Genomic DNA, 230,686 nt, shown 5'->3' with positions numbered 1-230,686 from the left:
GGAGCGCCGACGACGGGATCCGCGACGCCCGTGATGGGCAGCGGAGCGGCGAACGGAACGCGCACGCCGTTGTTCTCGAAGCGACCCGCGGCATCGGAGGTGGGGCGGATCAGCGCGTAGTCGCTGCCGTCGAGCACGGTCTTCTCGAACGAGCCGAGGTGCTGGCCGAGGTTGTCGCCGATGAGCTGGTGGACCTGGGAGGCCCACCGAGTGCCGGCCTGCGCGCGGTTGGGGTCGCAGTGACCGGCGGTGATGTTCACGGGCTGTCCGCTGCCGTCCTCGCCGTTGAAGCCGAGCGAGCAGCGGAGCCCTTCGCCGGCACCGAGCGCGGCGTAGGCGTCGCCGCCGAAGAGCGCGTCGGGCGCGCCGAGACCACCGGCGATGGGCTGCAGGTCGGTTGCGCCCTCCGGGGTCAGTTCGGCGGGAGCGAACAGCACGCGCACGCCGTCGAGGAAGTCGGGGAGCTCGACGCCGGACACGTTGTCGGTGCGCACGACGACATCGTTGTTGACCACGTCGACGGCGATGCCGCGGATGACATCGGCGACGGCGGGCGGCTGGGTCTCGAGCCAGTCGCCCAGCGCGCCGAGCTGATCTTCGAGGGCGTCCTCGCTGCGCTCGGTCTCGGCGACGGTGAATCCGGCATCCTCGGCGGCCTTGCGGGCCTCCTCGAAGCCGTCACCTTCGGTGAGGCCGACGGTGGCGGTGCCCTGGTCGTCCAGCCACACACCGGCGAAGACGGCTTCGAACTGCTCCCGTGCCTTCTCGGCGAACGCGGCGAGATCCTGGCTGCGCTGCGCATCGGCGAGGAAGCGCTCGGCATCGATGTTCAGGTCGCGCTGCAACGCCTCGACGAGCTCGGCCGGCAGAGACGATGTCTGCGCCGGTTCGGTCTCGGGTTCGGCCTGCGCGATGGCAACGGCAGGGCCGAGGAGCAGCAGTGCGGTCGAACCGATGACGGCCGTCCGACGTGCGAAGGTGCGTCGCATGGATACCTTTCTCGTTCCTTCGCGCATGCACGCGCGAAGGCGCCGTTCCCCCGCGGATCGGCGTCCGTCCGATCCTAAGGGGTGATCGCGGAAGTACGTAGCTACTTCTCGGTTACGTATGAGACTCGTGTGACTGTTGTGACGAACGGCCCAGGTGTTCCGGGCATTATGACGGGTTCGCCGCAGTACGGACTCGGGCGCCGGTGGCGTTCTCGATCTCTTGGATCGGGATGCCGAGGCTGGAGGTGCCACCGTTGGGCGCGAGTACCAGATTCGCCTCGACGCAGTTCGGTGCGCCGGCGCTGTTCGATCCGCTGATCACGCCGAGGGCGAGGGTGCCGGTGACGATGGCACCACCGCTGTCACCCGCGAGGGTGCAGGCGGAGGTCGCGAAGCCGCGGATGGTGCTCGAGAAGCCCGAGTCGTAGGTCAGCTGGGTCTCGATGCGATCGGCGACGACGAGCCCGCACGTGAACGACGACGACTGTCCCGACTTGCAGACGGGCGCGCCGACGACCGGAACGGCCGTGCCGGTGACCGTGAGGGTCGAGCCGTTGCCGCCGCGAACCGACGGGCGGTCCAGGCCCGCGTCGACGCCGGCCTTGTCGAGCGAGACGATGCCGTAGTCGAGGGTGCTGTCGGTACCGACCGTGGACTCGGTGAACTTGCCGATCCGGACGCTCTCGTCGATGTTGGCGCGGTTGGGCAGGTAGACCGTCGAACCACCGTCGGAACGAGCGACCGCGTCGCAGTGACCGGCGGTGAGGTTGACGGCGTCGCCGTCGGCGTCGACACCGTTGAAGCCGAACGAGCAGATGCCGATGCGCTCGATGGGCGTGGCGCGGACGTCGCCGTCGGCGGTGATGTAGGTGTCGCCACCCATCGGGGCCGGATCGTTCGGCGGCATGCCCGGCGACAACTGGACCTGCACGTTCGCCGCCAGCGACGGCAGGTTCAGTGCGCGCCCGATCGGCGAGTTCACGATGTCGAGGACGATCTGGTTGTTGAGCACATCGATCGACGCGGAGTTGATCTGCGACGACACCTCGCGCGGGAGCCCCGCCACCCAGCGGTTCAGTTCGGCGAGGGCCTGCTCGAGTCCGTCGGCCGAGACCGGCGCGACCGTCGCCCGGTAGCCGTCCTGGGCTGCCTTCTCTGCGGCCTCGGGGTTCGTGACGGCGATGACGGGCTTGCCGTCCTCGCCGAGCCAGGCGCCTGCGAACTCGGAGGGACGCTCGGAGCGGAAGTCGCGGGCGTAGTCACCGAGTTCCTGCGCCCGCGCGGCGCGATCGAGGTATTCCTCGGGCGTCAGACCCAGGTCGCGCTGGATCGCTTCGACGAGCTCGGCGGGAAGTTCAGCGGAAGGCAACTGTTCGGCGGGCGCGGCGTTCGCTGTGGCGCTCAGAGGCACAGCCAGCAGAACCGCGGAGGCCGCTGCGACTGCGACGCGGCGGGTGGTGGAACGGACTGCGGCGCGCGACGCCGACGAGAGACGCATGGAGGCCTTTCATGTGTGCTCGATGTGCTCTTGAACAGGTGCTTCGTGGAATCGGCGAGCCGACCCGCGGGACAGCCTACGGGACGGCCCGGCGACCGCCGATAGTGCCGTAGGTCACCACTCGGATAGCCGCGCTGTCTAGCTGCCGGTCTCAGTCTCTGTCGTTTCCGGAATGTCCGTCGAGGGCGGTTCCTCAGAAGGGTCGGGATCGGTCGGGGCGGTCGTCGGCTGGGTCGTCGTGGTGGTGGTACTGCCACCGCTCCCGCCACTGCCACCACTGCCGCGTCCGCCACCCGAGGAATCATCGGGCTGGTTCCGCCGCGACCAGCCGGTGCTCGAGGTGGTTGAGGACGTGCTCGAGGTGGTCGAGCCGGGCGACGACGACGAAGAGGACTGTTCGCTCGTGCCGGTGGTGGGATCGACCCAGGTCTGCTGCACGACCGGCGGGGCCACCGGGACCGCCTGCTCGGCGGTGGCCGGCTCGGTCGACTCCTCGGTGGTGGTCTCCTCGGTGCTGCGGGGAGCCGGCGGCTTGCTCGACTTCGAGGTCGTCGTGGTTGCGGGAGCGGTCGGGGTCTCGGCGACCTGCGTGCCCGCGGTGGCCGTCGGGGAGTCCCGCAGCCCGAACACCAACGCGCCGACGCCTACCAGCAACGCGATCGCCGCAGCCGCCGCGATGGCCGTGACCTTCGACGAGCGACCCGAGGGCTTCTCGTCGGCGGCATCTCCGGCTGCGACGGCGGCGACCGTCGCCTTCGGCGTGTTCGCCGCGGCGGCAGCGGGCGTGGCGCCCGGAGGGGGAGTCGCGGTGATCTTCGAGATCACCGCGGTGATCTCGGGGTCGAGTTCGCTGCGTCGCGGTTCGGTGAGCTTGGCGGTGGGCAGGATCTGCGTCGAACCGAGGAGGTCGACCGAGCCGGCGGCCGCGGCGAGAGCGGCGCCCCGCACCATCGTCTGGTGCGGGGCGGGCGCCAGGGCACACCGCACACCGAGACCGGTCTTCACCGACTGTGCGACGAGCTGCGCGGCGCTCGGATCGACTGCTTCGTCGATCGTGACGACGATGGCGTCGAGGTTGCTCACGAGCCAGCCGAACGCGCCGAGCGCCGACGAGAGCTGCGCGGCGACCGACGGAGCGTCGTCCTCAGGGAATCGGAAGGCCTTCCCCGCCGCGACTCCAGAGCGCACGAGCGTGACGGTCGAGCCCTGCGGATCGATGTGGTAGACCGCGAGGAGCCGTCCGGTCTGATGCGCGACCTGCGATTCGAACCATGCTGCGGCGGCCTCGGCGTCGGAGACGAGCGAGACGTGACGCAACCCGACGTAGTCGAGGGCGTTGCGCAGCACCGCGACCGTCGAGCTCGGCCAGTCGGTGGGATGCGTCGCCACAGCCGTGTACGGGGTGTCGCCGATGAGGGAGGCTGCGTCGGCGAGGAGACATTCCATGGCCGTTGCGACCAGGTCTTCGGCGCGGGAGAGTGACCCGTCGTTGGCGCGGACACCGCCGGAGTGGCCGAGGCGGTCGACGAAGCCGGTGAAGGAACTGGTGTGCCCGTCGACGACGTCGTGGTCGCCCAGCGTCGCGGTGCCGTCGGAATGCAGGTGGACGGCGGTGAACCGCTCGATCGGTGCGGGGTCCGGCCGTCCCGGCGTCGGTGAGGTGACCGCAACCGACGACACGGTGGTCCCCACCCTCAGGCCTACGCCTACGGACATGCCGGCTTTCCTCCATTCCGGTCGGAGTGCATGTGACGGGATACATCTGCGCCGTGCCCCATGGCTCGGAGCAGTGACAGGAGCTCCGAGCGGGAACCGGCACCGAGTCGGCGCCGGATACGGGCGACATGATGTTCCACGGTCTTCGCGGAAATGTACAGGTGGTTCCCGACTTCTCGGTAGGTGAGGCCCGAAACCACCAGGTCGGCCACCTGCGCCTCGCGCTCGGACAGTGCGCCCGGTTTCTCCCGTGCGCCGAGGGGTGATTCGTCCGGAACGCTCGGGGGAGCGGCGGGGGCGACGTCGACCGGTGCGCGACCGGCCGGGCCGTCCTGCCGGATCGTCCGCGCGACCTGCAGCAATCCGGTGGCGACGGTGGTGTCGTCCGTCCGGAGCGCTGCTTCTCCCGCGAGCTTCGCGCCGTCCCACGGGAGACCCACGGACGCGAGGGACTCGGCCGCCTCGCGGATGCGCGTCGCGTCGACCTCACCGCGCAGCACCGAGAGCCATGCATGCCCGGCCCGCGCGAGCACCGCGGCGTAGGCAGTGGTCTCCGCGGCCAGGGCGAGCGCGCGGGCGTGCGGGACAAGGTCGGCCGGACGGTCCGCGGCGATCGCGGCCTGCACTCCGTACCAGTGCAGCGCCGCACCCCACAGCGGTGGCTCGCCGAGGGTGGTGAGCAGCGCACGGGCACCGACGACGAGGTGCGCGACCCGCGCGGACTCCCCGAGGCGGACGGCGGCCAGCCACAGTTCACCCAGGGGCAGCAATCCGAACAGGTCGACGGAGTACTCGGCGACGACCGCCTGCGCGGCCTGCCATCGCACCGTCAACGCTCCGAGGTCGGCGTTGCGTCGCGCCAGCCCGACCTGCAGGGCGTGGAAGAAGAGGAGATTGCGTTGCCCGGTCACCTCGGGAGCGACGGCTTCGGCGGTCGCCGCGGCGGCGGTGAGATCACCGCCGAGCATCTCGGTCCACGCCACCAGGATGCGATTGCGCACGGTGGGAGTCTCCGGACGGTCGAGGATCGCGCGTGCGTACCCGAGTTCGCCCGAGTGCAGACACAGCAGTGCGGCGACGGCGTCGACCGTGTCGGGCCAGGCGCGCAACGAACCGTCGGATCCGAGGCTCGTCAATGCGCGGGCGAGGTGATTCATCGCGATCCGGCCGTCGCCTCCGACGGATTCGCGCAGGCCCTCCTCGAGCAGTCGTGCGGCGGAGGCCGCAGAGGTCGGCGCACCCGAGACGGCGGCACCGCGGAGACGTTCTGCGGCCGAGGGGCGTCCGGCGGCGAGCAGCACTGTGGCGGCGAGAGGAGCGTCCGTACCGACCCGTTCGGGGCCGAGCCATTCGAACAGGTCGGCGCTGCGGTCGAGCATGCCGCGATGCGCGGCGATACTCGCGGAGATCCGGGTGGCGGCGCGCACGTCGTCGACGTCCACCGTGTCGGCGCGGTCGAGCAGCCGGTCGGTGACCTGCTCGGCTCGCTCGAGATCCCCTGCCGCAAAGGCGACTTCGGCGCGCCGCACTGCGAGGGCATCGGGATCGGCTCCTGTCGGTACCGCGGCGTCGAGAAGATCGGCGGCCTCGCGCGGCGTTGCGTCGACCGCGAACTCCACGAGCCGTCGGGCGAGATGCGGATCGGTGAGGCCGATCGTGGCGAGCCCCCGGGCGAGGTGCGGCGTGAGTGTTCCGGCGTCGATGCGTGTCGCGAGGAGGCGGCGGGCGACGGCGAACAGGTTGTGTCTCCCGAGGACCGCGGCGGGCACGCCGCTCGCTCCCGCAGTGAGACTCGCTGCATCGGCCCCGAGCAGACCGCTCGCGCGGGCCGCGTCGACGAGATCGAGGGCCCGCTCGGCGGGTACCTCGAGTACGGCGGAGAGTTCGCCGGGATCGAGCGCCGCACCGAGATCGACGAGCGCGAGGGCTGCGGTGAGATCGAGATCGGCGAGGAGCTGCCGGCGGATCCCCTCCTCGACGGCCTGCCGGACATCGGCCTCCGTCCGCACGGCTTCGAGGGCGGTGTCGACGAGATGCGGTACGCCGCCCGTCAGGCGGTGCAGGGCACGCACCTGGGGTGGCGCGAGCCGAAGCTCGAACGATGCCGCGCGACCGGCGATCTCACGGGGCGTCCACGAGCCCAGTTCCACCACTGTCCCGTTTCCCGCGAACGCTGCGGTCAGCGAACGCATCTCGGCTCGGTGGGGTCGAGCTTCGGTGGCCACGACGATTCCGGTCGGCGCATTCCGGACGTGGTCGACGAGCTCGTGCAGTTCCGCGGCGGTCATGCGGTGCGCGTCGTCGACGGTGCGGGTGTCGCCGAGATCGGTTCGGAGCGAAGCGAGTACGGCGGACTTCCCGCTTCCGGTGCCGCCGACGAGCAGTAGTCGCGGGGGAGCGGCCGCGGTCAGGGCACGCGTGACCTCCCGGGGGACCGGGCGTCGCGGAGGAGCGGGAGCGGACGTCATCGGGATCGGTCAGCGTCCGGTTCCGAGCAGTCCGCCGACGACCTGCCCCGTGCCGTCGAGGACACCCCCGACCACGTTGCCGGTGCCGTCGAGCACCCCGCCGACGCCGTTACCGACACCCTCGACGACCGCACCGGCACCCTGACCTGCGCCGGACAGGGCGTCGCCGACGCCGCTGCCACCCGTGCTCGGCGGGGTCGGTTGCGGCGCAGGCTGAGGGGCGGGCGCTGGGGCCGGAGCAGGAGCGGGTTGCGGCGCAGGCTGGGGTGCCTGCGGGCTTTGACCGGGTGCTACCGGCGCGGGTGCGGTCGGGTCCGGCGCAGGTACAGCGCCGGTGGGTGCGGCGCCGGAAGCGGGCGTCGCGGCGACCGGGACAGCGGTCACGGTGCCGTCCGGTCCCTGCACCCCGATCGGGACGGTGGTTCCCGCCTCGGACGGCTGCGCGCCGGTCGTGCCGGGAACGGTCGTACCGGGGACGGTCGCGGTGGTGGTCGAGTTGCCGGCCACGACCTCGCTCGACGGACCCACCTCCGAACCGGGTGTCTCGGCCTCCGACGACAGGGTGCCGATCGCCAGTCCACCCCCGGCGAGGACGACGACGGCAGCGACAGCGGCACCCACCAGCGCGAACGAGCGGGCACGGGCGCGTGAGGGTGTGCCGGACCCGGTGTCGACGACCGCAGGCCGATGCGCGGCGGCGACCGGCGGCGCCTCAGCGGCGGGCACCACCGGGAGCGCGACGGTCTCGGGCTCGTCGTCGACGACAGGTGCAGGAGGCGCCATCGGCACCGCGGCAGTCGGGGCACCGTCCGCGGCTGCTGCAAGCGCGGCCCCATGCGCTGCGGTGAAGGCCGGTCGCGCCGACGAGACGATCGGCAGACCCAGCTCCGACGAGATCAGTTCGGCGACGAGCGGGGTGGACGAGCCACCACCGATCAGCAGTACGCGTCCGATGTCCGCACGATCGAGCCCGGCCCCGCGGATCGCGTCCTGCACCACGGCGAGCGACGCCCCGAGCGGTTCCCGGGCGAGTTCCTCGAACTCGCTGCGCACCAGACGCAGGTCGCGGTGCAGGCCGGGCAGCGCGACCGGCACCACCGTCTCGGTGTCGCTGGACAGTGCCTCCTTCGCCGCGCGGCACCGACCGCGGAAGTCGGCGAGTGCCGCGACGGTCGCGGAATCGAACGGATCGAGGCCGGTCGAGTCCCCGCCGAGCGTTTCCAGCAGATAGGTCGTGACGAGATGGTCGAAATGGTCGCCGGAGACGTCGTCGCTGCTCAACGGGCGGCCCAGCAGCATGGGATGGGCGCCGCCCTGCACGACGGTGACGTCGAGGCTGCGCGCACCGAGGTCGTAGACCACCGTCACGTCGTCTCCCAGCGGCCCGTGTGTGGCGTCGAGCCAGCGCACCGCCGCGATCGGTTCGGGGATCGTCCGTGCAGTGACGCCCGCCCGGACGAGCGCGGCGCACAGGGCCTCGACGGTGTGAGCCGACCACGCGGCGGGATGTGCCAGCATCGTCGGCACATCGGAGGTGCCGGTGCGGTACTGCAGGCAGGCCACGGTCGACGCGACGAGATCCTCACCCAGGTAGGTGGAGCCGTCCTCGGCGAGGATGCCGACCGGATCGCCCACCCGGGCCGCATAGCCGGAGAACACCTGCGCACCGGGGGTCGGGGCGCCGAGGACGGGGGCCCCGCCCTCGGGGAGGTGGAGTTCGGTGGGGATCGACAGAACGCTGGGATCGCCGGATCGGGGCTGGTCGAGGACGGTGAGGGCCACCGAGTTGGCCGCCCCGATCGTGACGCCGAGTCCTGAATACATGCACGCTCCCGTGTTCTGGGCGGACATCGGTCCGCGATCTCGCTCCACCGTTCGGTCTCGATGAGCCTGTCGTTCCCGCCGCGCGGCCCGTTAGCGCCCACGCCGCCACCGGCCCGATCGTAGGGACTGTCCCCTAACGACCCCCATGCCCCCGAACCCCGATCCCCTAACGGGTGACGGCGGGCAGGGGGCCGCACCCCCTGTGCCCGCGACCGGCCGTTTCGTAGCGTCGTCCGTAGATCCCGACGACTCAGGAGACACGCGATGGCCACCAACGCCGTACTCGACTTCATCCTCAGCCTGTTCCGTGACGAGAAGGAACTCGCCCGGTACTGCAACAACCCCGAGGCCGTCCTCGCCGAAGCCGGATTGGACAGCGTGTGCCACGCCGACATCGTCGCCGTCGCCCCGCTCGTTGCGGACAGTGGTCTGTTCGCCGGAACCGCCGCCGAACTGACCGCAGCGCTGAACGGTGCGGCGAACGTCGGGGCGTCGATCGTAGGCACCGCCGCAGCCGGTCTGGGCGGAGCAGCGGGCCTCGGTGGCGCAGTGGGCCTCGGTGGCGCCGCCGGCCTGGGCCTCGGTGTCGGAGCAGGCCTCGGTGGGGGCCTGGGTCTCGGTGGTGGACTTAACCTCGGCGGCGGACTGGACCTCGGCGGGACCGTCGGCGCGCAGACCGGGATCGTCGTCGACCTCGGTGCGCAGCTCGGAGCGGCGCTCGAAGCCGGTGGCGAACTCGGCGCTTCCTTGGGTGCAGCGCTCGGTGGTGCTCTCGACGCAGGCCTCGAACTCGGCGGATCCTTCGACGTCGGAGGTGCCGTGGCCGGAGCGCTCGAAGGTGGGCTCGGCCTGGGCGTCGGTGCCGCTGCAGACCTGGCCGCGGCGATCGACGCGGCCGTCGAGGCCTCGGGCGGCCTCGGCGCAGATCTCGCCACGACCCTCGAAGGAGCCTTGGGCATCGGCGGCACCCTCGGCGCCGACATCGGGCTTGCCCTCGGTGGCCTGCTGGAATCGGCCGTCGACGTCGGCGGCACCTTCTCGACCGAACTCACCGCGGCCCTCGAGGGCGGCGCCGAACTCGGTGCCGCACTCGGCACGACCCTCGGTGGCGTTCTCGGCGTGGGCACGGAACTGACCGGCGCGCTCGGCACGAGCCTGGGCGGCGTCCTCGGTGGTGTGGCCGATCTCGGCGCCGGACTGGGAACCGACCTTTCCGCCGGTCTCGACGCCGGTGTGGGCGCGACGCTCGGCCTCGGTGCGTCCCTCTCGGCCCTGCTCGGAGCGGGCGGTGGAGCTGCGGCCGATCTCGGCGCCGCGCTGGGGACCGTCATCGAGAACAGCGCGCAGGGCGGTCTGCTCGGCGGTGTCGACCTCGACGCGGTCCTCTCGGGTGGCGGTGAGATCGACGCTGAGGCCGGGGCGGGCGTCGAACTCGGCACGCTGGTCGGCGGGGTGCTCGGAGGTGCGCTCGGCCTCGAGACCACCGCGGCCACCGAACTGTCGTCGGCGCTGAACGTCGCCATCGGCTCGACCACCGGTATCGGCGCGACCGTCGATTCGACCGTGCAGGCGGGGACGAACCTCGGATCGGATCTGTCGTCCGTCCTCGGCTCGACCTTCGCGACCGGCGGCTCGGCCGGCGCCGAGCTCGGCCTGCAACTCGGCAGTGCACTCGAGACGGCCGCAGGGTCGGCGTCCCTCGATGCGGGGGCCGATCTCGGCACGCAGCTCGCGACGACGATCGGCGGCAGCCTCGATGCCGGTGCCGAAGCCACCGGTCAGCTCGGCTACGCCCTCGACGGCGCACTGGACGCGGCGGCGGAACTCGGGGCCGGAGTGAACGTGGGAGCGGACCTCGGCGCGGCGATCGGCTCGGGGGTCGGCGCGGCCGGTGGACTGGGAACGTCCGTCGATCTGGGTGCAGCCACCGATGTCGAGAACGGGTTGGATCTCGGTGGTGCAGCAGACCTGGGCGCGGCTGCCGACCTCGGTGTCTCCGGCGGTCTGGAGAGCGCAGCCGACCTCGGTGCCGAGCTGTCCACGCAGGTGGGGACGGCCCTGTCGGGCGGGGTCGATACGGCCCTGCCGGGCGGGGTCGATACGGCCCTGTCGGGCGGTGCGGACAGCTGGGCATCGGTCGGCGAGGACGTCTTCGGCTCTGCCTCGGGAGCTGCGGGCTTGTTCGGCGAGGGTGGTCTCACCGCGACCTCCGGTCTCGGCGGCGACTCCTCTCTCGGCGCCACCGACTCCACCGAGCTCGACGAACTGCTGCCCTGACCCGCAGCGGTGCGGGCTCCGGGACATAATGTCCGGAGCCCGCACCGACGGAAGGCGAGTCGACGCAGCCCATGCAGCATTCACCGGATACGCAGCATCCATCCGATCCTTCGAGACGCCGAGCGCTCCTCGACCTGATCGACTCCGCGATCGCGCGATCTCGCAGCGCCGGGCGCAACGATCTCACCGACCGGTTGACGGCCGCCCGTACGAAGGTCTCCGACCCGCGACTGCGGGTGGTCGTCGTCGGGGGTCTGAACCAGGGCAAGAGCCGGTTCGTGAACGCTCTGCTCGGCCTCGAGGTGTGTTCCGTCGGCGACGACGAGACCACCGCGGTCCCCACGCTCGTGCAACACGGGCAGGAGCCGTCCGCCGAACTCGTCCCGACCGGTTCGGCGCCGCGCATCGCCGTGCCCTTCGACGACCTGCAGCAGGTCGCGCCGCGCAGCGCCGGCCGGGACGTCGACCGGCTCGAGGTGAGTGTGCCGAGTCCGCTGCTCGCCGACGGACTCGTGTTCGTCGACACCCCGGGTGTGGGAGGCCACGGAAATCCGCACACAGCAGCCACATTGACGCTCCTGGCCACCGCGGATGCGGTCTTCGTCGTCTCGGATGCGAGTCAGGAGTTCACCGCACCGGAGATGTCGTTCCTGCGACAGGTGCAGACGTTGTGCCCGGCGTCGGCGGTGCTCGTCACCAAGACGGACGTGTATCCGCACTGGCGCGCGATCGTCGACGCCGACCGCGAACACCTGCAGCGAGCGGGGATCGACCTGCCGCTGCTGCCCGTCTCGTCCCTGCTGCGCGAGTACGCGCTGCGCACCGAAGACGCCTCGCTGCAGCAGGAATCCGGCTTCGACGCGATCTACGACTTCCTGCGCGAACAGGTGGTCGCGCGCAACGCCGACTCGGCGCGACTGTCGGTGGCGCACGACGTGAAGACCGTCGTCGACCATCTCGCGCTCGGATGCGAGAGCGAACTCGCCGCCCTGCGCGACCCCGACTCCGGGAACGCCGCGATCGAGGACCTGCACCGGGCACGCGCCGCGACCGAGGCATTGCGGACGCGGGCGGCGCGGTGGCAGATCACGTTGTCGGACGGCATCGCCGATCTCGCGGCCGACATCGACCACGACCTGCGCGACCGGCTGCGCACGGTGACCCGCGACGCCGAAGCGTCCGTGGACGACTGTGATCCGGGCAAGGAATGGCCGCGGCTGGGGCAGTGGCTCGCCGAACAGGTCGCCGAATCCGTCGGTGACAACTTCGTGTGGGCGCACGAACGCGCCGAGGCGCTCGCAGGCAAGGTCGCCGAGCACTTCGCACTCGACGACGACTCCTTGCCGTCGTTGCATCTCGGCGACCTGTCGAGACTGCTCGAGCCCGTCGAGAACCTGTCCGATCTCGAATCGGGCCGGATCGGTATCGGTCAGAAGGTACTCGTCGGCATGAAGGGTTCTTACGGTGGCGTGCTGATGTTCGGTCTCGTCACCACCCTGATGGGGATGGCGCTCGTGAACCCGATCTCGGTGGGAGCCGGAGTCGTCCTGGGTACCAAGGCGTATCGCGACGACAAGCAGGTGCGGCTCGCCAAGCGCCGCGTCGACGCGAAGAGCGCGATCCGCGCCTTCACCGACGACGTGAGCTTCCAGGTCGGCAAGGAATCGAAGGACCGGCTCCGGCTCATCCAGCGTCAGTTGCGCGATCACTTCACCGAGATCGCAGAGCAGACACTACGTTCGCTCGACGAGTCGCTCGAAGCGGCCCGCCAGGCCGCGACCGTGCAGGAACAGGAACGCCGCCGTCGGATCGGTGAACTCGACACGCAGGTCGCGGAACTGGGCCGATTGCGCGAGCGCGCCGCGGAACTCGCGGGAGTGTCGGCGTGACCCCGACTCTCTCGCGCGCCCGCGACCTGCTCGACCGGGCACGCGCGTCGTACGGCGGGAACCCGGCCGTCGCGGACCTGCTCGACCACTGCGCCGCGCGACTCGATCAGCCGCTGCGGGTCGCGCTCGCCGGATCGCTCAAGGCCGGCAAGTCGACCCTACTCAATGCGCTTGTAGGACAGGACATCGCGCCCACCGACGCGACGGAGTGCACGCGCGTCGTCACCTGGTACCGCAACGGACCCGTGCCGACGGTGAACGCCTGGTACGACCGGAACCGCCGCATGCCGGTGCCCGTGCAGCGTCCCGACGGCCGTTTGACCTTCGACCTCGGCGAACTCACCGCCGACCGCGTCGACTTCATCGACGTCGAATGGCCGGCCAGCGCGCTGGCGCAGACCACCATCATCGACACCCCGGGCACGTCGTCGTTGTCGCAGGACGTGTCGGCGCGGACCCTGGCGCTGCTCACCCCGGAGGAATCGGCCTCCGGTGCCGACGCCGTCGTCTACCTGATGCGTTCGCTCGGAGCCGCCGACGTCGAGTTCCTCGAACGGATCGGCCGGCACGTCGGCGGGGGATCGGGACCGCTCGGCATCGTCGGGGGGGTGTCGCGCGCCGACGAGGTCGGTGCGGGTCGTGCCGACGCGATGATGTCGGCGAAGCAGGTCGCGGCGAGGTTCACCGACGAACTCGAACGCACCGGACTGTGCCAGGCGGTCGTGCCGGTCGCCGGGTTGCTCGCCCTCGCCGCACGGACCCTGCGGCAGAACGAGTTCGCGGCCTTCGAGGCGCTCGCACAGGTGCCGGTGGAACAACTGCAGGTCGCGATGCTGTCGGCCGACCGCTTCGCGCGACCGGACGTCGACCTGCCCGTCGACCCCGGGATGCGGGCACGTCTCGTCGACCGGTTCGGTCTGTTCGGCATCCGCACCGCAGTGCTGCTCGTGCAGCTCGGCGCGCGCGATTCACCGTCCCTCGCCGCCGAACTCGTCGCGCGCAGCGGGCTCGACGAGCTGCGTCAGGTCATCGACGTGCAGTTCGGTCAGCGTGCCGATCAGCTCAAGACCCATTCGGCGCTGCTGGCGCTCGAGCGGGTGTTGCACGCGTGCGGCGACCACGAGCTGCTGGGAGCCGTGCGACGCGAACTGGCCGACGACCACGGCTTCGCCGAACTCCGCCTGCTGGGCAGACTGCGGTCGTCGTCGGTGTCACTGCCCGACGAGGAGGTCCAGGCGCTGCAGCGCGTGGTCGGTGGATCCGGGATCGGCGCCACCCGGCGCCTCGGTCTCGCCGACGACGCGTCACCTGCCGAGATCCGCGCTGCGGCCGTCGATGCGGTGCGGCACTGGCGATCCCGCGCCGAACATCCGCTGCTCGATCCGTTCACTGCGAAAGCCGCAGCGGTGGCAGCGCGCAGTGCGGAAGGGCTGGTCGCGGGAGCCGGCCGACAGATGTGAGCTGTAGCCGAACGATTCGGCTTGCACCTCACGTAACGTGAGGTCATAGCGTCGATCGTGCCGGCGCACGGAGTGCCGGTGGAAGTGGGTGGACGATGCCGGCGACTGGTTCCGGGCAGCAGACACGTTCCGGACAGCACTGGAAGGTGGGGCGTCTCGCAGCGGAGACAGGCCTGACCGTGCGGACCCTGCATCACTACGACGACATAGGCCTCGTGCGGCCGTCGGGTCGGACGGCGTCGGGCCATCGGCTGTACGAGGAGTCGGACGTCGAGAGGCTGTACCAGGTGCTGGCGCTGCGTCAGCTCGGGCTGTCACTGGACGCGATCGCCACGGTCACCGACGGCGACACCTCGCTGTCGGAGATCCTCGACGCGCACCGTGCCTACCTGGACGATCAGCTCGCGGCGACCCGCACGCTGCGTGCGCAGGTCGAGATGCTCTCCCGCACGGTCCGAACGTCGCCGGATGCATCGGTCGCCGACTTCCTTCACGTGATCCGAGGAGTGATCGAAGTGGACGACATCTTCGAAAGGTATTTCGACAAGGGACAGATCGCAGACCTCGCGGAACGACGCGCGATGCTGGGCGACGACGTCATCACGGCGGCAGAGACGTCGTGGCAGGAACTCATCCCGCGTGTCGACGCTGCGCTGAGTTCGGGGATGGATCCGGCCTGTTCGGAGGCCCAGGAGATGGCACGGCAATGGATGGATCTGCTCGAGCAGTTCCACGGCGGCGACGAGGGCCTACGCGACAGCCTCTACCGCATGCACGAGGACAACGCGCAGCAGATCGAGCAGGAGTTCTGCGGGCCGAGTCGCGAACACATCGAGTTCATCACGAAGGCGAACGAGGCGCGATCTACGTAAGCACAGGGACGGATGCTCGATGTCGTCATCGAGCATCCGTCCCCGAATCGTGCAATCAACGTCGACGGGCTCTGCCGGCGGCGCGAACCAGGCGGGCGTGGACGGCCTCGAAGCGGAACAGATCCGCCCACGTCCATCGCACGACCTCGAAGCCCAGAGCCCGGATCGCATCCTCCCGCAGCTTCTCGCGATGGACGGTCTCGGCCGTCGCGCCGGGCTCGTCCGAGCCGTACTTGCTCCTTCCGTCGAATTCCCCGACCACGCCTTCGTCCTCCCAGAGGAAGTCGGGACGAGCGACGAATGCTCCGGAAGGGGTCCGCAGCTCGTGCTGCAGCTTCGGCGCCGGTAACCCCGCCGACCGGATCCGTAGTCGGCTGAGCGACTCGCCGGGACTTTCGCTGCGACCGTCGAGGAAAGCAACGGTCCGCCGGGCAGCGGCGATCCCGTGCCGCATGCCGGACGATGCCAGCGCATCGAGGAGCAGGGGCGCGATATGGGGATGCGCCCGCAGCGCCGCGTCGCCGGCGATGACTGCCGAGTCCACCGACAGTGTTCGTGCCAGGTCGACAACCGTCCGCGCGACGGTCGTGGTGCGCAGACCCGCGACGACGCAGACCTCGTCGGGTTGATAGGTGCACCTGTGTACATGGAGGGTCGGGGTGCGGCGTCCGCTCGACGGCCGTTCGCGGCTGATGTGCACCGGGGAGAGGTCGACGTCCCAGAGAGGAAGGCCGTGCAGCACCGCAGCGGAGACATGGCTGACGACGGCGTCCGGGGTGATCCGTCCTTGTCGCGCCAGTACGCGCGCATGGTGCAGGGTGAGCGGGTCGAGGTCCGCGCCACCGTCGACGTACACACCGCGCGTGACGTTCCGCAGTCGTCCCACACGGACAGCCTGACGGATCTCGTCCGAGGTCGTCCCGCCGGCCAGCAGGTCGGAGCGCAGAAGGAAGTTCGGTTCGTCCATGCAGCGAGGGTCGTGTACGGCGACGACGGACCCGGAGCATCGAAGCCCTCGACCCGACCACCTGTGGATCGACGGGGTCCCTGTGGACAACCCGTCCTTGCGCACCGGTGCGGACAGTGGCGCCTTGTCGACATCGGGTATCGGTCCCCGAATCGAGCAGATGCGACCGATCGAAGTGATGTGCGCCACCCTCGGAACAAAAGTCCACGACCTGCCGTTGGACGAGTCAGACAACTTGAGCGCATAAGACTCAACTTCACTTGACGGCGTGGACCGCTCGGGTGCAGGCTTGAGTCGACCGCGCTCACCTGAGCCGAACGGGCTCAGGTCGGGCATGGAACGTTTTCGCGGCGCGCACGCGTCGCGGCAGGAACATTGGAGGAAAATTATGGCTCGTGCGGTCGGCATCGACCTCGGAACCACCAACTCGGTCGTTTCCGTTCTGGAAGGCGGCGAGCCCGTTGTGGTCGCCAACGCCGAGGGGTCCCGCACCACCCCGTCCGTCGTCGCATTCGCGAAGAATGGTGAGGTTCTGGTGGGTCAGCCCGCCAAGAACCAGGCGGTCACCAACGTCGACCGCACCATCCGTTCGGTCAAGCGCCACATCGGCACGGACTGGACCGTGGCCATCGACGACAAGAAGTACACGCCGCAGGAGATCAGCGCCCGCACGCTGATGAAGCTCAAGCGCGACGCGGAGGCCTACCTCGGTGAGGACATCACCGACGCGGTCATCACCGTCCCGGCGTACTTCAACGACGCCCAGCGTCAGGCCACGAAGGAAGCCGGCACCATCGCCGGTCTCAACGTCCTGCGCATCGTCAACGAGCCCACCGCGGCTGCCCTCGCCTACGGTCTCGACAAGGGCGAGAAGGAGCAGACCATCCTGGTCTTCGACCTCGGTGGCGGCACCTTCGACGTCTCCCTCCTCGAGATCGGCGACGGCGTCGTCGAGGTCCGCGCGACCTCCGGCGACAACCACCTCGGTGGCGACGACTGGGACGAGCGCATCGTCAACTGGCTCGTCGACAAGTTCAAGGCACAGCACGGCGTCGACCTGACCAAGGACAAGATGGCCATGCAGCGTCTGCGTGAGGCTGCCGAGAAGGCCAAGATCGAGCTGTCGTCCTCGCAGTCGACCTCGATCAACCTGCCGTACATCACCGTCGACGCGGACAAGAACCCGCTGTTCCTCGACGAGCAGCTCACCCGCTCGGAGTTCCAGAAGATCACCGGCGACCTCCTCGAGCGCACCCGCGCTCCCTTCCAGCAGGTCGTCAAGGACGCCGGCATTTCCGTCGGCGACATCGACCACGTCGTACTGGTCGGCGGCTCGACCCGTATGCCCGCCGTCACCGACCTGGTGCGCGAGCTCACCGGTGGCCGCGAGCCCAACAAGGGCGTGAACCCCGACGAGGTCGTCGCCGTGGGTGCAGCCCTGCAGGCCGGCGTCCTCAAGGGCGAGGTCAAGGACGTGCTGCTGCTCGACGTCACCCCGCTGTCGCTGGGTATCGAGACCAAGGGCGGCGTGATGACCAAGCTCATCGAGCGCAACACCACGATCCCCACCAAGCGGTCGGAGACCTTCACCACCGCCGACGACAACCAGCCGTCGGTGCAGATCCAGGTCTTCCAGGGCGAGCGTGAGATCGCGGCGCACAACAAGCTGCTCGGCTCGTTCGAGCTCGGCGGCATCGCGCCGGCTCCGCGTGGCGTCCCGCAGATCGAGGTGACCTTCGACATCGACGCCAACGGCATCGTCCACGTCACCGCCCGCGACAAGGGCACCGGCAAGGAGAACACGATCAAGATCCAGGAAGGCTCCGGCCTGTCCCAGGAGGAGATCGACCGGATGGTCAAGGACGCCGAGGCGCACGCCGAGGAGGACCGCAAGCGTCGCGAGGAGGCCGAGGTCCGCAACCAGGCCGAGTCGCTCGTGCACCAGACCGAGAAGTTCATCAAGGAGAACGAGGACAAGGTCCCGGCCGACGTCAAGGAGAAGGTCGAGGCTGCGATCAAGGAAGCCAACGACGCCCTCGCCGGCTCCGACATCAACGCGGTCAAGGCCGCCGTCGAGAAGCTCGCGACCGAGTCGCAGGCCCTCGGCCAGGCCATCTACGAGGCGCAGGGCGCCGAGGGTGCCGCTGCCGGTGACGGCGCGGCCGCAGGTGCCGACGACGTCGTCGACGCCGAGGTCGTCGACGAGCCGAACGATTCGGAGAAGAAGTGAGTGCCGACAAGCCCGAGCAGGAACCGGTGACCGTCACCGACAAGCGACGGATCGACCCTGAGACCTTCGAGGTGCGCGACCCCGCCGAGGAGTCGCGCGCCGAGGAGGGCGAGGTGATCGAGTCGGTTCCTGCGGAGGGCGACGCCGAGAAGGCCGAGCGGACCGAAGGACAGTCGCAGGAGGCGAAGGAACTCGCCGAGCGCACCGCCGACCTGCAGCGCGTGAGCGCGGAGTACGCGAACTACCGTCGCCGCGCCGAGGCGCAGCGCACGGCGATCGCGGAGGAGGCCAAGGCCTCCGTCGCGGCGAAGTTCCTCGACGTCCTCGACGACCTCGACCGGGCACGCGCCCACGGCGACTTGGAGACGAGTCCGCTGAAGGCACTGTCCGGCAAGCTGACCGGTGTGTTCGACAGTGTCGGACTCGTCGCGTTCGGTGAGGAAGGCGACGCCTTCGATCCCGAGTTGCACGAGGCCGTCCAGATGGAAGGCGACGGTCACCACCCGGTGCTCGGGACGGTGCTCCGCAAGGGTTACCGCTTCGGCGACCGCATCCTGCGGCACGCGATGGTGACGGTCACCGACGGCGATCCGGCGGACACGCCGGGTGACGCGCGGTCGGCGGAGCCGGGCACAGAGTAAGAACAAGAAAACGCGAGAGGAGGAGACGCCCGGTGAGCCAGCGGGAGTGGATCGAGAAGGATTTCTACAAGGCCCTGGGCGTCTCCCCCGACGCAACGCAGGACGAGATCAAGAAGGCCTACCGGAAACTGGCGCGGGACCTGCATCCCGACGCCAACCCCGGTGACGCCACGGCCGAGGAACGCTTCAAGGCCGTCAGCGAGGCCAACGCCGTCCTGTCGGATCCCGCCAAGCGCAAGGAATACGACGAGACCCGGCGCCTGTTCGCCTCCGGCGGCATGCCGGGGGGCTTCCGTCCCGGCGCCGGCGGATTCTCCGGTGGTACCGGAGCGACCTTCGACATCGGCGACCTGTTCGGCGGTGGCGGCGACGGTGGGCTCGGCGACCTCTTCGGTGGCCTGTTCAACCGCGCCGGTGGCGGCACTGCTTCCACCGCCGGCCGTTCGCGTCCACGCCGCGGATCCGATGTCGAGACCGAGACGACGCTCGACTTCCGCGATGCCGTCCAGGGCGTCACGGTTCCCCTGCGGATGACCAGCCCGGCGCCGTGCACCACCTGCCACGGCAGCGGTGCCCAGCCGGGAACGAGTCCGCGGGTCTGTCCGAACTGCAACGGAAGCGGTGTGGTCTCCCGTAACCAGGGCGCCTTCGGATTCTCGGAACCGTGCGACGACTGCCGGGGCAGCGGATCGATCATCGACAACCCCTGCAGCGACTGCCGCGGTACCGGCGTGCAGAACCGCACCCGCACCATCACCGTGCGGGTCCCCGCAGGCATCAAGGACGGTTCGCGCATCCGCCTCGCCGGTCAGGGCGAGGCCGGTCTGCGCGGCGCCCCGTCCGGCGACCTGTTCGTGACGGTGCACGTCCGTCCCGACCGCGTGTTCGGGCGTGAGGGCGACGATCTGACCCTCGTGCTGCCCGTCAGCTACGGCGAACTCGTCCTCGGCGGCACCGTCTCGGTGCCGACCCTCGACGGCCGCGTCGGGCTGAAGATCCCGCCGGGAACGGCCGACGGCCGGGTCCTGCGGGTCCGCGGACGCGGCGTCCCCAAGCGCGGGGGCGGCGCCGGTGACCTTCTCGTCACGGTGAAGGTCGCGATCCCGCAGAATCTCGACGAGAAGGCGACGGAAGCGCTGCACAACTATCTTCGTGCAGAAGAGGCAAGCGGTTTCGATCCTCGAGAGGGATGGGCAGGTGCGTGATGAGCGAGACGAGAATGCCACGGAATCTGTCACCGGATCCCGATGCGCGCGTCTACGTCATCTCGGTGGCAGCAGAACTCGCCGGGATGCATGCGCAGACGCTGCGTAACTACGACCGGCTCGGACTCGTCCCCCCGCACCGCACCAGCGGCGGCGGCCGCCGGGACTCGCCGCGCGACGTCGAACTGCTGCGCGAAGTGCAGCGCCTCTCCCAGGACGAAGGTGTCAACCTCGCCGGGATCAAACGGATCATAGAGCTGACCAACCAGGTCGAGGCACTGCAGCAGCGCGTCGCCGAACTCAACGCCGAGGTCGCCCAGTTGCGTTCGACACGCGGCGATCTGGTGCCCATTCCGCGCAGCAACGCCCTCGTCGTGTGGAAGCCGCGCAACAGGCGGGACTGACCGCACCGCGGTCGAGCGCGACTGACCGCACCGCGGTCGAGCGCGACTGACCGCACCGCGGTCGAGCGCGACTGATCCGCCGGATCGGTCGAGAACGAAAATCTCCCGCCCAGCGAGACGATCGCCCTGTGGAGCCTCGACGTCTGCCTAGTGTGGCGTGTTCCACACGAACGGTCGACGGAAGGCAACAGTCATGGCGGAGTGGGCGGAAGAATGCGACGTCCTCGTGGTGGGGTCGGGAGCCGGAGGGTGCTGCGGTGCGTACACCGCTGCGCGCGAAGGACTGTCGGTGATCCTCGTCGAGGCATCCGAGTACTTCGGCGGCACCACGGCGTACTCCGGGGGCGGCGGCGTCTGGTTCCCCACCAACGCGGTCCTGCAGCGTGCCGGTGACGACGACACCCTCGAGGACGCACTGACCTACTACCACGCGGTCGTCGGCGACCGCACCCCGCGCGAACTGCAGGAGGCGTATGTCCGCGGCGGCGCCCCGCTGATCGACTACCTCGAGTCCGACGACGATCTCGAATTCATGGTCTACCCGTGGCCCGACTACTTCGGCAAGGCGCCCAAGGCCCGTGCCCAGGGACGTCACATCGTCCCGTCGCCGCTGCCCATCGCCGCCGATCCCGAGCTCAACGAGTCGATCCGCGGCCCGCTCGGCCGCGAACGCAACGGCGAACCCCTGCCCGACATGCTCATCGGAGGTCGCGCGCTCGTCGGACGATTCCTCATCGCCCTGCGCAAGTACCCGAACGTGGAGCTGTACCGGAACACCCCGCTCGAAGAACTGATCGTCGAGGACGGTGTGGTCGTGGGCGCGGTCGTCGGGAACGACGGCGAGCGACGGGCGATCCGCGCGCGCAAGGGTGTCGTCCTCGCCGCCGGTGGCTTCGATCGGAACGACGAGATGCGCAGCAAGTACGGGGTGCCCGGCGCCGCGCGGGACTCGATGGGCCCGTGGTCGAACCTCGGCAAGGCCCACGAGGCGGGCATCGCCGTCGGCGCCGACGTCGACCTGATGGATCAGGCCTGGTGGTCGCCGGGACTGACCCACCCGGACGGACGTTCGGCGTTCGCGCTGTGCTTCACGGGCGGCATCTTCGTCGACCAGGACGGTGCGCGGTTCACCAACGAGTACGCACCCTACGACCGTCTGGGCCGCGACGTCATCGCCCGCATGGAGCGCGGCGAGATGACGTTGCCGTTCTGGATGATCTACGACGACCGGAACGGTGAGGTCCCACCGGTCGGGGCGACGAATGTGCCGCTCGTCGAAACCGAGAAGTACGTCGACGCGGGACTGTGGAAGACCGCCGACACCCTCGAGGAACTCGCCGAGCAGATCGGTGTGCCAGCCGAATCCCTGAAGGCGACCGTCGCGCGGTGGAACGACCTGGCCGCGAAGGGAGTCGACGAGGACTTCGGCCGCGGGGACGAGCCCTACGATCTCGCCTTCACCGGCGGTGGGTCCGCGCTGGTCCCGATCGAACAGGGCCCCTTCCACGCGGCACAGTTCGGCATCTCCGACCTCGGCACCAAGGGCGGTCTGCGGACCGACACCGTCGGGCGGGTGCTCGACAGCGAGGGTGCTCCGATCCCCGGCCTGTACGCGGCGGGCAACACGATGGCCGCACCGAGCGGCACCGTCTACCCCGGCGGCGGCAATCCGATCGGCGCGAGCGCACTGTTCGCGCACCTGTCCGTGATGGACGCTGCGGGACGCTGACACACAGAGGCGGGACGCCGACGCACATACGAACCGGGCCCGGAGGATACGCAGGTATCCTCCGGGCCCGGTCCGTCCTCTCAGGGTCGGGTGACGGCGAAGTCCGCTGTCATGAACGGATATCCGTCCTCCACAGTGGTCGCGACCTCGAAGCGGTGCCGGTTGGCACCGCCGATGTGGGTGCCGTCGCCGTTCGCGACGCCCGTGCCGTAGTTGTTGGCCATGAGCGCCACGGTCGCGTCGCCGGGCATCGTGTAGTCGATCTGGATGCCGAACCCGCGCCGGTCGGCGCTGCTCGCCGAGACCGTCTCGGTGGAGCGGGCCGGCACCACGGTGGCCGGCTCGTCCACCCATGTTCCGTAAGGGTTCTCGGTCGACGTGAGCACCATCGGCGCATCGGTGTCGTTGCGGATCGTCAGCGTGATGGTGGGCCCGTCGGTGGGCAGGGAATCGGCGGCCGCAGTGGCGGGGGCGGTGATCGCCGCTGCAGCGGTCAGAACTGCCGCTGCGACAGCGCGGATGCGGTACTTCATCGTGCTCCTGGCGGTTGACGACTCGTGGTTCTCAGCCGTGCCTGGCCGGCCGCTGAAGTGTACCCGTCGGTAGCCCGATCCGTCGGTCTTCGGCGATCAGGCCGGGACGAGGTCGCTGACCTGCGCAACAAGCTCCAGTGAACGCAGCCACGCGTCGCGTCCGGGAGCCGACGACACGACGATCAGCTCGTCGGCCTGCGCGCGCTCGGTGAACCGGTCGAGGTAGTCGCGCACCTCCTGCGGCGTACCCACGGCGGTGTACCGAAGCATCTCGAGCACCTGCATGCCGGCGGGGGAGTCGAGCAGCATGTCGATCTCCTCCTCGCTGAACGTGCGCCCGCGTCCGACCATCTGGACGACCCGCGCCCGCTTGGTCGCCTCGAACAGCGACTGCGCCTCCTCGGCGGTATCGGCGGCGATCACACCGACACCCGCGATGACGTACGGCTCCGAGTGGTCGGGGGAGGGCTGGAACTCGCGGCGGTACAGCCGCACCGCGTCCTCGAGGGCCTGCGGCGCGAAGTGTGACGCGAAGGCGTACGGAAGACCGAGCAGAGCAGCGAGTTTCGCGCCGAACAGCGACGAGCCCAGGATGTACAGCGGCACATCGGTGCCCTTACCGGGGATCGCGTCGACTCCAGGGATCCGCGACTCACCCTTCAGGTAGGCCTGCAGTTCGAGGACGTCCTGCGGAAAACTGTCGGCCGACGTCGGGTCGCGGCGCAGCGCCCGCATGGTCTTCTGGTCGCTGCCGGGGGCGCGGCCGAGACCGAGGTCGATGCGGCCGGGATGCAGCGTGGCGAGAGTTCCGAACTGTTCGGCGATGGTCAGCGGCGAGTGGTTCGGCAGCATGATGCCGCCGGCGCCGAGACGGATCGACGAGGTGTGCGCGGCGACGTGCGCGATGAGCACGCTCGTCGCCGACGAGGCGATCGTCGGCATGTTGTGGTGTTCGGCGTACCAGATGCGCCGGTAACCCCACTGCTCGGCGAGCTGGGCCATCTTCACGCTGGCGTCGAAGCTCTCACGGGCGGTCTCGCCCTTGCCGATGTGTGCGAGGTCGAGGATGGAGAGGGGAACGGTCACCGGTAATCCTTCGCGTCGGGGCCCGGTATCGGCCGCCGGGCACACCTTCGGAGCAACCTCGACCGGTGACCGTCTATTCCCTCACCTGTCGTTCGGCGTCACCGCCGTTCGAAACCGCCGTAGGTGCCCTGGAAGAACAGGAGCGGACCGCGGGAGTGCAGCGACGTCAGCCCCGTGACCCGTGCCAGCACGATCGTGTGGTCGCCGGCCTCGTACTCGGTCTCCACGGTTGCCTCGACCCGCGCCAGGGCTCCCTCGATCGCCGGAGCGCCGTTGTCGCCCGGCTCCCAGCGCACCCCGCGGAACTTGTTGCCGCCGCTCACCGCGAACGCACCGCACAGGGTGCGCTGGCTCTCGGCCAGGACGTTGACGGCCAGGTTGCCGACCTCCCGGATCTTCGGCCAGGTCGTCGACGTGCGGGCGGGACAGAACGAGATGAGCGGCGGGGCCAGCGAGACCGACACGAACGACTGACAGGCGAATCCCAGCGGTTCGTCGCCGTCGAGCGCGGTGATCACCGTGACACCCGTGCAGAAGTTGCCCATCACGTCGCGGATCCGTCGGGGATCCAGTACCGCGTGTTCCGCTGTCATCGAAACTCCAATCGATCGGCGTTCGTTCCAGTGTCCGTCACCGACGACACAGTGTGCGAACCCTGTCCCGCCGACCGGTCAGCGAACACGCATGTCGCTGGGAGCCCAGACCGCCCGCATGCTGGTGATGCGTCCCTCGTCGTCGAACGTCATGACGTCGATGGGCTCGATCTCGTAGGTCTGCTCGCCCGCCTTCGTGACCACACGGAAGTGGAAGGCCGCGGTCGACCCGGCGATCCGGAGCGTGAGCAACTCGGTGGTGTTCTCGGTGGCCTCGACACCCTTGTAGAACTCGGCGATCGCTGCCCGGCCCACGCGAGGCTCGCTTCCGGCAGGATCCTCGAGGGTGGCGTCGTCGGCGTAGAGGGCGGCGATGTCGGCGGCCACGCCTGCGGCCACTGCATCGAGATAGGCGTGCACGGTGGTGCGGATGCGCTGAGTGCGGGCGTCGGTGTCGGAAACGGTCACGGTCGCTCCTGTGTGGTGCGGGACGAAAGGTGTCGCGTCGACGCTGGCTAGCGACCCGCTGGCGCACCGCATCGCCGTTCTCCCGGCCAGCGGGAGATGCCGACCTCACCCCACCCCGAGATCGCCGAAGTCCCTGCCGAACAGGTCGGCGAGGGCGACGAGCTGGTCGCAGTAGTGGTCGGCGGATCCGGCGTCCACACCGGCACCGACGATCGTCGCGCCCGCTGCGATCGCGCGGCCGAGTCGTCTGCGCGTCGCGTCGGGGTCACCGAGCGGGTCGAGCCGCGTCACCGACAGCACGACCTCGAAGCCGGGCGGCGGCTGCCTCTTCGCGAGCATCGTTTTCACGTCGTCGAAGGGGAGCCCGAAAGGTACCCAGCCGTCCCCGAACTCGCACGCGCGTCGCAGCGAACGCGGGGTGCGGCCGCCGATCCATAACGGAACTCGCGGCTGCACGGCGCAGGGATCGACCACCACATCCGAGTACTCGAAATACTCTCCGTGATAGGAGGGTTCGCGTGTCGATAGAGATGCGCGCAGGGCGGCGAGAGCATCGTCGGCGCGTGCGCCGCGATCAGTGAAGGGGGCTTCGAGCAACGCGAACTCCTCCTCGAGCGAACCGACGCCGAGACCGAGGGTCAGGCGTCCACCGCTGACCGTGTCGAGCGTGCCGTAGCGCTTCGCGATCTCCAGAGGATGGTGGTAGCCGAGGACGAGAACCTGGGTGACCAGTCGGATCCGGTCGGTGCGCGCTGCCAGGAAGCCGAGGGTCGCCAGCGGATCCCAGTACGTCCCACCGCGCGTCGCGGCCACGGGCGCCGGTACGGCGACGTGTTCACTGCAGGTGAGGTGGTGGAATCCCGACCGATCCGCGGTGACCGCGATCTGCGACAGTTCCTCGATGCCCGCGCCGGCCTCCCAGTCGCCGGAGGCCCCGGGGACCCGGGTGACGACCGGGCTGGTGATCCCGATGCGTACTGCCGGCATGCGGTTCGATCCGTCGGTCATACGCTCTCCTTCGTCGATCGGTCCGTCAGGAGTGTGCGCTCGGACGGGCTCGCGGAGCACGTCCGGTCCCGCTCGCCGATACACGACCAGTGAGGTACACGATCTCGTCGTCGACGGACCGGGAGGCGGCCTCGCGTTGCGCCTCTACCGTCCCGAGTCCTCCGAGGCCGCGCGCCCGGTCGTCGTGTTCGCGCACGGTGGAGGGTTCGTCTTCTGCGATCTCGACAGTCACGACGAGTTCTGCCGGTCGATGGCGGAGGCTGTCGGGGCCGTCGTCGTGTCCGTCGATTACCGCCTCGCCCCCGAACACCCTGCCCCGGCCGCGCACGACGACCTGTACCCCGCGCTCGAATGGACGGCCGCGACCGTCGCGTCGTACGGGGGAGACCCGGCGCGCATCGTGCTTGCCGGCGACAGTGCCGGTGGAAACCTCGCCGTGACCGTCGCGATCGCCACCTGCGACGGGGGCGGACCGGCGGTGCTCGGTCAGGCGTTGTTCTATCCGGTGATCGACGACGACTTCGACACCGAGTCGTACCGGAAGTACGGGGTGGGCTACTACAACTCCGCCGCGGCGATGCGGTGGTACTGGGAGCAGTACGCACCGGACGGCACCGACGATCCCCCGCCTGATCCCCACCCGCGCCGAGTCGCTCGCCGGGCTGCCCTCGGCGGTCGTCGCCACCGCCGAACTCGATCCGCCGTGTTCGTCCGGCGACGACTACGCCGACCGTCTCGCCGCGGCCGGGGTGTCCGTGCAGCACCGCAGATTCGACGGCCTGTTCCACGGATTCCTGACCTTCCCCGCGTTGTCGCTCAGCGAGCCGGCGCGGCAGGAGGTGTGGAAGATGGTGCGCGCCCTGGTCGACGGGCCGGATCTCCCGGTGACCGGGACGAGCGGCTTCGCGTCCTGAGCAACTGTCCTAGCGTCCCGCAGACAACGACGAGAAGGAGACTGTCGATGGCGCCGACATCCGTACCGCCCGTGGCACCCGCCCAGGACACCACCGTCGACCTGCTCGTGATCGGGTCCGGTACCGGCATGGCCGCCGCACTCACCGCGCACGAGGCAGGACTGTCCGCCCTCCTCGTGGAGAAGTCGGCCTACGTCGGCGGATCGACCGCCCGTTCCGGCGGTGCGTTCTGGGTGCCGGCCAATCCGGTACTCACCGCGGCGGGAAGCGGCGACACCGTCGAGCGCGGCCACACCTACGTGCGGACGGTCGTCGACGGCACGGCGCCGGTCGAACGGGGCGAGGCCTTCGTCGACAACGGTGTCGCCACCGTCGAGATGCTCCAGCGCACCACCCCCATGAAGCTGTTCTGGGCTGAGGGCTACTCCGACTATCACCCCGAACTGGCGGGTGGTTCGGCGGTCGGCCGCAGCTGCGAGTGCCTGCCCATGGACCTGTCGGTCCTCGGTGAGGAGCGGGGTCGACTGCGTCCCGGCCTCATGGAGGCGAGCCTGCCGATGCCTACCACCGGTGCCGACTACAAGTGGATGAACCTCATGTTGCGCTTGCCGCACAAGGGTTTTCCGCGTATCTTCAAGCGGCTCGCACAGGGGGTCGCCGGTCTCGCCGTCAAGCGTGAATACGTCGCCGGTGGGCAAGCGATCGCCGCCGGCCTGTTCGCGGGTGTGCTGAAGGCCGGTGTGCCGGTGTGGACCGAGACGTCGCTGGTGCGTCTGCTCACCGACGGGGATCGTGTCACCGGTGCCGTCGTAGCGCAGAACGGACGTGAGGTGACGGTGACCGCTCGTCGCGGGGTGGTGCTTGCCGCGGGTGGGTTCGACCACGACATGGAGATGCGGCGCAAGTTCCAGTCCGAGCGTCTGCTCGACCACGAGAGCCTCGGGGCGGAGACCAACACCGGCGACGCGATCAAGGCGGCCCAGGAGGTCGGTGCCGATCTCGCCCTCATGGATCAGGCATGGTGGTTCCCCGCCGTCGCGCCGACCCGTCCGGGCAAGCCGCCGATGGTCATGCTCGCCGAGCGTTCGCTGCCCGGCTCGTTCATCGTCGACCAGACGGGACGCCGGTTCACGAACGAGTCGTCCGACTACATGTCGTTCGGACAGCTGGTGCTCGAACGCGAGCGTGCCGGCGATCCGATCGAGTCGATGTGGATCGTCTTCGACCAGAAGTACCGCAACAGCTACGTGTTCGCGGCCGGGGTGTTCCCGCGCCGGCCGCTCCCGGAGGCCTGGTACGAGGCGGGCATCGCCCACCGCGGCACCACCGCTGCGGAACTCGCGGCGTCGATGGGCGTGCCGGTGGACACCTTCGCCGCGACGTTCGGAAGGTTCAACGAGGACGCCGCGGCGGGAACGGATTCCGAGTTCGGACGTGGCGGCAGTGCCTACGACCGCTACTACGGTGACCCGACCGTCCAGCCGAACCCGAACCTGCGACCCCTCACGCACGGCCCGCTCTACGCGGTGAAGATGACGCTGAGCGATCTCGGCACGTGCGGTGGCGTGCGCGCCGACGAGCGGGCGCGGGTCCTCCGCGAGGACGGCAGCCCCATCGCCGGTCTCTACGCCATCGGCAACACCGCGGCCAACGCGTTCGGCCACCGCTATCCCGGTGCCGGTGCCACCATCGGGCAGGGCCTGGTCTTCGGGTACATCGCGGCCCGCGACGCAGCATCGTCGGACGCACCGGTCGCCTGAGTGGACGATCCGAAAGGTAGGGAGGGCATGTGACGATCACGAACGGGGACGTCCGTTCCCTCCCGACCGTGCTGTCCCTCTGGGGAGCCGGGCCCCGTCTCGAAGACGGCCCGGTGGACGAAGTGGACATCGTGTTCTTCGCGCCACCCACCACCGACGCGCTGGTCTGCCGGTCCCGCGACAACCGCGACGAGGCGTCCGGTCGGCTCGACCGGACACTCGGATACGTCGATGAGATCGGGCGGTTGGTCGCCGAGGTCTACGTGTCCGGATCGGCGCGTCCGGTCGGTGAGCACGGTGCGTCCGTCCCGCTCGCCGACGAACTGCTGCATTCGGTTGTCGAACGGTTCGACCTCGCCGATGTGCGGCGGCTCCGGATGCGGTTCTACGGACATTCCGCGAGGCCTGGATCACCGACCTGGTCGGTGACCGTGTTGCAGCGTTACCGCACCGATCACGAGGACGTCGAGGACGTCGCGCTCATCGGCACGGATCCTTCCGGATCCGTCGTCGCTCGTGCCTGGGTGACCGTCGCAGCCGATCGCTGAAGAGCCGGCCGGACGTCGGGCGCACTCAGTACGGGTCGTAGCGGATGTTCTCGACCGGGGTGCCGGTCTCGATCAGCCGCTGAGCGGTGGTGCGCACCATGGCCGCCGGGCCACACACGAGCACCTGGTGGTCGCCGAACGCACCGTAGGACGTGACGACCTCGTCGACGCTGCCCTCGAGCAGTTCGTCGGGGTCGGGTCCGAACTCGTCGATGCGCGGGGCGATGCGATCGAACCAGGGGTCGGGGATGTCGGGGATCTCGAGGGTCTCCACGACCGGCACCACCGTCAGCCACGGCAGCGCCTCGGACAGGAGCATGAGCATGTCGGCGGCGTACAGGTCGCGCGGGTTGCGGGCGCCCGTGAACAGGAAGGTGCGGGGCGGATCCGGGTGACGCGCCGTGTCGAGGATCAGCGACCGCAGCGGCGCGAGGCCCGTGCCGCCGGCCACCATGATGACGATGCGGCCGGTGTCGTCGATGTGGAGGTCGCCGCCGCGGGCGGCGCCGATCTGCCACACGTCGCCCGGTTGGGTGTCGGCGACGATCGCGCCGCTCACCCAGCCACCCGGGACCGTGCGCACGTGGAACTCGAGCTTGCCGTCCAGCGACGGTGGCAGCGCGGGGGAGAGGCGACGCGGCAGCGTGGGACGCTGCGGCACGGCCACGTCGACGTACTGCCCGGGGCGGAAATCGACGATCGCGTCGTCGCATTCGAGACGCACGACGGCGAGGTCGTGCCGGAGCCGATGATGTTCGACGACGGTTGCGGTGACTGCCGTTTCGGTCTCGCTCGGTGACGGCGTGGCCGACTGCATGCGTGATCCCCCGGTGGTGTGCTGTGACGTGCCCAAGACTCTAGGCGAGAAGTCGCCGAAAAGGCAGGGTGGAACGTGTTTCAGTTTTCGGTCTCGGGCGGTTATCGTGACGAACGGCAGGTGATGGTCACCACAGCGGAGAACGCCAACCGGTGACGTCACACAACGGACCGTCACAGCACACCGGAAGGACGACCATGCCCGAGGAGTACGCCGACCTCTACCGCCCCGCATTCACGCCCGATCTCCTCATCACCGCGCTCGACCGCAGCGCCGACCGGCCCGCCCTGCACCTCGGTGACGTCGTCCTCACCGGAGCCGAGATGCGCGCCGCCATCAGCCGGTTCCAGCAGGCGCTCGCGTCCGTCGGGGTCGGCCAGGGAACGGCGGTCGCGATGCTGTCCAAGAACCGGCCCGAGGTGCTCATCTCGATGGGCGCCACGATGGTCGCCGGCTGCCGCACCACGGCCCTGAACCCGATGGGCTCGCTCTCCGACCACCTGTACATCTCGACCGACGCCGAGATCGAGACCCTGATCTTCGATCCCCGCCACTTCGAGGAACGCGCAGCGGAGCTGCGCGAGCAGGTGCCGACCCTGAAGAACCTGTTCTCCCTCGGCCCGTCCTCGGTGGGCACCGACATTCTCGCCCTGTCCGAGGAGTTCACCGAGCAGCGCCTCGTGTCCGCGCCCGTCGACATCGAGGACACCTCCTCCATCGTCTACACCGGCGGCACCACAGGGAAGCCGAAGGGCGTGATGGGCTCGTTCCGTTCGGGCGCGGCCCTGAACCAGATCCAGATGGCCGAGTGGCAGTGGCCCGAGCAGCCGCGCTTCCTCGTGTGCACCCCGCTCTCGCACGCCGGTGCGGCGTTCTTCGTCCCCACGCTCCTGCGCGGCGGATGCCTCTACGTGCTGCCGCACTTCGATCCTGCGCTCGTGCTCGAAGCGATCGAGAAGCATCGCATCAACGCGACCATGCTCGTGCCGACGATGATCTACATGCTGCTCGACCATCCCGATTTCGACAGCCGCGACCTGTCGAGCATCGAGACCCTGTTCTACGGTGCGTCGGCGATGTCGCCGTCCCGCCTGCGCGAAGGGATCGAGCGGCTCGGCCCGGGCTTCTTCCAGTTCTACGGCCAGTCCGAATGCGGCATGACCATCTCGGTGCTGCGCAAGGAAGAACACCTCCCCGACGATCCGAGCCGCCTCGCGTCGTGCGGCCGCCCCGTGCCGTGGCTCGACGTCCGCCTGCTCGACGACGACCTGAACGAGGTGCCGCAGGGCGAACTCGGCGAGATCTGTGTGCGCGGCCCGCTCGTGATGAAGGGCTATCTGAACAAGCCGGAGGAGACCGCCGAGGCGCTGCGCGGCGGATGGCTGCACACCGGCGACGTCGCGCGCGCCGACAAGAACGGCTTCATGACGATCGTCGACCGCAAGAAGGACATGATCGTCACCGGCGGCTTCAACGTCTTCCCCCGCGAGATCGAGGACGTCATCTCGTCGCACCCGGCGGTCGCGTCCGTGGCCGTCGTCGGTGTGCCGGATACCAAGTGGGGCGAGGCCGTCAAGGCGTGTGTCGTGCTGCGCGACGGTCAGTCGGTGCCGGTCGAGGAACTGATCGAGAAGGTGCGTGCCGCAAAGGGTTCGGTGCACGCCCCCAAATCGGTCGACTTCCTCGACGCCCTGCCGTTGACGCCGCTGGGCAAGCTCGACAAGAAGACGCTGCGGGCGTCCTATCGCTGACCTCGTTCGCGTGGCGGTCGGTCCCGGCAACCGGTCGTGGTTGCCGGGGCCGGCTGTTTGTCACCAGGACTCGTGGATTCGGAATGCCGCTGTCCTGCCTCACCACTGGTGCGCGACGTCCAGCACCACCCGTGAACTGCTACCGGGACCGTCGAGGGTGAACACCCGGAACGGCAGCCGGGCCCGTACCCCGACACCGAGGGTGGTCTGGCCTTCGAAACTGTTGGCCCACGCCACCTGTCGCAGGGTGCGGTATCCGCTCACGTCGACGACCTCGCGCCGGTTCGCCGGTACGTAGTAGGCGGGCGCGAGGACGACCGCCTGGAGGTAGGCGCCTCCGCGCAGCGGGACCTCGAACCCCGATCCGTCCTCGTGGACGGCGGGGACGTAGCCGACGCGGTAACCCGCGGCCGGCCCGGCGAGATCGACGACGATCCGGTCGAAGCACTCGTGCCGTCCTGCCCGCACGGCGGTGAACGGTGAGGCGACCATCGTCGGGTTCACCTTGTCCAGCGAACCCCAGTGGATGCCGCAATAGGGCGTTGCGGCCGACGCGGTCGGGCCCGTCAGCCCGATCCCCGCGATGACGACGATCATCGCGAGCCACACGTGAATCCTGCTCATGTCCGTTCCTCTGTGTGTGGCTGATGATGGATCATCGCGAGGAGTGTGATCCGCGTTACATTTGAGGGTCGGGACGCTCCTCGACGAGGTCCTCGAAGGTCGTCTCCTTCAGCGACTCGAAGACCGGGGCGACCAGACGGTCGAGCATCGACGAGAACACTTCTGTACCGGCGAGTTCCCGCACCCCCAGCTCACCCGACGTCACCTGCTCGACGAGCTTCGCGAAGGCCGGGTCGCCCGTGGCATCGGCGATCGACCGCAATGACGTGACGATCTCGCGGGACAGGGTGGTATCGCCGCGCGCGACGTCGACGACGATCTCGGATTCGTCCATGTCTTCTCGATTCCTGTGCGGCACCGTGGTGCCTAGACTGCGGGGAGGCCGGGGATCTCGATGTTCTCGATCTTCGCGAGATTTCCGGTGAGCACACCGATGAGGCCCTGGATGGACGTCCACACTGTGGTGTGGACGTCGATCGCCTTCCTCCACTGGTCGCTGATGATCACCAGGTCCACTACGGAGGACGCTGCAATGGCCGCCGAGCCCAGAACTCCGACACCGGTTGCGGCGGCGATACTCGTCGCCGCGATCCTGATCAGAACCCTGATGGCTGCATCGGTTATGACCGAGAGGATTTCGGCGAATGCCTGGTTCAGTTCGTACATCGACACGGCGATCTTCTCCAATTGCTCAGAGATCCCGTGAACGGCCCGGGCCTGTTCGTCGAGGGCGTTCTGCAGATCGGTGAGATAACGACCGGCGGCCCCGCCCGCCGATCCGTCCCACGGGGCAACCGTGCCGTGGACGTCGTCTACGGCCGTCGCGTACGCACGGTGGAAGGTGGCCAGCCTGTTCACGCCATCGCTCGTGCGCAGCACCGACTCCCAGTCGCCACCGCAGTGCTGGGCCGCGTACACCCACGGATCCGTGCCCACCACGAACTTGCAGAGTTCGGCGACGTAGAAGCTCGGGGAGAGGTAGTACATCCCCAGGGTGCGTTCGAGCAGGTCCGGTATGGGATCGGACGCGGTGGGTTCGACGAGCGCATCGTCCGGACGAGCGCTCACCAGCCGATGTCCGGACCGGTGCGCTCGAACTGTGCCGAAGTGCCCAGTTCGGTGTCCTCGTATGTCCGTGCGGATTCGGTCATCGCCGTCGCCGCTCGGTCGATCGCCACACCCAGCTCGTCGTAGAGAGCCGTCAGCCGGGCACGGGCCGTGTGCACCCGTTCGACGACATCGAAGTAGATCAGTCCCCCGGTCTCAGGAGGCGTCAGCCAGCGATCGGCGTAACGGCGTGCACCATCCGCCTGGTCGGCCAGATCGCGCAGATCATGTGTTGCAGCGCGCAGGTCGTCCGGGTCCACATACAGATTCGATCGTGTCAAGACATCCCCCAGTCGTGATCGGACGAGAGTGTAGGCCATCGCAAAGGCGTTTGCGACGCCCGCTACAGTGCACGACGTGACAACCGGGGGGAACACGAAAAATGGTCTTGCGCATGTGCGTTTCGAGACACAGGACCGTGACGATGCGATACCGACACGACTGGGGGGCCGACCCGTCCAGCTGACGGTGAAGGATGAGCTTCCACCCGTGTGTCCTGTGCACGGGGTGCCGGAGGTCGAGCGCGTGCACACCTGGGTCACCACCTATCGCAAGATCCGGCACAGTCGCGCGCAGATCCGCATCATCGGTACCGAAGCTGCGGCGAAGGCCAGTACGTGGCGTGCACGTGCGCAGCACAAGCCACACGTGATCGCGTTCGATGTACCGATGTGTGCGCGGTGCGTCCGGATCGATCGGCTGACACGGTGGGCGATGTGGCTGTGCATGCTGGGCGGACTGGTCTGCCTGCTCGTCGCGGTGCAGATGGCGGCCCTCGGCTGGGCCCGCGAGTACATGGCCCTGTGGTCGCTGCTCGTGTTCGGAACCTTCCTCGTTCCGACCCCGGCGATCTTCGTCAGACAGATGCGTCAGGGCTGGTGGGGTTTCGAGGCTCCGATCGACGGGTCGGCCCTCGTTGTCGCGTACGCCCACCCGAACTTCGTGGCCGAGACGGAGAGGCGACGCGGCCGATAGATCCTCGGCTTTCACCGGGGAGTGCGGCCTGACATACTCCCTCGCATGGTGAACGGGGACGTCCAGCGGGTCGAGGTGCGGTTGGCAGTCGAATATCCGGGCTCGGGAGCGACGAGCACGCTCGGAGACGGTTCGATGCGACCGATCGATCCCATCCCCCCGATCTGCCCGCGCCACGGAGAGCCCGAGACCGGACGTGTCCGGGTGACGGTCGCGGCCGACGCATCGGAGCCCCGCCAGGGATCGAACCGGTTCGGTTCGGCGCTCGAGGCCGCCTACACGGTGCAGGTCGCCGCGGTGGACTGGCCCGTGTGTGCTCGCTGCGTCGCCGTCCGCACGCGCTGGCAGATCGCCGCCGCCGCGACCTGCACGGTCCTCGGCGTCATCTTCCTCGCGCTGGTGTTCGCGCTCGTGCAGGGCGCTCCCGAGATCTACGGTCTGGCGCTGCTCGGTGTCTTCGGTCTGTCGTTCCTCCCGATCTACGTCGCCTTGCGGGTGCTCGAGCCGAAGCGGGCCTCTCTGGGAATGTCCGTGGCCGAGGACGGTTCGGAACTCGTCATCTCGCAGGCGCATCCGGAGTTCGCGCGGGCGGTCGCGGCGCAGCGGATGTAGCCACCGTTCCCTTCTCCTGCGGCGTTGACTTCTGGACCGGCCGGTTCATACTCGAACCGGGGGTCGATCGTCTCGTTTCACAGGCAGGAGAAGTGCCGTGAAGATCGAACATTCCACTCCGGCGTCCACCCCGGAACTCGGATCCGAGGAGAAGAAATCTCTCGCCGTGCGGGCTCTGATGATGATGGCCGACGGTGATCGCAGCGTTTTCGGCGAGGTGCTGTCCGCGGACGCGGTCAATCGCGAAGCAAAGAGTGAACCGCCTCCCACCAGAGTCCACGGACCCGACGGTTTCTTCGCGACTGCACTGTGGTTGCGTGACGCCTTCGCAGATCTGAAGTTCGAGGTGAAGAACGTCGTGGAGCAGGACGATCTCGTCGTCCTCGACACCGTCATGTCGGCGCGACACGAAGGACCCTTCGCCACCTACGACGAGCAGGGCCGCGTCGATCAGGTGTTCGCGCCGACGGGAAAGAGTTTCACGGTGCGTCAGGCCCATTGGATGCGGGTGGCCGACGGCAAGATCGTCGAGCATTGGGCCGTGCGCGACGACCTCGGAATGGCAAAGCAGGCGGGATGGGTGCCACCGAACCCGATCTCGCTGACGCGGAACGTTCTCGCAGCACGGAAGCTGCGCAAGCAGATCAGAGCGGGTCGAAGCTGATGTTCTGACGCGGGGTGCCTGCCGCCGACAGCGCGTACAGCGTCGTGCGGATCATCGACGGCGACCCGGCGATCTGGATCTGACGGTCGGCCCACGTGCCGAACTGCCCGGCGACCTTACCGAGCTTGCCGTACATCGGCCGGTTGAGGCCGGTGGGCGGTTCCTTCGCGGGAACCGGGTGCCACCAAGGGTTCTCCTTCTCCTCGAGCACCGGCACGATGGTCAGCCACGGGTTGGTCGTGGCGATCTGCCACAGGGTTTCGAGGTCGTACAGGTCGCACGGATACTTGCCCCCGTAGAACAGGTGGACGCGCGGGTTGTCGCCGCGCATCGCCATCTCCATGATCTGGGCGCGCATGGGTGCGAGACCGGTGCCGGACGCGATCATCAGCACGTCCCGGCCGCTCTCGCGGTCGACGTGCAGGCCACCGAGCGGTGGGCCGATCGTCCACCGGTCGCCGACCGCGGTCTCGCCGACGAGCGCGGGGCTCACCCATCCGGTGGAGACCCGTCGAACGTGGAATTCGATCTGCCCGTACGGATTCGGCGGGATCGCTGCCGACAGGTACCGCCACATGTGCGGGCGCTGCGGGATCTGCACGCTCATGTACTGGCCCGCGTAGTAGGGGATCGAGCTGTCGGCCTCGAGCCGGATGATGGCCAGATCGGGGAGCACGCGTTCGTGGCCGACGACGGTGGCCCCCCACGAGGCAGGCAGGTCGTCGGTGGCCGCGGCGGTCGCCATCGTCTCGACGACTCCGTCGACGACCTCGGCCCAGGTGCGTTCGAGCGCGGCCGTCCACAGGATCAGGGGAGTGCATTCGCGGACCGCGGCGAGCAGTGCGTTGCCCGCGACGCGGTAGTGCAGCGGCTCGACCCCGTACTTACGGTGGTCGCGCGCGAGCTGGGCGAGGAACCTGTCGACGGTGCCCGGTTCGTGGAGGCGGGCGACGACCCAGCCGACCGCGGTCGCGAACCGCTGTCGCATCGACTCCATGCCGGCGGGGAACAGTGAGCGGATGCCGGTGGACTCGCTCCACATGGCGTTGTAGAACGCCGTCGCGAACCGTTCGGCTCCGGTGGGGGTGGCGATGATCGACGCGAAGCTGAGCTGAACCCGGGCGATGGCGAAAGCCTCCACGCCATCCTCCCTGTATCCGTGCTGCGCGAACGCCGCCACTGTAGTCGGTTGCAGGGCGCCCGGCCACTGACCGCCGGGTCCGTCACAACCTGCGAGCGGTTTGTGAGCAGAATCACTACACTCAGGAAAGTTGAGTGGAACAAACTCAACTTATGATCCGTTGAAGAATTCGACATCACCGAGACCTGCCCGAGGCAGGGAATCGGCTGCAGAATCGACATGGGGCACTCGCCTGCGCGTGGGGTGCACCGAGAAAGAAAGGGGCGCGCAGTGGACTCGTTCAATCCGACGACCAAGACCCAGGCCGCACTCACCGCTGCACTTCAGTCGGCGTCCGCTGCGGGCAACCCGGAGATCCGTCCGGCACACCTGCTCGTGGCACTGCTCGACCAGACCGACGGCATCGCCGGCCCGCTGCTCGAAGCGGTGGGCGTCGACCCGGCCGCGGTGCGCAGGGAAGCCGAGGACCTCGTCCGTCGTCTTCCGCAGACCAGCGGGGCGACCACCACACCGCAGCTCGGTCGTGAGGCGATCGCGGCCATGACCGCGGCACAGCAACTCGCCACCGAACTCACCGACGAATTCGTCTCCACCGAGCACGTCCTCGTCGGCCTCGCCGGTGGCGACTCCGATGTCGCGAAGCTCCTCGCCGGGCACGGCGCAACGCCGGCCGCCCTGCGCGACGCCTTCACGACCGTCCGCGGCAACCGCCGCGTGACCTCCGCCGATCCCGAGGCCAGCTATCAGGCCCTGGAGAAGTACTCCACCGATCTGACGGCGCGGGCGCGTGAAGGCAAGCTCGACCCGGTCATCGGTCGCGACAACGAGATCCGCCGTGTCGTCCAGGTGCTCTCCCGCAGGACCAAGAACAACCCGGTCCTCATCGGTGAGCCAGGCGTCGGTAAGACCGCCATCGTCGAGGGCCTCGCCCAGCGCATCGTCGCCGGGGACGTGCCCGAGTCGCTGCGCGGCAAGACCGTCATCTCGCTCGACCTCGGCTCGCTGGTCGCGGGCGCGAAGTACCGCGGCGAGTTCGAGGAACGCCTCAAGGCCGTGCTCGACGAGATCAAGGAATCGGCCGGGCAGATCATCACCTTCATCGACGAGCTCCACACCATCGTCGGCGCCGGCGCGACCGGCGAGTCGGCGATGGACGCCGGCAACATGATCAAGCCGATGCTCGCCCGCGGTGAGCTGCGGCTGGTCGGTGCCACGACCCTCGACGAGTACCGCAAGTACATCGAGAAGGACGCGGCCCTCGAACGTCGTTTCCAGCAGGTCCTGGTGGGGGAGCCGAGTGTCGAGGACACCGTCGGCATCCTGCGCGGCCTCAAGGAGCGCTACGAGGTGCACCACGGCGTGCGCATCACCGACTCCGCGCTCGTCGCGGCGGCGACGCTGTCCGACCGGTACATCACCTCGCGCTTCCTACCCGACAAGGCGATCGACCTCGTCGACGAGGCAGCCTCGCGCCTGCGGATGGAGATCGACTCGCGTCCCGAGGAGATCGACACCGTCGAACGCGTCGTCCGTCGCCTCGAGATCGAGGAGATGGCGTTGCAGAAGGAGAGCGACGAGGCCTCGAAGGAGCGCCTCGAGAAGCTGCGCGCCGAACTCGCCGACGAGCGGGAGAAGCTCAACCAGCTCACCACGCGCTGGCAGAACGAGAAGACCGCGATCGACTCCGTGCGGGAGATCAAGGAACAGCTCGAATCCCTGCGCGGTGAGGAAGAACGCGCCGAACGCGACGGCGACCTCGGCAAGGCCGCCGAGCTGCGCTACGGCCGCATCCCCGAGCTGGAGAAGAAGCTCGAGGCGGCCGCCGCCGCGTCGGGTACCACCGCCGGTGGCGACCTGATGCTCAAGGAGGAGGTCGGCCCGGACGACGTCGCCGACGTCGTCGCGGCATGGACCGGCATCCCCGCCGGCCGCATGCTCGAGGGCGAGACCTCCAAGTTGCTGCGGATGGAGGACGAACTGCGCAAGCGGGTCGTCGGCCAGGACGTCGCGGTGCAGGCCGTCTCCGACGCGGTGCGTCGTGCACGTGCCGGTGTCGCCGACCCGAACCGTCCGACGGGGTCCTTCCTGTTCCTCGGCCCGACCGGTGTCGGCAAGACGGAGCTGGCGAAGGCGCTCGCCGACTTCCTGTTCGACGACGAACGCGCCATGGTGCGGATCGACATGTCCGAGTACAGCGAGAAGCACTCGGTGGCACGCCTCGTCGGTGCGCCTCCGGGCTACGTCGGCTATGAGGCCGGCGGTCAGCTGACCGAGGCCGTGCGGCGTCGCCCCTACACGGTGGTGCTGTTCGACGAGGTCGAGAAGGCACACCCGGACGTCTTCGACACGCTGCTGCAGGTGCTCGACGACGGTCGTCTCACCGACGGCCAGGGCCGCACGGTCGACTTCCGCAACACCATCCTGATCCTCACATCGAACCTCGGTGCGGGTGGCGATCGGGAGCACATCATGGCGGCGGTGCGGGCGGCGTTCAAGCCGGAGTTCATCAACCGGCTCGACGACGTCGTGATCTTCGACCCGCTCTCGGAGGAGCAGCTAGAGAAGATCGTCGACATCCAGCTCGACCAGTTCGCCGACCGCATGTCGGCGCGGCGACTGACACTGGATGTCTCGAGCGCCGCGCGGTTCTGGCTGGCGGTGCGCGGCTACGACCCGCAGTACGGTGCACGTCCGTTGCGCCGCCTGATACAGCAGGCGGTCGGCGACCAGCTCGCCAAGAAGCTGCTCGCCGGTGAGATCAAGGACGGAGACACCGTCCACGTGGGCGTCAGCGAGGACGGCGACCACCTCGTGATCAGCGCCTGACGGCGCCCGTGCGCGGCCTCGGTGGCAGGAGCTGCCGGGGCCGCGCGCGCCTACTCTGGAAGGCGCTATGAAGAATCCCCAGGATCCGCGCACCCCGCAGGAACGGGCCTACGCACTCGACGAGTCGTCGAACGGGACGGACCCCGACGCGACCCGCGTGCTGCACACCGACGACGCGACCGAGGCGTACGGGCGGCCGGTCACCAACCCGACGGTCGCGTACACCCGCTACGAGCAGTGGGGCGCGCAGGGGAGCGAGTACCAGCCCACCCAGGCCTATCCCTCCCTTCAGGGTCCTCCGTCGCAACAGGGTCCTCCGTCGCAACAGCCGTATCCGCCTCAGCCGGGCTACCCGCCCCCGCACGGCTATCAGCCCACACAGGTGCTCCCCGGATACGACCCCGGTAACCCGCAGACGGCGATGAACCCGGGACCGGGAACGCGGGGGCACGGAATCCCCGGGCAGCCACCCACGGGTCCGGCGCCCGGCACGGATGCCGGGAAGCCGCGCGGCCCGCGCTGGGGACTGATCACGCTCGCCGCGGTGGTCCTCATCGCGCTCGGCGGCACCATCGGGTTCCTGCTCAGCCGGCCCGACGACTCCACCTCGCGGGTCGCGTCGGATCGCGCCCCGGCCACCGTCGCGCCCCCGTCGACGGCGACTCTCCCGCCGGCACCCGAACCGACCACACCGGGACTGCCGCTCGACCGGATCCCCGGCGGACTCGGCGAGGTCATGGGCGACGCGGGCGCGGTCGTGGGCACGATCACCGCTAACGACGGCGGCAGCATCACCCTCGGCGTCATCGGTGGTTCGACGGTCACCGTCGTCCTCACCCCCGACACCGAGATCATCACCCTGACCGGCGACACCGCCGACAGCCTCGAGGTCGGAGCGACCGCCGTGGCGACCGGCAGTGCCGTCGAGCAGGGACGGATGACCGCCGAGACCGTCGTCAGCGCGTCCCTCCCATCCTTCGGTGGTTCGGGCCGCTGACCCGCTAGGCTGACTCGACGATGACTGCCATGTGGTTCTCTCTGGCCGCGGTCGCACTGCTGGGTGCGGTCGCGCTGCTCTACGTCGACCGGACGCGGCGAGAACAGTCGGGTCGTATCCGGGAGATCTGGGCCAAAGCGCAGGGCTACAAGTACACCTCCGCCGAGGACCACCTGCCGTCCACCTGGCACCGCGCGGCGCTCGCCAAGCAGGAATATCTCGGCGCGATCGACATCGTCCGTGGGGTTCGCCGCGGCGAGGAGTTCGTCCTGTTCGACATCGAGGAGACCGCGACGATCATCGCGGTCCGGCGCAAGGTCGGCTCCGACGTCGACATCGATCTGCGGCTCAAGTCGACGCCGCCGCCGAAGGACCCCGACATGAACCTGCTCGGTTCGATCGGCCCGCGCATCGTCTTCGCCACCGACCTCGAGATCGCGCGACGCGTGTGCGACCAGCGGATGGTCGCGTTCACCGAGTCCATCCCCGACCACGTACAGATGCTGTGGAGCGAAGGCGAGTGGACGCTCGGCTCGATCCCCGTCGGCAGCTCCGGACGCCAATGGGACTCGGCCATCGAGACCGTCGCGCGTTTGTCGGGCATCCTCCACGTGCTGCCGCCCGTCGTGGAACCCGAGGAACTGGACCGGGGTTCGCAGGATCCGGGCCGGCCCTCCGCCCGTCACTGAGGCGGAACGCCGAGAATTGTCACTGAGGCGAAACGCCGAGAATTGTCACTGAGGCGGAACGCCGAGAATTGTCACTGCGGCGAAACGCCGAGAATTGTCACTGAGGTAGATCCTCGGGAGGTGGTCGCGCGCGTCGCGTGTCGTTAGTGTGGCGGCCATGACTTCCGTCCGCCCCGTCGCGCTCGTGACCGGACCCACCTCGGGAATCGGTGCGGGTTTCGCCCGCACTCTCGCGAGTCGCGGTTACGACCTCGTGCTCGTCGCCCGCACCCGTCCCGCCCTCGACGAACTCGCCGCCGAGCTGAAGCAGAAGTTCGGGGCGGCATCGGAGATCATCGTCGCCGATCTGGCGGCCGTCGACGGTCGCGATCTCGTCGTCGAACGCCTCGGTCGCGGTGTCGAGATGCTCGTCAACAACGCCGGCTTCGGCACGACCGGCGAGTTCTGGACCGCCGATCCGGGCCTGCTGCAGGCGCAGCTCGACGTCAACGTCACCTCGGTCGTCGCGTTCACCCGTGCCGCGCTCCCGTCGATGATCGAGGCGGGCAGGGGCGACATCGTCAACGTCGCGAGCGTGGCCGGTCTGCTGCCCGGTCGCGGTTCCACCTACTCCGGCAGCAAGGCCTATGTCGTGTCGTTCACCGAAGGGCTGGCCGGTGGCCTCGCCGGCACGGGCGTGCGGGTGCAGGCACTGTGCCCCGGCTTCGTGCGTACCGAGTTCCATCAGCGTGCCGGGATCGACATGTCGTCCACCCCGAACCTGATGTGGCTCGACGTCGACGAGGTGGTGCGCACTTCGCTCGCCGACCTCGACAAGGGCAAGGTCCGCAGCATTCCGGGGCTGCAGTACAAGGTGCTCGCCACGGCGGGACGACTGGTGCCGCAGAACCTCGTGCGGAAGCTGACCAACACCTTCGGCAACGGTCGCGGCCGGACCTGATCGGCTGCGGCCGCGACAGCACCCGATCGCCACGGACGAACTGACGGCGGGCGTTGCCAGATCACGGTACGGATACACCGCGCAGGACACGCCGGGTGCAGTCTTCGACGCGGTTCGTGCGCTCGGTACATTTCTGCGCGTGACGTCTGTGGCTGTGGTGCTCTGTGTTGCTGTCGTGGTTGCGGTGGTGCTGTGGTTGCGCGCAGGCGTGCGCCGTCTTCGGACGTTGCAGCAACGCCACCGGGAGAGCCTGCGCCTGCTCCTCCACGAACTCGACGACCGCTACGATCTCGTGCCCGCGCTCATCGCGGCGTCGGCCGGCGCCGGTGTAGAACGTGAGCGCATCCGGCCCGTCGTCGGCGCCCGCTCGCTCGCCATCGGTGTGCGCGACCAGCGCCTGGGTCTCACCGAACGCGCCGGTGCGGAGAACGCGCTGTCGGCGACGCTCCACGAGCTGATCGGTGGACTCGGAGGGGTCAACCACTGGCCGTTCATCCGGGTCGCCCGGGAACTGCAGACCCGCGAGCAGCGCATCGCCGGAGCCGTCCGCGTACACAACGACCTCGGTGGCGCACTGAACACCGCGGTCGGCGGATTCCCCACCTCGCTGTTCGCGAAGCTCGCGGCCGTCGGACCTGTCGTGCTGTTCGAGGCGCCCGCGCCCGTCGCCGCATCCGAGCCGGCCCGCAGGCACGAGACCGTCGATGCGAAGGTTGTCGAGAACGACGTCCGGTCGGAGTCCGAGGCGACCTCCGACACCGTCGCTGCCTGACCTGCGACCCGCAGCGACTAGGCTCGTTCCCCGACACGAGCGCGACCGCACCGGCGTCGCGCCGCCGAACGACGGGTGAGGACGCAATGAGTGACCGCGACGAACTGGCAGCACTGGTACGCGAGCTGGCGGTGGTACACGGCCGCGTGACCCTGTCGTCCGGTAAGGAAGCCGACTACTACGTCGACCTGCGCCGCGCGACCTTGCACCACAAGGCCGGCCCGCTCATCGGCACGCTCCTACGCGAACTCGTCTCCGACTGGGACTTCGACGCCGTCGGAGGCCTGACCATGGGTGCCGACCCCGTCGCCCTCGCCGTCATGCACGCCCCCGGCCGGCCCATCGACGCCTTCGTCGTCCGCAAGGCCGCCAAGGCCCACGGCATGCAGCGGCAGATCGAGGGACCGGACGTCACCGGCAAGCGCGTGCTCGTCGTCGAGGACACCACCACCACCGGCAACTCGCCGCTCACCGCCGTCAAGGCGCTGCGCGATGCCGGCGCGATCGTCGTGGGTGTCGCGACGGTCGTCGACCGCGCGACCGGCGCCGACGAGGTCATCGCCGCCGAGGGCGTCGAGTACCGTTCCCTGCTCGGCCTCGCCGACCTGGGTCTGGACGACAAGTAGCCGCGTGGGGGCGCGGGTCCGGCAGACCGTCACGCATCTCGCGGACGGCCGGGAACTGATCTATTTCGACGACACCGAGCCGTTCGTCTCCGGTGCCGCGACCCGCGACCTCCGCGACCTCCGCGACCGCCGCGACCTGCCGCCGGTCGCGGCGACCTCCGAGATGCGCGGCGACCCGCTGACGGGGGAGTGGGTCACCTTCGCGGCCCACCGCATGGACCGCACCTTCCTGCCGTCGGCCGTCGACTGCCCGCTGTGCCCGAGCAGGGCGGACGTGTGTACCGAGATCCCGGCCGACGACTACGACGTCGTCGTGTTCGAGAACCGTTTTCCGTCGCTCGGGGCGCCGTCGGCCGGTGAGGATCTCGTCGACGACGAAGGTCTGTGGCCGCGACGACCGGCGACCGGCCGCTGCGAGGTCGTCGCGTTCACCCCCGACCACGACGCCCGATTCGCCGACCTCTCCGTGCGGCGGGCGCGCACCGTCATCGATGCGCTCGCCGCCCGCACCGCCGCGCTGTCGAAGCAACCGGATGTCGAGCAGGTCTTCTGCTTCGAGAATCGCGGCGTGGAAATCGGTGTGACACTGCAACATCCACACGGGCAGATCTACGCCTACCCGTTCGTCCCACCGCGCTCACGCGCCCTGCTCGACCGCGCCCGTGAGTATCGGCAGCGGACCGGCAGGTCGCTGCAGGGCGCCATCCTCGACGCCGAACGACGCGCGGGCACCCGACTGGTGGTCTCCGGCGACGCGTGGTCGGCCTATGTCCCCGCCGCGGCACGCTGGCCCGTCGAGGTGCACCTCGTCCCGCACCGCGACATCCCGGATCTCGCCGCCCTCGACGAACACGAACGCGACGAACTCGCCGCCGTCCAGCGCGACCTTCTCGGCCGCGTCGACCGGTTCTTCCCCGGCGTCGACCGCGCCCCCTACATCGCTGCCTGGCACCAGGCGCCGGTCGGTGCACCTCGCGGGGACATGCGGCTGTTCTGCCAGATCTTCTCGTTGCGGCGGGCCCCGGACAAGCTGAAATATCTCGCAGGGTCCGAATCCGCGATGGGCGCGTGGATCAGCGACACCACCCCCGAACGGATCGCCGAACGCCTGCGTGAGGTGGCGCCATGACGCTCGCAGAGACCGCACGCGCACTGTTCGCGACCGAGTTCGGCACCGAACCCGAGGGCTGCTGGTGCGCCCCCGGGCGCGTCAATCTCATCGGCGAGCACGTCGACTACGCCGGGGGTCTGTGTCTGCCGATGGCGATCCCGCAGATCACCGTCGTCGCGGTGCGTCGGCGCTCCGATCATGTACTGCGCGTGCGCAGTTCCGGTTTCGACGGCGTCGACCTGGATCTGCGCGACCGGCACGTCGACGGTTGGGCCGCCTACGTCGCCGGCGTGATCTGGACGCTCGACCCGCCGGGATTGACCGGTGCGGACATCGCGGTCGCGTCGGACGTGCCCGTCGGAGCGGGACTCTCGTCGTCCGCGGCGCTCGAGACGTCGGTCGCGGTGGCGCTCGCCGACCTGTGCGGGCTGCCCCTCGGCGACGACGGCCGTGATCGACTCGCCGCGGCGTGCGTGCGCGCGGAGAACGATTACGCCGGTGCCCCCACCGGTGGGCTCGACCAGCGGATCGCCCTCCACGCACGTCCGGGCCACGCGCTGCTCCTCGACTTCGCCGATGGCAGCAGCGAACACATCCCGTTCGACGCGGAAGCCCGCGGGCTGACCGTGCTGGTCGTCGACACCGGGACCGGGCACGAGCTCGCCGACGGACAGTACGGACAGCGTCGCCGTGAGGTCGAAGACGCCACCCGGTTCCTCGGCGTGGAGAGCTTGCGCGACGCCTCGTCGGCGGACCTGATCGACGATCCCGTCCTACGTCGCCGCGCCCGGCACGTGATCGACGAGATCGCCCGCGTTCAGAAGGCTGCGGAGTTGTTGCGGGCAGGGCGGATCCGGGATCTCGGACCATTGCTCGATGCGTCGCACCGCTCGTTGCGCGACGACTTCGAGGTCAGCTGCCTCGAACTCGACACCGCAGTCGACGCGGCCGTCGCTGCCGGTGCACTCGGCGCCCGGATGGTGGGCGGCGGTTTCGGCGGGGCGGCGATCGCGCTGTGCGAGGACGACCGCGTGGACTCGGTGCGGAAGGCCGTCGCCGACGCCGCTGTGCAGCGCGACCTGCCGGCGCCGACCTTCCTGCGCGCCACGGCGTCCAGCGGTGCGCGCCGCTGCTGAAGCTTGCGGGACGATCGATGCAGCCGGGTACTGTGCGCGCATGGGTTGGTTCAGTCGCAAGAGGTGGGGCGTCGAGCACGCGGTGTTCGCGGCGGCCTCGGCCGCCACCGTCGTCGGGGGAGTGTCGGGGAACGAGAAGTTGCAGCAGATCGCCAAACCGCTCATCGCACCCGCGCTCGCCGTGCGGGTGCTGCGCCGCTCCCGCGACACCGATCGCGCCGACACCGCCCTGCTTGTCGCAGGTCTCGCAGCCGCCACCCTCGGTGACATCGCCATGATCCGCTCCGACGAGGACCGCCGGATCCTGAGCGGTGCAGCCTGTTTCGGTGTCATGCAGACCGCCTACTCGAGCATCCTCGTCCGGCGCGGTGCGCGGGTGTCGAAGCCGGTCGCGGTGCAGCGTGCCGGTGCCCTGGCCGGTGCGGCCGGTCTGCTCGCCGCCCGCAACCGCTCGGTGGCCGCGCCGCTGACCGGATACGGCGCCCTGCTCGCCACCACTGCGATCCTTGCCGGAGACCCCGCCCTCGCACCCGGTGCGCGAGTGCGCGCAGGGCTGGCCGTGCCGGGTGCCGACAGGCGTAGTCGGCTCGGTCTCGGCGGCCTGATCTTCACGCTGTCCGACGGATCGATCGTGGTGCGCCGCACCCTCCTGAAGGACGAGAAGATGCGCGCGGCAGCGGAAGGGTTCGTGCTCGCCACCTACACCGTGGCCCAGCTGTTGCTCGTGGAAGGGCTCCTTGCTCTCACGAGCCGGAACAGTCAGGGATAGAGGACGATCCGGTCGCGGTCGAGCGGGTCCACCCAGATGCTCACGACCTCCCCGGGCGCGTAGCGCTGCAGGTTGCGACGGTCGACCTCGTAGACGACCGTGCCGCGATAGGACTCCGAGCCGGGCACCGTGAGCTCGAGATCGAGCCGGGTCAGCTGACCGGTCGAGGTCAGATCGAGCGGGGTCGCGGAACGGATGGTCGCCCATCCCTCGTACCCTTCGCGTTCGATACGGCGCATGACCTTCGAGCGGCGACCCGCGAGCGCCATCGACAGACCGAGCACGGTGCCGTACAGGCAGACGAGGAAGACCACCTGGAAGCCCTCGGTGCCGGGTTCGGAGATCGGCAGGAACAGGTGCATCCACAACGCGAGAACGACGACATATCCCACGGTGACGAACGCGACGGTGGCAACGATACGACGATTCACAGCTCCTCCGATCCCAGCCTATCCCCGCTGTGCGCCGTCGGCTCCCGCCCGTGACTAGGGTGATGCCATGTCTGCTCCCAGCGTGGTGATCACCGGAGCCGCCGCCGGTATCGGCCGCTCCACAGCTCTGTTCTTCGCCCGTCACGGTTACCGCGTCGGCGCCTTCGACATCGACACCGCGGGGCTCGCGAGCCTCGCCGAGGAGGGCGCCTCGGTCACCGCGGGGCAGATCGCCACCGGTGCCCTCGACGTCACCGACACCTCCGCGTGGACCCGCGTACTCGAGGAGTTCTGCACCGACGGCCGGCTCGACGTCCTCGTCAACAACGCCGGGCTGCTGTCGTCCGGGCCGTTCGAGGACACCCCGGCGAGCCGGCACCGGCAGCTCGTCGACGTCAACGTCACCGGTGTCGTCCTCGGCTGCCACGCGGCCTTCCCGTATCTCCGCGACACCCCCGGCGCGCACATCGTGAACATGTGCTCGGCGTCGGCGCTCTACGGACAGCCCGAGCTCGCCACCTACAGCGCCACCAAGTTCGCGGTGCGCGGCCTGACCGAAGCACTCGAACTCGAGTGGGCCCGCCATGACATCAAGGTGCAGGCGTTGTGGCCGCTGTTCGTCGACACGAACATGGTCGACGGGATGGACATCGGCTCGCGACGCTCCCTGGGCGTGAACCTCGGCGCCGACGACGTCGCCCGCGCGGTGTTCGACGCGACTCGTCCCACGCGGCGCTCGGGACGGGTGCATCGGCCCGTGGGCCGGCAGGCGACCGTGCTCGCCACGCTCGCCCAGGTGTCGCCCGGATGGATGAATCGCCTGGTGAACCGGCGCCTGACCGGCCACTGACGCCGCTCGATAGAGTGACACCCGCACGTCGTCGGGAAGGGTGTTGCGTGAGAATTCGGATGTGGCCGGTCGCAGTCGTCGCGGGTGTGGCACTGTTCGTCGCAGGATGCGGAGGCTCCGCGGACGGGCCGGAGGCCGACTCCGGAGCGACGTCGACGACGACCTCCGCGGCTGCCTCGACGACCCCCTCCACGACGGTCGCTGCGAGCACCACCGAGGAGGCGACCCCGTCGACGACCGAACCAGCTCCCGAGCCGGAGACCTCCCCGGAGGAACCGGCTCCGCTCGCGCAGGTCGAGTACCAGCGCAACGAGTCGTACTACTTCAGCAGCCCCGACGGCACCTTCGAATGCGGCATCGTCCGGCTGCCCACCCGCACCGAGGCGGGCTGCGAAGGACCGACCCATCCGATCCCGCCGCGCCCCGAGGACTGCATGGTCAACTGGGGACTCGGCATCCGCGTACAGGACTCCGGGGAAGGCGAGTTCGTGTGCTCGGGCGGACCGGTCTCCCTCTCGCCCGACGGGGCGAGCCCCGTCCTGCCGCCGGGATCGTCGTTGTCGCAGCTCGGCTACACGTGCGCCACCACCGCAGCCGACGTGACGTGCACCAACGACGCCACCGGCCACGGTTTCCGCGTCGCAGCAGGTTCGAACGAGACGTTCTGACGGTGACCGACACGCATTCCGAACCGGCCGTCGAGGACGTGGCGGGCCCCACCGAATGGGGGGAGCACCCGCACGGCGTCGGACCGTGGATCGAGGAGTTCGGCACCGAGCCGCCCACCGACCCGCGCTACGACCCCGAGCTGCTCGCCCACGGCGACCGGCGCAACGTCGTCGACGCCTACCGCTACTGGACCCGCGAGGCGATCGTCGCGGACATCGACCGTCGCCGGCACCCGCTGCACGTCGCCATCGAGAACTTCGCCCACGACGCGAACATCGGGACGGTCGTTCGCACCGCCAACGCGTTCGCCGTGGGCACCGTGCACATCGTCGGGCGACGCCGATGGAATCGGCGCGGAGCGATGGTCACCGACCGCTACCAGCACCTGCTCCACCACTCGGATGTCGACGCGCTCGTCGCGTGGGCGGCCGAACAGGACCTCGAGATCGTCGCGGTGGACAACACCCCCGGCTCGGTCCGGTTGGAGACGGCGACCCTGCCGCGCCGCTGCCTGCTGCTGTTCGGGCAGGAGGGTCCCGGCGTCACCGAAGCGGCCCGCAACGTCGCCTCGATGACGGTCTCCATCGCCCAGTTCGGCTCCACGCGGTCCATCAACGCGGGTGTCGCCGCGGGGATCGCAATGCACGCGTGGATCCGGCAGCACGCCGATTTCTCGGACGCCTGGTAACACCTGCCCCGCAATCCGGGATGAAAGTCGCGCGGACCGTCGTCGGGGCGGCCGCCGGTCGGGCAGTGTGGAGGGTGATGAACACCGCAGCAGGACAGCGTTCGGACGGAGTCGAGGCCGCCCGGTGGTCGGAGCGGGCCGACGCCGCGGAGGGTGCGATCGTGTCGCGGCACATCCGTCGTCTCTGGGCACTGCCCGGCACCGCGCTCGGGGGGGTCGGATGGCCCGCCGTCCGACGTGAGCGACTGTTCCTCTCCTGGCACTACTGGTGGCAGGCGCACCTGATCGACGCCGCCGTCGACGCCGCCGAGCGCGACGCCACCCCGCGCCGCCGGCGCCGTGTCGTGCGGCTCGCACGCACCCACCGCATCCGCAACCTCACCGGCTGGACCAACAACTACTACGACGACATGGCGTGGCTCGGCCTGTCGCTCGAACGGGCCGAACGGCATCTCTACGTCGACCACCGCGGCGCGATCGCGACCCTCGTCGACGAGCTCGTCGACGCCTGGCAACCCGAGAGCGGCGGCGGCATCCCGTGGCGCCGGCGGGACACCTTCTTCAACGCCCCCGCGAACGGTCCGGCGGCGCTGCTGCTCGCCCGCACCGGCAAGGTCTACCGCGCCGAGGAGATGGCCGACTGGATCCACGACGTGCTGCTCGACCCCGAGACGGGTCTCGTCCTGGACGGCATCCGTGATGGCGTGCACGAACGCGCGATCTACAGCTACTGCCAGGGGGTGACGCTCGGCCTCGAGACCGAGCTCGCCCTGCAACTCGACGACTCCAGGCATCGCCGCAGGGTCCACGCGCTCGTCGCCGCGGTCGACGATCACCTCACCGAGCGCAGCGTCGTCACCGGCGGGGGAGGCGGCGACGGGGGGCTGTTCAACGGGATCCTGGCCCGCTACCTCGCGATGGTCGCCACGACACTGCCCGTCGTCGACCGCGACGACATCCGCGCCCGCAACGTCGCGGCACGGATCGTGCTGGCGTCGGCGGAGGCCGCCTGGGAGAACCGGCTGCAGGTCGAGGAGCTGCCGGTCTTCGGCCGCGACTGGTCGCGGCAGGCGCGGCTACCCGGCCTGGGCACCTCGGTCGCGCGGTTCGCGGGCGGCACCGTCCGCGAGTCGGCCGTCGCCGAACGTGACATGTCGGTGCAGCTCGGCGGGGGGATGCTCATGGAAGCGGCCTACGCTGTCGCGGCCTCGCGGTCCTGAAACGGAAGAAGGTGGATTCCGACCCGTTCGTTCGACGGACGGAAGCCACCTTCTGTGGTGCCAGGTTCGTTCCTACGTGCTCTCGATGCGGTTGATCGGCATCGTCGCGGCCTCGGCGGCCGGCGCCTCACCGTTCTTGGCCGCACGACGCGAGTTGAGCACGCGCTTGCCGACCTCCGTGATGATCGGGATCACCGAGACGAACACGATGCCCAGGAAGATGATGTCGATGTTGTCGGCGATGAAGCTGATCTGTCCCAGCAGGTAGCCGAGCAGCGTTACGCCGGCGCCCCACACGATGCCGCCGATGATGTTGTAGGTGATGAACACGCGGTAGGGCATCTTCGCGGCGCCCGCGACGAGCGGGGCGTAGGTGCGCACGATCGGCACGAAACGTGCCAGGAAGATCATCGCGGGTCCGTGGCGCAGGAAGAAGCGGTGCGCTTCGTCGATGTAGGCCTGCTTGAAGAGCTTCGAGTCCGGCTTGAACAGCCTGGTTCCGCCCTTCGCGCCGATGAGATAGCCGACCTGGTCGCCGAGGACCGCCGCGATGGGGATCGTCACCATCAGCACCCACAACGGGGCGAACGGTTCGACCTCCGCCGACTTGGCCGCCGCGATCAGGCCCGCGGTGAACAGCAGCGAGTCGCCGGGCAGCAGCGGGAACAGCAGACCGGATTCGATGAACACCACGAGCAGCAACCCGATGAGCATCCAGGTACCGAACGAATTGAGTAGATTGACAGGATCCAGAAACCCCGGTAGCAGGGCCAGATTGGTCACGGACTCCGAGGCTTCGAACACAGTCACGCGATCCAGGGTACCGGCGGCGTCCACCTCCCCCCGAATCCCGACACCCACCCCGGACGGCCCGAGTATCGAACGGACGTGTCACTTGACATACTGCAAGGACAACCGGGCACCCACCACATCCCGGTGGGGTGCCGATCGACTCTCATCTGGAGGACAGCCGCTGTGCCTATCGCGACTCCCGAGGTCTACGCCGAGATGATCGCCCGCGCGAAGGAGCACTCCTTCGCGTTCCCGGCGATCAACTGCACGTCGTCCGAAACGATCAACGCCGCCATCAAGGGCTTTGCGGACGCCGGCAGCGACGGCATCATCCAGTTCTCGACCGGTGGCGCCGAGTTCGGCTCGGGCCTGGGTGTGAAGGACATGGTCACCGGCGCCGTGGCACTCGCCGAGTTCGCCCACGTCGTCGCCGAGAAGTACGACGTGACGATCGCTCTGCACACCGACCACTGCCCGAAGGACAAGCTCGACGGCTTCGTCCGCCCGCTCATCGCGATCTCGCAGGAGCGCGTGAACAACGGACAGAACCCGCTGTTCCAGTCGCACATGTGGGACGGCTCGGCCATCCCGATCGACGAGAACCTCGAGATCGCGCAGGAACTCCTCGCTGCCGCCAAGGCCGCGAAGATCATCCTCGAGATCGAGATCGGCGTCGTCGGCGGTGAAGAGGACGGCGTCGAGAACGCCATCAACGACAAGCTCTACACCACGGTCGAGGACTTCGAGAAGACCGTCGACGCGCTCGGCGCCGACAAGGGCCAGTACCTGCTCGCCGCTACCTTCGGCAACGTCCACGGCGTCTACAAGCCGGGCAACGTCAAGCTCAAGCCGTCCGTCCTCGCCGAGGGCCAGGCCGCCGCGTCGAAGAAGCTGGGTCTGCCCGAGGGGTCGAAGCCGTTCGACCTCGTCTTCCACGGCGGTTCGGGCTCGCTGAAGTCGGAGATCGACGAGGCGCTGAGCTACGGCGTCGTGAAGATGAACGTCGACACCGACACGCAGTACGCGTTCACCCGCCCGATCGCGGGACACATGTTCACCAACTACGACGGTGTGCTCAAGATCGACGGCGAGGTCGGCAACAAGAAGGCCTACGACCCGCGCAGCTACCTCAAGAAGGCCGAGGCGTCCATGACGCAGCGTGTCATCGAGGCCTGCAACGACCTCAAGTCGGCGGGACGCTCGGTCTCGGCCAAGTAAGGCCCCACCGCGATACCAGAAGGGCGCCGACGTTCTCGTCGGCCCCCTTCGTCGTCCCTACGGTGTGCAGAAATCCTCGCGACACGCCGAGGGCGAACGACGACTTCTGCACACTCGTGGTCGCTGTCGTCCCGTTATTCGCTGCAGACCTTCCACTGCTCACCGTCGAGCGTGAGGTCGAAGGTGCGGTCGGTGACATCGTCGGGATCGTTCACCGTGTGCGCGGTGACCTGCGCGATGGCGGTGCCCTCGGTGATCTGGATGCGATCGACGCTCGTCACCACCGGGATCTCGCCCTGTTCGACGGCGAGCCGGTGGATGTCGCGGAAGTTCTCCGGATCGACCGTCTCGTAGAAGTCGGAGAGCGCTCCGCAGGTCGACTCCCGCAGAGTCTCCAGGTCGCCCGATTCGAGTGCTCCGACGAAGGTGTCGATGCTCGCGCGGATCCGGCTCTCGGGGGAGTTGTCGGCGCGGTCCTTCAGGAACACGATCACCCCGGCCGCGACGATCGCCACGACCACCAGCACGGCCGCTGCTCCGGCAGCGATCAGCCGACGACCGCGGCTCTTGTCGCGGGCCGGCGGGATGCGCGTGGGCGTGGGCTGGACGGCGACGCGGACGGGCTCGGGCTGAACCGTCGGTTCCTCACGGCGCGGAGCGATGCGCTGCGGCGGCGCCTTCGGCACGTGGCTGCGGACCGGGATCTGCACCGTGGGCGCATCGGCGGAGGTGACATCGGGCGCGGGCTCGGATTCGGGGGTCGGGCGGGACTCGACGGTCTCGGGTTCGACGACGGGAAGCGCCACGGTCTCGTCCGTGGTGACGCTCTCGTCTGCAGCCTGTTCCGGCTCATCGCTGCTCGCGTCCTCACCCGAGGACGCCGCATCGGTGGTCGGCTCCTCAGGTTTCTCGGAGACCTGCTCCGCCGGCTCGTCGGCCTTCTCGGTTCCCGCGCCCACTGCATCCTCGGGCACTGCATCCTGGGACGCTGCATCCTGGGGCACTGCATCCTGGGGCACTGCATCCTCGGATACCGCTTCTTCTGCGGCTGCTTCGTCGGTCGCCGCCGGCTCGACAGGGGGTTCGTTTTCCGCACTCTCGTCCGGTGTCTCGACAGAAGGGGTCGTCGAAGTCTGCTCGGGTGACTCTTCGTTCTTCGGGTCCGACAACGTGCTGCACCTCGCTCGACGGCCTGCGGTTACCCGGGGACTCTATCGAGCCTTCGCCACGGAAGGGCACAATGACCCCATGACGTCTTTCGGTGATCTTCTCGGACCGCAGCCCACCCTTCTCCCCGGCGACGACGACGCGGAGTCGGCCCTGCTGAACAACGAGGACCCGGCGAAGGTCGCAGCCGACCATCCCACCGCCTCGATCGCCTGGGCGTACCTCGCCGAGGCCGCACTCGACAGTGGCGAGACGATCCAGGCATACGCCTACGCACGCACCGGATATCACCGCGGTCTCGACCAGCTGCGCCGCAACGGCTGGAAGGGTTTCGGTCCCGTGCCCTACAGCCACGAACCCAACCGCGGTTTCCTGCGTTGCGTCGCCGTCCTGGCCCGGGCAGCCCGAACCATCGGTGAGTCGGACGAGCACGCCCGCTGCCTGGACCTGCTCGAGGACTGCGACCCGCGGGCAGCGGAAGAACTCGGCGTCGAATAGACGCCCGTACATGTCTGTGTTGAACAGACTGTCCGCGGCGACCCGGCGTCGACCCACCCGTCAGGGAGCTCGTAAACGCCTGACCGACTCGTTCGAACGGCTGCGCACATCGGCGCTGCCGATCGTGCAGTGCGCGCTGGCGGCGGGCCTGGCGTGGTGGGTCGCGAAGGATCTGGTCGGGCACCAACAGCCCTTCTTCGCCCCCATCGCGGCAGTCGTCTCCCTCGGGCTCGGTCTCGGCGCCCGATTGCGGCGTTCCGTCGAACTCGTCTGCGGTGTGACCGTCGGGATCGGCGTGGGCGACCTGCTCGTCTCGCTGATCGGCAGCGGACCGTGGCAGATCGCGCTCGTCGTGACCATCGCGATGAGTACGGCGGTCGCGTTGAACAGCGGCCCGATCTTCGCGATGCAGGCCGGGAACTCCGCGGTGCTCGTGGCGACGCTGCTGCCACCCGGTGGCACCGGTGGGCCCGATCGGATGGTCGACGCCCTGGTCGGGGGTCTCACGGGCATCGCGGTCGTCGCGATGATCCCCACCCATCCGGTGCGGCGTGCCCGGCGCAACGCCGCCGAGATCCTCGCCACGGCGAGCGAGGTCCTGAGGAAGGTCGAGACCGGGCACGTCGAGAACAACCCGAAACCGATCGAGGACGCCCTCAAGCAGGCGCGGGCCACCCAGCCCGCGATCGACTCGATGCGCACCCACCTCAAGGGCGGTCGGGAGATCAGCCGGATCTCGCCGCTGTACTGGAACAGCCGCAAGCGTCTCGCGGTCCTGACGGCTGCCGCCGACCCGATCGATCACGCGATGCGCAACATTCGCGTGCTCGCGCGCCGGTCGCTGACCCTCGTCCGCGACGACGAGATCCTTGATCCGCGGCTCGTGCAGCTGTTCGCCGAGGTAGCCGATGCGGTGGACGTGCTCCGCGAGATGGTTCTCGCGGAGCCGGGGGAGCAGCCCGACCAGGCCGAGGCTGCACGTGTGCTGCGCAGCATCGCCAAGAAGATGGATCCCGAACTCATCGCCGGGGCAGGAGTGTCGGCCACGGTGGTGTTCGCGCAGATGAGGTCACTGATCGTCGACCTGCTGCAGACCGCCGGACTCAAGCGGATCACCGCGATCGCGACCCTTCCATCCACCGTCGAACATCCGGCCTACCACCCGGACGAGTAAGCCCTCCGAGCCCGCCGGGCACGTAGCCGTTGAAACATATGCGCATTCGTGCATACGATGGCCCGAGGTTCGGAGAGGGAGTTCGATGGGTTCGGGTCACGGGCACTCACACGGCGTCGGCCACGGTCACGGTCAGGGCGCCGGTCCCACGCGCGCCGTCATCCGGCGCATGGCCTTCGCGTTGGGCATCCTCGGAGCGTTCTTCGTACTGGAGGCGTTCGTCGGTCTCCTGATCGGTTCTCTCGCCCTGCTCGCCGACGCGGGCCACATGCTCACCGACGTCGTCGGGGTGTCCATGGGCATGGTCGCCCTCATCCTCGCCCGACGCGGGAGCAGCGCGGCCTCGCGCACCTTCGGCTGGCATCGCGCCGAAGTCCTCACCGCGATGGTCAACGCGGTGCTGCTGCTCGGCGTCGCCGGCTGGGTGTTCTACGAGGCGATCGACCGCATCGGCGACGCCCCCGAACTTCCCGGCCTGCCCATGATCGTCACCGCCCTCGCGGGACTGGCCGCCAACATCGTCGTGATGCTCATGCTGCGGGCCGACGCGAAGGACAGCATCGCGGTGCGCGGCGCCTACATGGAGGTGCTCGCCGACGCCGTCGGATCCGTCGGCGTCCTCATCGCGGGCGCACTCGTCATGATCTTCGGCTGGAGCCTGGCCGACGTCGTCGTCGGTGTGCTCATCTCCCTGTGGGTCGTGCCGCGCGCCCTGCGACTGGCCGTCGAGTCGCTGCGCATCCTCACTCAGACCTCGCCGGCGCATCTCGACGTCGACCTGCTGCGCACCGACCTGCTCGCGCTGCCCGGCGTGTGCGGCGTGCACGACCTGCACGTGTGGACGCTGACCACCGGCATGGACGTCGCGACCGTGCATCTCGTCAGCGACCACGACCCGCAGTGGATCCTCGACTCGGCGCGCACCGCGCTGTCGTCGCACGGGCTCGAGCACGCCACCGTCCAGGTGGAGTCGACAGTCGACGGCAAGCAGTGCGAGAAGGACGTCACCTGGTAGCTCACCGCGCGAATCGGTTCGGCCGCAAAGTCCCCCGCCCCGGCCCGCCGTAGAGCCGGACGACGTCCAGCGGTCCCACGTCGACCCTCCGGAACGACGCCGCCGGAGCGTCGAGAGCGCACACCGTCGCCGCTCGCACGACCGCCGGGTGTGTCACCACCCCGACCCGTTCGTAGCCGTCGTCCTGTGCCGCCAGCCAGGTGCCGACCCGGCGGATGAGGTCCTCGACGGACTCGCCGCCGTGCGGTGCGGCCGCCGGCTCGGTCAGCCACATCGCCAGCTCGCCCTCGGGCACATCGCCCATCGCCGACCCGCACCACCTGCCGTAGTCGAGCTCGCGCAGCGCGGAGTCGATCTCGGCGGGGACACCGAAGGCGTGGACCGTGTCGACCGCGCGTCGCTCGGGTGCACATACCCACCGGTCGACGACCGGCACCGCGAGGCGTCCGAGTTCGCGGCGGCCCCGATCGGAGATCGGTTCGTCGCACGGAAATCGGGCCTGTTCCGTCGCGCGCGTGGAAGCGTGTGCGACGACGAACAATCGGGTCACGGCAGGGACGTCCTCTCCGCTTGACATCGCACAACGCCCGGTGCGAAGGTGCGTCGGTAAAGATGTGCCGAGGTGTAGGCAATCCGGTGGAAAGCCGGAGCGGTCGCGCCACTGTAACCGGAGATGTCGAAATCTCCGGAAGCCAGAAAACTCCCGCGGCACATGACGGAATCGAATGGGGCGCGAAATCCCAGGAGGATTGTCATGGCTGTTGTCCATACCCCCGACGAGTCGCTCGGCTCCGCCGCACTCGCAGTCGCTCTCGCCGCAGTGATCGTCGCGGCTTTTCTCGTTCTCTACCTGGTCGGATTCGATCAGGGCGCGATCTCGCGCACCGGCATGTTCATGCACGAACTGATGCACGACGGCCGGCACCTCCTCGGTCTTCCGTGCCATTGAGAACGGGGACCACGATGCCCGGAACCTACCTCCACCTGCTGCTGCGGGGCCTGCTCGCCGGACTCGTCGCGGGTCTGCTCGCCGGCGGTGTCGCCTTCGTCGTCGGCGAACCCCACATCGAATCCGCGATCGCGCTCGAAGAAGCTGCTGGCGAAGCGCATTCGCATGATCACGACCACGCTGCGACCACCGGGGAATCCCACGGTCACAGTCACGGCGAGGATGCGCTCGTCGACCGTACCGGGCAGAAGGCCGGACTGTTCCTCGCGACGACTCTCGCCGGTCTCGCGTTCGGCGCCCTCTACGCGTCGGTGCTGCACTTCGCGCGTCGCCTCACCGACATGCCGGGCTGGAAGCTCGGATTGTTCGGGGCGGCCGGAGCGTGGCTCGCCGTCGAGGCCGTCCCGTTCGTGAAGTATCCGGCGAATCCGCCGGCCGTCGGTGATCCCGACACGATCGATCAACGCACCCTGCTGTGGCTCGCCTCGGTCGTTCTCGGACTCGTCGCGATCGCCGTGGCCGTCGCGGTGGCGAAGGCGCTGGCCGCCCAGGATCTGCACACCGTCCGCATCGCAGGCCCGGCGGTTGCCTTCCTCGTCGTGGTGGGTCTCGGATATCTCGCCTTGCCGAAAATCGACGAGGTGGGGGAGGGCTTCCCCGCGACGCTGCTGTGGGAGTTCCGGGTCGCGTCGTTCACCGTGCAGCTCACCCTGTGGGCGGTGCTCGGTGTGGTCTTCGCGTACCTCACCGAACGCGCGTCCCGTCGCGTGACGATCCCGGCCTGACGGCATGGGTTCGGGTCTGCTCGTCGCCGGAACGACCTCGGATGCAGGAAAATCCGTGGTCGTCACCGGGATCTGCCGATCCTTGGCGCGGCGCGGCCTGAAGGTCGCGCCGTTCAAGGCGCAGAACATGTCGAACAACTCGATGGTGACGAGCGACGGCGCGGAGATCGGGCGCGCCCAGTGGATCCAGGCAGTGGCTGCCCGTGCGATCCCCGAGGCCGCGATGAACCCGGTGCTGCTCAAGCCCGGCGACGACCGGCGCAGCCACGTCGTGGTTCTCGGGCGGCCGGCCGGAGCGCTGGAGGCGGGGGAGTTCGCCGGTGGACGAAAGCATCTCGCCGACGCGGCATTCGGTGCCTTCGACGACCTCCGGCGTAGATTCGACGTGGTGGTGTGCGAAGGTGCCGGGAGCGCGGCCGAGATCAATCTGCGCGACCACGACTATGTGAACATGGGTCTGGCGCAACATGGTTCGATGCCGACCGTCGTGGTCGGCGACATCGACCGCGGTGGTGTGTTCGCCTCGATGTACGGGACGCTGGCCCTGCTCGACGCCGCGGATCAGCAGTTGATCCGCGGCTTCGTGATCAACAAGTTCCGCGGCGACGTCTCGCTCCTGAAGCCCGGACTCGACTCGCTCGAACGGCTCACCGGCCGCCCGGTGCTCGGCGTGCTGCCATGGCAACGCGACCTGTGGCTCGACTCGGAGGATTCACTCGCCCTCACCTCCCGTCCCGCACACGATGGTGACGGCGCACTGAGCATCGCCGTCGTGATGCTGCCGCGGGTCAGCAACTTCACCGATGTCGACGCGTTGTGCCTCGAACCGGACGTGCGGGTCCGCTTCGTCGACGACCCGCGAGCGCTCGCCGGCGCCGACGTCGTGATCGTGCCCGGAACACGCGCGACCCTCGCGGATCTCGCGTGGCTGCGCTCGCGAGGACTCGACACCGCGATCGTCGACCACGTCCGCCGAGGTGGACCGGTCCTCGGTATCTGCGGCGGCTTCCAGATGCTCGGCACGCGCATCGACGACCCGCACGGCGTCGAGGGTGTTCCCGGCGCAAGCGCGGCGGGTCTCGGGTTGCTCCCGGCCCGAACCGAGTTCGGACACGAGAAGGTCCTCCGATTGCCGAGGGGGTCAGCGTTGGATGCGGCTGCCTCCGGATACGAGATCCATCACGGACGCGTCACCGTCGACGGTGGCACCGAATTCCTCGGTGGCACCCGGGAGGGTTCGGTGTTCGGCACCATGTGGCACGGCGCCCTCGAAGGGGACGCGTTGCGCTGGGCGTGGTTACGCGAGGTCGCTGCGGTGGTGGGCCGCGAGATCCGCACCGGGGAAGTGAGTTTCCCGGCCGCACGCGAGGTCCGCATCGAGGCGCTCGCGGACCTCGTCGACGAACATCTCGACATGGACGCTCTGCTCACCATGCTCTCCGACGAGCGAACCCTGCCCGTGCTGAGGGGAACCCTGCGGTGACGGTCCTCATCCTCGGTGGGACGGGGGAAGCCCGTTCCCTCGCCGCGGCATTGGACGACGCGGACATCGCGTTCGAATCCTCCCTGGCAGGCCGGGTCCGCAATCCACGCCTGCCCGTCGGTCCGGTGCGCATCGGAGGGTTCGGCGGAGCGGACGGTCTCGTCCGGTACCTGACCGAGCGCGGTATCCGAGCCGTCGTCGACGCCACCCATCCGTTCGCCGCGGGCATCAGCGCGAACGCCGCCGCGGCATGCGCCGCCGCGAACGTGCCACTGGTGCGCCTGCAACGACCGGGCTGGCACGACGCGCACGGCCGGTGGACGTGGGTCGACGACCACGACGGCGCCGCGCACGTCGCCGCGACCGGCCGGAGGATCTTCCTCAGCACCGGACGGCAGACACTCGACCGCTTCGTCGGACCGCTCGCCACGCACGACGTGCTCGTCCGCGTCGTCGATCCACTGACGACCGAACTGCCACCGAGCTGGTCGGTGCTGCTCGGACGCGGCCCCTACACGGCGAGTGACGAACGGAAGCTGCTGCTCGACAACGGGATCGATACCCTCGTCACGAAGGATTCGGGTGGTTCGCTCACCCGCGGCAAACTCGACGCCGCCGATGAACTGGGCGTGCGCGTGATCGTCATACGCCGCCCGCCCACACCCCGCGGTGTCGCCGCGGTGGAGACCGTGACGGTAGCGCGGGAATGGGTCCTCCGGGTGGCGGAGGTCAGACCTGCGGACCTTCGGAACGCAGATCGTCGACCTTCTTCATCGCTTCGCGCAGTTCCCGGAGCCACTGCTCCGAGTGCTGCCCCACGAGCCTGACGGTCCACTTCAGTGCGTCCGAACGGGACCGCGCGACACCGGCGTCGACGAGGGTGTCGAGCACCTTCCGTTCGGGTTGGCGCAGTCGCGTCATGACCGGGACGGCGAGGTGGGTGAACAGGTCGGTCCGGTCGCCGACCGTCACGCCCCAGGCCACCTTGCGGCCGTAGCGGGCCTCGGCCTCGTCGGCGATGCGCATCCGGTCGGCGCGCGTGGTCTCGCGGAATCGAGCGATGCGTCCGTCGATCTCGGTGTCGCTCGTGCCGTCGGGTACCCCGAGGGGGCCGACGACGAAGATCTCTTCTCTGTCGATCTCGATGTCGGGCGGTCCGGTGAACCAGTCGTCGGGGAGCCTGCCGGCGAACCACTCGGCGGCATCGCTCGCGTCGGGGACGTCTGCCTGTTGCCAGCCGCCCGGTCGTCCGAATCCGTGGATGTGTGAATGTCGCATGATGTCCTCCTCGGGACGCGACCCGGTGCGTGTCGCACCGATCAACCTGTGCGCGTTGCACTGATTACAGTGTTGCACCGCAAGCGTGTCGTGCGCCACTGTCGAGCGGCGAACGGTGCGGTCAGCGACCGTTCCGGGGAGTCAGAACTCCGGAGGTGACCGGAGGGGCGCTGCGCAGGGGAGCGGTGGAGAGCACGACGGGTAACCACACCGCAGTGGATGCCATCACCGCGCCCCAGCACAGATACAGGCCGACGTGCGGTGCGTGAGAGGTGTGGGCGACCATCCCGGCCTGTGACCAGACGGCGAACAGTCCCACCATCGACGCCGCCCCCGAACCGAGCATCGCGAGCGTTGCGGCACCCCACCGGCGGCGGAGCAATGCGACGAGCGGTACGAGGATGCCGAACACCACCACGAAGACGTCGAAGACACGGAGGGGAAGGGTTGCGGCCTCGGAGTCCCAGCGCAGAAGGGTCGTCAGGGACGTCACCGAAGTGGCCTGGGGAAGCAGCAGACCCATGACCAGCAGCGCGACGCACCCGGCCAGGATCCGGACCCGCGAGCGGCCGACGACCACCTCACCGGCGACGCGGTGTTCGATGCGATCGAGATCGTGACGGAATTCCGCCAGGTCGTCCATGGTGCACCCCCGGAGCGCGGCGACGCTTCGGTCCCAGTATGCGACGCGGGTCACATCGGCGTGCGGGTTCGGGAAAGCAGTTTCGGGCAGGCGCGATCGGGCATGCTCCAAGGCGTGAGCCGATACGACGCGTACATCTTCGACGTGCAGGGCACGCTGATGGACTTCTACACCCCGGTCACCCGGGCGGTGGCCCATGCGCTCGGACCCGATGCCGATCCGGCGACCGTGGGCGACCTGGTGCGGGCCTGGAGGAGCGACTACTACGAACGCATCCTCCGTCTCGACCAGTCGGTGGAGAAGTGGTATCGCGTGCAGGACTCCTACGTCGACGGACTCGGCGACGTGTGCGAGCAGTTCGGGATCGACCTTCCCAAGGACGTGCGCGTCGAGACGGCGCGGGCCTGGCAACGCCTCGAGGCATGGCCGGACGTGCGGCCCGGGCTGAACGAACTCCGTTCGCAGGCAGTGGTGGCGACACTGTCCAATACGGACATGGCCACGATGATCGCGCTCTTCCGCGACCAGCAGCTCGAGGCCGATGCCATCCTCACGGCCGAACTGTTCGGCGCCTTCAAACCCGAACGTTTCCTGTACGAGCGCCCCTGCCGGTATCTGGGCGTCGATCCCTTCCGGGCCGCGATGGTCGCGTCGCATCCCTACGATCTGCGGGCCGCCCGCGAAGTCGGACTGAACACCGTCTTCGTGTACCGGCCGCTCGAGAACGGCCGCGTCGAGGACTCGGTCGACGACACCGAGGGGGAGTTCGACCATCGCATCGAGGACCTGCGGGACATTCCGTGACAGGTTGTCGGCCGTGGACGCCGACGTGTTGTCGGAGTTGACGCGACCGACTCGGCGTGGCGCAGTGCGCCATGTTCGTCGCGTCCAGCAACCGGAGTTACGTTTCGGGCAGAACGAACACGGATTCACCCCGGAATTTCACCCTCGGCCGGAATTCCCGTCGCGGCTGGGAAATATCGGGGAGGCTATCGATGGACGAGGGCGACCGCGATGGCGGTCGCCACGGCTCCGAGTCCGACCTTGGAGGCGAGTCGCGCGGTACGGCCGATATCTTCCGGGGCCGGCGCGGGTCCGTCGCCGAGCGTGCCGCGATCCTCGACCACACCGTGGTAGACGTTCGAGCCGCCGAGCCGGATCCCGAGAGCACCGGCGAACGCCGCTTCGACCGGACCGGCATTCGGACTCGGATGCTGACGGGCGTCCCGGCGCCACGCCCGGACCGCGCCCCGGCCGTCGTCACCGAGTGCGACAGCCAGCAGGGCGGTGAGGCGAGCGGGGACGAGATTGAGCAGGTCGTCGAACCGGGCCGAGGCCCAGCCGAACCGTTCGAGCCGCGGTGTGCGGTGACCGACGCGCGCGTCCAGGGTGTTCGCGGCGCGGTACCCGAGCAGGCCGGCCGGACCGAGGACCGCACCCCACCACAGCGGGGCGACGACGGCGTCGGAGGTGTTCTCGGCGACCGACTCGATCGTGGCGCGCGCGATCCCGTTCTCGTGGAGCCGAGACGGGTCGCGGCCCACCAGGTGGGTCACCTGTTGCCGCGCCGCGGCGAGATCGCCGTCGCGGAGTTGGGCGTCGATCGTCCGGGCCTCGAATCCGAGGGAGCGGCCGCCGAGCACGGTCCAGGTGGTCAGCGCCGTGACCGCCACCGCCGGCACCGGACGACCGCGGGTCGCGTGGTCGGCGACGTATCCCAGCGCTCCGGCAGAGCCGACCAGCAGCGAGGTGAACACCACCCCGGCAACGCGGTGGTCGGCATACAGCCGGCCCTCGGCGGCGCGCGCCAACTTCCCGAAGCCGCTCACGGGATGCCACCGCTGCGGGTCGCCGACGAGTTGGTCGGCGGCGTAGCCGAGCGCCAGTCCGAGTGCCCTGTGCTTCACAGGATCGTTCTCCACGCCTCGACGAGCGTTGCCGTGGTCGCCGCGTCGCGCACCGCGATCCGTACCCAGTCGTCACCGAGGCCGGGGAAGGTGTCGCCGCGACGCAGCGCGAAGCCCTTCTCCCGCAATCTCTCCCGCGTTCCCTCTGGCGTTTCCGCCAGCACGAACGGGGCTGTCGCGGGGGAGACCACGTGGATTCCGAGTCCGGTGAGGGCGTCGACGAGAACCTTCCTGTCGCCGGCGATCTCCTGTGCGATCACCTCGGTCTCGCGTACTGCGTCACCGGATGCGCACGCGATCATCGCGGCCCCTGCGGGAGTGGACACCGACCAGGGTGGTTGCTGCGCGGCGAAATCCGCGAGCACTGCGGCGTCGCCGACCACGTATCCGGCGCGCAGACCCGGGATCGCCCACGTCTTGGTGAGCGACCGCAGCACCACGAGTCCCGGAACGAGCTGTCCCGTCAACGATTCGGTTTCGCCGGGAACGGCGTCCATGAACGCCTCGTCGACCACGACCACCCGTCCCGGTCGGGTCAGTGCCAGGAGCGTGTCGGCCGGGTGCAGGACCGAGGTGGGGTTCGTCGGATTGCCGACGATGACCAGGTCGGCATCCTCCGGGACCGCACCCGGATCGAGGACGAACCCGTCATCGCAGCGCAACACGACCCGCGTGACACGATGTCCGGCGGCCAACAGTGCGGCCTCCGGTTCGGTGAACTGCGGGTGCACCACCACCGGCTTCCGCCACGCCCGTGCCCGAGCGATCAATGTGAACGCCTCGGCACCTCCGGCGGTCGGGAGGACCTCGTCGACGCTGCGGCCGTGACGATCGGCGAGAGCGGCGCGTGCATCGCTCGGGTCGGGATACCGGGCGAGATCGTCCAGCGATGCACGCAGGGCGTCGTCGAGCCATGCCGGTCGCGGTCGGCGCGAGACGTTGACGGCGAGGTCGACCAGCCCCTCGGTCGCGTCGCGGTCGCCGTGATGGTGCAGGTCGGGTTCGGGTGTTCGACGACGCGCAGGTGCCGAGGTGGGTTCGGGGGCGGGATCCGCCGACCGTGCGGCGTCTGCGAACCGTCGTGCGAGATCGGGATGTCCGGCCCAGTGCGTGTGCAGGTACGACGCATGCACCGTTGCGGTGGCGATGCCGTCCGGCCGGCCGTCGAGCAGCCACGCGGCAGACGAGCCGGAATCGATCACGGTGCGGTGGAATTCGTGGCCGGTGACGCGGGTGCCGGCGGAGGCGAGCAGGGTGTCCTGCGGCGCGATCGCGGTGCGGTAGCCGAGGGTCAGGCGCGGGGTCATCCGTGCCGCAGTGTCGAGGGCTCCCACCATCTCGTGCCCGTCGACCTCACGCCCCAGATAGAGCAGACCGGCGCACTCGGCGACGGTCGGAACTCCGGCCGCGATCGCGGCACGCAGGTGCGTGCGCAAGGGGAGGTTCGCGGCGAGGTCGGCGGCATGTACCTCGGGGAACCCGCCGCCGAGGTAGATGCCTGCGGCGCCGGCGGGCAGTCGTTCGTCGCGCAGGGGATCGAAGGTCACCGGTCGGCATCCGTGTGCGCGCAGCAGTTCCTCGGTCTCGGTGTAGCGGAAGGTGAAGGCGCGGCCTCCGGCGACGGCGATCACCGGCCCGTCCTCGGTGGATGTGCCCGGTGACCACGGTGTCGCCGACAGAGCGGGTGCTGCCGAGGCGATACCGAGGATCTCGGTGAGGTCGATGCGCTCGGCGATCCGCGCGGCGAGACGATCCACCTGCGCGGTCGCCTCGTCGCGCTCCTCGGCGGGCACCAGGCCGAGATGGCGCGAGGGGACGGTGACGCCGTCGTCGCGACCGAGCACACCGAGCACCGGGATACCGGTCGGTTCGAGTGCGCGGATCACCTCGTCCGAATGTCGCTGCGATCCGGCCTTGTTCAGGATCACGCCGGCGATCCGCGTGCCGCGGTCGTAGGACGCCATGCCGTGCACGATCGCCGCGATCGACCGGGAGGCGTGCGAGACGTCGACGACGAGGATCACCGGTGCGGACAGCAGGGCCGCGGTGTGGGCGGTGGACGCGTACCCCTCGGTGCCGATCATCCCGTCGTACAACCCCATGACCCCTTCGATCACGGCGATGTCCGCACCGGCGGCGCCGTGCAGGAAGAGAGGAGCGACGAGGTCCTCGCCGACGAGGTGCGGGTCGAGGTTGCGGCCCGGTCGGCCGGTGGCGAGCGAGTGGTAGCCGGGATCGATGTAGTCGGGACCGATCTTGTGCCCCGACACGATGTGGCCGGCGCGACGCAGTGCCGCCATGAGACCCGTGGCGACGGTGGTCTTCCCATGCCCGGATGCCGGTGCGGCGACGACGACGCGTGGAACCCTCACCACTCGATCCCTCGTTGGCCCTTCTGTCCCGCATCCATCGGATGCTTGACCTTCGTCATCTCCGTCACCAGGTCGGCGACCTCGACGAGTTTCGGGTGCGCACGCCGCCCCGTGATCATGACGTGCTGGTGTCCCGGCCGTGAGGTCAGCGTATCGACGACCTCGTCGATGTCGACCCAGCCCCAGGCGATCGGATAAGTGAACTCGTCCAGCACGTAGAGGCCGTGCTGCTCCGCGGCGAGACGTCGCTGGATCTCACGCCACCCGGCGAGCGCATCGGCGGCATGATCCTCCTCGGTGCCTTCCTTGCGCGACCACGACCAGCCGGAACCCATCTTGTGCCACTCGATCGGCCCCCCGGTGCCGCGCTCGGCGTGCAGGTCGGCGAGGGTTTCGAAGGCGGTCTGCTCGCCGAGTCGCCACTTGGCGGACTTGACGAACTGGAAGACGGCGACCGACCAGCCCTGGTTCCAGCCACGCAGTGCGAGGCCGAATGCGGCTGTGGACTTTCCTTTTCCGTCGCCGGTGTTGACCATCAGCAGCGGCCGGTTGCGGCGCTGCCGGGTGGTGAGACCGTCGGCGGGGACGACGGTGGGTTGTCCCTTCGGCATCAGGCGGCCCTCTCTCGGACGATTCCGGTCAAAGCGTCGGCATCGACCTCACCGACGGGCACATACTCGGCGCCGAGGCGTTCGGCGAGACGGGCCGCGAGACCCATCCGGAACCGGCCCGTCTCGGAATCGACCACCACGGAGGAGATTCCCTGTGCAGCGATGACGTCCGCGGCGTCGAGCGAGCGCTGCACAGCGTCCGGTCCGGCGGTGGCGCGACCGTCGGTGACCACGACGAGCAGGGCGCGTCGACGCGGATCCCGCAGGGAATGACGCCGAAGGGTGGTGGCCGCTTCGATCACCCCCTCCGCCAGCGGGGTCCGCCCACCGGCGGGAAGTTCTCGCAGCCGTGCGGCAGCCACGTCCACCGAATTCGTCGGCGGGAGTGCGACGGTCGCACCGGTGCCGCGGAAGGTCACGAGTCCGACGGTGTCGCGACGGCGGTAGGCGTCGAGCAGCAGCGACAGGACAGCGGTCTTGACCTGCACCATCCGGTTGCGTGCTGCCATCGACCCGGATGCGTCGACGCAGAGCAGGACGAGATTGGTCTCGCGGCCTTCGATGATCTTGCGGCGCACCTGCAGACCCCGATCGGTGAAGGCGGACGCGCGGATCGTGGCGGGCAGATGAACCGGGCCGGTGTCGCCGCGGCGACTACCCACGGTACGGCCGATCGTGGTGACCGCCCGCGACCGGCGACCGGCCGCCCCGCGCCCGACCCGATCGACGGAGAACACCCTGGCGCGAAAAGGATCCGTCGCCGACGCCAGGCTGGTGGACGACCGATCACCCGAACCGGAGGACGTCTCCGCCGCCGAGTCGTCGGGTGCGCTCTCGCCACCACCGGGATCGTCGTCGGGGCCAGGATCCGGATCGTCTCCACCGAGAAGTTCGTCGAGCAGATCGTCGCTGCTGGTGGGGGCGTCGAAGGGGTTGCGGCGCCGACGGTGTGGCAGGGCGAGTCGGGCCGCTGCCGCGATGTCCTCGCGTGTCACCTCGAGCCGGTCGTGCCAGGCCGCGTGTGCGATCGCCGTGCGGGCGGTGACCAGGTCGGCGCGCATGCCGTCCACGTCGAACGCCGCGCACACCTCGGCGATCGAGACCAATGCGTCGTCGCTCAGTGCGACCTGCGGGACGAGTTCGCGGGCGGAGGCGACTCGCCGCGACCACTCTGCGTCCCGATCCGCCCATCGCGCGGTGAACCCGGCCGGGTCGGCGTCGAAGGCCATCCGCCGCCGCACGATCTCGGCGCGCATGTGCGGGTCGCGGGACGCGGTCACGTCCACGGCGAGTCCGAAGCGGTCGAGCAACTGCGGGCGAAGCTCACCCTCCTCGGGATTCATCGTTCCGACCAGTACGAATCGGGAGGCGTGCTCGACGGAGACCCCGTCGCGTTCGACGGTCGAGCGGCCCATCGCCGCGGCGTCGAGCAGCAGGTCGACCAGGTGGTCGTGCAGGAGGTTGACCTCGTCGACGTACAGCACGCCGCGGTGGGCCAGTGCCAGAAGACCGGGTTCGTATTCGGCCGTGCGGTCGGCCAGTGCCTTGCCGAGATGCAACGCTCCGGTGACGCGATCCTCCGCCGCGCCGACGGGTAGTTCCACCAGCCGGACCGGCCGGACATGCGAGGCCGCACCGGGCGGATGGGGGCCGTCCGGGCAGGACGGATCGGGGGCGTCCGGATCGCACGAGAACCGGCACCCGTCCACGACGGTGACCGGGGGCAACAGTGCGGCGTGGGCACGCACCGTCGTCGATTTCGCGGTGCCCTTCTCGCCACGCACCAGCACACCGCCGATCGTCGGCGACACCGCACACAGGGTCAGGGCCAGCGCGAGGTCGTCGGAACCGACCACCGCACCGAACGGATACACGTGCACTTCGACCTCCACAGGCTCCCGCTGGGATGTTTTTCGCGGCAAGCTGTTCGAAGGCCGGTATTCGGACTTCCCGGTCGGACGCCGTGCGATCGCCTTCCCGGACCGGACGGTCCAGTGGCTGCGCGGATGCGCGTGATCGACGACTCCCGGGTCACCGCAGCGGGCCTGTGCCGGATTCTCACCGGCTTCCCGATTATCCCCGTGAGGGGCACCTTCGATCGCCTTGCCACGGCCGAGTCTAGGCCATGGCGCGTGGGCTATGGTTCACCGCCATGGGACCGATACGACAGACGACAGGCATCACCGTTGTCGGAATCGGGGCGGACGGATGGTCCGGTGTGCCGTCCACCGTCCGGGAGCGGATTCTCGCGGCCGAGGTCCTGCTCGGCGGCCGGCGCCACCTCGACCTGGTTCCCGCCGGCACAGCGGTGCGCGAGGAGTGGCCGTCGCCGCTCCTGTCCGGGCTCGACGACCTCCTCGACCGGCACGCCGGCAAGGACGTCGTCGCGCTCGCATCCGGTGATCCGCTGGTCTCCGGGATCGGCACCACGCTGATCCGACGCCTCGGAGGCGACGCCGTGGAGGTGATCCCGGCGATCTCGTCGGTGGCACTTGCCCGTGCACGCATGGGTTGGTCCGCGGAGGAGTGCGAGACGATCACCGTCGTGGGTCGCGAGATCGATGCTCTGCGCAGAGTTCTGACGCGCGGACGCAAACTCGTCGTCCTCGTCGACGGTGCACGTGTCGCGGATGTTGCGATGCTCCTGGAGGCCGCCGGTTTCGGGAACTCACGGGTCGCGGTGTTGTCGCATCTCGGTGCTGCGGACGAGTCCCGGATCGATGCGAAGGCGGCCCATCTGACCGATACGGGCGTCCGGTCTCTGAGTCTGATGTGCGTCGAGGTCGACGGACCCGCCGGGTTGTCGGTGCTGCCCGGTCTCGACGACTCCCTGTTCGAGCACGACGGGCAGCTCAGCAAGCGGACCGTACGCCTCGCGGCGGTGTGCGCACTCGCACCGCGACCGGGCGAGTTGCTGTGGGACGTCGGTGCGGGAGCCGGGTCCGTCGGAATCGAATGGGCGCGAACCGATCCGCGCTGTCGTACTCTCGCGATCGAGAAGGACGAGCGGCGCGCCGGCGCGATCGAACGCAATGCCGCCGCGTTGGGTGTGCCGTCGATCGTGCGCATCGTCCGAGGTGCTGCACCTGCCGCGCTCGTCGGACTCCCGACGCCCGATGCGATCTTCGTGGGCGGGGGAGGAAGTCGCGAGGGTGTGCTCGACACGTGTTGGGACGCATTGCCTCCCGGCGGTCGGCTCGTCGCGCACGCGGTGACGCTGGAGACCGAGGCGGTCCTGGTGCAGTGGTGGAAGACGCACGGCGGTGAACTCACCCGTCTGTCCGTCGAACACGCAGATCCCATAGGAACATTCACCGGCTGGCGTGCGCAGCGACCGGTCGTGCAATGGAGCGCAGTGAAAGGCGAACGATGACCGTCCATTTCGTAGGATCCGGACCCGGAGCGGCCGACCTGCTCACGCTGCGAGCGGTGAATTTGCTGCGCGAGGTCCCGGTCGTGCTGTACGCCGGTACCTATCTCGATGCCGACACGCTCTCGCACTGTCGTGACGACGCCGAACTGGTCGACACGCAACACCTGGACCTCGACGAGATCACCGCGCATCTCGTCGACGCGCACCGGCGCGGGCTCGACGCCGTGCGGCTGTGCTCCGGCGACCCGTCGCTGTACTCGGCGCTCACCGAGCAGACGCGACGGCTCGACGCCGCGGGCGTGCCGTGGGACGTCACACCCGGTGTGCCCGCCTACGCCGCGGCCGCGGCGGCACTCGGTACCGAGCTGACGGTCCCCGAACTCGTGCAGACGGTCGTGCTGACCCGCACGCAGGCCCGATCGACGGCGATGCCCGACAGCGAGGCTCTGGCGCGGGTCGCAGGAATCCGGGCGAGTCTCGTCCTGCACCTGGCGATCACCCGCATCCGCGTCCTTGCCGAAGAACTCACTGCCGAATACGGCGCCGATTGCCCCGTCGCGGTGGTCGCGTTCGCGTCGCGACCGAACCAGGTCGTGCTGCGCGGCACCCTCGCCGACATCGCCGACGGTGTCGAGGCGGCGGGACTGAAGCACACTGCGGTGATCGTCGTCGGACACGCTCTCGGCGTGCGTGAACGGCCGGATGTGGCCTGTTCACACCTCTACGACCCCACCCGCGAGCGCGCCGGTCTCGGATAGCTCCATCCTCGCGCGCCGAACCGGGGTTCGCCCCGGTTGCAACAGTGGCGAACCCCGGTTCACCGCGCGAACCTGTTGACAACCCGCGGGTGAACACCGCAGTCAAACGGTTGTCGAGGATCCCGAATGGCGACCGTCGACCGACCGTTTCGTCCACACCGCACCCGAAGGCATCACGAAGGTGCCCGCAGCGCCGACGATGAGCAGGCACTTCATGTCGATGCTCGCCGGATCGAGCTTCTCGAGCGTCGTGACCTCGAGCGACTCGCCGGACCGTCCCACATCGCGCCCGATCACGACGACGGTGTCGGCCGGACGATGCTTCAGCAGTACCGTTTTCGCGTCTGCGACCTGCGTCGTCCGAGACCGCGACGCCGGGTTGTAGATGCCCAGGACGAGATCGGCCTCGGACACCGCTGCCAGCCGCTTCTCGATCACGTCCCACGGCTTGAGTCGATCCGACAGGCTCATCACCGCGAAGTCGCCGCCGATCGGGGCGCCGGCACGCGCCGCGACGGCCTGCACCGCGGAGATACCCGGCAGGACGCGAATGGGTATGGACGCGTATGTCTCGTCCTGCGCGGCCTCGAACACCGCCGACGCCATGCCGAACACCCCGGCATCACCGCCGGAGACAACGGCGACCTTCTCACCCGCCAGGGCGAGATCGAGCGCGAATCGCGCGCGGTCCACCTCGACGGTGTTGCCGCTGGAATGCCGGTGCAGCCCGGTGCGAACCGGAACGCGGTCGACGTACGGTCCGTAGCCGACGACATGATCGACCTGCGCGAGTGCGTCGGCGGCCTCGGGGGTCAGCCACTTCTCGTCCGCCGGGCCCAACCCGACGACGAGCAGTTCGTTCGCCTCCGGATGTGTCGCCTCGACCGCGACGGACGGCCGCGATCGGTCGGCGACCGCCTGATTCCTCGGGGAGCGGTCACCGGCGGTGAGGATCACCGAGAAGTACGGCACCGCGTCGGCGTCGACCTCGGCGACCGGCAGGATGCGTTGCCGATCCATCGACGCGCGTTCGACATAGACGGCGTCGTCGAGGCGACCGGACTGGGCGAGAGCCTCGCGCACAGCGGGAAACGTCCTGCCCAGCTTCATGATTGCCGCACCGTCGGTGTCGGAGAGCCGTCGTGCGAGCTCCGGGACGGGGAGTGTGCCGGGCAGGATGGTGAGGACGTCGGTGCGGCGCACCATCGGCTCGGCGGCCGCGGCAGAGGCGGCGGACACCGAGGTCACGCCCGGCACCACTTCCGTCGGGTATCGCGGAGCGAGCCGATCGTGCAGGTACATGTACGAGCCGTAGAACAGAGGGTCGCCCTCGCAGAGCACGACGACAGTGCGTCCCGCGTCGAGGTGGACGGCCAACCGGGCGGCGGACTCGTCATAGAAATCGGCGATCGCACCGTCGTAACCACCCGGGTGCTCGGTGGTGCCCGTCGTCACCGGGTACACCAGCAGTTCCTCGATCACGCCGTCCGGGATCAGATCGGCGGCGATCGACCGGGCGATGGATCGGCCGTGCGTGCCGGAGTAGTAGGCGAGGACGTCGGCCTCGGCGATCAGCCGCGCGGCCTTGCGTGTGATGAGTTCGGGATCGCCGGGACCGAGACCCACGCCGTAGAACCTGCCGGACACCGTGTCACTCATTCCTTCTCCTGCGCAAGTGCATTGATCGCGGACGACGCCATCGCCGACCCGCCGCGGCGTCCCCGGACCACCAGATGGGGGATCTGCAGCCGATGGTCGAGCAGCGCCTCCTTCGACTCCGCGGCGCCGATGAAGCCGACGGGAACACCGACGATCGCCGCCGGTCGCGGGGCGCCGTCGTCGAGCATCTCGAGCAGGTGGAACAGGGCGGTCGGGGCATTGCCGATCGCAACGACAGCCCCCTCGAGGCGGTCGGCCCACAGTGACACCGCCGCCGCGGAGCGGGTCGTGCCCCAACGTTCGGCGAGTTCGGGGACACGCGGGTCGGCGAGCAGACACATCACGTCGTTGTCGGCAGGCAGGCGCGTACGGGTGACCCCGGAGGCCACCATGTTCGCATCCGTGAGGATCGGAGCACCTGAGTTCAGTGCAGTGCGCGCGGCCGGAACAAGATCGGGATGGATGACGAGGTCCCGTGCCAGATCGGTCTGTCCGCTTGCATGGATCATCCGGACCGCGACCTTCTCCGCACTCGCAGGAATCGCGGACAGATCCGACTCGCTGCGGATCGTCGCGAACGACCGGACGTAGATCGCGGCGCCGTCGGTGACGTAGTCGTACCGACGCGGGGGAGGTCGAAGGGTCACGGGGTGCTCCTGGCAAGAACGACGCGGTGAGGCGAGTGTGGTGCGCCGCAGACGCGCTCGCATCCGGCGACGTGAATTCGGGAATCGGTGGTATTTCCGGCGACGATCCGGCGAGCCAGCGCTCGGGTGTCACCTTCGGCGAGGCTACACCCGGGCGCTCCCGTGCACGCTGTCACCCGCTGCCACGCCGAATCCGGGGCCGTCTCGAAGCCGGTCTCGCGAAGCGCGACGAGATCCGACCCGGACGGGAGTATCAGGCCGCGCCAGGGCGTGACGACCACACCTCGATCGGGCAGCGCAGCAACCATGGCGGGGGTGAGGATTCCCAGGGGGACCAGCACCGACACCGCATCGCCGAGCACGCCGTACGGCATCGTGAAGGCCGGTGGCCGCGGAGCGGGATCGGTGCCACCGAGTTCCGCTCCCGCACGCGGGAGTTGACGCACGTGCCACACCGACTCGCGAATCTCGACGAACCGGCGGGCCTGGCGCAGGAGCATCTCGGGAACCTGGGTGAGCCGCACCGTCGGCCCGTCGAGTCCACCCACGACGATCCGTGCCGTCCCGCCGCCGAGCGCGACCGCGGTGAGATCGCACCGCAGCGTCACCACGTCGCCGCGGCCGTCGTCGAGGCCGAACAGGAACCGGCCGGGCAGATCGGCGAGGACCGGATCGGCGCACAGTCCGGCGTCGAGATCGCGGACGAGAGGCCGGACGTCGGTGAGTCCACCCACGAGTCCCGACAGCGGCGACGCGACGATGTTCCGCACCCGTTCGTGGCTCGCCGAGGGCAGCAGCCCGGCCGCCGTGACGGCGTCGGCCAGCCCCGTGGGGACGGCACCGCACTCGTCGAGGTCGATACCTCTGAGCTGCAGGTTCCCTCGCGACGTCAGGTGGACGTCGCCGTCGGCGTAGGTGATCGACGTGTCCGACAGTGCTCGGAGCGCCCCGTCGGGCACCTGCCCTCCGGGCACGCGCAGCCGCACCAGTGCGCCGTCCGCCGCGACATGTGGGCGAAGGATTCCGGGGCACCGATCGGGAGGGAAAGGGGGTGGCAGAGCATCCACAGACGCACATGGTTGCACACCTTTCCGGCCGGGTGCGCTACTCTCGGCTTGCCGTGGTGCTCGGGAAGCCGGTGGGAAACCGGCGCGGCCCTCGCCACTGTGAGCGGATAGTTGCTCGCCCTCGTCCGTGCCGGTCCGCCGGTACGGAGGCCACTGGATCTCGGTCCGGGAAGGTCGGCGCAGCAGCGACGCCCCGTCAGCCAGGAGACCGGCCACGGCACGTGAGGTCCACGAGGGTTTTGGAGACTGAACATGGCTGTACGCCTGTGTTTTCGGGTTGCGTCGTGACGCGCCTGACTTTGTTGTCGACGTCCGACACCGATCTGCTGTCGGCACGGTCGAGCGGTGCCGACTGGGTGCTCGGCAACCCGTCGCGCCTCGACGTGCCCACCGAACTTCCCGCGCTGCTCGACGGTTCCGGCCTGGTCGTCGTGCGGATACTGGGTTCCGCACGCAGCTGGCGGGACGGACTCGACACCGTGCTGGCCACCGGGGTGCCGGTCGTCGTCCTGGGCGGTGAACAAACACCCGACGCCGAACTCATGGAGTATTCGACGGTTCCGATCGGCGTTGCGGCCGAGGCACATCGCTATCTCGCGCACGGCGGACCTACCAATCTCGACCAGTTGCACGCCTTCCTGACCGACACCGTGCTGCTCGGCGGTGAAGGCTTCGAACCGCCTGCCGAACTGCCCGAATGGGGCGTGCTCGACCGGCCTGCGAGGCCGGCGGGCGGAGAGTTGCCCCGCGTGGGCGTGTTGTTCTACCGCGCCCACCACACCAGCGGAAACGTGCAGTTCGCGCACGATCTCGCCGACGCGATCGACGCGACCGGCAGGGCCCGCGGCGTCGTGATCCACTGCGCGTCGCTGCGCGGAGCACCCACCGATCTCCTCGCCGAACTCGGTACCCTCGACGCGCTCGTCGTGACGGTGCTGGCAGCCGGTGGAACCAACCCCGCCACGGTGAGTGCCGGCGGTGAGGACGAGGCATGGGACGTCGGGGCGCTCGCCGCGCTCGACATCCCGATCCTGCAGGCCCTGTGCCTGACGTGGAGTCGCGAGGATTGGGCGGAGTCGGACGACGGTGTGTCGCCGCTGGATTCGGCCACGCAGATCGCGGTCCCCGAGTTCGACGGCCGCATCATCACGGTGCCGTTCTCGTTCAAGGAACTCGACGCCGACGGACTGCCCCGCTACGTCACCGACCCGGAACGGTGCCGTCGCGTCGCCGGTATCGCGGTGGCGCACGCACGACTGCGACACGTACCGCCGCCGCAGCGCCGGATAGCCATCATGCTGTCCGCCTACCCGACGAAACATTCCCGGGTCGGCAACGCCGTCGGTCTCGACACCCCGGTGTCGGCGATCCACATGCTGCGCGCTCTACGCGATGCCGGATACGACCTCGGCGACGGATTTCCCGGCATGGACCTCGAGGACGACACCGAGGCCGGCAACACCCTCATCCACGCCCTGATCGATGCCGGTGGACAGGACGAGGAATGGCTCACCGCCGACCAGCTGGCCGGAAACCCGGTGCGCGTGACCACGTCCGACTATCTCGCGTGGACCGGCGATCTTCCGGCCGAGCTCACCGACGCCATCGCCGAGACGTGGGGGCCGGCCCCCGGGTCGCTGTTCGTCGACGGCAGCGGTGACGACCAGGCAATCGTGCTGGCGACCCTGCAGGCCGGCAACGTGGTGCTGATGATCCAGCCGCCGCGCGGTTTCGGCGAGAACCCGGTGGCGATCTACCACGATCCCGACATGGCGCCGTCGCATCATTACCTCGCCGCGTACAAGTGGGTCGAGCACGGCTTCGGTGCCGATGCCGTGGTTCACCTGGGCAAACACGGTTCGATGGAATGGTTGCCCGGGAAGAACGCGGGCCTGTCCGCGGCGTGCGCGACCGACGCGGCCATCGGCAATCTGCCGCTGATCTATCCGTTCCTCGTCAACGATCCCGGCGAAGGCGCACAGGCGAAGCGCCGTGCCCACGCGATCATCGTCGATCATCTGACCCCGCCGATGGCGCGCGCCGAATCGTACGGTGACATCGCGCGTTTGGAGCAACTGCTCGACGAGTACTCCAATATCGCGGCGATGGACCCGGCCAAGCTGCCCGCGATTCGGGCTCAGATCTGGACGCTGATCCAGGCCGCGAAACTCGATCACGATCTCGGGCTCGACGACCGCCCGCACGACGCCGAGTTCGACGACTTCCTGCTGCACGTCGACGGCTGGCTGTGCGAGGTCAAGGACGCCCAGATCCGCGACGGCCTGCACGTCCTGGGCGCCGCGCCGGTCGGGGAGGCGCGGGTGAATCTGGTGCTGTCGATCCTGCGTGCCGCGCAGGTATGGGGCGGTAAGAGCAACGCCGTCCCTGGATTGCGCACCGCGCTGGGACTGAAGCCCGATGCCCCACTGGCCGAGGTCGACGGAATCGAAGGCGTTGCGCGGTCGCTCGTGCAGGCCATGGAGGACGACGACTGGCGTACCGGGTCCGCTTCGCGCATAGTCGAATCCGTCCTCGGCCATCCTGATACCGAGGTCGCTCGCGTACTCGCCTTCGCCGCCGAGGAGGTGGTGCCTCGCCTCGCGGGCACGACCGCCGAACTCGACGCCGTCCTGCACGCCCTCGACGGCGGGTACGTCCCTGCCGGACCGTCCGGCTCGCCGCTCCGTGGCTTGGTCAACGTGCTGCCGACGGGCCGCAACTTCTACACCGTCGACCCGAAGGCCGTGCCGAGCCGGCTCCCGTACGACACCGGCGTCGCACTCGCGAACAACCTGATCGAGCGGTATCTCGCCGATACGGGGGAGTACCCCCAGTCGGTGGGCCTGTCGGTGTGGGGGACATCGGCGATGCGCACCGCCGGCGACGACATCGCCGAGGTGCTCGCGCTCATCGGTGTGCGTCCGGAATGGGACGCCGAGTCGCGTCGGGTTCGCGAACTGACCGTGCTCCCGCTCGAGGAACTCGGCCGGCCCCGCATCGACGTCACGGTCCGCATCTCGGGTTTCTTCCGCGATGCGTTCCCGCACGTCATCGGGATGCTCGACGACGCGATCCGCATGGTCGCCGCCCTCGACGAACCCGACGAGCAGAACTTCGTGCGAGCCCATGCTCGGCGGGACGAAGCCGAACACGGCGACGCCGACCGTGCGGTGCGGCGCATCTTCGGATCGAAGCCCGGCTCGTACGGTGCCGGCATCCTGCAGCTCATCGACTCCGGGAACTGGCGCACCGACGCCGATCTCGCCGAGGTCTACACCGCGTGGGGTGGCTTCGCCTACGGGCGTGGGTTGCACGGTGTTCCGGCCGCCGACGACATGCGTGCGAACTACCGGCGGATCGCGGTGGCGGCGAAGAACACCGACACTCGCGAACACGACATCGCCGATTCGGACGACTACTTCCAGTACCACGGCGGCATGGTCGCAACGGTGCGAGCGCTGACGGGCACCGACCCGAAGGCGTACATCGGCGACTCCACCACCCCCGATGCGGTGCGCACCCGATCACTGGCGGAGGAGACTGCACGGGTGTTCCGCGCCCGGGTCGTCAACCCGCGGTGGATCGGTGCGATGCGGCGGCACGGCTACAAGGGCGCCTTCGAACTCGCCGCCACCGTCGACTACCTGTTCGGCTACGACGCCACCGCAGGTGTCGTCGAGGACTGGATGTACGAGTCGCTTGCCCAGAACTACGCGCTCGACCCCGCGAACCAGCACTTCCTCCGCGAAGCGAATCCGTGGGCGTTGCGCGGCATCGTCGAACGACTCACAGAGGCGGCCGATCGTGGGTTGTGGTCCGAGCCCGATCCGGAGACGATGAACAGGCTGCAGCAGGCCTATCTCGACGTCGAGGGCGATCTCGAGGACCGGGGGTGAGAGTTCGGCTCATCGGGATCGGCCCCGGCGGACCGGACGATCTCACGGTCGCGGCGGTGCACGCCCTCGAGAGCGTCGACGTCTTCCTCGTACCCGACAAGAAGCGCGGCGTGGACGATCTCGTGGCGGTCCGCGAGGAGGTCCTGCGCCGCCACACCTCCGGTGCGCATCGGGTGATCGTGGTGCCCGACCCGCCCCGGGACCGTAACCCGGCGCACTACGGCGACGAGGTACGCGACTGGCACGCCGCCCGCGCCGAGGCCTACGAGACCGTTCTGCTCGACCGGATCGGAGACGACGAGACCGTCGGCTTCCTGGTCTGGGGCGATCCGAGCCTGTACGACAGCACGATCCGTGTCGTCGAACGCATCCTCGAACGCGGGAGGGTGCGGTTCGACTACGACATCGTCCCCGGGGTCAGCAGCGTGCAACTGCTCGCGGCCCGACATCGTCTCGTGCTCAACACCATCGGCGGGCCGATCACCGTCACGACCGGTCGCAGGCTGGTGCAGGACGTCGCAGCGGGTGCGTCGAACATCGTGGTGATGCTCGACGGCGGCCTCGCCTGCGCGGACCTCGACGGGGCCTGGAACATCTGGTGGGGTGCGAATCTGGGGACCGACGACGAAGAACTCGTCGCCGGCCCGCTCGCCGAGGTGCTCCCGGCGATCCGGGAGGCTCGTGCCCGGGCCAAGGGGGTCCGAGGCTGGGTGATGGACACCTATCTACTCCGACGAGGATGAGTTCGGGTCGCCCGGAACCGTTCCCCGCGCGTACCAGGCGCGGGCGTCGAGCGAGAACGGTCCCGACGGAAGAGCATCACGACAGGCGTCACGTACTGCAGCGCGGTGCCTTTCGGGCATCGACACCAGGTGCCGCCCGGCCGGTCCTACGCCGAACGTGAAGGGCTCCCAGAAGTCGGAGAAATCGGCGTAGTCCACGCGTGCGGACAGGGCACCACCGATCACGTCGTCCAGACCGGCACGGCGGAACCGCTCGGCGATGTCGCCCTCGGTGGTACCGGCCAACCTCGTCTCACCCGGAGACCCGGGCTCGACCGTTCCCACCGCGGCCCAGAAGATGCGGAGCATCGTCATCCCGCCGGCCGTGGTGTCCCACATGCATGCGGCGACGGTGCCGCCCGGGCGGGTCACCCGCACCATCTCGCGCACGCCCAGTTCGGGATCGTTCATGAATCCGAGGACCAGCGACGCCAGGGTGACATCGAACGTTCCGTCCGGCCACGGCAGATTCTCGGCCACCCCGACGCGAACGTCGATCTCCGGTGCTATCTGCCGGCACGCCGCTGCGAACTGGGGAGCCGGGTCGATCGCCGCGACGTTCGCTGCGCCGACCCGGCCGACCAGTTCACGGGTCAGCCCACCCGGCCCGCAGCCCACGTCGCAGACCCGATGCCCGGCCCTCACCTCGCTCGCGTCCGCCAAGGCGGGCGCGAGCGTCGCTGCGTAACGGCCCATGAAACGGTTGTACTGTTCGGCCGGTCCGGCGAACTGCATATGCCCAACATATCGGCCCGATCGGTGGCCTCGTGGCGGTTCACATCGTCCTGATCGAGATCACTTCTCGTCGTCGTCCGAGCGCTCGACCACCTCGGGAGCGTTCTCCCGCGTTGCCATGCCGCCGTTGCGACCGTGATCGACCGGCCCCGGTGGGTCCTTGCGCACCTCGTCGTCCTTCTTCGACGTCGTCACTTCTACCTCCGTACGCTGGGCCGACTCGTGTCCGGACGGATACCCGCAGACGTGCACGCGCACACTTCGGGGTGGCGTCGGTGCTCCGGACCGGATTGACTGGACCCAACGACACAAGGAGGCAGCATGCAGATCCGTGACAGGGTTTTCGTCGTCACCGGGGGAGGCAACGGGATCGGACGCGATGTCGTCCTCGAACTCCTCGTGCGTGGCGCGCGGGTCGCGGCGATCGACCTCCGCGCCGAGGCTCTCGACGGCACCCGTGCTCTGGCGGACGCCTATGTCGACCGTCTCACCACCCACACGGTCGACGTCTCCGATCGCGCCGCCGTCGAAGCCCTGGTGACCGAGGTGACCGCAGCACACGGGCGGGTCGACGGCGTCGCCAACGTCGCAGGCATCATCCAGAAGTTCGTCCCGTTCGCGGAGCTGCCGTATGACGAGATGAACAAGGTCCTCGACGTCAACTACTGGGGTGTCGTGCACATGTGCAAGGCGTTCCTGCCCGCACTGCTCACCCGGCCCGAAGCGAGCCTGCTCAATGTCTCGAGCATGGGAGCCTTCGTGCCCGTGCCGGGCCAGTCCGTCTACGGCGCGAGCAAGGCGGCGGTCAAACTGCTCACCGAAGGTCTGTACGCCGAACTGCGCATGACGAAGGTCGCGGTGACGCTGGTGTTCCCAGGCGCCGTCCGCACCGGCATCGCCGAGAACTCCGGTGCCGCCATCCCGGGACGCAGCACTGACGCCTCCGTCAAGATCACCTCGTCCGCCGAGGCAGCCCGCAGGATCGTCGACGCGATCGAGAAGGGCACCTTCCGGGTGTGCATCGGCAAGGACGCGACGATGCTCGACCTGCTCGCCAGGCTCATGCCGCGTCGCAGCATCGAGTTCCTGGCGAAGAAGATGGGCTCGCTCGTCGAGCGCTGACCTACCGGCGACCGGTCCGCAGCGGATGCGGCCGGGGCGGGACGTCCGTCGGCGACCGGCTCAGCACGATCGGCAACCACTGCGAGGTCATCACGATCATCACCAGCCATTCGGCGACCAACGCCACGGTCGGGTGATGCGGAGCGTTCGTGATCATTCCCGCCTGCGACCAGTACGCCAACAGCCCGAAGAACGACGACAGCCCCGAGCCGAGCATCGCGAGCGACGCCAGCTTCCATCGTCGCAGCCACAACGCCAGCGTCGAGATCACCACCCCGAACACAAGGGCCAGGGCCGCGAAGATCCGCAGCGGCACCGCCACGGGTGCGGTGTCGCCGAACCAACTACCGAAGACCGTCCACGACCACGCCGACGACGTCTGCGGAAGCACCATGCACACCGTCAGGACGACGACGCAGATCGCCAGGACCCGTCCGCGGCGACCGGCGTCGAACTCCCCGGCGACCTTCTTCTCGATCCGGGCGAAGTCGTTCCGATAGGCCGACAGGTCCGCGCTCGTACCGTCCGCGCTCATGCCTCGACCTCTCCGTTCCGACACATGGGTGGCCATTATGCGCCGCACACCGATGTGACCTCGCTCATGTCGTCCACCTGCGATTATGCTCCGACACATGCGTCCGGAGCGGTGCCGGTGTGGCGCCATGGTGCACCGGGTATCGCCCCTTACGAACCCGATCGAGGGCGGGCGAGAATGCCGGACCAGGACCAGTACCGCATGCAGCACCCGGGAGAGCAGCACCCCGTTCCGCCGCTCGAGGAGCAACCGGAGATCGCCTCCCCCGGCCGGCCCGCCGAACTCGCTCCGGCCTATGTCTTCCTCGCCTCCCAGGAGTCGAGCTACATCACCGGGGAGACCATCGCCGTCACCGGCGGAGTCCCGTTCACCTGAGAATCAGAGCGCGAAATGGTCATCGGAGCGCGTAACAGCGCGCATCGATGACCATTTCGCGCCCCGGAGTTCACGAGGTCTGCATGTCGAGCAATTCCGACACCGTCACGAACCGGTAGCCCTCGGCGCGCAGGCCGTCGACGATCCCGGGAATCGCCTCCAGCGACGCTGTCCGGGAGGGGTACATGACGTGCAGCAGGATGATCGAGCCGGGACGGGTCTCGTCGAGTGCGGTCTGCACGATCGTCTCGGTGTCGGACGCATCGGAATCCGGTTCGACGTCCCACATCACGGTGGTCCGGTCGTGCTGGTCGAGATAGCGGGGGAGCGCGACGAGCTTCTTGCCGTAGGGCGGGCGAAAGGTGATCTCCCCGTCGAACCCGGTCTCGCGGATCGCGGCGTCGGTGCGCTCGATCTCCTCGGCCACCGTGCCGCTGCCGACGAGCATCATCCTGCGGTGCGTCGCGGTGTGATTACCGAGTTCGTGCCCGGCCTCGACGATGGCCCGGCCCAGCTCCGGTCGTTGTTCGAGTTCCGAGCCGGTGACGTAGAAGGTGGCGGGGACGTCGGCGTCCTCGAGGGTCTGCAGGACCTGCGGGGTGAGGACGCTCGGGCCGTCGTCGAGGGTCAGCGAGACCACCTTCTCGGGTGTCTCCACCCTATGGACGAGTGCCCCGAACAGCTGGAAGGTGCGGGAGTTCGAAAGCTGGAAGATCGCGACGGCGACGACGACCAGCACCACGAGCACGGCGGATACGACGACGAGGGTTCTTCGGCGGGATGCCATTCGGACATGGTGCCTCATCCGGTGTCGATGGGTGGAGGACGCCCGGTTGCGCGGTTCCGGGACCGACGCCGGGTCTTGCACTGTTCGTAGCGACGTAGGGAACAACGGTGCGAATCCGTGGCTGTCCCGCAACTGTCACCGAGGAGTGATCCCCCAATAGCAGGGTCACGGCCCACAGGGGTTGGAAGGCCGGGGCGAGCGTCGATCCGGGAGCCAGGACACCTGCGTCGCCGAAGCAGGACCCACGAGGATGGACATGAACAATTCGATATCGACCGCCCGCAAGGGCGGAATTCGGCGCTGCGCGCAGCCGGCGCACTGCTAGCGGCGGCGTTGGCCGTCTCCGGTTGCTCGTCGAGTGACGACACATCCGGGACAGTCGAACAGGACACCGCGGCATCGGTCTACCCGCTCACCATCGAGCACTGCGGCAGGACGCTCACCATCGACGCGCCACCACAGCGGGCGGTGTCCCTGAATCAGGGATCCACCGAGATCCTGCGGTCGCTCGGTCTCGCCGACCGCGTGGTCGGCACCGCGACCTGGACCGATCCCGTTCGGGAGAATCTCGCCGACGAGAACGCGAAGGTTCCGCGTCTGTCCGACAACAAGCCGTCCTTCGAGGTTGTGCTCGACACGGAACCGGATAGTGGGTGCAGACGTACGACATCCTCGAGAAGACCATGGCCGAGGCCACCGGCATCGAGCCGAATCCGGACTTCCCCACCGGGCCGGCCTACCACCTGATGGGCTTCGACATCGAGGTGTTCACCCCGATCTTCGTCATGAGCCGTATCACCGGGTGGACTGCGCACATCATCGAGCAAGGTGAGTCCAACGCCCTCATCCGTCCGCTGAGCGAATACACGGGGGTGCCGCAGAGGTCGATCGTGGCCTGACACCCGCTCGAACTGCATCCCGGGATATTTCCGTCACCGTCTCCTGACCCCGGGATGCCTCCGATCGGGCCCGCAGCGTTCAACGCTGCGGGCCCAATCGTTTGCGGTCATGTCATGCGATGCGCTTCGTCGCCAACTCCGCGCCTCGGACCAGGGATTCGAGCTTGGCCCACGCGATCTGAGGATGAATGCGTCCGCCGAGTCCGCAGTCGGTGGAGGCGACCACATTCTCCGCACCGACGAGATTCGCGAAACGTTCGATGCGGTCGGCCACGAGTTCGGGATGTTCGACGACGTTCGTCGCGTGGCTGATGACGCCGGGCACGATCTGCTTCCCGTCGGGAAGCTTCACGTCCTCCCACACCCGCCACTCGTGTTCGTGACGGACGTTGGCGGCCTCGAACGAGTACGACCCGGCGTCGATGTCGAGCATGGTTTCGACGAGGTACTCGAACTCGAGATCGGTGGTGTGCGGGCCGTGCCAACTGCCCCAGCACAGATGGAAGCGGATCCGGTCCTGGGGCAGACCCCGCAGGGCGTAGTTCAGCGCTTCCACCCGGATGCGGGTGAAAGCCAGGTAGTCCTCGACGGTCGGCTCGGGGTTGATCTGGTCCCAGTTCTCGGCGACGGACGGGTCGTCGATCTGCAGGATCAGACCGGCGTCGATGATCGCTTTGTACTCCTCGCGCATGGCATCCGCGCATGCCCAGATGAATTCTTCCTCGGTTGCGTAGTGCTCGTTGCCGATCCGCGAGGCGCTACCCGGTGACAAGGAAGTCATGAAACCGTTCTCGACCCCTGCGGCCGCCAGCGCGGACTTCAGATTCGCGATGTCCGACGCGATGGCGTCGTGGCCGATATAGGTGACCGGTCCGGTCGCAGTAGGGAAGAGGGGTGCCTCCTTCCCGATCGACACCCCGCTGTCGGGATCGCCGTAGGCCTCAGCGAACAGCGTCCAGTCGCGCCGGTCGGGGAAGGTGGTCAGACGCACGTTGCCGGGTGTCGACCGGATCGGTGTACTGCCGAACGGTCCCCCGTCGGTCAACTGGAGACCGGACAGGCGCTGGAACGAGTACGACCACCAGGCACCGTAATCGACGGTCGAGGACATGGCCTTGCCGTACTCGCCGTCGCCGGGAGTGCAGATGCCGAGGTCGACCTGGCGCCGAACCAGCGCGGTCACCTCGTTGCCGAGCAACTGTGCGAACTCCTCGGAGGTATCGAGGCGAAAGCCGTCTGCCGCTTCTCGTCGTGCTCGGTTGGCTTCGACGAGGGCAGTGGTGCGCGGGAGACTTCCCGCATGGGTGGTGCGAATGCGAGGGGTGGACATTGTCGACGACCTTCTTCGTAGTGCGGTAGTTATCGGTTCAGTTCGGCGCGCACGGTGGCGGCAGCGGCGACGAGATTCGCCAGTGAGGCCGTGACCTCCGTCGTGCCGCGGGTCTTGAGCCCGCAGTCCGGGTTGACCCACAGTCGCTCGGCGGGCACCGCCTGCAGAGCCTTGCGCAACAGTGCGGTGATCTCGTCCTCGCTCGGGACCCGCGGCGAATGGATGTCGTATACGCCGGGGCCCACGCCGAGGTCGAATCCCGCGGCGTCGAGATCGTCAAGGACCTCCATGCGCGAGCGGGCCGCTTCGATGGACGTGACGTCGGCGTCGAGTTCGGCGATCGCCTCGATCACCTCTCCGAACTCCGAATAGCACAGGTGGGTGTGGATCTGCGTGGAGTCGGCGACACCGGATGTCGCCAACCGGAACGCACCGACCGCCCACTTCAGATAGTCGGGCTGTTCCGACGCGCGCAGCGGCAGGAGTTCACGAAGTGCAGGCTCGTCGACCTGGATGATGCGCACCCCGGCGGCCTGCAGGTCCACCGTCTCGTCGCGGATCGCGAGCGCGATCTGGTCGGCGGTCTCGGCGAGCGGCTGATCGTCGCGGACGAACGACCACGCCAGGATCGTGACGGGGCCGGTGAGCATGCCTTTGACCGGCTTGTCGGTGAGGGACTGGGCGTAGGTGATCCAGTCGACGGTCATCGGGCCGCGGCGGGCGACGTCGCCGTAGAGGATCGGCGGCCGCACACAGCGCGTGCCGTAGGACTGCACCCAGCCGTTGGCAGTGGCGAAGAATCCGTCGAGCTGCTCGGCGAAGTACTGCACCATGTCGTTGCGCTCGGGTTCGCCGTGCACCAGGACATCGAGTCCCAGTTCCTCCTGCAGCGCAACCACGTCGGCGATCTCGTCGCGCATCCGACGCACGTACTCGCCGTGGTCGATCTCACCCGTGCGCAACGCTGCACGGGCCACGCGGATGCGGGCCGTCTGTGGGTACGAGCCGATCGTGGTCGTCGGCAACAGTGGCAGATCGAGCTGGCGACGCTGGATCTCACGCCGTCGATCGGCAGGGGGGCGGGGGCGGTCGGTGCAGATCGAGGCAAGGACACCTCGCACCCGATCGTTGCGTAGACGCGGATCCGAGGCCCGCACCTGTGCGGCGGTACGGGCAGCGGCGAGTTCGTCGGTGACGGCGTCGCATCCCGTACGCAGAGCGGTCGCGAGAGTGACGATCTCCGAGACCTTCTCGCTGCCGAAGGCCAACCACGTGCGCAGCGATGCGTCGAGATCCGGTTCGGCATCGATCGTGTACGGCACGTGCAACAGTGAGCACGACGACGACACCGCAACGGCGGCGGCGGAACCGAGCAGGGTGGCCAGCGTCGACAAGGCCTGTTCGAGGTCGGTGCGCCAGACGTTGCGGCCGTCGACGACGCCGGCGACGATGAGCTTGTCGGCGAGCTCGGGCAGGCCTGCGATTCCGGTGGTGCTACCGGCTACCAGGTCGACGGCGAGACCTTCGACTCCGGTGCGTGCGAGCCGCTCGAGCGCCGGCCCGAGGCTGCCGAAGTACGACGCGACGAGAATCGACGGCCGCTTCGGTGCCTGCACCAGGGCGTTGTACACCCGTCCGATCGCATCGAGGGCAGGTGAGTCGAGGTCGCGGACCAACGCCGGTTCGTCGAGCTGTACCCAGTCGACCCCGGTGTCGGCGAGCTGCGCCAACAGGTCCAGATAGAGGGGAACGAGCTCGTCGACGCGGCCGAGCAGCGGTCCTTGCCCGTCGACGGGCTTCGACAGCAGCAGGAAGGTCAGTGGACCCAGGACGACGGGGCGAGCGGGCACACTGAGCTCGCGTGCCTGTGCGATCTCACCCAGAATCTTTGTGGCATCGAGTTCGAAGACGGTGTCGGGTCCGATCTCGGGGACGAGGTAGTGGTAGTTGGTGTCGAACCACTTGGTCATCTCGAGTGGGGCAATATCGTCGGTGCCGCGTGCTGCGGCGAAATAGCGGTCGAGGTCGTCGGCGATATCCGCGACCCGGGCAGGCAACGCCCCGAGCATGACTGCTGTGTCGAGGACGTGGTCGTAGAACGAGAACGTTCCGACCGGGATCGAGTCCAGCCCGGCTGTGTGTTGACGTGACCACGTGTCGGCGCGCAGTTGTGCGGCAACCGATTCCAGGCCACTGCGGTCGAGGCGCCCGGCCCAGTAGGCTTCGGTGGCCTTCTTCAGTTCGCGGTTCGGTCCGATGCGTGCGGAGCCGAGCACGGTGGCGGTGAATGAGGATGCTGTCGGAGCAGACATCAGGTTTTCTCCGGTGTTCGTCGCTGGGTGGTCTACCGCCCGATGAACGCGCATCCCGATACGAGCCCCGTGTTCTCGACCTGTGGTCGAGGTGTTGCCGATCGGCGCGCGCCCATTCCACGAGGCGGCATACCGTCGGGCACGGCGTGCCCGACACGATCGGCAGGTCTTCGGACTCGCAGGCACCCATTCCCGATTCCGTCGGGATGGACCTAGTGGCCGTCGCTTCCCGGACCTGGTGGTCCAGTGCTTGGTGACGGCGGTCGTTCCTGCATACCGCTGCGGGACAGTCCCGGATTCCCACCGGGTTCCCTCTCACACCCGATACCTGTCGGCATCGGGTGCTTCGGCGCGCACATGAGGTCTTCGGGGCTCCTCACGACGACATGCGGCGAACCGATCGCAGCGCCGACTATACAAGGATCGCCTCCTTCCTCGGCGTCCGTGGGCTGGACGACGCTCTACCAAGTCCGGAATGCGTTCCTCTGTATACGAACTCGGGAGTGTGAGGATTGCCCGGTCGGCTCGGATCCGGTGGCAGGATCCGAGCCGCCGGGCCGGAGACAGCGAGACTCAGCCGGTCGCGGAGGTCCCCTCGGGGGAGTGCTCGGGCGAACGCCGGCGCCGCAGCAGACCGACCGCGACGTCGACGAGCAGGAATGCGAGCAGGCTCAGTCCCAGCAGCGGAGCGAACCACCCGACGGTCACCGCAGCAGCGACCACCGCGACGACGGTGACCGGGTGCAGGCGTCGCCACGTCCCACGCAGCGGTGGGCGCGCCACCCGGCGCGATCCGCGGGTGGGGCGACGCTGCCACCACAGCTGATAGCCGCGCACGATGACCGTGCCCAACGCGACCGCGAGAGCGAGCAATACCAGCTGGTTGAGCAGCCCGAACAAGATGCCCATGTGCAGGGCGATGCCCCAGGTGGTGAGCTGGGCGGCCAGCGGCCAGTCCGCGAACGTGTTGGTGGCGGTCACCGCCCCGGTGGCCGGGTCGATCGCGACCGCGTCGGTGACGAACTGCCAGGGCTGGCGGGGTTCGGTGACGGTGACGGCAGTGTGGCCGTCGGCCGGGATGCTCATCTCGACGTGTTCGGTCACTCGATGCTCGGCAGCGGCGGCAAGGACGCGGTCCAGAGCGCCGATGTTGCGATCGAGTGCGCCCGTATCGGCAACAGCGGCAGTATGGCCGTCGTGGCCGTCGTGTCCACCGGCTGCAGGCGCGGTGTCCGAGACGCCGAGGGTGGTATCGAGCGTCGGGGTGGTCCAGCTCAACGCGGTACGCAACTCGCCCACATTCGCCCCGGCATATGTGGACCAGGTCAACCCGGTGGCCGACAGGAAGATCAAGCCGACCGCGATCCACAGGCCGGTGGTGCCGTGCCAGCCGAGGGTGCGGTTGCGGCCCCGCGCGCCGCGGTCGAAGGTCAGCAGTCGCGCCGACTGCCGGGTGCGGATGCGCTGGGTGCGGTAGCGCTGCACCCACAGGTACACCCCGCCCAGAGCGATGACCCACAACCAGGAGGCGGCCAGTTCGCTGTAGATCCGGCCGGGCTCACCCAGATGCAGGTGCCGGTGCAGCTGGGAAATCCAGGTGCGTACCGGCAGCGCGCTGCTACTGCCGTAGACCACCGACTGACCGGTCGACGAGGCGGTCGCGGGATCGATGAACACGGCAGTGCGCTCGGATTCACCGAGGGACGGATCGGTGAACAGCACCCGGGTGGTCTCACCGACCTCGGATGCGGGGCGTACCGCTGAGACGGTCAGGTCCGGGCGTAGCTGCTGGGCGGCGCGGACCTGCTCGGCGACCGGCAGTGCCGGACCGGTGGAATCGACGTGCAGCAGGTCGCGGTAGAGCACCTGTTCGAGGGTCGGGGCGATCGCGTAGAGGCCCCCGCTGATCGTCGCGATCAGCAGGAACGGGGCCACCAGGATCCCGGCGTAGAAGTGCAGCCGCATGATCAGCGGCCGCATGCTGCGCGGCGGTGAAGAATCCTGCGCCGCAGCCCGGGCGGGCTCGGCGGCGGAATTGTCCGCGGCGATGGTGCCGCGGTCGAGTTCGGGAACGGACATGAGTGTGTCTCGATTCGGCTGTCGTGAGGTGCTCACCGTGTGCGCGTTTTTCGGCGGTGTCCGTGCAGGAGCACGGGCACCGCTGGAGATGCGGTCGGTGAGGCGACCGTCAGGAAAGGCGGGCATCGAGGGGACTTGGCAGATCGAATCCGGTCGATGCCGCTGAGGGCACGCACGCCATACACTCGGCACCCCAGCACGGGGCGAAGGCAGGACGGCGGAAGAAGAATGTCGGACACCCGTCGGCGATCGCGTGCTCTCCCGCGCCGGGGACGGCTCAGCAGGCGGATCGGGTAGGGAGGCCGACTACGCCGCGGTCGGCGGTCCGCGGGTACCGGCGGCGGCGCCGGCCAGCAACCACAACGACAGCGTCGCCCGATAGAGCGGGGTCGCCGACCAGACCACGGTCTGCGCAGGCGGGACAGAAACGAGCACCAGCATCACGCGGGTGAACGCCCCCAACACGTGCAGGCACGCACCTTCGACGGCGCGCACCGCAGCGGCGGAGACCGCAACAGCGGCAAGGTGGGCGGCGATCATCGCGGGCGACAGTTCCAGCCCGTGCGCGTGGTCGTCGACCACCGAGAGGGTGGTGTGCCCGACCACCTGTCCGGCAGTCAGTGCCGCGAGGAGAAACACCCAGTTCCGATCGCGCACGGTGACGGCGGCGACCGCGGCACCGACGCCGGCGCACGCCGCCAGCAGCAACACCACCGCCGACTGGCTCGGCGGCATCCCGCCACCGGCCACACCATGGGCGGCGGTACTCACCGCCCCCGACACCGACCCCACGGCAGCACCGCGCACCTGCGCAAGCACCGGCATCCGTGAGTCCACGCCGCGAGGATAGCGTTGATTCCCCTCGGGTCTCTTCTCCGGTGCCGGGACAGGGCCGGGCGATGACGTCGGTCTCCCGCACAGCGGTGGTACCGGCGTCGAACAGGACACAACCGCTACGCCGTTCGAGTGGCGTTGCGCCACCACCGACCTGCACCGCCCCCGGCTCCTACTTCGGCCGAGCCGGGAATTCGGGCATGGTCGGCTCCTGCTAGCCTCAGTTCGTCCATCACGATGGGATCCGAGGAAGCCGGTGTGAATCCGGCGCGGTACCGCCACTGTGAGCGGCGCTTCGACAAGCGTCTGCGAGCCAGATACTCACCCCATTCGTACCTTTCAGCATCGGGGCGGCCTACCCCGAGAAAGGCTGCGCGAAGCCGTGCACCCATCTCTCTCCCATTCTGTCTCCGCTGTACCTCTTCGGCGTCCGGATCCTGTCGAAGGGCGCGCCATCGCGATCGCCCACGCACCGGGAATCAGTGATCAGGTCGCTGCGACCCGCACCTTCCATGCCTTGATCCGGCCCGAGTGCCGATTCCCCCAGCGCATCGAAAGGACGGCCGTCGCATGACTCCGCTGAACCGTCGGACGCTGAGCGTCGCCGCCGCATGTCTGACGCTGATCAGCGCGAGCGCATGTGGCGCAGACGAGGAGAACGCCGCGTCGGCCGACTCCATGACCGTCGAGAACTGCGGGATCGACGTCACCGTGGAAGCGCCACCGGAACGCGTGTATGCCGCCTACCAGCCGGCCATCGAGATTGCGCATGCGCTGGGCATCAGCGACCGCCTGATCGAGACCGCCTTCCTCGATGCTCAGGTGTTGCCCGAGTACGCAGATGCCCAGGAGCAGGTGCCGTACGTCGAGAAGCTCCCCAGTCGTGAGGCGCTTCTGGCCACCGGTCCCGACTTCATCCTGTCGGGGTACAACAACGTGTTCACCGAGGACGGCGCCGGCGACGAGAGCTTCGGCACGCGGGCGAGTCTGACCCGGCTCGGCATACAGAGCTGGATCCTCAGCCCGCTGTGCCCCAGCGCGGACGGACTGTCGGACGAGGCGATCGACCCCGCCACCGTGAGCGTCGAGACGATCTATGACGACCTGCGCGACCTCGGGGCCCTGTTCGACGTCGAGGAGCGCGCCGAGGAGGTCATTGCCGATCAACAGCAGCGCATCGCGGCGGTCGACCAGGTGCTGGCCGGGGCGGACCGCCCGAGCGTCGCGATCGTCCTACTCGATGAGGGCGGTGGCATCCGCGTCGCCGGTGGCATCGACTTCGGTACCCGGATCATCGCGCAGGCCGGGGGCGTGAACGCCTTCGCCGACCTCGTCGAGCGACGCCACGTCGCGATCGACCTCGAAGAGCTGATCCGTCGCGACCCCGATGTCATCTTGACCAGCACCTGCTGCGACGCCTCCTATCCCCGCCAGGACGGCGCCGAGGAGGCGCAGACGATCGTGCAGAACCCGGCGCTCGCGGGCCTGTCGGCGGTGCAGAACGGTGCCGTGCATCCCTTCCTGTTCGCTGACCGCGCCGCCGGAGTCCGCATCGCCCATGCAATCGAGCTGCTGGCTTCGCTGCTGCACCCCGACCTGGCCATCCAGGACGAGACCGGACAAGACGGGGGCGAGTGAGGTAGGCGGTGACGACGGCGGCAACGACCCCGGAGCGGTCTGCGGACGGTCCGGCCCCGGCTGCCGGCGCGCCTGTCGTGCGTTCCGGCCTGCTGAGCGGCAACCGTACTCGCCTACTCGGGCTCGCGGTGGCCACGGCTGTTCTGGTGGCCGTGACCCTCGGCTCGGTCCTGCTCGGCACCCTGCCGGTCGGCCTCTCCGACGTGGTCGGGGCCGTTACAGGTTCGGCGGACAGTGACGTCGAGCGTGCGGTGCGATATATCCGCATCCCGCGGACCGTGACCGGATTGCTGGCCGGGATGGCGCTCGGCCTCGCCGGCGTGGTGATGCAAGGTCTGACCCGCAACCCCTTGGCGGGACCCGGACTGTTGGGCATCAACGCCGGCGCGGCGCTGGCGGTGGTTTCGGCGATGGTCGGTCTCGGCATCACGAGCGCTGCCGGTTACGTGTGGTTCGCCTTCGCAGGAGCTGCGGTGGCCGCCGTCTTCGTCTACATGCTCGGCTCGCTCGGTCCGGGTGGTGCCACGCCGGTGAAGCTCGCTCTGGCCGGGTCGGCGTTGACCGCGCTCCTGGGCGCGGTCACCACGATGATCACCCTCCAGGACGCCTCCACGATGGAGGACTTCCGCTATTGGGTCGTGGGATCGTTGACCCGTTCGGACAGTGACGCTTTGGCCGCGGTAGCGCCGTTCATCGCCGTCGGTGTCGTCCTGGCTGTTGGCCTGACCCGCGCGTTGAATGCTCTGGCTCTGGGTGAGGATCTCGCCCGCAGCCTCGGTGCCCGTGTGTGGGTCGACCGCATCGCGGGGGCTCTCGCTGTGGTTCTGCTTGCGGGTGGCGCCACCGCTATCGCAGGTCCGGTCGGGTTCATCGGGCTCGTGGTACCCCACATCGCACGGATGATCACGGGCTCGGACTACCGCTGGGTGCTCGCCTGGACCATCGTGCTCGCGCCCATGCTGCTGCTGATCGCCGACATCGTCGGACGACTCCTGGTCCAACCCGAACAGCTGCAGGTCGGGATCATCACCGGCCTGGTCGGCGCCCCGTTCTTCCTCTACCTGGTCCGCAACCGCAAGGTGGTCGGCACATGAGTTCGCCGGTGCGCCGCGGTCCAACCCGCGACACGCTCCTGGTGGCCCCGCGAGGTACCCCGGTCTCCTTTCGGATCAGCCGCTCCTCGGTGCTGCTCACCGTCCTCGCCGGCGTGGCCGCCGTTGCGGTCGCCACGGCTTCCTTGGTCCTCGGGGTGTACCCGATCTCGGTTTCCGACGCCGTCACCATCGTGGGAGGCGGAGGCACCCTCATCGAGCGCGAGGTCGTGCTGGGCGACCGCCTGCCCCGGGCACTGACCGGGCTCGGTGTCGGCGCGGCTTTTGCGCTCTCGGGGGCCATATTGCAGCGCATCGCCGCCAATCCGCTCGTCAGCCCCGACATCATCGGCATCAATTCCGGGGCGGCGATGGGCGCATTGACCGTGCTGCTTGTCGTGGGGGGCAGCGGTCTGCAGCTCGTGTTCGGTGCGCTGGCCGGCGCGGTCCTCGCTGCGCTGATGATCGTGCTCATCGCTTACCGGCGCGGTCTGCACGGCTTCCGGCTGGTGCTGGTCGGGATCGGTGTCGCGGCGATGCTTTCCTCCGCTATCTCCTATCTGCTCACCCGTTCCGACATCCACCGAGCCATGAGTGCCGCTGCCTGGCTGACCGGCAGCCTGGCCAATCGGAGCGGGCTGCACGTGACCATCATTGTCATCGCGCTGGCGGCGACGGTCCCGGTCCTGATCGTGGAGTCGCGGCACCTGCGGCTGCTCGAGCTCGGCGACGATCTCACCCGCACCCTGACCGGAGCCGGTCAAGGCCGCAAGGTGTTGTTGCTGCTGATTGCAGTGGTCCTCGCCGCGATGGCGACCGCAGCTGCCGGACCCATCGGTTTCGTCGCGCTGGTGGCGCCGCAGATCACTCGCCGCATCCTCGCCGAGCGGCAGATCGGCCTTGCGCCCTCTGCCGCCGTCGGCGCCCTTCTGGTGGTCGGCGCCGATCTGGCGGGCCGTTCGATTTTCGCGCCGTCGGAGATGCCCGTCGGAGTCCTCACGGCGATCCTCGGAGCGCCGGTCCTGCTCTATCTCCTCGCCCGCGCCCACCGCATCGGAGCCGCCGGATGACACCACAGCCAGCACACGCGATCCGGTCGGTCTCGTTGACGACCGAGCAGCTCAGCCTGGGCTACGGATCCTCGCTGATCGTCGACCAGGTGAGCACGAGCCTGCCTGCCGGCCGTATCACGGCGATCGTCGGACCCAACGGGTGCGGCAAGTCGACGCTGTTGCGGGGCCTGGCCCGCCTGTTGTCGCCGCAGCACGGCCGAGTCCTTCTGGACGGTACCGAGCTCACCGAGATGCCGGCGCGCACACTGGCCCGCGCCCTCGGTCTGCTGCCGCAGCAGCCCCTTGCCCCGGACGGCATCACCGTCGCCGATCTCGTCGGCCGGGGCCGGCATCCCCATCAACGGTGGTTCCGACAGTGGAGTGCCGAAGACGAGCGGGCGGTGGCTGCCGCACTGGCGGCGACCGGCGTCGACCAGCTGGCCGAGAGCCCGATCGAAGAACTGTCCGGTGGCCAACGCCAACGCGTGTGGATCGCGCTGGCGTTGGCCCAGGATCCCGACATCATGCTGCTCGACGAGCCCACGACCTTCCTCGACCTGGCCCATCAGATCGAGGTGCTCGATCTGCTCGCTTCCCTCAACCACCGGCTCGGACGCACCATCGTGTTGGTGTTGCACGATCTCAACATGGCCAGTCGCTATGCCCATCACCTTGTGGCGATGCGAGCGGGGACGCTGGTGACCGCCGGACCGCCCAGCGAAGTCATCACTTCCGAGATGGTGCGCGACGTCTTCGGTGTGGAGGCCACTGTGATCACCGATCCCGTCGCAGGCACACCGCTGGTCCTGCCCCACCGGTCGGTCGACATCGAGGCCGCCCGGTGACCGGGCGCGTTCTGCCTTCGCGGACGGACCGCTCCGCGCCGGACCTCGGTCGGCGCCCGGCTTCACACTCATGTGTGCCGGAAGCCCCTACCTGTGCGATCGCGTGGATCGGGTTCCAGCCCCAGAAATTCCGCGGATGCGGTCCCACGCCTCGAGGTGCTCCCAGACCGGTTCCTCCGTCAGTCGCTGAGTGTTGGTGAGAAACGGGGTGGGCAGCATGATCGTGAGCATCTGCTCGTCCCGGCCGTTGAACATGCGCAGACCCCAGGAGGTGACGGTGTCGTCCCTGCCGATCCTGCGGTACAACTCGGCGCGAGAGCAGCGGCGGATCCTGCCGAGTTCCGGCCCACTCGCGGTGTGTTCGCCGATGCACAGATGGAAATGCCACCGGCCGAAGTCGACGGTGACGTACCCGTCGTACATCCCGATCTTCTTCGGTGCGTTCGGGGCCGCGACCTCCAGTGCCGAGCCTTCGATGAGCAGACCGAACCACATGTCGTTCCAATAGTTCTCGGGATCGAACACGACTGTCACGGCATCTCCTTCGAGCGGTCGTCCGGCGGGGTGGGGAAGACGCAGTCGCCGCAGCCCCCGCCGGTGGGTGTGCGGTAGTAAAGACAGCAACTACGGCGACGGCCGGTCGCCGGGTCCACAGTGTCCGCCAGACGCGGATCGGACAGAAGGTCATCGACGAGAGGCTGTGCATCGGAACCGATCACCCGACCGGCACCGATCAGAGCGGATGCCGCGTTGCCCCACAACAGGCCGGCCGCGACCACGTCGCGCCACGCATGGACGAGAGGTTCGATCTGCCGGTCGAGGACTTCCGTCACGATGTCGTCGCCGAATCCGGGTTCGGTGATGTGCAGGTGCAGTCCGGCGTCGTTCCGCCACAGGAGTTGCTCGGGATCGAGCCGGATGCATCGTCCGGAGTCGACGACGGAACCGATCGCCACCGACCACACGCGTGCGACGTATCCGAAGAAGAGGGTCGATGCCGCCACGCGCGGTTCGTCGGTGTCCATCCGCGCGGCAGTATCGGCCACCAGAGCGTCGCGGGTCGCGGGGTCGGCCAGATCTGCGGTGGGACGCCATCTGTCGTCGGCAGGTCCGGTACTCACGCGGAAGTACGGGCTCCATACGGCGATTCGCTCGAGAACCCCGATCGCATCAGACACGGCTGTCCTCCGCTTCCAGGTCGAACACCATCCTACGAGGATCGAACCGCATGCGTCCGCGATCGAACGCCGCTCCGATACGGCCGGATTCGGCGAGAGCAGCGGGAGTGTCGCATGTCAGTGTGCGATCTGCTTCGAGCAGCCACATCCGGTCGGACACCCGTAGTGCGAGTTCGAGTTCGTGGGTGGACATGACGACCGCCAGATTCTGCTCGCGCGCCAGGCGTCCGAGCACGTCGACGAGCTCACCCCGTCGAGCAACGTTCACCTTCGAAGCGATCTCCGTGACCGTCCTGCCACGGAAGGCACGACGACGGGCGTGGCCGATGGTCAGATCGCGTAGTTCCACGCCGGTGGAGGTCACAGTGCCGCTCCCAGTGCTCCACGCCGTGAACGAATCAGGACGGCGATGACCACGGGCGCCCCCACGATGGCCGTGACGGCGTTGAGGGGGAACACGGTGGCCCCGAGCGCCGCGGCGATCACCACACCGGCGCGGCCGAGTCCGGCCAGCCCCGCGGTGAACCCGCCGACGCCGCCACCCACGAGCCAGGTCGGGGCGTCGGCCGCCTGCGCGACCACGGCTTCGAAATCGGCGTCGACTATCTCGGACTTGTCGGGAAAGTAGTCGACCGAGGCATCGAAGTCGGTGATGCACTCGTCCGAGGCGTCGTTCTCGGTGTCGGAACCCGCCGTCGAACATCCGGCGAGCAGAAGGCTCGAGGAGGTCAACGCGACAAGGAGCTTCGGGAAGGCTGCGCGTACACGCACGGCGATTACACCCTCTCTCGGGGGAGTCCGCCCCGGGCAAGGAGGTACGGCGACGTGAGTATCTGGCTCCCGGAGATCGCTCTACCGGTCACAGTGGCGGGACCGCGCCGGAATCACACCGACTTCCTCGTGCGTCGTCGCAATGACGGTGCCGAAATTAGCACACGGAACGAAAAGTCTTCACGGGCCGGTCGTCCGCACCTTCGTCCACCGCTGCGTGTCGGGGTCGAAGGAGACGAGTCCCGTCCGCTCGAACTCGTCGAGCCACCCCCGCATCGGCCACCACCCCCAACGCTGGTGGAACAGCGCGGCATTGGTGAGGATGTCGTCGAGATGCTCGACCGGCGGGCTCGACACCGGGTGGTACTGGTGGAAGGCATGGGCGCCGCCGACCCAGGCCATCGGGACTCCGGCACGGGCGGCCTTCTGTCCGAAATCGGTGTCCTCGCCGCCGTATCCGCTGTATGCGGTGCAGACCCCGCCGATCCGGTCCCACACGAGCGACCGGGACGCGAACGACAGCGACCAGAACAATTCGTGTCTATCGTCCAGCACGATCTCACCCGAGGAGGGGAACGGACGGGCCGGATGCGGATCGATCGCGTCGCCCAGCCGGTCGAGGTCGTAGCCGTCGGCGCCCGGTTCGGACAGATAGGTGACCGGACCGTTGAGCAGCGCAGCCGGGTGCCGGCCGGCCGCCTCGGCGTACCGTTCGATCAGGTCGGGAGCCGGAATGCAGTCGACGTCGAGGAAGACGAGCAGATCCGACGACGCCGTCCGCGCGCCCAGATTCCGTGCCTCTCCGACCGGCAGTTTCGCGGAGTCGACGTCCATCTCCACCACTCGCGCCGACGAGCCGGCCGTGGCGACGACCTCCGTGACCTCCGGGTCACCCATCGCGACAACGATGTGCTCGTCGGGTGTCCGGGTGCTGCGTGCGAGGCCGTCGAGTTGGCGTCGCAGATGCGTGCCGCGACCTGCGGCGACCGTGACGACCGAGACGGTCACGATCGCTGCGCTAGGTCGTCCAGGATCGCCGCCGCGCGCGCCGCGGCACCGTCGACCTGCCAGCGTTTCCATTCGACGGGGTCGAGGCCGCGTGCTCGCTCGATCAGTTCGGGCCAGCGGTCCGGGTCGGGCCACCCGTCGAGACCCACCGCCAGTCCGGACTTCTCCAAAGCCGTTGCGGTGGAACGCTGTTCGTCGAACGGACGGGGTTCGGCGATCACGACCGCAGGTCGCGCGGCGGCCGCGATGTCGGCGACGGTGTTCTGGCCCGCATGCCCGATCACGACGTCGGCGCCGGTGAGGACGGGCCACGGATCGTCGACCCACGGGCCGCCCGCGACACCGAGACCCTCCCACACGTACTGGGGGTAGCGTGACGAGAACCGGTGCAGATCGTCGACGGTGATCGACGATCCGCCGCTGCCGCTCATGACGAGGACCCTCGGCTTCTCACCGGCTGTGCGGGTGGGAGACGGGCGTCCGTCGAAACGGCTGATCCCGCCGACGTACGAGGTGGCGTACGAGCGCAGCCAGTGCGGATCGTAGACGTCCTGCGACCACGGTGCGATGAGATGGTCGGCGACGCGGTAGGCCAGCGTGTGGGCGGTATCGGTGCGCTCGCCCGGCATCGCGAGCACCACGACGGGGATCCCGTACAAGCGGGCGAGGAGCGTCACCTCCACCGACACATCCACTACCAGCAGGCTCGGGCGGGTCGCGGCGATCCACGACCCCAGCGCGTGCATGCGTTCGCGGAGACCGTCGTCGTGGGTGGGAACCCAGTGGAGGACGTCGTGGGCCGTCGTGTCCTGCGCGGTGTCGACGGCGAGGTCGTCGCGGGGGAGCAGCACGACGTCGTCGAAGGCGTCGGCGGCAGTGCCGAGCGGCGCCGACGACAATGCCGTCACCGGCGTCCGCAGATCCGCGCAGATGCTGCTCGCGCGGGTGCGGTGTCCGTGCCCGTGGTGATGGATGTAGTAGCCGATCATGCCGCTCCCGCGAGTTCCCGATACAGCGAGACGTAGGCATCGACCATCGTGCGTTCCGAACAACGCTCCTCCGCGCGGGCTCGGGCGGAGGCACGGGACAGACCGACAGCGCGGGGTACCGCCTCGGCCAGGCCGTTGATGTCGTCCGGCGCGACCAGGCATCCGCTGCTCTCGTCGACCACCTCCGGGATGCCGCCGCGCGCGAAGGCCACCACGGGTGTCCCGCATGCCAGGGACTCGGCGACGACGAGCCCGTACGGTTCGTCCCATTGCGGGGTGATGAGTGCTGCTGCCGAACGTCCCACCGCGGCAGCGAGATCCGGCTGGGAAAGATGACCGAGATAGATCACGTCGGGACCGAGGAACGGTTCGACGTGTTCCGCGAAGTACCCCCGGTTGCTGATCGGGCCCGCGATCCGCAGCCGGTAACCGACCCGGCGCGCGGCCTCGATCGCGAGATGCGCGCCCTTCTCCGGCACGAGGCGGCCGAACCAGATCAGATCCTCACCTCCCGAACCGACCGGCCACGCTCCGAGATCGACACCGTTGGGCACGACCGCCACCGGACCGGGCGTGACGTGTTCCCAGGCCGTCGCGGTGTGCCGGCTGACCGCGACGAACGTGCCCGGGCACCCACCCGGAGTCGCCATCGCCGACTCGAGCCACGGCGTCGGCGGCGTGTGCAGCGTGCAGAGCAGCGGGGTGTGCAACATGCGGGCCATCGCTATCGGCAGGTAGTGCAGGCTGTGGTTGTGCACGACGTCGAAGGCATCGGCGGACGGTCCGGCGAGATCGAGCATCAGCGACAGGTAGGCGTGGTGGTCGCCGAGGAAGCCGTTCGCCGGGGGCATCGACACGTCGCTGCGTGCGAGTTCGCTGACCTCGAAGGACGGCACCTCGAGGAACGAGGCCGGAAGTTCCGGATCGGATCCCGGTGCGGCGAAGAGCGTCACCTCGTGGCCGTCCTTGCCGAGCGCGTGGGCGAGATGCCACACGTGCGCTTCGAGTCCGCCGGCGAAGGGCTGGCGGATCGGATATCTGTTCGACGCGACGAGTGCGATGCGCAACGGCGTCATGATCTGCTCCGGTTGCTCATCGCGCGCAGGTAGATATCGCGATGGGCGCGGGCCAGCGCGCGACGTTCGTCCATACGTTGCGACCAGTCGGCTCGCGGAAGATCCCTGCTCTCGTACAGTTCTCGCACGCAACGATCGAGCGAGTCGGCTTCGAAGGTGTCCTCGTCGTAGGTGTACACCCCGCACCGACGCTGCTCGCCGTAGAAGCCGCAACTCGGCGCGATCACAGCGGTGCCGAGGTCGAAACACGCCTCGAGCCAACCCGAATGGGTTCCGAAACGGTAGGGCAGCACCGACACCGACAGATCCGAGAGGTACTGCCACAGTTCGTCGTCGGAGAAGTACGGATGCACCCGCACGTCCACCTGGGGTTGCTCGCCGTACTGCAGGATGCGGGAACCGGCTTCCGGGTTGTACCAGTACGCATTGTCGGGATCGAAGATCTCGTCGTGCACGTTGATCTGCAACACCGCATCGGGTAGCGAGCGCACGGTCTCGGCCAGCGTGTCGAGCACCGGGAACAGATCCATGTTCGCGCGCAGGCTCTTCGCGTGGACTCCCACGACGAACGGACTTTCGTCGCGACGCGGTCGCTCGAGCCAGTGCTGTTCGACGACGTGCGGATGCGGCAGGACCGTCGCCTCCCGACCCCAGCGCAGACGGATCCGCTCGGCGGCGCCCGGCGTGAGGGTGATCAGTTCGTCCGCGGCCGGAATCAGCACGTCGAGTTGCTTGTGGTGCTCACCGGGGGTGGGATGGTGCGGGTTCCGCAGGTCGTGCACCGTGTACACGAGAGGCTTGTCGTGCTCGGCGAGTTCGGCGACGACGTCCTGCAGCTGCTCCGCGCCGATCGCGTCGAATCCGAAATGGATGTGGAAGACGTCGAATTCCTCGTGGTGGTCGCTCACCCAGCCCGGTTCGAGCATCAACGGCGGCCACCAGCCCCCCGGAACCTTGCGGCCGTCGGCGGGAACCGGATCCGTCAACCGGATCACGTCGTCGCCCTCCGGGCAGGCGAGGTGCCGGACGTAGACGTGCGACGCAGGCACCGACGCGACTCGAATCACCACAACCGACCCTCTTCTCCCTCGCGCGACATTCGCCGTACACACCGAAAGGCCGGGAACGCCGTCCCCGGCCATCGTCCGGTGCCCTGCGGCTACCCCCGCGGGACGGCCTTCACACGTCCTGCCCGACTCGTCCGGTCTTCACTAGGGTGGCGGTAGGCAACGATCATCGAGCGAGAGGATTCGGTATGGGTGTGAGCTTGGCCAAGGGCGGCAACGTTTCGCTGTCGAAGGAGGCTCCGAACCTGACGGCGGTGACGGTGGGTCTCGGCTGGGACGTGCGCGCGACGACCGGCGCGGACTTCGATCTCGACGCCAGTGCACTGCTGACGAGCGAGAACGGCAAGGTCCTGTCCGACCAGCATTTCGTCTTCTACAACAACCTGCGTTCGCCGGACGGCTCCGTCGAGCACACCGGCGACAACCTCACCGGTGAGGGCGAGGGCGACGACGAGAGCGTGAACGTCGACCTCGTCGCCGTTCCCGCGGAGGTCAAGTCGATCGTCTTCCCGGTGTCGATCCACGACGCCGACGCGCGGGGCCAGTCGTTCGGTCAGGTGCGCAACGCGTTCATCCGCGTCGTCGACCGCGCCGACGGCCGGGAACTCGCCCGCTACGACCTCACCGAGGATGCGTCCACCGAGACTGCGATGGTCTTCGGTGAGCTGTACCGCCACGGTGGCGAGTGGAAGTTCCGCGCCATCGGCCAGGGCTACGCCTCCGGTCTGGCGGGCATCGCACGGGACTACGGCGTCAACGTCGGCTGAGCCGAGAGGGGTCAACGTCGGCTGAAGATGGGTTTCAGCGGACGAGCTTCCACTTCTTGTCGTGCCGGTAGAAGGTCGACCGCTTGAGAGCCCGGGGGTTCGCGACCCCGTCGCGGGTGACGACTGCGGCGGGGGAACCCAACTGCATGGCCCGGCCCGTCAGCCACTTGTAGCCGCCGAACCAGCGCGGCCGGTCGATCGCGGCCCGCAGACCGGGCATCGCGGGTGTGGGTTCGACGCGGATGCCGGGCACCGTGCCGGAGAACAGGCGGGTGTCATCGACGTAGGCCTCCCCGACGAGCGCATCGCCGTTCTCACCGCACAGCAGCGCACGGCCGACGAGGGCGATACCGGCGTCGTCGCGGATGAGCGGCAACGGCTTCGCGACCCCCTGCAGGGCGACGGTGGCGGCCTTCGACCCCGTCCGCAACCCGTACGCCTCCGTGGCCGGGGTTCGTGTCTCCGGGACGTACGCGACCTCCAGGTCGAGGCGTTCGGTGCGCATCAGCCGGGTGACGGTCGCGGCGAACGCCGCGTCGTTGCCTACGACGATCAGACGAGGGTCCTCTACCGACTCGAGATGCGCGAAGACGTCCTCGAAGTCGTCCTTCTCGGGGAGGGCAGGCGCAGACAGTGCGGTCACGGGGGTCAGCGCCAACGGCAATGGCACGTCACCGCATCTGAGCACTACCGGGGTCAACGGGTCTCCTCGAGGGGTCGGGTTCGTCGGGCTCTCGGCTGCGTCCACTGTAATGGGAAGGCGGTGGGGGAGGGCGGCGGCGCCCCGCCACCGCGCGCCGCAGCTCCGGCGCTTCTGCAGTCCCGTCATTCGCGCTCGTCGGAGGGTGGACTACACTGTGGTCCCGGCTGCTGCCCGGTTGGGCAGGACCCTGCAGGCGAGACCGCCCGCACGTAGACACCTGCCTGAGGAGAGCGCGACATGCCGGCAATCGTCCTGATCGGAGCCCAGTGGGGCGACGAGGGCAAGGGCAAAGCTACCGATCTACTCGGCGGACGTCTGCAGTGGGTCGTGCGCTACCAGGGCGGCAACAACGCCGGTCACACGGTCGTGCTGCCCAACGGCGACAAGTTCGCCCTGCACCTGATCCCGTCGGGCATCCTGACGCCCGGCGTCAACAACGTCATCGGCAACGGTGTCGTGGTGGATCCGGGTGTGCTGCTCACCGAGCTCGAAGGCCTCGAGAAGCGCGACGTCGACACGTCCCGTCTGCTGCTCTCGGCCGATGCGCACCTGATCATGCCGTACCACGTGGCCATCGACAAGGTCACCGAACGCTTCCTCGGCAAGAAGAAGATCGGCACCACCGGACGCGGTATCGGCCCCTGCTACCAGGACAAGATCGCCCGCGTGGGCGTGCGGGTCGCCGACGTGCTCGACGAGAAGATCCTCACCCAGAAGGTCGAGGCCGCACTGGAATTCAAGAACCAGGTGCTCGTCAAGATCTACAACCGCAAGGCGCTCGACCCGCAGCAGGTGGTCGACGAGGTCCTCACCCAGGCCGAGGGTTTCAAGCACCGCATCACCGATACGCGCCTCGAACTGAACAAGGCGCTCGAGCGCGGCGACACGATCCTCCTCGAGGGTTCGCAGGGCACGCTGCTCGATGTCGACCACGGCACCTATCCGTACGTGACGTCGTCCAACCCCACCGCCGGCGGCGCCGCTGTCGGTTCGGGTATCGGCCCGGCGAAGATCTCGACGGTGCTGGGCATCCTCAAGGCCTACACCACCCGCGTCGGCTCGGGTCCGTTCCCGACCGAGCTGTTCGACGACCACGGCGCCTACCTCGCCAAGCAGGGTGGAGAGGTCGGTGTCACCACCGGTCGCGCCCGCCGCACGGGATGGTTCGACGCCGTCATCGCCCGCTACGCGACCCGCGTCAACGGCATCACCGACTACTTCCTCACCAAGCTCGACGTGCTGTCGGGTCTCGACACCGTGCCGATCTGCGTCGGCTACGAGGTCGACGGTGTGCGTATCGACGAGATGCCGATGACGCAGACCGACGTGCACCACGCCAAGCCGATCTACGAGGAGATGCCGGGCTGGTGGGAGGACATCACCCACGCCCGCACCTTCGAGGAGCTGCCGAAGAACGCGCAGAACTACGTGCTGCGTCTCGAGGAGCTCTCCGGCGCCTACATCTCCTGCATCGGTGTGGGGCCGGGCCGCGACGAGACGATCGTCCGGCGCGACGTCATCCGCTGACGGGGTAGCTCCCGGCCCGCGCCGATTCGTCGTCGGACGGGCGCCGATCCCTCACTGCATGTTCACCGACGGTTCGCACGGACTGTGCACGCTCGTCCCGCACAGTCCGTCGGACCCCGGGGAGAACCATGTACGTGTCCCGTCGAACCCTGCTGCGCACCGTCGCGCTCGGAGCCCTCGCGGCTCCGGCGGTGGCGTGCTCGTCGGGAAGTTCCGTTGCAACGCCGAGCCTCGTCCGTGAGCGGCCGATCCTCACCCACGGTGTGGCCACCGGCGACGTGCGGGCCGACGGGGCGCTCGTGTGGGCGCGCTCGGATCGACCGGCGCGGCTCGTCGTGGAGACGGCGGCCACCGAATCCTTCACCGATCCCGTCCGGCACGTGGGTGGTCTGCTGACGCCCGAGACGGACGGAACCGGCCGACTGCGGCTGACGGGACTGCCGGCCGGCGAGCAGGTGCACTATCGTGTCGTCCTCGAAGGCGAGGACGGCGCCACGTCCGAGCCGGTGACGGGTCTGTTCCGCACCGCCCCGACCGCACCCGGCGACATCAGGCTGCAGTGGTCCGGCGACACCGCCGGTCAGGGCTTCGGTATCAATCCCGACATCGGTGGGATGACGATCTTCGACACGATGGCCCGTCGCGACCCGCACCTGTTCGTGCATTCCGGCGACGTCGTGTACGCCGACAATCCGCTGAAGGAGACCGTCGAGCTGCCGGACGGCCGGATCTGGCGCAACATCGTCACCGAGGCCAAGAGTGCTGTGGCGCAGACCCTCGACGAGTACCGCGGCCAGTACGCCTACAACCTCATGGATGAGAACTATCGGCGGTTCAACTCCTCCGTCGCGCAGATCGTGCAGTGGGACGACCACGAGACCGTCAACAACTGGTACGCGGGTGAGATCCTGGATCTCGAGCAGTACACCGAGAAGAACGTGGACGTCCTGGCGGAACGGGCTTTCCGTGCCTTCCACGAGTGGCTCCCGCTCGATCCGGCGGAGGCCGTCGACGGACGCATCCACCGGGTCGTGCGGTACGGACCGCTGCTCGACGTCTTCGTACTCGACATGCGGACCTACAAGGACGCCAACGGCACCAACGTCGGCGCGGCGGGGCAGGGGCTCGGCAGCGCGCAGACGCAGTGGCTCATCGACGAACTCACCCGTTCGACCGCCACCTGGAAGATCATCGCCGCCGCCCTGCCGATCGGCCTGGTCGTACCCGACGGCGATACGGCCTTCGAAGGAATCGCGAACGGGGACAACGGCGCTCCCTCGGGCCGGGAATCGGAGATCGCGCGGGTCCTGTCGGCGGTCGAGGCGCGCAGGATCACCGGCACCGTGTGGTTGACCGCCGACGTGCACTACACGGCCGCGCATCACTATTCGCCGGACCGCGCCTCGTTCACCGACTTCGACGAGTTCTGGGAGTTCGTCTCGGGACCGCTCAACGCCGGTGCTTTCGGACCCAACGAACTGGACGGAACGTTCGGTCCCGAGGCCGTCTTCGTGCACGCGCCCCCGGCGGCGAACACCTCGCCGATGGACGGATATCAGCACTTCGGGGAAGTGTTCATCGACGGCGCGACGAAGCAGATGCGGGTGGAGTTGCTCGACTCGCGAGGGACGGTCCTGTTCCGTGAGGTGCTCGATCCACCGGCCTGATCCCGCCCGCGCGATGCGGGGCATACTGGATCGGTGATCACTCGAGCGATCGGAGCCGTGTCGCTCGTCCGCGACCTCGGGAACTGGCAGGATTCGGGGCAGTCGCATTCCCGTCGCTCCGCTCGCCCCGATCCCAGACCCGCCTACCGGGCGCTCGCGGACAGCATCCGCCTGCTCGTGCACGACGGCCGCGTCCCGCTCGGGGTCGCCCTGCCCAGCGAGCGGGAACTCGCCGCGGCGCTGTCGGTGAGCCGCACCACCGTCGCGTCCGCCTATGCGGCGCTGCGGGAAGAAGGCTATCTGCGCAGTCGGCAGGGTGCCCGCAGCACGGTCGCCGTGCCCGCTCGCCGGGGCGCGGAGAACACCGGGTCCCGGATGCCGATCGGCCCGGCGATCGATCTGAGCAACGCCTCGCTGCCCGCGCCGGCAGCGGAGATCGAAGCGGCGTATGCCGCGGCGCTGCGGTCGATGTCGACCTATCTGGACTCGCACGGCATGGAACCGATAGGGGTGTCGGTGCTGCGCGAGGTCATCGCCCGCCGCTACCGCGAGCGTGGACTGCCCACCTCGCCCGACCAGATCATGGTCACCTCCGGGGCGCAGCACGCGATGCGCCTGCTGCTCGGTGTGCTCGACGACCCCGGCGACCGGGTGGTCGTCGACCACCCCACCTATCCCAATGCGCTCGAAGCGATCCGCCGCTACGGCGCGCGCCCGGTGCCGGTTCCGGTGCGCCCGGAGAACGGCCCGCACGGCGGCTGGGATCTCGACGGTGTCGCCAGTGCCGTCCGGCAGACCGCCGCGCGCACCGCCTTCCTCGTCCCCGACTTCCACAACCCCACTGGCCTGTGCCTCGACGAGGACGGCCGCGCCGAACTGGCCCGCATCATGCGCGACACGCGGACCACGCTCGTCGTCGACGAGTCGATGGTCGATCTCTGGCTCGACGCCCCGCCGCCGCATCCCGTCGCAGCCATGCCTGCCGGCGCGTCGGTGGTGACGGTGGGTTCGACGGCGAAGTCGCTGTGGGGTGGCCTGCGGGTGGGATGGATCCGCGCCGACCGCGACACGATCGTCCGGCTGGCCGGGGCACGGACCGCGGTCGACCTGGGCACGCCTGTCATGGAACAGCTCGCGGCCGCGCATCTGCTCTCCGAAGTCGACGAACTGCTCGAACGTCGCCGCGCCGCGTTGAGGGAACGACGCCGTGCGCTGTGCGCAGCCTTGGACCGGCGGGTGCCCGACTGGGAGTACACGCCGGGCCAGGGCGGGATGTCGTTGTGGGCGCGGATGCCCGAGCCGGTGTCGACCTCGCTGGCTGCCGCCGCGCCGTCCCACGGTGTGCTGCTCTCCGCCGGTCCGCGCTTCGGTGTGCAGGGTGCGTTCGAACATTTCGTGCGCCTGCCGTACACGCAGGATGTCGAGGTCCTCGACGACGCCGTCGAGGCGATGGCCGCCGCCTACGAGCAGGTCGCCTCCGGGCGCACACCCGACGAGGCGCGGCTCGTCGTCTGATCCTGTGCGCCAGGACGATCGTCGGAGCGTCGGCGGGCTCGGGCTGCCGGATCAGACCCAGAGGGTGTCGATGTCGGTGGCCTCGGCCGCCGGACCGACCGGCTCCCCGGCGGGGGGGCGGGAGAAGCGCGGCGCCGGTGCGTGCTGCACGACGCCGTCGATCTCGATCAGCGACCCGCGTGCGACGAGATGCTCGTTCTTCTCCGCCTCGGCCCAGGTGAGGACCGGGGAGACGCAGGCATCGGTACCGAGGAAGATCTCGGTCCACTCGTCGCGGGTCTTCGACAGGAATTTGTCGGTGAAGATCTTCTTCATCTCCGCCCAGCGGGAAGTGTCGAGCTGGTGCGGCAGGTCGGCCGGATCGAGCTCGAGGCCCTGCAGCAGCAGCGCGTAGAACTGCGGCTCGATGGAACCGACGGCCATGTACTTGCCGTCCTTGGTCTCGTAGACCTCGTAGAACGGGGCGCCGGTGTCGAGCATGTTGACGCCGCGCTCGTCCGACCACGCGCCGCGACCGCGGAACGCCCACATCATGTGCGAGAGAGCGAGGGCGCCGTCGACCATCGCCGCGTCCACGACCTGGCCCTTGCCGGAGGTCTGACGCTCGACGAGGGCGGACAGGATGCCGAAGACGAGGAACATCGAACCGCCACCGAAGTCGCCGACCATGTTCAGCGGCGGCACCGGACGCTCGCCCTGGCGGCCGATGGCGTGCAGGACGCCGGTGAGGGAGATGTAGTTGATGTCGTGGCCGGCGGCGTTGGCGAGCGGGCCCTCCTGGCCCCAGCCGGTCATGCGGCCGTAGACGATGCGCGGGTTGCGCTCGAGGACCACGTCCGGTCCGAGGCCGAGTCGTTCGGTGACGCCGGGACGGAAGCCCTCGATGAGGACGTCGGCGCGCTCGAGCAGGGTCAGGACCTTCTCGATGTCGGCGGGATCCTTGAGGTTGGCCTCGACGATGCGACGGTTGCGCTGAATCGGATCGCGCTGTCCCTCCGGCGGGATCTCGCCGGGGCGCTGCACGATGACGACATCGGCGCCGAGATCGGCGAGCAGGGTCGCGGCGTGCGGGCCGGGACCGAGACCCTTGAACTCGACGACGCGGACACCCGCGAGCGGACCCTTCTTCTCAACAGCTTCAGCGGACACTCGACGAACCTCGCTCCGATGTGTAGGGACTGTCGCAACGGAGAGTACCTTAGCGAGCGTTCAGAATATGGCTCCGGTTGCTGGGGTTCCGGTCGTCGGGAGTGGATCACTCCTCGTAGAGGTCGGCCTCGCTCAGTCCGGTCGCCTCGAAGGCCTCGCCGAGATCGGTGTGGCGGACGACGGTGACCACCTGGTCGTCGACCACCCGGAAGGCGATCGCCTCGTCGCGAGGACCCGGATCGGACGCCCAGGTCGCCGTCTCCTCGACCACCACGATTCCGTGGTGGACGAACAGGCGGCCCGGTTGCAGCGTGACCCCTGCCGTCGTCGCCCACTCGCGCAGTTCGTCGAGTCCTTGGTCGGGATCGTCGTCGGGGGTGGGGAGCACGATGTCGTCGCTCGACAACTGCACGAGCGTGTCGATGTCGTTGCTGTTCACAGCGTCGTGCCAGGCCAGGACCGTAGCGATCTCCGAAGTACTCATGATCGAGAGCCTAGTCGCCGGATCGCCGAGGTGGGGGCGTGAATCCGCCGAATCCGCTGTCGCACTCGGGCGCTCCGGAGCACAGTGGACGTATGACGATCACCGGCCAACTCGTGAGCTTCGTCCCGAGCACCGACCTCGACGTCTCGGAGATGTTCTACGTCGACACCCTGCGCTTCCGGAAGCTCTCCCGCGACCCCTTCGCGCTCGTCCTCGACGGAGGCGGCGGCGCGCCGGTCCGGGTGACCCTCGTGCAGTCGCGCGAGGAGACCGGCTACACCGTGCTGGGCTGGCGGGGATCCGATCTGGACGGCACCGTCGAACAACTGCGCGAGCACGGCGTGGAGTTCATCCGGTACAACGGCATGGATCAGGACGACCACGACGCGTGGACCGCACCCGACGGTATGCGGGTCGCATGGTTCCGCGACCCGCACGGCAACGTCCTGTCGTTGCTCGAACACCGCACCTGACGCGGCCTCAGCTTGCGAAGGCATCCCACAGGAAGCCGGCGAACAGCACCGCGAAGCCACCCATCTCACCGACGATCAGCGCGGCCATCGCCAGACCCGTCCCGCGCACCGGATGCGCGAACTGATTCGTGGTGTCGCGCAGCGCACCGTGCACGACATAGCTCGCGATCGCGCCGACGAAGAACACCACGATCACCGCGGCCGCGGCGAGGTTCACTGCGGTGGGCCACGCGCTGAGCTCGACGAACACCGCGACCAGCAGCGTCGCGAAGGAATACATCAGGGCCGATCGGTGGGCGATGTCGACGTACGGGTGCGCGAGGTGGTCGTCGGACGTCGCCATCTGCCGGTACTTCCACACGCCGAGAGCGAGCGCAAGAAGGAAGACCGCACCCGCGGCCGTCAGTGTCAGTTCGGTGTCGACTCCCAGGACCATCCCGCCAGTATGGACGCATCACCTCAACTGCAGCCGCTGGTGTTCCCACAGGACGGGCAGGCGTGGCACGACCCGGCCCGTTGCATCTTCACTCCGCACTGCATGCAGTACGGCGCGTCCGGATTCGACGGTGACGGAGCAGCGAGACCACCCGGGGAGGACGTGCTCGCGCTGCTCGTGCTGTGCGTGCCCCGCGGCGCGGTCGCCGGCGGATCGGGCTCACGCACCGGCGGCGTGCTCGTGTACGGCGTGAGCGTGGGGGTGTCGGGCACCGAACGCTCGGCGCCGGTGAGGATGCCCAGTTCGGCGCGCTCGTCGGGTTCGAGATAGTCGATCGCCAGTCGCCGGAAGATGTAGTCGAGGATCGACGTGGCGATCCGCAGATCCGGATCGTCGGTGATCCCGGCCGGCTCGAAACGCGTACTCGTGAAGGCCCGGACGAAGGTGCGCAACGGGACCCCGTACTGCAGACCGTAACTGACCGACATCGAGAAGGCGTCCATGATGCCGGCGAGCGTCGAGCCCTGTTTGGACACGCGCAGGAACATCTCGCCGGGACGCCCGTCGTCGTACTCACCGATCGTGACGAAGCCCTTGCAGTCCGCCACCCGGAACTCGAACGTCCGAGAAGTGCGGGTGCGCGGGAGCCGCTCGCGGCGAGGCGCCGTGGACGGAGCCGCTTCTGCGACAGCAGGGCGCGACGCCGTCGACAACGGTTGTCCCAGTTTGCAGTTGTCACGGTAGATCGCAAGGGCCTTCACGCCCAGGCGCCACGCGTCGACATACATGTCGGCGATGTCGTCGACGGTCGCGGACTCGGGCAGGTTCACCGTCTTGGAGATCGCACCCGAGAGGAAGGGCTGCACCGCGGCCATCATCGCGACGTGGCCGCGCGGCGAGATGACGTTGTCGCCCATGGACGTCGCGAACACCGGTGCGTGCTCGTCGCGCACGTGCGGCGCACCGGCGAGATCGTGATGCAGATCGAGGTGCGCCACGATATCGGCGACCTCCGACGGGCTGTAACCCAGACGCGACAGTGCGCGCGGCACACTGCGATTGACGATCGTGAGGCTGCCGCCGCCGACGAGCTTCTTGGTCTTCACCAACGCCAGATCCGGTTCGATCCCGGTGGTGTCGCAATCCATCGCGAGCCCGATCGTGCCGGTCGGTGCGAGCACGCTGACCTGGCTGTTGCGCACACCGTGGGCAGAGCCGTCGGCCACGGCGCGGTCCCACGCCTGTCGTGCCGCATCGAGCACGTCGGCCGGTGCGAGATCGGCGTCGATGTCATCGAGTGCGCCACGATGCTTGCCCAGCACGTCGAGCATCGGCGCGCGGTTCTCGTCGAAACCGTCGAACGGTCCGAGGCGCCTCGCCATGTCCGCCGACACGGCGTAGGCGTGACCGGTCATCAGGGCGGTGATCGCCGCAGCCGTCGCGCGTCCGGCCTCGCTGTCGTAGGGCAGGCCCGAAGCCATGAGCAGCGCACCGAGGTTGGCGTAACCGAGCCCGAGCTGCCGGAACCGCCGCGACGTCTCACCGATCCGCTCGGTGGGGTAGTCGGCGCGGCCGACGAGGATTTCCTGCGCGGTGAGCATCACCGCCACGGAGTGACGGAAACCGTCGACGTCGAAGGTGCCGTCCTCGCGCAGGAAGGTCAGCAGATTCAGGCTCGCGAGGTTGCAGGCCGAATCGTCGAGATGCATGTACTCCGAGCAGGGATTCGACGCGTTGATCCGGCCGGTCGCGGAGGCGGTGTGCCAGGCATTGATCGTCGTGTCGTACTGGATGCCCGGGTCGGCGCACTCCCAGGTGGCGGCGGCGGTGCGCTGCAACAACTCTCGCGCGCGCACCGTCCGGACCGTCTCGCCGGTCGTCACGGCGCGCAGCGGCCACTCGGCGTCGGCCACCACCGCGTGCATGAACTCGTCGGTCACGCGCACCGAGTTGTTCGCGTTCTGGTACTGCACCGAATGGATGTCGGTGCCGTCGAGACCCATGTCGAAACCGGCCTCGGCGAGCACCCGCGCCTTGCGTTCCTCGATCGCCTTGCAGTCGACGAACTCCTCGATGTCGGGATGGTCGACGTCGAGGATCACCATCTTCGCGGCCCGCCGGGTCTTGCCGCCGGACTTGATGGTGCCGGCGGAGGCGTCGGCGCCGCGCATGAAGCTGACCGGCCCCGATGCGCTTCCGCCACCGGTCAGCGGTTCGGCCGACGAGCGGATCCGGGAGAGGTTCACCCCGGCGCCCGAACCGCCCTTGAAGATCACCGCTTCCTGCCGGTACCACTCGAGGATCGAGTCGATGCTGTCGTCGACCGACAGAATGAAACACGCGCTGGCCTGCTGCGGAGTGTTCGGCACCCCGATGTTGAACCAGACGGGACTGTTGAACGAGGCCCGCTGGTGGATCAGCAGATAGGTCAGCTCGGCGGCGAACGCCTCCGGATCGTCGAGATGACCGTCGGTGTGCCCCCCCGCCGTGATCGTGTCGACGATGCGCGCGATCACGTCGCGCAACGAGTGCTCACGATCCGGGTGTCCGAGCTGCCCGCGGAAGTACTTCTGCGTGACGATGTCGGTGGCGTTCTGCGACCAGAAGGCAGGAAACTCCACATCGGTTTGCTCGAAGACGACACGACCGGTGCCGTGGTGGACGATCCGCGCGTCGCGGCGCTGCCACTCCACCGCCTCGGCGGGATCGACACCGGGCGTCGTGAAGTACCGGACGTCGCCGCGCACCGCGGCGGATGCGGCGTCCGATGCACTCTTCGGGCTGCTGTGAGGCCTGGTACTGCTCATCGCGTCCTCCCGGGGGCGTGGACCGGTGGCACATATAGTCCCACCATGCTGCCACCGCGTCCCGGTACTCCGCTGTCTTCCGCCCGCTCGACCCGCTCGGTGGCGCCGTGAGTGCCGGCGGCGAACTGCTCGTCGGGCTGGCGATCCTCGTCGGCCTGCTCGGGATCGTGCTGCCGGTCCTGCCCGGCGTCCTGCTGATCTTCGGCGCGATCGCCGTATGGGCGTTCCTCACGGGAGGCACCACCGCATGGATCGTGCTGGGCGTCGCGGCGGTGGCGCTGCTGGTCACCGGCATCGTGAAGTACACCTGGCCCGGCAAGCGACTGCAGCAGGCCGGGGTGCCGAACCGCTCGTTGATCCTCGCCGGTCTGCTCGGCATCGTCGGGTTCTTCGTCGTCCCCGTCGTCGGGCTGTTCCTGGGCTTCCTGCTCGGCATGTACCTGTCGGAGGTGCAGCGGCATCGCACCCACCGCGACGCGTGGGTCTCGACGGTCGCGGCGACCAAGGCGGTCGCGTTGTCGATCCTCGTCGAACTGTTCGGCGGACTCGTCGCGGCGTCGGTGTGGCTGGGCGCCGTCCTGTTCACCTGAGCGCACCCGGAAAGCCGAGCAGACCCGAAAGCGAGGAGGGACCCATCCGCGCGGATGGGTCCCTCCTCGTTCGTGCAGTTCAGGCTGCTGTCACGCCTTGTGCGGCTCGCTCGCGCGGAACATGTCCTCGCGCTCGACGACCTTCACGCGCTCGCGGCCCTCGGCCTCACCGAGGCTGCGCTCGTGCGCGTCGAGGCGGTACCAGCCCTGCCAGGTGGTGTACGGCAGCTGCTTGTCCTCGAGGAACTTCACGATCGCGTCCTCGGACGGATCCTCGGGGGTGTTCAGCCGGCCGGCGGCCCGGTCCTCGAGCAGGTTCGCGACGGTCTCGTTCGCGTCGCCCTTGGTGTGGCCGATCAGGCCGACGGGGCCGCGCTTGATCCAGCCGGTGACGTAGGTGTGCGGCATGAACCGGTCGGGACCCTCGGCGTTCTCGTCGGCGAGCACGCGTCCGGCCTCGTTCGGCACGGTGCCGGCCTGCTCGTCGAAGGGCAGCTTGGCGATGTTCTGCGACAGGTAGCCGACCGCGCGGTAGACGGCCTGGACCTCCCAGTCGTTGAACTTGCCGGTGCCGCGCACGTTGCCGGTGCCGTCGAGCTCGGTGCGCTCGGTGCGCAGACCGACGACCTTGCCGTCCTCACCGAGGATCTCGTGCGGGGACTCGAAGAAGTGCAGGAACAGCTTGTGCGGGCGGTTGCCCACATCGCGGATCGCCCAGTCCTGCAGAGTGTTGGCGACCATGTCGACCTGCTTGGAGTTACGCCGCGCCTGCTCGGAGCCTTCGTCGTAGTCGATGTCCTCGGGGTCGACGATGACCTCGATGGTCGGGGAGTGGTCGAGTTCGCGCAGCTCGAGCGGCGTGAACTTGGCCTGCGCCGGACCACGGCGACCGAAGACGTGCACCTCGACGGCCTTGTTGTTCTTCAGACCCTCGTAGACGTTCGGCGGAATCTCCGTCGGCAGCAGCTCGTCGCCGGTCTTGGCGAGCACGCGGGCGACGTCGAGCGCGACGTTGCCGACACCGAGGACGGCGACCTTCTCCGCCTCGAGCGGCCAGGTGCGCGGCACGTCGGGGTGACCGTCGTACCAGGACACGAAGTCGGCGGCGCCGTAGCTGCCGTCGAGATCGATGCCGGGGATGTTCAGCGCGCGGTCCGCGTTCGCGCCGGTCGAGAAGATCACCGCATCGTAGAAACGCTGCAGGTCGTCGAGGTTGAAGTCGCTGCCGTAGTCGAGATTGCCGAGCAGGCGGATCTGCGGCTTGTCGAGCACCTTGTGCAGGGCGGTGATGATGCCCTTGATGCGCGGGTGGTCGGGCGCGACACCGTAGCGGATCAGACCGAACGGCGCCGGCATGCGCTCGAACAGGTCGATGCTGACCCCGGGATCCTGCGCAGTGTCGGACTTCATGAGTGCGTCGGCGGCGTAGATACCGGCAGGGCCGGCACCGACGATCGCGACGCGAAGGGGACGAGTCTGATCGGTCATCAGGGGATCAACTACCTCTTCGGTGTGCGGACGGACATATCCAGCTTAAATTAAGGCTGCCCTCAGTGGGCTCGGCGCAGGTCGCGCGGGGATGACGGCGAAGGAGGACGAATCGAGCCGTCGAGCGAATCGCTTCAGCGACAACACATGTGGGCACCCATACGACACAGGTCGACGGCGAGGCGTCGAACGAGCTGCGTGGTGGCCATGCGACAATTCCTACCTCGAGAGGGTTTTTAGGGCAAATGCGGTCGTGACGGGCCGCGACCTCGCGCCCACTAGGATCGGGCGCATGGCCAAGCGCGGAGCCCCCGAACCCGAACCCGATCCCGGCCCGGATCCCGACGGTCCCACCAGTAGCAGCATAGGGCCTTTCCTCGGAGCCCTCGCGGTCCTGGTGGTGCTCGTCCTCGTCGTCTTCGGCGCCCAGCTCTTCTCCCCGGCGGGCGACGACCTCACCGAGGACGAGATGGTGCGCCGCGCCGTCACCGACTACGTCTCCGCGCACAACGAGAACGACGGACCGATCCTCGACCGGCTGCGGTGCAGCGATCTGCCCGCCGAGGAAGCACCGCTCGCGGACGTCGAGGGACGCGTGGAGCTGCAGGCCGCGCAGAACATCGCCGTGGACGGCGATCGGGCCACCGTCGACGTCCGGACCGGCCTCGACGGGGAGACGCAGACCGAGACGTGGCAGGTCGTCCGCATCGACGACGTGTGGCGGATCTGCCGGTTCTGACGTGTCGCCGTGCGTATACGAAGCGGTGCCCGCGTGTACGTCACAGTCCGACCTGTGAAAATATGTTCCGGTGAGCTACGCAGGTGATATAACGCCGCAGCAGGCATGGGACCTGCTGCAAGGTGATCCGGATGCCGTGCTCGTCGATGTGCGTACCGAAGCCGAGTGGAAATACGTCGGGGTCCCCGAGACCTCGTCGCTCGGTCGCCGGACCGTGTTCGTCGAGTGGGTTCGTTACCCCGACGGCGCCCCCAACCCGAACTTCGTCGAGGATCTGAGGGCAGCGGGTATCGGCAGCGGACCGGTGATCTTCCTGTGTCGCTCGGGGCAGCGCTCCATCGGAGCGGCCACGGCCGCCACCGCTGCGGGCCTGACCCCCGCCTACAACGTTCTCGAAGGATTCGAAGGCGCTCTCGACGGCGAAAGCCATCGCGGTGCCGAGGGCTGGCGGGCCGCGGGCCTGCCGTGGAGGCAGTCGTGAGTTCCATCCCCCAGGGCGGCGCGTTCGACAAGGCGCTGCCCGCCACCGTTCGCCCCGCCACGCTCGGCGTGCGCGGCGGCACCCTCCGATCCGGTTTCGAGGAGACCTCCGAGGCCCTTTACCTCAACTCCGGGTTCGTCTACGAGTCGGCCGAGGCCGCCGAGGCCGCTTTCACCGGCGACGTCGACCATTTCGTCTACTCCCGCTACGGCAACCCCACGGTGAAGATGTTCGAGGAGCGCCTGCGCCTGCTCGACGGTGCCGAGGGGGCGTACGCCACCGCGTCCGGCATGTCCGCGGTGTTCACCGCGCTCGCCGCGTTGCTCGGCAAGGGCGACCGTCTCGTCGCGGCACGCAGCCTCTTCGGTTCGTGCTTCGTCGTGTGCAACGAGATTCTGCCCCGCTGGGGCGTGGAGACGGTGTTCGTCGACGGCGAGGATCTCGACCAGTGGGAGAAGGCACTGTCGGTGCCCACCACCGCGGTCTTCTTCGAGACCCCCTCGAACCCCATGCAGACCCTCGTCGACGTGCGTCGCGTCTCCGAGATGGCGCATGCGGCGGGCGCGAAGGTGGTGCTGGACAACGTCTTCGCCACCCCGCTGCTGCAGCGCAGCCTCGATCTCGGTGCCGACATCGTCGTCTACTCCGGCACCAAACACATCGACGGTCAGGGCCGCGTGCTCGGCGGAGCGATCCTCGGACCCGCCGACTACATCGACGGGCCGGTGCAGAAGCTCATCCGCCACACCGGGCCGTCGCTGAGCCCGTTCAACGCGTGGACGCTGCTCAAGGGTCTCGAGACCATGCCGGTGCGGTTGCGCGCCTCGGTCGATTCGGCGCTGCGCATCGCGCAGTTCCTCGAATCGCAGGATGCGGTGCGCTGGGTCAAGTACCCGTATCTCGAGTCGCACCCGCAGTACGAACTCGCGAAGTCGCAGATGAGTGGCGGTGGCACGATCATCACGTTGGAGCTCGACGCCCCCGAGGGCGAGGGCAAGAAGCGTGCCTTCGAGCTGCTGAACAAGCTGCGCATCGTCGACATCTCGAACAATCTCGGCGACTCCAAGTCGCTCATCACCCACCCGGCGACCACCACCCACCGGGCGATGGGACCGGAGGGCCGGGCCGCGATCGGTTTGTCCGACGGCGTGGTGCGACTGTCCGTGGGCCTCGAGGATCCCGAGGATCTGCTCGAGGATCTCCAGCAGGCGCTGTCCTGACCTGGGACGCCGTGAGCTACGCTGCGGGTGTCCTGCCGATCCGGTAGGGCACCCGCTGCGTTTTCGGTGAAGCCGGTGAGATTCCGGCGCTGTCCCGCAACTGTAAGTCCCGATACGGGGTGAGCCAGGTCGGCCGGCGCGGAGGGTCCGTACGTACTGGTCCTCGGACGAAGGACGGTGGCGTGCCGCAACCGCCTGTTGCAGCCGTGCTGTTTTCGTCCTCCGAACAACGGAGGATGGCTGTGCCACTCGACAACCACCGACGGCTGCTCGCCGCCGGACTGACCGCTTTCGCGCTCCTCGCCGCAGGGTGCTCGAGCAGCGACGATTCGTCACCGTCCGGTGACACCGACACCACCTCCGCGGACGTCCCGCAGGCCATCGTGTCGCTGAGCCCCACCAGCACGGAGATGCTCTACGCCGTCGGTGCCGGCGACCAGGTGGTCGCGGTCGACGACCGATCCGATTATCCGGCCGACGCGCCCGTCACCGATCTGTCGGGGTACACCCCCAACGTCGAGGCGATCCTCGGTTACGAACCCGACCTGGTCGTCGCCAACGCCGATACCGCCGATCTCGTTGCGGGACTCGAACAGGCCGGTGTCGAGACGCTGATCCTTCCCGCGGCCGAGAACCTGGACGACACCTACGCCCAGATCGAGCAGCTGGGAGCCGTCACCGGACACGTCGGCGACGCCGCCGAACTCGTGGCGCAGATGAAGACGGACATCGACGAGATTCTCGCCGGCCTCCCCGAACGGGAGACCCCGCTGACCTACTACCACGAGCTCGACAACACCTTCTACACCGTCACCGACGACACCTACATCGGCGAGATCTACTCGATGCTGGGGCTGACCTCGATCGCGACCGGCGGCGACGGCTACCCGCAGCTGTCCGCCGAGTACGTCCTCGAACAGAACCCCGACGTGATCTTCCTGGCCGACGGCCAGTGCTGCGGCGTCACGCCCGAGGTCGTCGCGGAACGTGCCGGATGGGGCGAGCTCACCGCTGTCCGGGACGGCCAGGTCTACGTCCTCGACGAGGACATCGCCAGTCGCTGGGGTCCGCGCGTCGTGGACCTGATGCGTGAGATCGCCCGGATCGTCGGCACCATCCCCGCGGCCCAGCCCACGCCTTGATCTCTCTGTCGCGACGCAGTACCCGCGCCCTGCCACCCGGCGGTGCGCGGGTACTGCCGCGCAACGCGCTCGCGCTGACCGGCGCGGTGCTCGTCCTGTTCGCCGCGATGCTGGTCGGGATCCTCGTCGGACCGGCCGGTCTCACCCCGGGCGGGGTGCTGCTCGACATCGCCGACCGCCTGCCGCTCGTCGACGTCGACTCCGGGTTGAGCACGCGTCAGCAGGCGATCCTGTGGAACATCCGGATGCCGCGCGTCGTGCTCGGGGTGCTGGTCGGTGCGATGCTGGCCATCGCCGGTGCGGCCTACCAAGGGGTCTTCCGCAATCCGCTCGCCGATCCCTATCTGCTCGGGGTCTCCAGCGGCGCCGGTCTCGGTGCCACCCTCGCCATCGTCGTGGGCGGCGCGGCCGGGTTCGCCGGTGTCCCGATCGCGGCCTTCGCCGGGGGCCTGCTCGCCGTCGGCGCGACGTATTCGCTCGGCCGCACCGTCGGCGGCAGCCGCTCGGAAGTCGTCATCATCCTCGCCGGTGTCGCCGTCGCGGCCTTCGCCAACGCGATCCAGACGTTCTTCATGCAGCTGCACGACGACACCCTGCGGCAGGTGTACTCGTGGATGCTCGGCCGCCTGTCCACCGACGGTTGGTCCGACGTCGTCGTGGTCCTGCCGTACGTCGTGGTCACCGTCGCGATCATCGCGCTGCATCGGCGCACACTCGATGTCATGGCGGTCGGCGACGTCGAAGCCGCGAGCCTCGGGATCAACCCGGCGCGCGTGCGGCTGCTGCTCGTCTGCGTCGCGACCCTCGGAACCGCGGCCGTCGTCTCGGCGAGCGGTCTCATCGGGTTCGTCGGCATCGTCGTCCCCCACGCGGTCCGGCTGCTCGCCGGACCCGGCCACCGTCTCCTGCTGCCGCTGTCGCTGCTGGTGGGTGCGTCCTTCCTCGTCCTCGCGGACGTCCTGGCCCGCACCGTCATGTCGCCCGCCGAACTGCCGATCGGTGTCGTCACCGCGGCGATCGGGGCGCCCTTCTTCCTCGTCGTGCTCAGACGGAGCCGAGGTGTCCGATGAAGAGCGATGTTCTCACCACCCCGACCATGACGGTGTCGTGCCGGCAGCTCAGCGCCGAACGCGGTGGCGTCGAGGTGCTGCACGGGATCGACCTGAACGTCACCGCCGGCTCCTGGCTATCGCTGGTCGGACCCAACGGGTCGGGCAAGACCACCCTGCTGCACGTCCTCGCCGGTCTCGTGCCGGCCACCGGTCACCTGCAGGTCGCCGACATCGTGCCGGGGCGCGCCGGACGTCGGGACATGGCACGCGCGGTCGCGCTGATGCCGCAACGCCCCGTGGTGCCGGAAGGTGTCACCGTCAGGGAACTGATCCATCTCGGCCGCACCCCGCACATCCCGCGCTTCGGATCCGAGACCGCGCACGACCGCGAGGTGGTGGACCGGATCGTAGAACGGCTCGAGCTCGAAGCGTTCGCACCGCGACTCGCGACCGAACTGTCCGGCGGTGAGCTGCAGCGCGTCGTGCTCGCACGCGCTCTCGCCCAGCAACCGCGGGTGCTGCTCCTCGACGAACCCACCAGCGCACTCGACATCGGACACCAGCAGCAGGTACTCGAACTCGTCGATTCGATGCGCACCGAAGGCGACCTCACCGTCATCGCCGCGATGCACGACCTGACCTCCGCCGCCCAATACGGGGAACGGCTCGTACTGCTCGATCGCGGGCACGTCGTCGCCGACGGAGCGCCCGACGACGTCCTCACCGCCGAACGCATCGCGCAGGTCTACGGCGCCCGCGTCGAGATCCTCGACCGCCCGGCGGGTCGCGCCGTCCTCCCGCTCCGCGACAGCACGAAGGACCGCTGATGGAGGTCGTGCTCCTGGGAACCGGCGCGGCGGACGGGTGGCCGAACCCGTTCTGCACGTGTGCATCCTGCGCGGATGCCGCGCGTCGCGGCGAGATCCGCGGGCAGACCGCGGCACTCGTCGACGATGTGCTGATGCTCGACTGCGGTCCTGAGGCGCCCCGCGCAGCCGTGCGGCACGGCAGGTCGCTGGCGCAGGTGCGGCATATCCTCCTGACCCACGCCCATGCAGATCATCTGGGCCCGCAGGCATTGTTGTTCCGGTCGTGGGTGGCCGCCGGCGTCGAACTCGATGTGATAGGTCCCGCCGACGCGCTCAACACCTGTAGACCCTGGGTGGCTCCCGACGCGCCGGTGCGTTTCGTGCCGGTCGAGCCGGGGGACTCGCCCACCGTCGGCGACTACTCGGTGCGCGTTCTTCCCGCACGGCACAAGGTCTTCCGCGACGGCGACGCGGTGCTGTACGACCTGTCGGGCCCGGGCGGGTCGCGGTTGCTGTGGGCGTGCGACACCGGGATGTGGCTCGCCGAGTGGTTCGAGGCCGTGCGCGACGCCCGGTTCGACGCGGTATTCCTCGAGGAAACCTTCGGCGACCGTTCCGAACTGTCCGAGGGTCACCTCGGCCTGCCCGAGTTCGGCGCGATGGTGGATGGTCTGCGCGGTGTCGGTGCCGTCACCGAGAACACCGAGGTGGTCGCAGTGCATCTGGGCCACCACAATCCGCCCATCGACGAACTGCGGAATCGTCTGCAGCAGGTGGATGCTCGTCCCGGTCGTGACGGTGAGGTGGTCTACGTGGGTGAAGGCACTCCGGTCGTGCCGCATCGGACGCTGGTTCTCGGGGGAGTGCGGTCGGGCAAGTCGCGGCACGCCGAGGAACTACTCGCGTCCTGCCCGTCCGTCACCTACGTCGCCACCGGCGGGACACGAGAGGGTGACGCGGAGTGGGCGGAACGTGTTGCACTGCACCGGGAAAGACGTCCCGGTTCATGGTCGACGGTGGAGACGGTCGATGTCGCCGAGGTGCTGTGCACCGCTACGGAACCGCTGCTGATCGATTGTCTCGGAACGTGGTTGACGGCACGGCTCGATATCCACGGTGTCTGGGATGGTGGCGACCTCGACCCTGTCCACTCCGATGTGGACGAGTTGATCGCGGCGTGGCGGAAGTGTGCGGTGCCGGTGGTCGCCGTGAGCAACGAGGTCGGTAGCGGAGTGGTGCCCGCGACCTCTTCGGGCCGATTGTTCCGCGACATGCTCGGCCGGCTCAATGCGCGGGTCGCGGAGGCCAGTGAGTCGGCAACTCTCGTGGTGGCGGGGATTCCCATTTCTCTGAAATCGGATTGATACCTGTTCTTCTCGTAACGCTGCGGACACCCCCGGCAGAGGTGAATTCCGGAAAGTGGTGCGTCAGGCGAGCAGTCGGTAAAGACCGATCAGCCCCACCACGACGATCACCGCCCGCAGCGCGACCGGCGACAGGCGCCGGCCGTAGTGGGAACCGAGATAGCCACCGATCAAAGAACCCACCGCGATCAGTGCGGCCACGGTCCAGTCGATCCGGTCGAACGCCACCAGGATGTACGCGCACGCGGCCACGACGTTCACGACCAGCGACAGCAGATTCTTCACCGCGTTCTGTCGCTGGATGTGGTCGTGCAGCAACGCTCCGAACAAACCCATGAGCAGAATGCCCTGCGCCGCCGTGAAATAGCCGCCGTAGATGCCGACGGCGAAAGTGCCGACGACGAGCAGTGTCATCCGCACCGGTCCGAGGTGGCCGTCGGCGTCGCCGCCGGTTCTGCGGGCCACCCACGCCTGGATCTTCGGCTGGAACACGACGAGGGTAAGGGCCAGGAGGAGCAGGATGGGTACGACCGTCTCGAAGACGGTCTCAGGCAGGTGGAGCAGGAGCCACGCTCCTACCAGTGCCCCGCAGAACGACGCCGGGATCTGCCACCGCAGCCGCTCCCATTGCCCGCGCAGCTCGCGCCGATACCCCCAGGTGCCTGACACACCTCCAGCGACCAGGCCGATCGCGTTGGACATCGTCGCGGTCACCGGGGGCACACCGAACGCGACGAGCGTCGGGAAGGTGATGAGAGTGCCGGATCCGACGAGGGAGTTGATCGCTCCGGCGCCCAGTCCGGCCAATGCGACGAGGAAGAGTTCGAGCGGGGTCACCGAGGCGAGTCTACGGCGTACCGAAACCGGCCTTGTCGTCGATGCCGGGGCACCGCGTCGACATCGACATCGGTCTCGACGAGGAACGGATTTCCGTCACAGTGAGAGAAAGCCTTTCCGCGGCGTGCCGCACTCCGTAGCTTGAGGCGCGACCATCCAGAGCGACCGAGAGACCTGGCTCTACGACGTCGCAGCAACCCCCCGTACGCGGGTGCGGGTGCTACCGCCGGGATCGATGGAGGAACGAGCATGACCCGCTGGACCGAGCGCGCCTCGTGGTGCCGCCTGCACATCGACCTGTGCCGCGGTACTTCGCAGCGGTGTCACGGCGGTACTTCGCACCGGTGTCATCATAGCGGTACTTCGAAAGGCCCATTCCGATGGCTCCCGCCCACAGGACGTCGCCGTGAGCACGTCCACCCGGGCACGACAATCGAAGCGGTCGAGGCGTACCGGTCGGCGTTCCGTCCGTCGCCGACCCTGAGGAAGCCCTACGTGGTGGTCTCGGCCGACGCGGTGGTCGCCGACGACGACGCCACCGCACGCGAGTTGGCGTCGACCTACGGGCATTGGACGCACAGCATCCGCTCGGGTCACGGCGCGATCCCGTACCCGGACCCAGAGACCACCCCGCCGCTGACCGACGAGGAGCGAGCCCTCGTCGACGACCGCATCGTCACCCAGTTCGTGGGGGCGCCGAGCTCGGTGGCGGAGCGTCTCGACACCCTCCGCCGAGTGACGGACGCCGACGAACTCGTCGTCACCTCGGTCACCCACGGCCACGAGGACCGCCTGCGTTCCTATCAACTCCTGGCCCGCGAATGGGGATTGGCGCGGGTCCGCGCCGCGTGATCGTTCGTCGAGACCGGTGTTGTTGTCGATAACTCGCGAGAAATCGACAACAACACCGGTCTCGATTCGGCGCGTCTGGGGATAACGTCGAAAGTCCTCCACAGACGGCGGATTCGGGGTACCGGGAACGCAGGAGACCGGGCACGCTCGCGCTCATGGTCGACTTCCACGAACCGTTCGCCGGCACCGATGCACTGGCGGCCGGATCGGTGACGCGGTATCAACTTCGGCACCACTTCGTGAAGCTTCATCGCAATGTGTACGTCGCTCCGGGAGTCGAAGCGACCGCGCTGCTACGCGCGAAGGCCGCCTGGTTGTGGACCGGAGGCGCCGGGGTACTGGCCGGACCATCCGCAGCCGCCGTGCACGGGACCCGTTGGCTCGACGCGTCGTTGCCGGCGGAGATGGTGCGACCCGGAAAACTGCACTCGACGCCGGGCATCATCGTTCGCAGCGTCGACGACATCGAATCCTGCGTCGTCGACGGAATGACGGTGACGATACCGGCCCGAACGGCCTTCGACCTCGCGCGCGGTGCGGACCTCGATCGGTGCGTCGAAATGGTGGACGCGCTCTGCAATGCGACCGGAACGAAGGTCCACGAGATCGAAGCGGTGGCCGCTCGGAACAAGGGTGCTCGGCACCTCGCGTCCGTACGGAAGGTTCTCGAACTCGTCGACGGAGGTGCCGCGTCACCACCGGAGACGCACACGCGGCTGCTGATCGTCCGATCCGGTCTGCCCGTGCCGGAGACGCAGATCGAGATCTACGACGGTGGGCGGTTCGTGGCACGTGCGGACATGGGCTGGAAGCAGTGGAGGGTCCTCGTCGAGTACGACGGTGCGCAGCACTGGACCGATCGAGTACAGCGGACCATCGACATCGACCGCTATACGTTGCTGTCGGAGCTCGGTTGGACCGTGGTGCGTGTCGGCGCCGACCTGCTGTATCGGCGACCTCGAGTCCTCGTCGAAAGGGTGCGACGCGCGTTGCACCGCGCCGGTGCCCTCGGGTGACCTGTCGAGACCGGTGTTGTGTGCGATTTTTCGGTGAATTTCGAACACAACGTCGGTCTCGACCGACGACGAGCGTCCGGTGGGCATACTCGGGGACATCGGAACGCGAACGGTCGGAGGAATCTGTGGCTCAGGGTTTGAAGTTGGGATACAAGGCGTCGGCGGAGCAGTTCGGGCCGCGCGAGCTGGTGGAGTTGGGTGTGTTGGCCGAGGCGCACGGGATGGATTCGGCGACGGTGTCGGATCATTTCCAGCCGTGGCGGCACAACGGTGGGCATGCGCCGTTCTCGTTGGCGTGGATGACCGCTGTGGGGGAGCGCACCGAAAGGTTGCAGCTGGGCACGAGTGTGCTCACGCCGACGTTCCGGTACAACCCGGCGGTGATCGCGCAGGCCTTCGCGACGATGGGGTGTCTGTATCCGGGACGGATCTTCCTCGGGGTCGGCACCGGCGAAGCACTCAACGAGATCGCCACCGGCTACGCCGGCCAGTGGCCGGAGTTCAAGGAACGCTTCGCCCGGCTGCGCGAATCGGTGCGGTTGATGCGTGAGCTGTGGCGCGGAGACCGGGTCGATTTCGAGGGCGAGTACTACACCACCAAGGGGGCGTCGATCTACGACGTGCCCGAAGGCGGCATCCCGGTCTACGTCGCCGCCGGTGGCCCGGTCGTGGCCCGCTATGCCGGACGCGCGGGGACGGGTTCATCTGCACCTCCGGCAAGGGCATGGAGCTCTACACCGACAAGCTGTTGCCGGCCGTCGCCGAGGGGGCGGAGAAGGCGGAGCGGGATGTGGCGCAGATCGACAGAATGATCGAGATCAAGATCTCGTACGACACCGATCCGGACAAGGCGTTGGAGAACACCCGGTTCTGGGCGCCGTTGTCGCTCACGCCGGAGCAGAAGCATTCCATCGATGATCCGATGGAGATGGAGGCGGCGGCGGATGCGTTGCCGATCGAGCAGGTCGCCAAGCGGTGGATCGTGGCGTCGGATCCGGACGAGGCGGTCGAGCAGGTCAGGGCGTATGTCGACGCGGGGTTGAATCATCTGGTGTTCCATGCGCCGGGTCATGATCAGAAGCGGTTCCTGGAGTTGTTCGAGCGCGACCTCGCCCCGCGCCTGCGCGCACTCACCTGACGTCCGACCCGCAAGGTGCCGCTTCTCCGCTGAGTAGGAGCGGCACCGAGCAGCCCGACACCCCGCGCGTGCTGCAGACCCAGTCCTGACATCCCGCGACTCCCATGCCCGGCCGGACACCTCCGGCCGGGCGTGTGCGCGGGTACGCGGGTACGCGGGACGGAGCAAAGTTTGCAGTTAGGGTGGAATCCATGAGTGCTGCTGCAGGGTCCGTCTCGAGCATCTACATCGCAGCTCCGGAAGGGGACACCGGGAAGTCGACGGTCGCCCTGGGCGTGCTGCAGACGCTGTGCGCGTCCACCGCCCGCGTCGGTGTCTTCCGTCCCATCGCGCGCTCCGACAGCGACATCGACTACATCCTCGAACTGTTGCTCGAACACACCACCGTCGACCTCGCCTACGAGGACTGCATCGGCGTCACCTACGACGACGTCCACGACGACCCGGACGCCGCGCTCAGCGACATCGTCGGCAAGTACCACGCGGTGGCGGACCGCTGCGACGCCGTCGTCATCGTCGGCAGCGACTACACCGAGATCGCCAACCCCAGCGAACTGTCGTACAACGCCCGCATCGCGGCGAACCTCGACGCCCCGGTACTGCTCGTCCTGCGCGGTTCCCGCCGCACGCCCTCGGAGATCGCCCAGCTCGCCGGTGTGTGTGCGAACGAGCTCGCGGGACAGCACGCGCATCTCGGCGCGGTGGTGGTGAACCGCTGCGACCCCCATGCACTCGACGAGATCGCCCGGGCTCTCGGCGACCGCACCGAACCGGTGTGGACGCTCCCGGAGGTGCCCGCACTGGTCGCGCCGACGATGGCCGAGCTGCAGACCGCGATCGGAGGCGAGCTCTACAGCGGTGACCCCGACCTGCTGCAGCGGGAAGCGCTGCGGATCATGGTCGGTGGCATGACCGCCGAACGGATTCTCGAGCGGCTCACCGACGGCGTCGTCGTCATCGCTCCCGCCGACCGCTCCGACGTCATCCTCGCGCTGGTCAACGCCAATGCCGCCGAAGGATTCCCGACGCTCGCCGGCATCATCATGAACGGGGGCCTGCTGCCGCACCCGATGATCGCGCAGCTCGTCACGGCCTTGAAGCCGTCGCTGCCGATACTCACCACCGAACTCGGCACCTTCGACACCGCCTCGGCTGCCGACCGCACCCGCGGCCGCATGGCCCTCGGCGCACAGCGCAAGATCGACACGGCACTCGCGCTCATGGAACGACACGTCGATTCCCGTTCTCTGCTCGACCGGTTGCGACTGCCGCGACCGTCCGTGACCACCCCGCAGATGTTCGAATACCAGCTCATCGACCGCGCGCGGGCCCAGCAGCGGCACATCGTGTTACCCGAGGGCGAGGACGACCGCATCCTTCGAGCCGCCGGACGCGTGCTCCAGCGTGGCATCGCGAAGCTGACGATCCTCGGCGACGAGGCAGCCGTCCGCCAGCGGGCGTCGGAACTCGGGGTGGACCTGTCGCAGGCGCAGATCCTCGACCCGCGCACTTCCGAGCACGCCGACCGGTTCGCGGAGGAGTACGCGCGGCTGCGTGCCCACAAAGGCATGACCGTCGAACGTGCACGCGAGATCATGCGCGACATCTCATATTTCGGCACGATGATGGTGCACCTGGGACTGGCCGACGGCATGGTTTCGGGCGCGGCCCACACCACCGCCCACACGATCCGCCCCGCCCTCGAGATCATCAAGACCGAACCGGGCGTCTCCACGGTGTCGAGCATCTTCCTGATGTGCCTCGCCGACCGTGTCCTCGCGTACGGCGACTGCGCCGTCGTCCCCGACCCGACCGCCGACCAGCTCGCCGACATCGCGATTTCGTCCGCCGCGACCGCCGCCCGGTTCGGCATCGACCCGAGGGTCGCGATGCTGTCGTACTCCACCGGCGAATCCGGTTCGGGTGCCGACGTCGACAAGGTCCGCTCGGCCACGACGTTGGTCCGGGAGCGGCGACCCGACCTGCTGGTGGAAGGTCCGATCCAGTACGACGCGGCGATCGAACCGACGGTCGCGAGCGCGAAGCTGCCCGACTCCGACGTCGCCGGACGCGCCACGGTGTTCATCTTCCCGGACCTGAACACCGGCAACAACACCTACAAGGCCGTGCAGCGCAGCGCCGGTGCCGTCGCCGTCGGCCCCGTCCTGCAAGGCCTGAACAAGCCGGTCAACGACCTCTCGCGGGGCGCCCTGATCCAGGACATCGTCAACACCATCGCCATCACCGCGATCCAGGCGCAGGAGGAAGACGCGTGAGCAGCCCGAACCCGGTCACCGCAGGCACCGTCCTGGTCCTCAACTCCGGATCGTCGTCGATCAAGTTCCAGCTGATCGAACCGGAGAGCGGAAAGTCGCTGGCGCACGGACTGATCGAGCGGATCGGGGAACCGGAGGGCCGGATCGTCTTCCACCACACGGCGGGGGCGGACGAACGCAACGACGCCATCGCCGACCACCGGACCGGACTGCGTGCGGTACTGGAGATGCTCGAAGGGCTGGGCCGTCCGCTGCACGAGGTGGGCATCGTCGCCGTCGGACACCGACTCGTGCACGGCGGCAAGGTCTTCTACGAACCGACCCTGATCGACGACGACGTGGTCCGCGCCGTCGACGAATTGTCGATCCTTGCGCCCCTCCACAATCCGGCGAACGTCGTGGGAATGGAGGTCGCGCGGGAGGAACTGCCCGACATCCCCCATGTGGGTGTCTTCGACACCGCCTTCTTCCACGGTCTTCCGCCGCACGCGGCGACCTATGCGATCGACCGCGACATCGCCCACAAGCACGACATCCGGCGGTACGGATTCCACGGTACTTCACACGAATACGTGTCGGGGCGTGCCGCGGAGTTCCTCGGACGCGACATCGCGGACCTGAATCTGGTTGTGCTCCATCTGGGTAACGGTGCGTCGGCGTCGGCGGTCGCAGGTGGGAGCCCGGTCGACACCTCGATGGGACTGACCCCGCTCGAGGGTCTCGTCATGGGCACGCGCAGCGGCGACATCGATCCGGGTGTCGTCATGCACCTCAACCGAGCGGCCGGGTTGAAGGTCGACGCCATCGACGACCTGCTCAACCGGCATTCAGGCCTGAAGGGGCTGTCGGGTGTCAACGACTTCCGGGCTCTGCTGAAGCTCGTCGGCGAGGGCGACGAGGACGCGCGACTCGCGTACGAAGTCTACGTGCATCGCATCCGGAAGTACGTGGGCGCCTACACCTTCGAGCTCGGCGGCGTCGACGCGATCGTGTTCACCGGTGGGGTGGGGGAGAACAACGTCGACGTCCGGCGCGACAGCCTCTCCGGCCTCGACCGGCTCGGCATCGTCGTCGACGATGCGCGCAACACTGCCGACGACGACGGGGAACGCCGGATCTCGGCCGACTCGTCGCAGGTGGAGGTTCTCGTGATCCCCACGAACGAGGAACTCGCCATCGCCCGCGCGGCCGTGCAGTTCGCCCGGCGCTGACTTCTGATCAGGTCAAACTGCGCGGCCGGATCGCGTTCGCGAGGTCGACGAGGGTGTAGCGGTGTGTGCGGGAAGGGGCGTTGCGCGCCAATTGCCGCAGCGCCGCCTCGGTGCCCAGGCGGAGTCCCTTCTCGGTGAACGGTACGTCGAGGATGCGGTCGTACTCGCGACTCGATGCCCGTCCACTGCGCACCCATTCGAGCGCTGTCCCGAGGACCAGTGCGCGCATCTGCAGGGCGCGACCCTCGTCGGGAGGCAGCGACGCGATCCGGTGCGCGGCCTCGCGCAGATCCGCCTCGGAGATCTCCTCGACGCGACCGCCTCGTAACAGGATCAGCGCGGCGGTCATGGTCGCGGCACTGTGGTGCCGGGAGGTCGTGGGGACCTCGTCGAGCACGTCCACGGCGGCGCGGATCTCGTCGCGGGCGGTGAGCTGGCGTGCCAACCCGAAGGCCGCGCTGACGACGGCGTGATCGGTGCGCCACACGACCCGGTAGGACTGCTCGCAGAAGCGTCGCCACGCGTCGGGGTCGTCGCTCTCCCAATGCTGCAGCGTCAGTTCGGCGGTGGCCCCGAGTGCGATCTTCGGGGCGATCTCACCCGGAAGCGCGTGCAGCACCTTGTCGAACCGGGTGAACGCTGCCTCGTAGTCGTCCTGCAGCAGTTCGGCGATGCCGGCGTACCAGTCCATGCGCCAGTCGTCGCCGAACTCGCGCTCGAGGCGGGGGAGGATCTCCACCGCGCTGTCGACCTGCCCGAGATCGAGATGGGCGCGGACCTCGGCGAGGGTGATCTCCTTGGAGAACGACACGTCGGATGCTCCGACGACCCGCCCGACCCCGTTCTCGCGCGCGTGCCGGAGCGAGTCGAGGGTCTGCTGCGGTTCGCTGTGCACCGCGGCGGCGAGGAGCGCGGCACTCGGATCGTTGGGGTCGAGCAGGGGGACGGGCAGTGCCGCCGCGACATCCTGGCCCCGCAGTTTGGGGTCGCGCTCGATCCCGTCGGCGTACACGTCGGTGGGGACGAGTGCCTCGTCGGTGCCGAAGGTCGTGCGGGGCGGGCTGAACAGCCGGGACAGTCCGGGGTGTTCGGTGCCGAGTTTCTTCGACAGGATCTCGCGCAGCACACCGGTGAGCTGTCCGTGCAATTCGTCGGCGGACGAGAAGCGCTGCTGCGGATCGGGGTTCGTGGCCCGCAGGAGCAGGCGGTGGAAGGAGTCGAACTCGTCGAGCAGGGGAGCCTGCTCGGGGGTGGGCAGACCGTCGCGGTAACGGCCTTTGTCCGAGGGCATGTCGAGGGTGAGCACCGCGAGTGTGCGTCCGACCGTGTAGATGTCGCTCGCGACCGTCGGCCCGGTCCGGACGATCTCGGGTGCTTGATATCCCGGCGTCCCGTACAGATAGCCGTATCCCTCGATCGCGGAGACGGCGCCGAGGTCGATGAGTTCGATCTGCTCGTCGGTGACCATGATGTTCTCGGGCTTGAGGTCGTTGTAGACCAGTCCGATGTCGTGCAGATACTGCAGTGCCGGTAGCACTTCGAGCATGTATGCGATGGCCTGCTCGACGGGGATGCGGTTCGGTGGGGGATAGTTGTCGAGCACGGTACGCAGGGTGTGACCACCCAGGTACTCCATGACGATGTATCCCATCGGGGTGCCGTCCGGTGAGGGGTGCTCGACGAAGTTGTAGATCTGCACGATGCTCGGATGGCTGACCTCGGCCAGGAACTGGCGTTCGGCCACCGCGACCGCCTGGGCCTCGGCGTCGCCACTCTGCAGCAGGCCCTTCAGCACTACCCAGCGGTCGCTCACGTTGCGGTCGATCGCGAGGTAGATCCATCCCAGTCCGCCGTGGGCGAGACAACCCTGCACCTCGTACTGCCCGGCGACGAGGTCCCCGCGGTGCAGGGCCGGAGTGAACTGGAAATGTGTTCCGCACTGGGGGCAATCACCTTCTGTGGGACCCGGCCCCGACGGGGTGCTGCGTCCCACCGGTTGTCCGCACTTCGCGCAGAACCTCTTGCCTTCGGAGACGTGAGGATCGCGGAGGACGGCGTCGACCGGATCCTTCGTGGTGGGGACCGGCACGTCGACGAGGCCGGCGATGCGGCGACGCTGGGTTCCGCGCGGCCGGATGCGGCGGTTCGACGAACGTTGGGAGGACGAACGCTGGGAGGACGAGCCGGACCAGATCGACGAGCGCTGGGTGGAGTCGGGCCGCGTGGCGGGGACGGGGCCGGGGCCGCGTTCGGTGGCGGGGCCGGAATCGGCCGACGGGGTATCGGCCGGTTCGGGTTCGTCGGACATGGCCGTCACTTCCGGTAGTTCGGTGTCGGGGGTGACGGAGTGGGACCGAGCACCCGCAGGTACTTCTCGTACAGCGCCGTCCACGTCCCGTCGGAGCGGATCCGTTCGAGGGTGGCGTTGACGAAGCGTACGAGCTCGTCGCTGCCCAGCCGGATTCCGATTCCGTACGGCTCCGATCCCAGGGAGGGGCCGACGAGTTCGAGATAGGGGTCCTGTGAGGCGAGTCCGGCGAGGATCGTGTCGTCGGTGCTCACGGCGTCGACCTGCTGTTGCTGGAGGACGACGAGGCAGTCGGCCCACGACGGCACGGTGAGGATCGACGCCGACGGCTGCACTTCTCGCATCCGGAGCAGCGAGGTGGTGCCCTCGACGATGCACACGCGCCGGCCGGCGAGATCGGCGGCGGAGCGGATGCCGGATCCCCGGACGACGAGCACGCGCTGCTGGGCTCGGAAGTACTCGGTGGAGAAGTCGACCTTCTCGCGTCGGGCGCACGTGATGCTCATGGTCTTCGCGACGATGTCGACGGTGGAGTCCTGCAGCGCCTTCTCGCGCTCGGCCGACGACAGGATGCGGTAGTCGACGAGGTCGGGATCGCCCAGGAGGTCGCGGGCGAGCTCACGTGCGATGTCGACGTCGAAACCGGTGATGCGCCCGGTCGCGGTGTCGCGGTAGCTCATGAGGTTGCTGCCGGTGTCGAGGCCGACGATCAGCCGGCCGCGCGTGCGGATCCGATCGATCGCAGGTCCGGTGGCGTTCGGATCCGGGGGAAGCGAGGCGGTGGGATCGCCGCAGTCGGGGGCGGGCGGTGTGGCCACCGACGACTCGAGCATCCGCGCGTTCTCGGGAAGCGGGAGAGAGGTCGTCGTCCCTTGGAGGCGGGGGGCGCGCGGTGGGGGGTCGGTCGCGCCCCCGCCGGCGAGTGCGGCGACGACGCACAGGCCCGCGACGAGAACGCGCTCTCTCACTGGTACTCCTTCAACCGGGGCCGGAGACCGACCCACACGCCGACCAGCGCCACCGTCAGCAGCACCACCGACATCGGTGCGAGGCCGGCGAGGGTGCGGGAGGCGCGGAACTCGTTGTCGCGCAGTTCGGTGCGGGTGTCGTCGATTCCTTCCGTCAGGGCCGCATCGAGAGCGACGAACCGGGCGGTGGACTCGCCGGGACCTGCACCGACCGCGAGGACCGAGGCCGCTGCGTAGTCGCCGCGGACGAGGGCGTCGACCATGCGTGCATGCGAGTTGATCCATGCGTCGTGCGCCGACCGGGCGGTCTCCACTGCCTCGGCGCCCGCCTCGAGGGCGGAATCGCGACCGTACTCGTCGAGGATGTCGCCGAGCCGCGCCATGTTGGTCTCGAAGGTGTCGTCGTACGCGCCGGTCGTGTCGCGCCGGGCGATCAGCAGGGTCTCGGCGGTACGCGACTGCTGGGCGAGGATCCGGCCCTCGGTGAGATCGGCGAGCGGTGCCGCACCGCGCTCGATGGCGCGTTCGGTGGCACTCGACGAGGCCAGGCCCGCGACGAGCAACCAGCACAGCAGCGCGCCGGTCGCGCCGATCGCGACGAGGATTCCGGGATTGAGGGTGCGACGACTGCGGCGGCTCACGACGGCGTGCGCCACGCACAGGGCAGCGACCGTGACGAGGAGCAATCCGATCGCGAGCCAGGGCGGTCGCACCGCGTCGCGCTGGGTGTCCTCGACCGCGGCGACGCCGCGCGTGTGCAGTTCCTGCGCGGTGGGGAGCAGTTCGGTCTGCATCAAGTGCGAGGCCTCGCCGAGATATGCGGCGCCGACCGGATGCCCGGGGCGGTTGTTGGTGCGAGCCGTCTCGATGAGACCCGTGTAGACGGGCAGCAGCCGCCCGATCTCCGTCAGGTTGTGCGCGGTCTCGCGGTCGGCATCGGTCAGGCCGGTCGCCGCGATGACGAGATATTCCGCGGCCTCGTTGGTCGCCCGGATGTAGCGACTGCGCACCGCCTCCGGTTCGAGTCCGCCCGAGATGAAGCCCGTCACGGCGGCGGCGTCGGCCACCGACAGCGCGCTGTAGAGATTCTGGGCCGCGCTGGCGAGCGGCTCGATGGACGCGAGGAGACGATCGTGGGTGGCCTGCCTGCCGGACACCATCGTTGCGGAGGCCGCTGCCGAGGCGACGAGCAGCACGGTGAGCACCACCCCGAGGACCACCAACCGGACCGGCGTGGACCGGAGCAGGGCACGAGCGTCGTCGAACCGGACGTCCGGAGTGTCCGTATCGGCGTCGTCGCGGATGTGGCTCTCGACAGGAGCGAAGGGAGGGGTGATCCGTACGTCCACCGGGCACTCCCTTCCTCGTGTCGAGCGGTCTGAGGGGAGCATATAAGCAGCCCGGCGGTATTGTTGCCGTCCACGGACGGAGGGGATCCGGTACCGGGCGCAGGTCCGGGCGAGGGCGGGTCGGAGAGGCGGACGCAATGCGTGGAGACGGTGACGGCTGGGCGGTCGGACCGGACGGCGAGAAGCGCTGGGGACGGCACGGCGCCGCAGGTCTGCTGCTGCGCGCTCCGCTCGCGGACGGTCGCCCCGCGGTTCTCCTGCAGCATCGGGCGGCATGGTCGCACCAGGGCGGGACGTGGGCACTTCCCGGTGGAGCGCGCGACTCGCACGAGAGCACCGTCGACGCCGCCGTGCGGGAGGCCCACGAGGAGGCCGGCATCGATCTCGCGGCCGTGACGGTACGCGCCGAACGCGTCACGTCCGGTCTCGCGGGCGGATGGACCTACACCACCGTCGTCGCCGACGCCACCGAAACTCTCGTGACCAGTCTCAACCAGGAGAGCACCGAACTGCGCTGGGTGCCCGAACCGGAGGTCGAGGCGATGCCGCTGCACAGCGGCTTCGCCGAGGCGTGGCCGTCGCTGCGCACCTCACCGGTACGCATGCTGCTCGACACCGCGAACGTGCTCGGAGCGAGCGGCCCCACCGGATGGTGGCGCGACCGCCCCGGCGCGACGAGCGCCCTGCTCGCCGACCTCGCCGCGGTCCTGCCCCGCACCGTCGAAATTCCCGACGGGACGTTCGGCTGGGTCCCCCGCGTCGAAGCGGTCCTCGAAGGGCATGCCCGCGACGCGACGATCGACGACGTCCGGATCCCGGTGCACAGCGCGGACGGCAGCGGCGACGACGAGCTGGCACGGCTCGCCACCGCCACGGCCGTGGTCGACCCCGGTGTGACGGTCGTGGTCACCGCGGATCGCGGTCTGCGCGCACGGTTGCCCGAGGGCACGATCGCGATGTCGCCCTCGGCCGTGCTGGGCTGGCTGTAACGCCTCAGGTCGGGAGTGCGGCCTTCAGCGCCGCCGCGGCTGCCCGCGGATCGGATGCCTTCGTGATCGCCCGGACCACCGCGACCCGCGTTGCACCGGCGTCGAGCACCTCGGGGAGTCGCTCGAGATCGATGCCGCCGATCGCGAACCACGGCCGTGCCGGCTGCGACTGCGTGACCTCGCGCGTCACCTCCAGCCCCGCTGCGGTCCGTCCCGGCTTGGTCGGTGTGTCCCACACCGGCCCGGATGCGAAGTAGTCGACGCCCTCCTCGATGTCGGCGAGCGCAGCCTGCGCGCGGCTCGACGTCGAGCGGCCGATGACGATCTCGTCGCCGAGGATCTGCCGCGCGTGCCGCACCGGCAGGTCGCCCTGACCGAGATGCAGGATGTCGGCGCCCGACGCGAGCGCGATGTCGGCGCGGTCGTTCACGGCCAGGAGCGCACCGTGGCGTGCACACGCCTCGCCGATGATCTCGAGGGCGGCGAGTTCCTCGCGTGCCTCGAGGCGTCCGAACTTCTTCTCGCCGGCCGAGTCCTTGTCGCGCAACTGGACGATGTCGACCCCACCGGCGAGGGCCTCCTCGACGAACCGTGCGAGGTCGCCGGTGTCCCGGCGAGCGTCGGTGCACAGATACAACCGGGCGGTCGCGAGGCGGCCGCGCGGGTCGGGATGGTTGCCGCGATAGGTGGTCACGACCAAGACGGTAGCCTCTAAGCAGAAAGTGACGACACGGGAGTCCCGAGGTTCGCGGGGCTGAGAGGGGGCCTGCCGGCCCCGACCGTTATGACCTGACCCGGATCATGCCGGCGCAGGGAGTGAGGTGGACCAATGGCAACTGTGGCCGTCGTGGGTGGCGGAGTGATCGGGCTGTCGATCGCATGGCGCGCGGCCCGCTCGGGGCACAGCGTGACCGTGCACGACCCGAATCCCGGCAGTGGCGCCTCGTGGGTGGCCGGCGGGATGCTGGCCCCGCTGTCCGAGGGCTGGCCCGGTGAGGACCACGTGCTGTCCCTGGGTGCGGCCTCGCTCGACCGCTGGCCCGGATTCGCGGATGCACTGCGCGCGGAGACCGGCGTCGACGTGTTCACCGCCGAGGAGTCGCTGACCGTCGCGCTCGACGCGGCGGACGCGGCCGACTTGCGGACCGTCGCCGAATGGGTCGGGGAGCGAGGGCACGAGATGCGTCTGCTCTCCCGCGCCGAGATCCGGGAGTTCGAACCGTCGCTCGGCCCGAAGGTGCGTCTCGGACTGCTCGCGCCCACCGAGTCGTCGGTCGACAACCGTACGCTCGTCGACGCCCTGCGCGTCGCGGCCACCGCGGCCGGGGTGCGTTTCTCCGACGCCGCCGTCCACGATCTCGCCGACCTTCCCGACGATCAGGTGGTGCTCGCCGCCGGCTCGGCGTCGGCGCGACTGTGGCCGGGCCTTCCGGTCCGTCCGGTCAAGGGCGAGATCCTGCGTCTGCGGGTGCGGCCGGGCGCGACTCCGCCGCCGCAGCGCACCGTGCGCGCGAGTGTCCACGGACGCCCCGCCTATCTGGTGCCCCGCCACGACGGCCTCGTCGTGGGCGCCACACAGTACGAGGCGTCCGACACACAGGTCACGGTGGCCGGGGTGCGCGATCTGATCGCCGACGCCGAGAAGATCTTTCCTGCGCTCGGCGAGTACGAACTGTTCGAGGCGAGCGCGGGCCTGCGCCCGATGACCCCCGACAACCTGCCGCTGATCGGCCGGCTCTCCGATCGTGTCGTCGCCGCGACCGGCCACGGCCGCAACGGTGTGCTGCTCACGCCGCTCACCGTCGACGCGGTGCTCGCCGAACTCGGTGGGCGGTCGCTGGCCGACGCGCAGTACGCCTGTCCTGGACGAATTACGGAAGCGAGTGTGGGATGACGAACGTGTCCGTGGGCATCACCGTCAACGGTGAGGACAAGTACTACGACGCGGCCCCGACCGTGTCACAACTGCTGAACGAGCTCGGTCTGCCCGAGAAGGGCATCGCGGTCGCCGTCGACGGTGTCGTGTGCCCGCGCGGCCGTTGGTCGGAGCCGGTCACACGCGGAGCGAGCATCGAGATCCTCACGGCGGTCCAGGGTGGCTGACACACACGATCGCGGCGCCGACCTGCCGCAGCTGACCATCGCCGGCCGCACCTTCGGGTCGCGGCTGATCACCGGCACCGGTGGCGCGGCGAACCTGGCCGTGCTCGAGGAGGCACTCGTCGCGTCGGGCACCGAACTGACCACCGTCGCGATGCGCCGCGTCGACGCGGCCTCCGGAACCGGTGTCCTCGACCTGCTGCGCCGCCTCGGCATCGAACCGCTGCCGAACACTGCCGGGTGCCGCGGCGCGAAGGAAGCCGTGCTGACCGCGCAGCTCGGGCGGGAAGCGCTGGAGACCGACTGGGTGAAACTCGAGGTCATCGCCGACGAACGGACGCTGCTGCCCGACGCCATCGAACTCGTCTCCGCGGCCGAACAACTCGTCGACGACGGCTTCGTCGTCCTGCCGTACACGACCGACGATCCCGTCCTCGCGCGGCGCCTCGAGGACGTCGGTTGTGCCGCGGTGATGCCGCTCGGCTCGCCGATCGGGACCGGCCTCGGTATCTCGAACCCGCACCACATCGAGATGATCGTCGAGGCTGCGGGTGTGCCGGTGATCCTCGACGCGGGAATCGGAACCGCCTCCGACGCGGCGCTCGCGATGGAACTCGGTTGCGACGCCGTGCTGCTCGCGACCGCCGTCACCCGCGCGAAGGATCCGGCGCTGATGGCGTCGGCGATGCGTCGCGCCGTCGAAGCGGGATTCCGTGCCCGGCACGCCGGCCGGATCCCGAAACGCTTCTGGGCCCAGGCGTCTTCGCCGATGGAGCCGTGACCGGTACGGGAAACCCCTGAGCACCTTGGTGTTCAGGGGTTTCCGATTGTCGCGCGACGGGTTACCGATCGGTCTGTACGATCCCCGGGCATGACAGTTGCACACAGAATTTTCGCTGCCGCCGCTGCCGGGCTCATGGGCACTGTCGTCGCCGTCGCGGCGCCGGGTGTCGCGGGCGCCCAGGAACCGTGTCAGATGGGCTGGTCGAACACCGGACCGAGGTCGTGCGCGACGACGGAGTTGTCCACGCCACCCGTGCTGACATTGGGCGACGGCATCTGCGCCGGCATCGTGCGCGCCGGTGGAACCGCCTTCGACGGCCCGCTCTACGAGTACTCCTCGGCGCCGGGTGCCACCCACGGGATCGAACTGCGGATCACGCAGGGCTACTCGCTTCTCGGCGAGTGGACGCCGAGCATCCTGAACTGCGACGTCACCGTCGCTTTCGACTGGCACAACCTCGACACCGGTGCCCGCGGTACGGAGACCCGCTTCGTGCCGGCCTTCCACACGAGCACCCGGCCGTTGGTCATGCACGTGTTCCCCGGGCCCGGCCGCGTCGCCCTGACGATGCGTACCGAGCGACCGAGCATCCCGGTCACCACCGAGGTCTTCGTCCCCTGACGTACCGCGTGCGGCTCCGGGGAGTGTGATCGGATGCGCTCGCCGGAGCCGCACGTAGGGTGGTGCGCATGATCGAAGTGACCGGCTTGACCAAGACCTTCGGGTCCACGACCGCGGTCGACGACCTGACGTTCACGGTCCGTCCCGGCATCGTCACCGGCTTCCTCGGCCCCAACGGCGCGGGGAAGTCCACCACGATGCGCATGATCCTGGGGCTGGACCGGCCGACCTCGGGAACCGCACTGATCGAAGGGAAGCCGTACAGCGAGCTGACACGGCCGCTCACCACCGTCGGGGCGTTGCTCGACGCGAAGTGGGTGCATCCCAACCGGTCGGCGCGGTCGCATCTCGCCTGGCTGGCCGCGTCGAACGGTCTGCCCGCCTCGCGTGTCGACGAGGTTCTGCGCCAAGTGGGACTGACGGAGGTCGCGGGCAAGCGCGCCGGCGGCTTCTCGCTCGGCATGTCGCAGCGACTCGGTCTCGCCGCCGCACTGCTCGGCAACCCGCGCGTGCTGCTGTTCGACGAACCGGTCAACGGCCTCGACCCCGAGGGCATCGTGTGGATCCGGAGGTTCATGCAGGCGCTCGCCGCGGAAGGCCGCACGGTGCTCGTGTCCAGCCACCTGCTCTCGGAGATGGCGCAGACCGCCGAACATCTCATCGTCATCGGCCGTGGACGGCTCATCGCCGACACCTCGGTGAAGGCGTTCGTCGACCGCGCGTCCGACTCGTTCGTCGTCGTGCGCAGCCCGCAACTCGACGAGCTGCGCACCGCGCTCACCGAACGCGGGCACACCGTGCGGGAGGACGACGGTGCCCTGCACGTCTCGGGCGCTCCGGCGGCGGAGATCGGCGAACTCGCTGCGACCCGGTCGATCGTGCTGCACGAACTCGCGGGACGCAACGCGTCGCTCGAGGAAGCGTTCATGAAACTCACCGGTGGCGAGGTCGAATACCACGGATCCGGAGTCGACGACGTCATGAAGGGTGGACTGTGATGAGTACGGCGCTCGACACACTGCGGGCCGAACGGATCAAGCTCACGTCGGTGCAGTCACCGCTGTGGTGCACCCTCGTCATCGTCGCCCTCGGCCTGGGTCTGGCCGCGATCCTCGGGTCGGTCTCCCGCGCGTCGGCCGGGATGGACGACGAACTGGGACGGTTCTATCCGACCGTGGACGTCGCGGTCAGCGGCGTCACCGGCTTCGGTGTGCTGGTGCTCATGATCCTCGCGGCACTGTCGGTCACCAGCGAATACCGTTTCGGGGTCATCCGCACGACCTTCCAGGCCACCCCGAACCGCACCCTGCTCCTGACGATGAAGGCCCTGCTCATCGGTGTGCTGGGCGCGGTGCTGACACTCGCGGTCTCGTTCGGTGCCTTCTACCTCGCGAAGGCACTGGCCGGGCCCGACGCAGGTCGCGAACTCGTCCTCAGCGGCGGCACGGCGTGGCGCGCGGTCTACGGCACCGCGATCTACGCGTTCCTGTGCGTCTTCCTCGCGGTCGGTGTGGGCACGCTGTTGCGGCAGTCGGCCGGCACGATCGCGCTGCTGATGCTGTGGCCGCTGCTGCTCGAGTCGTTGTTCGCGCTGTTCGGTTCGGTGGGCCGCGAGATCCAGCCGTTCCTGCCGTTCGCGAACGCGAACAACTTCCTGGGTATCGGGCAGGGAATCGAATTCCACTGGGGTCCATGGGGATCGCTCCTGTACTTCGCGGCCTTCTCGTTCCTGGTGTTCGCGGCCTCACTCGTGGTGGTCAACCGCCGCGACGCCTGAGGTACTACCTCGACACGCCGCAGGTTCTGCCTCCGCACACTGCGCCGCACGGTTTCCCCGTGCGGCGCAGTGCTTTTGTGTACGCTCGGTCGATGGCGCGGGCGCAGACGAGATACGGCATGCGGGGAGCGGCCCTGATCGCCGCCGGTGTACTGCTGACGGCGGGATGCTCGGAGGCGGAGGCGCCGCCCGTCGACCCGACGGCGCTCGCCGACGCCGTGCAACTCGATGCCGTCATGACGCACCTGACGGAACTCGAACGGATCGCCGGCGAGAACGACGGAAACCGTTCGCTCGGGACCCCCGGCTACGACGCGAGCGTCGACTACGTCGCCGGAGCCCTGCGCGACGCCGGATTCGACGTGCAGACACCGGAGTTCGACACGACCCTGTTCGCCGTCGAGAACGAGCAGCTCACCGTCGACGGGGAGCCGATGGGCGTGAGCGCACTCGGCATGTCGCCGTCGACGGGACCGGAGGGGCTCACCGCGCGCGTCGTGCGCATCGCCCCCGACGACACCCCCGGCTGCGAGGCCACCGACTACGACGGCATCGACGCGACCGGCGCGGTGGTGATCGTCGATCGCGGCGTGTGCACCTTCGCCGTCAAGGAGCAGGTCGCCGCCGAACGGGGAGCGGCCGCGCTGCTCGTCGCCAACAACGAGGACGGCCCGCTCGCCGCCGCCGGTCTCGGGGCGGAATCGAACCCCCGCATCCCGGTCGGAGGCGTGGCCGGGGCCGACGCCGAGCGCCTGTTCGCCGCGACCACCGTGACCGTGACACTCCAGACCCGCACCGAGGACCGGAAGTCGCGCAACGTGATCGCGCAGACGCGCACCGGCTCGACCGACGACGTGGTCGTCGTCGGCGCGCACCTCGACAGCGTCCCCGAAGGACCGGGGATCAACGACAACGGAACCGGCGTCGCCGCCGTCCTCGAGACCGCGCTGCAACTCGGCAGCGAGCCGGGCGTGACCAACGCCGTGCGGTTCGCGTTCTGGGGCGCCGAGGAGGTCGGACTGGTCGGCTCCACGAGGTACGTCGAGTCGCTGTCCGACGAGGAACGACTCGACATCGCCCTGTACCTGAACTTCGACATGCTCGGCTCGCCCAACGCCGGATATCTGGTGTTCGACGGCGACGACTCCGACGCCGTCGGTGAAGGACCCGGACCGGAGGGCTCGGCGGGGATCGAACGGACCTTCGCGCAGTTCTTCGACGAACGCGGAATCGAGGTCGGCGGAACGGATTTCGACGGTCGTTCCGATTACGGTCCGTTCGTCGCCTTCGGCATCCCCGCGGGCGGGGTGTTCACCGGCGCCGACGACGTCAAGACCCCCGAACAGGCCGGCCTGTGGGGTGGCACCGCCGACCAGCCCTTCGACCCGAACTACCACACCCCCGAGGACACCCTGGCCGGCATCGACCGCGACGCGTTCGCCGCGGCGGCCGCCGCCGTCGCCTACGGCACGGCTGTCTACGCGAATTCGATCGACGGACCCGACGGGGTGCCCGCAGGTGACCAGCGGGCCGAGGTGCGCGCCGAGTTCACCGAGTGAAGACGGGCGCGATCAGCGCTCGTGCAGTCGCCACAACGGGTTGACCGGGCCGTGGCCGTGACCGAGGTCGTAGGACCACTCGAGGCACTTCGTGATCCATTCCTTCGCGAACTCGACTGCCTCGGGCACTGACCGGCCATGCGCGAGGGCGGACGCGATCGCGGCTGCGAGCGTGTCGCCGCCGCCGTGGTCGTTACCGGTCTCGATGCGCGGCGTGCTGAACTCGAGGAAACGGTCGCCGTCGAACAGCAGGTCGGTGCTCTTCTCCGAGCTGCGCAGATGACCGCCCTTGACGATCACCCACTGGGCGCCGAGCGCATGGAGCGCTTCGGCGGCGCGCCGGGCCGACGCGTCGTCGACGACCTCGATGCTCGTGATCAGCCGTACCTCGTCGAGATTCGGGGTGACGACGGTGGCGAGGGGGATGAGCACCCCGCGGATCGCGTCGAGCGCGTCGGAGTGCAGCAGCGGGTCGCCGTGCATCGATGCGCAGACCGGGTCGACGACGAGCGGTACCTCCATGTCGCGGCCGATGCCCACCTCGGAGCACACCTGTGCGACGGCCTCGATGATCTGCGTGGAGGCGAGCATGCCCGTCTTCGCTGCGGACACCCCGATGTCCTCGACCACGCACCGCACCTGGTCGGCCACGGTCTCGGCGGGGATCTCGTGGAACCCGCGGACGCCGACGGAGTTCTGGACGGTGACGGCGGCCACCGCGACGCATGCGTGCACACCGCACATCGCCATCGTGCGGGAATCGGCCTGGATGCCGGCTCCGCCTCCGGAGTCGGTGCCGGCGATGGTGAGGGCTCGAACCGGGGTCTCGCCTCGAGGCGACAGGGGCAGAAGGTCCACGCGGACACCCTACCGAGGGTGTGTTCGAACACGGCCGGGAGGCGCTGAGGCGGGGGCACTTTGCGAAACACGACAGCGTTGCTGCCGGTGGTCGCCTCGTTGCTCTATAGTGGCATAGGTCACAGTTCGATCACGCAACACCCCTATTGGAGGCGCTCATGAACACGAGTTCGCCGGACCTCGCCGTGTCGGACAACGCCGACCAGAACCGGTTCGAACTGCGCCTCAACGGCGATCTCGTCGGCATCCTGGCGTACTACGACTTCGAACGCGTTCCGGCGCCGAATCCGCCGGTCGTCGACTTCATGCACACCGTGATCGTCGAGGATTTCGGTCATCGGGGTCTCGCGGCCGTCCTCGTCGGTGGTTCGCTCGATCTCGCTCGCAGCCGAGGCTGGCGGGTGCGGCCGGTGTGCACCTATGTGCAGCGATTCGTGTCGTCGCACGAGAACTACCGCGACGTCGTCGTGGCTCTCGAGCTGCCGCGCACGGACCCCCACCGCAAAGAGACCCGGCGCAAGCAGCCGCAGCGCAAGGTGCCTGCCCGCAAGGCCTGATGCCTGTGCGGGCGGTCCACCCGACGCGGGACCTGCTCAGAGGTCGAGGTCGACGACGACCGGTGCGTGGTCGCTCGCGCCCTTGCCCTTGCGTTCGTTGCGGTCGATCTCGGCGTCCGTCACCCGTGCCGCGAAGGCCGGTGATCCGAGGACGAAGTCGATCCGCATGCCCTGCTTCTTGGGGAAGCGCAGCTGGGTGTAGTCCCAGTAGGTGTAGACCCCGGGGCCGGGCGCGTACGGACGGACGACGTCGGTGTAGCCGACGTCGGCGAACGCGTGGAAGGCGTCGCGCTCGGGCTGCGAAGTGTGCGTCTTGCCCTCGAAGAAGGCCGGATCCCACACGTCGTCGTCGGTGGGGGCGACGTTCCAGTCGCCGACCAGCGCGATGGGCTGCCCGGGCGCTGCGGTGGCCCAGGCGTGCGCGTCGGCGCGCAGCTTGGCGAGCCAGTCGAGCTTGTAGGTGTAATGCGGGTCGTTGAGGTCGCGGCCGTTGGGGACGTACAGGCTCCACACGCGCACACCCGCGCACGTCGCCCCGATCGCCCGCGCCTCGAGCGCCGGATCGACCTCCGGGTCCTTGGAGAAACCGGGCTGGTCCTCGAAGCCGATCTGCACGTCGTCGAGGCCCACGCGCGACGCGATGGCCACACCGTTCCACTGGCTCAGTCCGACGTGCGCGACGCGGTAGCCGAGTTCCTCGAAGCGTTCGTACGGGAACTGCTCGTCCTTGCACTTGGTTTCCTGCATCGCGAGCACATCCGTGTCGGTTCGCTGCAACCAGTCGAGGATGCGGTCGGTACGGGCACGGACGGAGTTCACATTCCAGGTAGCAAGGCGCACACGCCCACTGTAGGCGACCTATCCGACGGGTTCGGAGGCGTATCGGTAGCGGTGGTGGTCGACGAAGCCGAGTTCGCGATACAGGGCGCGCGCCGCGGTGTTCGACTCCTCGACCTGCAGATATGCGTGGGTCGTGCCGTGCTCGCGTGCCCAGCGCAGCAGGGCACCGCACACGAGTGTGCCGAGTCCGCGACGCCGGTGTTCGGGAGCGACCTCGACGGTCGACAGACCCACCCAGCGGCGTCCGTCCGGCGCATCGGTGATCGCCGCGCGGCAGATCGCCAGGGGCGGCTGCCCGGGTGCACCGATGCGGCCGAACCCGAGGATCCCCGCGGCCACCGAGCCGAGCACGTCCTGCGCGAGCAGCGGGTCGGCGTCGGCGCGGTGGAGCGACATCCAGTCGGCGTCCGGCCGCTCGGTGATCGTGATCGGGGTGGGCTCCGGCGGCAAGGGGATGTTCGCGAGGTCGGCGCCCATCACGAGCACCGGCTCCGAGGTCGGCCACCCCTCGGGGATGCGGGCGAGTCGATCGGGCACCAGCAGCCGCAGCGGCAATCCGCGTGCCGCGAACCATTCACGGAGCCGGGCGCGCACCGCCGGATCGGCGGGGGCCGCCACGGAGCCGCGTTCACCCAGCGGCGTTGCCGAATTGGCGCGCCGGGTGAAACCGTGTCCGGCGCGCACGAGCCAGCCGTCCACCCAGGCCGATTCGAGACCGGGCCACCCCGCGGCGGCGGCGTGCTCGAGCGCGCGGATCTCCGAGACGCGGATCGGCCGCGCCGCGATCGGCTTGAGCGCGACGACCGAGGGGGGGGACACCTGGACGACACGACCGTCGGCGGTGCGCACCGCGACCACCGGTTCGACGGAGACGAGTTCACCGATGACATCGGTCATCGGGTGGCTGTAGCCGGCGGGCAGGCGGTACCGCAGCACCACCCGGGTACCGAGGGGTACGGACGGGGCCGGACGGTCGGTCGTCATCGACGGTTCGCCGGTCGCCTCGTCAGTCGTCCTCCTCGTGGCCGAACGGGTCCTCCACCGAACCCGGGAGCCAGGTCAGGCCCGGGACGCCCCATCCGGCGCGCTTGATGGTCTTCTTCGCGGCGCGGGCGTTGCGCCCGATCAGAACGTCGACGTACAGGAAGCCGTCGAGGTGCCCGACCTCGTGCTGCAGCATGCGAGCGAAGAATCCGTGGCCCTCGATCTCGACGGGCTCACCGTTCTCGTCGGTACCGGTGACCTTCGCCCAGTCGGCGCGACCGGTGGGGAAGTTCTCGCCCGGCACGGACAGGCAGCCCTCGAGATCGTCCTCGGGGTCGGGCATCGTCTCGGGGATCTCCGAGGTCTCGAGGATCGGGTTGACGACGACGCCACGCCGGCGCGCGACCTTGCCGGACTCGTCGCGGTCGGGGCAGTCGTAGACGAACAGTCGCTTGTCCACACCGACCTGGTTGGCGGCGAGGCCGACGCCGTTGGCCGCGTCCATCGTCTCGAACATGTCGGCGATCAGCTGAGCGAGTTCGGCGGGTGACTCGGTCACCGGCCGGGTCGGGTTGTGCAGGACGGGGTCGCCGACGATGACGATGGGAAGAATGGCCATGGTGACACAGGATAATGGGATCGACTCGCGGCGTTCTCGAACCGGTATGTGTCCCCACCCCGTGATTGAATGACTTCCGCCGAGACGCAAGGACTCTTCGTCACGGTGTGATCCAGTCAGTCGAGGAGGGAAATGGACGGCGCAGCAGCGCACGGCAACGACCGGTCCGATCTCGTGTCCCAGCAGGGCGACGGCGCATCCGCGCAGGAACCCACCGGCGACGAGGCGAACGGCCTGAGCCGTCGCGATCTCGACATCCTGGCGTTCGAACGGCAGTGGTGGAAGTACGCCGGTGCCAAGGAGGACGCCATCAAGGAACTCTTCGGTCTCTCCGCCACTCGCTACTACCAGGTGCTCAATGCTCTGGTGGATCGTCCCGAGGCGCTCGCCGCCGATCCGATGCTGGTCAAGCGGCTGCGGCGGTTGCGTGCGAGCCGTCAGAAGGCCCGCGCGGCCCGCCGGCTCGGTTTCGACACCCGTTAGACGGGCGGCCGTCGGGCCGGATAATGCGATATCGACACGCGCGGCCGGTCGGCAGCGCTGCGTGTGCTCGGGCAACTATGGTCGAGGTCGTGAGCAGAACCCCCGAGATCCCCAGCCGCGCGCCCGCACCCTCGGGACCGCCTCTGCGTGCGTTCGCGATGGTCCTGATCTCCTTGGGCATCCTGTTCGCCGGTCTCGGTTTCGCCTCGCTCGGTGATTCCGACGACGAACCCGCTCCCGCGGCGGCACCCACGACGACGACCGCTGCTGCGCCGGCCGCACCGTCCACGCGCTCGGCCGCGGTGCCCACCGCGCCCGCGCCCGCTGCCGCGAACGGGGGCACGTCCGCCGCCGGGGACGGTGCGACCACCACCACGGCCGTGTCTTCGGCTCCTTCCATGCCCGTGGGGAGCGGAACCGCGTTCGCGTCCGACACCTCGGCCTCCGCGACGGCACCGGTGCGCGTGTTCAACAACTCGGAGGTCGCGGGCCTCGCCGCGCAGACCGCGGCCTACCTCGAGGACGAGGGGTACACCATCAGTGAAACGGGCAACTACAGCGAGGGCTTGCTCCAGCAGACCTCGGTGTTCTACGGGTCGTCTCCCGGAGAGCAGCAGACCGCGACAGCCGTCGCCGAGTCGCTCGGTGTCACCGCGCAACCGCGCTTCGAGGGCATCCGCGACGCCGCCCCCGGAGTGATCGTCATCGTCACTTCGCGTTAGCGCCGGAACCGTGTCGGTCCGCCACCGGGTGGTCGCCGGAGACGCCCGGTTATGATCGGGTGACTTTTCGGCACTTCGAAGGAGCGGTTTGATGGTCTCCAGTTCCACCCGTCGCATGTCCTGGCGTGCTCTGGCCCCGATCGTCGCGATCGCCGCGGTGGGCCTGACTGCGTGCTCGAACAGCGAGGAGGCGAGCACCGAGCCGGGGACGACTCCGCCGGTGTGGACGGGATCCGCCGCGCCCGCTTCCGAGGCCCACGGCGACGACCACGGCACCGAGGGTGGGAGCGAGTCGCACGCCGGTGGCTCCGCCTCCGCTGCTGCGCTCACCGCGGAGCTCACCACGGTCGACGGCGAGTCGGCCGGCACCGTGTCGTTCGCCGAGAACGGCGGCGACGTCGAGGTGACCATCGAGGTCGAGGGTCTCGAGCCCGGCTACCACGGTGTCCACATCCACGAGTTCGGCCGTTGCGAGCCCCAGTCCACCGCGCCGAACGGCGGCGAGCCCGGCGCCTTCCTGTCGGCCGGTGCCCACCTGCAGGCCGGTGGCAACACCTCCGTCCCGGAGAGCGGCGACCTGGTCTCGCTCGTCGTCCACGAGGACGGCACCGCCACCGCCACCGTCACCACCTCGGCCTTCGGCCTCGAGGACCTCGAAGGTGAGGACGGCGCCTCTGTGGTCGTGCACCAGGACAACCTCGGCGCACGCCTCGCCTGCGGCGTCATCGGGTGAGCAGGGTTCGAATCCCCTGAAGCTCGGTACCCGGGTAATTCCTGACACGGGGCCCCGCGACGGACATCCGTCGGCGGGGCCCTGTGGTTGGATCGAGACGTGGCAGTCGCGTTTCCGGGATCACCTCGTCCCACGATCGGCGTGGAATGGGAGATCGCTCTGGTGGACAAGACCACCCGCGATCTCTCGAACAGCGCGGCGGTCGTCTTCGACAGGGTGGAGGAGATCGCCGGGGAGACCCCGCGGCTGACCAAAGAGTTCCTGCGCAACACCGTCGAACTCGTCACCGGTGTACACGACACCGTCGCCGAGGCCGTCGACGATCTGTCCGAGTCGCTGTCGTTGCTTCGCCGCGCCGCCGATCCGCTCGGAGTGGACCTGATGTGTGCCGGCACCCATCCGTTCGCGCAGTGGACCGACCAGACCGTCACACCCTCCCCGGACTACGAGGAGATGATCAACCGCACCCGCTGGTGGGGACGGCAGATGCTCATCTGGGGAGTGCACGTCCACGTGGGAGTCTCCTCCGCGGAGAAGATCATCCCGATCCTCAACGCCATGCTCGTGAAATATCCCCACATGCTCGCGTTGTCGGCCTCGTCGCCGATCTGGGCGGGCTACGACACCGGCTACGCGAGCAACCGCGCGCTGATGTTCCAGCAGCTGCCGACCGCCGGCCTGCCCTACCACTTCGCCGACTGGCCGCAGTACGCGAAATTCATCGCCGACCAGCTCGAGTCCGGCGTCATCAGCCACCCCGGAGGCATGCACTGGGACATCAGGCCCGCGCCGAAATGGGGCACCCTCGAAGTCCGGGTCTTCGACGGCATCACCAACCGCGCCGAACTGGCCGCCCTCGTCGCGTTCGTGCATTCACTCGTCGTCTACTTCGACGAACTTCTCGAGCGCGGTGAGGAACTTCCTGTGCTGCAACCGTGGCACGTCAAGGAGAACAAGTGGCGTGCGGCGCGGTACGGACTCGATGCCGAGGTCATCCTCGACCCGGTGTGTACCGAACGGCTCGTCACCGACGACCTGAACGATCTGCTCGAGCAGATCATGCCCACCGCGGTACGGCTCCGATGCGCCGACGAACTCGCGCGAGTTGCGGACATCCCGGTGCGGGGAGCGTCCTATCAGCGTCAGCGCCGGCTCGCGGAACGGACGGACGGCGATCTCGTCGCGGTGGTGGACTCGCTCGTGCAGGAACTGAAGGAGTGATCGTCCGAGGACGTCCCGGCCGTCAGCTCCTCGTCACCTGTCACGCACCGCCGGGAGCGTCCTCGTCGAGCAGGCCGTCGCGACCGAGCTGCTCCCGGTAGGCGACGCGACCGACGCGGTGCGCGATCACCGGTGCCGTGAGGACCATGAACATGCCCGCCAGCGCCATCATCCAGATGTCGACGGAACTGCGCAGGATGATCATCGCGCCACCCAGCACGAACAACAGACCCACCACCTGCGGCTTGGTGGCCGGATGCATGCGCGACAGGGTGTCGCGGAAACGCACCACGCCGATCGCAGCGGTCAACGAGATGACCGCCCCGATGAGGATCAGGAGGTGGGCGAAGGTGTCGATGATCGTCGTCATCCTTCGTCACGCACCCGGAATCGAGCCACGGACACCGACCCGATGAAGCCGACCAGGGCGAGGGCCACGGTGGCGGGCAGCACCGACGTGTCGCGTGTGTACACCGCCCAGATCGCGATGCCGCAGATGCCGAGCGCGAGCAGGGCGTCGACGCCGACGAGCCGGTCGAGGGAGTTGGGGCCCGCGATCACGCGGTAGGTGATCAGGATTGCGGAGACGAACAGCAGTGCCCCCGCGATCGCCAGTGTCACGGTCACGTCAGTTCCTCCGTTCCGCTGCGCCAGGGGCTGGCCTGCCATTCCGACTCGCGTTCGAACGTCCGGATGAGAAGACGTTCGATGAGGCGGGCGGAACGGTAGAAGTCGGCCACGGCCTTGTCGGTACCCACGTCGAGGACGTGCACGTACATGATCCGCCGCACCTGGTCGATCTCGAGCACCATGGTGCCCGGGATGTTGTTCATGATGTCCGTCCACAGTGTCAGCACCAGGTCGGACTTGATGGTGAGCCGGCAGCGCAGCACGCCGGTGACCGGCGGCGGGGACGGCCGGATCGGGAGCCATGCCACGTTGATCGTCGAGCGGATGGTCTCGCCGAAGATCACCACGCCGAGCCGCATCGCGGACCAGACGTGCACGCGACCCTCGACGGGTACACGCGGCAGCGGCAGCACGAACATGACGACGAGCGAGACGACCACACCGCCGAGGATGTTGGCGATGCTGAAGGTGCCCCACAGCAGGACCCAGACCAGCGTCGTCCATCCCACGACGAACATGCGCAGGACGTTGGCGCGTTTCATCATTCCTGCTCACCCCCCAGCACGGCCTCGATGTACACCGTGCGGTCGCGCAGGTTCTCCGCGGCACGGTTGCTGATGTCGAGCAGGGGACCGGCGAAGACCGTCAACGACACACCGATCGCGACGAGCCAGACCGTGGGGACGAGCATCGCGGCCGGCATCCGGCCGACGTCCGGGCGTTCCTCGAAGGAGATGTCGGTGGCGGATTCGTCGATCAGCGCCGAGGGGCCGATGTCCGCGAGATCGCCCTCGGGCGCGTCGGCGCGTGCCCGCCAGAACGCCTTCGTCCAGATACGCGCGACGACGTACAGCGTCAGGAGGCTGGTCACGACACCACCGCCGACGAGGACCCAGGCCAGGACCGAACCGTCCTCCGCGCCGGCCTGCAGCAGGGCGACCTTGCCGATGAACCCGGAGAACGGCGGGATACCGCCCAGGTTGAGCGCCGGGATGAGGAACAGGACCGCCAGCAGCGGAGACATGAGCGCGAGGCTGCCGAGGCGTCGCAGCGACGCCGACCCGGCCTGGCGTTCGATGAGACCCACCACGAGGAACAGGGTGGTCTGCACGAGGATGTGGTGGCCGACGTAGTAGACGGCGCCCGCGAGACCGGTCTGCGTCGACAGAGCGACACCGAAAATCATGTAGCCGATATGGCTGACGAGCGTGAACGACAGCAGACGCTTGATGTCGTTCTGCGCGATCGCGCCGAGGATGCCGACGATCATCGTGAGCAGACCCGCGACGAGCAGGACGTCGTCGAGTTCGCCGCCCGGGAACAGCAGGGTGTGCGCCCGGATGATCGCGTACACACCGACCTTGGTCAGCAGGCCGGCGAAGACGGCCGTGACCGGTGCGGGCGCGGTGGGGTAGGAGTCGGGCAGCCACGACGACAGCGGGAAGACCGCGGCCTTGATACCGAAAGCCACGAGCAATACACCGAAGATCGCGGCCCGGGTGCCGGGTGAGATCTCGTCCATCCGCAGTGCCATCTGGGCGAGGTTCAAAGTGCCCGTGGCTGCGTAGGCGAAGGCGATGCCCACGAGGAAGACCAGCGAGGACACCATCGAGACCATGACGTACGAGACGCCCGCGCGGACGCGGTCGGCGCTCGCACCCAGGGTCAGCAGGACGAACGAGGCGGCGAGGAGCACCTCGAAGCCGACGAAGAGGTTGAACAGGTCGCCCGCGAGGAAGGCGATGTTGACACCCGCGGTGAGCGCGAGATAGGTCGGCAGGAAGATCGAGACGGGCTGCTGATCGTTGCCGTCGTGGATACCCTGGCCGACTGCGTACAGCATCACCGACAGCAGCACGATCGCCGAGACGACCAGCATCAACGCCGACAATCGGTCGACGACCAGCGAGATGCCGATCGGCGCCTCCCACCCACCGATCTGCAGTACCGCGATGCCGTCGGCGTCGGCGTAGTACAGCAGCGCCACGCACACGACGAGCGAGGCGACCAGCGCGAAGACGGTGATCCACCGTTGGACGCGCGGACGGCGGCCGACGATCAGGGTTGCGGCTGCGGCGAGCAAGGGGATGAGGACGGGGAGGGGAACGAGGTTCGCGACGCTCGGGTTCATCGGCGATCCTCCTTCCCGTTCTTCTCGTCGTCTCCGGTCCGCTCGTCCTCGGCAGGGTCGGGGGCCTCGGGGTCGGGATCGTCCGCGCGGACGTCCTCGACATCCTCGATAGAGCCGGCCCCGCCCGAATCTTCGGCAGAGCCGGACTCGTCCGTCCCCCCCTGGTTCTGCGTGTAGGCCGAGTCGGTGGGGTCGTCGAAGTCGCCGTCGTGCAGATCCTCGTACGCCTCGATGTCCTCGATGTTCTTGAGCTGATCGAGCGGGATCGGGTTGCCCGCGGCGTCGAAGGCGTCGCCGCTCTTGCTGGGGATACCGGTGAGCGGGTCGTCGGAGCGGTCTCGCGACGGTAGATCGGCGAGACTGCGCCGCTGCGACACGAGGGTGTCCTCGGGGTCGTTCTCGATCTCGTCCCGTGCGCGGTAGGTGTAGGAGCGGTAGGTCAGTGCCAGCACGAACGCCGCCACACCCATCGTGATGACGATCGCGGTGAGGATCATCGCCTGCGCGAGGGGATCGGCCATGTCCGGCTCGACGTCGCTCTCCACACCGACGATGGGTGCATGACCTGCGGGGCCGCCGAGGGTGAGCAGCAGCAGGTTGATTCCGTTGCCGGCCAGCAGCAGGCCCAGCAGCATCTTGATGATGCTGCGTTCGAGCAGCAGGTACACACCGGCCGCGACGAGCACACCGACGACGGCGAGGAGCGTGATGTTCGCGGTCATCGGCGCTCACCCACGGTCTCGGCGTCGAGGCGAGCACCGAGGCTGCGCAGCACGTCCAGGACCAGTCCGACGACGATGAGGTACACACCGAGGTCGAAGAACAGTGCGGTCACGAGCTTGATGTCGCCGAGCAGAGGCAGCGTGAGCTCGAGGGTCGCCGACGACAGCGCCGGGGCGCCGAGGAACATCGACACCAGTGCGGTGCCCGCGGCGAAGGTGAGTCCGATGCCGAGGATCTTGCCGGCGTCGATGGGAACCGCCTCTCCGAGCTCGTAGCGTCCGCCGGCCAGGTACCTCAACACCAGCGCGAGACCGGCGACGAGACCGCCCGCGAAACCGCCACCGGGCGCGTTGTGCCCGGAGAAGAAGAAGTACACCGACAGGATCATCATGGTGGGGAAGACCAGTCGCGTGGTGACCTCGAGGACCAGCGATCGGTAGCGCGGATCGATGAGATCGCCGCCGAGCAGCCAGGTCGTCTCGTTGCTGGCGGAGACCGCGTCGAGCTGCGCCGCGGGTGCGTCCGCCACACGCGGGGCGGTGCCGAAGCGGCGGGTGCGGAAGACCAGGCTGGCCACGCCGGTCGCGGCGACCAGCAGCACCGAGATCTCGCCCAGCGTGTCCCAGGCGCGGATGTCGACGAGCAGGACGTTGACGATGTTCTTGCCGTCACCGCCGTAGTAGGCGGCGTCGGGCAGCAGCAGCGAGATCGGATCGGTAGTGCGTGCCGCGACGGCGTAGGCGCCGATCCCGGCGACCACCGCGCCCACGGCGATGCCGAGCATCGCGCGGGCGAACTTGCTGCCCATCACCGCGGCCGGGTCGGTCTCGGCGGGCAGCTTGCGCAGGACCAGCACGAACATCACGAGGGTGACGGTCTCGACGAGGAACTGGGTGAGCGCGAGGTCGGGAGCTCCCTGGAGGGCGAACAGCACCCCGAGCCCGTAACCGGTCACGCCCACGACCAACACTGCGCCGAGACGGTTGCGCAGGGCCGTCGCGGTGATCGCGGCGGCCATCATGATCAACCCCACCCCGAGCTGCCAGATCGAGTCCCACGCGCGCGTCGACGGCATCGTGCTCAGCCCGAAGAAGAACATCAGCACCGTCGGGAGCGCCACCAGGGTGATGAGGATGGTCGCCTGGGTCAGGGGGAGCGAACCGCGCTGCAGGAAGGCGGTCAGGCGCAGGGACAGGGTGTCCATGCCCTGGAGGGTCGCGTCGTACATCCGGTCGGCATTTCCGAGCGGCGGGTGCTCGAAGCGCAGACGCGCGATGGTGCGGTGCGCGAGGAACAGGACCGTGCCGCCCACGATCACCACGCCGGTCAGACCCAGCGGCAAGGAGAATCCGTGCCACAACGCCAGGTGGTAGGGCTTGTCGAGTTCGGTGGGCAGCTCGTCGGCGTAGGGGGTGATCAGATGGTCGATCCACGAGCTCGCGAAGCCCGCGGCGAGACCGGCGAACGCGAGGACGCTCGGGGCGGTGAGCAGCAGCGGGCCGGGCGCGTGCAGGTTCTGCACCGCGGGGCTCGGACGTTTGAGCTGCTTACGACCGAAGGCGCCCCAGATGAACCGGATGCTGTAGGCGAGGGTGAGGATCGAGCCCACCACGATGCCCGCAGTCATGGCGATCCGCGCCCATTCGGGGAGCACCTCGGCCACCAGCGACGACTCGAGCGCGGCTTCCTTCGCGACGAAACCGATGAACGGCGGCAGACCGGCCATGCTCGCCGCCGCAAGTATCGCGATCACCATCAAGTAGGGGGCGGCAGAGCCGAGATGCGCGAGTTTGCGGATGTCGCGGGTGCCGGTGGAGTGGTCGATGATGCCGACCACCATGAACAGGCATGCCTTGAACAGGGCGTGGGCGATCACCATCGCCAGGCCCGCCAGGGCCGCTTCCCGGCTACCCGTACCCACCAGCGCAGTGAGAAAGCCGAGCTGGCTGACGGTGCCGAAGGCCAGGATGAGCTTGAGGTCGAAGGCGCGGAACGCTCGCCAGCCGGCGAGGATCATCGACGCGAGACCGAGACCGATGACGATCGGCCGCCACGCGGCGCTGTCAGCGAAGCCGGGTGCGAGCCGGGCCACGAGGTAGATGCCGGCTTTGACCATCGCCGCGGCGTGAAGATATCCGGACACCGGGGTGGGGGCGGCCATCGCGCCGGGCAGCCAGAAGTGCAGCGGGACCACGGCGGACTTCGACAGTGCGCCGACGAGCACGAGCACCACGGCGACGCCGGCGAGCCATCCGTGAGGTGCCGCCGCGACGACGTCGGACAGGTTGTAGCTGCCGACCATCTCGCCGAGGATGATGATGCCGACCAGCATCGCCAGACCACCGGCCGTGGTGACGAGCAGGGCCTGGGTGGCGGCACGGCGACTCGAAGCGCGTTCGGCGTAATGCCCGACGAGCAGGAACGACAGGACGGTCGTCAGTTCCCAGAAGGTGTAGAGCAGCAACATGTTGTCGCTGACCACCAGACCGAACATGGCGCCGGCGAAGGCGACCATCTCGGCGGCGAACAAGCCCAGGCGGGGCTCGTCGTCCTCGAAATAGCGCGAGCAGTAGAGCAGGATCAACGAGCCGATGCCCAAAACGAGCACGCACATGATCGCCGCGAGCGTGTCGAAGCGCAGATCGAAATTCATCGACAGCGTCGAGGCCCACGCGATCTGCAGTTTCTGATCGGTTCCCCAGTTGGTGACGACCCAGCCGAGACTCGCGAGGGGCACCACCGCGAGCGGCAGGAATGCATTTCTCCCCATGACTCGGACCAGAAGCGGCGCCAGAAGGGCAGCGACCGCATGGGCAACGAGTATGGCGATCAAAAGGCACTCCGTCGGGGTCGGGCCTGTCGGCGGGGTGAAACTGACTGCGGTCTGTGGGACTCGCTGTCGTCACAGCGGACGGCACACCGCCGAAACGGGGATCGCCCCGACATGCACGCCGCTCGCCGTCATCGGGCAAAACGGATTGTGCACATCCTAACGGTTGTCTTCGCACGCTTGCGAATCGGGGAGGTGAGAGCGCTAGCGCACCTGCCACGCACAGATCACGGCCGCGGTAAACAGTGCGAGCGCCGACCACTGCGCATCCGCCGGAAGCATCCACACCGCCCCGACGACGGCCGTCGCCGGCACCGGCAGCGCCAGGCCGAGAGCCGCGACGGACGCCGAGCCCGGCAACGATGCCCCGAGTGCGAGACCGGTGCCCAGCGCGACGAGCGCCACCCGCACCGCAAGAGGGATTCCCTCGCCGATCTCCGCCGGCCACCACACCGTCGCCGCCGAGATCGACGCGGCGAGAATCAGCCCGGGAAGCGCGTACGGCATGGAGGGGGAGAGCCGCACCCCGGCGACCACGGCGGCCACCGCGACGAGCAGCACCCACCACGGCACGGTCGCCGACTGCATACCCGACCACAACTCGACGAGGACGGGGTACGCCGCGGCCACGGCCCCGGTGACCGCGAGGACGAACCGGTCGTCTCCGGGCGGGACGAGGCGCGCGACGATCTCGGCACCGACGACCGCCACCGCGAGCGCCCCACCGGCGACCAGCCACAGGAGCACACCCGTGTCGCTCGCGCGGGAACCCACGAATTCACCCAGCAGTCGGTAGCCCACCGAGAGCACCACCGCGGCGGTCACCATGATCGCGAGCAACCGCGGATCGGCCCGCTGCACGCGCATCCCGGCAGGCACCGTCAGCGCGGCGGCGACCGTTGCCACGAGTGCGAAGGCCAGCGCCCACTGGGGAACCGTCCAGCGCATGGCCTCCACGGGGACCTCGGAACCGACGGCCGCGGCGGTGAGGAAGGCCGCCCACCCACCGGCGATCAGGGCCCACTGACCGGTCGCCGAACCCCACGAGCCCGCGGTCGCCGCCCCGAGCAGCACACCGGTGATCGCGGCGATCACCCATCCGACGACCGTCAGGCTGTCGGCCGAGATGCCGGCGGGAACGAGATAGCGGATCGACCCGAGGACCACGATCGAGGCGGCGGCCAGCATCCAGGCGGTACGTCGGGAGCCGGTCCGCTGCAGCCCGGCCGCCGAGAGAACGGCGAGCGCGGCGGTGACCACGGGTGCCCATTCGCTGCGCGCACCCTCAGGGGGGACCGATTCGCCCGCGGCCGGGACGAGGATCGCGACCCCGGCGGCGAGGAAGGCCGCGAGGACGGCTGCCGGTCCGGCGACGCGGACCGCGGTGGTCACGGCCATCTCAACGGCCCTCCGCGTAGGCCTGCAGATGAGCGACCTGCACGGGATCGAGCGAGGGGCGCACCTTCTCCCGGGCCACCGCGACGTCCTCGGCGGTGACCACGGCGGCGTCGACGTTGCGCCGCATCGCCGCGAGCGCGGCCTCGCGCAGCAGAGCCGAGCAGTCCGCGGCCGAGTAGCCGTCGAGTCCGGCGGCCAGGTCGTCGAGGTCGACGTCGTCGTCGAGCGGTACCGATCGGCCCGCGGTCTTCAGGATCGCGGCCCGGGCCTCGGCGTCCGGCGGCGGCACGAACACGAGACGTTCGAGCCGGCCGGGACGCAGCAGAGCCGGGTCGATGAGGTCGGGCCGGTTGGTCGCTCCCACCACCACGACGTCGCGCAGCGGCTCGACACCGTCGAGTTCGGTGAGCAGCGACGCGACGACCCGGTCGGACACCCCGGAATCGGAGCTCTGCCCGCGGCGCGGTGCGAGAGCATCGATCTCGTCGAGGAACACCAACGCCGGTGCCGAATTGCGGGCACGCTCGAACAACTCGCGCACCGCCTTCTCCGACGCACCGACCCACTTGTCCATCAGTTCGGCGCCCTTGACGGCGTGGACGCTCAGACGTCCCGTGCCGGCGAGAGCGCGGACGAGATAGGTCTTGCCGCAACCGGGCGGGCCGTACAGCAGCACACCGCGCGGCGGATCGACACCGAGACGCTCGAACGAATCGGGATGCTGCAGCGGCCACAGGACGGCTTCGGTCAGGGCCTGCTTCGTCTCGACCATGTCGCCGACGTCGTCGAGGCTCACGCTGCCGATCGCCAGCTCCTCGGAACCCGATCGCGACAGCGGACGGATCACCTCGAGCGCGCCGAGCAGGTCGTCCTGGACGAGCGAGGGTTCGTCGTCGTCGCGGTTCGCCCGCGACGCCGCGCGCAGTGCCGCCTCGCGACACAGCGCCGCGAGGTCGGCGACGACGAAACCGGGGGTGCGACCCGCGACGGCGGCGAGGTCGAGACCGGTGGACGGCACCGAGCGCAGCAGCACGTCGAGCAGGGCGCGGCGGGGCGCGCCGTCGGGCAGCGGCAGGGACAGTTCGCGGTCGCAGATCTCCGGGGCACGCAGCCGGGAGTCGACGTCGTCGGGATGCGCGGTGGTCGCGATCAGCACCGCGCCCTCGGTGTCGACCACCCGCCGCAGCTCGTCGAGGATCAACGTCGCGACGGGTTCGGTGTCGGCGGGGAGCACGGCATCGACGTCGGTGAGCAGCAGGACGCCCCCACCGCGCACCGCTTCGGCCGCCGCGGAGATCCGGCGCAGCCGCTCGTCGGCGGCGAGTGCACCCACACCCGGCCCGTCGACCTCGACCAGACGCCGGTCGGCGACCACCGAGCGCACGAAGGTCGCCTTACCGACCCCGGCGGGACCGGTGACGAGCACCCCGAGATGCGGCGACGCGCCGAGGGTGCGCAGCAGTTCGGGTTCGTCGAGCGAGAGGGTGAGCCACTCGGAGAGCTTCGCGACCTGGGCCTGCACACCCACGAGATCCTCGACCGGCGGTGGCGGAGGCGTGGCGGGGGCCGATTCGGGACGGTCGGTCGCGGGGGAGGAGGCGACGAACCCCGACGAGACGAATCCGGAAGCGGACGGCACGGAGGACGGCAGGGCACCCGGGCCACCGCCCCACACGACGGCGGTGTTCGGCTGCACGCTCACCGGTCCGGCCGGATCGACCGAGGAGACGGTGAGCAGTTCGGTGGTCCACGCGATCGCGAACGTCCGCGACAGTGCCCGCGTCGTCTCGGCGTTGCTCGTGCCCGGTCCGAGATCGCGGGGGAGCAGCGACACCGCGTCGCCGACGGTGAGGACCTTCCCGAGCAGCGCCTGACGCAGGGTGGTCTCCGGGATCGACTGCCGCGCGAGGGTGGACCCGGTGACCGTCACCGTGCGCGCGCCGTAGACCGTCACGGGCGCGACGACGACCGTCGCGTCCTCCTTCAGGCCTGTGTTCGACAGCACCACGTCATCGAGCAAGATCGTGCCAGTCGGGGTGCCGGCCGGGGCGAGCCCCGCCACGACCGCCGTGCGACGCGCTCCCACCAGCGCGATCGCGTCCCATTCCCGCAGGCCCAGCGCGGCCAGCGCCTCGGGGTGCAGACGCACGACACCGCGCCGCGAGTCGGCGGCGGAGGTGTTGAGCCGGACGGTGAGTGAGAGTTGTGGGGTCGTCACCCCGCCGAGCCTAGAACGTGACTAGCGTCCTCGCGGGTCGTGCATGTCATCGTCCTCGCGGACGGCGCAGCCCGAGTCGCGCCTGAGATCTCGCCGACGTGGCGACACGCCGGGCGGCGACACGACGCGGACGCTGCGCGCGGTTGCGGGCACGCAGTGCGCGTCGCTCCGAGGGCTTGATGTCCCAGGTCTCGGGCCGGGCCGCGACCCAGCGCCGCGATCGCACCGCGAAGGGGATGTGCGCGAGGTAGACCGCGACCAGCACGAGCATGAGGATGAACGGATAGGTGACCAGCGCGGCCGCCGCCATCGCGACCAGCACGAGCAGCACCACGGCGAGTCGCGCGGGCACGGACGCCGACTTCATCGCGAAGGTCGGGATGCGGCTGATCGCGAGCCCGGCCGTCCCGAGGATCCACACCGCGACCAGCCCGTAGGCGGTCCACCAGCCGTCGCCCCACTGGATGTGGGCGGCGACGGGTGCGAGCGCGATGAGGGCGGCCGCCGGTGCGGGCACGCCGACGAAGTACTCGCGTGCGTAGGCGGGGACGCTGTCGTCCTCGAGCAGGGTGTTGAAGCGCGCGAGTCGCAGCACGAGGCTCACTGCGTAGAGCAGGGCGACGATCCAGCCGAAGGGGCTGCCGTCGAGCAACGTCACGTAGAGCACGAGCGCCGGGGCGACACCGAACGCGACGGCGTCCGACAGCGAGTCGAGTTCGGCGCCGATCTTGCTGGTCGCGTCGAGCATGCGGGCGATGCGACCGTCGAGCGAGTCGAGGACGGCCGCGGCGCCGATCATGCCGAGCGCGGTGCCGAGTTGTCCGTCGAGCGCGAACTTCACCGCCGACAGTCCGGCGGAGAACGCCAGGACCGTGATGACGCTCGGCAGCAGGCGGACGACGTTGGGCCGATTGCGGGACCGCCCGGTCGCGACCGCACGCGAACCCTGCGTGTGCGGACTCACGACACCGTGGGCAGCTGAGCGAGGACGGTCTCGGCGCCGATGGTGCGCTGACCGCGTTCGACCAGCAGGGTGCTCCCGACCGGCAGGTAGGTGTCGACCCGGGATCCGAAGCGGATCAGGCCGTAGGTGTCGCCGATCGGCAGGGGGTCGCCGATCTGCGCGTCGTTGACGATGCGCCGTGCCAGCAGCCCGGCGATCTGGACGACGGCGACCTCGGCGCCGTCGCGCGTCTCGATCAGCATGCTGGTGCGCTCGTTGACCTCGCTCGCGTCGGCGAGATCGGCGGAGAGGAACTTGCCCGGGGTGTGGACCACCGAGCGGACGGTGCCGCCGACGGGGCTGCGTTGCACGTGCACGTCGAGGACGGACAGGAAGATGCTGACCCGGGGGCGCTCCTCGCTGCCGAGCCCGAGTTCGGCGGGCGGCACGGCATGGTCGACGAGAGCGATCTCACCGTCGGCGGGAGCGACGACCACTCCGGCGCGGTTCGGCGGCACGCGGTGCGGGTGCCGGAAGAAGGTGGCGCACGCCAGTGCCGATGCGAGACCGGCGCGGCGCAGCCAGGGCTTGCGGCGGCCGAGGGTCGCCACGGCCAGCGGAGCTGCGACGAAGGGGATACCGCCCGGATGCATGGGCGGTACGACATGCCTGACCAGGTCGACCATGTGGGCTACCCCGCTGGTGGGGGGTGTTCCGGCGGGCGTCGGCTTACGTGCCACGGGCTCCTCTTATCGCTGGCGATCGGTGGTCCGGGACCGCAGGGGCCCCGCCCGTCTCGCGGGCGGGTCCTGTCGGTCCACAGGCACTCCAGCGTACGTGAGCCGAGGAGGGAAGGTCAGACCCGCGCGGCCGCCTCGATCTCGTTCTTGAGACGGGCGAGAGTCGCGTTCATCCCCATCGTCAGTTCGTCGTCGAACGCCTCGGTGCCGCCGAGAACATACTTGACCAGGGTCTGCGAGACCTTGCTGGTCCCGGTGGGCGCCTCGCGCCGCTGGGTGACCCGCGTGCCGGTGGCGGTGGGTTCGAGGGTGAACGACCAGATGGAGCGGTTCTCGTTGATCCGGAAGCTCAGGCGACGGCCGGGTTCGAAGTCGATCACCTTCGACGTCGTGGGCCACACCAGCAGCCCCTTCTTGTTGATGTTGATCGTGGTGGTGCCGGCCGACACCGGCCCACCGCGCACGATCATCCGACGGCACTGCGGGCTCCACTCGCCCATCCGCTTCAGATCGGACACCACGCGCCACACCTGCTCGGGGGAGGCGGTGATCTCGATCGTGGCCTCGAGGGTCTTCGACACGTGTACTCCTGTGCTCGGGGGACCGGGTCTTCTCCGGGGGACCGGGTCCCGTGTATCTGCTACCGGAGGTAACAGGATCGTCGTCGATCCTAACGGACGATGTGAGTGCGGTCACGCCCCGGTCGGGTCGGCTCCGGTCAGCCGCATGAACGCCCCGAGTTCGATCAGGCCGTCCGGTGTCGACGGGAGGTGATCGGTCAGGGCGCCGGACCGGACGATCACCGCCGACCACTTGCCGCGTGAGAGAGCCACGTTCGACCGGTTGCGGGACAACAGGAACGACATGCCCCGCGGCACGTCCTCGACGGCGGAGGCCGTCATCGACACGAACACCATCGCCGCCTGGCGGCCCTGGAACTTGTCGACGGTGCCCACCTGGACCCGGTGCAGACCCGCGGCGGCGAGATCCTGCCGTAGGCGGGGGACCTGAGCGTTGTACGGTGCGACCACCAGGACGTCCTCCTCGCCGAGAGGTCGCGGCGGGGAGCCGGCGTCGTCCGTCCACGCCGAGCCGAGCACGGCTGCGATGGCGCGCACGATCTCGGCGCTCTCCTCGGGCGAGCAGGTCGCATTGCCCTCGTGCGCGACCTCCACGAGCCGGACGCCGGGCGGGACGCCGTCGAGCGCGCGGCGCGTGGTGATCTCGGACTTCGACTGCAGTCGTCCCTCGTAGGACAACTCGGACACCCGCGCGCACAGATCCGGGTGCATCCGCCAGGTCACCGGAAGGAAGTAGCCGCGATCGGTGGGCAACGCACCGTGCCCTTCGGCGAGCCATCCGAGGGCGGACTCGTCGACCGGCTCGGGGTGGGTGCCCTGCGAGACCTGCGGCAGTTGGCGGGGATCGCCGAGCAGCAGCAGATTCGACGCCGCCGTGGCCACGGCGATGGTGTTGGCGAGACAGAACTGACCGGCCTCGTCGACCACCAGCAGGTCGAGGCTGCCGGGCTCGATGTAGTTCGGATTCGTGAAGTCCCAGGCCGTTCCGCCCACCACATAGCCGGTGGCGGATGTACCGATATGCGCCGCAAGGGACTTCGCGTCAGGGAAGGCGGTCCACGTCGGATCGGGGCTCTGGCATTTCGCCTTGGCGACCCGTTCCGGCGACACTCCCGCGGCGACGATCCCGGCCAGCATGTTCTCGACCACCGAATGCGACTGCGCGACCACGCCGACGCGCCGGCCGTGCTCGTTCACGAGCGCCGCCACCACCCGGGCCCCGGTGTACGTCTTGCCGGTGCCGGGTGGGCCCTGCACCGCCAGGTACGAATTCTCCAGGTTGAGAACGGTCGTGACGATCGTGCCGGCCGCGTCGTCGCCGAGCGGCGGCAGCGCGGCACCGGAGCGCAGGCGGGGAGGGATGCGGCGCAGTACGTCCACCGCCGCGGTCGACGGCAGAGCCGGCAACTCGCTGCACATCGCCTCGGCGGCGGAGGCGATCGCCGCTTCGATGTTCTTCGACGAGATCGGCGCGCCGGGAGTGACGGCCACCGGTAGCACGGAGTACTCCTCGTCCGTCCGTAGCGACTCGTCCACGACGAGCACGTCGGGATGGTCCGTCCCCGTGGTGCGTTCGACGACCACGCCGCGCGACCACGCGCGCGTCCCGGTGCCGCCGTCGGGCAGTCCGTCCGGTCCCGGAGCGTCGTACAACAGGAAGACGTCCTGCCCGGCGCGCAATGTGCTGCCCGGCTCGAACTCGCCCGCGAGGCGCAGCCGACGCCGGAGCAGTCGCCGGCGGGGCGTGGCCTTGTGCCAGTCGGTCTCGAGTGTGCACGTCGCCGCGACCAGCGTGTCGCGGGCGTCCGCCCACTCGTCGGGAGCCGTCGCCAGACGATCGAAGTGTCCCCACCAGAAAGGTTTCCGCTCGCGCCGGTGGTAGCCCATGGCCGCGGCGACGAGTGCGGCCGCCTGCTGTTCCGGGGTGCGGTCCCCCGCCAGTGCACCGCCGACGTATTCGAGGAGTTTCGTCTCGACGGGGTGTGCCTGCGCGTCGGGAGCGGCCTCGTCGTGGGTCGTCTCGGTGGGGGAGATGCCGTGGTCGCGGGCGTGGGTGAGCAGCCAGTCGCGCAGACGCAGGGTGGAGATGCAGTCGGCCTCGTTGTAGGAGGCGATCGACGCGAGTTCGCGTTCCGCATCCTCGAGGTGCCCGGCGTCGCGCAGTGCGCAGTAGTCGGCGTACGCGACGATCGAGGCGCCCGCGTCGGCGACATCGCCGTCGCGTGCCTCGCTCTCCTCGGTGTAGAGCGGTTCGAGTTTCTTCAGTCCGTACGTCCGGGCACCCACCCGGATCGAGTTGCGCACCACGGGGTACAGGTCGACGAGCACACCTTCGCGCAGCAGGTCGTCGACGATCTCCTCGCCGACGCCGTAGCGCCCCGCCAGCCGCAGCAACGCCGTCTTCTCGTACGGGGCGTAGTGGTAGACGTGCATCCTCGGGTGGCGACGCCGGCGGTCGGTGACGTAGTCGAGGAAGTCCAGCAGTGCCTGCCGCTCCTGCTCGCGGTCGTGTGCCCAGAAGGGCCGGAAGATCGGTGCGTCGGCCGGTCCCTCCACGACGCCGAACAGGTACTCGAGTCCCCACTCGGAACTGCCACCCTCGGACCACAGTGGGTCGCCTTCGAAGTCGAAGAAGATGTCGCCCTCGTCGGGCGCGGGCAGGATGCCGAGCGGGGTGGCGTCGTAGACCTCCGCATAGGGACTGTCCCGCCTCTCCTCCTCGAGCTGCGCCCGTGCCTGGGCGCGCAGGGCGTCGAAGGTGCGGCGCGCCATCCCGTCGACGGGTGCCGCGCATGCGGCGAGGTCGTCGATGGTCGACACGCCCGCCTCGATCAGCCGCAGCCGCTGGGTACTGCGCATCCCCGCGACCAGCAGCAGGTCGCGGTGACGTTCGAGTTCCGGAGTGCAGTCGTCGCAGCGACCGCAGGCGGTGTGCCCACCCGCTCCCCACCGCACCGGCCCGGGGGCAGCGCGGTGCGACGTGAGAAGGGTTTCGAGGCAGGCGCGTCGGTGCCGATAGACCGGCATGATCTCCGCGAGCGGGTAGGAGGCGATCGAGCCGTCGCCGAGGACGAGATGCGCGTGCGAGGACACCGGCGTCCCGGTGCGCGCGAGTGCGTCCGCGTAAGCGGCGAGCTGGAGCAGGGCCTCGACCTTCGCGTGCCGGGAGAGTTTGCTGTCGTAGACGGCGTAGCCGTCGTCCTCGAGGACGAGGAAGTCGGAGAAGCCGATCATGCCGAGCGGATCGGGGGCAGTGTCGGAGAAGCCGGTGTCGAAGAACGCGCCCTGATAGACGACGGGCGCGCCGGCCCGGACGGCGTCGAGGGTGGCCTGCGCCGCCTCGGTGAGCGCCTGCGCGGTGTACTCGGGCCGGGCGATCTCGACGACCTTCTCCGCACCCACCTGCGCGCGGAAGCGGTCGAGGACGCGCTGCTCGTGGCGGCCGCCGAGTGCGGCGACACGGTCGAGCATTGCGTCGGGTTCGGTGTCGGGGCGCGGGAGCCGACCGAGCGTCGAGTCGAGGTTGCGGAGCACTGCGAACTCGCACGAGGCGGCGCGGGTGAGATCTCCGGCGCCGAAGACCAGCCTGTCGTCGAGAAGAAACATCGGCAGCTCCGTCTCCGGCGTGCGGGATGCCCGGGATGGGCACGGCTGGTCCCGACTATTGCAGACAGGTCGGACCCGCCGGACCATTGTTCTCGCGCCCACCGGGCACACTGCGGCGGCCGGGCCCGCCCTCGACCCCGAGCGCGGTGCGCACCGCCAGCACGATGCCCCACGGAACGACGACCCAGATCGGCCAGAAGTAGATCGACGAGGCCGTTCCGAGCGAGACCAGTGCCCACACCACGAGATTGATCGATCCCACGGTGGTCCATGCTCCCCATTCGATGCGCTGGTGGAGCGGCAGGCGCAGACGTGGGAACGGTTTGCCGGCCGGCGGGGGCGGGGGGGGAACGAGTGTCGACGGCAGGTCGGCGAGAACGGCGCCGGCGTCGTCCTGCGTCACGGCGCGGTAGACCCGGGCCACACGCTCGTCGAACTCGCCGATCGTCAACCGTCCGGCGGTGAGATGGCGCCCGAGCTCCTCCACGATCGTTTCGCGCTCGACATCGGAGACGCGCAGCGGCGATGTCGCGATACCGGGGCCGGTGGTGTCCACCGCACAGGCGCGCATCGGCAAGTTCTGGTCGCTGACGACGAGCCAGGTCTACCGGGAACTGGCCGCGATGGAACGACAGGGACTGATCGATGCAGGGGAGAAGGGCCCGCGCGACGGCAAGCCCTACCTGCTGACCGAGGCCGGACGCACGGCTTTCGCCGAATGGATCGACCGCGAACCGGGCGATGAGAACATCCGCCATCCGCTGCTGCTGACCGTCGCCTTCGGCGATCACCTCTCGCCCGAGCGCCTCGCCTCGATGCTCGCCGAGCATCGCCGCAGACACGAGGAGCAGCTCGCCGCCTACGAACAGCAGGCGGCGGCCGACATCCTCCCGCCGCACGCCGCGGCGACCCTCGACTTCGGCATCCTCTACGAACGGGCCGTCCTCGAATGGTTCGACCGCGTGCGCGACCGTCTCGAACCCGGACCGGTCAGCGCAGCGGATCGAACGACCTGAGCAACGGATCCGGCTCGCCGGTCATCGACCCGGCGAGCAGCCGTCCGGTGAGGGGACCGAGCGCCACACCCCACATCCCGTGCCCGCCGGCGACGTACACCCGATCCGAACGGGTGCGGCCGATCAACGGGAGCCCGTCCGCCGTGCACGGCCGTGAGCCCACCCACTCCTCGCTGCGCCCGTCCCAGTCGACCTCACGCAACAGCGGACGGGTCGCGTCGACGATCGCCCGGATGCGTCGCGGGTCGAGCGGGGCGTCGGGACTGCGGAACTCCATCATTCCCGCGACCCGGAAACGGTCCTGGAGGGGTGTGCACGCCACCCGCTGGGCCGGGAAGTAGACCGGGTTCTTCGGCAGGCTCGGCGGCCGCACGCTGAAGCTGTAGCCGCGACCGGCCTGGACCTGCGTGCGCACGCCGAACGGCCGGGCGAGCGACCCGAGCCACGCTCCGTTCGCGAGTACCACCGCATCCGCCGACCGCGAGTGCCCACCGGCCACGACGACATCCACCCCGCGACCGGTGTCGCGCACCTCCTCGACGTCGACGTCGGTGACGATCTCCGCACCCCGGGCGCGGACCGCGTGCGCCAGCGAGGCGACGAACCGCGGCGGATCGATGAACCGCTGCCCCCGGATCCGGAGACCCACCCGCACCGAGTCCCCGAGCAGCGGTTCGAGCGAATGCAGCGTGTCGGTGTCGAGCAGGTCGAAGTCGATCTCGCTGCCGGCGGCACGCGCGTGCTCGAACTCCTCGACCAGCAGCCGACGGTCGTCGTCCGAGGTGAACGCCGCGAGGAACGGATCGGCGACCCGCGTCGGTTCGGTGACGATCGTGTCGCCCGACCCGCGGGCGAGATCGTCGTAGGCATCGAGGGCGAGGCGGTTGGCGCGCGCGAAGACCTTCATCGACGACGTCCACTGCCGTCTCGTGCAGTGCCGGGCGAAGTCGGCGAGGAAGCGCAGCAACCGCACATCCGTCGTGGGCGGCACGTAGACGGGCGACGACGGCCGGAACATCGAGCGCAAGCCGTAACGCAGCACCCCCGGCTCGGGTAGCGGCAGGGTCAGTGCCGGCGCGAGCCACCCGGCGTTGCCCCACGAGGCGTCACCCGCCACGCCGACCCGATCGAGCACCGTGACCTCGATGCCTCGATCCTGCAGAAACCACGCGGTGGACAGACCCACGATGCCCGCACCGACGACCACTGTCCGACGAACCGTCATCGCAACCTCCTGTGAACGACGAAGTCTGCACCTCCATCATGGACCCGGAAGCGCGAACGGGCCGGACTCGCGGACGGCTTACTATTTCCGGGGAAGTTCTGCTTGTGGAAAGGGAACCCGGAATGAGTACGAACGTCGAACAGCGTGAATTCCAGGCCGAGACGCGGCAGTTGCTGGATCTGATGATCCACTCGATCTACTCGAACAAGGACACCTTCCTGCGCGAGTTGATCTCCAACGCGTCGGACGCCCTGGACAAGCTCCGGCTGGAGTCTTTCCGAAACAAGGATCTCGACGTCGACACCTCCGACCTGCACGTCGAGCTCGAGGTGGACAAGGATGCGCGCACCCTGACCGTGCGCGACAACGGCATCGGCATGAACCGCGACGAGGTCGTCGATCTCATCGGCACCCTCGCGAAGTCCGGCACGGGCGAACTCCGGCAGAAGCTGCGCGAGGCCAAGGACGCCGCCGCTTCCGAGGAGTTGATCGGCCAGTTCGGTATCGGCTTCTACTCGTCGTTCATGGTCGCCGACAAGGTCACGCTCGTCACCCGCAAGGCCGGGGAGAAGACCGGTACGCGCTGGGAGTCCAGCGGCGAATCCACCTACACGATCGCCGAGGTCGACGACGCGCCCCAGGGCACCTCGGTGGTCCTGCATCTCAAGCCCGAGGATGCCGAGGACCACCTGTTCGACTACACCTCGCAGTGGAAGCTCGAGGAGATCGTCAAGAAGTACTCGGATTTCATCGCGTGGCCGATCCGCATGGAGGTCTCGCGCACCACGAAGTCGGAGGACGGCACCGACGAGGTGACCTTCGAGACCAAGACCCTCAACTCGCAGAAGGCGTTGTGGGCGCGCTCGAAGGACGAGGTCTCCGAGGAGGAGTACACGGACTTCTACAAGCACATCGCCCATGCCTGGGACGAGCCGCTCGAGGTCATCCCGCTCAAGGCCGAGGGCACCTTCGAGTACCAGGCGCTGCTGTTCATCCCGGAGCACGCGCCCTTCGACCTGTTCGCCCGCGAACGGCGCACCGGCGTGCAGCTGTACGTCAAGCGCGTGTTCATTATGGACGACTGCGAGGATCTCGTCCCCGAGTACCTGCGTTTCGTCAAGGGTGTGGTCGACGCGCAGGACCTGTCGCTCAACGTCTCTCGTGAGATCCTGCAGCAGGACCGGCAGATCCGGGCCATCCGCCGCCGCCTGACGAAGAAGGTCCTCGCGACCGTCAAGGACATGGCCGCGAAGGAACCCGAGAAGTACACGAAGTTCTGGCGCGAGTTCGGCCGGGTCGTCAAGGAAGGTTTGATCTCCGACACCGACAACCGCGACACGCTGCTGGCGATCTCGTCGTTCGACTCGACGGCGAGCGAGGAGGAGCAGACCACGCTCGCCGGCTACGTCGAGCGCATGAAGGACGGCCAGGACGCGATCTACTACCTCACCGGCGAGTCGCGGCAGCTGCTCGAGAGCTCCCCGCACATGGAGGCGTTCCGCGACAAGGGCATCGAGGTGCTGCTCCTGACCGACCCCGTCGACGAGATGTGGGTGACCTCCGTTCCGGAATTCGAGGGCAAGCGCTTCCAGTCGATCGCCAAGGGCGACGTCGACCTCGGTACCGAGGACGAGAAGAAGGCCGCCGAAGCCGAACGCGAGGAGAAGGAGAAGGAGTTCGGCGACCTGCTGTCGTGGATGAAGGAGACCCTCGACGAGCAGGTCAAGGACGTGCGGCTCTCGTCGCGCCTGACGTCCTCCCCGGCGTGCATCGTCGGCGACACCTTCAGCATGTCGCCCGCCCTCGAGCGGATGTACAAGGCGTCCGGTCAGCCGGTGCCGCGGGTCAAGCGGATCCTGGAACTCAACCCCGATCACCCGCTCGTGTCGGGTCTGCGCACGGCCCGGGAACAGCGTCCGGACGACGCCTCGCTCGCCGACGTCGCCGAGCTGCTCCACGGCATGGCGCTGATCGCCGAGGGTGGCGAGGTGGAGGATCCGGCGCGGTTCCCCCGCCTGCTCGCCGAGCGTCTCGCCGGAAGCGTGTGAGCCGAGCCTGTCGCCGTAGGCACGCACGCGGATAGGCTCGATGCATGACGCGTGTAGACGGGGTGTTGTTCGATATCGAGGGCGTGCTCGTCACCGAGTGGCAGCCCGTCCCGGGCGCGGCGGATGTCCTGGCACGACTGCGTGCCGACGGCGTCCGCCGCGCCTTCCTCACCAACACCACCTCCCGGACGTGCGCCGAGATCGCGCAGCGGCTCACCGATCTCGGGATGGAGGTGTCGCCGGACGAGATCGTCACCGCGGTGTCCCTCACCGTCGACCACGTCCGGCAGACCTATCCGGGTCTGCGCTGCTGGGTCCTCAACGAGGGCGACATCGCCGCGGATCTCGACGGTCTCGTGCTGGACGAGGACGATCCGGAAGTGGTGATCCTCGGTGGCGCGGGGGATGCCTTCACGCACCGGGCGATGAGTCGCGTCGCCGAACTGATGCTCGAGGACGTTCCGGTGGTCGCGATGCACCGGGCGCTCGCGTGGCAGGCCGCCGACGAGTTGCGCATCGACACCGGGGTCTACCTGGCCGGACTCGAGGAGCTCACCGGCCGGTCGGTGGTGGCGGTGGGCAAGCCGTCGCTGCGCGGCTTCCTCGTCGCGTCGGAGCGGATGGGTGTCGAACCGGATCGGATGGTGGGCGTCGGCGACGACATCGCGGGCGAGGTCGTCCCGGGGCAACGCCTCGGTATGACGGGAATCCTGGTGCGTACCGGAAAGTTTCGGCAATCCGTCCTGGACCTGGCGGTCGATCGTCCCGACCACGTCATCGACTCCGTCGCCGCTCTCCCGGGGCTCCTCGACAGTCTGTGACAGGCGGTCTCGCGTGAGATGCATGTGATCGGTACCCTACCGCCGGGGCGCCGGCCCCCCGTTCGCGCGGGGCGCTCGTTCCCCAGTTCGCGCAGACGCAGCCTTTCGCGAAGAGGCACTCCAGTGCAGAGGAGCCCGTTCTTGTCCATTCGTTCCTTCCGATCCGTTCTCACCGCGCGCCGTTCGTTCCGGGCCGGTGTACTCGTCGCCGTCGGTGTGGCCTCGGCCGCGCTGTTCGGTGGGGGTACCGCCGCAGCGGCGCCGGTGACCTGTGTGTCGCCTCCTTCTGCCAACGACATCCTGGTGTCCGATACCGCCAGCTGCGGCGCCACCGCCGAGGACGCCTTCGCTCGCGCGTATGCCGCCGACAGCGGCACCGCGGTGTCGGTCGCCGAGTCGGCCGGTGCCGCCGAAGCCCACGCGACGGGCTTCGGCACGGCGCTCAGTGCAGCCCGTGACGGCGGCCGGTCGTTCGCCTACGCGCTCGGCGGCGGACTGAGCCACTCGTGGGCTCAGGGTCCGGCGACGACCCTGTCGGTGGCCGGCTACGGGTCGGGCGCCACGGCCGACACCACCGGCGTCACGTGCGTCGGAGCCCAGTCGTTCGCGGTCAACACCGCGACGGGACAGTGGTGCGCCGTGGGGGTCGGTTCGACGCCGCGTTGAGCGAGCGCGGCACCGATGATCCGGACGACCGTGTAGTCGGTCTTTCGCGGATTTCGTGACGGGGGTGGCAGGTGCCGGTAGTCTTGCACTCGCCACCCCCGAGTGCTAAAAATGCACTTAGCACTCGCAACACGTGAGTGCCAGGTCGGTAGGGTGAGACCGGGTTTTCGACACCCCTGGTCGTCCGTCGCGGGCACTGCTTCCGGCCGAAGGCGTACATGGAGCGATCCGACGAGCGATCGCTCCGGTGTCACCCCCATACCCGGAGGATCACTTCGCAATGGCCAAGATCATCGCGTTCGACGAAGAGGCCCGTCGCGGCCTCGAGCGGGGCCTCAACAGCCTCGCCGACGCAGTCAAGGTGACGTTGGGCCCCAAGGGTCGCAACGTCGTTCTCGAGAAGAAGTGGGGCGCCCCCACGATCACCAACGATGGTGTGTCCATCGCCAAGGAGATCGAGCTCGAGGATCCGTACGAGAAGATCGGCGCCGAGCTGGTCAAGGAAGTTGCCAAGAAGACCGACGACGTCGCGGGTGACGGCACCACCACCGCTACCGTGCTCGCCCAGGCGCTCGTCCGCGAGGGTCTGCGCAACGTTGCTGCGGGCGCCAACCCCCTCGGCCTGAAGCGCGGCATCGAGAAGGCCGTCGAGGCCGTCACCGCCAAGCTGCTCGACACCGCCAAGGAGGTCGAGACCAAGGAGCAGATCGCCGCCACCGCAGGCATCTCCGCCGGCGACCCCGCGATCGGTGAGCTCATCGCCGAGGCCATCGACAAGGTGGGCAAGGAAGGCGTCATCACCGTCGAGGAGTCCAACACCTTCGGCCTCCAGCTCGAGCTGACCGAGGGCATGCGCTTCGACAAGGGCTACATCTCCCTCTACTTCGCCACCGACGCAGAGCGTCAGGAGGCCGTGCTCGAGGATCCCTACATCCTGCTCGTCAGCTCCAAGATCTCCACGGTCAAGGACCTGCTGCCGCTGCTCGAGAAGGTCATCCAGTCGGGCAAGCCGCTGCTGATCATCGCCGAGGACGTCGAGGGCGAGGCTCTGTCCACTCTGGTCCTCAACAAGATCCGCGGCACCTTCAAGTCGGTCGCCGTCAAGGCTCCGGGCTTCGGTGACCGTCGCAAGGCCCAGCTCGCCGACATCGCCATCCTCACCGGTGGCGAGGTCGTCAGCGAAGAGGTCGGCCTCTCCCTCGAGACCGCCGGCATCGAGCTGCTCGGCCAGGCCCGCAAGGTCGTCGTCACCAAGGACGAGACCACCATCGTCGAGGGCGCGGGCGATCCCGACGCCATCGCCGGTCGCGTCAACCAGATCCGCGCCGAGATCGAGGCGTCGGATTCGGACTACGACCGTGAGAAGCTGCAGGAGCGCCTCGCGAAGCTGGCCGGCGGCGTCGCCGTCATCAAGGCCGGTGCCGCGACCGAGGTCGAGCTCAAGGAGCGCAAGCACCGCATCGAGGACGCCGTCCGCAACGCGAAGGCTGCCGTCGAAGAGGGCATCGTCGCCGGTGGTGGCGTGGCCCTGCTGCAGGCCGCTCCGGTTCTCGACGACCTCAAGCTCGAGGGCGACGAGGCTACGGGTGCCAACATCGTCAAGGTCGCTCTCGAGGCGCCGCTGAAGCAGATCGCCTTCAACGCCGGCCTCGAGCCCGGCGTCGTCGCCGAGAAGGTCCGCAACCTCGAGGCCGGCCACGGCCTCAACGCTGCGACCGGCGACTACGAGGACCTGCTCGAAGCGGGCATCAACGACCCGGTCAAGGTCACCCGCTCGGCGCTGCAGAACGCTGCGTCGATCGCGGCCCTGTTCCTGACGACCGAGGCCGTCGTCGCCGACAAGCCGGAGAAGGCCGCCGCTCCCGTGGGCGACCCGACCGGCGGCATGGGCGGCATGGACTTCTGATCCGCCCCTGCGGGCGGAGAGGACTTCTGATCCGCCCCTGCGGGCGGAGAGGACTTCTGATCCGCCCCTGAGCCACACGAGGCCCGATCCCACTCCGGTGGGGTCGGGCCTCGTGCTGTTCCCCGACGATTCCGGCCTCCGGTACGGAACGATCACATATTCGTTACGAAAGGGGCTCCGCGGACGATGAATGTCACGAAAGTGTCACTTCATCCGGTTCCGGAGGTTCGTGCCGATCCGCAACCGGTCCGAGGTGCGCAGCCAGACGGATCGACGAGGGGAAGAGAATATGCGGTCGTCCTGGTTACGGCGGGTACTGCTCACGGTGGCGATGGGAACGTCGATGGTCCTCGCGGCTCCCGGAGGCGCTCTCGCGCAGTCGGTAGAAGCCGACGATCAGCGACCGGTGGGAGAGCTGACCTCTGTCGAGCACGAGAGCGACCGCACCGTCATCGCGAACGTCTACTCACCGTCGATGGACAAGGTGATCCCCCTCCGGATCCGGACGCCCGCCGACTCGAGCGAACCGCGTCCCACCCTCTACCTGATCAACGGCTCGGGAGGCGGGCAGGGGATCGCCACCTGGGAGAAGCAGACCGACGTCGAGGACTTCTTCTCGGACAAGAACATCAACGTCGTCACGCCGCTCCTCGGCGGCTACAGCTACTACACCGATTGGCGCAACGACGATCCCGCACTCGGCCGCAACATGTGGACGACCTTCCTGACGCACGAACTCCCGCCGGTCATCGACACGGAGTTCGGGACATCGGGACGCAACGCCATTGCGGGAGTGTCGATGTCGGGGACGTCGGTGCTCGGCCTCGCCACGACGGCCCCCGAGCTGTACGAGGCGGTCGGGGCGTACAGCGGATGCGCCGAGACGAGCACGCCGCTGGGGCAGTCCTACGTGCAGGCCGTCGTACGCGTCAAGGGTGGCGACCCCGAGAACATGTGGGGCCCGGTCGGTGATCCGGCCTGGATCGAGAACGATCCCTACCTCCAGGCCGAGAAGCTCCGCGGTATCGACCTGTACATCTCGTCGGGTTCGGGTCTGCCCGGCAGTACGAGCGGCTCGGATCGCGGTCGGTGAACAACGACCCGATCGGGCTCGTCGGGCAGGTGGTCGTCGGCGGCAGCATCGAGGCGGCGGTCCACCACTGCACCCAGCGGATGGCCCAGCGACTCGAGGAGTTGGACATCCCCGCCCGGATCGACCTGCGTCCGGCGGGTACGCACTCCTGGGACTACTGGGAGGACGATCTGCGCAACTCGTGGCCGCTTCTGTCGCAGGCGGTCGGACTGTAGAGGTCCCGCACAATCCACCGGAAATGCCCGATTCGATCCCGGTCGAATCGGGCATCTTCTTTCGGTCGTCATTCAACCGATAAATCGGTCGATTCGCCGTAATCGGTCGGTGAACGGGATGAATCGGGCCGAACGGAAATATCGAATTCAAACAGAAATAAATGGGTACGGACGTTCCGTTTTCTTTCCTTGACGCTGTGAGCTGGTCATATGCTGGCCCGTCCTAGCTTTCCTGCTATTGTGAATGTCATCACATCCCGATTTGCGCACTCTCGGGTCGCGCATACACGTCGAGTGTGTTGAGAATTGATGCGAGCCCGACGGAATTCCGATCGGAATTCCGGGTAGGCGAAAAGCAATCGGACGAGACCCGTCCGGTATGTGATCGGACGAAGGAGATTCACATGGACGTCATCGAACTCATCGGCTCTGCCCTCGAACTGCTCGGCGGCACCGAACTGCTCGGCACCCTGCTCGAGACCGGCAGTGCCGTTCTCGGCCTCGGCCAGTAGTTCCTGCGAGCTGAACAGCTGTGCCGCTGCCTCGCAGCGGAATACGACACCCCCGGCGGATCTCCGCCGGGGGTGTCGTCGTCTCGGCCGACCCCGTGACCCGGATCAGTTCTCGGGGATCAGCATCCACAGGGCGAGGTAGAGCAACACGGCGGTGCCGCCCGTGACGAAGGCTGCGAGGACTGCGCCTGCACGCACGAGGTTGAGGTCGACGTTGAAGTACTCGGCCAGTCCGGCGCACACACCACCGAGCATGCGCTGGGACGAGGAGCGGGTGAAGGGACGGGGTGCCTGGTTCTCGAAGTTCATGTATTCATCCTGTCGCCGTAACGGTCTCGGCACATCCGGGAACGGCCCGGATCTTCACCCTGATCTTCGTCTCGGGGTCGGTCGGACGAGCCGGCCCGAACAACGCAGAAATCACGCTGAGGGCAATGCTCGGCGACCGGGGCGCGAGGAGGCAGACTCGACCGTCGGTACTGCCGATCAGAAGGAGATCTCCCGTCATGACCGACGTCGTCCTCGACGAACAGCTCGCCGCATTGCGCCGCAGGTACGGCACCCGGGCCGCCGAGCAGGTGGCCGGACACGGTGGTTCCGGCGCGTGGAACGACGTCATCGCTCTCCAACTGGCGCATCGCTCCGTGCGAAAGTTCCTTCCCGAAGCCGTCTCCGAGGACGATCTGCGCGCGATCGTGGCCGCGGCCTCGTCCGCCGCGAGCTCGAGCAACCTGCAGTTGTGGAGCGTCGTGGCCGTCACCGACCGCGACCGGCTCGCCCGGATCGCGACGCTCGCCGGCAACCAGCCGGCGGTGTGTGACGCTCCGCTGCTGCTCGTATGGGTGGCCGACCTCGCCCGTGCGGCGCGAGTCGCCGAGCAGCACGACAAGGACCTTGTCAACGTCGACTACGTGGAGTCGGCGCTGCTCGGGGTGGTCGATGCCGCCCTCGCCGCACAGAACGCGGTGCTCGCCGCGGAATCGCTCGGCCTCGGCACCGTCTACATCGGGGCCATCCGCAACCATCCGCGTGACGTGGCCGCAGAACTGGCTCTGCCCGACCACAGTTTCGCTGTGGTCGGGCTGGTGGTGGGCCGTCCCGATCCCGAGGTGGAGTCGGAGGTCAAGCCTCGGTTGGGTCAGGATGTGGTGCTGCATCGCGAGCAGTACTCGACCGAGGAGCGGGATGCCGGCCTCGCCGCGTACGAGGAGGAGATCGCCGGCTTCTACCGCGATCAGGGTCTGGCGGAGAGCTGGGTCGAACGTGTACTCGGGCGCTTCGCGTCGCCCGGCGCGCTCGGGAGCAGGGAACAGATGCGGGAAGCTCTGCGGGAGCGAGGTTTCGGTCTGGACTGACCGCAGGGAGGCGTCAGCGGCACACGACCGTCAGGCCGACCCCGCGCCACACCTGACGTTCGACACGATCGAACTCGTTGTCGTCACTGTCGTATTCGTACTCGACCTCGGTCCGGTATCCCCGGTCGCGCTGAGCGGTCACGGTGCAGTCGCCGCCGGCGGAACCGGACCGGTTGACGATCGAGTACGGCACACCCTCCGCGGCGAGCACGGCGACCGCGGCCTGCTCGCTCGAGCCGACCACACCGGGCGCGGGTTGTGCTGTGGCAGTTCCTGTTCCGAGCAGTACTGCGGCGGTGCCGAGCGACAGGACGGCGGCGGTCGCGAGACGGGAGCGGGTGACAAGAGTACGCATGGGTTCCTCCGAAAGGGTGCTGGACCGGACATTTCGATCGTCCGCCGCGACCCCGCCCGAGCACATCCGGGCACGACCCCCATCCCGACCCTGAATTCCGGACTCGGGGTGGCAGGAACACTGGGGAACCCGGCCCCCGCCGCGTCCGGATCGGCCTAGTCTGGGCCGGTGGAGACCGTACCGATCCAGCTTCCGGGGGGCACCACGGCCCCGGTGCGCCTCTTCGCGGGACCCGACCACGAGCACGAGACACGCCGCGACGCCTCCCGCGCCGTCGTGGTGATCGTGCCGGGGCTCGGCATCCCTGCCGGTTACTACGAGCCGTTCGGGCAGGCGATCACCGAGCACGGATTCGACGCGGCGATCTGTGAACTGGCCGGCCAGGGCGACAGCCGTCCGAGGCCCGGACCCGACAGCACCTACGGCTACCACGAGATCGTCGCGACGCACTTCCCCGCTGTCTTCGAGGTGGTGCGGGAGCGCTTCCCCGACTCGACGCCGTACCTTCTCGGCCACTCCATGGGCGGCCAACTCGGGGTGCTCTACGCCGCGCGCATCCGCGGCCGGCTCGGCGGACTGATCCTCGTCACCTCGGGCACGCCCTACTACCGCCAGCACGTGGGCATCCGCGGACCGGGACTGTGGCTCGGGTCGACGGCGATGTCGCTGACCGCCGCGGTGGCCGGTTTCTGGCCCGGCGATCGCATCGACGTCGCCGGTTTCGGCCGGCAGTCGCGCGTGCTGATCTCCGACTGGGCGCGACTGGCCCGCACCGGCCGGTTCGAACCGGCCGGTGCGGACATCGACTACGAGGAACGGGTCGGGCGTCTCACGCTGCCCGTCCTGTCGATCACGATCGAAGACGACGACCTCACCCCGGTCGCGTCGGCGCAGCACCTGCTCGAGAAGCTGCCCTCCGCCGACGTCGCCCGGTGGCACAACCCGCGGGCACTGGGCCACAACGGATGGATCCGCGACAACAACGACACCGTAGCGAAGATCGTGGCCTGGCTACGCGACCGCTGATCCCGCGCGGGCAGCAGCGGCGAGCCGGACGTGCGCGTTGGGGGAGCCGTATCCGGTGTAGCCGCCGCGCCGTTCGAGGAGTTCGACCTGGAAATTGCCCTGCACCGGGAGCGTGTAGGCGTGCAGGAATTCGCCGCCGTCGTCGTTGCGGTCGTAGAGCAGGCCGTTGTCCTGCAGGACGGCGAGCAGGTCGGGGTCGAGCACGAACCGCGCGTCGAGATCCGCGTAGTAGTTCGCGGGCGGCCGGAGGAACTCCACGCCGCGCGCACGTGCGTGGCGTACCGAGTCGACGACGTCGGCCGTGGCGAAGGCCAGCTGGGTCACACCGTGCAGCTGGGGCGCAGCACCGGTCTCGGAGACGTTCAGCGCGACCCGCAGGTCACCCTTCTCCGCGCGCAGTGCGCGGATGCGCAGGCGGCCCTGCGGCTGGATGTACTCCTCGGGGTCTTCCGGCCGCAGTCCGAACAGGGTGCGGAAGAACGACAGCTCCTGGTTCAGGTCGTCCGCCGCGACCGTCACGTCGACATGGTCGAGACCGAGCCATCCCTCGTCGGCCGGGGGAGTGGCTGCCGCGTCGTCGGACACGAAGTCGTTGTGCCAGTCGTCGGTCTGCCCCGGCTCGGCACTGACGAAGACGTGCAGACCGGAGGGCGAGGTGATGCCCGGCAGGCCTGCTTCACCCTCCCCTCGGGTGCGGTCGACCGCGGGCCACAGCAGGTTCGCGGCGCGTTCGGCCACCGCGGCGACGTCGGGGGCGACGAGACCCAGCGCGGTCGCGGCGGGGGCCGGCGCGGGCTCCTCGTTCAGGACGACGTTCGCGCCGCCGTTGCGCCACCACACGACGGGCTTGCTGCGGTGCCGGCCGGCGACATGGAATCCGAGTCCGGTGAGCAGCGCCGGGTAGTCGGTGCGGTCGGGGTCGGCGAGTTCGACGAACGCCGCGTCGGTGTGCGCCGGAAGCGGCGGTGCGACCGTCACCTTCTCGCGTGCGGGCCCGGTGACCCGCGCACCGAGCCGGTCCTCGAGGAACAGCAGCGACCGCATCGCGTCGCGCGCGGTCACATGCGGATCCGCTTCGCGCACCACGTCGCTGAAGACCTCGAGCGAGAGCGGACCGTCGTAACCGGCGTCGAGCACGGCCGCGACCACCCCGGAGACGTCGAGCATGCCCTGCCCCGGGAAGCACCGGAAGTGGCGGCTCCATTCGAGGACGTTCATGTCGAGCACCGGGGCGTCGGCGACCTGCAGGAAGCCGATGCGTTCGCCGGGGATGCCGGCCAGGGCGCGTCCGTCGTCGCCGCGTGCGAGCATGTGGAAGGTGTCCACGGCCAGCGTCACGGCCGGGTGGTCGGCGCGTTCGACGAGATTCCACGCCTGCCCGACCCGGTTGACGTGGCGTCCCCAGGCGAGGGCCTCGTAGGCGAAGGTGACCCCGTGCGAGGCGGCGAGATCGCCGACGGCGCGCAGCTGTTCGGCGGACAGTTCTGGATCGTCGATCGCGGTCGGCAGCGCGTTCGAGCACGCCAGGAAGGTCGTTGCGCCGAGCTCGTTCATCACCTCGAGCTTGCGGCGGACGCGGTGCAGGACGTGGGGGAATCGCCGCGGGTCGACGCCCTCGATGTCGCGGATCGGCTGGGACAGGTCGATCGACAGACCGAGATCGGCGCAGCGCCGCGCTACCTCGGCGGGTGACAGCGGCGACGCGATGAGGTCGTTGTCGAAGATTTCGATCCCGTCGAATCCTGCAGCGGCGATCGCGTCGAGTTTGTCGGCGAGAACACCGGAGAGCGAGACGGTGGCGATTCCGCGGCGCATCAGCTGGTCAGCTCCTCGAAGTGTCGGACCATTCGTTCGGCGTCGGGTTCGACGCCCGTGAAGTACTCGAAGGCACCCACGGCCTGGAAGACGGCCATGCCGCCACCGGGCACCACGCGGCATCCGCGGGAGCGGGCGAGGTGGATCAGTTCGGTCTCGAGCGGGAAGTACACGACGTCGGAGACCCACAGGTCCTCGCGGACGAGCTCGGCGGGGACGGGCAGGCCGGGGGGGCCGGTCATTCCTGTGGGGGTCGCGTTGACCAGACCCTGCGCCGAGGCCAGAGCGCCGGCGAGATCGGTGGTCGCGCGGACCCGGTCGTCGCCGAAGCGTTTGGCCAGGCGGGTCGCGCAGGCCTGCGCCTTCTCGATGTCGACGTCGACGATGGACACGTGCGCGGAGCCCTGTTCAAGCAGCGCGTACCCGACGGCCGAACCGGCACCGCCGGCCCCGACCAGCACGGCGCGGTCGGAGACGGCCTCGGGCAGCCGGCGGCGGAACGCGCGCCCCCAGCCGGACCAGTCGGTATTGCGGCCGAGTGCGCGACCGTCCCGGAACACCACCGTGTTGACCGCGCCGAGATCGTGGGCGTCGTCGGACAACTCGTCGAGCAGGGGGATGACGACCTGCTTGAAGGGGTGCGTGATGTTGAGCCCGTCGAAGCCGAAACGCTGTGCCCAGTCGAGCATCTCGGCCAGGTTCTCGGCGCCGTAGCCGAGGCGCTCGGCGTCGACGAGGCGGTAGGTCAGGTTCAGTCCCGAGGCGAAGCCCTCCCGTTCCTGCATGGCCGGGGTGAGCGAACCGTTGATCCCGGCGCCGAACAGGCCCAGCAGGAAGGACGTACGTGCGGGCGCTGCGGTGGTCATCGGGAGCTTTCCTTCTTCTCGGTATCGAGTGCGAGTGCGGCCAGGTGACGGACGGCGAACTCGTATCCGTCGGGGCCGCATCCGGCGATCACGGCCTTCGCGACGGGAGCGACGAACGAACGGTGCCGGAACTCCTCGCGGGCGTGGACGTTGGTCAAATGCACTTCCACGATCGGTGCCGCGACGGTCACGAGCGCGTCGTGCAGTACGACCGAGGTGTGCGTGTAGGCCGCGGCGTTGACGACGAAACCGGCTGCCGATTCGCGGAGTTCGTGGACGGCGTCGATGAGTGCGCCCTCGTGGTTGCTCTGCCGGAAGTCGATGTCGAAGCCCAGGTCGTCGGCGGTGCGGCGGCACGACTTCTCGATGTCCGCCAGTGTTGCGGTGCCGTAGAGACGGGGTTCGCGCGTGCCGAGCAGGTTCAGATTGGGCCCGTTGAGCACGGCGATGATGGGACGCGCACTCACGATGCGGCTCCGGCGGGGACCGGCGTGGTGTTGCGGTCGTGGGGGAGCAGGCCGATCTCACGGGTGGGGACCTTGTGGGTTCCGGACGGTCCGGTGGCCACCGCGATCAACGAGATGACGACGGCGCCGACACAGAACAGGGCCACGCGGTACCAGTTGTCGGCGTTGCCGTCCATGAGCGACCCTGCGATGGCCGGGGTGAAGCCGGCGAGCGCGAAGCCGAACTGGGTGCCGATCGCCATGCCCGACAGTCGGACGCTGGTGGGGAAGTACTCGGCATAGGTCGCGGGCCACACCGCGTTCGGCATGCTGTAGATCACGCCGGCGAGAAGGATGCCGGTGACGAGGACGAGCGGCACGTCGCCCCGCGAGATCGACCACAGGAAGGCCGTCACCATCACGGCGCTGCCGATCAGGCCGGAGACGAAGACCGGTTTGCGGCCGATGCGGTCGGACAGCATGGCCCACAGTGGGATGGTGCCGACGGCGATGATGTTGGCGACGATTGCCAGCCACAGCATCGTGGTGTCGCTGATGCCGATGCCGTATTCGTCGGCCGTGGCGAAGTTGAGGGCGAACACCTGGAAGGCCGTGTTCACCATGGCGATGAAAGCCGCGAAGAAGACCCGCAGGACGCCGGTCCAGTGGTGGCGGAAGAGCACCGCCAGCGGCGCCTTGGGTGCCTCGGCGTGCGCCTTCTCGGCGTGGAACTCGGGGGTCTCGTCGAGGCTGCGGCGGATGAGGAAACCGATCAGCACGATCACGGCGCTGATCCAGAAGGGCACTCGCCAGCCCCACGACTGCAACTGCTCCTCGGACAGCAGGGCGATCACCGGCAGGAACATCAGCGGTGCGAGCACCTGGCCGCCCTGCGTGCCGCTCAACGTCCAGCTGGTGAAGAAACCACGCCTGTCGTCGGGGGCATGTTCGAACGACATGGAGTTCGCGCCGGCCTGCTCACCCGCGGCGGACAGTCCCTGGAGCAGTCGCAGCACGACCAGCAGGATCGGTGCGAGCATGCCGATCTGTCCGTAGGTCGGCAGACAACCGATGAGGAAGGTCGAGACACCCATCAGCAGCAGCGTGCCGACGAGGATCAGCTTGCGGCCGAAGCGGTCGCCGATGTGGCCCATCAGGATGGACCCGAACGGGCGCGCGACGTAGGCGACGCCGAAGGTGGCGAGCGACGCGACGGTCGCGACCGCCTGGTTCCCTTCGGGGAAGAAGATCTTGGGGAAGACGAGCGCAGCGGCGGTGCCGTAGATTGCCAGGTCGTAGTACTCCAGTGCGCTGCCGCTCCACGCGGCGAGGGCCGCCTTGCGGGGCGTGCGCTGCACCGTGGTGTTTTCAGTCATCGGATGCCTCGGGGGTGGGTCTTCAGTATCGGATACACGGACGTTATGGGTGTGGCGCAGCCCACGACAATCGTTTGCCATTTTTTTGCCATACTGTCCGTATGTCGGCCTCTCCGCGTTCACGGAAACGCGCCACCATCACCGATGTGGCCCGCGAGGCAGGGGTCGCGGCGTCGACGGTCTCGCGCACGTTCACCAAGCCCGGTCGCGTCAACGCCGCCACTCGCGACCACATCCTCGAGGTCGCCGACCGGCTCGGCTACGCACCCAACCCCGCCGCCCGCGCCCTCGAATCGGGACGCACCAACACCCTGGCGCTGCTGGTCCCCGACATCACGAACCCCTTCTTCTCGGGCGTGATCAAGGGGGCCGAACGCGCCGCCGTCGCCTCCGGCCGGACCCTCGTCCTCGCCGACACCCAGGAGAGCGCGACCACCGAAGCGCACATTATCCGGCGGCTGGGGCCGGCCGTCGACGGTTTCGTCCTGGCGGCCGCCCGTATGCCGGACGACGAGCTGCGGCGCGTCGCCGAATTCGACGCCGTGACCCTGGTGAACCGGGCGATCCGCGGAATCTCCTGCGTTGTCGCCGATTACGAGACGGGCACGCGGCAGATCGTCGACCACCTCGCGTCGCTCGGGCACCGCTCGTTGCTGTTCCTCGGCGGTCCGCCCGAGTCGTGGTCGGGAGCGCGGCGCTGGGCCGGTCTGCAGGCCGCGGCGCAGGCTCACGGCATCGCGGTGCGTCGCTTCGGCCCCTACTCGCCGACGCTCGGTGGCGGTGCCGCCGCGGCCGACGCCGCCGTGGCGGCCGGTGCCACCGCGGTGGTGTGCCACAACGACATGCTCGCCATAGGGGTGCTGCGCCGGATGCGGGAACGCGGGGTGTCCGTCCCGGAGCACGTGAGCGTGGTCGGATTCGACAACATCTTCGGCTCCGACCTGTGCCGGCCGTCGCTCACCACGCTCGCCGAACGCACCGAGGAAGCCGGGGCGCGCGCCATCGAGATGCTCGCCCGGCAGGCCTACGAGCGGGTCGCGGTGGCCGACGAACTCGTGCTCCCGACGCAGCTCCTCGTCCGCGAGTCCACCGGACCGGCGAGATGAGGGAGGTTGTGTGCGTCTTTCTCGACGAGAACGCACACAGCCTCCCCGAAGTTCACCGGTTCGCGAGCTTGTCCGCCAGGAAGGTGAACGTCAGCGCCGACTTGAACGCCGCCTGGGCGTTGTCGGCAGCGCCGCCGTGGCCGCCCTCGATGTTCTCGTAGTACCGGACCTCGTGACCCTGCTCTTCGAGCCGCGCCACCATCTTCCGCGCATGGCCGGGATGCACCCGGTCGTCGCGCGTCGACGTGGTGATGAGGATCGGCGGGTAGTCGGCATCCGGGTCGGTGTTCTGGTACGGCGAGTACTTCGACAGGAACTCCCACTCCGCGGGGTTGTCGGGGTCGCCGTACTCGGCCATCCACGACGCACCGGCGAGCAGCAGGTGGTAGCGCTTCATGTCGAGCAGCGGCACCTGGCACACGATCGCCCCGAACAGTTCGGGATAGCGGGTGAGCATCACGCCCATGAGCAGACCGCCATTGCTGCCGCCCTGGGTGCCGAGCTGCTCGGCCGTCGTGATCCCGCGCGCGACGAGATCCTTCGCGACCGCGGCGAAGTCCTCGAAGACCTTGTGCCGGTTTTCCTTCAGAGCCTGCGTGTGCCAGCTGGGTCCGTACTCGCCGCCACCGCGGATGTTCGCGATGACGTAGGTGTAGCCCTTCTCGAGCCACGCCCGCCCGACGCCGCCGCTGTAGGCCGGCACCATCGAGTTCTCGAACCCGCCGTACCCGTACAGCAGTGTGGGCGACGGGGTTCCGGTGTTGCTGCCGACCACGAAGTAGGGCACCTGCGTGCCGTCGTCGGACGTCGCGAAGAACTGCTCGACGGTGATGCCCTCGGCGTCGAAGAACGACAGGGCCTGCTTGATCGCCTCCACCGGGCCGCCGACCGTCCCCGACAGCAGGGTCGCAGGGATCGTGAAACCGCTGGAGTTGAGGAAGAAGTCGTCGCTGTTGAGCGGATCGACGTCGATGATCGAAGTCGACGTGGCATCGGGGACGTCGGGCAGTTCCTCGTCCGACCAACCGTCCTCACCCGGTGTGAGCACCCGCACGCGGGTCTGCACGTCGCGCAGTGTGACGACGAGCAGGTGATTCTGCGTCCACGCGTACTGCTCGAGCGAGGTGTGCTCGTCCGGGGCGAACAGCACCGTCACCTCACGCGAGCCGGCGAGGAAGGCCGGATAGTTCGCGGCGAGCAGCGTGCCGGCGGGATGGCCGAGCCATTCGGAGCGGGTGCGCACGAGCAGGTGGTCGCGGTACACGCTCACCCGCGCGTCGTCGGGAACATCCAGTTCGACGAGCTCGCCGTCCGCGGTGAGTTCGAAACGCTGCGCCCGGTAGAAGTCGATCGCGCGGTCGACGAAGCTGCGCTCGTATCCGGGAGTGTTGTCGTACCAGGCGGAGACAGCGACATCGGTGCGCTCACCTTCGAAGACCGTCTCGGCCTCATCGATCGGAGTGCCGCGCCGCCAACGCTTCGCGAGTCGCGGATAACCCGAGTCGGTGAGCGACCCGTCGCCGAAATCGCTTCCCACATAGACGGTGTCGGAGTCGATCCACCCGATGTCCGTCTTCGCCTCGGGTAGTTCGAAACTGTCCGGGCCCGAGACGAATCGTCGCTCGACGAGATCGAACTCGCGGATCACACTCGCGTCGGCACCACCGCGCGACAAGCTGATGAGCGCGCGGGTCTGATCGGGCCGCAGCACCTGGGCACCCGACCACACCCAGTTCTCGCCCTCTTTCTCGGCGACGGCGTCGAGGTCGACGAGGACGTCCCATTCGGGTTCGTCGCGCAGGTACTGCTCCATCGTCGTGCGACGCCACAGGCCGCGTACGTGCTCGGCGTCCCGCCAGTAGTTGTAGAGGTACTCGCCCCGCCGACGCGCATAGGGGATGCGGGCGTCGGTGTCGAGGATCTCGCGGATGCGGGATTCGAGGTCGGTGAAGCTCTCGGTGCGGGTGTACTCCTCGACCGTTCGGTCGTTCCGGGCACGCACCCAGTCGAGTTGTTCCTCGCCGGTGACGTCCTCGAGCCATAGGTACGGATCGGTCGTGTCGTCGCTCATGATCCATTCATACCCGCCCCGCACGTGCCTCCGGCGGCAGGCAGACTGTGACCTCGTGCAGATGCATCCGTCGGACGCGCGCCGGGAATGGCTCGGCGACCGCATCCCGGGCGACCTGTTCGCCCTCTACTGTTTCGACGCCCCCGCGACTCCGGTCGCCGACGTGCTCGACGAACTGCGGTCGCGGGCGGCGGTGATGGGGGAGCTGCAGGTACGGATGGTCGAGGTACCCGCGGGTCTCGACTATCCCTACTGGGCAGCGCACACCCCAGCAGAAGACCGGTTCGTCGTCCACGAATCCGGCAGCTACGAACAGATGCTCGTCGCGCTGTCCGGGCTCGTCGCGACCCGCGTCGACGTCACCGTCTCGCCGTGGCGACTGCACGTCTTCCCACATGTCACGGGTGCTCCGCGCGGGAACGGTCCCGCCCTCGTGGTCGTCCTGCAGATGTCGCACGCCTTCGCCGACGGGGTGCGCACCTCCGCGCTCGCCCGCGATCTGCTGGCGGGCACCGCGACACCCACGACACCGCCGCGCGCCCTCTCGCCCGCCGGGATGCTTACGCGTGCCGTCCTGCGGCTGCCGTTCTCGATTCCACGGGTGATCGCCGACGGGCGGCGGTCGGTGGATGCGGCGCGACAGCTCGCCGACCCCTCGGTGCCGCCACCCACCCCGGGGAGGCCGCTGGTCGCTGTGAACACCGCACCTGGGCCGCGGCGGACGGTCCGCACACTCGTGTTCGACTCCGCCGCCCTGCGCAGCGTCGGCACGGTCACCATCGGCGCGCTCACGGCCATCGGCGCCGCCCTGTCGCAGTTCCTCGGCGTCGACGAACTGTCCGCCGAGGTGCCGGTCGCGGTGGCGCCGGGCACGGCCCGCAACAGCTACCGCAACGTCGGCGTCGACCTGCACTGCGCGCTCCGCGAACCGCACGAACGTGCCGCGGCGATCGCCGCCGACCTGGCGTTGCAACGGATCCGTGCGCGGCCCCCCGCCATGGCGATCCGGGTCCGCACCGACGACCACGTCCCCGCACCGTTGCTGCGGTTCGGTACCGACCGACTCGACCTGTCCGTCGTCCCACCCACCGTCACGGGCAACACCGTCGTGTCGAGCGTCTACCGAGGTCCGGCCGACCTGGAACTCGGTGGCGGGCGGGTGCGGTTCACCTCGGGCTTCCCGGGCCTGTCGCCCGTGCAGGCGCTCACCCACGGCGTGCACGGGATCGGCGACACCGTGACCCTGTCGGTGACGACCTCCCCGGATGTCCTCGACGCGGCAGGTCTCGCTCGGTACGTCGCCCTGCTGCACGAGGCGGTCGCCTCGCTGTAACGTGCCCCGAATCCAACGATGGAGGGGCACATGGCGGCTTATGCGGTGACGGGTGCCGCCTCGGGAATGGGCCGGGCGAGCGCGGAGCGGCTGCGGGCCGCCGGGCACACGGTGATCGGCATCGACCTGAAGGACACCGAGGTCACGGCGGACCTATCCACTCCGGAGGGTCGTTCCCACGCCGTCCGGGCCACGCTCGAGCTGGCGGGCAGCCGTCTCGACGGTGCCGTGCTCGCCGCGGGCCTGGGCCCCACCCCCGGCAAGGAGGAGATCATCGCGCAGGTCAACGTGCGCGGCGTGATCGACCTGCTTGTCGGATGGCGAGCAGCTCTGGCCGCCTCCGCGAACAGCAAGGTCGTGGTGTTCGGATCCAATTCGACGACCACGACTCCCGGCGTGCCGAACTCGGCGGTGAAGGCCTTCCTCGCCGGCGACATGGACAAGGGCGTCGCGCGCACCACCCGCATCTCGCGGGCGGCCCCGCCGTTCACCTATGCGGCGTCGAAGATCGCCGTGACCCGATGGGCGCGACGCGCCGCGGTCACCCCCGAGTGGGCGGGTGCCGGCATCCGCCTCAACATCCTCGCGCCCGGAGCGATCTCCACCCCGCTGCTCGACGCGCAACTCGAGAGCCCCCTCGGGAAGGTGGTGGAGAGCTTCCCCGTTCCGCTCGGGGGCTTCGGGAAGCCCGACGAGATCGCGCAGTGGGTCGAATTCATGCTGTCCCCGGCGGCGGACTTCATGACGGGCAGCGTCGTGGTGGTCGACGGCGGCACCGAGGCGTACTTCCGTCCCGACGACTGGCCGGTGCGGGTCCCGTTCCGGTCGATCCCGCGCTACCTGCTCGGCATGCGCAGGTTCGGGCGCCGCAAGTGAGGTTCCGCGCAGCGCGGATCCCCACCGCGCTCCCGTATCAGGCAAAGTAGTCGCCGAAACCGTAGATCGCGTCGAACGCGCTGGTGGGCAATACATCCACCGCGTTCACGCGGTAGGACGAGTACGAGTCCTGCGTCAGGTCGCGCACGAACCGCAGGGCGTGGATCGCGTCGACGGCGTCGACGGTGATGACGAGCTGGGCGCGACCGTCGTCGCTGCGGCCCACCGCCCCGTGGTGCGGGACGATCGGTTCGATGAGGTCGACGGTCTCGTCGTCGGTCAGGAGATCGAGGTCGGCGTCGATTTCGATCATTGCGTTGTATTCCATGTGGGTTCTCCCGGTTCGAACACCCGAGCGGCCTCGCGCCGCGCGGGTTGATCTCGACGGGGAACACGCACGGCGACATCATGCCCGAACCGGATGACCCTCGCCATCATCCGATCGGGGGACATCCGATCGAGACGGACGGACGATGTGCGGGACCGGTGCTCCGCGCGACGCTCGATGCATGCCGATCGTCGAAGTGAACAATCTGCACAAGTCGTACGGAGGTCGCGCCGTCGTGGACGGCGTGAGCTTCGAGATCCACGAAGGTGAGATTTTCGGGGTCCTCGGTCCGAACGGGGCCGGGAAGACGACCTCCGTCGAACACATCTCGGGTCTGCGAAAACCCGATGAGGGCACCGTCCGCGTCGCCGGCCTCGACCCGGTCCGCGACCACCGGGCCGTCACCGAACTGCTCGGCACGCAGTTGCAGCAGAGTGAGCTGCAGCCGAAATTGACCGTGCGCGAGGCCCTCCGGTTGTACGCGGCCTTCTACGCCCGACCCGCGGACGGCGATGTGCTCGCCGAACGCCTCGGGCTCGGCCGCATGCTCGACACCCGGTTCACGAAACTGTCCGGGGGCCAGAAACAGCGGTTGTTCATCGCACTGGCACTCATCGGTTCACCGCGCGTCGTCGTCCTCGACGAACTCACCACCGGACTCGACCCGCGTGGGCGCCGTGACACCTGGGAACTGATCGAGGAGGTGCGTGATTCCGGCGTCACCGTCCTGCTCGTCACACATTTCATGGAAGAGGCACAACGCCTCTGCGACCGTGTCGCGGTCTTCGATTCCGGGCGCATCCGTGCGCTGGGGACGCCGGCCCAGCTGATCGGGCAGTCGTCCGCAGCGATCGTGGTCTCGTTCCACCCGTCCGGTCCGCTCGACCCCGCGCTCCTCGAAGCCCAGCCCGGCGTCGTCTCCGTGCACACCGCCCGGGAACGGGTGGCCGTCGAAGGCAGTGAGGAGTCGATCCACGCGGTACTCGGCCTGTTGGCACGCCTCGGCGTCACGGCCGAACGCCTCCGCATCGCCGAAGCGACCCTCGACGACGCCTACCTCGATCTCACCGACACCAGGAGCACGTCATGACCGACCCGACCGTCCGCACCAGGCTCGTCGAGACGTCGACGACGAGCACCCCGACGATGTCCGCATCGACCGCCGTTCTGCGTACCGAGGCACGACTGTTCACGCGGGAACCCGGGGCGCTCTTCTGGATCCTCGTCTTCCCCACGCTGTTGCTCGTGATACTCGGCCTGATTCCCGGTTTCCGGAAACCGGATCCGGACCTCGGTGGTCTGCGGGTGATCGATCTGTACGTCCCCGTGGCGATCCTCCTCGCGATGATCGTGGCCGGTGTCCAGACGATGCCCGCGGTGTTGTCGTCGTACCGAGAACGGGGAATCCTCCGCAGGCTCGCCGTGACCCCGGCGAGTCCGTCCCACCTGCTGACCGCACAGATCGTGGTGCACGCGATCGCGGTCCTGGCGTCGGTCTTCCTCGCACTGATCGTCGGTCGGGCGGCCTTCGGAGTCGCCTTCCCCGCCCAGCCGTGGGGATACGCACTCGCGGTACTCGTCACTCTCGCTGCGGCACTGAGCGCGGGAGGGACACTGGCTGCGGTGGCACCGTCCGTGCGGATCGCTCAGACGCTGGGCACGATCGTGTTCTTCCCGTTGATGTTCAGTGCGGGCGTATGGCTGCCGGTGCAGGCGATGCCCGAGCTGCTGCGACGGAACGTGGAGCTGACACCCTTCGGTGCCGCAGCGCAACTGCTCGACGAGACCGCCGCGGGCGACCTGCCGAATCTCGGTGGCATCGCGGTCGTGGTGGGTTGGACCGTCGTCCTGACCGGCGTGGCGATCCGGTGGTTCCGTTGGCAGTGACGGCGTCGACCGTCATCCTGGAAGCCATGAGGGCACCGACGACCACCGACGATCCGTGGCTTCGGACCTACAGATGGGCGCCGGTGGGGATGCTCGCGACCGGCACCGTCCTGTCCGTCGGCACCGCGACGTTGTTGATGAGTCCCGCCGAGCGGTACACGGCAGCGGTGCTCACCGCGGTGGCGGTGGGTCTGGAACTGTGGCGCGGTCGCCGCCGCCGGTCGGTGCCGGAGGGCGACGCGGTCTACTACCTGCTCCGGTCCGCCCTGGCGTTCGTCCTGAGCTGGCTCAACCCGTTCTTCGCGATCTATGCGGCCTCCGGCTACTTCGATGCCCACGCGATGCTGCCGGACCGCTGGATCCGGTTCGGGCTGATCGTCACCGCCGTGACGGTGGCGGGTTCGCAGGCGGGTGGTCTGCCGCCGGACGACACGACGATGTGGATCGCGTTCGGGCTCCTCGTCGTGCTCAACGCCTCGATTTCCATGCTGATGATGAGGCTCGCCGAACGCGACGAGCAGCGAAGTCTCGAACGGCTCGCTGCGATCACCGAACTCGAACGCACCAACGTCCGACTCGAGAACGCGCTGTCCGAGAACCAGGCCCTGCACGCGCAGCTGCTGGTGCATGCCCGGGAAGCGGGGATCGACGACGAGCGCCGCCGGCTCGCCGCGGAGATCCACGACACCCTCGCCCAGGGCCTGGCCGGGATCGTCACGCAGTTGCAGGCGGCACAGGACACCGCCGATCCGGAGGCGGCGCGGCGCCACGTCGAGAGGGCCACGGACCTTGCGCGACGCAGCCTCGGCGATGCCCGCCGCTCGGTGCGCAATCTCGCTCCCGAGGCACTCGAGCACCGCACGCTCGACGACGCGCTGGCCCACGAGGTGGAGAGATGGTCGGCCGAACACGGGATCCGGGTCGATCTCACGGTCACGGGCACCACCGAACCGTTGCACGACGACATCGGCGTGACGTTGTTCCGCATCACCCAGGAGGCCCTCGCGAACGTCGCCAAGCATTCCTCCGCACACCGTGCCGGTGTCACGGTGTCCTATATGGACGACGAAGTGAGTGTGGACATCCGGGACGACGGATGCGGTTTCGATCCGTGCGCGACACCGGGCGACGGATTCGGGTTGCGGGGCATGCAGTCCCGTGCCGACCGGATCGCCGGCGTCGTGGACGTCGAGTCCGAACCGGGTGTGGGGACCGCGGTCTCGGTGCGGGTGCCGCTGATCAGGGCCGGGAGGATGTCGTGACCGACGCGGACGAGATCACCGTGCTGATCGTCGACGACCACCCCGTCGTGCGGGACGGCCTGCGCGGAATGTTCGCCGCATCCCCGGAATTCGACGTGGTCGGAGAGGCTGCCTCCGGTCCGGAGGCCGTGACCCTCACGCTCGAACTCGACCCCGACGTGGTGCTCATGGACCTGCGGATGCCGGGAGGCGGGGGAGTGCAGGCGATCACCGAACTCGTCGCGCGAGGTGCGCGCAGTCGCGTCCTGGTGCTGACGACCTACGACACGGACGCCGACACCGTGCCTGCGATCGAGGCCGGCGCGACCGGCTACCTGCTCAAGGACGCTCTGCGGGACGACCTGTTCGCCGGGGTGCGGGCCGCGGCGGAGGGACGGACCGTCTTGTCGCCGGTGGTCGCGTCGCGGTTGATGAACCACATGCGGACACCCACCGCCCCGCAGGCGCTCAGCGCCCGGGAGCGTGAGGTGCTGGCGCTCGTCGCGAAGGGCACCTCGAACCGGGCCATCGCCCAGGAGCTGTTCATCAGCGAGGCGACCGTGAAGACCCACCTGACCCACGTCTTCGCGAAGCTCGAGGTGAAGGACAGGGCGGCCGCGGTCGCAGTCGCCTACGACCGCGGGATCCTGGGTTAGCCGAACAGCAGGGTCAGCCGAACAGCAGGGTCAGCCGAACACCGCACGCTCGCGGCGTCGTTGCCGACGGGAGAAGACCGCGACCATCAGTCGCACCGGAAGGGGCAGTTCGCGGCGGACCCGCTCGGTCTCGTCCTCGGTCATCACGGCGAAGAAGCGGGTGAGGTCGAAGTCGGCCCGGCCACCGCGCTGGGCGTCCTTCTCGAACCGCTGCCACGCGTCGGCGGAGACGTGCCCGGTGATGAGCGGGAAGACCGTTCGCTCCTCGTCCGCGATGTGCTCGTGGAGGTGCTCACTCAGCGTGCGGAGGGTGCGTGCGAAGCCGGCCACTGCCGCGGGGTCGGGGAGCCCGCGGGTGAATTCGCCGAGTTCGTCGAGGAGCGGGTCGAGTTCGTCGTGGTCGTCGGTGAGTTCGGTGAAGTCGACGTGGGGTCCGGCCGACGCGGTGATCAGCGGCCAGAGTGCGAGGTCCTCCACGTTGTGATGGTGGTAGAGACTCGCGACGAACAGTCCGACATAGTCGGCGGTCGCCGCGTAGCGGGCCCTGTCGAAGCTCGACGGATCTGCGAGGATCCGGTCCGCCAGTTCGCGGAGCCGGGTGACGTCGCGGAGGATCACGCGGTGCGCGAGCCGCATTCCGAGCAGGTCGTCGTCGGTGGTGAGGCGCGGGGTGAGGGATGCGGAAGTCATGTCGGTAGCGTGCGCGGCCGGACTTGGAACCGGCTTGGTGCCGAGCGGGCGCCGGAGATCGTCGCGCACCAAGTGGTCGCCAAGAATGTCTCCGCGCGCTCGGTCCGTGATCATCACTCCGGCGCTTGCAGGGAGCCGGCAGGCGATGTCAGCGGGTCGGCGCGATGCCGAACAGGAGCGCGTCGATGCCGGCGCGGAACGCACGGTCGTTCGCATCGGATCCGTCGTCCGCACCGCTGCGGCTGTCCGCATCTGCGACATCACCTGCGGATCCTCCGGCGGACGCGCCGGTCATCAGGGTGGTGAGATGCGGGTAGTCGCCGTGCTCAAGCATCGCGGCGATGTGCGCGGCTCCGCCGCCGGCCGCCCCTGCAGACATCCCGGCGGCCTCCTGCGCGGCGAAGTTGGTGACCCACCCCGACAGGAGGGCGACTCCGGTCATCGTCGCGGTCGGGTCGAGTCCGGCGGGGGCGAGGGCGCCGACGAGGTGGTCGAGATACCGCATCGAGTTCGGGCCGAGCGTCGATGCCGTGACCTGGCTCAGCCAGGGATGCCGGCGGTGGATTGCGCGGGACTGTTCGGCGACGTCGAGTACGTCGGCGCGCACGTCACCGGTCAGCGGAGCGAAGCGGTATTCGGCTCCGGCCCGGTCGACCATGAGATCCACGAGATCGGTCTTGCCGGAGACGTAGCGGTAGAGCGACGCGGGGGCGGTGCCGAGGGCGTCGGCGAGCCTGCGCATGGACAGGGCGCGGATGCCGTCCTCGTCGGCGATCCGCACGCACGCGTCTGCGAGCTGGTCGAGCGTGTAGGCCGGTCGCGGGCCGGGGCGCCCGGTGTCGGACCGCAGCCAGATCGAGTCGGAGACCGTCATGCAGGACAGCATGCCCCCTCGAACGAGTTGCGAACGATGTTCGCAGATGCGTACCCTCGAACTGCGAACGGTGTTCCCAATTGAGAGGTGGATCGTGACCGAGATGGCACTCGAGGCGGAAGGCCTCACCCGGGCGCTCGGCGATCGCATCGTCGTCGACGACGTCCACCTGCGCGTCCCGCCGGGGCGCGTCCATGCGCTCCTCGGTCCGAACGGATCGGGGAAGACCACCATCGTCCGGATGCTCGCCACCCTGCTGCGGCCCACGGCCGGACGTGCCCGCGTACGCGGCTTCGATGTGGTGCACGACGCGACCCAGGTTCTCGACACCGGTCAGTCGTAGATCCACCGCGTGGTACTGGCCGACGAAGCCGATGCAGCGCTTCACGCGGGCCCACATCGACGAGGCCGTCGCCGTCATCGGCGCATTCGGCCTGCGCCACAACGGCATCCAGGTGCCGGTCGAGAACGGCTCGGTCCGGCTGTCCTTCACGACCGACGCCCACTCGGTGCCGCTGCTGCCCGTGCTGCGCGCCCTCGACGACGCGGGTGTCCCCGTCGACGACATCGGCCGTCGCCGCGTCGGTCTCGACGAGGCATTCCTGACCCTGACCGGACGCGAGCGAATCGAGGAGTCCGCATGACCACCATCCACGAGTCCGGCCACGGCAGTTCTGCCCTCACCGGCACCCGGACGTTGCTGCATCGCGTCCTGCTGACCTACCGGCACTCGCCGGCCCAGCTGTTCGTCACCCTCGCCGCACCGCTGGGCATGATGCTGCTCTTCGGATTCGTCTTCGCCGGCGCCCTGTCCGGTGGCGAGGGCGCCGCCTACCGCGCATACCTGATGCCGGGTGTGCTCGTCCTCGTGGCGGCCATGGGCCTCGCGACCACCGCCGCCACCGCGAACGCCGACATGCGCAGCGGACTGTCGGATCGCTTCCGGACCCTGCCCACCTCCCCGGTGGCCGCGCCCGCCGGACTCGCCTTCGCCGAGACCCTGACGTGTGCGGTCACGCTGGCGCCGATGGTCGGCATCGGATATCTCGTCGGCTGGCGGATCGAAGCGGGCGCCGGGGAGATCGCCCTCGCCGCGGTGGTGCTGCTGTTGTTCCGGTTCGCATTCTCGTGGGCAGGTGTGTGGCTCGGCGTCTCGATCCGGGACGAGCAGGTCCTGCAGCAGTGCGCACCGATGATCTTCGGCGCGATCATGTTCTCGAACATCTTCGTGCCCACCGACACGATGCCGGTGGTGGTCCGGCAGATCGCGGAGTGGAATCCCGTCAGTGCCGTCGTGGGTGCGCTGCGTGAGCTGCTCTCGGCGTCCGCGCCGGTACCCGCGGATGTGGCGTGGCCGCTGCACCATCCGGTGTGGTCGGCGTTCGGCTGGTGCGTCGTGCTGCTCGTCGTGACGGTCCCGCTCGCGGTGCGCCGATACACGGCCGATCACCGGATCCGGTAGCTACCGGCCGGTAACCGGACCATCGGCAGACACCGGAATCGGGCGGGACTACCCTGTATATCCGTGACCTCACACTATGACGTCGTTGTCCTCGGAGCCGGTCCCGGTGGGTACGTCGCTGCTATCCGCGCGGCACAGCTGGGACTGAGCACCGCCATCATCGAGCAGAAGTACTGGGGTGGTGTCTGCCTGAACGTCGGCTGCATCCCCTCGAAGGCACTTCTCCGCAACGCCGAGCTGGCACATCTCTTCAACAAAGAGGCCAAGACCTTCGGCATCTCGGGAGACGTGTCCTTCGACTTCGGTGCCGCCTACGACCGCAGCCGCAAGGTCGCGGACGGGCGCACCAAGGGCGTGCACTTCCTCATGAAGAAGAACAAGATCACCGAATACGACGGTAAGGGCTCGTTCGTCGACGCCAAGACCATCGAGGTGGCCCTCACCAAGGGCGGCACCGAACAGGTGACCTTCGACAACGTCATCATCGCGACCGGTTCCGTCACGAAGCTGCTGCCGGGCACCGAGCTCAGCGACAATGTCGTCACCTACGAGGAGCAGATCCTCACCCGCGACCTCCCCGAGTCCATCGTCATCGTCGGTGCCGGCGCCATCGGCATGGAGTTCGGCTACGTCCTGAAGAACTACGGGGTCGACGTCACCATCGTCGAGTTCCTCGACCGCGCACTGCCCAACGAGGACGCCGACGTCTCCAAGGAGATCGCCAAGGCGTACAAGAAGCTCGGCATCACCATCAAGACCGGTGCCGCGGTGCAGAAGATCTCGGACGACGGTTCGAAGGTGACCGTCGCGATCAAGGACAACAAGTCCGGCAACGTCGAGACCGTCACGGTCGACAAGGTGCTGCAGTCGGTCGGCTTCGCGCCGCGCGTCGAGGGCTACGGCCTCGAGAACACCGGCGTCGAGCTCACCGACCGCGGTGCCATCGCGATCGACGAGCGTATGCGCACCAACGTCAAGGGCATCTACGCCATCGGCGACGTCACCGCGAAGCTGCAGCTCGCCCACGTCGCGGAGGCGCAGGCCGTGGTCGCGGCCGAGACCATCGGCGGTGCCGAGACCCTCGAGCTCGGCGACTACCGCATGATGCCGCGCGCGACCTTCTGCCAGCCGCAGGTCGCCTCCTTCGGTCTCACCGAGGAGCAGGCGAAGGCCGAGGGCTACGACGTGAAGGTCGCGACCTTCCCGTTCACCGCCAACGGCAAGGCGCACGGTCTGGGTGATCCCAACGGCTTCGTCAAGCTCATCGCCGACAAGACCCACGGTGAGCTCATCGGCGGCCACCTCATCGGCCCCGACGTCTCGGAGCTGCTGCCCGAGCTGACCCTGGCCCAAAAGTGGGACCTCACGGTCAACGAGCTCGCGCGCAACGTCCACACGCACCCGACTCTGAGCGAGGCGCTGCAGGAGGCCATCCACGGTCTCGCAGGACACATGATCAACTTCTGAGGATGCGGGGCCGACCCGAGGCCCCGCGTTCACCCTTCTTCCGTGTGGGCGGATCCCCGCTCGGATGTACCGGCTCAGCCCGTGACGACTCGACCGTCGTCGCGGGCTGACGTCGTTCCGTCCTTCTCCGGGCGCAGCACCAGCTGCACGAGACAGTTACCGTCCTGCGGGTCGGGCCGGACGTCGACGGCGTAGCGGCTGCGCAGCAGGTCGGCGTGGTCGTCGAGGACACGCTGGATCAATCCGCGTTGGATGCCGCGCACCACTTCGGGATTCGTGCGGGCGATCTCCGCGAGCGGGCACGTGCACAACGTGAGGCTGTGGGTGCCGAAGGCGTTCGTCGCGCTCTGCGTCTCGAAACCCAACTGCTGCAGGGCGTCGATGACGAGCGTGCCGGCGTCGACGGTCGGCGCGGGTGCGAGGGCGAGGGCGAGGATGCCCGCCCAGTCCGAGCCCACCTCGAACGCCTTGTCCTCGCGCTCGGTGGGGGTGCCCCCGATCCGCGCGGCGAGCAGCGCGACGAGATCGGTGTAGGACGGTTCCTTCACCGCGACGTAGCCGAGGCGCGGGCGCCCGACCCGCTCGGTCGGAAGTTGCCGGGTGCGGACGAGACCTTCCTTCCCGAGGCCCGCGAGATGGAAGCGGACGGTCGTGACGTGCAGGTCGAGCGTGGCGGCGAGATGATGGGCGTCGACCGGGCCCGAGGACTCCCGCAACAGGCCGAGAATCCGCTCGCGTTGCTTCCCCCGCCGTGCCAAGTCCGCTCTCCCGTCGCGCCCGCGGTGACTCTCAGGTGAGGGTCACCTTATTAAAAGGAGGAAAATCCTCTATAGTCGGCGCCATGGAGGCGACAACCGACGCACCGTCCACGTTACGACCGGTCCGGAGAGCCTCGGAACCGTAGCCACCCTTGCCCTCGCGAGAAGGAGTGCAGAACATGGCGGACAAGCACGCATCGGAAGACGCTCTCCCCCTTGCGGGTAGGGACACCGCCCACCTGCCGGGACACTGGCTGCTCGCCCGCCTGGGCAAGCGTGTGCTGCGGCCCGGCGGTAAGGAACTGACGGCACGCGTGCTCGCCGACGCGAGGTTGCGTGGCGCGGACGTCGTCGAGTTCGCGCCCGGCCTCGGCCGGACGGCGCAGGAGATCCTCGCGTACTCGCCGGGCAGCTACACCGGAGTCGAATCCGACGAGACGGCAGCCGAACTGACGCGCAAGGCCATCGCCGGCGGAGGCAGTGTGGTCAGCGGCGAGGCGTCGAAGACCGGACTCGACGACGAGGTCGCCGACGTCGTGGTCGGCGAGGCGATGCTGACCATGCAGACCGACAGGCACAAGGCGGAGATCGTGCAGGAGGCCCGCCGGGTGCTCCGTGTGGGCGGCCGGTACGCCATCCACGAACTCGCGATCGAACCCGACGAGGTCGATGACGAGGTCAAGACCGAGATCCGCACGTCGCTCGCGCGCTCGATCAAGGTCAACGCCCGCCCGCTCACCGCGGCGGAATGGCGGACCCTGTTCGAGGAGAACGGATTCGAGGTCGAGAAGATCGGCTTCGCTCCCATGGCGCTGCTCGAACCCAAGCGCATCCTCGCCGACGAGGGCCTGCCCGGCACCCTGAAGTTCGTTCGCAACGTCCTTCGCGACTCCGACGCCCGCAGCCGGGTGCTCCAGATGCGGTCGACGTTCACGAAGTACAAGAAGCATCTGGTCGCGATCGAGATCGTCGCCACGAAGAAGGAAGCGTGATGAGTACACAGCAGGTCGAGGGCAAGCTCACCCGTATCGAGGGGCTCGCGGGGCTCAACGCGGGCGAGGGGAGCGGGCCACGCATCGAGAAGCTCGCGGCGGTCACCGGTGCCACCGTGGTACGTCTGTCCTTCGTCGCCGGGCAGACGATGGACGACCACAAGGCCGGCGCTCCGATCCTCGTGCAGGCCGTCACCGGCGACATCTCGTTCAGCACCGCCGACGAGACCGTGTCGCTCGTACCGGGTACCGCCGTCCACGTCGACGCCGGCATCGTGCACCGCCTCGTCGCGAACGCCGATTCCGTGGTGCAGCTGACGATCCTGCGCTGAGCTGTCACCGATCCCACGTCGGCGACGAATGTGCACGTGAGGTGTGCGCGCCCGCGTAGTGTTGCGCCATGGCGGAACGCGGCGCTCGCCCACACGTGCACCCGGTTCGGAGATGGTTGCTGCGAACGGTGCGGCACCTGTTCACACCTCTGCGGCCCGACGACTATCTCGAGATGATCAACCCGCTCTGGACGACCCGCGAACTGCGCGGCCGTGTGGAGCGGGTCGTCCCCGAGGGCGGCGACGCCGCATCGGTGCTCATCCGCCCGGCCTACGAGTGGCGCGGTCACGAGCCGGGCCAGTACGTGCGGCTCGGGGTGGTCATCGACGGGGTCTACCACTGGCGCGCGTACTCGCTCACCTCCGACCCCGATCCGGTCGACGGGCTCATCAGCGTCACACCCAAACTCGTCGAGAACGGCGTGGTCTCGCCGTACCTGGTCCGCAAACTCGAGCCCGGCGACATCGTCCGCCTCGGTGAGGTCGAGGGCGTGTTCACCCTGCCCGACCCGCTGCCCGCGAAGATGCTGTTCATCAGCGCGGGCAGCGGGATCACCCCGATCATGAGCATGCTGCGCAGCCTCGACCACCGCGACCGCATCGACGACGTCGTCGTCGTGCATTCCGCCCACACCGAGGACGAGGTGATCTTCGGCTCGACCCTGCGCGGCCTCGACGAGCGGCATCCCGGAATGCGTCTCGAGCTGTGGCTCAGCGGCGACCGCGGCCGCATCACCCCCGACGACCTCGGCGATCTGTGCCCCGACTGGCGCGAACGCGACGCTTTCTGCTCGGGCCCGCGCGACCTGCTCGACGCCCTCGAAGAACACTGGGACGAACACGGTGATCCCGAAAGATTCCACCTCGAACGTTTCCAGCCGATCATCGGTGGGAATGCCGGGAGCGGCGAGGGCGGCACCATCCACTTCCTCGACAGCGAGAAAGAGGTGGAGTGCGACGGGGGAACACCCATCCTGGTCGCAGGCGAGAACGCCGGCCTGAAGTTGCCATACGGCTGCCGTATCGGCATCTGCCACACGTGCGTCGGAACGCTGAAATCCGGGCAACTCCGGGACCTGCGGACCGACGAGGTGAGCGAGCCCACCGGGGCTGCGGTGCGTACCTGTATCCACACCGCGGAGGGTGACATCGAAATAGAACTGTGAAGCAACCGGCTTCGAAGCAGGGGGCGTCGTGACGAGAAGCATCGACAGGACCGACACCGGGACACGGGAACCACAGAGTCCGCTCGCGCATCTGAGCGACGACGATCTCGAGCAGATCGCCGAGGAGTTCGACGCCATCCACGACGAGGTGTACTCGAGTCTCGGCGACAAGGACCGGCAGTACATCAAGAACGTCATCGCCACGCAACGGCAGTTGGTCGTCGCGGGGCGGTTACTGCTCTTCGCGTCGTCGTACAAGCCCGCCTGGGTGGCCGGGACAGCCTGTCTCGGAGTGGCGAAGATCCTCGAGAACATGGAGATCGGCCACAACGTCATGCACGGCCAGTGGGACTGGATGAACGATCCGGACATCCACTCGTCGGTGTGGGACTGGGACACCGCCTCCACCGCGGAGGCGTGGAAGCACTCGCACAACTACATCCACCACACGTTCACGAACATCCGCGGCCTCGACAAGGATCTCGGCTACGAGATCATGCGGATCGACCCGCACCAGAAGTGGCACCCCGTCTACCTGGCGCAACCTCTCTACAACGCGCTGCTCACCGTGCTCTTCGAATGGGGTGTGGCGCTGCACGACCTCGACCTCGAGGCGTTGTGGGCCGGCGAGAAGTCGACCGGTCAGGTGATCGAGGAGCTGAAGGGCATCTTCGGCAAGGCCCGCGCGCAGTTCGTCAAGGACTACGTCGGCTGGCCGCTGGTGAGCGCCGCGCTGTTCGGTCTCGCGCAGGTCGCGCTGCAGGGCCGGTTGCCCCAGCCGAAGACCTCGCGTCTGGGCCGGCGACTGCGGTCGATGAGCAAGGGACCGATGGGCAAGGGCCGGTCCGGAAAGTTTCGTACCGCAGCCCATCTCGCCGACCGGTATCTGCCCGGTGTCGAGAAGACCTTCCTCGCGACGGTTCTCGCCGACATCACGGCCAACATCATCCGCAACGTGTGGGCGCACGCGATCATCTTCTGCGGGCACTTCCCGGACCAGACCTATACCTTCTCGAAGAAGGAGGTCGAGAACGAGTCGCGTGGAGGGTGGTACGTGCGGCAACTCGTCGGCGCCGCGAACATCGAAGGCACCCCGCTGTTCCACATCCTCAGCGGCAATCTCGGCTACCAGGTGGAGCATCACCTGTTCCCCGACATGCCGAGCACCCGTTACGCGGAGGTCGCGCCGAAGGTCAAGGACATCTGCGAGCGTTACGAACTGCCCTACAACTCGGGGCGATTGGGCAAGCAGTGGTTCATGGTGCACCGCACCATCGCCCGGCTCGCCTTCCCGGGCGGCAAGCCCCGTCCGAAGCCCGGACCGTATCGTCGTTCGCAGGACCCCACCGGCGGTCCCGTTCCCAGCGAGGCCGCACGGTTCCGCGACCGTCTGCCCGCCGACCATCCCGACGCCGGACCAGAACACGAGGGCGGCGGCGTGAAGGTCGATCCGCCACCCCGCTGATCACGTCGTCCGGTGTGCAGTTGTCGTCGACGATGCGCGAATTCGCCGATGAGAACTGCACTCCGGAGCCGGGGTCAGGACGCCCGGTATGCCTTCCAGCCGCCGAACTCGGTGATGTCCACCGCGTCGGCGGCTGCGTCCTGCGTGCAGCCGAAGCCGACGACCCACCGTCCGTCCGCCAGTTCGACACTCGTCAACGTCATCGGGGCGGGCAGCGCGGCGAGGAACCGACCCAGTCCGGCCTCCGACAACCGGAACAGTTCACCGACGATGGCGGCGCCCTCGCCCGGTGCGTGACGCACCAGGCCCGGCTTCGGCGGCGTCGTGTTCAACGCGGCGAGGCGGTACGCGTCGGAGGTGTACACCTCCTCGACGAAGCGCGCCCCGAGTTCCTCGAGCTGGAAGTGCAGCGGCTGACCGCGCAGGTGCGCTCCGAAGACCGCGAGTTCGACGCCGGACTCGACCACACGCGGTGCGTCCACACCGTTCAGCGCGGCCGCGACGTCCACGGCCACCTGGTCGCCGAAGGCCGGGACCACGACCATGACCCCGAACGGCTCACCGGCCGGTGTCGGCGCACCGGGCACCGCCACCGCCGTCATGTCCAGCAGGTTGCAGAAGTTGGTGTAGGTGCCCATCCGACGATTGATGGCGATCGGATCGGCCTGCACCGCGGCGATCGTCGGGTGTTCCGTCGTCGTCGGGAGCAGCAACCCGTCGAACCCGGCGAGCAGTTCACGCGCGAACGCCTTCACGTGGATGAGGGTGTCGAGATCCTCGACGAGTTCGTAGGCGGCAGGCTTCTTCGCGCCGGCGACGATCGCGGCGACCGTGGGATCGGCACCCTCCGGTGCCGTCGACAGGAACTCGCCGACGGCCGCGTAGCGCTGGGCCACCACGGCACCGTCGTAGAGAAGCAGGGCAGCATCGAGCAGCGGTGAGATGACCACCTCCGCGATCTCGATGCCGGATTCGCGTGCCGCGGTCACCGTGCGGGCGAAGGCGTCGCGGTACTCCTCACACAACGCTTCGAGATCCTCGGCGCGCGGCACCGCGACGCGCAGAGTGTTCGGCGCGGCGAGTCGTACATCCGCGGGCCAGGTCCTGCTGCGCGGGTCGCGGGGTTCGGGTCCGGCCATGATCCGGACCGCGGTCGCCGCCAGGTCGAGCGACGTCGCGAAGACCGTGAGGCAGTCGTAGTCGACGCAGGCCGGGACCACGCCGTGCGCCGGGATGACGCCGAGAGTGGCCTTGATGCCGACGATTCCGTGCAGCGCGGCGGGTACCCGTCCCGAACCGGCCGTGTCGGTGCCCAGCCCGATGTCGGCGATGCCGAGCGCCACCGCGGCCGCCGAACCGGAACTCGAACCGCCCGAGACCTTCTCGGGATCCCACGCGCACCGCACCGCCCCGTACGGGCTGCGGGTGCCGACGAGACCGGTGGCGAACTGGTCGAGGTTGGTCTTACCCAGCACGACGGCGCCGGCGGCGACCAGACGCTCGACACCCGAAGCGGTTTCCTCCGGGACGTACGCGAACTCGGGACATGCCGCAGTGGTCGGGATTCCCGCGACGTCCACGTTGTCCTTGACCGCCACGACCAGACCGGCGAAGGGAAGGGACTCACCGGCGGCGACCCGTGCGTCCACTTCGGCGGCGTCGGCGAGAAGATCGTCGGCGCTGCGCAGCGTGATCCACACCTCGGGTCGATCCACCTCGTCGATGCGGCCCAGTGCGGCACGAACGCGATCGGTGGCGGACACCCTCACCGGGGAGACGGGCGCCGCAGCTGTATACATCTTTGTGGACATGGCTGTATACGCTATGGACCAGCAATGACGCTGCTGTGACGTTGTGTAACAGCCTTGTTAGGGATCGCGCCGAACCGATGCCGGCCGGTGCGGACGGATCAGAAGTCGCGTTCGATCCGCAGCACACCGATGGTTGTGGCAAGGGCGTCGTACTGCGTGACCAGCAGACAGAACTCGATGAGCCTGCGGTCGTCGTAGAACTGCGCGAGCGACGCCCACGTCTCGTCGGACAGATTCTTCGTCGCCACGAGTTCGTCGACGGCGGCGAGAAGAGCGCAGTGCCTTGCCTGCCAGCCGGGAGCGTCGGGTCCGGCAACGATACGCTCGCGCACCTCGTCGGTGATGCCGGCACGGCGACCCAGGCGGGTGTGGTGGTCGAATTCGTAACCGCACTCGCGCAGATGCGCGACGCGCAGGATGACCATCTCCGATTCGAACCGGCCGAGACGGCCGAACGGCATGAGCATGCCGGCGTAGTGCAACCACCCGCGGAACAGCCGTCCGGTGCGGCCGAGGGTGCTGAACAGGTGGGCGTCCGAGGTGCCGCCGGCGGCGGACAGGGCCTTCCATGTCACCCAGTTGATCGGGCCGAGTTCCTTGAAACGTCCGGGCGGGATGCGGGGTGTCATGAGCGCCAGTGTGCCGCACCGGACCCGTCCGGTCACGTGACACGACCGGAAGTGTCAGTCTCGGACGGCCCGGGCCATCCGCGCGAAGGCGCGTGCCTCCTCGGCCCGGCGCACGACCACCGATCGCGAGGTGTCGATGTGGGCGAGCAGCAGGTCGTGGGCGTCGTCGAGCTTGTCGGCGAGAACCAGCTCGGCGACCTCGATGTGCTCGTCGACGGTCGCGACGATGCGGTCGGGGGTCAGATAGTCGAACATCCGCACCGGGCGCACCTTGGCGTTCACCGAGGCCAGCGCGTCGCACAGGGCACGGTTGCCGGAGGCGGCGAGCAACGTCATGTGGAAGCGCTCGTCGAGCGTGACGAAGCCGGCGTCGGGCTCGGGCGGATCCTCGCGGATCTCATACCAGCGGTCGAGCTCGGGACCGAGGACGTCGGGATCGTGCCGCACCGACTCGCTGTCGAGTGCGCGGCGAATCCCGCGCAGCTCCAGGGTGGTCCGCAGCTCGTACAGGTCGGCGAGGTCGTCGAAGCGCGGACGGTAGGGGTACAACCCCTGGTCGCGGCGTTCGACGAGCCCGTCGGAGACCAGTCGGGCGAGGGCCTCGCGTACCGGCGTGCGCGACACCTCGTACTGTTCGGCGAGGCGTTCTTCACTGAGTCGTTCGTCAGGGGAGGCGGTCCCGGACATCAGACGATCGCGCAGGGCCTTGTAGACCCACTCGCGCCGTGTGTCGGCGGCCATCAGATCGCCATCGCCGCACGGACGGTGGAGGCGGCGTCGACACCACCGTCACCCGTCGAGGTGATGCGCCCGGATTCGAGGACGTAGTAGTGCAGGGCGTTGTCGAGGGCGAAACCGATGTGCTGTTCGACGAGCAGCACCCCGAGGTCGCCACTGCGGCCGAGTTCGACGATGGTGTTCTCGATCTCGGTGACCACCGATGGCTGGATGCCTTCGGTGGGCTCGTCGAGGATGAGCATGCGCGGCTCGGTGATCAGCGCGCGGGCGATGGCGAGTTGCTGGCGCTGACCGCCGGAGAGCAGGCCGGCGCGGCGGTCGAGTAGCGGGACGAGGGCGGGGAACAGGTCGAGCATGTCGGTGATCAACTGACGGCCGTTGCGGCGCGTGTCGGCGACGACCTGCAGGTTTTCCCGGCAGGTGAGCTGACCGAAGGACTGTTGCCCCTGCGGGACGTAGGCCAGGCCGCGGGTGACGCGGGCAGATGGTCGCAGCGAGGTGATGTCGTCACCGTCGAAGAGGATCTTTCCCTTGGTGACGGGCAGCAGGCCGACGGCGGCGCGCAGCAGTGTGGTCTTGCCGGCACCGTTGTGGCCCATGACCGCGACGGTCTTGCCGGTCGGCACGGTCAGGGAGATGCCGTGCAGGATCTCGGTGCGACCGTAACCGGCGCGGACGTCGACGAGTTCGAGCATCATGCCTCCTGAGCAGTGGTGGCGGTCCCGAGGTAGACCTGCTGGACCTGCGGGTCGTTCTGGACCTGGTCGACGGTGCCGTCGGCGATGACCTTGCCGCGGGCGAGGACGGTGACGGAGGTGGCGAAGGCGCGCATGAAGTCCATGTCGTGCTCGACGACGACCACCGTGCGCTGCGCGCCGATGCGGCGCAGCAGCTGCCCGGTCTCCTCGCGTTCGTCGCCGCTCATTCCGGCGACGGGTTCGTCGAGGAGCAGCACGTCGGCGTTCTGCACGAGCAGCATGCCGATCTCGAGCCACTGCTTCTGCCCGTGGGCGAGGATGCCCGCGGGGGTGTCGCGGTGGGCGGTCAGGCCGATCGTCTCGAGTGTTTCCTCGATCTCGGGCAGAACGTTGTTGCGGCGGCGCAGCAACTGCCACGGGGAGCGGCTCCCGCCGGCGGCGATGTCGAGGTTCTGCAGAACGGACAGTTCCTCGAAGACCGAGGCGGTCTGGAAGGTGCGGCCGACACCGAGGCGCGCGATCTTGTGGGTCTTCTTGCCGAGCAGTTCGACGCCGGATTTGGTGATCGAGCCGGTCGCCGGGACCAGGCCGGTGACGGCGTCGACGAGGGTGGTCTTGCCGGCGCCGTTGGGGCCGATGAGGAACCGCAGGTCGCCTTGGAGGAGGGTGAGGTCGACGCCGTCGACGGCGGTGAAGCCGTCGAAGGTGACACGCAGGTCGCGGATCTCGAGGTAGTCGCTGCTCATTCCGGCGTTGCCGCCGTAGACGGGTTTGCTCATCGCACGGGCTCCATCTCGGGAAGGTCGGCGGGCTCGGGTTCGGTCGGGGGGGTGGGTTCGGTCGGGGTGGTGCGGCGGCGCCGGCGGAGCAGGGGGATGACTCCGGCGAGGCCGGCGGGGAAGAAGCCGACGACGACGATGAACAGCAGGCCCTGCGCGTAGGTCCAGGCGGAGGGGAAGTTCTCCGACAGGGTGGTCTGTGCCCACGCCACGCCCACCGCGCCGAGGACCGGGCCGAGCAGGGTGGTGCGTCCGCCGATGGCGACACCGATGAGGAACGCAATCGACGGGACGATGCCGACGTCGGCGGGGGAGATGATGCCGACGATGGGCACGAACATCGCCCCGGCGATGCCGGCGAAGAAGGCCGCGACGGTGTAGGCGGCCACCTTGATCAGGGCGGGATCGTAGCCCAGGAAGCGGACCCGCTCCTCCTGGTCACGCACGGCGACGAGCAGTTCGCCGTAGCGGGACTGCATGAGCTGGCGGGTCGCGGCGACGACGAGCAGCAGGATCGCGGCGACGATGAAGAACAGCATCCGCTTGTTGACCGGATCGGACAGGTCGTAGCCGAAGAAGGTGCGGAAACGGTTGAGGCCGTTGGATCCTCCGGTGGACTGCTGGCCGATGAGCAGGATCGCGAAGGCGGCGGCCAGTGCCTGGGAGAGGATGGCGAAGTAGGCGCCCTTGACGCGGCGGGCGAACACACCGAAGCCGAGCAGGGCGGCGAGCAGGGCCGGCACGATCAGGATCGCCAGCAGCGTGACGGCGGGGGAGGCGAACGGGGTCCAGTAGGCGGGTAGTTCCCGGATGCCCGCGATCTGCATGAAGTCCGGGACGGTGTCGCCGCGGAGCTGCGCGTCGGAGATCTTCAGGTGCATGGCCATGATGTAGGCGCCGAGGCCGAAGAAGACACCCTGGCCGAGGGTGAGCATGCCACCGCGGCCCCAGGCCAGGCCGATGCCGGCGGCGACGATCGCGAAGCACAGGAACTTGCCGAGCAGGCCGAGCCGGAAATCGGAGAGGACGGCGGGGGCGAGACCGAACAGGACGATCGCGGCGATCGCGAATCCGCCTGCTGTGCGTACGGGTCCGGGTCGGGTGAAGGTGCGGGTCGAGAAGGTCGCGGGCATCAGACCAGGCTCCTCGTCTTGACGGCGAACAGGCCCTGCGGACGGACCTGCAGGAAGATCACGATGAGCACGAACACGATGACCTTCGCGATCGACGCGGTCGTGGAGTACTCGATGAACGAATTGAGCAGGCCCAGTGCGACGGCCGCGAGCACGGCGCCCTCGATGCGGCCGAGACCGCCAATGACGACCACGAGGAAGGCGTCGATGAGGTACGACTGGCCGATGGTCGGGCTGGTCGAGCCGATGAGTGTCAGGGCCACACCGGCGAGGCCGGCCAGGCCCGAGCCGAGGAAGAAGGTCGTGATGTCGGTGCGGCGCGACGAGATGCCCACCGTCTCGGCGAGATCGCGGTTCTGCACCACGGCCCGGATCCGTCGTCCCATCGGGGTGTACTTCATCGACGCGATCAGGGCGACCACGCAGACCACGGCGAGGGCGAGGATGAACAGGCGGGTCTTCGGGACCACCGCCCCGAAGATCTCCACACCACCGGAGAGCCAGGACGGTGCGACGACGTTGACGGCGGGGGCGCCGAAGATGTCGCGGGCGGCCTGCTGCAGCAGCAGGCCCACACCGAAGGTCACCAGCAGGGTGTCGAGCGGGCGGTGGTACATGCGGCGGATGAGGGTGACCTCGAGGATCACACCCATCACGCCGCCCACCAGGAAGCCGACGAGCAGGGAGACGAACAGGGACATCCCGGCCGAGGAGATCACCTGCTGCACGACGAAGGCGGTGTAGCTGCCGGCCATGATGAATTCGCCGTGGGCCATGTTGATCACGCCCATCTGGCCGAACGTCAGCGACAGCCCCAGTGCTGCCAGCAACAGGATCGATCCGATACTCAATCCTGTGAAGAGCTGTCCTACAAGGACATCCATGTCGTCTCCCTCTTCGGCTTCCGTGCTCAGTTACCGGACAGGCCCGACGCCCAGTCGTAGGACTCGAGGTACGGGTCGGGCTCGATGGCGCCGTCGGACTCCCAGACGGTGTAGATCAGGCCGTCGCCGCGGATCTCACCGATGCGAGCGGTCTTGGTGATGTGGTGGTTGTCGCCATCGATCGTGACGGTGCCCTCGGGGGCGTCGAAGGTCACGCCGTCGGCGGCTTCGACGACGTCGTCGACCTCGAAGGACTCGGCCTTCTCGACGGTGTTCTTCCACAGGTAGACCGAGGTGTAGGCGGCCTCCATGGGATCGGAGGTCGGCTTGTTCGCGCCGTACTTCGCCTTGTACGCCTCGACGAACGAGGTGTTCTCGGGGGAGTCGACGGTCTGGTAGTAGTTCCACGCGGTGAGCTGGCCCTCGATGTTCTGCGCGCCGATGCCGCCCACCTCCTCCTCGGCGATGGACACCGACACGACCGGCATGTCCTTCGCGTTGAGGCCGGCGTTGGTGTACTCGCGGAAGAACGCGACATTGGAGTCGCCGTTGAGTGTGTTGAACACCGCGTCGGCGTCGGCGGTGCGCACCTTGTTGACGATGGTGGAGAAGTCGGTGGAGCCGAGCGGGGTGTAGTCCTCACCCTTGATCTCGATGTCGTTGGCCTCGGCGTACGCCTTGATGAGGCGGTTGGCGGTCTGCGGGAAGACGTAGTCGCTACCGACGAGGTAGAGCGACTTCACGCCCTGTTCCTTCAGGTAGTCCAGGGCCGGCACGATCTGCTGGTTGGTGGTCGCGCCGGTGTAGAAGATGTTCGATGACGACTCGAGGCCCTCGTACTGGACGGGGTAGTACAGCAGCGCGTTGCGGTCCTCGAAGACCGGCAGCATCGCCTTGCGACTCGACGATGTCCAGCCACCGAACACCGCTGCGACGCAGTCGGATCCGATGAGCTTTTCGGCCTTCTCCGCGAACACCGCCGGCTCGGATGCGCCGTCCTCGGAGACGATCTCGATCTGCTTGCCGAGCACACCGCCGTCGGCGTTGATCTCCTCGACGGCCAGCGCGATCGAGTCGCGGACGGTGACCTCGGAGATCGCCATCGTGCCCGACAGGGAGTTGAGCGAGCCGACCTTGACGGTGTCGCCCGAGGTGTCGACGCACGACGCAGCACCGGAGGCGGCCGTGCTGCCCTCGTCACCTGCGCGGCTTCCGCAGGCGGACAGCACGAGTCCGACTGCGACGAGTGCTGCGGGGGCCGCGATGGCGCGGGTGGCGAGCCTGGACCTGACAACAGACATGTAGAGCCCTTCCTTCGAAGGTGTGGCCTGAGGGGACCCCGGTGTATCCGGGAGGCGTATACAGCGCTGTATCCGTGAGGCCACACAGTAGAAGGGAGTTGTTGCGCGGGAATATCTTCCGGTCACGGTCTCGTGACACAGATTTCGTGGGCGTTACAAAGTGCGCACAAGCATCAGCTACGACCTTCGCTATCCGCTACGGCAATCGCTGCGGCGGATAGCTGACGGTGTAGCGAACTGTTTGTCCACAGGTGGCGAGATCATCCACAGGCGACGCGAATACCGGTGTTCGCACCGCGTCTGCACCACGACGATCGGGCACGGTTGTCCGCATGCGACCGACACCTTTCCTGCGGACCACCGCTCTCGCTTGCGGGATGACCGACTCCGAGATCCGTCGTGCGGTACGCGCCGGTGAACTCGAGCGACTCGAACCCGGCGTCTACCTCCACCGCGACGACTCCCTCGACGAACTCGATCGCTATCGCGTGCGCGTGCGATCCGTCGGGGCAGTGCTCGCGCCCGGCACGGTGATCAGCCACGAGTCCGCCGCCGTCCTGCACGGGCTCGCCCTGTGGAAGCCGGATCTCACGCGGGTCCACGTCACCCGCGGCAGATCGGGTGGTGGTCGGAGGAACGCGAACCGTCACCTGCACGTCGCCCCTCTGCGTCCTCACGACCTGTCGGAGGTCGCGGGCATAGCGTGCACCTCGCTCGCCCGGACCGTCGTGGATCTCGCCTGCACACTCGACTTCGACGAAGCCGTGATCGCGGGTGATTGTGCTGCGGCTCGTGATGCCGAGTTCGGCTCCGCGTTGCTCTGTTGTCTCGACGAGTCCGGGCCGCGTAGGGGTATCGCCGCGGCGCGACGCGTGGCTGCATTTCTCGACGGTCGCAGCGAGAGTCCGGGAGAATCGCTGAGTCGCATCCGGATGCACCAGGCCGGCATGCCCGCACAGACGCTCCAGAAGGAGATACGAACACCCGACGGGCAGTTCGTCGCCCGGGTCGACTTCCTCTGGGAGGACGAAGGAGTCGTCGGTGAGTTCGACGGGATGGGCAAGTACGACGAGGGAGGCGTCGAGGCCCTACGGAACGAGAAGCGACGGGAGGACGCCCTGCGCGACCTCGGCTTCGAAGTGGTCAGGTGGACGTGGCCCGAACTGTCCCGGTTCGACGTCGTCCTCGCTCGCTTCGACCGTGCCGTCGCCCGTGCGTGGCGGTAACCGCTACCGTCCCAGCTATGTGCCGCATCTGCTTCCGCTGCGGATGGCAAACAAGCGAGCGGATGCGTCAGGCGGGGTCGAGGACCGAGCCCATCACGCGCTCGACTGCGATCTCGATGACGACGCGGCGAGGGTTGGGGCGGGGTTCGCGGTAGCGGGCGGCGTAGCGACGCTCGCCCTCGCGGACGTCGGCCGGCTCGCGCGTAACGCGGGCCGGGCCCTCGAGGGTGAGCCAGCGACCGCCGTCGACCTGGCTCACCACCGCGTAACCCCCGCGCTCGACGTTGAGGGTCTTCTGGGAGCCCTCGAAGGTGATGACGCGGACGAGGCCGGCCTCGCCGTCCCACGTGAACCCGACGGCGACGACGTGCGGCGAGCCGTCCTTGCGGAGGGTCGTGAGCGTCGCGAGGTGGTACTCGGACAGGAACTCGAGTGCCTTCGCGCCTATCGCGTCGGGGGTGCGTGCCATGCGACGAGCCTACCGACGCTCAGCGCACCAGATACGGCGAGACCGACGAACGGTGCTCGTTGATGTCGATCTCCTTGCCCAGGGGCGGGAAGGCACGCTGCGGGCAGTTCATCCGCTCGCACACGCGGCAACCCGAGCCGATCGGCGTGCCGGGGTTGGACTCGTCGAGGTCGAGACCGTCGGCGTAGACGAGCCGATGCGCGTGCCGCAGTTCGCAGCCGAGACCGATCGCGAACGTCTTCGACGGCTGGCCGTAGCGCGCGGCACGACGCTCGACCGTGCGCGCGACCCACAGATAGCGACGACCGTCGGGCATCTGCGCGATCTGCGTCATGATCTTGCCGGGATAGGCGAAGGTCTCGTAGACGTTCCACAACGGGCACGTACCGCCGCTCGTGGAGAAGTGGAAACCGGTGGCGGACTGGCGCTTCGACATGTTCCCCGCGCGGTCGACACGCACGAACGAGAACGGGACGCCCCGTAACTTCGGACGTTGCAGGGTCGACAACCGGTGCGCGATCGTCTCGTAGCTCACGCCGTAGAAGGCCGACAGACGCTCGACGTCGTAGCGGAAGTCCTCGGCGATCTCGTGGAACTGCGTGTACGGCAGGATCAGTGCGGCCGCCCAGTAGTTGGCGAGCCCGAGCCGGGCCAGCGCGCGCGAGGCATCGCTCGTGAACGCACCCTCCTCGACGAGGCGATCGATGAGTTCCCCGCACTCCAGGTACGCGAGTTCGATGGCCAGCTTGAAGACCTGCTGCCCGCCGGACAGCTGCGGCGCGACCTCGAGGACACGGGTCTCGGGGTCGTAGCGGTGCAGGATGTTCTCGCCGAGATCGATGCGCTTGACGATCTGCACGTCGTGGACCGTGGTCATGCGGCGGGCGATCTCGCCGCCGACGTCGCCGCGGTGGAACCGGATGCGGTTGGCGAGTTCCTCGGCCGCGGTGTCGAGATCGTGCAGGTAGTTCTGCCGCTGGTAGAAGTAGTCGCGCACCTCTTCGTGGGGCATGGTGATCGCACCGCTGCCACTGCCGTCGCTGTACCTCTCCTCGGTCGCGACGGCGAGCTGGGCGGTGGTGTTGCGGAAGCGCCGGTGGAGGTTGACCATCGCGCGCGCCAGAGTGGGGTGCGCCGCGACCATCTCGGCGATCTCCTGGGCGTCGGCCTCGATGCCCATCTCCCGGTCGAGCGCGACCTCCCGCATCTCCGCGATCAGTCGGGTGTCGTCCTGCGAGGAGAAGAAGGTGGCGTCGACCCCGAAGACCTCGCTGATGCGGAGCAGGACGGGCACGGTCAGAGGCCTGACGTCGTGCTCGATCTGGTTGAGATAGCTCGCCGAGATCTCGAGGGTCTTGGCGAGGGCAGCCTGGCTGAGTCCTCGCTCGGTGCGTAGCTGCCGCAGCCGGGCGCCTACATAGGTCTTGGCCATTCGCCCAGGGTAGAACTGCCTCGCAGCCTTCGCAAGGCGGCGTTCGCAGCGTGTTAATCGACGGTCACCGGGGGAGCTTCGAGGCCGAACCACGAGCCCGGCGCGAACGCCTCGAAGTGGATCGACCCGGGGGACACACCCGACGCGACGAGATCGGAGCGGATGGCACGCATGAACGGGATCGGACCGCACACGTAGGTGCTGGCGTCGCCCGGAATCGTCAGCCCGGACAGGGGAGTTCGCCCGTCGCTGCGGATCTCGTCGTACTCGGTGTAGCGCACGTGCAGCCGGGCGTCCGGCAACGAGTCGACCAGGATGCCGATCTCGGTCCGGTGCGGTTGCTCGTAGGGGGTGCGGTCGACGTGGACGACGTCGACGCTCCGGTCGTCGCCTCGGGACTGCATGTCGCGCAGCGCCGCGACGGTCATCGTCACGCCCACGCCCGCCGAGACGAGCAGCAGCGGTTCGCTGCCCCGATCGACGACGACGCTGCCGAAGGGCGGCGACACGAGGAGGTGATCGCCGACGCGCAGGCCGTCGCACAGCACGGGGGAGACGAGTCCGCCGGGCACTCGCTTGACGGTGACGGCCCACTCGCCGCTCACCCTGCCGGGGAACACGGTGTACTGGCGGATCTGCTCGGAGCCGTCGGGCAGCGCGACTCGCACCGAGATGTACTGGCCGGGAAGGAAGGCCGGCAGCGGCTCGCCGTCGACGGAACGGAGGTGGAGGGTGGCCGCGTGCGCGCCGTCGTACTCGTGCTCGGTGACGACCACGCGACGCCAGATGTCGCCGGGCGCCACACCGGCCCGCCGGTACAGCTCCGTCTCCTGCTCGACGAGCGAGTTCGCCATCAGCGTGTACACCTCGTGCCAGGCCACGGCGACCTGCGGTGTGACGGCGTCACCGAGGACCTCGGCGATCGCGGCGAACAGGTGCGTCCGCACGATCCCGTAGTGCGCTGCCTGCACGCCGAGGGACGCGTGCTTGGCGGCGATCCGCTCCATGATGGGGTCGATATCGGTCGGTGCATGGGTGACCAGCAGTGATGCGAAGGCGGCGACCGAGTCGGCGAGTGCCCGCTGCTGGGCCCCGTTGGCCTGGTTGGTGCGGTTGAAGGTGTCCCGCAGGGACGGGACGGCCCGGAAGAGCCGGTTGTAGAAGACACGTGAGATCGTGCCGATCTCGGCGCCGACCACCGGCAGGGTCGCTTCGACGATCGACCGCGACGTACTCGAGAGAATGTCGACTCCTCGTGTTCGGGGGCTGTTCGGCCGGGGCCCTGAGACACGAAGGCGCTACGACGCACCGGCCCCGATCCGGCCCGAGACATGTTACGGATGGGATTCCAGGGGTCAATGGGGATCACAAACGGCGATCAACGCTTGTGAAGGCAGTCACAGACAGGTGTCCGGTCCGTCCCGCGGTGGGTGATTCGTCGGGACGGGTCGTTCCGACGGCGTGGGCCGGACGACAGCGGCAAAAGCCGAGGTAGTTGCTACTCGCGGGTAATAAACGCGTGCCCGATTCGGGTAGTTGGACCGACCATCGATTAGCAATCTTCGCAATGCCTGCAACGAAAATAACCGAGATTGGCATTAGCAACAGGTAGACGGGTTTTTTGGACTGTGTCATTGTCGTTCTTGTACATCCGAACGGCACGCAAAGGATGTGAAGTCGTACACGCGTACTGCTTCATCCCGAGCGGGGCAGATCTAGAGAGTGGAGATTTGATGTCGACCACCGGCACCCCGAGGACTGCAGAAGAGATCCAGAAGGATTGGGACACCAATCCGCGCTGGAAGGGGATCACCCGCAACTACACCGCCGAGCAGGTCGCCAAGCTGCAGGGCAACGTCGTCGAGGAGGCCACCCTCGCTCGCCGCGGTTCCGAGATCCTGTGGGACCTCGTCAACAACGAGGACTACATCAACTCGCTGGGCGCCCTCACCGGCAACCAGGCGGTCCAGCAGGTCCGCGCCGGCCTGAAGGCCATCTACCTCTCCGGTTGGCAGGTCGCCGGCGACGCCAACCTGTCCGGCCACACCTACCCGGACCAGTCGCTGTACCCGGCGAACTCGGTTCCGCAGGTCGTCCGCCGCATCAACAACGCGCTGCTGCGCGCCGACGAGATCGCCAAGGTCGAGGGCGACACCTCCGTCGACAACTGGCTCGCTCCGATCGTCGCCGACGGTGAGGCCGGCTTCGGTGGCGCCCTCAACGTCTACGAGCTGCAGAAGGCCATGATCGCGGCCGGCGTCGCCGGTTCGCACTGGGAGGACCAGCTCGCGTCGGAGAAGAAGTGCGGTCACCTCGGTGGCAAGGTGCTCATCCCCACGCAGCAGCACATCCGCACCCTGACCTCGGCTCGCCTCGCGGCCGACGTCGCGGACGTCCCGACCGTGGTCATCGCCCGCACCGACGCCGAGGCCGCGACCCTCATCACCTCCGATGTCGACGAGCGCGACCGCCCGTTCATCACCGGTGAGCGCACCGCCGAGGGCTTCTACCACGTCAAGAACGGCATCGAGCCCTGCATCGCCCGTGCGAAGGCCTACGCTCCGTACTCCGACCTCATCTGGATGGAGACCGGTGTGCCGGATCTCGAGGTCGCCAAGAAGTTCGCCGAGGGCGTCCGCAGCGAGTTCCCGGACCAGCTGCTGGCCTACAACTGCTCGCCGTCCTTCAACTGGAAGGCGCACCTGGACGACGCGACCATCGCGAAGTTCCAGAAGGAGCTCGGCGCGATGGGCTTCAAGTTCCAGTTCATCACCCTCGCCGGCTTCCACTCGCTCAACTACGGCATGTTCGACCTGGCGCACGGCTACGCCCGCGAGGGCATGACGGCCTTCGTCGACCTGCAGGAGCGCGAGTTCAAGGCGGCCAAGGAGCGCGGCTTCACCGCCATCAAGCACCAGCGTGAGGTCGGTGCCGGCTACTTCGACACCATCGCCACCACCGTCGATCCCAACACCTCCACGGCTGCCCTGAAGGGCTCCACCGAGGAAGGCCAGTTCCACTAGGAACAAGCGCCACCGAAGAGGCCACCACCCCCCGGCGGGATCCACAGGTCCCCATGTCCTGCCGCGGGGTGCGTGCGTATCAGGGGCAGTTCTGCACCCGCGCACCCGATGGGTCCGCACCTGTACTTCCGGCCTCGGCCACGACCCCCACAACGAGAAGGAGCTGACGTGACCAGCGAAAAGATTCAGCGCGTCGGCGTGATCGGCGCCGGCATCATGGGCGCAGGTATCGCCGAGGTGTGCGCACGCGCTCATGTCGACGTACTGGTGTTCGAGCAGACCCGCGAACTCGCGGCTGCCGGACGCGCCCGCATCCTCCGGTCGCTGGACCGGGGTGTGAGCAGCGGGAAGATCACCGAACGGGAGCGTGAGCAGGCCGCATGGCGTCTGCGTTTCACCTCCGATCTCGGTGACTTCGCCGATCGGCAGCTCGTCGTGGAGGCCGTCGTCGAGGACGAGAAGATCAAGAGCGAGATCTTCGCCGAACTCGACAAGATCGTCACCGATCCCCACGCGGTGCTCGCATCGAACACCTCGTCGATCCCGATCATGAAGCTCGGTATCGCGACCGGTGCCCCCGAGCGTGTCATCGGCATGCACTTCTTCAACCCTGTGCCGGTGCTCCCGCTCGTCGAGCTCGTCACCACCCTGAAGACCAGCCCCACCGTCACCAAGCGCGCCGAGGCGTTCGCCGCCGACGTACTGGGCAAGCAGGTCGTGCGGTCCTCCGACCGTGCAGGTTTCATCGCCAACGCACTGCTGGTGCCGTACCTGCTCTCGGCGATCCGGATGGTCGAGTCCGGTTTCGCCACCAAGGAGGACATCGACAAGACGATGGTCCTGGGTTGCGCCCACCCGATGGGTCCGCTGGCCCTGACCGACCTCGTCGGTCTGGACACCGTCAAGTCGATCGCCGACTCCATGTACGAGGAGTTCAAGGAGCCCCTGTACTCGGCCCCGCCGCTGCTGCAGCGCATGGTCGAGGCGGGACTCGTCGGCAAGAAGTCGGGCGCCGGCTTCTACGAGTACGCCGACAACGGTCGCACGGTCAAGAAGGCCGGCTAGCCAGGTAGCACCACCGCACACGGCGCCCGTGCCCGGCGACAGTGTTCCGAACACTGGTCACCGGTGCACGGGCGCGATGTGCATGAGGGAAAGGTCGACGCCGACATGGCAACTCTCGCCGACGGATACGGATCGAGCATCCTCGGGTACCCGCGCATCGGGCCCCGCCGCGAGCTCAAGTTCGCCCTCGAGGCCTACTGGCACGGTGAGGGCACGCGCGACGAACTCGTCGCGGTCGCTCGCGAGCTCCAGGAGAACACCTGGCGCGAGCTCGCAGCCACGGGTCTGACCCAGGTACCCGGCAACACGTTCTCCTACTACGACCACGTCCTGGACAACGCCCTGTTGTTCGGAGCGCTGCCCGAGCGGTTCCGTCCGCTGGCCGACGAGCTCGACCCGCTCGATCTGTACTTCACGCTGTGCCGTGGACGCGAGGACTTCCCGCCGCTCGAGCTGGTGCGGTGGTTCGGTAGCAACTACCACTACCGCCAGCCCGAACTCGACGAGAACACCGTCTTCGAGCTGAACTCGGCGACTGTGCTCGACGAGTTCGAGCGTGCGAAGGCCGAGGGCGTCGAGCTGCGGCCGGTGGTGCTCGGCCCGGTCTCGCTGCTGCTGCTGTCGAAGGTCGCGCCGACGTCGACGAAGGAGGGCTTCCGCACCCTCGACCTGCTCGACGCGCTGCTCCCCGAGTACGAGAAGCTCTTCGAGCAGCTCGCCCGCGCCGGCGCGACCTGCGTGCAGCTCGACGAGCCGTCGTTCACCGAGGACCGCAGCGAGGAGGAGCTCGCAGCCCTCGCGCGTGCCTACGACGTGCTCTCGCACGCTCCGCTGCGTCCGCGTCTGCTCGTGACCGGCCCGTACGGGCATCTCGGCGAGGCGTTGCCGATCCTGGCCGCGTCGAAGATCGAGGCGATCGGCCTGGACCTGGTCGACGGCCGCATCAGCGCGGACGAACTGGCCGCCGTGCCCGGACTCAAGCGCAAGCGCATCTACGCCGGTGTCGTCGACGGCCGCAACGTGTGGAAGGTCGACCGCCACCGCACCCTCGAATACCTGAAGTCGATCGTCGCGGTCGCACCGGATCTCGTCGTGTCGACCTCGTCCTCGCTGCTGCACGTGCCCTACGACGTGCTCGTCGAGTACGACATCCCCGGCGACGTCGCCGATCGTCTCGCGTTCGCGAAGCAGAAGGTGGGGGAGGTGGTCTCCCTCGCCAAGGCACTGACGACCGGTGCCGAGGAGCGGTGGCGCAAGCCGCCCGTGTCGGTGCACTTCAAGCAGAAGCACACCGTCCGTGCACGTCTGAACGCGATCACGCCCGCCCATCGGGTGCGTGCGCCGTACGAGGAACGCCGCGTCGCGCAGCAGAAGCGCCTGGATCTGCCGCCGGTGCCGGCGACGACCCTGGGCTCGTTCCCGCAGACCGCGGAGATCCGCAGGGCACGAGCAGAACTCGGTCGTGGCCGGATGTCGTACGACGAGTACGTCAAGCGCATCCAGGAGGAGATCGAGTCCACCATCCGTCTGCAGGAGGACATCGGTCTCGACGTCCTCGTCCACGGCGAGCACGAACGCAACGACATGGTGCAGTACTTCGCCGAGCTGATGGAGGGCTTCGCCACCACGCACTTCGGCTGGGTGCAGGCCTACGGTTCGCGCTGCACGCGTCCGCCGATCCTCTACGGCGACATCGTGCGCCCGAAGCCGATGACGGTCGAGTGGATCTCGTTCGCACAGTCGCTGACCGACAAGCCGGTCAAGGGCATGCTCACCGGTCCGGTGACGATGCTGGCGCGTTCCTACGTGCGTCAGGATCAACCGCTCCACGAGACGGCCGACCAGCTCGCGCTGGCCATCCGCGACGAGATCACCGATCTCGAGCGGGCGGGCATCGCGATCATCCAGGTCGACGAACCGGCCATCCGTGAGTTGCTGCCGCTGCGGCAGGACGGACGCGCCGAGTACCTCGACTGGGCCGTCGACGCCTTCCGTCTCGCCACCGGTGGTGCGAAGCCGGAGACGCAGATCCACACGCACCTGACCTATTCGGGTCAGGCGTCGGTGGTCGACGCGATCGAGCGGCTCGACGCCGACGTCACGGCGATCGTGGCGACGCGCTCGATCCGCTGGGTGCTCGAGGCGATCAAGGACCGCGCGCTGTCCCACGGTGTCGGTCCCGGTGTCTACGAGTCGCGGTCGGCCCGGATCCCGGACATCGACGAGCTCGACGAGTTGCTCACCGAGGCGGCGGAATCGGTGGAACTCGACCGGTTGTGGGCCAATCCGGACGGTGGCCTCAAGACCCGTCATCACTGGCAGCTCGAGCCGTCGTTGCGCAACCTCGTCGCCGCGGCGCGACGACTGCGCCGCCGGGCGGCACAACAGGCCGACCAGGCCGGATAGCCGAACCGTCTCGACGACGCGCACCCGCGGGAGTCCCCCGCGGGTGCACGTCGTCGTGAGGCGGAGTAGTTGTGGAGGAATGACGTCCACAACCGGTACGACCACCGTCGCCGCCTACGCCGCCACCGCGCCCGATGCGCCCCTGTCGAAGACCACCGTCGAACGACGTGCCCTCGGCCCGCTCGACGTGCTCATCGAGATCGAGTTCGCCGGCATCTGCCATTCCGACATCCACACCGCCCGGAACGAGTGGGGTGGAACCAAGTACCCGATCGTGCCGGGTCACGAGATCGTCGGTACCGTCGCCGCCGTCGGGTCCGAGGTCACGAGACATGCCGTCGGCGACCGTGTCGGCGTGGGCTGCTTCGTGAACTCCTGTGGCGAATGTGATCCCTGCCGAACGGGATTCGAACAGCATTGCACCAATCGGGTGACGGGGACCTACAACTCCGTCGACCGCGACGGCACCGTCACCCAGGGCGGCTACTCGACGCACATCGTCGTCACCGAACACTTCGTCCTGAGGATTCCCGACGGACTCGACCCGGCCGCCGCGGCACCTCTGCTGTGCGCGGGAATCACCCTGTACTCGCCGCTGAAGCGATGGAATGCCGGGCCGGGGAGCAAGGTCGCGATCATCGGCATGGGCGGCCTCGGGCACGTCGGCGTGAAGATTGCGGCAGCCATGGGGGCGGAGGTGACGGTGCTCGGCCACTCGCTGTCGAAGCGGGACGACGGCCTGCGATTCGGTGCGGTCGACTACCGGTCCACCGAGGACGAGTCGACGTTCAAGGAGCTGCGCGGGAAGTTCGACCTGATCCTCAACACCGTCTCGGTCAACCTCGACCTCGACCGCTACCTGTCGCTGCTGCGGCTGCACGGCACCCTCGTCGGCCTCGGCCTGCCCGAGAAGCCGCTGTCGGTGCGGGCGTTCTCGCTCGCGATGAACGATCGTGCGATGGCCGGATCGAATGTCGGCGGCATCCCCGACACGCAGGCGATGCTCGATTTCTGCGCAGAGCACGGTATCGGTGCGGAGATCGAACTGATCTCCGCAGACCGGATCAACGAGGCATACGACCGTGTGGTCGCCAGTGATGTGCGCTATCGCTTCGTGATCGACGCCTCGACGTTCTGACCGTGTCGACGTCCCGGGTAACGAGAACCCGGGACGTCGACCCCGTCAGAAGTTGTCGCCGAGCTGATCGCGGAGCTGCGCGAGGGTCTTCGTGAGCAGACGCGACACGTGCATCTGCGAGACACCCACGCGCTCAGCGATCTGCGTCTGCGTCATGTTGCCGAAGAAGCGCAGCAGCACGACCGTGCGTTCGCGGGCCGGAAGGGCCTCGAGCAGCGGACGCAGTGCCTCGTGGTTCTCGACCTCGTCCAGCGCGGCGTCGTAGTCGCCGAGCGTGTCGGCGAGGGTGAGCCCGTCGTCGCCCGACGGGGACGATCGGTCCACCGACACCGTCTGGTAGGCGTTACCGGCCACGAGACCCTGCAACACCTCCTCCTGATCGATGCCGAGTTCCTCGGCGAGCTCGGAAGCGGTGGGCGCACGTCCGAGCTGCTGGGAGAGCTCGGAGGTGGCCTTGCTCAGGGACAGGTGCAGTTCCTTCATGCGCCTCGGCACACGAACGGCCCAGCCGGCGTCCCGGAAGTGCCGGCGCACCTCGCCCATGATCGTGGGGACCGCGAAGGAGACGAAATCCGAGCCGCGTTCGGGGTCGAACCGGTCGACCGCGTTGACCAGGCCCAGACGCGCGACCTGCAGCAGGTCCTCGAAGGCCTCACCACGGCCGTCGAAGCGCCGGGCGATGTGCTCGGCGAGCGGAAGGCACCGCTCGACCACTTCGTCGCGGATGCGGATGCGACCGGGGTCGCCCTCCTCGAGTGCGAGGAGTGTTCTCAGCGTTTCGGTGACGTCGGCGTACTCGTCGCTCGACCTACCCGTGTTGCGCGTCACCGATCGGCGCTGCCTTCGGCGATGGACATGTCGATCGTGGCGCGCGAGTCGTCGCTCGTCACCGAGATGGACTCGGTCAGCGAGTTGAGCACGTGCCATCCGAAGGAGCGCGGCTGCCCGATTGCGGAGGCATCGTTCGTCGGTGCCGAGAGGCTGATGTGCAGCAGAGGAAGGGCCGCCCGGAAGGAGCATGCCAGAACGGCGTCCTCGGGAGCGCCCATGATCAGCCGCGTGGCCGCTTCGTCGACGGCGAGCTTCACGTCCGCCACGGTATCGAGGTCGAAGTCGTGCTGCAGCGCGATCGCGGCGGCTACCGCTCGGAGCACTGCGAGCTGATCGGGATGGGCCTCTACTCGAAGTTCGACTACCGGGGGATTGTGGTCGCGTGCCGATTCGATCGACGCGGATTTTGCCATGAGCCTGATGTCTCCAGTACGGGGAGTGGGGGTACGAGCGGGTCGTGTCTGTCTGGTCGTCGGAGAGATTACCCAGATATCGCGAATTCAATCCATCCGCCGTGACCTGGGCAGGGGTCCGCAACATGCCCGAAATGCACGTTCGATGTGTTGAGCGCCGATGGTTCGTGGACTACTGTTGGGGCAGAAGGTTGAGCACACAGCCGAGAACACGGAAGCACCCCCGTTTCGGGAGGGTTCCGATCGGTCACCGGTTGTGCCTGTCTCGTAGGTCGTGCTTCCTGCAATTTTCGATGTTGGGAAGTGCTATGACAGTTCCTCAGCGAATTGCCGCACAGGTAGATTCCGTCCCATCCGCATGGTCGGCTCGGCCGATCAGGTCCGATATCCCCGCAGAGCGGGTCGTCGGTGCGGAATTCAGTGCTCAGAGGATCGAGCCGGACCTCGTCTGGATCGATGTGCGCGGCGAGATCGACATCCGTAACGCACACGCTCTCCACGCGTTCACCCATCGGCAGCTCGAAGAATCGATCCGTATGGTCGTCGACCTCGGGGCAGTCGAATTCTTCGGTGCGGCGGGGTTGTCGGTCTTCGACGATCTCGACGAGCGCGCGCGTGCCCTGAACGTCCGCTGGGCTCTTCTGAGTGGGCGACCGGTGGAACGGTTGCTCCGGGTCGCCGATGCCGCCATCGCCGCCAAGGCCTGCAGGACACGTGAAGCAGCGCTCGCTGCGGTCGCTCCTGTGATGTAAGAGGAGAGTCGACCACACGGCGTGGCACGCGATGCGCCACGCCCCTCCATACCGTTGCCGTTCGGGACACCCGGGCGGCAACGGTTCTGTTTCGGGACGCCTCCGATCCACCGACCGGCCCGACCTGCCCGTTTCGTCACTTCGACCCGGGGGAACCCGCTGATGAACCCGAGGAGGTCGAGATGAGCACGAACGACTGGATTCTGCTGGTGATAGCGGTGGTCGTCGCGTTGGTGGTGCTGGCCGTGCTGGTGTGGACGCTTCGCAACCGGCGCGCCGAGCGACGGCGTGCCGAAGCCGAACGTCTGCGTCGCAGCGTCGAAGAGAACAGGCCCGGTGTCGAACAACGGACCGCGTCGGCCGAACGCACCGAAGCGGAGGCCCGCCGCGCCGCGGCGGAAGCCGAAGCCAAGGCAGCCGAGGCCGAGCGGCTGCGTGCTCGCTCCGAGGACGAACGCCGTACCGCCGAAGCGGCCCGCGCCGAACTCGACGAGCGTCGTCGCCGTGCGGAGGAACTGGATCCCCGTTCCGCAGAGCGTGCCGATCGCGGTGACCACCGCGGGGAATCGGCTCCGGGAACGGCAGGGTCGCCGACCTCGAACTCGGTGCCCGGCGGCGAGGGCCGGATCGGCGAGGTCGGTGGGGCGGGGGCGCACTGGAACGATCAGGACTTCCGTCGCTGATCGTTCCAGTGCATGTGCCGAGTTCGATGGGCGCTACTGCACACCGGTCCGTGCGGTCCGGTGTGCAGTACGCCTGACCGGCACGCACCGTTCGTAGGCGCGAAGAGTGTCCTCCGCCACGCGATCCCAGGTGTACCGGGCGAGCACGCGGTCGCGTCCGGCGATACCGAAGGTGGCGCGTGTCGTCGCATCGGAGAGAAGCCGGCGTGCGGCGGCCGCGACGGCCTCGGGGGAGCGGGTGGGCACGAGAAGGCCTGTGGCGTCGTCGAGCACGGTGTCGAGCATTCCACCCGAGGCGGTTGCGATGACCGGGCGACCACACGACATCGCCTGCAGGGCGAGCATCCCCGATGGATCGTGCCAGGGGGTGGAGACCACGGCGTCGGCGGACAGGAGCAGACCGGGCATCTCGTCCCGCCCGACGTCGCGTCGGATCCGGACGCGTCCCTGCACACCGCGTACGCGTGCGAGCTTCACCAGACGGGACTTCTCCTGCTCGTCTGCTCGGCGCGACAGGTACGGCGGAGCGGGATGCGCGGCGATGACGAGTTCGGTGTCGGGAATGCCCGCCAGCGCTTCGATGGCGATGTCGAATCCGGAGCCCGGTTCGAGAGGACCGGCTGCGAGCAGGCGATGCTTGCGGGTCCTCGTGGTGTCGGGAGCGGCGGCGGTGCTGTAGTGCGCGGCGTCCACTCCACTCGGCACCACTGTGGTCCGCGTGCGGGGGAGTCCCATGCGCGCCAGCTCGAACACCTCGTCGGAACTCGTCGCGATCATGCGCGTCGCACCCCGGGCGATGAGTCGCTCCAAGCGGATTCGGTCGCGCGCGGATGCGTCCATCGCCGTCTTCTCCCGGATGCGGTGCTCGACCGTGCCGAGGGAGTGGAAGGTCTGGACCGTGGGGATGCCCAGTGAGCGGGTGGCGAGCTGGGTGGCCAGTCCGGACAGCCAGTAGTGGGCGTGGGTGATGTCCGGTGGTCGCTGACGCCACTCCCGATCCAGGAAGCTCCCGAATTCGCCCATTGCCGAGGCGGTTTCGTCGGGGCGCAGCGGGGACGGCGGTCCTGCCGGTACCTGCACCACTTCGTATCCACCAGGGGCGGAGATCCGGTCGGGGCCGTCGCGGTCCTCGCGGCGGGTGTAGACCACCACCTCGTGGCCGGCCCCGGCGAGGGCGGAGGACAGTTCGGCCAGGTGGACGTGCAGTCCTTGCGGCGCTGCACCTGCGTGCGCGCCGTGACCGAGCAGGGGATTCACTTGTCCGGCAACCATCGCGATCTTCACCACAGCGGTATTCCCGTGTGTGGTGGGGGATAAACCGGTCACGGCGCGTCGGTACGAACCGAAATACGCTGCTGTCCCGCCTGTTCGTTCGTGCGGGTCGGTGGCTCCGGCCGTCCCGGGCCGGGACGACCGGGCGCCGGATCAGATGATGGCGCGGGCGGAGATGGTGGCGTAGGCGACCATCAGCACCAGCAGTGCCCATCCTGCGCCCTGCCAGATCGGCCAGCGACCGCCGCGCTTCCATGTGCGGTACGCCGTCCACAGTGCACCGAGACCGCCGAGCAGGAGCACGAGTGTGGGGCCGAAGACGAGGATCTGGCGGGCGGGATCGGTGCACACCGCGAATGCGGCGTCGCTGCAGTCCTGTCCGGAGTTCGTGCCCCAGAGGATGGCGACGCCCATCACCACGAGTGCAGCGACGATCACGCCCCCGGCGTACATCGTGGCCTTACGGGCCGTGCGGGGGTCGTTCCAACGTTTCTCCACATCCTGGGTCATGGCTCTCCTCACGTCGAAGGGCGCGCGGGCGCAGCGACCGGCGCGGCGCCGGGCGCGGCGCCGGGCGCGACTCCACCTTCGGGTACCCCCGAGCGGGTCGCTCAATCGGGGAGGGGAGCGGGTCGCTCAATCGGGGAGGGGAGCGGGTCGCTCAATCGGAAGGGAGCGGGTCGCCCGAGCGGACTCGCTCGTGCACGGTGAGGAACAGGTGATCGAAACGGCCGCGGAACTCTTCGAGGAGCCCGGGGGTGGTCGAGATCTCGTGTACGAGCCGTTCGGCGAGTGACCGCAGCTTGAGGTTCGTCTCCTGGGAACGCCACGCCAGGATCTCGAACGCGCGCTCGGCCGGGATCGTGTATGCCAGCATGAGAGCGCCCTTGGCCTGTTCGATGACGGCGCGGGCGTCCGCCAGGGACGACATCGCCGCGTCGACCGCTGCCCGCAGGTCCTCTTCGAGAGCGTCGGTCAGGTCGAGATAGAACCCCGACGTGCCGAGAACCGAGCCGTCCTCGTCCACGATGCGATCACCGATCACGACGACATGTCTGATCGTGCCTCGGGTGTCGACGATCCGGTGCCGGCTGCTGAAGGGCTCACCCGTGGTACGGACGGAGGTGAGGAGCGTCGTGATGTCCTCCCTGTCGTCGGGGTGTTTGTGCCGGAGGACGAGTTCGGTCGTGGGTACGACGGTGCCGGGTTCGTAGCCGTGTATCCGGGCGACGGAAGCCGACCATTCCCACGAGTCGTCGGTCGACAGGTACCGGAAACTTCCGACGTGCCGGGAGACGTCGTCGGCGAGGATCCGGCTCAACGCTTCATCGACGGGCGGATCGGTCACAAGAGAAATTATGCCGGTACTCCTACGCGATGGTGCACACCCGGATGTACAGAGAGGTGCTGCGTCCGGTATGGCCGGATCATGTTCCTCGGTGCGTTTGTTCGATTTCCACCTCGGGTATTGCTACCCGGCCGGACGGTCCGGCGTGTGGGACGGATCGAGGTGAGATCGTGCGATTGTTGAGTCTCGTGGTCCTGGTCTGGTTGATCATCGGTGCGGTGGCGGCCGGTCAGCGGGGCTACTTCAGCGACTCGGACCAGAACTGCAGCAGTCTCGCGACGGTGGCGGTCACGGTGGTGGCCGGGCCGCTCAACTACGCGGGCGTCAATCCCCAGGTCGAGTGCGAGGTCCCGCAGCCGAGCCAGTAGGTCTGCACTTCTTCGGGCCTGCGGTTCTTCGAGGTTCGGGGCACGCGGGTCCCTCTCCGGTACGCGCCGGAGAGGGACCCGCGTGCCCTAGTTTTCCGCGGCAGCGACGTGCGCACCCGAGGTGTCCCGTAGATCCTCGAGGAAGGTGCGCGACCAGCGGGCGACGTCGTGCTCCATGACGTGCGCGTGCATGGTCTTCATGCGCCTCTTCCGTTCGGCCGGATCCTCCTCGATCGCCTCGACGATCGCGCGCTTGACGCCTTCGAGATCGTGCGGGTTGACGAGGAGGGCGCGACGGAGTTCCGCTGCCGCCCCGGCGAATTCGCTGAGAACCAGCGACCCGCTGCCGTCGCCGTGGCAGGCGATGTACTCCTTGGCGACGAGATTCATGCCGTCGCGCAGGGGAGTGACCAGCATGACGTCGGCACCGGTGTACATCGCGAGCAGCTCGTCGCGGTCGACCGAGGCGTGGAGGTAGTGGACGACAGGGGAGCCGAGCCGGGCGAACTCGCCGTTGATCCGTCCCACTTCGCGCTCCACCTGGTCCCGGAGCTGTGCGTATGCCGTCAAGCGCTCCCGGCTCGGCGTGGCCAACTGCACCATCACGACCTTCTCGGGATCGAGGGTGCCGTCGGCGAACAGCTCGTGCAGTGCCTCGAGCCGTACGTCGATGCCCTTGGTGTAGTCGAGACGGTCGACGCCGAGCAGCATGACCTCCGGATCGCCCAGATCCCTGCGGATCTCGGCGGCGCGCTCGCGAATGGCCTTGTCGCTGGAACGTTCCCGGAGCTGCGCGGAGTCGATGGAGATCGGGTAGGCGCCGACGCGGACCTGTCGATCGCCGAGATCGATGGTGCCGCCGGATGCGGTCCCGCGCGGTGCCGGGAGTCCGAAGAGCCGGTTGGCGAGGTAGAGGAAGTTCTGTGCCCCACCGGGGAGGTGGAAACCGACGAGATCGGCGCCGAGCAGACCGTCGACGATCGCCTTACGCCACGGCAACTGCAGGAACAGTTCGGTGGGCGGGAAAGGGATGTGGAGGAAGAAGCCGATGGTGACGTCGGGCCTGAGCTCGCGCAACATCCGGGGAACGAGCTGGAGCTGGTAGTCGTGCACCCACACCGTCGCCCCGGGGGCGGCGGCGCGGGCCGCGGCCTCGGCGAATCGCTGGTTGACCGCGCGATAGGTGCGCCACCAGCGTCGATCGAAGGTGGGTGGAACGAGCGCGTCGTGATAGAGCGGCCACAGGGTGTCGTTCGAGAAACCCTCGTAGTATTCCTCGACTTCCTGGGCGGACAGCTCCACCGGATACAGCGAGAGCCCGTCCTCCTCGAAGGGATCGACCGTCACGTCGGGAGTGCCGGGCCAGCCGACCCAGGCGCCACTGTTGGACCTCAGGACGGTCTCCATCGCGGTCACCAGGCCACCGGGGCTGCGTCGCCAGACCGGCGGGCCACCGTCGGTCGGCGTCTCGAGGTCCACCGGCAAACGGTTGGCGACCACGACGAAATCGTCGGAGTTCGGTTCGTTCATAATCCCGCCTTCGTGCAACTGCCTTACGGCGAACCAATCCCACATGTTCGAAATCGACTACTTCTTGTTATCAAGGCGGGTAGGGGGCCGCAAATTGCGTGCACCGCTGCGGGCCTTCGACCAGCAGTTCTCCGGAAAATCAGCTTTCGCTCGGCAGGGGAGCAGCCGGGTTGTCGAACATTTCGTCGATACGCTTCTTGATCTCCGCGGTACTGAATCGCACGCCCTGGTGGAGGGCTGCGGGCGGGAAGAAGGTGGCGCCGGAAACGGGGCTCTGCTCGAGCATCGTCGAGGTCCTTTCGGAAAACAGGCGGAGATGGACCGGGACCTTTGTGGTCGCGGTCGGTGAAGTGACGAGGATCGGCCTGCGTCGTGGCCCGAACGATTCAGCTCGCGGGGTTCGCCGCGAAGAGATCTATGAGTGCCTTGCAGAATGCCGGCAGGTCGCCGGGGTTGCGGCTCGAGGCCAGGGTGCGATCGACGACCACCTCTTGATCGACGACGTTTCCGCCGGCGTTGCGGATGTCGGTACGAACGCTCGGATACGACGTGAGGGTGCGGTCGCGCACCACGTCGGCCTCGACGAGCATCCACGGTCCGTGGCAGATCACGCCGACCGGGCGCCCGGAGGTGACGAACTCCCGCACGAACGACACGGCCTTGTCGTCCTGGCGCAGCTGATCGGGATTCGTGGTTCCACCGGGAAGCACCAGGCCGTCGAAGTCGCCGGGGGAGACCTCCGAGACGAGGTGATCGACGGTGTATTTCCCTGCGGCGTTGACGTCCTTCTCCATTGCCTGGATCTCGCCCTGCTCGATCGAGACGAGTCGGACCGTGGCGCCCTCGTCCTCGAGAGCTTTACGCGGCTCGACGAACTCGACCTCCTCGACTCCGTTCGTCGCGAGAATTGCGATGGTCAGTCCGGACAGTCGTGCCCCATCGGCGGAATTCATGTTCGTGTGTCCTTTCTCGGCTGCTGTCGGAATTACCCGGCTCGGATGGTGTGAAACGCGGGCTCTCACGCCTTTTTCCACCCTCGGCGTCACCTGGGGGAAAGGTTGCCGGTCGCGGGCCCCTCCAGCAGAGTGCCGTCGGCAGTGAATCGGGAGCCGTGCAGCGGGCAGTCCCACGACGACTCCGCGTCGTTCCACCGCAGGATTCCGCCGAGGTGCGGGCAGACCGCGCTCACGCGGTGCGTCCGGCCGTCGACCGTGGACACGCCGACGGGACGTCCGCAACTGCGTACCACCCGTCCCTGTCCTTCTTCCGGCTTTGATCCGGAGGACGTCGCGGCCTGCAACCAGCCCTTGGCCATGTGCAATGCGACGGTGGCATTGAGTTTGGCTGCGGTGGGAATGCCGGTCACCAGTTCGGTGCGCCATGCCGCCATGGCGGGCGCCCACGCCTCGACCTCGGGATCCGGCGACTCCGAGAACCGGGACGCGATGATGTGCGCCGCCGCGCCCCCGCCGGTCATGCCCCACTTGCCGAAGCCGGTCGCCACCCAGATCCGGTCGGCACCGGGCAGGACGGGCCCGACCTCGGGGAGGCTGTCCATGTTCGTGTAGTCCTGCGCCGACCACCGGTACAGTTCGTGGGCGCCGGGGAAGGTCCGTTGACTCCATCGCAGCAGGTCGTCGTATGCGGAGCGGGTCGAATCGTGCCGGCCGACGACGTGTCCGTTGCCGCCGACGAGCAGTAGTCGATCCGCCGACGAGGACGTTCCCGCCGCAGAGGCGGTGCGGAGCGACCGGGTGGGACTGTCCGCGGACAAGAACATCCCTTCCGGCGGGCCACCGGGCACTTCGACGGCGATGGAGTACGAGCGGTCGGGTTCCATCCTGGCGAAGAATGCACCGCGGTCCAGGATGGGGATGCCGGTTGCAAGTACGACGCGATCTGCACGGATGTTGCCGTCGTCGGTGCGGACGATGCATCCTGCGTCCTCGGTGTCCACGGTCTTCACGCGCCGCCCGACGAACACTTCGGCGCCGCACGCACGCGCCCGGTCGACCGCCGTGAACAGAATGGGCATGGGATCGACCTGCACCTGGTCGGGAATCGTGACTGCCGCGGCCACGCCGAAGGGCAGCGGGATCTCACCGACCCTCTCGGCCGGTAACCCGGCGGCGCGACAGTGGTGGTATTCCGCGTCGATCATGCTCACGTTCGACGGATCCTGCGCGTAGGTATAGGCGTCCGCACGGTCGAAGTCGAGTCCGTGCCGCGTGCAGAAATCGACCACCCATCGTTGTGCCGCGAGGGTGCCGTCGACATATCCCTGACGGATCGTACCGGAATGTCTGCGGCCGATCTGCGACAGGCGTGTGCCCTGCAGGACGCTGACCTTGCCGGTGGTGTTCCCGGTGGTCACCGCCCCGATGTCCCGGGCTTCGAGCACCGCAACGCGCAGTCCCCTCTCAGCGAGGAGCAGCGCCGTCACGGTGCCCGTGATCCCGGCGCCGACGACCACGATGTCGTAGCGCTCCCGGCGGGCCGTCCAGTCGTCGTACGTCGCGATGTGCGGGGCGCGATCCCGCCAGAGGGACACCGTGGTCTCGGTAGGCATATGCGCTGGTTACCTCCCCGGCCGGACCGGTAAACGGGGCGCTGCGGGAGCCTCTCGCATCGTTGTTTCCGGTTCGTGATCCGAACCGGGTGTTTCGATGCCGGACAGGTGTGGGTAAACCGCAGTACCACGTCGCGTAAGGCGAAATAAATCAACCGGTTTCGTGGGTGTCCCACGGGAGGTTCCAGTGCTGTCTTCTGAGATCGACGATTTCGGTGGAGGTGAGGGCGTCAGCCGCACCCACCGAGGTGGAAGCGTGCGCTCCCGAGTCGTTCGGGGCGCGGTACGCGCACTCGCGAAGCCGGTCGTCGGGGCATGGATGGCCCGGCCCGACCTCGCGTGGCCACTGTCGGTCGTCGACGGCGCTGCGTCCCTCCTCCCCAAGCCCTCCGGAGCCCAGTACGTGGACGTCGACCTGGGCGCGTGCAGTGCAGAGTGGATCCGCGCGGAAGGACGATCGACCAAGCGCGCGGTGCTGTACCTGCACGGCGGCGCTTTCCTGATGTGCGGACTCAACACTCACCGTTCGCTCGCCGTGAGCCTGTCGGATCGCGCCGACGGCGCGGTTCTCAGCGTCGACTACCGGATGCTGCCGAACGCTCCCATCGCACACGCGGTGGACGACGCGGTACGCGGCTACGAGTGGTTGTGCGAGAAGGGTTATCGGGGAGAGGACATCGTCATCGCCGGCGATTCCGCCGGGGGATACCTGTCGTTCATGACGGCCCTGGCCATCGCGGAATCCGATCTGCCCCGCCCCGCCGGCATCGTCGCGCTGTCGCCGCTCGTCGACCTCGATTCGGATCGCCGCGCCGAACACGACATGCAGGCGGCCTGCCCCATGTTCCCCGGATCGGCCGTGCAGTCGCTCGTGTGCTACATCGAGGGCACCCACACGCGTCTGACCGTCGACGGGGAGCCCGGACCGCTGATGTGCCCGCTGGACAACGACCTCAGTGTGCTGCCGCCGGTGATGATCCACGCCGGTCACGACGAATTGTTGCGCAGCGACGCCGAATCCATGGCACGGGCCGTGCGGGAGGCCGGGGTCAGCTGCGACCTGCACCTGTGGCGACACCAGGTGCACGCGTTTCCGATATTCGCCGACAGTCTTCCCGAGAGCCGGCGCGCGCTCGCCGAGGCCGGCAGGTTCGTGCAGTCCGTGACGGACACGGCCGGTCGCGCCGAACGGTCCGTCGTCACGCCGATCTCCCGCTACGTCTCGAATTCCGCCGTGGCCTGATAACCGCAGTGTCCTGAGAACTACAGTGCCCTGAGAATCGCAGGGAACGATATCTTTTCACGGCCGGGACCGCTCGGTCGCGGCGTCCGCGACCGAGCGGGATCCGAACCTACGACTGCGCACTGTCCGAATGGGCGAACTCCAGGGTGTCGAGATCGGTGTCCGCCACCTCGAAGGGCATCGTCAGCACGGTCGCGGTGGCCCATCCCTGGCAGACGAGAACGGCGTCGCTGTCGTGGGATTCGTCGAGTTCGACGGCCCGGAAGGTGATGGGCAGGGCGCGGGAGATGTCGCCGTCGTCCTCGACCTCCCCGATCTCGGCCTGGACGGCACCGAACTCCGCCAGCGGGGCACTGCGCAGTCCGCGCAACTCGTGGACGGGTATGTCGGGGATGTTGACGTTGAGAACCGCACCCGGACGGCTGTGTTCGACCGCCCACTCGAGAGCGTGACGGGCCACCAGTTCGGCGGTCTCCCATTGCGACGGAGCCGTCCCGTTGAGGGACAACGCGACCGCGCGGGCGCCGTGGCTGGCCGCGGTCAGGGCCGCGCCCACCGTTCCCGAATGCAGGATCGCGTGACCGGTGTTGGGGCCCAGATTGATCCCGGCCAACACGATGTCGGGTGCCGTCCCGAACGCGCCGTACGAGGCGAGGAAGGTGATCAACGCCGGAGATGCTTCCACCGCATAGGATTCCACCTCGGGCAGGTCGTCGAGCGGGCGACGGCTGAGCAGGAGTTTTCCTTCGTCCTGGAGAGCGGTCAAGGATGCACTGGCGCCGCTGCGCTCGACATGGGGCGCCGCGACCTGCACGTCGAATCCCGCCTCGACCGCGAGACGGGCGAGCAGGGCGAGACCGGGACTGTCGATGCCGTCGTCGTTGACGATCAGTGCTTTCATGAACGCTTCCCCTTCACCTTCCGGACCTCCACCTTCTCGGCCATCTTCTCCACAGCGCCACGATGCCCCGTCGCCAGACCGCGGCGCGTGACGTTGACCGCACCTGCTGCGGCGCCGAGACGCAGCGCGTCCTCGAACTTCGCGCCCGCGGCGTAGGCCGACGCGATGCCGGCGGTCATCGAATCTCCGGCACCGTGGTGGTCCACGGTCTGCACCGAGGGTGCCTCCACCTCCCAGATGGTTCCGTTGTCCAGTGCGATCGCCGGATCGCCGGCGCGGGAGATCACCACCGAGGCGGCACCTTCGTCGTGGAGACGGTGCAAGGCCTCGATGAGATCGTCGAGATCCTCGGACTTCGCGCGACCGTCCTCGATGAGATCCTCGTGGCTCACCTTCAGCACGGTCACCCCGCCTTCGAGGGCCGCACCGAGGGTGGGGCCGGACAGATCGGCGACGACCGGGATGCCGAGGGCTCCCAGATCGGCGCACAGGCGCGTGTACACCTCGCTCGGTACGGCGTCGTCGTTGTGCGGTCCGCCCAGCATCGCGACCTTCGCGCACATCGCGGACGCCAGCGACGCGCTGAACAGATCGTCGGTCTCGTGACGGGTGAGTGCCGGCGGGGCGATCTCCACGATCTCCTTCCGTTCGCCCTCGCGCCGGTCGTGGATGTAGGAACCGTTGGGTGATGCGGTCTCCACGGCATGCACCGTCACGCCTTCGCGGTTGATCATGTCGACGAGGATCGTGCCGGACTCGCCGCCGAACGGTCCGCACAGGTGCACGTCCATTCCCAGGGTCGCCGCCATGCGGCCGATCCAGAATCCCTGCCCGCCGGGATGGACGTGCAGTTCGGTGCTTCCGTCGGGTGCCTTCTCGAGGGTTACCGTGAGGAGCGGGGACGGCGCGAAGACGAAGGCGTACGGGTTGGAGGAGGGGATGTTCTCGGCTTCCATGCCCGCCCGGATACCCCCTCCGAACAGCGATGACACCCGGCGTCGTGTGACACCTGCGGAAGCGGGGTATGCGTCTGCCGCAAGCTAGCTGTCGTCCAGAGGATGAGGAGCGGGCATGGCCAGGATCGCGACGATCGAGACTTCGGTGGCACCGGCGCGTGTATGGGAGATCCTCGCCGACGGCTGGCGGTACGCGGCATGGGTGGTGGGTGCGTCGCGCATCCGGGCCGTCGACCCCGCCTGGCCGCAACGGGACACCCGGATCCATCATTCGGTGGGTCTGTGGCCTCTCCTGCTCGACGACCACACCGAGGTCAGCGAGGTGGTGCCCGAACGG

At 68.6% G+C, this 230,686-nt stretch carries 213 protein-coding genes, 9 pseudogenes and 10 riboswitches (2 of these 232 only partly in view); of the genes and pseudogenes, 114 read left to right on the top strand and 108 right to left on the bottom strand.

Translation table 11 applies throughout. The features are described 5' to 3' along the window. From IM25_RS02580 to IM25_RS02560, 5 genes are all read right to left on the bottom strand, one after another. Positions 1-989, bottom strand: the 5' portion of a protein-coding gene (locus tag IM25_RS02580) for a S1 family peptidase (RefSeq protein WP_033096241.1). Its footprint begins 319 nt before the window's first position; 989 of the gene's 1,308 nt are visible here — the first part of the coding sequence; the start codon lies at positions 987-989; its stop codon lies off the left edge, out of view. 166 nt (positions 990-1,155) lie between these two features. Further along, positions 1,156-2,487, bottom strand: coding sequence for a S1 family peptidase (locus tag IM25_RS02575; RefSeq protein WP_033096240.1), 1,332 nt, complete (start codon positions 2,485-2,487; stop codon positions 1,156-1,158). Between the two features lie 138 nt (positions 2,488-2,625). Further along, a complete protein-coding gene (locus IM25_RS02570; protein WP_033096239.1) occupies positions 2,626-4,203 on the bottom strand; it encodes a hypothetical protein in 1,578 nt (525 codons plus the stop codon). Next, the gene (locus tag IM25_RS02565; RefSeq protein ID WP_033096238.1) at positions 4,194-6,671 is read right to left on the bottom strand and encodes a LuxR C-terminal-related transcriptional regulator; all 2,478 of its coding nucleotides are present in this window, start codon (positions 6,669-6,671) and stop codon (positions 4,194-4,196) included. The genes IM25_RS02570 and IM25_RS02565 overlap by 10 nt, the downstream gene beginning before the upstream one ends. 9 nt (positions 6,672-6,680) lie before the next feature. Then, positions 6,681-8,495 (bottom strand): Hsp70 family protein, encoded by a 1,815-nt coding sequence (locus IM25_RS02560; RefSeq protein ID WP_033096381.1) that lies wholly within the window; start codon positions 8,493-8,495, stop codon positions 6,681-6,683. 264 nt (positions 8,496-8,759) lie between these two features. Between IM25_RS02560 and IM25_RS02555 the strand changes: the two genes are divergently transcribed. From IM25_RS02555 to IM25_RS02540, 4 genes are all read left to right on the top strand, one after another. Continuing rightward, the gene (locus IM25_RS02555) at positions 8,760-10,772 is read left to right on the top strand and encodes an IniB N-terminal domain-containing protein (RefSeq protein WP_065995718.1); all 2,013 of its coding nucleotides are present in this window, start codon (positions 8,760-8,762) and stop codon (positions 10,770-10,772) included. Between the two features lie 71 nt (positions 10,773-10,843). Continuing rightward, on the top strand, positions 10,844-12,661 hold the full coding sequence (locus IM25_RS02550; protein WP_024101924.1) for a dynamin family protein: 1,818 nt from the start codon (positions 10,844-10,846) through the stop codon (positions 12,659-12,661). Further along, complete coding sequence (locus IM25_RS02545; RefSeq protein ID WP_065995717.1) at positions 12,658-14,121, top strand: dynamin family protein; 1,464 nt, start codon at positions 12,658-12,660, stop codon at positions 14,119-14,121. The genes IM25_RS02550 and IM25_RS02545 overlap by 4 nt, the downstream gene beginning before the upstream one ends. Positions 14,122-14,216: 95 nt before the next feature. Next, positions 14,217-14,993, top strand: a complete 777-nt coding sequence (locus IM25_RS02540; RefSeq protein WP_006553030.1) for a MerR family transcriptional regulator — start codon at positions 14,217-14,219, stop codon at positions 14,991-14,993. 55 nt (positions 14,994-15,048) lie between these two features. Here IM25_RS02540 and IM25_RS02535 read toward each other — a convergent pair whose 3' ends face one another. After that, positions 15,049-15,960: a hypothetical protein gene (locus tag IM25_RS02535; RefSeq protein WP_006553029.1), complete on the bottom strand. Its 912-nt coding sequence runs from the start codon at positions 15,958-15,960 to the stop codon at positions 15,049-15,051. Positions 15,961-16,348: 388 nt separating this feature from the next. Between IM25_RS02535 and dnaK the strand changes: the two genes are divergently transcribed. From dnaK to IM25_RS02510, 5 genes are all read left to right on the top strand, one after another. Then, on the top strand, positions 16,349-18,190 hold the full coding sequence (dnaK, locus tag IM25_RS02530) for a molecular chaperone DnaK (RefSeq protein WP_024101921.1): 1,842 nt from the start codon (positions 16,349-16,351) through the stop codon (positions 18,188-18,190). Further along, positions 18,187-18,831, top strand: coding sequence for a nucleotide exchange factor GrpE (gene grpE, locus IM25_RS02525; protein ID WP_033096235.1), 645 nt, complete (start codon positions 18,187-18,189; stop codon positions 18,829-18,831). Before dnaK ends, grpE begins: the two co-directional genes overlap by 4 nt. A 32-nt stretch (positions 18,832-18,863) precedes the next feature. After that, positions 18,864-20,036 (top strand): molecular chaperone DnaJ, encoded by a 1,173-nt coding sequence (dnaJ, locus tag IM25_RS02520; RefSeq protein ID WP_065995716.1) that lies wholly within the window; start codon positions 18,864-18,866, stop codon positions 20,034-20,036. Next, entirely contained in the window at positions 20,036-20,440 is a 405-nt protein-coding gene (locus IM25_RS02515) for a heat shock protein transcriptional repressor HspR (protein ID WP_065995715.1), read from the top strand. Before dnaJ ends, IM25_RS02515 begins: the two co-directional genes overlap by 1 nt. 193 nt (positions 20,441-20,633) lie before the next feature. After that, positions 20,634-22,169, top strand: a complete 1,536-nt coding sequence (locus IM25_RS02510; protein ID WP_033096233.1) for an FAD-binding protein — start codon at positions 20,634-20,636, stop codon at positions 22,167-22,169. An 80-nt stretch (positions 22,170-22,249) separates the two neighbouring features. Here IM25_RS02510 and IM25_RS02505 read toward each other — a convergent pair whose 3' ends face one another. The 5 genes from IM25_RS02505 to IM25_RS02485 all read right to left on the bottom strand — a co-directional run bounded on the left by IM25_RS02505 (position 22,250) and on the right by IM25_RS02485 (position 25,857). Then, positions 22,250-22,702, bottom strand: a complete 453-nt coding sequence (locus IM25_RS02505) for a hypothetical protein (RefSeq protein WP_033096232.1) — start codon at positions 22,700-22,702, stop codon at positions 22,250-22,252. A 96-nt stretch (positions 22,703-22,798) separates the two neighbouring features. After that, positions 22,799-23,788 carry an LLM class flavin-dependent oxidoreductase gene (locus IM25_RS02500; protein WP_019291024.1) on the bottom strand — a complete coding sequence of 330 codons (990 nt, stop codon included), beginning with the start codon at positions 23,786-23,788 and terminating at the stop codon, positions 22,799-22,801. Between the two features lie 98 nt (positions 23,789-23,886). After that, positions 23,887-24,381, bottom strand: coding sequence for a flavin reductase family protein (locus IM25_RS02495; protein WP_065995714.1), 495 nt, complete (start codon positions 24,379-24,381; stop codon positions 23,887-23,889). 78 nt (positions 24,382-24,459) lie between these two features. Further along, positions 24,460-24,849, bottom strand: a complete 390-nt coding sequence (locus tag IM25_RS02490; protein WP_024101913.1) for a nuclear transport factor 2 family protein — start codon at positions 24,847-24,849, stop codon at positions 24,460-24,462. Positions 24,850-24,954: 105 nt separating this feature from the next. After that, complete coding sequence (locus IM25_RS02485; RefSeq protein ID WP_033096231.1) at positions 24,955-25,857, bottom strand: LLM class F420-dependent oxidoreductase; 903 nt, start codon at positions 25,855-25,857, stop codon at positions 24,955-24,957. A 31-nt stretch (positions 25,858-25,888) separates the two neighbouring features. Between IM25_RS02485 and IM25_RS02480 the strand changes: the two are divergent. From IM25_RS02480 to IM25_RS02470, 3 genes and pseudogenes are all read left to right on the top strand, one after another. Continuing rightward, a pseudogene (locus tag IM25_RS02480) lies at positions 25,889-26,771 on the top strand (alpha/beta hydrolase). A gap of 47 nt (positions 26,772-26,818) precedes the next feature. After that, the gene (locus tag IM25_RS02475; protein WP_033096230.1) at positions 26,819-28,531 is read left to right on the top strand and encodes a 3-ketosteroid-delta-1-dehydrogenase; all 1,713 of its coding nucleotides are present in this window, start codon (positions 26,819-26,821) and stop codon (positions 28,529-28,531) included. A gap of 29 nt (positions 28,532-28,560) precedes the next feature. Next, entirely contained in the window at positions 28,561-29,079 is a 519-nt protein-coding gene (locus IM25_RS02470) for a hypothetical protein (RefSeq protein WP_033096229.1), read from the top strand. A gap of 25 nt (positions 29,080-29,104) precedes the next feature. On the opposite strand, the gene IM25_RS02465 is transcribed toward IM25_RS02470, so the two are convergent. Further along, positions 29,105-29,896: an FAD-binding oxidoreductase gene (locus tag IM25_RS02465; RefSeq protein WP_019291028.1), complete on the bottom strand. Its 792-nt coding sequence runs from the start codon at positions 29,894-29,896 to the stop codon at positions 29,105-29,107. Between the two features lie 197 nt (positions 29,897-30,093). On the opposite strand from IM25_RS02465, the gene IM25_RS02460 reads away from it, so the two are divergent. Further along, on the top strand, positions 30,094-31,647 hold the full coding sequence (locus tag IM25_RS02460; RefSeq protein ID WP_065995713.1) for an AMP-binding protein: 1,554 nt from the start codon (positions 30,094-30,096) through the stop codon (positions 31,645-31,647). Positions 31,648-31,746: 99 nt separating this feature from the next. Here the strand turns inward: IM25_RS02460 and IM25_RS02455 are convergent, their stop codons facing one another. The 4 genes from IM25_RS02455 to IM25_RS02440 are packed head-to-tail and all read right to left on the bottom strand — an operon-like array spanning position 31,747 to position 33,659. Then, positions 31,747-32,271, bottom strand: coding sequence for an AMIN-like domain-containing (lipo)protein (locus tag IM25_RS02455; protein ID WP_232333380.1), 525 nt, complete (start codon positions 32,269-32,271; stop codon positions 31,747-31,749). Between the two features lie 55 nt (positions 32,272-32,326). Continuing rightward, the gene (locus IM25_RS02450; RefSeq protein WP_033096226.1) at positions 32,327-32,605 is read right to left on the bottom strand and encodes a hypothetical protein; all 279 of its coding nucleotides are present in this window, start codon (positions 32,603-32,605) and stop codon (positions 32,327-32,329) included. A 32-nt stretch (positions 32,606-32,637) separates the two neighbouring features. Beyond that, positions 32,638-33,339 (bottom strand): hypothetical protein, encoded by a 702-nt coding sequence (locus tag IM25_RS02445; RefSeq protein ID WP_024101904.1) that lies wholly within the window; start codon positions 33,337-33,339, stop codon positions 32,638-32,640. Further along, complete coding sequence (locus IM25_RS02440; RefSeq protein ID WP_228044657.1) at positions 33,336-33,659, bottom strand: hypothetical protein; 324 nt, start codon at positions 33,657-33,659, stop codon at positions 33,336-33,338. The genes IM25_RS02445 and IM25_RS02440 overlap by 4 nt, the downstream gene beginning before the upstream one ends. A gap of 226 nt (positions 33,660-33,885) precedes the next feature. On the opposite strand from IM25_RS02440, the gene IM25_RS02435 reads away from it, so the two are divergent. From IM25_RS02435 to IM25_RS02425, 3 genes are all read left to right on the top strand, one after another. Beyond that, positions 33,886-34,353, top strand: a complete 468-nt coding sequence (locus tag IM25_RS02435; protein WP_228044656.1) for a hypothetical protein — start codon at positions 33,886-33,888, stop codon at positions 34,351-34,353. 45 nt (positions 34,354-34,398) lie between these two features. Then, positions 34,399-34,965, top strand: coding sequence for a hypothetical protein (locus tag IM25_RS02430; protein ID WP_019291034.1), 567 nt, complete (start codon positions 34,399-34,401; stop codon positions 34,963-34,965). 97 nt (positions 34,966-35,062) lie between these two features. Beyond that, complete coding sequence (locus IM25_RS02425) at positions 35,063-35,629, top strand: ester cyclase (protein WP_033096225.1); 567 nt, start codon at positions 35,063-35,065, stop codon at positions 35,627-35,629. Here the strand turns inward: IM25_RS02425 and IM25_RS02420 are convergent. Beyond that, positions 35,610-36,770: an FAD-binding oxidoreductase gene (locus tag IM25_RS02420; protein WP_024101900.1), complete on the bottom strand. Its 1,161-nt coding sequence runs from the start codon at positions 36,768-36,770 to the stop codon at positions 35,610-35,612. The two genes, IM25_RS02425 and IM25_RS02420, sit on opposite strands and share 20 nt — an antisense overlap. 270 nt (positions 36,771-37,040) lie before the next feature. On the opposite strand from IM25_RS02420, the gene clpB reads away from it, so the two are divergent. The 9 genes from clpB to IM25_RS02375 all read left to right on the top strand — a co-directional run bounded on the left by clpB (position 37,041) and on the right by IM25_RS02375 (position 46,636). Next, positions 37,041-39,596, top strand: a complete 2,556-nt coding sequence (clpB, locus tag IM25_RS02415) for an ATP-dependent chaperone ClpB (protein ID WP_033096224.1) — start codon at positions 37,041-37,043, stop codon at positions 39,594-39,596. Between the two features lie 67 nt (positions 39,597-39,663). Continuing rightward, complete coding sequence (locus IM25_RS02410; RefSeq protein WP_033096223.1) at positions 39,664-40,593, top strand: hypothetical protein; 930 nt, start codon at positions 39,664-39,666, stop codon at positions 40,591-40,593. A gap of 29 nt (positions 40,594-40,622) precedes the next feature. Continuing rightward, positions 40,623-41,282, top strand: coding sequence for a hypothetical protein (locus IM25_RS02405; RefSeq protein ID WP_019291038.1), 660 nt, complete (start codon positions 40,623-40,625; stop codon positions 41,280-41,282). 157 nt (positions 41,283-41,439) lie between these two features. Next, entirely contained in the window at positions 41,440-42,222 is a 783-nt protein-coding gene (locus IM25_RS02400; RefSeq protein ID WP_019291039.1) for an SDR family NAD(P)-dependent oxidoreductase, read from the top strand. A 184-nt stretch (positions 42,223-42,406) separates the two neighbouring features. Beyond that, a complete protein-coding gene (locus IM25_RS02395; protein ID WP_033096380.1) occupies positions 42,407-42,994 on the top strand; it encodes a LemA family protein in 588 nt (195 codons plus the stop codon). Positions 42,995-43,080: 86 nt separating this feature from the next. Beyond that, a complete protein-coding gene (gene pyrE / locus IM25_RS02390; RefSeq protein WP_006552999.1) occupies positions 43,081-43,620 on the top strand; it encodes an orotate phosphoribosyltransferase in 540 nt (179 codons plus the stop codon). Positions 43,621-43,624: 4 nt separating this feature from the next. Next, positions 43,625-44,749: a galactose-1-phosphate uridylyltransferase gene (gene galT, locus IM25_RS02385; protein ID WP_033096222.1), complete on the top strand. Its 1,125-nt coding sequence runs from the start codon at positions 43,625-43,627 to the stop codon at positions 44,747-44,749. Beyond that, a complete protein-coding gene (galK, locus tag IM25_RS02380) occupies positions 44,746-45,867 on the top strand; it encodes a galactokinase (RefSeq protein ID WP_065995712.1) in 1,122 nt (373 codons plus the stop codon). Before galT ends, galK begins: the two co-directional genes overlap by 4 nt. A gap of 40 nt (positions 45,868-45,907) precedes the next feature. Then, the gene (locus IM25_RS02375) at positions 45,908-46,636 is read left to right on the top strand and encodes a lysoplasmalogenase family protein (RefSeq protein ID WP_033096220.1); all 729 of its coding nucleotides are present in this window, start codon (positions 45,908-45,910) and stop codon (positions 46,634-46,636) included. Here the strand turns inward: IM25_RS02375 and IM25_RS02370 are convergent. Further along, positions 46,627-47,067 carry a hypothetical protein gene (locus IM25_RS02370; protein ID WP_019291044.1) on the bottom strand — a complete coding sequence of 147 codons (441 nt, stop codon included), beginning with the start codon at positions 47,065-47,067 and terminating at the stop codon, positions 46,627-46,629. The genes IM25_RS02375 and IM25_RS02370 overlap by 10 nt on opposite strands. 67 nt (positions 47,068-47,134) lie before the next feature. Between IM25_RS02370 and IM25_RS02365 the strand changes: the two genes are divergently transcribed. From IM25_RS02365 to IM25_RS02350, 4 genes are all read left to right on the top strand, one after another. Continuing rightward, complete coding sequence (locus IM25_RS02365) at positions 47,135-47,917, top strand: SDR family oxidoreductase (protein WP_033096219.1); 783 nt, start codon at positions 47,135-47,137, stop codon at positions 47,915-47,917. A gap of 59 nt (positions 47,918-47,976) precedes the next feature. Then, positions 47,977-48,585, top strand: coding sequence for a hypothetical protein (locus IM25_RS02360; protein ID WP_065995711.1), 609 nt, complete (start codon positions 47,977-47,979; stop codon positions 48,583-48,585). Between the two features lie 2 nt (positions 48,586-48,587). Beyond that, complete coding sequence (locus IM25_RS02355) at positions 48,588-49,274, top strand: TrmH family RNA methyltransferase (protein ID WP_019291047.1); 687 nt, start codon at positions 48,588-48,590, stop codon at positions 49,272-49,274. A 77-nt stretch (positions 49,275-49,351) separates the two neighbouring features. Further along, entirely contained in the window at positions 49,352-50,494 is a 1,143-nt protein-coding gene (locus IM25_RS02350; RefSeq protein WP_065996455.1) for a glycoside hydrolase family 76 protein, read from the top strand. Positions 50,495-50,566: 72 nt separating this feature from the next. On the opposite strand, the gene IM25_RS02345 is transcribed toward IM25_RS02350, so the two are convergent. Further along, positions 50,567-51,304 (bottom strand): VTT domain-containing protein, encoded by a 738-nt coding sequence (locus IM25_RS02345; protein ID WP_024101889.1) that lies wholly within the window; start codon positions 51,302-51,304, stop codon positions 50,567-50,569. 165 nt (positions 51,305-51,469) lie between these two features. On the opposite strand from IM25_RS02345, the gene fbaA reads away from it, so the two are divergent. Next, positions 51,470-52,504: a class II fructose-bisphosphate aldolase gene (gene fbaA / locus IM25_RS02340; RefSeq protein ID WP_006552988.1), complete on the top strand. Its 1,035-nt coding sequence runs from the start codon at positions 51,470-51,472 to the stop codon at positions 52,502-52,504. Positions 52,505-52,638: 134 nt separating this feature from the next. On the opposite strand, the gene IM25_RS02335 is transcribed toward fbaA, so the two are convergent. After that, positions 52,639-53,478 carry an Rv0361 family membrane protein gene (locus tag IM25_RS02335; RefSeq protein ID WP_232333378.1) on the bottom strand — a complete coding sequence of 280 codons (840 nt, stop codon included), beginning with the start codon at positions 53,476-53,478 and terminating at the stop codon, positions 52,639-52,641. A 274-nt stretch (positions 53,479-53,752) separates the two neighbouring features. Here IM25_RS02335 and IM25_RS02330 point away from each other — a divergent pair, with 274 nt between their 5' ends. The 3 genes from IM25_RS02330 to IM25_RS02320 all read left to right on the top strand — a co-directional run bounded on the left by IM25_RS02330 (position 53,753) and on the right by IM25_RS02320 (position 56,358). After that, complete coding sequence (locus IM25_RS02330) at positions 53,753-54,169, top strand: DUF3151 domain-containing protein (protein ID WP_006552986.1); 417 nt, start codon at positions 53,753-53,755, stop codon at positions 54,167-54,169. A 10-nt stretch (positions 54,170-54,179) separates the two neighbouring features. Further along, complete coding sequence (locus IM25_RS02325; RefSeq protein ID WP_019291052.1) at positions 54,180-55,343, top strand: FUSC family protein; 1,164 nt, start codon at positions 54,180-54,182, stop codon at positions 55,341-55,343. Positions 55,344-55,428: 85 nt separating this feature from the next. Continuing rightward, the gene (locus tag IM25_RS02320; protein ID WP_019291053.1) at positions 55,429-56,358 is read left to right on the top strand and encodes a cation diffusion facilitator family transporter; all 930 of its coding nucleotides are present in this window, start codon (positions 55,429-55,431) and stop codon (positions 56,356-56,358) included. A gap of 1 nt (position 56,359) precedes the next feature. Here the strand turns inward: IM25_RS02320 and IM25_RS02315 are convergent, their stop codons facing one another. Beyond that, complete coding sequence (locus IM25_RS02315) at positions 56,360-56,908, bottom strand: histidine phosphatase family protein (RefSeq protein ID WP_065996454.1); 549 nt, start codon at positions 56,906-56,908, stop codon at positions 56,360-56,362. A 29-nt stretch (positions 56,909-56,937) separates the two neighbouring features. Next, positions 56,938-57,080, top strand: a riboswitch (cobalamin riboswitch). A 32-nt stretch (positions 57,081-57,112) separates the two neighbouring features. Between IM25_RS02315 and IM25_RS02310 the strand changes: the two genes are divergently transcribed. The 4 genes from IM25_RS02310 to IM25_RS02295 are packed head-to-tail and all read left to right on the top strand — an operon-like array spanning position 57,113 to position 60,402. After that, positions 57,113-57,307 carry a CbtB domain-containing protein gene (locus IM25_RS02310; RefSeq protein ID WP_006552982.1) on the top strand — a complete coding sequence of 65 codons (195 nt, stop codon included), beginning with the start codon at positions 57,113-57,115 and terminating at the stop codon, positions 57,305-57,307. A gap of 14 nt (positions 57,308-57,321) precedes the next feature. Further along, entirely contained in the window at positions 57,322-58,092 is a 771-nt protein-coding gene (locus IM25_RS02305; protein WP_019291054.1) for a CbtA family protein, read from the top strand. Positions 58,093-58,096: 4 nt separating this feature from the next. Continuing rightward, a complete protein-coding gene (locus tag IM25_RS02300) occupies positions 58,097-59,575 on the top strand; it encodes a cobyric acid synthase (RefSeq protein WP_033096214.1) in 1,479 nt (492 codons plus the stop codon). Further along, a complete protein-coding gene (locus IM25_RS02295) occupies positions 59,572-60,402 on the top strand; it encodes a cobalt-precorrin-6A reductase (protein WP_019291055.1) in 831 nt (276 codons plus the stop codon). The genes IM25_RS02300 and IM25_RS02295 overlap by 4 nt, the downstream gene beginning before the upstream one ends. Here the strand turns inward: IM25_RS02295 and IM25_RS02290 are convergent. After that, complete coding sequence (locus IM25_RS02290; protein ID WP_024101881.1) at positions 60,305-60,853, bottom strand: hypothetical protein; 549 nt, start codon at positions 60,851-60,853, stop codon at positions 60,305-60,307. The two genes, IM25_RS02295 and IM25_RS02290, sit on opposite strands and share 98 nt — an antisense overlap. Before the next feature lie 121 nt (positions 60,854-60,974). After that, complete coding sequence (locus IM25_RS02285; RefSeq protein WP_019291057.1) at positions 60,975-61,496, bottom strand: Rv2732c family membrane protein; 522 nt, start codon at positions 61,494-61,496, stop codon at positions 60,975-60,977. A gap of 102 nt (positions 61,497-61,598) precedes the next feature. Between IM25_RS02285 and IM25_RS02280 the strand changes: the two genes are divergently transcribed. After that, positions 61,599-62,300 (top strand): haloacid dehalogenase type II, encoded by a 702-nt coding sequence (locus IM25_RS02280; RefSeq protein ID WP_065995710.1) that lies wholly within the window; start codon positions 61,599-61,601, stop codon positions 62,298-62,300. Between the two features lie 185 nt (positions 62,301-62,485). Here the strand turns inward: IM25_RS02280 and IM25_RS02275 are convergent, their stop codons facing one another. From IM25_RS02275 to IM25_RS02260, 4 genes are read right to left on the bottom strand one after another with little or no spacing between them, the layout of a single operon-like run. After that, on the bottom strand, positions 62,486-63,403 hold the full coding sequence (locus IM25_RS02275) for a cobalamin biosynthesis protein (protein WP_033096213.1): 918 nt from the start codon (positions 63,401-63,403) through the stop codon (positions 62,486-62,488). Next, complete coding sequence (locus IM25_RS02270) at positions 63,400-65,775, bottom strand: cobyrinate a,c-diamide synthase (RefSeq protein ID WP_033096376.1); 2,376 nt, start codon at positions 65,773-65,775, stop codon at positions 63,400-63,402. The genes IM25_RS02275 and IM25_RS02270 overlap by 4 nt, the downstream gene beginning before the upstream one ends. Beyond that, positions 65,772-66,386 carry a cob(I)yrinic acid a,c-diamide adenosyltransferase gene (gene cobO, locus IM25_RS02265; protein ID WP_006552973.1) on the bottom strand — a complete coding sequence of 205 codons (615 nt, stop codon included), beginning with the start codon at positions 66,384-66,386 and terminating at the stop codon, positions 65,772-65,774. Before cobO ends, IM25_RS02270 begins: the two co-directional genes overlap by 4 nt. Then, positions 66,386-68,278: a VWA domain-containing protein gene (locus IM25_RS02260; RefSeq protein ID WP_065995709.1), complete on the bottom strand. Its 1,893-nt coding sequence runs from the start codon at positions 68,276-68,278 to the stop codon at positions 66,386-66,388. Before IM25_RS02260 ends, cobO begins: the two co-directional genes overlap by 1 nt. A gap of 23 nt (positions 68,279-68,301) precedes the next feature. Further along, a riboswitch (cobalamin riboswitch) is annotated at positions 68,302-68,497 on the bottom strand. Positions 68,498-68,538: 41 nt separating this feature from the next. Between IM25_RS02260 and IM25_RS02255 the strand changes: the two genes are divergently transcribed. Both IM25_RS02255 and IM25_RS02250 read left to right on the top strand, forming a co-directional pair. Next, a complete protein-coding gene (locus IM25_RS02255; RefSeq protein ID WP_033096375.1) occupies positions 68,539-69,759 on the top strand; it encodes a bifunctional cobalt-precorrin-7 (C(5))-methyltransferase/cobalt-precorrin-6B (C(15))-methyltransferase in 1,221 nt (406 codons plus the stop codon). Then, positions 69,756-70,517 carry a cobalt-precorrin-4/precorrin-4 C(11)-methyltransferase gene (locus IM25_RS02250; RefSeq protein ID WP_033096211.1) on the top strand — a complete coding sequence of 254 codons (762 nt, stop codon included), beginning with the start codon at positions 69,756-69,758 and terminating at the stop codon, positions 70,515-70,517. Before IM25_RS02255 ends, IM25_RS02250 begins: the two co-directional genes overlap by 4 nt. A 102-nt stretch (positions 70,518-70,619) precedes the next feature. Here IM25_RS02250 and IM25_RS02245 read toward each other — a convergent pair whose 3' ends face one another. Genes IM25_RS02245 through IM25_RS02235 form a run of 3 tightly spaced genes read right to left on the bottom strand, consistent with a single transcriptional unit; the run spans position 70,620 to position 73,809 of the window. Then, the gene (locus IM25_RS02245) at positions 70,620-72,176 is read right to left on the bottom strand and encodes a precorrin-2 C(20)-methyltransferase (RefSeq protein WP_033096210.1); all 1,557 of its coding nucleotides are present in this window, start codon (positions 72,174-72,176) and stop codon (positions 70,620-70,622) included. Next, the gene (locus IM25_RS02240) at positions 72,173-72,823 is read right to left on the bottom strand and encodes a precorrin-8X methylmutase (protein ID WP_006552968.1); all 651 of its coding nucleotides are present in this window, start codon (positions 72,821-72,823) and stop codon (positions 72,173-72,175) included. Before IM25_RS02240 ends, IM25_RS02245 begins: the two co-directional genes overlap by 4 nt. After that, positions 72,820-73,809 carry a cobalamin biosynthesis protein CobG gene (locus tag IM25_RS02235; protein WP_183079201.1) on the bottom strand — a complete coding sequence of 330 codons (990 nt, stop codon included), beginning with the start codon at positions 73,807-73,809 and terminating at the stop codon, positions 72,820-72,822. The genes IM25_RS02240 and IM25_RS02235 overlap by 4 nt, the downstream gene beginning before the upstream one ends. 118 nt (positions 73,810-73,927) lie before the next feature. Beyond that, a riboswitch (cobalamin riboswitch) is annotated at positions 73,928-74,121 on the top strand. Between the two features lie 53 nt (positions 74,122-74,174). Between IM25_RS02235 and cobN the strand changes: the two genes are divergently transcribed. Then, positions 74,175-77,786: a cobaltochelatase subunit CobN gene (gene cobN / locus IM25_RS02230; protein ID WP_065995708.1), complete on the top strand. Its 3,612-nt coding sequence runs from the start codon at positions 74,175-74,177 to the stop codon at positions 77,784-77,786. Further along, positions 77,783-78,529, top strand: coding sequence for a precorrin-6A synthase (deacetylating) (gene cobF, locus IM25_RS02225; protein ID WP_033096207.1), 747 nt, complete (start codon positions 77,783-77,785; stop codon positions 78,527-78,529). Before cobN ends, cobF begins: the two co-directional genes overlap by 4 nt. Here the strand turns inward: cobF and IM25_RS02220 are convergent. Then, on the bottom strand, positions 78,512-79,303 hold the full coding sequence (locus IM25_RS02220) for a class I SAM-dependent methyltransferase (protein WP_033096206.1): 792 nt from the start codon (positions 79,301-79,303) through the stop codon (positions 78,512-78,514). The genes cobF and IM25_RS02220 overlap by 18 nt on opposite strands. Positions 79,304-79,363: 60 nt before the next feature. Further along, on the bottom strand, positions 79,364-79,498 hold the full coding sequence (locus IM25_RS27355; protein WP_006552963.1) for a hypothetical protein: 135 nt from the start codon (positions 79,496-79,498) through the stop codon (positions 79,364-79,366). Between the two features lie 126 nt (positions 79,499-79,624). On the opposite strand from IM25_RS27355, the gene IM25_RS02210 reads away from it, so the two are divergent. Further along, positions 79,625-80,425 (top strand): SDR family NAD(P)-dependent oxidoreductase, encoded by an 801-nt coding sequence (locus IM25_RS02210; protein ID WP_033096204.1) that lies wholly within the window; start codon positions 79,625-79,627, stop codon positions 80,423-80,425. A 1-nt stretch (position 80,426) separates the two neighbouring features. Here the strand turns inward: IM25_RS02210 and IM25_RS02205 are convergent, their stop codons facing one another. Further along, positions 80,427-80,960, bottom strand: a complete 534-nt coding sequence (locus IM25_RS02205; protein WP_006552961.1) for an Rv2732c family membrane protein — start codon at positions 80,958-80,960, stop codon at positions 80,427-80,429. Positions 80,961-81,215: 255 nt separating this feature from the next. On the opposite strand from IM25_RS02205, the pseudogene IM25_RS26340 reads away from it, so the two are divergent. Then, positions 81,216-81,335: pseudogene (locus tag IM25_RS26340) on the top strand (SDR family oxidoreductase); the annotation flags it as partial. A 70-nt stretch (positions 81,336-81,405) separates the two neighbouring features. On the opposite strand, the gene IM25_RS02195 reads toward IM25_RS26340, so the two are convergent. Continuing rightward, complete coding sequence (locus IM25_RS02195) at positions 81,406-82,122, bottom strand: polysaccharide deacetylase family protein (RefSeq protein ID WP_033096202.1); 717 nt, start codon at positions 82,120-82,122, stop codon at positions 81,406-81,408. A 63-nt stretch (positions 82,123-82,185) separates the two neighbouring features. Beyond that, positions 82,186-82,366, top strand: a riboswitch (cobalamin riboswitch). 56 nt (positions 82,367-82,422) lie between these two features. On the opposite strand from IM25_RS02195, the pseudogene IM25_RS25930 reads away from it, so the two are divergent. Further along, positions 82,423-82,770, top strand: a pseudogene (locus IM25_RS25930) (ABC transporter substrate-binding protein); the annotation flags it as partial. A gap of 2 nt (positions 82,771-82,772) precedes the next feature. Further along, a pseudogene (locus tag IM25_RS25925) lies at positions 82,773-83,021 on the top strand (citrate/2-methylcitrate synthase); the annotation flags it as partial. Between the two features lie 112 nt (positions 83,022-83,133). On the opposite strand, the gene IM25_RS02185 reads toward IM25_RS25925, so the two are convergent. From IM25_RS02185 to IM25_RS02170, 4 genes are all read right to left on the bottom strand, one after another. Then, the gene (locus IM25_RS02185; RefSeq protein WP_033096201.1) at positions 83,134-84,351 is read right to left on the bottom strand and encodes a cobalamin-independent methionine synthase II family protein; all 1,218 of its coding nucleotides are present in this window, start codon (positions 84,349-84,351) and stop codon (positions 83,134-83,136) included. A 29-nt stretch (positions 84,352-84,380) separates the two neighbouring features. Further along, positions 84,381-86,663: a 5-methyltetrahydropteroyltriglutamate--homocysteine S-methyltransferase gene (metE, locus tag IM25_RS02180; RefSeq protein ID WP_065995706.1), complete on the bottom strand. Its 2,283-nt coding sequence runs from the start codon at positions 86,661-86,663 to the stop codon at positions 84,381-84,383. 144 nt (positions 86,664-86,807) lie between these two features. After that, a riboswitch (cobalamin riboswitch) is annotated at positions 86,808-87,025 on the bottom strand. A gap of 211 nt (positions 87,026-87,236) precedes the next feature. Then, complete coding sequence (locus tag IM25_RS02175; RefSeq protein WP_065995705.1) at positions 87,237-88,742, bottom strand: PepSY-associated TM helix domain-containing protein; 1,506 nt, start codon at positions 88,740-88,742, stop codon at positions 87,237-87,239. A gap of 306 nt (positions 88,743-89,048) precedes the next feature. Then, complete coding sequence (locus IM25_RS02170) at positions 89,049-89,567, bottom strand: hypothetical protein (RefSeq protein WP_084295061.1); 519 nt, start codon at positions 89,565-89,567, stop codon at positions 89,049-89,051. Positions 89,568-89,791: 224 nt separating this feature from the next. Then, positions 89,792-89,919, top strand: a riboswitch (cobalamin riboswitch). Between the two features lie 227 nt (positions 89,920-90,146). Between IM25_RS02170 and IM25_RS02165 the strand changes: the two genes are divergently transcribed. From IM25_RS02165 to IM25_RS02150, 4 genes are read left to right on the top strand one after another with little or no spacing between them, the layout of a single operon-like run. Further along, entirely contained in the window at positions 90,147-91,214 is a 1,068-nt protein-coding gene (locus IM25_RS02165; RefSeq protein ID WP_065995704.1) for an ABC transporter substrate-binding protein, read from the top strand. A gap of 8 nt (positions 91,215-91,222) precedes the next feature. After that, positions 91,223-92,308: a FecCD family ABC transporter permease gene (locus IM25_RS02160; RefSeq protein ID WP_198162527.1), complete on the top strand. Its 1,086-nt coding sequence runs from the start codon at positions 91,223-91,225 to the stop codon at positions 92,306-92,308. Then, positions 92,305-93,375, top strand: a complete 1,071-nt coding sequence (locus tag IM25_RS02155; protein ID WP_006552952.1) for a FecCD family ABC transporter permease — start codon at positions 92,305-92,307, stop codon at positions 93,373-93,375. The genes IM25_RS02160 and IM25_RS02155 overlap by 4 nt, the downstream gene beginning before the upstream one ends. Then, positions 93,372-94,202 (top strand): ABC transporter ATP-binding protein, encoded by an 831-nt coding sequence (locus tag IM25_RS02150; RefSeq protein WP_019291075.1) that lies wholly within the window; start codon positions 93,372-93,374, stop codon positions 94,200-94,202. The genes IM25_RS02155 and IM25_RS02150 overlap by 4 nt, the downstream gene beginning before the upstream one ends. An 87-nt stretch (positions 94,203-94,289) precedes the next feature. Here the strand turns inward: IM25_RS02150 and IM25_RS02145 are convergent, their stop codons facing one another. The 8 genes from IM25_RS02145 to IM25_RS02110 form a co-directional block, all read right to left on the bottom strand. Then, positions 94,290-94,736, bottom strand: a complete 447-nt coding sequence (locus IM25_RS02145; protein ID WP_006552950.1) for a DUF7676 family protein — start codon at positions 94,734-94,736, stop codon at positions 94,290-94,292. Further along, on the bottom strand, positions 94,733-95,380 hold the full coding sequence (locus IM25_RS25920) for a (2Fe-2S)-binding protein (protein WP_065995703.1): 648 nt from the start codon (positions 95,378-95,380) through the stop codon (positions 94,733-94,735). Before IM25_RS25920 ends, IM25_RS02145 begins: the two co-directional genes overlap by 4 nt. After that, entirely contained in the window at positions 95,373-95,744 is a 372-nt protein-coding gene (locus IM25_RS02135; protein WP_198162526.1) for a hypothetical protein, read from the bottom strand. The genes IM25_RS25920 and IM25_RS02135 overlap by 8 nt, the downstream gene beginning before the upstream one ends. Then, positions 95,741-96,151: a hypothetical protein gene (locus IM25_RS02130; RefSeq protein WP_033096197.1), complete on the bottom strand. Its 411-nt coding sequence runs from the start codon at positions 96,149-96,151 to the stop codon at positions 95,741-95,743. Before IM25_RS02130 ends, IM25_RS02135 begins: the two co-directional genes overlap by 4 nt. Before the next feature lie 40 nt (positions 96,152-96,191). After that, a riboswitch (cobalamin riboswitch) is annotated at positions 96,192-96,313 on the bottom strand. An 18-nt stretch (positions 96,314-96,331) separates the two neighbouring features. After that, the gene (locus tag IM25_RS02125) at positions 96,332-97,159 is read right to left on the bottom strand and encodes a glycosyltransferase family 2 protein (RefSeq protein ID WP_065995702.1); all 828 of its coding nucleotides are present in this window, start codon (positions 97,157-97,159) and stop codon (positions 96,332-96,334) included. Continuing rightward, the gene (locus IM25_RS02120; protein WP_033096195.1) at positions 97,156-98,148 is read right to left on the bottom strand and encodes a glycosyltransferase; all 993 of its coding nucleotides are present in this window, start codon (positions 98,146-98,148) and stop codon (positions 97,156-97,158) included. Before IM25_RS02120 ends, IM25_RS02125 begins: the two co-directional genes overlap by 4 nt. Continuing rightward, entirely contained in the window at positions 98,145-99,224 is a 1,080-nt protein-coding gene (locus IM25_RS02115; RefSeq protein WP_006552944.1) for a glycosyltransferase, read from the bottom strand. Before IM25_RS02115 ends, IM25_RS02120 begins: the two co-directional genes overlap by 4 nt. Then, positions 99,221-100,291, bottom strand: coding sequence for a glycosyltransferase (locus tag IM25_RS02110; protein ID WP_033096372.1), 1,071 nt, complete (start codon positions 100,289-100,291; stop codon positions 99,221-99,223). Before IM25_RS02110 ends, IM25_RS02115 begins: the two co-directional genes overlap by 4 nt. Positions 100,292-100,479: 188 nt before the next feature. Here IM25_RS02110 and IM25_RS02105 point away from each other — a divergent pair, with 188 nt between their 5' ends. Further along, the gene (locus tag IM25_RS02105) at positions 100,480-101,058 is read left to right on the top strand and encodes a TerD family protein (RefSeq protein ID WP_006552942.1); all 579 of its coding nucleotides are present in this window, start codon (positions 100,480-100,482) and stop codon (positions 101,056-101,058) included. A gap of 34 nt (positions 101,059-101,092) precedes the next feature. Here IM25_RS02105 and IM25_RS02100 read toward each other — a convergent pair whose 3' ends face one another. Then, positions 101,093-101,746, bottom strand: coding sequence for a hypothetical protein (locus IM25_RS02100; RefSeq protein WP_033096194.1), 654 nt, complete (start codon positions 101,744-101,746; stop codon positions 101,093-101,095). 252 nt (positions 101,747-101,998) lie between these two features. On the opposite strand from IM25_RS02100, the gene IM25_RS02095 reads away from it, so the two are divergent. The 3 genes from IM25_RS02095 to yczR all read left to right on the top strand — a co-directional run bounded on the left by IM25_RS02095 (position 101,999) and on the right by yczR (position 106,470). Continuing rightward, positions 101,999-103,288 carry an adenylosuccinate synthase gene (locus IM25_RS02095; RefSeq protein WP_006552940.1) on the top strand — a complete coding sequence of 430 codons (1,290 nt, stop codon included), beginning with the start codon at positions 101,999-102,001 and terminating at the stop codon, positions 103,286-103,288. Positions 103,289-103,416: 128 nt separating this feature from the next. After that, complete coding sequence (locus tag IM25_RS02090; protein ID WP_065995701.1) at positions 103,417-104,955, top strand: alkaline phosphatase D family protein; 1,539 nt, start codon at positions 103,417-103,419, stop codon at positions 104,953-104,955. Between the two features lie 33 nt (positions 104,956-104,988). Beyond that, complete coding sequence (gene yczR / locus IM25_RS02085) at positions 104,989-106,470, top strand: MocR-like transcription factor YczR (RefSeq protein WP_065995700.1); 1,482 nt, start codon at positions 104,989-104,991, stop codon at positions 106,468-106,470. 51 nt (positions 106,471-106,521) lie between these two features. On the opposite strand, the gene IM25_RS02080 is transcribed toward yczR, so the two are convergent. Both IM25_RS02080 and IM25_RS02075 read right to left on the bottom strand, forming a co-directional pair. Beyond that, complete coding sequence (locus IM25_RS02080) at positions 106,522-107,619, bottom strand: CaiB/BaiF CoA transferase family protein (RefSeq protein WP_065995699.1); 1,098 nt, start codon at positions 107,617-107,619, stop codon at positions 106,522-106,524. Between the two features lie 106 nt (positions 107,620-107,725). Continuing rightward, positions 107,726-108,103, bottom strand: coding sequence for a nuclear transport factor 2 family protein (locus IM25_RS02075; protein ID WP_033096191.1), 378 nt, complete (start codon positions 108,101-108,103; stop codon positions 107,726-107,728). A gap of 92 nt (positions 108,104-108,195) precedes the next feature. On the opposite strand from IM25_RS02075, the gene IM25_RS02070 reads away from it, so the two are divergent. After that, complete coding sequence (locus IM25_RS02070) at positions 108,196-108,576, top strand: VOC family protein (protein WP_065996452.1); 381 nt, start codon at positions 108,196-108,198, stop codon at positions 108,574-108,576. Between the two features lie 7 nt (positions 108,577-108,583). Here the strand turns inward: IM25_RS02070 and IM25_RS02065 are convergent, their stop codons facing one another. Both IM25_RS02065 and IM25_RS02060 read right to left on the bottom strand, forming a co-directional pair. Beyond that, positions 108,584-109,012 (bottom strand): hypothetical protein, encoded by a 429-nt coding sequence (locus IM25_RS02065; protein ID WP_006552934.1) that lies wholly within the window; start codon positions 109,010-109,012, stop codon positions 108,584-108,586. A 23-nt stretch (positions 109,013-109,035) separates the two neighbouring features. Continuing rightward, entirely contained in the window at positions 109,036-111,819 is a 2,784-nt protein-coding gene (locus IM25_RS02060) for a vitamin B12-dependent ribonucleotide reductase (protein WP_232333374.1), read from the bottom strand. Positions 111,820-111,926: 107 nt separating this feature from the next. On the opposite strand from IM25_RS02060, the gene IM25_RS02055 reads away from it, so the two are divergent. Then, positions 111,927-112,409: a DUF456 domain-containing protein gene (locus IM25_RS02055; RefSeq protein ID WP_006552932.1), complete on the top strand. Its 483-nt coding sequence runs from the start codon at positions 111,927-111,929 to the stop codon at positions 112,407-112,409. Positions 112,410-112,499: 90 nt separating this feature from the next. Here IM25_RS02055 and IM25_RS02050 read toward each other — a convergent pair whose 3' ends face one another. Then, positions 112,500-113,897, bottom strand: coding sequence for an FAD-dependent oxidoreductase (locus IM25_RS02050; protein ID WP_033096189.1), 1,398 nt, complete (start codon positions 113,895-113,897; stop codon positions 112,500-112,502). Positions 113,898-114,189: 292 nt separating this feature from the next. On the opposite strand from IM25_RS02050, the gene IM25_RS02045 reads away from it, so the two are divergent. The 7 genes from IM25_RS02045 to IM25_RS02015 all read left to right on the top strand — a co-directional run bounded on the left by IM25_RS02045 (position 114,190) and on the right by IM25_RS02015 (position 120,704). Next, complete coding sequence (locus tag IM25_RS02045) at positions 114,190-114,636, top strand: Rv0361 family membrane protein (RefSeq protein ID WP_033096188.1); 447 nt, start codon at positions 114,190-114,192, stop codon at positions 114,634-114,636. Positions 114,637-114,706: 70 nt separating this feature from the next. Further along, a complete protein-coding gene (locus IM25_RS02040) occupies positions 114,707-115,117 on the top strand; it encodes a rhodanese-like domain-containing protein (RefSeq protein WP_006552929.1) in 411 nt (136 codons plus the stop codon). Beyond that, entirely contained in the window at positions 115,114-116,337 is a 1,224-nt protein-coding gene (locus tag IM25_RS02035; protein ID WP_006552928.1) for an O-succinylhomoserine sulfhydrylase, read from the top strand. The genes IM25_RS02040 and IM25_RS02035 overlap by 4 nt, the downstream gene beginning before the upstream one ends. A 24-nt stretch (positions 116,338-116,361) precedes the next feature. Continuing rightward, positions 116,362-116,489, top strand: a riboswitch (cobalamin riboswitch). Between the two features lie 84 nt (positions 116,490-116,573). Further along, positions 116,574-117,479 (top strand): ABC transporter substrate-binding protein, encoded by a 906-nt coding sequence (locus IM25_RS02030; protein ID WP_198162525.1) that lies wholly within the window; start codon positions 116,574-116,576, stop codon positions 117,477-117,479. A 107-nt stretch (positions 117,480-117,586) separates the two neighbouring features. Further along, positions 117,587-118,549, top strand: coding sequence for a FecCD family ABC transporter permease (locus IM25_RS02025; RefSeq protein ID WP_228045161.1), 963 nt, complete (start codon positions 117,587-117,589; stop codon positions 118,547-118,549). Beyond that, positions 118,546-119,358 carry an ABC transporter ATP-binding protein gene (locus tag IM25_RS02020; protein WP_006552925.1) on the top strand — a complete coding sequence of 271 codons (813 nt, stop codon included), beginning with the start codon at positions 118,546-118,548 and terminating at the stop codon, positions 119,356-119,358. Before IM25_RS02025 ends, IM25_RS02020 begins: the two co-directional genes overlap by 4 nt. Beyond that, positions 119,358-120,704 (top strand): bifunctional adenosylcobinamide kinase/adenosylcobinamide-phosphate guanylyltransferase, encoded by a 1,347-nt coding sequence (locus IM25_RS02015; RefSeq protein ID WP_033096187.1) that lies wholly within the window; start codon positions 119,358-119,360, stop codon positions 120,702-120,704. Before IM25_RS02020 ends, IM25_RS02015 begins: the two co-directional genes overlap by 1 nt. Positions 120,705-120,767: 63 nt before the next feature. Here IM25_RS02015 and IM25_RS02010 read toward each other — a convergent pair whose 3' ends face one another. Further along, the gene (locus IM25_RS02010) at positions 120,768-121,541 is read right to left on the bottom strand and encodes a sulfite exporter TauE/SafE family protein (protein ID WP_006552923.1); all 774 of its coding nucleotides are present in this window, start codon (positions 121,539-121,541) and stop codon (positions 120,768-120,770) included. A 149-nt stretch (positions 121,542-121,690) separates the two neighbouring features. Further along, a riboswitch (SAM riboswitch) is annotated at positions 121,691-121,783 on the top strand. A 169-nt stretch (positions 121,784-121,952) separates the two neighbouring features. On the opposite strand from IM25_RS02010, the pseudogene IM25_RS02005 reads away from it, so the two are divergent. The 5 genes and pseudogenes from IM25_RS02005 to IM25_RS01985 all read left to right on the top strand — a co-directional run. Next, positions 121,953-122,393, top strand: a pseudogene (locus IM25_RS02005) (LLM class flavin-dependent oxidoreductase); the annotation flags it as partial. 155 nt (positions 122,394-122,548) lie between these two features. Then, positions 122,549-123,409, top strand: coding sequence for a DUF559 domain-containing protein (locus tag IM25_RS02000; RefSeq protein ID WP_033096186.1), 861 nt, complete (start codon positions 122,549-122,551; stop codon positions 123,407-123,409). A 125-nt stretch (positions 123,410-123,534) separates the two neighbouring features. Further along, positions 123,535-124,547, top strand: a pseudogene (gene fgd / locus IM25_RS01995) (glucose-6-phosphate dehydrogenase (coenzyme-F420)). A gap of 191 nt (positions 124,548-124,738) precedes the next feature. Further along, the gene (gene pta, locus IM25_RS01990) at positions 124,739-126,823 is read left to right on the top strand and encodes a phosphate acetyltransferase (RefSeq protein ID WP_024101824.1); all 2,085 of its coding nucleotides are present in this window, start codon (positions 124,739-124,741) and stop codon (positions 126,821-126,823) included. After that, positions 126,820-128,034: an acetate/propionate family kinase gene (locus tag IM25_RS01985; RefSeq protein ID WP_033096184.1), complete on the top strand. Its 1,215-nt coding sequence runs from the start codon at positions 126,820-126,822 to the stop codon at positions 128,032-128,034. Before pta ends, IM25_RS01985 begins: the two co-directional genes overlap by 4 nt. Positions 128,035-128,041: 7 nt before the next feature. Here IM25_RS01985 and IM25_RS01980 read toward each other — a convergent pair whose 3' ends face one another. The 3 genes from IM25_RS01980 to IM25_RS01970 are packed head-to-tail and all read right to left on the bottom strand — an operon-like array spanning position 128,042 to position 132,659. Then, entirely contained in the window at positions 128,042-130,342 is a 2,301-nt protein-coding gene (locus tag IM25_RS01980; RefSeq protein WP_084295060.1) for a serine/threonine-protein kinase, read from the bottom strand. A 5-nt stretch (positions 130,343-130,347) separates the two neighbouring features. After that, a complete protein-coding gene (locus IM25_RS01975; RefSeq protein ID WP_084294942.1) occupies positions 130,348-131,310 on the bottom strand; it encodes a glutamate ABC transporter substrate-binding protein in 963 nt (320 codons plus the stop codon). Then, positions 131,307-132,659, bottom strand: coding sequence for a hypothetical protein (locus tag IM25_RS01970; RefSeq protein WP_033096183.1), 1,353 nt, complete (start codon positions 132,657-132,659; stop codon positions 131,307-131,309). The genes IM25_RS01975 and IM25_RS01970 overlap by 4 nt, the downstream gene beginning before the upstream one ends. 137 nt (positions 132,660-132,796) lie before the next feature. On the opposite strand from IM25_RS01970, the gene IM25_RS01965 reads away from it, so the two are divergent. Then, positions 132,797-133,648, top strand: a complete 852-nt coding sequence (locus IM25_RS01965; RefSeq protein ID WP_033096182.1) for an NUDIX hydrolase — start codon at positions 132,797-132,799, stop codon at positions 133,646-133,648. Positions 133,649-133,652: 4 nt separating this feature from the next. On the opposite strand, the gene thiE is transcribed toward IM25_RS01965, so the two are convergent. After that, positions 133,653-134,342 (bottom strand): thiamine phosphate synthase, encoded by a 690-nt coding sequence (gene thiE / locus IM25_RS01960; RefSeq protein ID WP_033096181.1) that lies wholly within the window; start codon positions 134,340-134,342, stop codon positions 133,653-133,655. A gap of 26 nt (positions 134,343-134,368) precedes the next feature. Next, positions 134,369-134,481: riboswitch (TPP riboswitch) on the top strand. Here thiE and thiO point away from each other — a divergent pair. From thiO to IM25_RS01925, 7 genes are all read left to right on the top strand, one after another. Next, a complete protein-coding gene (gene thiO / locus IM25_RS01955) occupies positions 134,478-135,542 on the top strand; it encodes a glycine oxidase ThiO (protein ID WP_024101819.1) in 1,065 nt (354 codons plus the stop codon). Its footprint overlaps the riboswitch before it by 4 nt. After that, positions 135,539-135,751, top strand: coding sequence for a sulfur carrier protein ThiS (gene thiS / locus IM25_RS01950; protein WP_006553656.1), 213 nt, complete (start codon positions 135,539-135,541; stop codon positions 135,749-135,751). The genes thiO and thiS overlap by 4 nt, the downstream gene beginning before the upstream one ends. Beyond that, a complete protein-coding gene (locus tag IM25_RS01945; RefSeq protein WP_033096180.1) occupies positions 135,744-136,529 on the top strand; it encodes a thiazole synthase in 786 nt (261 codons plus the stop codon). The genes thiS and IM25_RS01945 overlap by 8 nt, the downstream gene beginning before the upstream one ends. Before the next feature lie 90 nt (positions 136,530-136,619). After that, positions 136,620-137,153, top strand: a complete 534-nt coding sequence (locus IM25_RS01940) for a hypothetical protein (protein ID WP_232333373.1) — start codon at positions 136,620-136,622, stop codon at positions 137,151-137,153. Between the two features lie 68 nt (positions 137,154-137,221). Next, positions 137,222-138,151: an ABC transporter ATP-binding protein gene (locus IM25_RS01935; protein WP_006553653.1), complete on the top strand. Its 930-nt coding sequence runs from the start codon at positions 137,222-137,224 to the stop codon at positions 138,149-138,151. Continuing rightward, positions 138,151-138,930 carry an ABC transporter permease gene (locus tag IM25_RS01930; protein ID WP_033096179.1) on the top strand — a complete coding sequence of 260 codons (780 nt, stop codon included), beginning with the start codon at positions 138,151-138,153 and terminating at the stop codon, positions 138,928-138,930. Before IM25_RS01935 ends, IM25_RS01930 begins: the two co-directional genes overlap by 1 nt. 92 nt (positions 138,931-139,022) lie before the next feature. Then, on the top strand, positions 139,023-140,489 hold the full coding sequence (locus IM25_RS01925; RefSeq protein ID WP_232333372.1) for a M20/M25/M40 family metallo-hydrolase: 1,467 nt from the start codon (positions 139,023-139,025) through the stop codon (positions 140,487-140,489). Positions 140,490-140,501: 12 nt separating this feature from the next. Here the strand turns inward: IM25_RS01925 and thiD are convergent, their stop codons facing one another. Next, the gene (gene thiD / locus IM25_RS01920) at positions 140,502-141,347 is read right to left on the bottom strand and encodes a bifunctional hydroxymethylpyrimidine kinase/phosphomethylpyrimidine kinase (protein ID WP_006553650.1); all 846 of its coding nucleotides are present in this window, start codon (positions 141,345-141,347) and stop codon (positions 140,502-140,504) included. 158 nt (positions 141,348-141,505) lie between these two features. Between thiD and IM25_RS01915 the strand changes: the two genes are divergently transcribed. After that, on the top strand, positions 141,506-141,904 hold the full coding sequence (locus IM25_RS01915) for a GNAT family N-acetyltransferase (RefSeq protein WP_019291107.1): 399 nt from the start codon (positions 141,506-141,508) through the stop codon (positions 141,902-141,904). Between the two features lie 36 nt (positions 141,905-141,940). Here the strand turns inward: IM25_RS01915 and IM25_RS01910 are convergent, their stop codons facing one another. From IM25_RS01910 to IM25_RS01900, 3 genes are read right to left on the bottom strand one after another with little or no spacing between them, the layout of a single operon-like run. Beyond that, complete coding sequence (locus tag IM25_RS01910; RefSeq protein ID WP_033096178.1) at positions 141,941-142,744, bottom strand: exodeoxyribonuclease III; 804 nt, start codon at positions 142,742-142,744, stop codon at positions 141,941-141,943. 18 nt (positions 142,745-142,762) lie between these two features. Further along, the gene (locus tag IM25_RS01905; RefSeq protein ID WP_065995696.1) at positions 142,763-143,728 is read right to left on the bottom strand and encodes an N-acetylglutamate synthase, CG3035 family; all 966 of its coding nucleotides are present in this window, start codon (positions 143,726-143,728) and stop codon (positions 142,763-142,765) included. A gap of 22 nt (positions 143,729-143,750) precedes the next feature. Then, complete coding sequence (locus tag IM25_RS01900) at positions 143,751-144,347, bottom strand: peptide deformylase (protein WP_006553646.1); 597 nt, start codon at positions 144,345-144,347, stop codon at positions 143,751-143,753. A 132-nt stretch (positions 144,348-144,479) separates the two neighbouring features. On the opposite strand from IM25_RS01900, the gene IM25_RS01895 reads away from it, so the two are divergent. The 4 genes from IM25_RS01895 to IM25_RS01880 all read left to right on the top strand — a co-directional run bounded on the left by IM25_RS01895 (position 144,480) and on the right by IM25_RS01880 (position 147,506). Continuing rightward, complete coding sequence (locus tag IM25_RS01895; RefSeq protein ID WP_006553645.1) at positions 144,480-144,830, top strand: DUF3263 domain-containing protein; 351 nt, start codon at positions 144,480-144,482, stop codon at positions 144,828-144,830. 77 nt (positions 144,831-144,907) lie between these two features. Continuing rightward, positions 144,908-145,552 carry a LytR C-terminal domain-containing protein gene (locus tag IM25_RS01890; RefSeq protein WP_033096177.1) on the top strand — a complete coding sequence of 215 codons (645 nt, stop codon included), beginning with the start codon at positions 144,908-144,910 and terminating at the stop codon, positions 145,550-145,552. A 91-nt stretch (positions 145,553-145,643) separates the two neighbouring features. Further along, complete coding sequence (locus IM25_RS01885) at positions 145,644-146,285, top strand: superoxide dismutase family protein (protein WP_019291110.1); 642 nt, start codon at positions 145,644-145,646, stop codon at positions 146,283-146,285. Positions 146,286-146,384: 99 nt separating this feature from the next. Then, positions 146,385-147,506, top strand: coding sequence for a glutamate--cysteine ligase (locus IM25_RS01880; RefSeq protein ID WP_065995695.1), 1,122 nt, complete (start codon positions 146,385-146,387; stop codon positions 147,504-147,506). A 40-nt stretch (positions 147,507-147,546) separates the two neighbouring features. Here IM25_RS01880 and mnhG read toward each other — a convergent pair whose 3' ends face one another. The 13 genes and pseudogenes from mnhG to IM25_RS01815 form a co-directional block, all read right to left on the bottom strand. Next, complete coding sequence (mnhG, locus tag IM25_RS01875; RefSeq protein WP_006553641.1) at positions 147,547-147,876, bottom strand: monovalent cation/H(+) antiporter subunit G; 330 nt, start codon at positions 147,874-147,876, stop codon at positions 147,547-147,549. Beyond that, a complete protein-coding gene (locus IM25_RS01870) occupies positions 147,873-148,133 on the bottom strand; it encodes a monovalent cation/H+ antiporter complex subunit F (protein ID WP_006553640.1) in 261 nt (86 codons plus the stop codon). Before IM25_RS01870 ends, mnhG begins: the two co-directional genes overlap by 4 nt. Next, positions 148,130-148,678, bottom strand: a complete 549-nt coding sequence (locus IM25_RS01865; RefSeq protein ID WP_065995694.1) for a Na+/H+ antiporter subunit E — start codon at positions 148,676-148,678, stop codon at positions 148,130-148,132. The genes IM25_RS01870 and IM25_RS01865 overlap by 4 nt, the downstream gene beginning before the upstream one ends. Further along, positions 148,678-150,267 (bottom strand): Na+/H+ antiporter subunit D, encoded by a 1,590-nt coding sequence (locus tag IM25_RS01860; RefSeq protein WP_033096174.1) that lies wholly within the window; start codon positions 150,265-150,267, stop codon positions 148,678-148,680. Before IM25_RS01860 ends, IM25_RS01865 begins: the two co-directional genes overlap by 1 nt. Before the next feature lie 179 nt (positions 150,268-150,446). After that, positions 150,447-150,989, bottom strand: a pseudogene (locus IM25_RS01855) (Na(+)/H(+) antiporter subunit C); the annotation flags it as partial. Continuing rightward, positions 150,986-153,823 carry a Na+/H+ antiporter subunit A gene (locus IM25_RS01850; protein ID WP_033096172.1) on the bottom strand — a complete coding sequence of 946 codons (2,838 nt, stop codon included), beginning with the start codon at positions 153,821-153,823 and terminating at the stop codon, positions 150,986-150,988. The gene IM25_RS01850 and the pseudogene IM25_RS01855, both read right to left, overlap by 4 nt. A gap of 201 nt (positions 153,824-154,024) precedes the next feature. Continuing rightward, positions 154,025-155,218, bottom strand: a complete 1,194-nt coding sequence (locus IM25_RS01845; RefSeq protein WP_065995693.1) for a hypothetical protein — start codon at positions 155,216-155,218, stop codon at positions 154,025-154,027. A gap of 1 nt (position 155,219) precedes the next feature. After that, positions 155,220-157,436, bottom strand: coding sequence for an AAA family ATPase (locus IM25_RS01840; protein ID WP_065995692.1), 2,217 nt, complete (start codon positions 157,434-157,436; stop codon positions 155,220-155,222). 46 nt (positions 157,437-157,482) lie between these two features. Further along, on the bottom strand, positions 157,483-158,400 hold the full coding sequence (locus tag IM25_RS01835; RefSeq protein ID WP_006553633.1) for a CDP-alcohol phosphatidyltransferase family protein: 918 nt from the start codon (positions 158,398-158,400) through the stop codon (positions 157,483-157,485). Then, a complete protein-coding gene (locus IM25_RS01830; protein ID WP_065995691.1) occupies positions 158,397-159,119 on the bottom strand; it encodes a phosphatidylserine decarboxylase in 723 nt (240 codons plus the stop codon). Before IM25_RS01830 ends, IM25_RS01835 begins: the two co-directional genes overlap by 4 nt. 116 nt (positions 159,120-159,235) lie before the next feature. Further along, positions 159,236-159,700: an SRPBCC family protein gene (locus tag IM25_RS01825; RefSeq protein WP_006553630.1), complete on the bottom strand. Its 465-nt coding sequence runs from the start codon at positions 159,698-159,700 to the stop codon at positions 159,236-159,238. Positions 159,701-159,811: 111 nt separating this feature from the next. Continuing rightward, positions 159,812-163,306: a TM0106 family RecB-like putative nuclease gene (locus IM25_RS01820; RefSeq protein WP_065995690.1), complete on the bottom strand. Its 3,495-nt coding sequence runs from the start codon at positions 163,304-163,306 to the stop codon at positions 159,812-159,814. A 55-nt stretch (positions 163,307-163,361) separates the two neighbouring features. Then, positions 163,362-163,862 (bottom strand): DUF1707 SHOCT-like domain-containing protein, encoded by a 501-nt coding sequence (locus tag IM25_RS01815; protein ID WP_232333371.1) that lies wholly within the window; start codon positions 163,860-163,862, stop codon positions 163,362-163,364. Here IM25_RS01815 and IM25_RS01810 point away from each other — a divergent pair. Continuing rightward, positions 163,852-164,322, top strand: a pseudogene (locus IM25_RS01810) (PadR family transcriptional regulator); the annotation flags it as partial. The gene IM25_RS01815 and the pseudogene IM25_RS01810 overlap by 11 nt on opposite strands. Here the strand turns inward: IM25_RS01810 and IM25_RS01805 are convergent. Further along, positions 164,297-165,547, bottom strand: a complete 1,251-nt coding sequence (locus IM25_RS01805) for an NAD(P)/FAD-dependent oxidoreductase (protein WP_033096167.1) — start codon at positions 165,545-165,547, stop codon at positions 164,297-164,299. The pseudogene IM25_RS01810 and the gene IM25_RS01805 overlap by 26 nt on opposite strands. Before the next feature lie 122 nt (positions 165,548-165,669). Between IM25_RS01805 and htpG the strand changes: the two genes are divergently transcribed. The 5 genes and pseudogenes from htpG to IM25_RS01780 all read left to right on the top strand — a co-directional run bounded on the left by htpG (position 165,670) and on the right by IM25_RS01780 (position 172,296). Further along, on the top strand, positions 165,670-167,595 hold the full coding sequence (htpG, locus tag IM25_RS01800; protein WP_065995689.1) for a molecular chaperone HtpG: 1,926 nt from the start codon (positions 165,670-165,672) through the stop codon (positions 167,593-167,595). A 44-nt stretch (positions 167,596-167,639) separates the two neighbouring features. Continuing rightward, a complete protein-coding gene (locus IM25_RS01795; RefSeq protein ID WP_065995688.1) occupies positions 167,640-168,416 on the top strand; it encodes an HAD-IIA family hydrolase in 777 nt (258 codons plus the stop codon). Between the two features lie 141 nt (positions 168,417-168,557). Continuing rightward, a complete protein-coding gene (locus tag IM25_RS01790) occupies positions 168,558-169,082 on the top strand; it encodes a DUF6764 family protein (RefSeq protein ID WP_016691625.1) in 525 nt (174 codons plus the stop codon). 280 nt (positions 169,083-169,362) lie between these two features. Continuing rightward, positions 169,363-170,988, top strand: coding sequence for a chaperonin GroEL (gene groL / locus IM25_RS01785; protein WP_024101799.1), 1,626 nt, complete (start codon positions 169,363-169,365; stop codon positions 170,986-170,988). A gap of 289 nt (positions 170,989-171,277) precedes the next feature. Next, positions 171,278-172,296 (top strand): annotated as a pseudogene (locus IM25_RS01780) (alpha/beta hydrolase). Between the two features lie 617 nt (positions 172,297-172,913). On the opposite strand, the gene IM25_RS01775 reads toward IM25_RS01780, so the two are convergent. Beyond that, the gene (locus IM25_RS01775) at positions 172,914-173,117 is read right to left on the bottom strand and encodes a PspC domain-containing protein (RefSeq protein WP_006553621.1); all 204 of its coding nucleotides are present in this window, start codon (positions 173,115-173,117) and stop codon (positions 172,914-172,916) included. A gap of 197 nt (positions 173,118-173,314) precedes the next feature. On the opposite strand from IM25_RS01775, the gene IM25_RS01770 reads away from it, so the two are divergent. Beyond that, on the top strand, positions 173,315-174,163 hold the full coding sequence (locus IM25_RS01770; protein WP_033096165.1) for an NADPH-dependent oxidoreductase: 849 nt from the start codon (positions 173,315-173,317) through the stop codon (positions 174,161-174,163). Positions 174,164-174,176: 13 nt separating this feature from the next. Here IM25_RS01770 and IM25_RS01765 read toward each other — a convergent pair whose 3' ends face one another. Beyond that, positions 174,177-174,518 (bottom strand): hypothetical protein, encoded by a 342-nt coding sequence (locus tag IM25_RS01765; RefSeq protein WP_006553618.1) that lies wholly within the window; start codon positions 174,516-174,518, stop codon positions 174,177-174,179. A gap of 168 nt (positions 174,519-174,686) precedes the next feature. Here IM25_RS01765 and IM25_RS01760 point away from each other — a divergent pair, with 168 nt between their 5' ends. Next, a complete protein-coding gene (locus IM25_RS01760; protein WP_006553617.1) occupies positions 174,687-175,544 on the top strand; it encodes an alpha/beta hydrolase family protein in 858 nt (285 codons plus the stop codon). Here the strand turns inward: IM25_RS01760 and IM25_RS01755 are convergent. Genes IM25_RS01755 through IM25_RS01740 form a run of 4 tightly spaced genes read right to left on the bottom strand, consistent with a single transcriptional unit; the run spans position 175,530 to position 180,047 of the window. Further along, a complete protein-coding gene (locus IM25_RS01755) occupies positions 175,530-177,359 on the bottom strand; it encodes a sugar phosphate isomerase/epimerase and 4-hydroxyphenylpyruvate domain-containing protein (RefSeq protein ID WP_065995687.1) in 1,830 nt (609 codons plus the stop codon). The two genes, IM25_RS01760 and IM25_RS01755, sit on opposite strands and share 15 nt — an antisense overlap. Then, positions 177,359-178,225 carry a shikimate dehydrogenase gene (locus IM25_RS01750; RefSeq protein WP_065995686.1) on the bottom strand — a complete coding sequence of 289 codons (867 nt, stop codon included), beginning with the start codon at positions 178,223-178,225 and terminating at the stop codon, positions 177,359-177,361. The genes IM25_RS01755 and IM25_RS01750 overlap by 1 nt, the downstream gene beginning before the upstream one ends. Then, positions 178,222-178,692: a type II 3-dehydroquinate dehydratase gene (gene aroQ, locus IM25_RS01745; protein ID WP_033096162.1), complete on the bottom strand. Its 471-nt coding sequence runs from the start codon at positions 178,690-178,692 to the stop codon at positions 178,222-178,224. Before aroQ ends, IM25_RS01750 begins: the two co-directional genes overlap by 4 nt. Next, positions 178,689-180,047 (bottom strand): MFS transporter, encoded by a 1,359-nt coding sequence (locus IM25_RS01740; RefSeq protein ID WP_033096161.1) that lies wholly within the window; start codon positions 180,045-180,047, stop codon positions 178,689-178,691. The genes aroQ and IM25_RS01740 overlap by 4 nt, the downstream gene beginning before the upstream one ends. Positions 180,048-180,148: 101 nt before the next feature. Between IM25_RS01740 and IM25_RS01735 the strand changes: the two genes are divergently transcribed. Beyond that, positions 180,149-181,153, top strand: a complete 1,005-nt coding sequence (locus tag IM25_RS01735; RefSeq protein WP_033096160.1) for a LacI family DNA-binding transcriptional regulator — start codon at positions 180,149-180,151, stop codon at positions 181,151-181,153. Positions 181,154-181,205: 52 nt separating this feature from the next. Here IM25_RS01735 and IM25_RS01730 read toward each other — a convergent pair whose 3' ends face one another. Next, positions 181,206-183,224, bottom strand: coding sequence for a prolyl oligopeptidase family serine peptidase (locus IM25_RS01730; protein WP_033096159.1), 2,019 nt, complete (start codon positions 183,222-183,224; stop codon positions 181,206-181,208). Between IM25_RS01730 and IM25_RS01725 the strand changes: the two genes are divergently transcribed. Then, complete coding sequence (locus IM25_RS01725; RefSeq protein WP_084295059.1) at positions 183,223-184,557, top strand: wax ester/triacylglycerol synthase domain-containing protein; 1,335 nt, start codon at positions 183,223-183,225, stop codon at positions 184,555-184,557. The two genes, IM25_RS01730 and IM25_RS01725, sit on opposite strands and share 2 nt — an antisense overlap. 30 nt (positions 184,558-184,587) lie before the next feature. Beyond that, positions 184,588-185,433 carry an SDR family oxidoreductase gene (locus tag IM25_RS01720; RefSeq protein WP_065995685.1) on the top strand — a complete coding sequence of 282 codons (846 nt, stop codon included), beginning with the start codon at positions 184,588-184,590 and terminating at the stop codon, positions 185,431-185,433. 37 nt (positions 185,434-185,470) lie between these two features. Here the strand turns inward: IM25_RS01720 and IM25_RS01715 are convergent, their stop codons facing one another. Further along, on the bottom strand, positions 185,471-185,761 hold the full coding sequence (locus tag IM25_RS01715; protein ID WP_033096157.1) for a hypothetical protein: 291 nt from the start codon (positions 185,759-185,761) through the stop codon (positions 185,471-185,473). Positions 185,762-185,942: 181 nt separating this feature from the next. Between IM25_RS01715 and IM25_RS01710 the strand changes: the two genes are divergently transcribed. The 4 genes from IM25_RS01710 to IM25_RS01695 are packed head-to-tail and all read left to right on the top strand — an operon-like array spanning position 185,943 to position 189,545. Next, positions 185,943-186,851: an ABC transporter ATP-binding protein gene (locus IM25_RS01710; RefSeq protein WP_019291133.1), complete on the top strand. Its 909-nt coding sequence runs from the start codon at positions 185,943-185,945 to the stop codon at positions 186,849-186,851. Beyond that, positions 186,848-187,648: an ABC transporter permease gene (locus IM25_RS01705; protein ID WP_156666042.1), complete on the top strand. Its 801-nt coding sequence runs from the start codon at positions 186,848-186,850 to the stop codon at positions 187,646-187,648. Before IM25_RS01710 ends, IM25_RS01705 begins: the two co-directional genes overlap by 4 nt. A 26-nt stretch (positions 187,649-187,674) precedes the next feature. Beyond that, a complete protein-coding gene (locus IM25_RS01700; RefSeq protein WP_052039949.1) occupies positions 187,675-188,910 on the top strand; it encodes a sensor histidine kinase in 1,236 nt (411 codons plus the stop codon). Then, on the top strand, positions 188,907-189,545 hold the full coding sequence (locus IM25_RS01695; protein ID WP_006553604.1) for a response regulator: 639 nt from the start codon (positions 188,907-188,909) through the stop codon (positions 189,543-189,545). The genes IM25_RS01700 and IM25_RS01695 overlap by 4 nt, the downstream gene beginning before the upstream one ends. A 30-nt stretch (positions 189,546-189,575) precedes the next feature. Here the strand turns inward: IM25_RS01695 and IM25_RS01690 are convergent, their stop codons facing one another. Beyond that, complete coding sequence (locus tag IM25_RS01690; protein ID WP_033096360.1) at positions 189,576-190,235, bottom strand: hemerythrin domain-containing protein; 660 nt, start codon at positions 190,233-190,235, stop codon at positions 189,576-189,578. Positions 190,236-190,383: 148 nt separating this feature from the next. Next, on the bottom strand, positions 190,384-191,109 hold the full coding sequence (locus tag IM25_RS01685) for a TetR/AcrR family transcriptional regulator (protein ID WP_231911923.1): 726 nt from the start codon (positions 191,107-191,109) through the stop codon (positions 190,384-190,386). Positions 191,110-191,212: 103 nt separating this feature from the next. On the opposite strand from IM25_RS01685, the gene IM25_RS26630 reads away from it, so the two are divergent. From IM25_RS26630 to lpdA, 4 genes are all read left to right on the top strand, one after another. Further along, the gene (locus tag IM25_RS26630) at positions 191,213-191,452 is read left to right on the top strand and encodes an ATP-binding cassette domain-containing protein (RefSeq protein ID WP_231911931.1); all 240 of its coding nucleotides are present in this window, start codon (positions 191,213-191,215) and stop codon (positions 191,450-191,452) included. Between the two features lie 31 nt (positions 191,453-191,483). Beyond that, on the top strand, positions 191,484-191,753 hold the full coding sequence (locus IM25_RS26625; RefSeq protein ID WP_231911924.1) for a hypothetical protein: 270 nt from the start codon (positions 191,484-191,486) through the stop codon (positions 191,751-191,753). After that, a complete protein-coding gene (locus tag IM25_RS01675) occupies positions 191,750-192,571 on the top strand; it encodes an ABC transporter permease (protein WP_033096155.1) in 822 nt (273 codons plus the stop codon). The genes IM25_RS26625 and IM25_RS01675 overlap by 4 nt, the downstream gene beginning before the upstream one ends. A gap of 63 nt (positions 192,572-192,634) precedes the next feature. After that, positions 192,635-194,038, top strand: coding sequence for a dihydrolipoyl dehydrogenase (gene lpdA / locus IM25_RS01670; protein WP_033096154.1), 1,404 nt, complete (start codon positions 192,635-192,637; stop codon positions 194,036-194,038). A 74-nt stretch (positions 194,039-194,112) separates the two neighbouring features. On the opposite strand, the gene IM25_RS01665 is transcribed toward lpdA, so the two are convergent. Further along, complete coding sequence (locus IM25_RS01665) at positions 194,113-194,796, bottom strand: helix-turn-helix transcriptional regulator (protein ID WP_065995684.1); 684 nt, start codon at positions 194,794-194,796, stop codon at positions 194,113-194,115. A gap of 179 nt (positions 194,797-194,975) precedes the next feature. Here IM25_RS01665 and IM25_RS01660 point away from each other — a divergent pair, with 179 nt between their 5' ends. From IM25_RS01660 to IM25_RS01645, 4 genes are all read left to right on the top strand, one after another. Beyond that, positions 194,976-195,788 (top strand): class I SAM-dependent methyltransferase, encoded by an 813-nt coding sequence (locus IM25_RS01660; RefSeq protein ID WP_024101783.1) that lies wholly within the window; start codon positions 194,976-194,978, stop codon positions 195,786-195,788. After that, positions 195,788-196,120: a cupin gene (locus IM25_RS01655; protein WP_065995683.1), complete on the top strand. Its 333-nt coding sequence runs from the start codon at positions 195,788-195,790 to the stop codon at positions 196,118-196,120. The genes IM25_RS01660 and IM25_RS01655 overlap by 1 nt, the downstream gene beginning before the upstream one ends. Positions 196,121-196,188: 68 nt before the next feature. Beyond that, positions 196,189-197,286, top strand: coding sequence for a ferredoxin reductase (locus IM25_RS01650; protein WP_033096152.1), 1,098 nt, complete (start codon positions 196,189-196,191; stop codon positions 197,284-197,286). 28 nt (positions 197,287-197,314) lie between these two features. Then, entirely contained in the window at positions 197,315-198,751 is a 1,437-nt protein-coding gene (locus IM25_RS01645; protein WP_033096151.1) for a fatty acid desaturase family protein, read from the top strand. A gap of 74 nt (positions 198,752-198,825) precedes the next feature. On the opposite strand, the gene atzF is transcribed toward IM25_RS01645, so the two are convergent. The 8 genes from atzF to urtA form a co-directional block, all read right to left on the bottom strand. Then, positions 198,826-200,550 carry an allophanate hydrolase gene (atzF, locus tag IM25_RS01640; RefSeq protein ID WP_050993574.1) on the bottom strand — a complete coding sequence of 575 codons (1,725 nt, stop codon included), beginning with the start codon at positions 200,548-200,550 and terminating at the stop codon, positions 198,826-198,828. A 110-nt stretch (positions 200,551-200,660) separates the two neighbouring features. Beyond that, the gene (locus IM25_RS01635; protein ID WP_024101778.1) at positions 200,661-201,191 is read right to left on the bottom strand and encodes a carboxymuconolactone decarboxylase family protein; all 531 of its coding nucleotides are present in this window, start codon (positions 201,189-201,191) and stop codon (positions 200,661-200,663) included. Between the two features lie 54 nt (positions 201,192-201,245). Then, positions 201,246-201,932 carry a GntR family transcriptional regulator gene (locus IM25_RS01630; RefSeq protein ID WP_033096149.1) on the bottom strand — a complete coding sequence of 229 codons (687 nt, stop codon included), beginning with the start codon at positions 201,930-201,932 and terminating at the stop codon, positions 201,246-201,248. After that, positions 201,932-202,624, bottom strand: a complete 693-nt coding sequence (gene urtE / locus IM25_RS01625) for an urea ABC transporter ATP-binding subunit UrtE (RefSeq protein ID WP_033096359.1) — start codon at positions 202,622-202,624, stop codon at positions 201,932-201,934. Before urtE ends, IM25_RS01630 begins: the two co-directional genes overlap by 1 nt. Further along, a complete protein-coding gene (urtD, locus tag IM25_RS01620; RefSeq protein WP_065995682.1) occupies positions 202,624-203,406 on the bottom strand; it encodes an urea ABC transporter ATP-binding protein UrtD in 783 nt (260 codons plus the stop codon). Before urtD ends, urtE begins: the two co-directional genes overlap by 1 nt. Beyond that, positions 203,403-204,539 (bottom strand): urea ABC transporter permease subunit UrtC, encoded by a 1,137-nt coding sequence (gene urtC / locus IM25_RS01615; protein WP_065995681.1) that lies wholly within the window; start codon positions 204,537-204,539, stop codon positions 203,403-203,405. The genes urtD and urtC overlap by 4 nt, the downstream gene beginning before the upstream one ends. Then, a complete protein-coding gene (urtB, locus tag IM25_RS01610; protein ID WP_006553586.1) occupies positions 204,539-205,423 on the bottom strand; it encodes an urea ABC transporter permease subunit UrtB in 885 nt (294 codons plus the stop codon). Before urtB ends, urtC begins: the two co-directional genes overlap by 1 nt. Before the next feature lie 26 nt (positions 205,424-205,449). After that, on the bottom strand, positions 205,450-206,724 hold the full coding sequence (gene urtA / locus IM25_RS01605) for an urea ABC transporter substrate-binding protein (RefSeq protein ID WP_033096146.1): 1,275 nt from the start codon (positions 206,722-206,724) through the stop codon (positions 205,450-205,452). A 332-nt stretch (positions 206,725-207,056) separates the two neighbouring features. On the opposite strand from urtA, the gene IM25_RS01600 reads away from it, so the two are divergent. Continuing rightward, complete coding sequence (locus tag IM25_RS01600) at positions 207,057-207,950, top strand: type IV toxin-antitoxin system AbiEi family antitoxin domain-containing protein (RefSeq protein WP_033096145.1); 894 nt, start codon at positions 207,057-207,059, stop codon at positions 207,948-207,950. A 67-nt stretch (positions 207,951-208,017) separates the two neighbouring features. Here IM25_RS01600 and IM25_RS01595 read toward each other — a convergent pair whose 3' ends face one another. Genes IM25_RS01595 through IM25_RS01585 form a run of 3 tightly spaced genes read right to left on the bottom strand, consistent with a single transcriptional unit; the run spans position 208,018 to position 211,050 of the window. Beyond that, entirely contained in the window at positions 208,018-208,419 is a 402-nt protein-coding gene (locus tag IM25_RS01595; RefSeq protein WP_033096144.1) for a PPOX class F420-dependent oxidoreductase, read from the bottom strand. A 19-nt stretch (positions 208,420-208,438) separates the two neighbouring features. After that, a complete protein-coding gene (gene ramB, locus IM25_RS01590) occupies positions 208,439-209,851 on the bottom strand; it encodes an acetate metabolism transcriptional regulator RamB (protein WP_016693078.1) in 1,413 nt (470 codons plus the stop codon). 53 nt (positions 209,852-209,904) lie between these two features. Further along, a complete protein-coding gene (locus tag IM25_RS01585; protein ID WP_052039930.1) occupies positions 209,905-211,050 on the bottom strand; it encodes a globin domain-containing protein in 1,146 nt (381 codons plus the stop codon). A 534-nt stretch (positions 211,051-211,584) separates the two neighbouring features. Between IM25_RS01585 and aceA the strand changes: the two genes are divergently transcribed. The 4 genes from aceA to IM25_RS01565 all read left to right on the top strand — a co-directional run bounded on the left by aceA (position 211,585) and on the right by IM25_RS01565 (position 217,483). Next, the gene (gene aceA / locus IM25_RS01580; RefSeq protein WP_006553580.1) at positions 211,585-212,874 is read left to right on the top strand and encodes an isocitrate lyase; all 1,290 of its coding nucleotides are present in this window, start codon (positions 211,585-211,587) and stop codon (positions 212,872-212,874) included. A 168-nt stretch (positions 212,875-213,042) separates the two neighbouring features. Further along, on the top strand, positions 213,043-213,939 hold the full coding sequence (locus IM25_RS01575; RefSeq protein ID WP_016693080.1) for a 3-hydroxybutyryl-CoA dehydrogenase: 897 nt from the start codon (positions 213,043-213,045) through the stop codon (positions 213,937-213,939). A 105-nt stretch (positions 213,940-214,044) separates the two neighbouring features. After that, on the top strand, positions 214,045-216,345 hold the full coding sequence (metE, locus tag IM25_RS01570; RefSeq protein ID WP_033096358.1) for a 5-methyltetrahydropteroyltriglutamate--homocysteine S-methyltransferase: 2,301 nt from the start codon (positions 214,045-214,047) through the stop codon (positions 216,343-216,345). 79 nt (positions 216,346-216,424) lie between these two features. Continuing rightward, positions 216,425-217,483: an NAD(P)-dependent alcohol dehydrogenase gene (locus tag IM25_RS01565; RefSeq protein ID WP_016693082.1), complete on the top strand. Its 1,059-nt coding sequence runs from the start codon at positions 216,425-216,427 to the stop codon at positions 217,481-217,483. A 45-nt stretch (positions 217,484-217,528) separates the two neighbouring features. On the opposite strand, the gene IM25_RS01560 is transcribed toward IM25_RS01565, so the two are convergent. Further along, entirely contained in the window at positions 217,529-218,311 is a 783-nt protein-coding gene (locus IM25_RS01560; protein WP_016693083.1) for a SigB/SigF/SigG family RNA polymerase sigma factor, read from the bottom strand. After that, entirely contained in the window at positions 218,308-218,727 is a 420-nt protein-coding gene (locus IM25_RS01555; RefSeq protein ID WP_026061321.1) for an ATP-binding protein, read from the bottom strand. Before IM25_RS01555 ends, IM25_RS01560 begins: the two co-directional genes overlap by 4 nt. A 125-nt stretch (positions 218,728-218,852) precedes the next feature. On the opposite strand from IM25_RS01555, the gene IM25_RS27555 reads away from it, so the two are divergent. After that, positions 218,853-219,479 (top strand): STAS domain-containing protein, encoded by a 627-nt coding sequence (locus IM25_RS27555; RefSeq protein WP_367652610.1) that lies wholly within the window; start codon positions 218,853-218,855, stop codon positions 219,477-219,479. 182 nt (positions 219,480-219,661) lie between these two features. Next, positions 219,662-220,162, top strand: a complete 501-nt coding sequence (locus tag IM25_RS01545; protein ID WP_033096141.1) for a membrane protein — start codon at positions 219,662-219,664, stop codon at positions 220,160-220,162. A 33-nt stretch (positions 220,163-220,195) separates the two neighbouring features. On the opposite strand, the gene IM25_RS01540 is transcribed toward IM25_RS01545, so the two are convergent. The 3 genes from IM25_RS01540 to IM25_RS01530 all read right to left on the bottom strand — a co-directional run bounded on the left by IM25_RS01540 (position 220,196) and on the right by IM25_RS01530 (position 222,782). Beyond that, on the bottom strand, positions 220,196-221,449 hold the full coding sequence (locus IM25_RS01540) for a glycosyltransferase (protein ID WP_033096140.1): 1,254 nt from the start codon (positions 221,447-221,449) through the stop codon (positions 220,196-220,198). Between the two features lie 138 nt (positions 221,450-221,587). Further along, positions 221,588-221,944 carry a hypothetical protein gene (locus tag IM25_RS01535; protein WP_033096139.1) on the bottom strand — a complete coding sequence of 119 codons (357 nt, stop codon included), beginning with the start codon at positions 221,942-221,944 and terminating at the stop codon, positions 221,588-221,590. A 151-nt stretch (positions 221,945-222,095) separates the two neighbouring features. Further along, complete coding sequence (locus tag IM25_RS01530; protein ID WP_231911927.1) at positions 222,096-222,782, bottom strand: PAS and ANTAR domain-containing protein; 687 nt, start codon at positions 222,780-222,782, stop codon at positions 222,096-222,098. Positions 222,783-222,949: 167 nt separating this feature from the next. Here IM25_RS01530 and IM25_RS01525 point away from each other — a divergent pair, with 167 nt between their 5' ends. Then, positions 222,950-223,150 (top strand): hypothetical protein, encoded by a 201-nt coding sequence (locus tag IM25_RS01525; RefSeq protein ID WP_033096357.1) that lies wholly within the window; start codon positions 222,950-222,952, stop codon positions 223,148-223,150. An 87-nt stretch (positions 223,151-223,237) separates the two neighbouring features. Here the strand turns inward: IM25_RS01525 and IM25_RS01520 are convergent, their stop codons facing one another. The 4 genes from IM25_RS01520 to IM25_RS01510 all read right to left on the bottom strand — a co-directional run bounded on the left by IM25_RS01520 (position 223,238) and on the right by IM25_RS01510 (position 227,249). Next, complete coding sequence (locus IM25_RS01520) at positions 223,238-224,680, bottom strand: alpha,alpha-trehalose-phosphate synthase (UDP-forming) (RefSeq protein ID WP_033096137.1); 1,443 nt, start codon at positions 224,678-224,680, stop codon at positions 223,238-223,240. Between the two features lie 139 nt (positions 224,681-224,819). Then, positions 224,820-224,966: a hypothetical protein gene (locus IM25_RS26335; RefSeq protein WP_019291152.1), complete on the bottom strand. Its 147-nt coding sequence runs from the start codon at positions 224,964-224,966 to the stop codon at positions 224,820-224,822. Between the two features lie 100 nt (positions 224,967-225,066). Then, positions 225,067-225,633, bottom strand: a complete 567-nt coding sequence (locus tag IM25_RS01515; RefSeq protein ID WP_065995680.1) for a type 1 glutamine amidotransferase domain-containing protein — start codon at positions 225,631-225,633, stop codon at positions 225,067-225,069. Positions 225,634-225,722: 89 nt separating this feature from the next. Beyond that, positions 225,723-227,249 carry an FAD-dependent oxidoreductase gene (locus IM25_RS01510; protein WP_065995679.1) on the bottom strand — a complete coding sequence of 509 codons (1,527 nt, stop codon included), beginning with the start codon at positions 227,247-227,249 and terminating at the stop codon, positions 225,723-225,725. 256 nt (positions 227,250-227,505) lie between these two features. On the opposite strand from IM25_RS01510, the gene IM25_RS01505 reads away from it, so the two are divergent. Beyond that, a complete protein-coding gene (locus IM25_RS01505) occupies positions 227,506-228,492 on the top strand; it encodes an alpha/beta hydrolase (RefSeq protein ID WP_231911928.1) in 987 nt (328 codons plus the stop codon). Positions 228,493-228,601: 109 nt separating this feature from the next. Here the strand turns inward: IM25_RS01505 and surE are convergent, their stop codons facing one another. Continuing rightward, on the bottom strand, positions 228,602-229,393 hold the full coding sequence (surE, locus tag IM25_RS01500; protein WP_019291156.1) for a 5'/3'-nucleotidase SurE: 792 nt from the start codon (positions 229,391-229,393) through the stop codon (positions 228,602-228,604). After that, positions 229,390-230,349, bottom strand: coding sequence for a 1-phosphofructokinase family hexose kinase (locus tag IM25_RS01495; RefSeq protein ID WP_065995678.1), 960 nt, complete (start codon positions 230,347-230,349; stop codon positions 229,390-229,392). The genes surE and IM25_RS01495 overlap by 4 nt, the downstream gene beginning before the upstream one ends. 115 nt (positions 230,350-230,464) lie before the next feature. Between IM25_RS01495 and IM25_RS01490 the strand changes: the two genes are divergently transcribed. After that, positions 230,465-230,686, top strand: the beginning of a protein-coding gene (locus IM25_RS01490; RefSeq protein ID WP_006553563.1) for an SRPBCC family protein. It continues 222 nt past the right edge of the window; the window shows 222 of its 444 coding nt (coding positions 1-222); it begins with the start codon at positions 230,465-230,467; its stop codon lies off the right edge, out of view.

This window comes from Rhodococcus sp. p52, from assembly GCF_000763325.2.
Classification (GTDB): Bacteria; Actinomycetota; Actinomycetes; order Mycobacteriales; family Mycobacteriaceae; genus Rhodococcus; species Rhodococcus pyridinivorans.
This window is presented reverse-complemented; position numbering and strand designations above follow the sequence as displayed.

Coding starts and splice junctions, on each gene's coding strand:
- IM25_RS01895 (WP_006553645.1), top strand. CDS start 144,480: ATGGACGGCGCAGCAGCGCACGGCAACGACCGGTCCGATCTCGTGTCC.
- IM25_RS02185 (WP_033096201.1), bottom strand. CDS start 84,351: ATGTCCACCCCTCGCATTCGCACCACCCATGCGGGAAGTCTCCCGCGC.
- IM25_RS02465 (WP_019291028.1), bottom strand. CDS start 29,896: ATGCAGTCGGCCACGCCGTCACCGAGCGAGACCGAAACGGCAGTCACC.
- dnaK (WP_024101921.1), top strand. CDS start 16,349: ATGGCTCGTGCGGTCGGCATCGACCTCGGAACCACCAACTCGGTCGTT.
- IM25_RS01655 (WP_065995683.1), top strand. CDS start 195,788: ATGAGTACACAGCAGGTCGAGGGCAAGCTCACCCGTATCGAGGGGCTC.
- IM25_RS02070 (WP_065996452.1), top strand. CDS start 108,196: ATGACGATCACCGGCCAACTCGTGAGCTTCGTCCCGAGCACCGACCTC.
- IM25_RS02360 (WP_065995711.1), top strand. CDS start 47,977: ATGTGGCCGGTCGCAGTCGTCGCGGGTGTGGCACTGTTCGTCGCAGGA.
- IM25_RS01705 (WP_156666042.1), top strand. CDS start 186,848: ATGACCGACCCGACCGTCCGCACCAGGCTCGTCGAGACGTCGACGACG.
- IM25_RS02570 (WP_033096239.1), bottom strand. CDS start 4,203: ATGTCCGTAGGCGTAGGCCTGAGGGTGGGGACCACCGTGTCGTCGGTT.
- IM25_RS01885 (WP_019291110.1), top strand. CDS start 145,644: ATGGTCTCCAGTTCCACCCGTCGCATGTCCTGGCGTGCTCTGGCCCCG.
- urtA (WP_033096146.1), bottom strand. CDS start 206,724: ATGTCTGTTGTCAGGTCCAGGCTCGCCACCCGCGCCATCGCGGCCCCC.
- IM25_RS02450 (WP_033096226.1), bottom strand. CDS start 32,605: ATGGACGAATCCGAGATCGTCGTCGACGTCGCGCGCGGCGATACCACC.
- IM25_RS01720 (WP_065995685.1), top strand. CDS start 184,588: ATGGCGGCTTATGCGGTGACGGGTGCCGCCTCGGGAATGGGCCGGGCG.
- IM25_RS02280 (WP_065995710.1), top strand. CDS start 61,599: ATGCTCCAAGGCGTGAGCCGATACGACGCGTACATCTTCGACGTGCAG.
- IM25_RS01730 (WP_033096159.1), bottom strand. CDS start 183,224: ATGAGCGACGACACGACCGATCCGTACCTATGGCTCGAGGACGTCACC.
- IM25_RS02115 (WP_006552944.1), bottom strand. CDS start 99,224: ATGACGCCGTTGCGCATCGCACTCGTCGCGTCGAACAGATATCCGATC.
- IM25_RS01805 (WP_033096167.1), bottom strand. CDS start 165,547: ATGACGGTTCGTCGGACAGTGGTCGTCGGTGCGGGCATCGTGGGTCTG.
- metE (WP_065995706.1), bottom strand. CDS start 86,663: ATGTCTGCTCCGACAGCATCCTCATTCACCGCCACCGTGCTCGGCTCC.
- IM25_RS02485 (WP_033096231.1), bottom strand. CDS start 25,857: ATGACCGACGGATCGAACCGCATGCCGGCAGTACGCATCGGGATCACC.
- IM25_RS02560 (WP_033096381.1), bottom strand. CDS start 8,495: ATGTATTCAGGACTCGGCGTCACGATCGGGGCGGCCAACTCGGTGGCC.
- IM25_RS01600 (WP_033096145.1), top strand. CDS start 207,057: ATGCGACCGACACCTTTCCTGCGGACCACCGCTCTCGCTTGCGGGATG.
- IM25_RS01635 (WP_024101778.1), bottom strand. CDS start 201,191: ATGACACCCCGCATCCCGCCCGGACGTTTCAAGGAACTCGGCCCGATC.
- IM25_RS01725 (WP_084295059.1), top strand. CDS start 183,223: ATGATCCATTCATACCCGCCCCGCACGTGCCTCCGGCGGCAGGCAGAC.
- IM25_RS01735 (WP_033096160.1), top strand. CDS start 180,149: ATGTCGGCCTCTCCGCGTTCACGGAAACGCGCCACCATCACCGATGTG.
- IM25_RS01980 (WP_084295060.1), bottom strand. CDS start 130,342: ATGTCCGACGAACCCGAACCGGCCGATACCCCGTCGGCCGATTCCGGC.
- urtD (WP_065995682.1), bottom strand. CDS start 203,406: ATGAGCAAACCCGTCTACGGCGGCAACGCCGGAATGAGCAGCGACTAC.
- IM25_RS02285 (WP_019291057.1), bottom strand. CDS start 61,496: ATGGACGACCTGGCGGAATTCCGTCACGATCTCGATCGCATCGAACAC.
- IM25_RS01915 (WP_019291107.1), top strand. CDS start 141,506: ATGAACACGAGTTCGCCGGACCTCGCCGTGTCGGACAACGCCGACCAG.
- IM25_RS02505 (WP_033096232.1), bottom strand. CDS start 22,702: ATGAAGTACCGCATCCGCGCTGTCGCAGCGGCAGTTCTGACCGCTGCA.
- IM25_RS02120 (WP_033096195.1), bottom strand. CDS start 98,148: ATGATCGGCTACTACATCCATCACCACGGGCACGGACACCGCACCCGC.
- cobO (WP_006552973.1), bottom strand. CDS start 66,386: ATGCCGAAGGGACAACCCACCGTCGTCCCCGCCGACGGTCTCACCACC.
- IM25_RS01565 (WP_016693082.1), top strand. CDS start 216,425: ATGACGTCCACAACCGGTACGACCACCGTCGCCGCCTACGCCGCCACC.
- IM25_RS01935 (WP_006553653.1), top strand. CDS start 137,222: ATGATCGAAGTGACCGGCTTGACCAAGACCTTCGGGTCCACGACCGCG.
- IM25_RS02045 (WP_033096188.1), top strand. CDS start 114,190: ATGGCCAAGCGCGGAGCCCCCGAACCCGAACCCGATCCCGGCCCGGAT.
- mnhG (WP_006553641.1), bottom strand. CDS start 147,876: ATGACGACGATCATCGACACCTTCGCCCACCTCCTGATCCTCATCGGG.
- IM25_RS02105 (WP_006552942.1), top strand. CDS start 100,480: ATGGGTGTGAGCTTGGCCAAGGGCGGCAACGTTTCGCTGTCGAAGGAG.
- IM25_RS02510 (WP_033096233.1), top strand. CDS start 20,634: ATGGCGGAGTGGGCGGAAGAATGCGACGTCCTCGTGGTGGGGTCGGGA.
- IM25_RS02075 (WP_033096191.1), bottom strand. CDS start 108,103: ATGAGTACTTCGGAGATCGCTACGGTCCTGGCCTGGCACGACGCTGTG.
- IM25_RS01940 (WP_232333373.1), top strand. CDS start 136,620: ATGACAGTTGCACACAGAATTTTCGCTGCCGCCGCTGCCGGGCTCATG.
- IM25_RS01755 (WP_065995687.1), bottom strand. CDS start 177,359: ATGCGCCGCGGAATCGCCACCGTCTCGCTCTCCGGTGTTCTCGCCGAC.
- IM25_RS01930 (WP_033096179.1), top strand. CDS start 138,151: ATGAGTACGGCGCTCGACACACTGCGGGCCGAACGGATCAAGCTCACG.
- IM25_RS01775 (WP_006553621.1), bottom strand. CDS start 173,117: ATGAACTTCGAGAACCAGGCACCCCGTCCCTTCACCCGCTCCTCGTCC.
- IM25_RS02350 (WP_065996455.1), top strand. CDS start 49,352: ATGAACACCGCAGCAGGACAGCGTTCGGACGGAGTCGAGGCCGCCCGG.
- IM25_RS01710 (WP_019291133.1), top strand. CDS start 185,943: ATGCCGATCGTCGAAGTGAACAATCTGCACAAGTCGTACGGAGGTCGC.
- IM25_RS01890 (WP_033096177.1), top strand. CDS start 144,908: ATGGTCGAGGTCGTGAGCAGAACCCCCGAGATCCCCAGCCGCGCGCCC.
- IM25_RS02575 (WP_033096240.1), bottom strand. CDS start 2,487: ATGCGTCTCTCGTCGGCGTCGCGCGCCGCAGTCCGTTCCACCACCCGC.
- IM25_RS02090 (WP_065995701.1), top strand. CDS start 103,417: ATGTACGTGTCCCGTCGAACCCTGCTGCGCACCGTCGCGCTCGGAGCC.
- IM25_RS01545 (WP_033096141.1), top strand. CDS start 219,662: ATGAGCACGAACGACTGGATTCTGCTGGTGATAGCGGTGGTCGTCGCG.
- IM25_RS02300 (WP_033096214.1), top strand. CDS start 58,097: ATGGGTTCGGGTCTGCTCGTCGCCGGAACGACCTCGGATGCAGGAAAA.
- IM25_RS02220 (WP_033096206.1), bottom strand. CDS start 79,303: ATGCAGTTCGCCGGACCGGCCGAACAGTACAACCGTTTCATGGGCCGT.
- IM25_RS02515 (WP_065995715.1), top strand. CDS start 20,036: ATGAGCGAGACGAGAATGCCACGGAATCTGTCACCGGATCCCGATGCG.
- IM25_RS02175 (WP_065995705.1), bottom strand. CDS start 88,742: ATGTCCGTTCCCGAACTCGACCGCGGCACCATCGCCGCGGACAATTCC.
- IM25_RS02245 (WP_033096210.1), bottom strand. CDS start 72,176: ATGAGTGACACGGTGTCCGGCAGGTTCTACGGCGTGGGTCTCGGTCCC.
- galK (WP_065995712.1), top strand. CDS start 44,746: ATGACGCTCGCAGAGACCGCACGCGCACTGTTCGCGACCGAGTTCGGC.
- aceA (WP_006553580.1), top strand. CDS start 211,585: ATGTCGACCACCGGCACCCCGAGGACTGCAGAAGAGATCCAGAAGGAT.
- surE (WP_019291156.1), bottom strand. CDS start 229,393: ATGAAAGCACTGATCGTCAACGACGACGGCATCGACAGTCCCGGTCTC.
- IM25_RS02325 (WP_019291052.1), top strand. CDS start 54,180: ATGTCTGTGTTGAACAGACTGTCCGCGGCGACCCGGCGTCGACCCACC.
- IM25_RS02155 (WP_006552952.1), top strand. CDS start 92,305: ATGAGTTCGCCGGTGCGCCGCGGTCCAACCCGCGACACGCTCCTGGTG.
- IM25_RS01595 (WP_033096144.1), bottom strand. CDS start 208,419: ATGGCACGCACCCCCGACGCGATAGGCGCGAAGGCACTCGAGTTCCTG.
- IM25_RS27555 (WP_367652610.1), top strand. CDS start 218,853: ATGCCCGAAATGCACGTTCGATGTGTTGAGCGCCGATGGTTCGTGGAC.
- IM25_RS01865 (WP_065995694.1), bottom strand. CDS start 148,678: ATGAAACGCGCCAACGTCCTGCGCATGTTCGTCGTGGGATGGACGACG.
- metE (WP_033096358.1), top strand. CDS start 214,045: ATGGCAACTCTCGCCGACGGATACGGATCGAGCATCCTCGGGTACCCG.
- IM25_RS02150 (WP_019291075.1), top strand. CDS start 93,372: ATGACACCACAGCCAGCACACGCGATCCGGTCGGTCTCGTTGACGACC.
- IM25_RS02025 (WP_228045161.1), top strand. CDS start 117,587: ATGCTGGTCGGGATCCTCGTCGGACCGGCCGGTCTCACCCCGGGCGGG.
- IM25_RS02095 (WP_006552940.1), top strand. CDS start 101,999: ATGCCGGCAATCGTCCTGATCGGAGCCCAGTGGGGCGACGAGGGCAAG.
- IM25_RS01715 (WP_033096157.1), bottom strand. CDS start 185,761: ATGGAATACAACGCAATGATCGAAATCGACGCCGACCTCGATCTCCTG.
- IM25_RS01795 (WP_065995688.1), top strand. CDS start 167,640: ATGACGCGTGTAGACGGGGTGTTGTTCGATATCGAGGGCGTGCTCGTC.
- IM25_RS02455 (WP_232333380.1), bottom strand. CDS start 32,271: ATGAGCAGGATTCACGTGTGGCTCGCGATGATCGTCGTCATCGCGGGG.
- IM25_RS02290 (WP_024101881.1), bottom strand. CDS start 60,853: ATGCGACATTCACACATCCACGGATTCGGACGACCGGGCGGCTGGCAA.
- IM25_RS02405 (WP_019291038.1), top strand. CDS start 40,623: ATGTGGTTCTCTCTGGCCGCGGTCGCACTGCTGGGTGCGGTCGCGCTG.
- IM25_RS01700 (WP_052039949.1), top strand. CDS start 187,675: ATGAGGGCACCGACGACCACCGACGATCCGTGGCTTCGGACCTACAGA.
- htpG (WP_065995689.1), top strand. CDS start 165,670: ATGAGTACGAACGTCGAACAGCGTGAATTCCAGGCCGAGACGCGGCAG.
- IM25_RS01495 (WP_065995678.1), bottom strand. CDS start 230,349: ATGGAAGCCGAGAACATCCCCTCCTCCAACCCGTACGCCTTCGTCTTC.
- IM25_RS01520 (WP_033096137.1), bottom strand. CDS start 224,680: ATGAACGAACCGAACTCCGACGATTTCGTCGTGGTCGCCAACCGTTTG.
- IM25_RS01510 (WP_065995679.1), bottom strand. CDS start 227,249: ATGCCTACCGAGACCACGGTGTCCCTCTGGCGGGATCGCGCCCCGCAC.
- IM25_RS01900 (WP_006553646.1), bottom strand. CDS start 144,347: ATGGCCATTCTTCCCATCGTCATCGTCGGCGACCCCGTCCTGCACAAC.
- IM25_RS02020 (WP_006552925.1), top strand. CDS start 118,546: ATGAAGAGCGATGTTCTCACCACCCCGACCATGACGGTGTCGTGCCGG.
- IM25_RS01925 (WP_232333372.1), top strand. CDS start 139,023: ATGGCGCGGGCGCAGACGAGATACGGCATGCGGGGAGCGGCCCTGATC.
- IM25_RS02060 (WP_232333374.1), bottom strand. CDS start 111,819: ATGAGCAGTACCAGGCCTCACAGCAGCCCGAAGAGTGCATCGGACGCC.
- urtE (WP_033096359.1), bottom strand. CDS start 202,624: ATGCTCGAACTCGTCGACGTCCGCGCCGGTTACGGTCGCACCGAGATC.
- IM25_RS02565 (WP_033096238.1), bottom strand. CDS start 6,671: ATGACGTCCGCTCCCGCTCCTCCGCGACGCCCGGTCCCCCGGGAGGTC.
- urtC (WP_065995681.1), bottom strand. CDS start 204,539: ATGCCCGCGACCTTCTCGACCCGCACCTTCACCCGACCCGGACCCGTA.
- IM25_RS01750 (WP_065995686.1), bottom strand. CDS start 178,225: ATGACCACCGCAGCGCCCGCACGTACGTCCTTCCTGCTGGGCCTGTTC.
- IM25_RS02550 (WP_024101924.1), top strand. CDS start 10,844: ATGCAGCATTCACCGGATACGCAGCATCCATCCGATCCTTCGAGACGC.
- IM25_RS01630 (WP_033096149.1), bottom strand. CDS start 201,932: ATGGCCGCCGACACACGGCGCGAGTGGGTCTACAAGGCCCTGCGCGAT.
- IM25_RS01965 (WP_033096182.1), top strand. CDS start 132,797: ATGCGTGGAGACGGTGACGGCTGGGCGGTCGGACCGGACGGCGAGAAG.
- IM25_RS02305 (WP_019291054.1), top strand. CDS start 57,322: ATGCCCGGAACCTACCTCCACCTGCTGCTGCGGGGCCTGCTCGCCGGA.
- IM25_RS01845 (WP_065995693.1), bottom strand. CDS start 155,218: ATGGCCGTGACCACCGCGGTCCGCGTCGCCGGACCGGCAGCCGTCCTC.
- IM25_RS01650 (WP_033096152.1), top strand. CDS start 196,189: ATGGCGGAACGCGGCGCTCGCCCACACGTGCACCCGGTTCGGAGATGG.
- IM25_RS01690 (WP_033096360.1), bottom strand. CDS start 190,235: ATGACTTCCGCATCCCTCACCCCGCGCCTCACCACCGACGACGACCTG.
- IM25_RS02375 (WP_033096220.1), top strand. CDS start 45,908: ATGGGTTGGTTCAGTCGCAAGAGGTGGGGCGTCGAGCACGCGGTGTTC.
- IM25_RS01675 (WP_033096155.1), top strand. CDS start 191,750: ATGACCACCATCCACGAGTCCGGCCACGGCAGTTCTGCCCTCACCGGC.
- ramB (WP_016693078.1), bottom strand. CDS start 209,851: ATGGCCAAGACCTATGTAGGCGCCCGGCTGCGGCAGCTACGCACCGAG.
- IM25_RS02410 (WP_033096223.1), top strand. CDS start 39,664: ATGAAGAATCCCCAGGATCCGCGCACCCCGCAGGAACGGGCCTACGCA.
- IM25_RS01820 (WP_065995690.1), bottom strand. CDS start 163,306: ATGTTTCTTCTCGACGACAGGCTGGTCTTCGGCGCCGGAGATCTCACC.
- thiS (WP_006553656.1), top strand. CDS start 135,539: ATGACGAACGTGTCCGTGGGCATCACCGTCAACGGTGAGGACAAGTAC.
- IM25_RS02065 (WP_006552934.1), bottom strand. CDS start 109,012: ATGGTCCTGGGAGTCGACACCGAACTGACACTGACGGCCGCGGGTGCG.
- IM25_RS01905 (WP_065995696.1), bottom strand. CDS start 143,728: ATGACGACCGACCGTCCGGCCCCGTCCGTACCCCTCGGTACCCGGGTG.
- IM25_RS26625 (WP_231911924.1), top strand. CDS start 191,484: ATGCAGCGCTTCACGCGGGCCCACATCGACGAGGCCGTCGCCGTCATC.
- IM25_RS02170 (WP_084295061.1), bottom strand. CDS start 89,567: ATGCCGGTGCTTGCGCAGGTGCGCGGTGCTGCCGTGGGGTCGGTGTCG.
- pta (WP_024101824.1), top strand. CDS start 124,739: ATGAGTGCTGCTGCAGGGTCCGTCTCGAGCATCTACATCGCAGCTCCG.
- IM25_RS02330 (WP_006552986.1), top strand. CDS start 53,753: ATGACGTCTTTCGGTGATCTTCTCGGACCGCAGCCCACCCTTCTCCCC.
- IM25_RS02165 (WP_065995704.1), top strand. CDS start 90,147: ATGACTCCGCTGAACCGTCGGACGCTGAGCGTCGCCGCCGCATGTCTG.
- IM25_RS02205 (WP_006552961.1), bottom strand. CDS start 80,960: ATGAGCGCGGACGGTACGAGCGCGGACCTGTCGGCCTATCGGAACGAC.
- urtB (WP_006553586.1), bottom strand. CDS start 205,423: ATGGATGTCCTTGTAGGACAGCTCTTCACAGGATTGAGTATCGGATCG.
- IM25_RS01860 (WP_033096174.1), bottom strand. CDS start 150,267: ATGAACCCGAGCGTCGCGAACCTCGTTCCCCTCCCCGTCCTCATCCCC.
- IM25_RS02310 (WP_006552982.1), top strand. CDS start 57,113: ATGGCTGTTGTCCATACCCCCGACGAGTCGCTCGGCTCCGCCGCACTC.
- IM25_RS02430 (WP_019291034.1), top strand. CDS start 34,399: ATGGTGAACGGGGACGTCCAGCGGGTCGAGGTGCGGTTGGCAGTCGAA.
- IM25_RS26335 (WP_019291152.1), bottom strand. CDS start 224,966: ATGCTCGAGCAGAGCCCCGTTTCCGGCGCCACCTTCTTCCCGCCCGCA.
- IM25_RS02535 (WP_006553029.1), bottom strand. CDS start 15,960: ATGGACGAACCGAACTTCCTTCTGCGCTCCGACCTGCTGGCCGGCGGG.
- pyrE (WP_006552999.1), top strand. CDS start 43,081: ATGAGTGACCGCGACGAACTGGCAGCACTGGTACGCGAGCTGGCGGTG.
- IM25_RS01685 (WP_231911923.1), bottom strand. CDS start 191,109: ATGACGGTCTCCGACTCGATCTGGCTGCGGTCCGACACCGGGCGCCCC.
- IM25_RS02000 (WP_033096186.1), top strand. CDS start 122,549: ATGGTCGACTTCCACGAACCGTTCGCCGGCACCGATGCACTGGCGGCC.
- IM25_RS02555 (WP_065995718.1), top strand. CDS start 8,760: ATGGCCACCAACGCCGTACTCGACTTCATCCTCAGCCTGTTCCGTGAC.
- IM25_RS02495 (WP_065995714.1), bottom strand. CDS start 24,381: ATGACAGCGGAACACGCGGTACTGGATCCCCGACGGATCCGCGACGTG.
- IM25_RS02365 (WP_033096219.1), top strand. CDS start 47,135: ATGTCTGCTCCCAGCGTGGTGATCACCGGAGCCGCCGCCGGTATCGGC.
- IM25_RS02400 (WP_019291039.1), top strand. CDS start 41,440: ATGACTTCCGTCCGCCCCGTCGCGCTCGTGACCGGACCCACCTCGGGA.
- IM25_RS02210 (WP_033096204.1), top strand. CDS start 79,625: ATGCAGATCCGTGACAGGGTTTTCGTCGTCACCGGGGGAGGCAACGGG.
- IM25_RS01660 (WP_024101783.1), top strand. CDS start 194,976: ATGGCGGACAAGCACGCATCGGAAGACGCTCTCCCCCTTGCGGGTAGG.
- IM25_RS02540 (WP_006553030.1), top strand. CDS start 14,217: ATGCCGGCGACTGGTTCCGGGCAGCAGACACGTTCCGGACAGCACTGG.
- IM25_RS26630 (WP_231911931.1), top strand. CDS start 191,213: ATGGCACTCGAGGCGGAAGGCCTCACCCGGGCGCTCGGCGATCGCATC.
- atzF (WP_050993574.1), bottom strand. CDS start 200,550: ATGTATACAGCTGCGGCGCCCGTCTCCCCGGTGAGGGTGTCCGCCACC.
- IM25_RS01770 (WP_033096165.1), top strand. CDS start 173,315: ATGACCGACGTCGTCCTCGACGAACAGCTCGCCGCATTGCGCCGCAGG.
- IM25_RS02255 (WP_033096375.1), top strand. CDS start 68,539: ATGGGACCGATACGACAGACGACAGGCATCACCGTTGTCGGAATCGGG.
- IM25_RS02475 (WP_033096230.1), top strand. CDS start 26,819: ATGGCGCCGACATCCGTACCGCCCGTGGCACCCGCCCAGGACACCACC.
- thiO (WP_024101819.1), top strand. CDS start 134,478: ATGGCAACTGTGGCCGTCGTGGGTGGCGGAGTGATCGGGCTGTCGATC.
- IM25_RS01740 (WP_033096161.1), bottom strand. CDS start 180,047: ATGACTGAAAACACCACGGTGCAGCGCACGCCCCGCAAGGCGGCCCTC.
- IM25_RS02015 (WP_033096187.1), top strand. CDS start 119,358: ATGGAGGTCGTGCTCCTGGGAACCGGCGCGGCGGACGGGTGGCCGAAC.
- IM25_RS02320 (WP_019291053.1), top strand. CDS start 55,429: ATGGGTTCGGGTCACGGGCACTCACACGGCGTCGGCCACGGTCACGGT.
- IM25_RS01555 (WP_026061321.1), bottom strand. CDS start 218,727: ATGGCAAAATCCGCGTCGATCGAATCGGCACGCGACCACAATCCCCCG.
- IM25_RS01765 (WP_006553618.1), bottom strand. CDS start 174,518: ATGCGTACTCTTGTCACCCGCTCCCGTCTCGCGACCGCCGCCGTCCTG.
- IM25_RS02050 (WP_033096189.1), bottom strand. CDS start 113,897: ATGACCGATCAGACTCGTCCCCTTCGCGTCGCGATCGTCGGTGCCGGC.
- IM25_RS01535 (WP_033096139.1), bottom strand. CDS start 221,944: ATGACCCAGGATGTGGAGAAACGTTGGAACGACCCCCGCACGGCCCGT.
- IM25_RS01515 (WP_065995680.1), bottom strand. CDS start 225,633: ATGAATTCCGCCGATGGGGCACGACTGTCCGGACTGACCATCGCAATT.
- IM25_RS02460 (WP_065995713.1), top strand. CDS start 30,094: ATGCCCGAGGAGTACGCCGACCTCTACCGCCCCGCATTCACGCCCGAT.
- groL (WP_024101799.1), top strand. CDS start 169,363: ATGGCCAAGATCATCGCGTTCGACGAAGAGGCCCGTCGCGGCCTCGAG.
- IM25_RS02195 (WP_033096202.1), bottom strand. CDS start 82,122: ATGGCATCCCGCCGAAGAACCCTCGTCGTCGTATCCGCCGTGCTCGTG.
- IM25_RS02030 (WP_198162525.1), top strand. CDS start 116,574: ATGGCTGTGCCACTCGACAACCACCGACGGCTGCTCGCCGCCGGACTG.
- IM25_RS02250 (WP_033096211.1), top strand. CDS start 69,756: ATGACCGTCCATTTCGTAGGATCCGGACCCGGAGCGGCCGACCTGCTC.